Genomic DNA, 230,686 nt, shown 5'->3' on the forward strand with positions numbered 1-230,686 from the left:
CTATTTGAGTAATTATGGTTCAAGGCGGCACGCCGCTGGCCAAACTATTCTATGAAATCAAAAAGTGTCCATGCCTGTAAAGCGGAGTTTGGTTGTGTCTTCCTCTTCCTTTTTACTTTATTCTCAGCATTTGTGTCTGAATAGGCAGTTGGGCTCTGACAATTGCATTTCCAGTTCTTTGGATTAAGAAGAAATTGATTACGTTGAGTTGTACAAAAGCCGTCTATCCTAAGATAGACGGCTTTTGTTGTTTTCATCTGGCTAGTAATGCTTCCAGTTTTTAGTGCACAAGGTACTCCGACTGTTTTGACTGATACCGAGTCCCAAGCTTTCCCATTCCACGCTCCCGCGGGGGGACGGGGNGCTCAGGCGCTAACGCCCCTTTCCATTCTCTCTGCGCTTTAACGCGTGATGCCATGCTTCCTCTTTCTGAGATTATTCACGGAATGATCATGGTGGTGCTGCATTTTTCCCAGTGTTATCGTTCGTACTAAAAACAATGCCGTGAATAATCTCAGAAACGAAAAGTAAGGAGGAGTGGTGGAAGTAAGTTTGCGGTCAGTGATGGTAGCTTCATCCTTGCTCTCAAGGAAGGGGATAGAGGTCGGGTGATGGTTGTGTTTCTCTCTTGTGTTATCGCTAGAGGATGAGAGAACTCTTGCATAAGCCCATCCTTGATACACGGCTGCCGTGACCAGCAGGCAGTTTTATATTTCGTATTGAAAGATAGTTTTTTGACAGCTACCGCTCTCAAACTTCCTTATTTCTAGTTAGAAACGAAAAGGAGAAATTCGCGATCTTATAGCCCGTAAGCTAATTTTTGAGCTTAAATTCTCCTAAAGTTAGAAGCAAGTTCTTCTCTATGGAATTTAAAAAATCGATTGAAAATAGTAATGGTTATAGAAAGAGATTGACTCAATTTGACCGCCCTCGTAAGCAAATGCGCAGTATGTACTTACTACTGTGTTGGAGATAGGCCACTGCGTTGCTGTTTGAACATACGTTGCGAATGTTCTTGAGGTGTGATTGCTGATTTCGCTGTAGTAGCGAATCAGCTTTTTCCTCGTGCTTTGGTCTAACGTTGAATTAATCCCCATTAGCTCACTGGAGGAGTGATCATGTCGTTCTTTAAACGATTTGGAGAATTTGGTTTAATCTTGCAATTGTTGCTAGGTATTGCAGCTGGTGTTGTTGTTGGTCTTACTGCAGGCACTGGTGTGATGGAAGTGGTTGTAAGTTTGAAATATGTGCTTGGGCAGTTTATTTTTTACTCTGTTCCGCTTGTTATTATCGCATTTATTGCACCAGCGATTGTTCGTCTTGGTAAAAACGCTAGTTCTATGTTGTTCACAGGCGTAGGCTTTGCGTATCTGTCTGCTGCTGGTGCTGCGACAATGGCTGCTGCCGCTGGCTACATTATTATTCCGCATCTTTCTATTGCAACTAAAGTTGATGCACTTCACGAACTGCCGGAAGTTCTTTTTCAGCTGAATATTCCGCCAGTGATGTCAGTAATGACTGCTCTCATTACTGCTCTTGTTTTTGGCCTGGCGACTGTCTGGACTAAAGCTGAATCTTTCGAGCGTATCTTCAGTGATTTTGAAAGAATCATGATGCAGGTTGTTAGCCGCATTATCATTCCGATTCTTCCTTTCTTTATTGCTACTACCTTCGCAGGTCTTGCATACGAAGGTACACTCACCAAACAGCTGCCTGTATTCTTGAAAGTTGTTGTGATCGTAATTCTTGGTCATTTCATTTGGCTGACTGTGCTTTACACAATTGCTGCGGTTATTTCTAAACGCAACCCGATAGAAGTAATCCGCCATTACCCTTCAGCGTACTTAACTGCTGTTGGTACTATGTCCAGTGCAGCGACTCTGCCTGTTTCCTTGGAATGTGCAGCAAAGTCAAAAGTACTTTCCAAAAGTGTTGTAGAATTTATGGTTCCACTCGGCGCAACTGTTCATTTGTGTGGTTCTGTTTTGACAGAAACTTTCTTTGCTATGACAATTTCGATGATGCTTTACGGAACCTTGCCTTCTGTAGCTACAATGGCATTGTTTATCGCGTTGTTCGGTATTTTCGCGATTGGTGCACCGGGTGTTCCTGGCGGCACTGTTATGGCATCTCTTGGTATTGTTGTGGGTGTTCTGCATTTCGATCCTGCAGGTGTGGCTTTATTGCTAGCAATCTTTGCGTTGCAGGATAGTTTTGGTACTGCATGTAACGTAACCGGTGACGGCGCACTTGCGCTGATGCTGGAAGGTATCTTTAATAAAGATAAAAAATTGAATTAGCTACTTTTGACGTAAAAAAGGTGGAGTAAGTAACTCCACCTTTTTTTTTGCTTTGAATTAATTATCGTTCTCGCGTTCTTTTATTTTCTCTATTGCTTGTTGTGCGATCTGGGCGACAGTGGTGCAATGGATTGCGCGGTCACAATAAAGATCTATCGGGCAAGCATCATTAAGAAGACTTTCAAGTGCTGGGATATTTGCTTCTGTGCCTATGAAGCCAAGAGCCCACGCTGAAAGCCCCCGGCCTTCATTGTCCTCGTCCTGTAAGCCCCACGATAAAGCTCTAACAGACGGTAGCATGAGTTCTGGATATTTCTTCGCCATTCTTCCAAGTCCCCAGTAAACCCCTCTACGGAGCGGTGGATGATCTAGATAATTGTCATCGTCTGATGTTTCCCGAACATATGAATGCAACATTCTATTGTATTCATTTGCCAGAATCTTACTGTTGATCATCGACTCTGCCATCGCTTCGGGAATACCCCAACCTACATTTCCTGACTCTTCGTTCATATGCCAGAGTAGACGTCGCATTGTAATGCGCGCCTGCTCAATATCTTCTGTTGCAAGTTTTCCCATCACCAAACCAAACGTTGTAATTGCTCGCCATTTCATTTCTCCACCAAAAAGGAAGAATGACATGAGCGGGCCCACAGTTTGTGTGGCAGGTATGGAAATTATGTGCTGCAGGGAGTCTTCCCATGCTGGTTGTTCAAGCATCGAACGTAGTTCTGTTTTTAAAGCACGAAATCTTGGCATATGCGCCTCCGAATCATTTGTTAACTTAACAGTAGGTGTTACTGATAAGAAATCAAGCTTTTTATGTACCTTATAGTTTATTTACTCTGTTTACTTCTAATTAAGATATAGGATTTGCAGCGGAAAAACAGGATAAGTGCACCAGTGCATGCTCGACTCTCTAAAATGTTAGTGGTATACGGCTTATTGAGAAAAAGGGAGTGGCTTAACATGTTTCTTCCTTTTTGACCCCGCCCGGTTTTTATCTATGTAGGTTGAAACCATTCCCCCACGGGCGGGGGTTTTTCATCAAATATACGTTGCGGGCGCGTCCTGCAGTGCCTAGAGGTGGAATATGGATAAGGCAAAAAAAGAAGCAATACAGGTTACTAAAGAAATTGTGGTAAAGTTTATTGAGACTGGCCGCGTTTCACCTTCTAATATCAGCGAAGTGTTTCCTGCGGTATTTGAAGTTGTTTCTTCTACTGTTTGTGAAGACGAATCGGAAACCGAAGAGTAGGCTTTGTAGTACATGCAATGTTCACCAAATGAACATGCCAATGAAGTTTCTGGCATGTTTAGCCGTATTGCCCGCTGGTACGACTTCTTAAATCATCTGCTTAGTGGCGGAATGGATTATTACTGGCGACAGCAGCTTGTGAAAGCAACAGTACCGGGAAAAACCGGTCTTATGCTTGACCTTGCCGCTGGTACTATGGACGTATCTTTAGAAATAGTCCGCCAGCATCCGCAGACAAAAGTTGCTGCATTGGATTATTGTCGTCCGATGCTGACCACTGGTCGCAAGAAGCTTACTAAGGGACGTAGCAGACGTATCTTCCCTGTACATGCCGATGGCAGAACCCTGCCTTTACCGGATAACAGTGTAGATTGCGCAACAATTTCTTTCGGAATTCGCAACATCATTCCACGCGAACAAGCATTTAAGGAACTTAATCGAGTACTTGTGCCTGGTGGGAGATTGTGTATTCTTGAATTTGGTACTGGGAAGAACCCTGTTTGGAAGGGCTTTTACAATATGTACCTGAAAAAAATTCTTCCTATGATCGGTAAAGTTTTTTCTGGTGATGTCAGTGCATACCAGTATCTTGCTGATACCATCATGGCGTTTCCGACTGCTGCTGAACTGAGCACGGAAATGGTGGAAGCCGGTTTTGACCGTGTGTACTACAAGCCGATGACGTCGGGCATTGTGTACTTGCACGTTGCACAAAAGAAAGCCGAGTAGAAACCCGAAGAGGTGAGAGAACCTGTCGCAATTTGTTTGCAACAGGAAATGCCCCGTTATTAAATGACGGGGAAGCGTAGCGTTGAAATACGGTGCGTTTAATGGCGCATAAGCCAAACGAGCAGAACACCGGCGGACATGGCGGTTAAGCCCATGTAACGCAATGCGTTAGGGCCGCGTTCTGCAATTTCGCGCAAGTATTTAGGGAGTTTGTCCGCAAAAAGGACGTATGGAAGACCTTCGAGAACGAATGCAAGCCCCAGCGCTGTAAGTAGTAAATTCCAATCTATCTGCATGGAGCCTGTTTTTTCATACACAGGCCATTAAGTCCAGCAGGTAACGAGGAGAAGACATGGTATCTTTTGAACGAATTGTGTCTGGAGATGTCCCTATTGCCGTTATCGGCCTCGGGTATGTCGGTTTACCTCTTGCTATTTCTTTGGCGAAACATTTTTCTGTTATCGGTTACGATCAGCATGCGCAGCGAATAGATGAACTGCGTCGTGGTAAAGATCGAACCGGTGAGATCTCCCAAGAAGCTCTCAGTAATAGTACTGCGTATTTTACTGCTGATCCGCAGCTTTTAGAAAAAGCTGGTGTGCACATAATAGCGGTACCGACGCCTATCGATGCACATCACACACCGGACTTAATTCCGTTACTTATGGCTACTCGAACCGTTGCTTCCTTCATGCAGCGCGATTCAGTTGTAGTCTACGAGTCAACGGTATGGCCGGGAGCCACTGAAGAAAAGTGTGTTCCTGTGCTCGAAAATGTATCCGGAATGCGGTTTGGCAGGGACTTTACTGTCGGTTATTCGCCGGAGCGCATTAATCCCGGAGATAAAGTGCATACCATTGAAAATGTCGTCAAAATTATTGCTGGTTCTGACGACATGACAACAGCTTTGTTGGCAGGGCTGTATGGCAGGATTATTCCTGCAGGGGTGCATGCTACCAGTTCTATAATGGTTGCCGAAGCTGCAAAAGTTATTGAAAACACACAACGTGATTTGAACATAGCTTTAATGAACGAACTGGCGATTATCTTTAACTCCTTGGGGATTGATACAGGCGAAGTGCTTGAAGCAGCTGGAACAAAATGGAATTTTCTGCCATTTACGCCAGGGCTTGTTGGCGGGCACTGCATAGGGGTAGACCCGTATTATCTGACTTTTAAGGCAGAATCGTTAGGATATCATCCGCAGGTTATTCTTGCCGGTAGACGTATTAACGATTCGATGGGCAAATTTGTTGCTGAGTCCTGCGTTAAGGAACTTATCCGTCGAGGTGTTTCAGTTCGTGATGCAAAAGTCGGGATTTTAGGGTTTACGTACAAAGAGAATGTGCCGGATATCCGCAACACCCGCGTAATTGATATTATCAGAGAATTAAAAGAGTACGGCATTGAAGCGCTCGTGCATGATCCTATTGCTGACAATGAACAGGCTATTCGTGAATATGAAATTTCGCTGAACTACCTGAAAGATTTTCAGCAGTTGGATGCTATAATTTTAGCAGTACCGCACGAAGAGTATTCTTTTATCCAGCCAAAACAGTTGCTCAAGTGGTTCCGAGATACCGGAAATACTTTAGTGTTAGATGTGAAAGGCTTTTTCGAGCCTGCTGTGATGGAGGCAGCAGGATTAGAACTTTGGAGAATGTGACGATGGCTGGACCTTTGCGCGTAGATTGTAGAAAAGATTGTTGAACTGGGTATTTCGAAGCGAGTTCGCTTCTGAAAAAAATGGAAAAAGGAACACAGCTTATAGTTGCCGCCGCAGAAGAAGATCGCAGACGTCTTGAACGTATTGCGAGATTGCGCGATGCCAGCATCGTTGCTGAGCTTTCGTTGGGCGGAACGCTTGTTAACTTTACCTTGGAAAAAATTAAATGACACTGGTTATCGCAACAGCAACTCAGACTGAAATGAAAGCTGTTCTGCTAGGGTTTAACAGGCGAGGACGGATTGGATGCAAGCTCCCCGGTATGGGGGGCTGTTGTGAAACGCCTGTTAATAATCACCATTGTCTACTTGCTATCACGGGAGTCGGGCCTGTTAATGCTGCACTAAGCATTGGCAGAATTCTCGGTGAGTGTAAGGGTATTTCTGGTGTCCTAAACCTCGGGGTTGCAGGAAGTTTTGATTTAGAGCAAGCTCCGCTGGGCAGTATAGTAGCTGCCGATTTGGAAGTTTGGCCGGAATACGGACTGCGTACAGCAGACGGTGTTGATCCGGAAGGCATTAAATTTCCTGTATGGGAATATAGTGGAGTAGATGGCCGGTATTCGGTGTGGGATAGAATAGAGCTTGATTCAGAAAAAGGTTTCCGGATGCTCAATTTATCGTCACCTAAGGATTTACTCACAGGCACAAGCATGACAGTATCCGGCGTTACCGGAACAGAAGAACGCGCCCATATGCTTATGGAGCGGTACAAACCGCTTACAGAAAATATGGAAGGGTTCTCCCTTGCACTCGCTTGTCTTCAGGCCGGAATTCCTTTTCTTGAACTTCGCACCGTTTCTAATCTGGTTGGGTCTCGCAAGCCGGAGCACTGGAAGCTGGACGATGCGCTTCAAGCTCTTGGTAGACACGCCAGGGAGCTTTTTGTTTAGAAGGTATTGAAAAACAGAGTGCCTAAGTACTGGCACTTTTTTTACAATGACTTCTAAGATGTTGGATTCACGTTTTTTCGATGGAAGCTTTTCTATGCAAGAACTCTTAGAGTACCTTACGTTAAAACAACCGCGAATTAATGCGACGTTGGCGGCAGAAACTGCTCAGCTTAACGCATTAGTTCAGCCTGTTGTTTCCCATGTGCTTACTGCCGGTGGAAAAAGGCTGCGCCCTTTGCTTACTCTGCTTACTGCTGCAACTCTCGGGTATACTGATGATGACATCTACCCGCTTGCTTGTTCTGTAGAGCTGCTTCATTCTGCCACATTAATGCACGACGATATTATCGACGATGCTGAACTTCGCCGTGGAAAACCTGCTGCGCATACGCAATTTGGTAATACCAAAACCGTGCTTGCAGGCGACGTACTTCTTGCACAGGCAAACCTTGTTGTTGCGCGCTATAATGACTCGCGCCTCACACAGTGCATTGCAGAAGCAATCGTAGAAACTGCGACTGGTGAGATTGAAGAGATTGAATATCTTCATTCTACTAACCATTCGCAGCAAACCTACATCGATATTATCAAAGGGAAAACCGCATTCTTGCTACAAGCATCATGTATTATGGGTGCTATCAAAGCAGGCGGTTCTGATGAGCAGATAGCTGCGGCATCTGATTTTGGTATGAACCTCGGCATTGCGTTTCAGATTGTTGATGACGCTCTGGACTTTGCTGTTTCTACTAAATCAATCGGTAAACCGGTGGCGGGCGACCTTCGTGAAGGTAAGCTTACCCCACCGTTACTTATGTACCTTAATACCCTTGAAGGTACAGAACGAGGCGATTTTGTAACCAAGTTTGAAGCTGGAATATTCTCTGAAGAAGAAATTTGCTTTGTTGCAAAACAAATTCGCGAGCTCGGCTTAGATGATGCCACACGCGAACTTGCAGATTCTTATTTGGACAAGGCACAGCAGGCACTTGAAATTTTGCCAGCGTGTCCGGAACGAAAGATACTGCTGCAAACTTTGGATTACGTTAAATCACGTAGTGCATAATTATTAAGGCCGTAGGGGAGACTCTGCGGCTTTTTAATTTTATGATAAAATAGTTTTTTATTTTGCCTTCNGCGAGTAGGCGGGCGCTGCCCCCTACACCCCCGTAAGGGGACGCGTCCCCTTGACCCCCTGTTAGGGCTGACTTTTGTAACGGGTACACGTAGACTGTTGGGTTTATGAGAAACGATATTTATTTAGTTCTAGCTAACGGTATGAAAGGTAGTGAGACATAAGCCGCGAGGTGGTGTTAAAAAACACGTAGATCTCGCAGATAAAATTTTTTGGAGATTTTTAAGAACCTTTTTTGAAAAAAAAGGTTCTTAAAGTCCCGCTGACAAGCGCCGCCGGAGGCACTTCCACGATTGGCTGCGCGCAGCTATCAAATATCTGTCAAAGGTACGTAGAAACTGTCTTGGGTTGTACCGAGTTGTCTCAACCGGACAGTATTGGGCTTTGTGTTTAAATGAGGTATATACCCCGCCATCACAGCCGGAATAAAACTGTGTTGGTGTGTTTATTCTTTCCAAATACAGCGGGAAGACTATTGAGTCTGCCCGTTAATTTCAGCAAGCATCAGGAGAAAATACATGCTGCGGCGCATTGAAGCTGGTCTTAGAGAAGGTGTTGTTGATACTCAGGGTATCAAAACTGCTAACAAGATCAGGGAAGCTCTCGGATTTGACGCAAAAGACGTTCGTCAGGTCAAGGTGTTTACTGTAGATGGTCTGACAGAAGAACAGCTTAATACAGTTGTGAGTGAGGCTGCTCTGCATGATCCCGTACTTCAGGACGCGGCGCTTTCTCCGGTAGCCAGTCAGGCAGACTGGGTACTCGAAGTTGGGTTCCGTCCGGGTGTAACAGATAACGAAGGCCGCACAGCGCGGGAAACAATTGCCATTGTTCTGGAACTTGCAGATCGCGAAGCGGTTTCTGTATATGTTGCAGACCAGTTCCATATTTATGGTGACTTTACGGAAGAGCAGATCGCATCTATCGGCCGTGATGTTTTGGCAAACGAACTGATTCAGCGTTTTGAATACAAATGCAAAGCGGACTGGCAGAAAGAGCCAGGTTTTGCTGCTGTAGCTGCTCGGGTTTCCGGTCAGGCTAATGATGAAGTAATGGCTCTGCCATTTTCAACCATGACAGACGATGAGTTGATGGCGTTTTCTCGCGCAAATACTCTGGCTCTTTCTTTGGAAGAATTGCATACCATCCGCGATTACTACACCAGCTCTGAAATAGTGGCTGAGCGTATTAAAGCAGGATTAAGTGCAGAACCAAGCGATGCAGAAGTAGAAGTACTCGCACAGACATGGTCTGAGCACTGCAAACACAAAATTTTCGCTTCTAAAATTGAGTACACCGATACAGAAACCGGTGCTCAGGAGACTATTGATAGTCTCTACAAAACATACGTAATGGGTTCCACCAAGACTATTCGCAAAAACAAAGGCGAAGACGACTTCTGCCGCTCTGTTTTTAAGGATAACGCAGGTGTTATCGACTTCAACGAAACTCATGATGTGTGTATTAAGGTAGAAACCCATAACTCACCTTCCGCGCTTGACCCATATGGTGGAGCACTTACCGGTATTGTGGGCGTAAACCGTGACCCTATGGGAACCGGCATCGGCGCAGATCTCGTTTGTAACACAAACGTATTCTGTTTCGCTTCTCCGTTCCACGAAGGCGAACTGCCTCCGCGTCTTCTCCATCCTCGTCGTGTGCTTGAAGGCGTGCGCGAAGGTGTTGAACATGGCGGTAACAAGTCCGGTGTTCCTACTGTAAACGGCTCAATTGTTTTTGAAGAACGTTACCTTGGTAAACCGCTTGTTCATTGCGGCACTGTTGGTATGATTCCTAAAATTGTTGCCGGTAAACCGGGTTACGAAAAAGCTGCTAAAGTCGGCGATACCATTGTTATGGTCGGTGGCCGCATCGGTAAAGACGGTATTCACGGCGCAACCTTCTCTTCTGAAGAGCTGCACGAAGGATCACCAGCTACAGCGGTACAGATTGGTGACCCTATTACTCAGCGTAAAGCATACGATTTTATTATGCGCGCTCGTAACATGGGTTTATACAACGGTATCACCGATAACGGTGCAGGCGGCCTGTCTTCCTCTGTTGGTGAAATGGCAGAAGATACCAACGGTTGTCGCTTGGATCTTTCCAAAGCACCGTTGAAGTACGATGGTCTGCGCCCGTGGGAGATTCTTCTCTCCGAAGCGCAGGAACGTATGACACTTGCTGTCCCTGCTGAAAATCTCGACGAGTTCATGGCGCTTGCTAAGCGTATGGATGTTGAAGCTTCTGCAATGGGTGAATTCACCGATAGCGGCTACTTCCACGTAACATACGGTGATAAGCCGGTTGCATTCCTTGAAATGGAATTCCTGCATGACGGTGTTCCACAGATGCAGCTTAAAGCTGTATGGGAACGTCCTGAACATAAAGATGAAGACGTGAACGTAGCGGACGCAGAGCAGGGCAACTTGCTTAAATCCATGCTGGCACGCTTGAATATTTGTTCTAAAGAATACGTTGTTCGTCAGTACGACCACGAGGTTAAAGGCGGCAGCGTTATTAAGCCTATGGTTGGCGTTAAGTGTGATGGTCCTTCCGATGCCGGTGTTGTGCGTCCTATCCTCGACTCCGAAAGCGGCCTTGTTCTTTCACACGGTATTAACCCTACCTTAAGCGATTACGACAGCTACTGGATGATGGCTAACGTTGTTGACGAAGCAGTGCGTAACGCAGTTGCAGTCGGCGGCGACGTAGACTTTATGTCCGGTATCGATAACTTCTGCTGGTGCGATCCTGTACAGTCTGAAAAGACTCCGGATGGCCACTACAAGCTTGCACAGCTTGTTCGTGCTAACAAAGCACTTGCAGACTTCTGTATCGCATACGGCGTACCTTGCATCTCCGGTAAAGACTCCATGAAGAACGATTACACTGGCGGCGGTGTAAAGATTTCCATTCCGCCGACTGTACTCTTCTCTGTCATGGGCGTTATTAAAGACGTGAATAAAACAACCACGTCTGATTTTAAAAATGACGGTGACAAAATCTACGTTCTCGGCGCAACCGCACGCGAATTAGCCGGTTCTGAAATTGCTGAAGAGCTTGGCATCAGTGCTGCTGCATGTCCGAAAGTAGATGCTGAATCCGCACTGGCACGTTACCGTGCTGTACATACAGCAATCGGTGAAGGCGTTATTAACGCGTGTCACGATTGTTCTGACGGTGGTCTTGGAGTGTCTCTCGCTGAGATGGCGCTTGCAGGCCGCACTGGCGCACTCATCAATCTTGATGCTGTGCCGGTAACTGAAGAAATGAATACAACAGAAGTTCTTTACTCTGAGTCAGCTTCTCGTCTGGTAGTATCAGTACCGGAAGACAAAGTAGAAGCTTTTGAAAACATCTTTGCTGGACAGGCCTATGGTTGTCTGGGTGAAGTTACAGGTGATGAACAGTTTATTATCGCTTCCGGCGCAACTGTTTTGGTAGCTGATAATTGCGAATCACTTGCTACGTCCTTTAAGGGCACACTTAAGTTTTAAGGTTATGAGGCTCATGTGAGCCTTATAGTTGCAGCTTAGGTTCTGTCGCTACAAGATTATTCGGGACTTGTAGCATACAGATGGTTTTGGTGAAAAGAGCGGGCGAACATGTGTTCACCCGCTCTTTTTCGTTTTGTAAGACATTATGAAAGAAAAATTTCCGCTAATTCTTTATATGTTGTGTAGATATAACTGAAGAGTAGGGTTGCACTGCAATATTTTACAATGCAGAAGTGACACTATTCTGCATACTCATGTTCTTACTCTTATTTATCAGAGAACCATGAGGAGAATCCTACATGACTACATATAATACTGCCTTTACCAGCGATAATATTGCCGGTGTATCCCCACAAGTTTTAGAAGCGATGGCACGCTGCAATGTGGGACAGGCAGATCCGTACGGACGGGACGAGTGCTCAAATAAAGCAGAGAAAATGTTGTCCGACGTTTTCGAAAGAGACTTACGCGTCTTTTTTGTAACAACCGGTACCGCGGCAAACTGCTTATCGTTGAGCGCATTAACCCCGCCGTGGGGCGCAGTATTGTGTCACAATGAAGGACATATCAACCACGACGAGTGCGGAGCACCGGAATTTTTTAACTCCGGAGCCCGAGTACTCACTCTTGATGGTGTAGATTCAAAGATTGATCCTGAGGCGCTGAAATGGGGCGTAAAGCATAGACTTGGCGACATGCACTCCTCACAGCCTACAACCGTAAGTCTTACGCAGGCAACGGAGTCAGGAACAATCTACACGCTTGATGACATATGCAGATTGGGTGCAATTACCAAAAACTCCGGATTGCGTATGCACATGGATGGTGCGCGTTTTGCCAACGCACTGGTAGCACTTAATTGTTCTCCTGCTGAAATGACATGGAAATGCGGCGTTGATATTCTGTCATTCGGTGCAACCAAAAATGGCACAATGTCAGCAGAAGCGATTGTTGTTTTTGACAAAACAATCGCGCAGGAAATGTCGTTCCGTAGAAAAAGATCCGGTCATCTTGGTTCAAAAATGCGTTTTATGGCAGCACAGATGCTGGGATACCTTGAAGATGATCTCTGGTTGAAGAATGCTCGACAAGCAAACGCCATGGCAGCAATGCTGAAAAATGGACTAGAAAAATTACCTCAAATTTCTTTGATTGGTTCACCTCAGGCAAATATTATTTTCTGTAAAATGCCTAAGTCCTGTATTGATAGATTGTTGGCGCAGGGATTCCGCTTCTACCATGATAGATGGGAACCAAATGTAGTGCGTTTTGTTACTTCGTTTGCTACAACAGAACAGGATATTCAGCATTTCTTATCCTCAGTATTTCAAGCTGTTGGATATGATAAAGCCGTATAGCGAGCGTTTCCCTACCGGAAAAATTCTTTTTTGACAGTGGCACTTTGTTGTGAGTAGGTAAGCAAACATGATGCAGAATACTGTTCAATATTTTCGCGCTCCCGATGTGCCCGGACTCGTATTAAGCGATGGGCATTTTTCCACGTTCAGCTTTGATCGTCATTTTCACTTAGACTATCATATTGGGCTGGTTGTGGATGGAGTGCAGCAGCAGAGTGCTTTTGGTAAAACGTCCCTCATTGGGCCGGGGCTTTTGTCTATACTTTCGCCTGACGAAATGCACGATGGTTCCGGATATGAAAACAGTGAGTACACGTTAAAGACCTTCCGAATTCCGCCTAATATCTTTACCGAAGAAATGGCGGATGCCATGGATTCTGCACACCGCATAGAGTTTGGCAGTACCGTTCTTGACGATAAATCGTTATGGCATCGAGCCCATTCTCTGCACACGATCCTGCAACGAGGTGATGCCACCTCCTTATTCGTGGAAGAGCAGTGGCTCGATTTAGTGAAGCGTCTATTGCTCCATGTTACCGTGCATTCAGCAGACGAACCGGAAGGTGTACTAGCTAAGCCTCACTGGAAAGAAGTTCGCGACTACTGTCACGACAATCTGTCCGAAAAAATTACCCTAGAGCAGCTTGCATCTTTATGTAATTTGAACCGCTATCAATTCTTGCGTCGGTTTAAATCTACCGTAGGCGTGACGCCTTACAATTGGTTAAAGCAGTTACGGCTCGAATCTGCCTGCGCTTTGTTGCGAAAAGGGGAGCGCGTTTCATGCGTTGCCGCGAACGTTGGTTTCTACGATCAGAGCCATTTTGTTCATGCCTTCCGCAAAGCCTATGGGGTACCGCCGTCTAAGTATTAAACGGGTGTTTGCCTTTGGCAGGTTTGTTATCTTTTGAAATTTTGCCTCCGGCGGCTTAAGAACCTCTTGCAAGAGGTTCTTAAGAATCTCCAGAAACTTTTATTATGCGATGAACTTTCGTAAATAATTTTCTCACGCGGCTTAATCCCACTGACTTAAATAATAAAAAAGGGCTGTCCTACATAAGTAGGATAGCCCTTTTCATTTTAGGAAAGGTAATGGAGCATAAGCCGCGAGGTTAAGGAAGCAACGTGCTCAGCTCGCAAGTAAAAGTTTTAGGAGAGTCCAGAGAAGCCCTTTTTCAAAGCGGTAGCTGTTTCTCGAAGAATAAGAGATTACAGATAGCGACAGTGTAACAGGGTTCTCTGGCCGCCGGAGGCAAAAAATCCACAGAAAAAATGTCGCAGAACTACTTACTACGCCCCAGACGGTGCAGCTTCAAGCTGCATGTCGGTGAGTAGACTGTCGAGTTGCGCGGTGAGCGCGGAGATTTCTGCGAGTTCACCTGATGCGCGCGCCATACCGTCCGCTGTTTCTTCTGCAACGCCTGTTACGGCATTCACAGCGTATTCGATTTGCTCTGATACGGTTGCTTGTTCTTCAGATGCAGTGGCGATGGACGTGATCTGCTGCGCCGTATCGTATGTCATGGACACAATTTTCGCCATAGACTGACCGGCAGCATTGGCGGCTTCTGTAGACGCGGTGATCTCGCTTGCAGTGCTTTCAACAGCTTCAATGTTGGTGTGTGCCTGTGCTTGAATCTGTGTAACGGCCTGACCTACGTCGCGAGTGGCGAGCATGGTTTTTTCTGCCAGCTTGCGTACTTCATCAGCCACAACGGCAAAACCTTTACCAGCTTCACCGGCGCGTGCTGCTTCGATAGCAGCGTTTAACGCCAGCAGGTTTGTCTGGTCTGCAATGTCGTTAATAACTTCCATGACGCGGGAAATTGAATCTGTCTGATTTCCGAGCAGTAGCATGGATTCTTTTAATTCAAGAATGCTGTTCTGAATGATCTCGATTGAGCCAACAGCCTGACGAACACCCACGGCACCTTCTTCAGCACGCTCTTTGGAGTCGTTTGCTAATTCGGCTGCGTTGGATGCGTTGTGCGCAACGTCTACAACGGTAGAGTTCATTTGCGTGATCGCTGTGGCGGTTTCGATCATACGTTCACGCTGCACATCTACTCCACCGTTTACGGTATCTACTTGTGAGGTAAGATTTCCGATGGAGTCGTATACGCGTGTTGAAATATCTTTTGCTTTTTCTGCAACGGTGCGGATGGTTTTGATAATAGCAGCAATGCGGTGTTCCTTTTCCTGCGCTACTGCAAGAGCTTCTTCCGTACGCTGAGCATTGCGTCTGGCTTCTGCGCTGGCATCATCTGCCTGCTTCATAAGCGTATTTAGCGTGGCGACCATCGCTACCGTGTCGTTTTTGAGATTCTCAAACTCATGCAGGTATGTTGCGTTGATCTTTGCATGTAAATCTCCCCCCGAGACTTTATTTGCAAAGGTTCGCATATCATCCAGCGGTGTGAAGAGATGTCTGCGTAAATTTATGATGACAAAGCAAAGCAGAGCCGCACCTAAGAGCATAGCTATTGTCTGAAGTGTAAGCAGGGTACTTACGCGCTGATCAGCTTCTTTTTGCAGCATACCGACGGCTTTGTTCATGGCTGCCAGTACTTTTATGCTTTTGGATGAGATAGAACGCAGGGCGTTGTCGTTGCCGTTTCGGGCAGAGTTTACGAGCTCTCTATATTCAGTCCAAAGAGTTTGTACTGTGAGGAGCTGTTCGCGAACAACGCCTGTAGCACCGGGAAGATACGCCTTGGCTCCGGATGGATTGAGCGTGGTTGGAGCGTTGCCGGAGTTGATGAGCGCACGCAGAGTGTTATCAAAAACTTTTTCTGTGTTTTTCAATTGCTTGATGGCTGCTGCTTTATCCTTAGTAAAGGAAAGTACGAGCGTTTCTTTAGCAATTTTTTGACTCAACATTCGCTGTCTTCCAGAAAGATTGATAACGAGGCCATCACTCTTTTGCTGGTTTGTCACGTAGTATGTGCTTGAAAACATGGCGACAATAACCATGAAAATGGAGATGAATGACAAAAGCATGCGTGCTTTAAGATTCATGAGGAAATCCCCCCTAATAGGATACAACATGGAATGGATGATTACGGCTGTGTGGTCGATAACGTCTACACTCAAGTCGTATCGGTCTGAACAGCGATAACATTACAGAATAGTGCACGGGTGGTGGGGCTTTGAAGAAGATAACTAAAAAGCTCCTGTAGTTCTTACAGGAGCTTAATAATAACTATTGTTCTTTACAAGCTATTTCCAACGATTCATGAACGGAACAGCAGTACCCTTTTCTTCAATATCTTTGATTAAGGCACTACCGAAAACAACAGCATCAATTGCATCACCGAATGGCTCAAGCTGCTGCGGCTCTTTGATACCAAAGCCGAGGGCAAGAGGAATATCAAATACTTCGCGCGCATCGCTGAGTGTTTTCTTCAATTCTGGTGGAAATGCGACGGCTGCACCTGTGGTTCCCATGTAGGAAACAACATATACGTAGCCTTCCGCTTCCTGTGCATACATTTGCATACGCGCTTTAGGAGTGTTTAGACCGATAAGAGAAATAAGCGCAATTCCCTCTTCTTTGAGGATTGCTTTGAATTCAGAATCTTCATCAAATGGGAGATCCGGAACAATTAAGCCTGATACCCCTGCTTTTGCTGCATCTGCTGCAAATTCTTTAAAGCCGTATTTAAAGAATGGGTTGATGTATCCCATAAGCACAAGTTCTGCCTGATACTGGCCTTTGCGCTCGATGAGTTCATTCATAATCCAACGCAAGGTAACGCCTTGTTCCAATGCTTTGATGGATGCTGCTTCAACTACAGGGCCATCAGCCGCAGGGTCGGAGAACGGAATACCTATTTCGATAATATCTGCACCGTTGGAATCAAGTTCTTTCAAGTGCGTGAAGAAATCTTTTTTTGTTGGAAATCCGGCTGTGAGAAACGGAATGATTGCCTTACGGCCTGCCTTAGTCGCAGTATTTATGCGTTGTGTAAGTGATGTCATGACTGCCCCCTTAATCAAACAGCTCGGTGCATTGTTCTACAATATCCATGTCTTTGTCGCCACGTCCTGAGAGGTTAACAATAACATTGCAGCCTTTCGGGAACTTTTCTTTGTTCTCAAGCACGTATGCTACGGCATGTGAACTTTCCAACGCAGGAATAATACCTTCAGCACGGGTAAGCGTCTTGAATGCATTGAGCGCTTCATGATCGCAAACCTTAGCGTAGACTGCACGTCCGCAGTCATGCAGGTGCGCGTGTTCTGGTCCTACACCCGGATAGTCGAGTCCACCGGCAATGGAATGAGAAGGGAGAATCTGGCCGTCATCGTCTTGCAAAAGCTTGGTTCGTTGACCGTGCAGGATTCCATCGGTTCCAAGACAAAGCGGAGCTGAGTTTGTGCAGCCTTCTTCGCCGGTTCCCGCAGCTTCAACACCAATAAGCTGAACGTCTGTATCATCCACGAAGCCTGAGAATATGCCGATAGCGTTCGAGCCGCCGCCAACACAGGCAATAACAGAATGCGGCAGTTTGCCGGTGCGTTCAAGAATCTGTTTGCGGGCTTCTTTGCCTACAACTGACTGGAATTCGCGTACCAGTGTCGGGAACGGATGTGGTCCCGCAGCTGTGCCGAAGCAGTAATGGTAGGTTTCCTGTTCTTTGATCCAGAAACGAAGCGCCTCGTTAATGGCGTCTTTCAATGTTTTTGAACCTGCTTCAACAGGGACAACTTTAGCGCCGAGCAGCTGCATGCGGCGTACGTTATGGAATTGTCTTTCCACATCAACAGCGCCCATAAAGACAATGCAGTCCATACCAAGAGCGCGGGCTGCGGTTGCAGTTGCAACGCCATTCATGCCTGCGCCGGTTTCGGTAAGCAGAGCTTTTTTGCCCATATGCTTTGCGAGCAATGCCTGACCAAGCACGTTGTTGATTTTGTGTGAGCCTGTATGGTTTAAGTCTTCACGCTTAAGATACAGGTTGAAGCCCAGATCTTTTGAAATGGTAGGACAATGCGTTAGGGGGCTTTCACGTCCTACATAGTTTTTGAGATAATCTGAAAATTCTTTCTGAAACGCTTCGGAAGGCACAATGTGCTCCAACGCGTGTTCCAGTTCTTTAAGGGGCGGAATGAGAAGTTCCGCTACAAATTGACCACCGAACTTGCCGAAGTATCCTCTAGTCATGATATTCTCTCTTTATGCAGCCTTACGCCAAAGGCTGCTAAAATTTATGGTAAAATGGGGGCGATGAGCGCCTCCATAACGATTCGCAGTTTTTCCGGATCTTTTTTGCCCGGTTCAGATTCTACACCTGAATTTAGATCGATGCCACAGGGGGCGCACCCTGTAATCACTTCTCTTACGTTGTCGGGGCCAATACCGCCTGCGACAAACCATGATTTGTAACCACGTAATCCGTTAAGGAAACTCCAGTCTTGTGTTTTGCCGTGTCCGCCACCGGATGTACCGGCGTCCATAAGGAAAAAGCGGGAGCAACCCATAAACTGTTTCATATCTGCCTCAAGATCTTCCCGCGTTTCGTAGCGGGCAGGCCAAAACACTTTCATCACTTTTTGCTTGCCGACTCTGGCTGCAAACTCTGTGTCTTGGTCATTATGAAGCTGAGCAAGGTGCAGTTTAGCGCGCTGCATTATCAGGCGCACTTCGTCTGCTGTCTGGTGCGTAAAGACACCAACACGCATGACGTTTTCTGTCTCAATGGCTTTGACTTTTTCCACTGTCATAGCTCTGGGGCTCTTTTCATCGAAAATAAATCCGATCAAATCTGCACCCAGTTCAATGCATAAATCAGCATCTTGCTGTGTGGTAATGCCACATACTTTCACAAAGGATTCTTTGTGCGCCATTAATGCTCTCCTTGAGGTTATTCTAATAGCCGGTTAAGCGCCTTCTGAGGGTCTCCACCCTGCATGAGCGCTGTGCCGACCAGCATCGCATCGTATCCCGCCGTTTCAACTTGGCGTCGTTGTTCGGGCGACGAAATACCGCTGGCCGCGATCCATACTTCGGTAGTTCTGCGGTGAGGAATCATTCTCTCGCATATTGCAAGGTCAGTTTCCAATGTAGCTAGGTTTCTATTGTTTACCTGAATTATTGTAGCATTAGCAAGCCTTGCAAGAACAAGATCTGCGTGATTAAAAACCTCTACAACACTTTCAATTCCAAATGACTCGCCAAGTTCAATCAATTCAGTAAGTTCTGATGGTGAATTGAACATGCGTGCAATGAGTAACTGAGCAGATGCAGGAGTGGAAGCTGTCTCAACAACCTGCAAAGGATGTACAATAAAATCTTTGCGCAGCATTGGTAAACCAACAAACTGCATTCGCTTTAAGAACTCAAGCTTACCCTTAAAGTATTTTTCTTCAGTTAGCACGGAAAGTGCTGTTGCTCCTGCTTTTGCATATTGCTCTGCTACATCTTCAGGAGAAAGATGTGGTGCAATATCGCCACGCGAAGGTGACGCACGTTTGTATTCTGCAATGCACGCCATTTTGTTTGCACACAATGTTGCAGCAAACGGAATACGTTCACCTTTGTAGGCTGTTGGCAGCGTATCGTTCTTTTCCTGTTGAACAAGTCGCGCAATTTCAGCATGTTTCGCTGCAAGAAACTTATTAAGCATGGAGGACTTTCCTTCCGACTCCTGCTGCAACGGCTTCGCGTGCGCGTTCCATACAGGTATTAAGTGGTTCATTAGTAATAAGGTGCAATGCCATGCCCGTATTCAATGCCAGCATATCAAGCATCGCTTTAGGGCCTTTTCCTTCCAGTAAGTCACGTAGAACAGTCAAGCCTTCTTCTTTGCCCTGAACAGCCAGATCTTCTTCTGCACACGGTTCAAAGCCAAATTCAGCAGGATTAAGTTCCGCCTGACGAGTGGTGCCGTTTTCAACAAAAATAACTTTCGCAACACCGCTTGTGGTCAATTCATCGTATCCACCTGCGCCATGTACAACCGCAGCACGTTCAACTCCCGCCTGTGATAGTACTTCCGCCATAATTCCCATAAACTCAGGCTTAGCAACGCCAAGCAGCATATGTGTAGGACGGGCAGGGTTAAGCAATGGGCCCAAAAGATTAAAGAGCGTGCGGTAGCCAAGTTCCTGACGAACCGGCATTACATGCTTGAACGCAGGATGATAATCTGGTGCGAACAAAAATGCGAAGCTACGCTTTTCAAGTTCAGCCGGAATTTCTTCCGGCAGCAATCGGAGTGGCAAGCCAAGGCCTTCAACAGCATCAGCGCTGCCACATGAAGAAGACACAGCGCGGTTGCCGTGTTTAGTAACTGTGAAGCCCATTCCCGCAAGGGTTAGGGCAGTTGCAGTAGAGCAGTTGAATGAATTTTTACCGTCGCCGCCTGTACCAACCAAGTCGATTGTTGCGCCTTCAATAGGCTCAACCGGCTTAGCGCGTTCTAAACAGACACGCACAGCAGCGTGGATTTCTTCTGCCGTTTCGCCTTTCTGACGCAGCCCCATCAACAAAGAACCAGCTTGACCGGATGTCATTTCTCCGTCCATCAGCTTGGTAAAGACGCAGTGTGCGACCTCTTCGGTTAAATGCTGGCCTTCCGCAAGGCGTTCTAAAATATCTGCCGTATTCATCTCATTGTTCCTTATCGTCATTGTGTTGTGCCTCCAGTGTGTCTGTGACGCTTTTTTTTGTCTTTGGTGACCTTGTTTTTGTCTCCGACGGCGCTTGCCAGCGGGGTGCCTGGCGAGTCTGCGACGTTTGCCTCCGGCGGCTTAAGAACCTCGCTCTGCTGTCTTTATCCGTAAAACTCGAAGACTCGTTAACGGCTAAAACTTGCAAGAGGGTTCTTAAGAATCTCCAGAAATCTTTATTAGGCGAGGTGCATACGTTATCTTTGCTCTCTCGCGGCTTAAAGGGTGCTGACTTGGAGTGTCAGGGAAGAGCGTTCGCTGGGCGACCTTCCTTGTTGTATGAGGAATTCTTGTGTTGGAAAGAATTCCTCAGCGTTACAGACCGGTTAGTACGAGGAGATTATGAGTTTTTAGCTGTAATTTTTTCGGGAAAATTTTCCAGCATAGCCTCGCCTTGTGGTGTCAGAATCGATTCGGGATGAAACTGAACACCAACCCAAGGGCGGTCGGCATATTTAATGCTCATAATCTCCTCTTCTCCGTCCGGTGTATGTGTGGAGGACGTTGGAACAAGTAAGTTGTCTTCGTTTTTTGTAATAATTAGAGAGTGGTAGCGTGCCACTTGCATAGGGGATTCAAGCCCTTCAAAAAGTCCTTCCCCGTTATGTTCAATGCTTGAATGTTTGCCGTGCATAATGCGTGGAGCAATATCCACTGTGGCACCTGCAAAATGAGCAAGTACCTGATGCCCTAAACAAACACCCAGAACAGGAACTTCCTTTGGAAGCAGAGCCAAAAACTCTAAGCATAAGCCTGCATTCTCCGGTTTACCCGGACCTGGAGAGATGCACACCATCTCGAGCTTTCCGCTTGCTGCAAGTTCTAATAATTCTGGATCATCATTCCGAACTACATGCGGATATCGTCCAGTCTTTTGAAATGCCTGCACCAAATTAAAGGTAAAGGAATCGTAGTTATCGATAAGAAGAAACATGCTATCTCCATTGCCAGTCCGTTCTGTATCCACATGTTGAGCAAGCCGTAATGCTGTATGTGGGTGAAAGGTCCTCGCAAATAAAAGTTGTATTAACGTCCTATGCCCAAAGGGCAAATAAACTCGCGGTCAAGGGGGCGTCCCCCTTGCGGGAGGTGCAGGAGGGTGGAACCCTGCCTGCCCGTCGGAGACAACCTCCGCCGGAGGCAATTAGCGTCCAGCAAAAACATCCGCTTGCCCCGTGGCTTTGAGGGTCACTTTGAGTACACGGGCTTTGTTGTGGCATTCTTCCCATTCTTTTTCAGGAACGGAGTCATGCACGATACCCGCGCCGCACTGCCATTGGACAGTGTTGTCTTTGACCCACATGGTTCGGATAAGAATACCGGTATCGAGGTTCACGGATTCTTTATCCAGTCCGAGCCAGCCGATGGTGCCAGCGTAGGCGCCTCTGGCGACTGCTTCTGTTTCTTCAATAATTTCGATAGCGCGAATTTTCGGCGCGCCGCTTACGGTTCCAGCAGGGAAGGTTGCACCGAGTACATCTAGTGCGTCGTATCCCTTTTTAAGTTGAGCTTTCACGTATGAGGTCATGTGCATTACGTGGCTGAACCGTTCAACCTGCATAAATTTTTCTACGGACACGGTGCCTGCTTCGGCGATGCGTCCCACGTCGTTTCTTCCAAGATCTACGAGCATGACATGCTCTGCGCGTTCTTTTGGATCAGCGAGCAGATCTTCTGCCAGTGCTGCATCTTCTGCGTCAGTTGCGCCGCGTGGACGAGTACCGGCGATTGGGCAAACTTCCACTGTGTTATCCTGACAACGCACCATGGTTTCCGGTGAAGCCCCGATGAGCGTGATGTGTGAAAGGCGCATGAAGAACATGTACGGTGACGGGTTAATCTGTCGCAATCTGCGATAAAGAATAAACGGATCACCTTCGAATGAAGCCTGAAAACGGGTAGAAACTACTACTTGAATGGCTTCGCCTTGTCTGAGTTGTTCCTGCACTTTTTGAACGTTTCGCAGGTAGGAAGCTTTGTCCGGTATGGTTGTTACTTCGCCAATGTTCGGTGCTTCCGGTGTGCGTTCAACTGCTGTTCTGTCCATCTTAACGGGCAGGTTATCCGCTAGATTGAGCATGCAGAGCTTGTTGTATAGGTGATCGAAGAGAACAATTGTGCCGGGTAGCATGAGGCATGCATCGCTATTTTCCGGCGGTAGGACTTCTTCTAATTTTTTCTCGAACATGCCGATTGTTGTGTATCCAAAGTAGCCAAAGAGACCGCGGGCGATGGCTGGGAGCTCTTTCATGTCGCCTTGCGGTTCAATGTGGATTGCTTCCATTACCTTGCGGGCACCTTCGATAAAATCCATTCCTTCGAATTCTTTAAGCTTGTTGAGCCTGCTATCGCGGGAAGCAACTTCGAGTTTGCCGTTTTTGCAGCCAAGGCGAAGAAGCAGGTTAAAGCCGATAACGCTGTATCTGCCACGTCTTCCATCTACCTCTGCACTTTCGAGAAGGAATCCCTGACTTTTTCCGACGAGTCCTAAGAAAAGGCTTATGGGGGTCTGAATGTCTGCTGCCAACCATTGGCCTGTCTGCTGTAACGTGATTTTCATGGCATTCGTTCTCTCGTTTAGTGTGTTGATAGGGTCATAAAAAAAGCCGCACCTCTTATAAGAAGTGCGGCTTGGTACTTGCGTAAGTACGAAGGGTACAATACGGGGCTATTGATGCACTTCTCCTGAGGAATCCTTAAATCGCCACCAAAGTAGAGCGCGTTCAACAATAACGTTGATGTCGCCACCAGCAGCAATATTCAGGATGGAACGATAGGAGCGCACAGCGTCCTGAGAGCTTGGGTTTGCTTCAAATAAACCTTCAAAGAGTTCTGCATCTTCTGTGATCATTTTTTCGGCAGCTTTCATTCGGCGTTCAAAAGACGGCGTAAGGTACGGCATCACATTGTCCTTACCGGCCAAAAGGGCGAGGTAAGAAACTGATGTGACAAAATTTAAACCTTGGATGAGTGCGGTTGCTTGGTCGTGTTCTTCTGCTGTGGAGCAGAACGGTTCGCAACCTATGCGGGTGAAGAGTTCTTCCACCATGCGTGCAGAGTTTGCATCACAGCCTTCAGACGGCGTGATTGTTACGCGCACGTCATCAGCCTTCGGCTCGGGGCCGAAAAGAGGATGTGTCCCCACTACGGGACCGGAGTACGCTTTCTGCATTTGCATCATGGGTTGAACCTTTACGGAAGTAATGTCCGCCAAAATTTGCGGCGGCTTCATGTGCTTGGTAGCACATTTTACAACTTTGTAAAATACCGCTGCGGGGACACAAATCAGTACGATTTGTGCATCTGCAATTCCTGCCTGCAACACTTCATCGGTCAAAGGCTGATCTATTTCGGCTACTTCGATACCAGCCTTGGAAAAACGGGAGCACAACATGGCGCCCATTTTTCCTGTAGCGCCTACAACGGCAATTTTTTTGAGTCTAAAGTCTATCTCCTGCATGGTGATACTTTCTCCCACTCTTCCCAGAAGGTAGGGAAGGATTTAGCAACGCATGCTTTGTTATCAAACTCAATGTCACCGAGTGTAAACTGAAGCAGCGCAAGGCTCATAGCCATTCGGTGGTCGTTGTAGGTCGAAAATACAGTGCCCGCAGGCGCTGCAATATTTTTTCTATTAGGACGGATGGTGATTCCGTCTTCTGTGACTTCTGTTTCGATACCGGCTTTGCCTAATTCGGCTGCCGGTCCCGCGAGTCTGTCACATTCTTTAATTCGCAAATGCGCTACGTTGCGGATGGTGGTTTCACCTTCTGCATATGCGGCAAGTGCGGCAACGGTAGGCACGAGATCTGGACAGTTGCCCATATCTACATCAACGCCTTTCAGTTTGGATGGATGTACGGTCACTCCGTTATCTTTCCATTCAAGCTTAGCACCCATTTGTTGCAGTATTGTGAACATTGCTTTGTCACCTTGCAAAGAATCTTTACGAAGGTTGGCAATGTGCACAGGTTCTGTTCCAAGGGTACCGGCTGCGAGGAAGTATGATGCGTTAGACCAGTCACCCTCTACCGTGTAGTCGCCGTTGCGGTACATACCCGGCTTAACAATGAAGCGTGTTTTGTTCGGGACGGCGGTTTCAAATGAGCGCCAGTCTTTTTCAACCCACTCGGAGCCTTCCAGTGTTTCTACGCGGAAGGTGATGCCGAACAGCTCCATAGCGTCCAAAGTAAGTCCTACGTAAGGCCAGCTCACTGCTTTATTGCCGACAAGATTAATTGTCAGACCACGGGTAGAAGGTGCTGCCAATAGCAAGCCAGAAAGGTACTGACTGGATTCTTCCAATGATATGGAAACTTCGCTTCCTTTCAGTCCATCTGTGTCTAAAACAACCGGCGGACAACCCTCTACGCCTTCGTACGTAACTTCTACTTTAAGGCTTGAGAGTGCATTTGCAAGTTCTTTTATGGGTCTTTCATGCATCCGCGGAGCACCGTGAATGCGGAATTTTCCCAAACCTGCTGCAAGTACACCAGTTAGGAGACGACAAGTTGTTCCGGATTCATGCACGTCACAAGAGACAGGTTCAGCCATGCCGCCTGCCGGAGTGCCGCAGCAACCGGTGACGGTATAAACGCCAGCTTCCCGCCGATAGATTTTTGCGCCGCAGTCGTTAAAAATACCGATGGTGCGTGCTAAATCGTCGCTTTCAAGTACGCCGGATACTGTAGAGTCACCTGCTGCCATAGCGGCGCCGATGATCATACGATGGGATACTGATTTAGAAGCTGGGGCGGTGATGGCGATCATGGGTCTGTCTCCAATTGACTAATAATTATTTTTTTTGTTCATCCGTTGCTGTGGCAATGTCACTGGCTTTAGTAAAGTCCGTGTATTGTCCGGCAGGGTAACTGCCCAGAATACGCAGGGACTGACATTCAGCATGTAACTCTGCAATAAGCTGCTCGTATTCTTCCGTAGAAAGGTCACTTTCGATGTCGACAAAGAAGACGTAACGCCATTTTTCGCCGCGCATCGGACGCGATTCGAGCTTTTTCATATTCAGCCCTTCGCGTGCCATGATGTTGAGCACGTTTGCAAGGGCACCGGGTTTATCCGGTACGGTAAAGAGCAAGGATGTTTTATCCTGTCCTTCTCCATCGCTCGGTTTGGAGCCGATGATGACGAAGCGAGTCCAGTTGTCCTGTGTATCTTCAATGTGTTCAGCCAAAATGTTCAGCTTGAGCAAGTCAGCAAGGCTGCCGTGCCCGATGGCTGCTGCGCCTTCTTCTTCCTGAACTCTTCGTGCAGCCGCTGCGGTGCTCTCTGTCGGGATGATGCGCGCATTAGGTAATGTTGAGCGCAGCCAGTGTGAGCATTGTCCCAGCGGTTGTGGGTGCGAGTACACGGTGTGAATATCTGCAAGCAGTTTTTCACGGGTAAGCAAGCTATGGCTGATGCGGCAGAAAAGTTCTGCCTCAATATAAAGGTTATGCTCCATAAAAAGATCAAGGCTTTGTCCCACTGAGCCGTACAATGAATTTTCAAGCGGGATAACTCCCAACTCACATTCATTGTTAGCTACAGCGCGGAATACAGCATTAAGGTCTTTTTGTGGTGTATAATCTACAGAACGACCCAGAAATTCAATTCCGGCAAAATAGGAAAAGGTACCTTCCGGCCCGAGGTAAGCAACTCGCTGAGGACGCTGCAAAGCACGGGAGGAGGAGAAAATTTCGCGGTAGATAAAGCGTAGATGCTCAATAGGAATGGGCCCGTCGTTGTTAGAACGAAGATTGTCGAGCACTTCCTTTTCGCGGAACGGCTTAAATACTACATCTTGTTTGCCGCGTTTCAGCTTACCTACTTCGAGGGAAAGAGAAGCACGGCGATTGAGTAAATCAAGGAGTTCAATGTCTGTAGCGTCGATTTCGCTGCGAACCTCTTTGAGGCGCGGCAGATTGTCTACGCTGGTATCAGTATCGGCACCTGCATTGTCAGGTGTGTCTGCTTTTTTTTGTTCAGACATACTAGCCTTCCTTGATCTCTTCTTCGATACGCATTCCGAAATGACGGCCTGCAATGTCGGTACGAACGAGAATTTCGTCACCTTTCTTCAAATTAACAACACTGATCGGGGTACCTTTTGTGTCGACTACGCGGATAGTTTCTGCATTTTGCAGGAACACTGCGCCTTCAACACCATTTACTTCGGCTTTAATCAGCAGCATAGGACGAACTTCTGTTTTGCAACGTCCTACGATTGCGATGGAAGTGGAACCGTCGTGGTTAACGATGAGCACTTCGTCGCCGGAAGAAAGTTCTTCAAGGTATGTTGTTTTATCGTGCGGCAACTGTGTATATGCGTGCACAGCTCCTGCATTAATACGAAACGGACGGGCAGCCACGTATTCGTTGTTTTCGGTTTCAGCATGGACGAGGAAGGTAAAGGCAGAAGAATTCCCGACGAGCATACCCTGACCTCTTTTGAGGACGGAGAGTGTATCAACACAAACTCGGTGGCCTAAGCCTGATGAGAGAACTTCTGTGACAGTTGCCGGAACGAGATCCAGCGTTCCCATGGAGAGTTTGCACTGCGCTACAATCTGCTTCAATTGAGTAACTCCATTTGCAGTGACAACCACGCCTTCTACGCCTCTTTCAAGGATGCCGAAAGCAAGATGCGCTTCTTCTGTTGTGTTGGCTTCAACCAGCACGTTGTCAGACTGCGCTAATAAATTTTCAATCGGGATAATTTCCCATCCGTGACCGATAATGACTTGCTCGCCTTTTTTCAGACGGTCTGCTGCCTCTTCTTCGACACTTTTTTCAGTAAGCGTAATGACAGGCATAGACTCTGCTGCGAGCACGGTGCAGCGGGATAGACTGGCTACTCCGGCCATATGTTTTTCCGGTACGATAATGCCGTCGACGCCTGATTCCAGAGCGAGGGTGACGTGATCTTTATTGAACGGTACGCTTGCGAAGAGAACTTTTTTCATTTTACTAAGTCCGGATAAATTCGGGTTAATCGTTTCCTACGAGTTCCATTGCCTGCTCAACATCCCAGTCTTCATGCACTACGCCGCGAAGCGCTTTAACGAGCATTGCACTGTTTTTGTGCTGGAAGACGTTACGACCAACTGAAAGACCGGCACCGCCAGCGCGAACAGAGTCGTGAACCATGGTGATGAATTCGCGAGTGGAGTTCATTTTTTCGCCACCGGCAATAACAACCGGAACACAACATGCCTCTACAACCTGTGAGAAAGAATCGATATCGCCAGGGTAGGAAACTTTTACGAGATCTGCGCCTAATTCTACAGCAACACGGGCACAGTGGGCTACGTTTTTAACGTCGAATGGATTATGAATATGCTGGCCTCGTGCGTACATCATTGCGAGAAGCGGGATGCCCCAATCGTTAGCAATGGCGGATACTCTGCCGAGGTCTGACAGCATTTGACTTTCTGTTTCGTCACCGAGGTTAACGTGAACAGATACACCGTCTGCGCCGTGCTTGATAGCATCTTCAACGGTTGCAGTGAGTGTTTTAGCGTTTGGTGAGGGAGCAAGTGAAGTTGAACTTGAGAGGTGGACGATAAGTCCAACATCACGTCCGCCTGCGCGGTGACCACAACGAACAAGACCTTTGTGCATCAGTACGGCATCTGCGCCACCTTCTGCAATGTTGCTGACTGCTTTTCGCATGTCTACAAGTCCGTCGATCGGGCCAACAGAAACACCGTGGTCCATAGGAACAATAATTGTTCGACCGGTGACTCTGTTAATAATGCGCTCCATGCGGATCTTCTTGCCAATTTCCATCGTATTCTCCTTAGCGTGTACTTTGAAAGCAATCACCCTGTAAGTACGAATGCATTGTTGTTAGCATTATGCAGCAAAAAACTATCTTTGTTTTGCTTGCCCGATCTTTTATCAATCTTTGGGCGTTTGGCATAGTTGCTAAATGTGCATTTTCTTAACAAGTTGCTTCAGTTGTTCCGGATTAGTCCGCTACAGCTTGCGCATAAAAAAAAGAGCCGCAGGCTGTATGCCCGCGGCTCTAAGTTTTCTAGTTGGTGTCGAATCGTTCGTTTACACGAAGGCACCAGAAAACCGGCCACGGGCTTTGCCATAGCTAAAGAAGAACCAAAAATAAAAATTGGTTTCAATATGAGCTGGGTTGGCAAAGATTGCGTTCATGGCGTTTCTGATTCCTTTACAAGTTTGTTAAATTCGATGCTGAAGGATAGATACGAGAGGCGTTTTATGTCAATACGAAATTTAAAAATTGTGGTATATAAGTCAAAAGTCGTATGTAATTGTCTAGAATTACATGATATAAAATCGCCTAAGTAATAAGCGATGCGTTTTTTTGGATTTTTAGATGAATCTGTGTGGGTTGCCTCCGGCGGGCAGGGGTGCGACCCCTTGCATCCCCGCAAGGGAGCACTGCCCCCTTGACCCCGATTAGACCATGTATTTTTGATCTGAGCACAATGTTTTTCCCAAAGATTATTGTTTATAAGACCATAAACCGCGTGTGGTGTTTGTAACATCACTCCGCTAATAAAAATTTTATGAACAAAGGGAGTGAGATGTTTTTTTTCAAGTAGCTGAAGACAGAACTAGAAATAAAAAGGCTGTCTGATAATCAGAACAGCCTCTAATCGTAGGGATGCTAAGCCGCGAGGTGGGTTATATAAAGAACGACCTCGCGAATAAAAGTCTTTGGAAAGGGGGCTGGGGAAGAACCTTTCTACAGAGCCTTAGCCGTTCTCGAAGAATGAGAGATTACGGATGCGGACAGTGCAACAAGGTTTTCCCCAGCCGTCGGAGACATATTTCTTCGCTTCCCCTGTTACCAAATGTTTTTATGAACACGAGAAGCGTCAAATCTGTCTTGAGGCTTGAGGTTCTGGTCAGGATGCCCAAGCACGATGACAGCAAGAGGTACTGCGTTTTCCGGTGCTTTAACGAGTACACGCGCTGCATCTACACGATCTTCTTCAGGCCATAATCCGCACCATACTGCGCCGAGTCCTTCGCTGTGTGCTGCAAGAAGTAGGTTCTGGATAGCTGCGGAACAATCGAGCATCCAGTTACCCGGATATTTTTCAACGTTACGGTCACCGAGTACCATGATGGACAACGGAGCTTTTGCAGCCATGCCGATGTACGGGCTGAGTTTGGCAGTTTTTTCAAGCTGTGCTTTGTCGTCTATTACAATGAACTGCCAAGGCTGCTCGTTACCGGCGCTAGGAGCTGCCATGGCGGCTTTGAGCATGGTGTCAATTTTTTCTTCGCTGACTGGCTTTGCTGTGAATTTGCGAATAGAGCGACGGTTGGCAATGGCTTCAAGTACGTTCATGTTCTCTCCTGAAGATTCTGTTGTGTTAGTTTTGAGGGAGGATTGTAGCACAGGCTTGCTACAGCTTGTCCTGATATGCACCTGCGGAATAGGTAAGCTCGTAACTGTGGCTGTAAATTTCTACCAAGTTGCCGAACGGATCTTCGCAGTACACCATGCGGTACGGTTTTTCACCCGGGTAGTATTCGCGTACAGGCATGCGTTGTTTTCCGCCATGTTCTACAATTTTTGCGGCAAGCCCTTCAACATCAGGGTCTTGAACGCAGTAATGGAAAATGCCTGATTTCCAGTACTCAAAATTATTTTCGCGGCGTTCTGCATTGGGAAATTCAAAAATTTCCACACCAATTTTGTCGCCTGTGGAAAGATGGGCAATTTTAAAGCTGCCCCAGCCTTTACCGAAAACATCGTTACACATGATCCCGATGGCGGATTCATCCTGTTTAATTTCGGTTGGCGGCATAATAAGGTACCAACCCATAACTTTTGTATAAAATTCAACTGCCTTTTCAAGGTCTGTTACGCTAAGCCCTATATGCGAAAAATTTCTTGGATATGTCATGAGTGGTCTCCTCGTGTTTTCATTTTGCTTCACGCATGAAATATAACCTGTTATTTTTTCGATACAAGAAGGCACTTTTTTCTCTTATGCATACCTTTTGGTAAGTTTTATTGGTACTAGCGTATTTCAAGGAATATTTTTTTTATGATTAAATGGAACGGGAAGGAATATCGATGCCCTGTTGAAGTGGGCATGGATGCTATCAGCGGTAAATGGAAAAGTCTTATTCTCTGGCATCTGCACGAAGGGGATAAGCGATATAAGGAACTGGAGCGTATTGTTCCGGGTGTGAGTCAAAAGATGCTGACGCAGCAACTGAAAGAAATGGAGCGCGATGGATTACTTATTCGCACCGTTTATCCCGAGGTTCCACCGCGCGTTGAATATGCACTTACCCCGTTAGGGCACAGCGCTTTTCCCATTTTAAAGATGATGCATGACTGGGCAATTGATGAGTTGGGCTGCGAGCATGCATGCACTCGTAGTTCTGATTAAAAGATATATTGCACTATGCTGCGCTGTGAGTTTTGCTTTGTCTTATAAGAACGTCGGGCAGGGCACGCACAAAGTCCGTTTGGTCAGTAGGTAGGGCTCCGTAGCATGTAACGTTTGATCTGGGAGTAATCATGAAGCAAGGCATCCGGATAGAATCTGATTCAATGGGCAATATTGAAGTGCCTGACGATTGTTACTGGGGCGCACAGACGCAGCGTTCGTTGCATCATTTTTCTATCGGCGCAGAGCGGATTCCGCTTGAAGTCATTATCGCGCTTGCTCATATCAAGAAAGCAGCAGCACATGCCAACGTAGAAATTGGTGTGCTTTCGGAAGATGTGGGGCAGCTCATTATTGACGTTGCGGATGAAATTTGCAACGGCGGGCATGATGGTCAATTTCCGCTTCATGTGTGGCAAACGGGTAGTGGTACGCAGACAAATATGAATGTGAACGAGGTGATCGCCAACCGTGCAAATGAAATAGCTGGCAGCCCTTTAGGAAGTAAAACTCCTGTGCATCCTAATGACCATGTGAACCGCTCGCAGTCTTCAAACGATGTTTTTCCAAGTGCTATGAATGTGGCAGCAGCCATTGCCATAGAATATTATCTTATTCCCTCCATTGAAGCACTAATCAAAGTTTTTGCAGAAAAAGCTGCTTTGTGGGCTGATGTTCCTAAGCTGGGGCGCACCCACAGGCAGGATGCTGTTCCTATGACCGTAGGGCAGGAGCTTTCTGCCTACGTGTATCAGCTTGAAGCTGATCTTGAGCGGTTGGGGCAGGCGCTGCCGCAGTTGCATACGCTTCCTCTTGGTGGCACAGCAGTCGGAACAGGTTTGAATACTCCGAAAGGCTTTGCAGAGCGTGCCATTGGGCACCTTGCAGAATACATAGGTATTCCGTTTACGCCTATGGAAAATGCTTTTGCAGGGTTATCATCAAGTGATGACATAGTTTCCGCATCTGGTGCTGTACGTACTCTTGCATGTACTCTTTTGAAAATCGCAAACGACATTGCTTTGCTTTCTTCCGGCCCGCGTGCTGGGATCGGCGAATACATTCTTCCTGCTAATGAACCGGGCTCTTCAATTATGCCGGGGAAGGTGAATCCTACACAGTGCGAAGCGTTGTCTATGGTGTGCGTGCAGGTGATGGGGCTTGATTCCTCATTGGCTTTTGCAGGCTCACAGGGGGTTATGCAGTTGAATGTGTACCGCCCGTTGATGATTTATAATCTTCTCTCTTCAATCCGTTTGATTACAGACTCTACCCGTATGTTCACACAATATGCAGTGGCAGGGCTTGAGTTGAATTTCAAAAAGATTGAGGACTACTTGTCTTCGTCTCTCATGCTTGTAACGGCGCTTACGCCGGTTATCGGATATGACAAAGCCGCTGAGGCAGCAAAGAAAGCATACGAGCAAGATAGAACGCTTAAAGACGTTGTTCTTGAAGATGGATTGCTGGACGAACAGTCATTTGATGACGCTATGAACTATATGCGCATGGCGAAACCGCACGAAGAGTAATCTCTTGAACTGAAGAATGTATTGAGCGCTGCTCTACCTTGAAGATAATCGAGGTGGGGGAGCGCTTTTTTGTATGGAGTGTGGATGTGTTTTGTGTGTGAGCTGCGTGATGCCCACGGAGGCATGTTCTTGGCGTGAACATTGAAAATTGGACGAAAAAAAAGACCCACTATAAAGCGAGTCATAATTTTTCAAGTGGTGCCGCGACACAGAATTGAACTGCGGACACGGGGATTTTCAATCCCCTGCTCTACCAACTGAGCTATCGCGGCACGACGAGGAAATATCTACAGGAAGCTGACATATGATGCAAGTAAAAAATAACTGCAGCCATCTTCTTGAAGATGGTGCCGCGACACAGAATTGAACTGCGGACACGGGGATTTTCAATCCCCTGCTCTACCAACTGAGCTATCGCGGCACAGGTGGAAGGTTTAGAGAAAGACCGGCGTGTTGGCAAGCATTTTTTTAAAAAAAGTACATTTTTTTTATAAAAAACCAAAAAGCACGCACGGAACGCTCATCTGCTGTCGTGCAGATGTTTAGAGTTTGCAGTGTAACTGCAAACTACATTGCGTTAACTTCCTTAATAAACTCTTCGCCAAATCTAGTATTAAGCAAACGTTCGAGCGCTGCGATCATTTCCGGATCATAGAAATTCTCCATCTCTTTCAAGATTTCAAATGAATTTTCAACGGACAATGCAGGGCGATACGCACGAGGTCTGATAAGTGCGCAGAACGTGTTTGTAAGACCGAGTAATTTTGCCGGAGGAATAATATCCTTACCGTGCAAATGGTCCGGATAGCCGGAGCCGTCCATCTTTTCGTTCATCTGCGTTACGGTTTCTACAACGGGCAGCCCGAATTCAATATTGCTGAGAACTTCTTTTGCATGCAACGCATGTTTATCCATCTCAACTTTTTCATCCGGTGTCAGAGCACCCGGTTTCAGCAAAATCTCGCGCGGTACAAAGAGCTTACCAATCTGGGAAAGGTTTGCTGCTGCTTCAATGGTAGAGATTTCTGCGTCGGACATATTTAAGTTACGGGCAAGTTCTATAGAAACTGATTCGAGCATACGGGTGTGACCGCCAAGGTACGGGTCAATATGCTCAATGGTGCTTGCCAGTGCAGTAATCGTTTGCTGTTCAGCTAATTTTCGTTGCTCTTCAGCTTCAACAGCGGCGGTAATGTCACGGAAAACGGAAACAATGCCGTTAAGCGTGCCTTCCCCGTCGAAGAACGGTGCTTTGGATATCTGCATCACGTAACGCTGTGACTGAAGGTAAATCTTCTCTGTAATGTTGATGGACTCTTCAGACATATTCACAAGCTGGTCGGAGGACGCAAGGCGGTTTGCCGTTGCGTAACCGAAGACTGCGGTGTCATCCAGTCCATGCATTTCCTCAACAGTACGACCAACGGCATTTGCAAATGCCGGGTTCACGTACTGGTATATTCCATCATTATTTTTGAGCGCGATATAATCCGGAATAGTATCGTTAATAGAATCAAGGAACATTTTCTGTTCTTTGATCGTCATAGCGAGTTCGCGGAAGTTATCTGCAACTTTTTTGTTGTCCTGTGAAATGAGCAGCCACCAGAACAGGAAGATAACCAGTGTAAAGGCACCGATAGCGAGCAAAGCAATGACAAGAGTTGTCTGGATAGTTGAGGTAAGCTCTGCGCGGGCAATATCGTAGTCAATTTCTTCAATGACCCACCAGTTGATATTCGGAATTTTGATTCCGAATGAATATCCATTTGCCGTATTGCTCAGGTTTTCACGCAGGGCGAAAGGAAGAATGTCTTCTTCAATCGTGCCGAATGATGAATTTATCTCTAAAATGCCTTCCGGTTGCCAAGGGAGAATGTCCTGCAGGGCACCATTTATCTTTTGTACAAGATGCGTTGTGTTGCCTTGCTCGGCTAGTGGAGAAGCGGAAATAATTTCTGTAATTTTTCCTGAAGCAATCTTCGAAAGCATAAGAACAGAAATAGGCTTTGTGTATTCTCCTTCAAATTCCGGCGGGAAAATAGGCAGGAACATGTCGAAAACAAGCCCGTTGCTGCTATTGCGTACAGTGGAAAAATGGACTTTAGGGTTTTGCAGAACAGTATGCACCATATCGAGTTGTTCCTGACTAAGGGCAGAAACGTTTGCGTTGGTGGCAATGTAGGTTTGACCGAACCGGTTGATGATTCGACTGTCGGAAAAGCCTGCATAGCTGGAAAACTCTTCGAGCAGATTGCGCATCATAGGTAACTGTTGCGCAAGGGTAGAGTCATCTGCTTGTGACGCTTCTTCTGCGTACAAGCTGCCGATATTATCACCCAGTAAGTTCACTTCTGAAGCAAACAGACGGAACAGGTCGGCATTAATGAGCCTGTCACCTTGTTCAGCCATTGCTTGCAGCCAGTTGTTGATGCTTTCCGAACGCCCTGTTGCCAGCAGCTTCTGCTGCTTTTCAAGGCGAACCTTGAGTACTGCTTCTTCACTTTTAATGTGAATGAAGCAGAGTAGCGCAGAAATGACAACAATAGCGGAAAGCACAGCGATGCCGAACCATTTTAGACGAGAGCGCTTATCCTGCGTAACGGGAAGCTCATAGTCATTCGTTTTAGTAGGCATTTTCAGCTCCGGGATCATTTTTTTCGGCTTGGAAGCCGGTTGATTTTTTTTCACAGGGATATGTGCCCAACGATTAGTTTCGTTTACAGAAAACTGCGGTACATAGTGAGAGAATTTTGAATGCGAGAGTACCAGTTTTGTCTGGTTGTCCAGCACCCATGCATCACCTTTATAGAAGACAACCAACACTGCATGACCAAGACGTCGGATGTTGTCCATAAGTGCGACAATTCGCATGGAACTTGCGGGTACTCCCAATTCTCGTAATGCATAGTACTTGGCAATTGCGTAATCTTCGCAGTCTCCTGATTTCTTAACGAATTCAGGTGGTGATGCCCAGTACTCGCGTTTTCCCCAGTTTTCTCTATCAAGGCGATACGGCCACTTGTTAAAGTAGGCATTCACCTTGCGTAGTTGCTGCATACGTGATGCGGAAACAATTGTGCTTTTAAATTGTTTCCAGCGTTTTCGCTGGTTTTTTCCGGACGTAGGTAGCGAATTTGAAAGATATTGCTGCTTATGTGCAGACATTTTATTTACAATACGTTGCCACCGAGCCAACGTTTTATTTTTGCCCTTTAATTCCATAGTGCGAAACAGGCGAATGTTTCCTCTATTATCTTTTAAGGGGCCTGTACTTCTAGAAACTTTTTTCCGTGGCCTCGGTGTTGATTTCTTTACCGGGGGCGGCTTGAACAGCATTCGGAATGCTGATTTTTTCTTTCCTTTAGAAAGAGACGCCCCTTTTGTACTGACAGAAGGTCTGGATCTATTCGTCTTGGATTGTGCAGAAGCTTGCAGGCACTGTGTTGCAAGGAAACAGCAACATACAATACTGACAAGGGTTACACAAAATATTGTCGAATTTTTCCAGTGGTGCAATTACCGTTCTCTCAGAGCGTTTTGTTTTGCCTTTAAAATTGGTTTCAGCAGATAGTCGAGAACAGATTTTTTACCTGTCAAAATATCAACTGAAGTTGTCATACCGGGAATAATTGGCAAGTTCTCTCCCCGATACATAATAGTATTGGTTTTTGTGCGTAGTTTTACAAGATAAAAACTTTCGCCACGCTTGTCTTCAATTGTATCAGCGCTAATTTGTTCTACGTAACCCTCGAGTCCACCATAAATAGAAAAGTCATATGCTGTAATTTTGATCATTGCTTTTTGCCCCGGATGCAAGAATGCAATGTCAGCAGGACGCACACGTGCTTCAACAAGCAATGTATCATCAAGTGGTACAATTTCCAGAATAGTATCACCCGGTCTAATAACCCCGCCAAGCGTGTTAGCTGCAATCTGTTTAACTGTGCCGCGCACAGGTGCACGCAAGTCGGTACGTGTTACACGGTCGTGACCGGCAGCCATTGCTTCGCGTAAAGAACGCATTTCAACACGGCGTTGGTTGATTTCACGATGTGCTTCGTTTTTAAATTCTGCATAGCGCTGTTTTGTCCGTTCTCCGGCTTCTTCTGCGGCTCTGCGGATACGTGGAATCGCAAGTGACAGTGCTTCAATGTCACCTTGCAGCTGAATTAGGTGCTCTTCAAGCTGAAGGTAATCGATTTTTGGGTAAACTTTCTTCTTCATAAGCGGGCGGGCAATGTCGCGACGTTGTTTTGCAATATTATGGCTGGAAATAAGCTGCTTTCGCTTACTGATCATTTCCTGAATCTCTTGGTCTCGCTGAAACTGCTGTGAAGCGAGTACGCTGAGTTCACTTTCCAGTTTCATCTTACGTGAGTTGTAGATGGATATCTGATCTTCCACCATCTGTGGCGCTTCTTTTGTCAGATCTTCAGGATAGGCAAGCGGAGTGTCGTTTGCTTCTGCTGTAAGGCGTATGATCGCTATTTTATGTTCAAGAGACTTTGACTCTGCGTCACGAACAACACTTTCTGCCTGTTCATTGTCGATGCGGACAAGAATCTGTCCTTTTTCAACAATCTGACCTTCGGTTACAAGCAGTTCGCTTAAGATTCCGCCTTCGAGGTTCTGCAATTCCTGAATCTTTCTGGACGGAACAACAGCGCCCATGCCGCGGGTTACTTCATCAAGTACTGCGTAATTTGCCCATACTCCGAACGCGATAAAAACGAGAACGATAAATATAGAGAGGAGATATGCTTTGGGGTGACCGCGATGACGCAGGGCGGCATCAACTTCACTCATGAATTCAATATCTTCATTTCTAAAACGAGTTTTTTTCATGGTGATAGACTCCTACGCCGCTCTTGTCGGTGCTTTTTTGATCTGATCTTTTTTCAACGCTTCAAGAACTGTCGCTTTAGGGCCATCTGCTACTACCTTCCCGTTATCCATTACTATAAGTCTATCAACAACATCCAGCATGCTAAGGCGGTGCGTGATGAGAATAAGTGTCTTACCCGGCACGATATGCGCTAGTTTGCGCTTAAATGTGAGCTCAGAGCCGTTATCCATGTTGGAACTTGGTTCGTCTAAGATAATGATATCCGGATCGGTCAAGAGCGCCCGAGCCAGTGCAATGGATTGGCGCTGACCACCGGAGAGCGACATGCCGCGTTCACCGACCTGTAGGCCGAAACCGGCAGGGCTAGACTGAACAAACTCTGTAACGCCGGCAATGGATGCTGCGCGGAGAATCGCGTTTTCATCTGCCTGCGGGTTACCTATGGCGATGTTGTCGCGCACCGAGCCGTAAAATAGATAGTTATCCTGTGATACATAGCCGGTACGGGATCGGAGGTCGGCTATATCCATTTGGCGGATATCAACGCCACCGAGTTTTACTGCGCCTTCTGTAGGACGGTACAGACCAACGCAGAGTTTGCCGAATGTACTCTTACCGGAACCCATTCTGCCGATAATGCCTACTCGTTCACCTTTACGGATTTTTAAGTGAGTATCTTCAAGCGCAAAACGTTCTGCATTTGGATATTTAAAAGCAAGTGAATCAAAAGTGAGTGACGCGTCCAGCTTCTCATAGCTGATACCAGTGTATTCATCCTGAGATTCCGTAGGAAGCTGCATAATCATATCGAGAGATTTTAGTGCCATGCGTGACTGCTGCAAGCGTGAGAGCATTCCAGCAATCTGGCTAAGCGGTGCCATTGCACGACCGGCGAGGATGTTACAGGCGATAAGACCACCCATAGTTAATTCACCTTCGCTGATACGGTATACACCGAATACAATAATAAAGACTGAAACGGTTTGAGCCGCAAACATTGTGAAGGTCATAGAAAAGTTTGCAAGGCGTTTTGCGCGGTTGCTGGAAGCAGCACTCATGCCGACTACTTTTTCCCACATCTGCTGCATGTGGCCTTCAGCCATGCTTGTTTTTACTGTTTCAATGCCGTTAATGATTTCGATAAGCAGGGCGTGTTTTTGCGCACCCTCTTTGTAGCCGGATTCAATGGCACGCTGGAACGGAAACTGTAAAATGATGCCGACGAGAATTACGACGGGGATAGCAAAAGCGGGAATAAGCGCCATTGGCCCGCCGATGAAATGAATAAGCGTGAGGAATATGAACAAAAACGGTAAATCAACGATAGCGAGCAAGGTTGTCGAGCTGAAGAATTCACGGAGTGATTCAAATTCTCGCAGGTTGTTCGCCATTGTTCCTGTGGAGTCCGGCTTGTCATCCAGACGCAACGCCATAATGTGTTGCATAAGCCGAGAAGCGAGGATGATATCAGAGTTTTTCCCTGCAACGTCGCAGAAGTAACTCCGGAGGTTGCGGAGTATAAAATCAAACAGAAGTGCGATACCGATACCAATAGCCAGTACCCAAAGCGTATCAATCGCGTTGTTAGGTACTACCCTGTCGTACACGTTCATAAAGAACAGCGGTGAGGCAATGGCAAGCAGGTTGATGATGATGCTTGCAAGTCCGACATGCTTATAAATTGGTAAGAAATAAAGAATGGTATCCCAGAACCAGCGCTTTGTTTTTAACAGTTTTAATTGGCTGGCTCGGCTGTCGAGACGTCCTTTAATCTGCCCGAAGATTACATAGCCTGCGTATTCTTCCTCGAGCTTGTCATTCAGAACAGAAATCGGCGTGCTATTCATTTCTGGAAAAATAACTTTTGCGTGTGTTTCTGTCAGGGATGTGAGCACTCCCGCGCCCTTGTTCTTAAGAAGAATAATGCAAGGAAGGGTGAGTGTAGAAATTTCTGCGAGAGAATTACGACGCACAGCCTTGGCATTCATACCGGCTTGTGTAGCAGCACGCAGGCAGGCCGAGGTGTGCGATTGTGTTCCGTGTTCTGGAAGACCGGCCTTGAGTTGTTCAAGGGTGAGTGGTTTTCCGAGTAATGAAAAGAGGTGTACGAGAGAGCGCAATAGGGGTGATTCAAAATCAACATCTGACGGCAGTGGGGCATCAACTATTGTTTTAGGCCCTGCGGGAGGCTGCTGGTTTGGTTGTGCAGGGTTGCTGGCGTCGTTTGAGGCGGGCTGTTGAGCTTGTTTGGGTGCAGGCTGTTGAGCTTCTTCTTTCGAAGATTTCCCTGTGTCGTCCGGTTCGGATTTAGCAGTAGCTTCCGGCACAGGCTGTTTATGATTAGAATCAGGCATGAGCGCTCCCTATATTCATACTTCCATTGTTGATAACAAGGAAATACTAATAACGTGTAGTAATGTATCTAATATTTTCCCACAAAATTTTGAAAAAGTATACACGAGACAATGCTATTAACTCTATGTGAGCCGCGTGTTTTCACGTGTAACTATCATTCGGTATGACATGTAAAGAGGTGTAAGATAATAATATGTTGGCACAAAAAATCTAGTTAGGAGATAGCTGTTGTTTATTCAATGAGTTACATGAAATGTCAGCACGAATGCCGACCCTATCGTAGCACAGAAGACATCTTAGAGGTTGTTTTTCTCATAAATTTTCACATGAGATATTGTATATAATACTAAGTTGTTAAAACTATATTGTTTTAAACATATCAGACGAGGGAAGCTGTTTTCGTGGATTTCAAATGTTTTGATAGGATTGTGGATAGTGTAAAAACTGTTTTTTCTTGAGAAGTTATGTTGATCCGCGTATACGAAAATAGTTGTGGGCAGGGCTTTGGGGGGAACATACCAAGTCATGTCTACTATTAGGGGGCTTGCTTTATTTTTGAGTAAGTGAGTGAACATATCAGGAGTGCTTTAATGAAAAGAATGTACGCGTTGTTAGTAATGACTGCGGTACTGTTGGGATGTGTGAGTGTTGCTTCAGCAGAAATTTCGTTGAAAGAGACAGTGCTTGCAACATTGAAAACATATCCGCGTATTGCCGCGCTTGAAAGTGAAAGTAAGGCTGCAAAGCAGGATAACAGATCTGCATGGGGTGGGTACCTTCCAGACGTAGATGCAACCGGTTCATACGGACCGACACAGCATAATAGTCCTACCACTCGTTTTCAGGGTAGAGAAGACGAATGGCGCGGAGCACTTGAAGGCCGTGTCAGCATTACTCAGCTTCTTTATGATGGTCGGTTTACCCAGAGTCGCGTTGAGCGTACTGAGGCCTCATACAAATCTTCACAGAGCCAGATCATAGATGCTGGTGAACGATTTGGTCTTGATGCTGTTATTGCACATCTTACCGTAATTCGGAATAAGGCTCTTGTTGAGCTTGCAGAAGATAACGCACAGCAGTACCGGGATATTCTTGTTTCTATGCAAGAACTCGTTGATGCTGGCGGCGGCAGTGTTGCTGACCTTACCCTGACTCAGGGTCGTTTGGCTCGTGCTCTTGCAACACTTGCTACACAGCATAGTGAGTATGAAATTGCTGTTGCACAGTACACACGTTTGACCGGTATGGATCCGGAAGAGCTTGAAGATGTAGAAGTTTCTGATGCTGCACCAGTTGATATTGAAACAGCATTCATGCGCATGCAGTCCGAAAACCCGAGTCTCGATACTCGTAAACACGAGCTTGATGTCGCGCAGGGACTCATCGACGAACGCGAATCGTACTACTATCCTAAATTTACTGGTGAAGGTTCATACAACTACACTGAAGAAATGCAGGGTGTAACAGACTACACCACTGATTTCCGTTTCGCTGTAGTAGGTTCATGGAATCTGTACAACGGTGGTAGCGATCTTGCTGCAACCCGTGCAGCAGTCGCTCGTAAAGTGACAGCTCATGAAGACTTCCGTGATACCATTGATGAGCTTTACAGACAGGTTGCTGCAACTTGGAGTGAACAGCAGGCTGCATACGAACAGGTTGAACAGTACAATAGTGCTGTTGGCTTCAACGTAGAAACACGTGACGTTTACGCTCAGCAGTTTACTGTTGGCCAGCGCACCTTGCTTGACGTTCTCGATGCAGAAAATGAATTATTTGTTACCCGCGGACGTCTGGTGTCAGCAAAAGTGAACGTGCTTATTGCTTCCTACCGTCTGCTCGCCCTTGGTGGCGGACTTGTACCTTCCTTTGGTTTACAGGCATCTGATTACGTTTCAGTGGCTGAATAGTACAAGAGTGAATTGAATTTGAAAGTGGGGGGAGAGAAATCTCTCCCCTCTTTTTTTATGTGAAATTTATGAGGAAGGACGATGATGAGCACTCATGATCTTTCAGTAGAAGTTTATGCAGGGGCACCTGCATTGGATTTCGATAAGCAATTTGCAGGAGCGAAAAAACGTATTTTCCTGCATGCAGCAATTTACAATCGCTTTGCAGAGAATGCTGCTGTCAGTAATGCGCTTGAGTCTGCTCTTGCTTGTCCTGATGTTACTTTGCAGGCTGTTCTGTTGCCCGTGTGGCGTGATATCGTCTGGATGGATGCTGCATGTCAGCTAGTGCGTCCCGAGGGCTCTCGTGATGACATGCTGAAAAAGGCAGAAGTGTCCCGGGAGTTTTTCTTGCGGCTGGCGAAAAAGTATCCACAGCAGGTCACAATATATGAAGGCAAAAGCTTCCCCGCGTTTCCGCTTGTGATTGTGGACGAGACTATTTTTTGCGGCCATTACGCACATTCGCAAGTGTTGGCACCGGAAGGGCTATGGATGCAACTGGCTGTGCCTACAGGTTTATTGCGACATTTAGCTGATTCAAAAGTTCATTCTTTTGAGTACGATGCACACTGTGAACATCAACTAGGTACACAACAGCTTAGTAAGAAGAAAGAAATGTCACCGCATGAGCGGGCAGTCTTTAGATATATTCAGGAGTGGAAAGAGGCAAAGGGTGCGGTGATTACGTCGTAGAAGTTGTCTTTTGTTCTGCAAGAGCGCGTGGGAGCGTTATGCGGAACAGTATTCCGTGTGCGCGGTTTTCAGCACTAATGGTACCATCATGCTGCTCGGCAACTTTTGAAACAAGGGCAAGTCCTAGTCCTGTACCGGGAACACTTTCGCCTTCAGCGCGGGAAAACGGTTCAAAAATAGAAATCAGCTCAGCCGACGAAAGCGTACGGTAGAACGAGTTGAAAATTTCGACACTGACAGTTCGTGAACTTGAGAACGTTGCGGCTCTGATTGTTCCTTTATCTTTTGAAAACTTAAGCGCATTTGACATCAAATTGCTGATAGCAAGATTGACCATCGGATAGTTGCAGGTGATGACGCAATCATGTGAAAAGTTTGTCTGCACTACGAGTTCTTTTCGTTCAATAATCGGTGCACTTTTGCGCAATAATCGTTGAACAGTATCGGTGAGGTCGCAGGCGCCAATTTCGCCGATCTGCGTGTTAAGTTCCATTTTAGATAGCTTAAGAATTTCTTCAATCAATCCATCAAGTTCAGCGACTTCACCCCGAATAGAGTTTAAATGTTTGATGACATTTTTATAGTCGTGTTGTTCACAGCTAAGATATGCCAGTTCTTCAGACATTTGAATTCTTGTAAGCGGGCTGCGCAGTTCATGCGAAATGTTGGCTGTGAGTTCGTGCCGAAAGCGTGTCATCTGCTCAAGGTTGTCTGCCATAATATTGAACGTGCGGGAAAGGCGACCCACTTCATCGTCATCAACAGGCACAACTCGTTCGGAAAGATCACCGGTTGCAAAGTTAATTACTTTTTCTTCTAAATCCTTAAGCGGGCGTAATGTCCGTGTTATTAACGGAAGCACAATCAGCCCGATCAAAAGACCGGTTCCGGCGGTAGGCACAAGGAAATCTATAAGAATTTTGTGCGAAGGCCACGTTGTCTGCTGTACTATGGCAATCTTACCTTTGCCGTTCCATAGTGAAATCGGAAAAATAAGCACTTGCAGTTCGTCTGTTTCCAGAGAACGGAAGAAAGCAAGCTGGATGTCATCCTTGAGCGTTTTGGTCGAAAAAATAGTGTGGTCAGGGATAGCCGTATTTGGGCTGGTGATTATGCCACCACTAGGTGTGATAACCCACAGATACTCGGCTTGAAGTGTGTGCTGCAAGCCGGGTAGTACCTGTGAAATTTCACGCAAAGTTGCTGCTCCTTCAGGGTGCGGAACAACGTTCAGACCTGCAAATTCAGTATTGAGCAGCGTCGAGATCATCGGAATAGAGCGGACAATAGACCGTTCTGCGTCCCGATGCATTGTTATGGAGAACAGGATAACGTAAATTGCTAAGCTGAGCGCAAGAATTAAAAGAAATGTTGCGATCAGCTTAGCAGAAATAGACTTGAGTACCATTAGTCGCTCAGGAACATGTACCCTTTGCCCCACACTGTGCGGATGCGGTGAGCATGCTCGTTGTATGGCTTTAAAATGTTGCGTAGTTTAGATATGTGTACATCAATACTACGGTCATAGGCATTAAATTCACGTCCCCAGACCTTAGTCATAAGATCGTCACGGGAGAATTCGTGATTCGGGCTGCGCATGAGCTCTGCCATGAGCTTTGTTTCTGTTGGAGACAATGTAATGTGCTCATTGTCGATAACGAGAATTTGTCTACTTGCTTCTAGCGCAAGGCCAGCACATTCGATCTGATGTGAAGATATTTTGGCTGTGCTGTTGTCGAAACGGCGTAAAATAGCTTTAATGCGGGCTAGAAGTTCGCGTGGGTTAAATGGTTTTGAAAGATAGTCGTCTGCACCTAATTCCAGACCTACAATACGGTCTGCGTCGTCCCCGCGTGCGGTAAGCATAATGATCGGGATAGTAGATTCCGTGCGGATATCGCGAAGGACTTCCAGACCGTCTTTGCCCGGAAGCATGACGTCAAGAATGATAAGGGACGGAGCAATGTTGCGGATGCTTGAAAGAGCATCGTGCCCATTGAGAATGGATACGATGTTAAAACCTGAATTTTCTAAATATTCAGTTAAGAGATCTTGCAACTTCGCATCGTCATCGATGATAAGGATTGTTTGTTCCATGGATAGTGCACTTGGTTATGTTGTTTCGTGTCTGTAAAACACACGTTTTTTTGGAAAATACCAATGTTGTAGTAGGGGGCCGATTACTAAAGTTAATATTGTAAAACGTACTTTAGCAAATGTCGGAGGACAACATTGGTTAGCAAGTGTAAATATTACGTTGTTAAATGATTCCCGATAACAGAAAAAGAGTGCTTCACGCGCTCTGGTGTGATGATTGAAAGTAGTTAGTTATCAGGTAAATTGCTTTTGGGTTATATAAGAAAAAAGTATAGAAATAAATACGCAAGCTGCAATTGTATAAAATACATTGTAACGTAAGAATATAATTATATCTTATGACCCGATAAAAAGTAATATTATGTAATTGTCTTACCTTTAAGCCATAACTCTATTTGTTTCAATGGGATACATTTATTGTTTTAAATTCAAGGTAAGATTGAGTGTCTCTATAGCATGTTACGGAGGATGAATGAGTATTGCATCAAAGCGCATTGGGTGGATTGGGACAGGCGTAATGGGTAAATCTATGTGCAAACATTTGATAACATCTGGTTGCACTGCCTTCGTATACAATCGTAGCGCAGAAAAAGCGAAAGAACTTACTGACCTCGGTGCTACTCTTTGCAGTTCACCAGCTGAAGTTGCAGCCAACAGTGATATTGTTTTTACAATTGTCGGATTTCCTCAAGATGTCGAAGAAGTCATTCTTGGAGAAAACGGCGTTATTGCAAATGCTAAAGAAGGTACAATTGTTGTAGATATGACAACATCTACACCGTCGCTAGCAAAGCGCATTGCAGAAGTTGCTGCAGCTAAAAACATGGCAGCACTTGATGCTCCGGTATCCGGTGGAGATTTAGGTGCACGCGAAGCCACTTTGGCAATAATGGTCGGTGGTGATTCCGAAACATACGCTACAATGCTTCCATTTTTTGAAGCAATGGGCAAGAACATTCAACGGATGGGCGAAGCCGGAGCAGGACAACACTGCAAAATGGCTAACCAAATTTTGATTGCAGGAACAATGATCGGTACCGTTGAATCCCTTCTCTATGCAACAAAAACAGGAATGGACCTGGACCAAGTTATCGATGTGATCGGTAGCGGCGCAGCTGGTTCGTGGTCAATTAACAACCTCGGCAGACGCATCGCTAAAAAAGATTTTGATCCCGGTTTCTTCATCAAGCACTTTGTAAAAGACATGGGCATCGCGCTTGAAGAAGCTGCAAACATGAATTTATCCCTCCCGGGACTTGCAATGGCAAACCAGTTTTACGTAGCTGCAAAAGCTCAGGGGCTTGAAAATCTCGGTACTCAGGGGTTGTACAAAGTATTTGAAGCAATGAATCAGGCTTAGTCTTATGACAAGGCTCTAGGTCTTGCCCTTGAGGATGCCTTCGGCGAACCTACGGTGTTTGCCGCTTTGCTATCGCTTTCCGTAATCTCTCGTACCTCGAGAACGGCTACCGTTCCGGCGGTTTAAGAACCCTGTTGCACTGTCGCTATCTGTAATCTCTCATTCTTCGAGAACAGCTACCGCTTTGAAAAAGGGCTTCTTAAAAATCTCCTAAAACTTTTATCTGCGAGGCTAGCCCGTTGTTTTCATAACCTCGCGGCTTACGCATCACTACCTTTCTAAAATAAAAAAGGCTGTCCTTCATATGAAGGACAGCCTTTTTTATATCTCTAGTCAGTGAAGTGAAGCCGCGTGAAAAATATTTCTACGGAATTTCATCGCATAATAAAAAGTTTTGAAGGGGGTCTGGGGGAAACTTTGTAAAAAGTTTCAGCCCAGCCGCCGGAGGCAACCTTCTGAAGGCAATAGTCTCCTGACAAAGCGTCGCAGACTTGCCAACGACTTGCTGACGACGTTGTAGCTACCGCAGATTAATTGGCAGCTTCTTCCTTGAGTTCATAAATAATCTCCTGAAGATTTCGTGCTTCGTCGTGCAGTGCAGAAACACTTTGTTCGGCGTTGCCAGCCATAGCGCGTGACTCGTTCGCAATGGCATTAATTTCTTCAATAGATCGTGTAATTTCTTCAGATGCAGCTGATTGTTCTTCAGCAGCGGTTGCGATTGACTGAACCTGCGCTGCGGCAGCATCGGCCATATCAACAATCGATTCGAGCATTTCACCAGAAACTTGTGAACGCTGTGCCGTGGATTGCATTGCTTCCGCAGATTCTTCCATGCCTTTGATGTTCTTTTGTGCAAGCTGTTGGATCGTGCTGATGCTGCTGCCAACTTCGCTTGTTGCACCCATGGTTTTTTCTGCGAGCTTACGTACTTCATCCGCAACAACAGCAAAACCTCGGCCTGCATCGCCTGCTCGGGCTGCTTCGATTGCTGCGTTAAGTGCGAGCAGGTTTGTCTGGTCAGCGATGTCGTTAATGATGGTCATCACCTGACCGATTGCATCAGACTCTTTGCCCAGCTGGTTCATGTTGTTCTGTAGAATACTCGTAATTTTTTGCAGATCGGTAATAGCAGTAATGGTGTCATTAACAACGGTCTGACCTTCTGCTGCCTGACGTCTGGAGCGTTCTGTACGTTCTGCTGCATCGCTTGCATTGCGGGCAACTTCAAGTACGGTCGCGTTCATTTCTTCCATTGCTGTAGCAGTTTCGCTGATTCGTGTGAGCTGAACATCTGCCCCTTTTTCCAGCTGACGGCTTGTGGCTGCAAGGTCTGTTGAGCTGGCGTTAATACTGCCTACCAAACCAGTAAGACGCTCTGCCGCGGTGTTAATACCTTCGCTTGTGGCAACTGATGCTTGCTGCATTGCTTCTTCAGCTCGTGCTGCTGCCTCGCGAGCGATTGCTGCCTGTCGGTTTGCTTCTTTTTCTTTAACTGCCATGTCATTAACGTTTTCACGTAATGTTTCTGCCATGATAGTAAGGGATGCTTGCAAATCAGCGATTTCGTCGTTCCCTTCAGTCTCAATTGTGACATTAAGATTTCCGTGTGCAATTTCCTGAGCAACCTTGTTCGCCTGTAAGACTGGAGTAACGATAGAACGAACAAGGAAAAGACAGAATGGAGCGAATCCGAGTAAAAGAATAATGCCAATGATAGTCATCTGGAAAAGCATGTTCTTTTTCATGGCGCTATCAAATTGATTTTGAAGCATTTGCTTATGCTTTTCGACGTTATCGATGTAAACGCCTGTTCCAATCCAATATGGCGTTCCTTCAATCATTTCTGCATAAGCAAGTTTCGGTTGGTCGCCTTTCCCCGGTTTGTTGAAAACGTATTGTACAAATTTGCCACCGGCAGCGGCAGCATTTTTTAATTCCCGAACGAAGTATACGCCGTTTTTATCTTTTACCTGACCTAAGTCTTTACCAATAAGAGACTTTTTGGTCGGGAGTGCAACGTTGGTTGTGCCCTCGTAAATGAAAAAATATCCTGAACTATCTTTCTTAAAACGAGGTTTTTCCACTGCGTTTTGCATAATGCGATACTGTGTTTCTTTATCACTGATTCCGGATAGTTGGGAGCTAATGGCTAGTGCTAAAGAATGTGTTGCGACTTTGAGTGTTTCCTTTTCTCCATTAAGCATAACTTTTTGCAAATGGAGAACTGCGTCGTCATTTGATTGCATTGTTGAACGAGCATTGAACAGAAGTATTCCTAAAATGAATAACAAAAAAACTGTAAGCAGTAGAAATACTCTTGCCCTAATTGTAATCTTCCTAAACATGTAGCCCCCTTGAGTAATAAGTCCATATCGTGCGGTGGATATAATCTTATCGGCAGGGTGGAACTAATGTTAATGACTGCTTTGAAAAAACATGTAAACAAAACAGCAAGTTGTTATTGTTGGCTTGAGTGGTGAACTGTTTGTTATCGTTATTATAGGTAATTATTGAGACTGCTTAACAACCTGAGTTAGTGAAGTGTTAGAGTTTGCTGCGCACGCAGAAAGAGTAACTAAAAGCGAGTTAGTGAGTGTTTACACTGAAGGTGCAGTTAGTTTGAATATTTGACGTGAATACTACAGTGAAAGTGTAATTACATAAAAAAAGAAGGGCGCATAAGCGCCCTTCTTTATAGGTGACTAAGGAAAGTGTTGCAGATTACTTAAGGTTTTCTGCAAGAAGCTCAGCAATGTGAGTTACTTTCATGCCGTTTTCACGAACATTGGAACCACCGCGCAGGTGCAGGAGACAACCCGGGCAGTCAGCAACAAGACGTTTTGCTTTAGTTGCTTCAATGTTGGTGAGTTTTTTATCCAGAAGAGTAGAGGAAAGTTCTGGGAATTTAACGGTAAATGTACCGCCAAAGCCACAACAAACATCTTCTTCTGCGGAAGGAGCGTATTCGCCAGCCATGTCGATGAGGTTACGAGGCTGCTCAATAACTTTGAGTTCACGACAAAGGTGACAAGATGAATGGTATGCAACTTTTTCGTCAGATTTGTTGAAGTCGTCAGTGGTAACACCGAGAACATCATGAACGTAAGATGAGAAGTCGATGATCTTAGCAGAGAAACGTTTTACTTTTTCTTTGTAATCACGGTCGCCTTCAAGCAGTTCAACGTAGCTTTCTTTCAAGTGGGAAGCACAGGAAGCACAAAGAGTTACGATGTAATCGCAGTTAGTGCCTTCAAATGCATCAACGTTCTGTTTAGCAACGTCGATGGTAACCTGTTTTTCACCCATCATCTGCACTGGAAGACCACAACAGCTCTGCTCCATTGGGTAGTCGATAGCAACGTTATGGCGAGCCATAACTTTTACTGCTGCTTCCATCTGCTCTGGGTATACAAAATCCTGAACACAGCCGGAGAAAAGAGCAACGCGGTGTTTAGGGTTGTGTACCATTGGCTTGATTTCGCTAAAGCGATCGCGGAACGGCTTATCTGCAATAGTTGGGAAAGAACGGAAGCCCTGATCTTTCATAAACATGAGTGGTAAGTGACGCAGGTATGGACCTTTTTTCATAGGTGTCTGAGCCCATTTACCGAAGCGAAGCAGGGAGTGGAACAGTTTGCGGTTTTTGAGAACTTTACCAAGAAGGGTAGTCTCAATAGGCATTCCGCTGTCCTGGTTGATGCGTGCGCGGAGTTCTTTAATAAGACCCGGCAGATCGATACCACCTGCACAAATGCTCTTACAAGCACCACAGTTGATACAGTTGTGTACGAGGTTCTTCGCTTTTTCTTCACCGTGGAAGAAGTAAGTAAGAATGAGGCCGATTGCGCCAATGTAGATGTGACCCATTTTGTGACCGCCAACAAGACGGTAAACAGGACAAACGTTCGCACAAGCACCACAGCGTACGCAGCGGAAAATCTGAGAGAACATTTCATCTTCAGCAATTTTAGAACGACCGTTATCAAGGAATACGATGTGCATTTCTTTTTTCTGGTCTTCTGCGATTGCGCATTCGTTCGCACCACCGATCCAAGTTACGTAAGAGGTCAGAGTCTGACCAGTTGCGTTACGTGGAAGAACTTTCAGCGCGGTAAGAGCGTCAGTAAGTTTAGGAACGAGTTTGTCGATACCAGCGATTGCAACGTGGATACGTGGTGCAGTCGTGGTCAGACGTGCGTTACCTTCGTTGGTTGCGATACCGATGTGGCCATTTTCTGCAACACAGAAGTTAGCACCGGAGATACCCATGTCTGCATCAGCAAAATCACGACGTAATTCCTGACGTGCAACTTTGGTCAGTTTTTCAGGGTCCGGCTCAAGCTCACGACCGGTTCTTGCAGAGAACAGATCCTGTACCTGGTAACGGGAAAGGTGAATCGCAGGCATAACCATGTGGGATGGACCCTCATGACGCATCTGGATGATCCATTCGCCGAGATCAGTTTCAACAACTTCATACTTCTCGTCTTCGAGGTAGTGGTTAAGAAGTGTTTCTTCAGAGGTCATGGACTTTGACTTGATGATTTTCTTAACGTTGTTGTCTTTTGCAATTTTAGCGATCAGAGCGTTAGCTTCTTCAGCATCTTTTGCAAGGTGAACGTGCACACCGCGTTTTTCAGCTTCTTCGGTGAACTGCTTCAAAAGAGCTGCGTTGTTTTTTACAGCGTAGTCTTTGCAATCAGCAATTTGTTTAATGAGAACTGGCTCATTGATATCTGCAAAAGCCTTTGCACGGTTGATACGGTAACCGACAGCAAATGCGTCCATGGATTTACGCAGAAATTCGTTATCAAGAGCTTCCTGCATGTCTTCGCGGTATTCTTTAAGATTATTAGCATTATGCATGATTAGTCCTCCAGGAGAAGAATGTGGAGTTCGAGTGGGCCGTGTGCACCGATAGCAAGTGTGCGCTCGATGTCAGCTGTACGGCTTGGGCCAGTGATGAATGCGGTGTAAGCAACGCCGTCCATCAGATCGAGCAGAAGTTTTTCTGCTGCGATGGAGTCCTCGTACAAGCTGGAAACAGAAAGCACAGCGATGTGTGTTTCGGAAACCATAGTAGCGAGGCGCAGTTCTTCTCCGTTGGACTGCTGAACAATGGAACCTGTGTCGCACAGGCCGCCGTCAGCAATGGTAAATCCTGCGTCGATGCCAGCCATATAGCCGCGCATGCCGGATTTGATGAGTTTTACGCTGGTGCCTTCACAAGCTTTTGCGAGAGCTGCGTACTGGTCATCGGAAAGTTCTGGTGCAGCCAAGATCTTTTCATCAGAAAATTCTGGCTGTACTGCGTCTGGGCTGGAAGGGATAAGAAGTTCGCATGGACTTTTTGCAGCAACATACTTTGCAGCGTATGCAAATGCTTCATCCATGGATTTGATGCTGGTAACTTTCGCTGATACCAGTTCTGCTTTTTCAGTAAAAAGCTTTTTCAGGTCGCTCATGTGACACTCCTGAGACTATGGCGTTCCATAGGAACACCGCTGGACATACCCTTCACCGCTGCATCCTGAAAAAATCAGGCGGGTTTGGTGTATGCAGAACAGCAACCGTAATGGTTGTGAATCTCCTCATCGGATGAATGTCGTACAGAATTCGGTCTTCCGGACAAATTCAGCAAAGCGGCAACAAGTATGCTTTGCTCGTACGGTACACTCAACTTTTCTACTGTGTTCTAGAATGACAGCAGAAAAGAAATGCATATGCAGTAATGCAATCCGTACTTGATTTGTGGCAACTGATTCGGGCTGGCTGGGCGTAATGCTATTCTGACTTCTCAGACAGTTTTCGACAAAGCCTATTGTAGTTAAACGCGTTATCAACAAGTTCAGCGCCGCGTTTAATTTTAACCAGTTCACGAAGTTTTTGGCTGTTCAAAATGAGCTCCATACGTCTTGCGACAGTATATGTATCATCTGCAACCTGAATAACAGGCACGCCAAGTTGTTCGGAACGAGCACGTACAATCTCGTTAGGAGTAATGTTGCCTGTCACGATAAGACAAGGGCAGCCACCTTCCATAGCGATAAGCTGTAAGTCTGTTCTGTCACCACCAACAATGGTGGCAAGATTGGATGACTGGCGGAAATATGTCATGAAATTTTCCACCTGCATTGTACCAATCAAGAAGCTTTGAATTATCCGCTGGGATTGTGAATTACCTGAAATAATTTTCCCTTTGAGGCGCCATGCGAGTTCTGATGCTTTAATAGCGTTAAGCATAGGGTCGCGTGGAACCGTTCCGAATACATCAACGTCGTTCTTTTCTAAGAAAGGAATAAGGATGTCTTCAGTATCGCGTGAAAAATCTTCCGGTACGTCGTTAAACAGTACTCCGAGCATATCGTCGCCGAGTGTATTTTTGATATTGAGAATAGCATCATAATTGAGCCTGTCCCGGCGATATCTATCAACGAGTAATGTTTTTAATCCTAGCGTCTTCGACAGTGTAATCCCATCCACACCCCTATGGGTTCCGGTATATTGGATGGATCCACAACCGCCGACGAGCATAACGTCTTTGTCTTTGGAAATGGTGTTGTAGGCACTTTGGATGGCAGCCAAAGCGTCTGTTTCATCTGAGAGAGTAGTGGCTCTCAGGTTGTTTGGAATAATTACCGGCGTAAGTATATCCGGAGAAATCTCGAGACCGAGAAGTTCCTGGATGACGATGGCGTCCTCATCTCCGAAAACATCATCTACTCGTTTGGGAAGTGACCCCACAGGCTTCATATAACCCACACGCATACCGCGTCGTTGCATCTCCAGCCCTAAAGCCATCAACACAATATTTTTACCCGCAAATGCGTCTGTAGAACCTATGTAAATTCCGATCATGTATTCCCTCCGAAGATGCTTCGGGATATACCTCTTTCGGCAAAATGGCAAATGCCGGAGCAGAAACCGGCACGTTTCTGCTCCGGATTTTTATCGCAAATAAACTGAAATACTAGGCGAGTACTTTTACAGTAGCCTGAGCGATTTCGAGTTCTTCGTTTGTTGGGATAATAAGAACTTCAGTCTTACCACCAGCGTTCAAAGAGCGCTCAGTGCCACGACGTGTAGCGTTTTCTTCGAGATCAATTTTGATACCGAAGAGATCCATGTCAGCACAAACCATTTCACGAACGATGTCGTCGTTTTCGCCGATACCAGCGGTAAATACGATAGCGTCAACATTGCCGAGTGCAGCAATGAAAGAACCAACGTATTTTTTGATACGGTAAACGAACATGTCGAGAGCAGTTTTAGCTTTTTCGTTGCCTGCTTCTACTGCAGCGTGGATGTCACGCATATCGCTCATGCCGCAGATACCGTAGAGACCGGATTCTTTGTTCATGAGTGTATCCATTTCTGCACCAGTGAGACCTTTACGGTCCATGATGAAAGGAACGAGTGCAGGGTCGATATCGCCACAACGGGTACCCATCATGAGACCTTCGAGAGGTGTAATGCCCATGGTGGTGTCAACGCATTTGCCTGCTTTAACAGCAGACATGGAGCAGCCGTTACCGAGGTGACAAATAACGAGGTTAAGGTCTTCAGGTGCTTTACCGAGGAATTTAGCTGCCTGTTTAGCAACGAAACGGTGGGAAGTACCGTGGAAACCGTAACGACGGATCTTGAGATCTTCGTAAAGGCTGTACGGAAGCGGGTAGAGGAATGCTTTCTCAGGCATGGTCTGGTGGAATTCGGTATCGAAAACACCAACGTTAGGAGTGCCTGGGAAAAGATGTTCACAAACTTCAATACCAGCAAGGTTTGCAGGGTTGTGCAAAGGACCGAGTGGAATGTATTTGCGAATGATATCTTTTACTTCGTCAGTTACTTTAACGGATTCTTTGATCTCTTCGCCACCGAGGAGTACACGGTGACCGATTGCGTTGATCTCAGATTTGTCTTTGATTACGCCGTCGTTTTCGTCTGTAAGAAGTTCAACAACACGTTTCATAGCAGTTTCATGATCTGCAAACGGTTCGTCGATAACAACTTTGCGTTCGTTGTCTGTATCTGGAGCGAGCTTGTTAACAAGCTTACTCATATCCTGACCGATACGTTCTACGAGACCGGAACAAAGTGCGGTTTCGTTTTCCATATTGATCAGCTGAAATTTAAGAGAAGAAGAGCCGGAGTTAATTACGAGTACGTTCATCTATTTTATCCTTTAAAATGGCTTGGCTAGATAAGCCCTTTTTCTGCCTGTGCCTGAATTGCTGTAATGGCAACAGTGTTTACAATATCTGCTACGGTGCAACCGCGAGATAAGTCGTTAACAGGCTTATTGAGTCCCTGCAAGACTGGACCGATTGCTACGGCATTTGCAGCTCGCTGTACAGCCTTGTAAGTGTTGTTGCCAGTGTTGAGGTCAGGGAAGATAAATACAGTGGCCTGACCGGCAACTTCTGAATCAGGAAGTTTTGTAGCAGCAACGTCTGCATCGATCGCAGCATCATACTGGATTGGGCCTTCCAACATGAGATGAGGAGCGCGTTCTTTTGCAATTCTTGTTGCTTCAATAACTTTTTCTACGTCTGCACCTTTACCGGAAGAACCAGTAGAGTAGGAAAGCATTGCAATGCGTGGGTCTACATTGAAGATGCGTGCAGTGTCAGCTGAACCGATTGCAATTTCAGCAAGCTGGTCAGATGTAGGGTTCGGGTTCACGGCGCAGTCACCGAATACGAGAACACGATCTTTCAGGCACATGAGGAATACGGAAGAAACAATAGAAGCTTCCGGTTTGGTTTTAATAAACTCAAACGCAGGGCGGATTGTGTGGGCAGTGGTGTTAACCGCACCGGATACCATGCCGTCTGCATCGCCTTTTTTAACCATCATGGTGCCGTAGTAAGTGGTATCACACATGGTGTCACGAGCGTGCTCCATGCTGATGCCTTTCTTTTTACGTGCTTCGAAGTAGGTTGCTACGTAGTCGTCAAATTCAGGGGCAAGTTCCGGCTGAATAATGGTAACATCAGAAAGCTGAAGACCTAAATCAGAAATTTTCTGCTTAACAACCTCAAGGTTGCCGAGAAGAATAATGTCTGCAACACCGCGACGGTTGAGCATTTCTGCCGCACGCAAAATGCGCTCTTCCTGACCTTCAGGGAGAACAATACGCATTTTGTTGGATTTAGCCTTCTGGATAAGGTTAAATTCAAACATCTTCGGAGTAATTTTTTCAGATTTACGAGAGATAACGCGACGGGAAATTTCCGCTGTGTCTACGTTGTCTTCGAAAATACCGAGAGCAGTTGCAACGCGGCGGCTGTCCTGCGGGTCGATACGTCCGTAAAGCTGGTTAAGAGCCTGAATAGCAAGGTAGGTGTGCTGTTTTACGCTGATTACAGGAATCGGAGCAGCAGACCAGCCTTCTACGAGGCGACGAACATTCTTTGCCATTTCAAGACCACCGGTCAGTACGATACCGGAGATATCCGGGTACGCGGAAGACATACGGGATGCGAGAGTAGCAATGATGATGTCAGAACGGTCACCAGGGGTGATAACGAGGCTGGCTTCTTTTACGTAATCGAGGAAGTTGCCAATTTGCATTGCGGCAATGCACAGGTCGTCAACGCGAGTATCGAGGCGATCTTGACCGTAAACGACTTCACCGTCGAGCCACTCAGCCACGTCTTTCATGGTTGGTTTGCTCAGGGTAGGGTCTTCAGGGATGATGTAGACAGCAAGTGCTTTATCTGCATCGTCTTTAGTGCTGATCTGGGAAATGATGTCAGCGCAATGCTCGGAAGTTACTTCTGCACGGTTGATAACAGCAGCAACAATGTCGAGTCCTTTGTCTTCAAGGGAATCGAGTGTGAGCTTGGTAGAGCTGATGATTTCTTCACAGTCCTGCTTCTGGCCGTTGATAACAACAAGAACAGGAGAGCCTAAGTTAGCGGCAATGTCTGCGTTGAGATCGAATTCGAATGCTGCATCTTTACCAAGGAAGTCAGTTCCTTCGCAAAGAACAAAATCGTATTTGTTGGCAAGCTGGGTGTACTTGTTCAGGATATTCTCAAGCAGAATGGAACGCTGACCGTTGTTGATCAGTTCACGAGCCTGATTGAGGGTGTACGCGTAGGTATCCTCATATGGGATATCCATGCCGAAGTATTCAAGAATGAGGTTAATATCGTGGTCTTTTTTGCCATTTTCATCATCGTTGATGATTGGGCGGAAGAACGCAACTTTTCTGATGTCTTTGGTGAGCAATTGCGTCATGCCGAGGACAACAGCAGATTTACCTGTTCTTGCTTCGGTAGCTGTAATGTAAAGGTTATGGGACACGAGGACTCCTTGCATATCCACTGATACTAGCCAATTTTATCGAACCTGCATCCCCAGAACCGTTTTCTGAAGGATACTTTCTGCAGACCGATGACAAACCCGTACACTGCGCTATTGCGGTATAAAATTCAAGCCCTTACGCAGAGTGACTTGCGTGAAAGACCGAACGATACCAGATAGGCAATGTACGGATTTGTTTCAGTCTGTAAGTTCAGGACTTCGTCACCGAACCATAAATCGCTAAGCGACTACAGGGTTTCAGCGTAGAGTTCGATGCTATGCTTCACTTCCACGTCGTCGCGGTTTTGTGAAAGCATATCGTTCATCTGCATCATACAAGCTGGACAGCCTGTTGATACAATCTGAGCACCGGTATCAACAATGTTGTTACGCTTACGTCCACCGATCTTTTTAGAAAGATCGTAATGGTATAATGTGAAGGTACCGCCACATCCACAGCAACGGTCAGCTTCGTCCATTTCTACCAATTCGTAGTTGTTATTCATGCGGATAAGGTCGCGTGGCTGTTCAGCTACGCCGAGGCCCTTCTTAAGGTGACAAGAGTCATGGAAGGTTACCTTTTTTCCGCCTTTAGGAGTTTCGCCTTCCGGCTTAACACCAAGAACGTCAACGAGGAATTCGTTGATATCCATTGCCTTAGCGGCAATCTTTTCAATTTTTTTCTGTACGTCGGCCGGGTACTCTGTACCGTACTTAGGCCAGTATTTCATGATGGTGGAAATACAGGAACCGCAAGGGGCGATAATATAATCGTACTCGCCCTCTGCAAAGATTTCCGCATTGTATTTTACCATCTTGTCATAGGCTGCTTTATCGCCTGCTGAAAGAGCAGGGATACCACAACATGCCTGTGTTGCAGGCATCCAAACGCCAACGCCGTGGTGCTTGAATACTTTAAGGCATGCTTCGCCCATGTTGGTGTACATTTTATCTGCTACACAGCCTGGGAAGAAAAGAACTCGGAGACCGGATTTTCCGGCAGGAGTATCAATAGTTCCGTATTTAGCGTGCAGAGATTTAGTAGCAACCGGATTAAAATGACGGTTGCCGATAAATGGCTCGAGCAAAGGTGCTTTACGGGTAGCCTGAGTTTCAGATGCTTTTGAAGTCATAAGGTTCTGGAATTTAGAACCGAAATCAAGAAGCATGTTGAATAACTTAGGGTTACCAACCATACCGCGCAGTACCATTTTCTTCACTGGGGAAAGGCCCATGTACTCGTTAACGATGCTACGAGCCTTAATGAAGATATCACTGATTTGTACGCCGGATGGGCAGTTAGCGCCGCAAGAACCACAAAGCAGACAACGGTTCAGAGCTTCCTGAACGCCTTCTGCGTCGTTAATAAGTTCTGCTGCAAGACGCTCGAGCAGGGCAATTTTACCACGGGTTACGTCAGACTCCCTCATAGTTTCGGAGAAAACTGGACATACAGCCTGACACATGCCGCACTTCATGCAAGCAACCATCTGGTCGTCCAGCTCCTGAAGGAGCTTCGCTAATTTAGTAAGATCTGCTGACATATTACTAACCCGCGATGATTTTGCCAGGGTTAAGGATGTTGTTAGGATCGATCGCACGCTTCATATTGAGAGAGTAGTCAATAGTTGCGCGGGAAGTTTCCTTTTCCATCCACTTAGATTTCGCCATGCCGATACCGTGCTCGCCGGAAAGAGTACCTTTGAGAGAAAGAGCTACATCAAAGATGTTATCAACAGCTTCTTCTACACGGTGGAATTCTTTTTCGTCGCGACGGTCACAAAGAATAGTAGGGTGCAGGTTACCATCGCCAGCGTGGCCGAAAGTACCGATTGCAAGGTCGTATTTCTTTGCGATGTCGTTGATTGCTGCAACCATTGCAGGAATCTGGGAGCGAGGCACTGTAGCATCTTCAAGAACAGTGGTCGGCTTTGCGCGAGCAAGAGCTGGCAGCGCGTTACGACGAGCTTCCCACAGTTTAAATTTCTCTTCAGCGTCTTTTGCAACGTGAACAGCGGTTGCGCCAGATTTAGTGAGACATTTTTCAACGAGAGCGGCTTCGTCTGCTACCTGACCCGGGTGGCCATCTACTTCAATAAGAAGAATAGCAGCTGCTTCTACAGGAAGACCAGCTTTGGTGTATGCTTCAACGTGCTTAAGAGCTGCCTGATCCATGAACTCAAGAGTACAAGGAACAACGTGTGCAGCGATGATGGAAGCAACAGCTTCAGAAGCTTTGTTAACATCGTCAAATACAGCCATCATAGCTTTAGAAGCTGCTGGTGGCGGAGTAAGTTTGAGGATGATTTCGTTGAATACACCAAGGGTGCCTTCAGAAGCAGCCATAAGACCAGCAAGGTTGTAGCCGGTTACGCACTTAACAGTACGGGAACCAGTTTTAACGAGCTGACCGTTAACATCAAAAAAGTCCATGCCCATAACGTAGTCTTTAGTTACGCCGTATTTGAGACCACGAAGGCCGCCAGCGTTTTCTGCTACGTTACCACCGATAGTGGAAACAGCCTGTGAACCCGGATCTGGAGGGTAGAACAGGCCGCGTTTTGCAACTGCCTGTGCGAACTGAGCTGTAACAACACCAGGCTGAACTACAGCGTAAAGATCTTCTTCGTTAATTTCGAGGATCTTGTTCATGCCGTTGGTGAGAACAACAATGCCGTTACGTTTGTCAGGGATGGTACCACCGGAAAGGTTGGTGCCAGCACCGCGAACGGTAATAGGACAGTTGTTTTCGTTACAAAGAGCGATAACTTTGCCCAGTTCTTCAGAATTGGTCGGGCGAACAACCAATGCAGGGGTTACAGGATCGAGCACAGCGGAGTCATATGAGTATGCCTGGCGCTCTGGCTCTGAAGTAAATACGTTTTCACTGCCTACTACGGCTTCAAATTCTTTAGTCAATGACGCACTAATCACGGAGTTCTCCTCAATAATCATGTTGTCTAAATCGGTAACAGTCTGTTCACAATAAACCGGCAACAAACAGACTGACCGTACCTTTTAAAAAACGGGGCACACTTCCGCAGTAGCCCCGTTCTTCAATACACTAGCAAGAAAAGCTGGAGACAGCCGCAGGGACTGTCTCCGGCAATGTATACTCTAGAAGAGGTTCGGGAACATTACGATGCAAGCTGATACCATGATACCAACTACGATACCGTACAGGAGGAAAGGACCAGCGGTACGACGAAGGATGGCGCCTTCACGACCGGAGAGGCCTACAACTGCACAAGCTGCAACGATGTTATGGATACAAACCATGTTACCCATGCCACCACCAACTGCCTGAGCAGCAACGATAAGCTGACGAGGTAAGTCAAGCTGAGTTGCCATTCCCCACTGGAATTCAGCGAAGAGAAGGTCAGATACAGTGTTGGAACCGGTAATAAATGCACCTAAGCCACCAACGAAGGATGCAAACATAGGCCATGCACCACCGAAGATGTTAGCTGCAACTTCTGCCAATGCCAGAGGCATGGAAGGAAGACCTGCAGGGTTGTTAGCGGAAAGACGGAAGATAGATACCAATGCTACTGCGAATACGAGAGCGATGGTAGGGTTCTTCATCTTAGCGATAGCTTCAGTCCAAGCTTTTTTGGTGTTCTCGCCACTCATGCCGTGGAGGCCGATGGTGATGAGAGCAACAAGTACGAATGGAATGGTACCTGGCAGGTAGAGGTATTTAATAGCGTTTTTAATTTCAGGGTGACCAAGGAAGCCAGCGTCGAAGCCGATAGATACGCCTGCGAGCATGCTTTTAAGGCCGAGTTCTGGAATACGGGTGATAACGAGGATCGCACCGATAAGAATGTAAGGAAGCCATGCACGGAACTGAGACATGTGAGCAGTAAAGTCGGTTGAACCGCCGCCTTTCATATCGCCAGTCCATTCTGGATCCCATTTAGTGTGATCACCAAAATCAAAGTGATCTTTAGGCATGCAGAAACCGTTTTTAGCACCAAGGATGATGATACCGAGACCTACGAGACCACCGATAAGGGATGGGAACTCAGGTCCAACGAGCCATGCGAATGTGAGGTAAGGCACGAGGAATGCGGTAGATGCAAAAAGACAGAATTTCCATGCGCCAAAGCCTTCTTTCCAGCTGCGGTTCGGCCCGAAGTAACGGGTGATGAAACCAAGCATGAAGATAGGAAGGATGTAAATCATAGGTGTGTTGAAAACAGTTGCCCACTGGCCGATTACAGCATTGAACTGATCAGCAGATGCAAAGTTGAGACCTGGGATGCCAGCGGCAACAGCCTGGTCTACGAGTGGACGAACGTATTTCAGACCGAGAATAACCGGAGTACCAACAGCACCGAAAGTTACTGGGAAAGAGTTAAATACGAGGCAGAGAACTGCTGCTGCAAGCGGCGGGAAGCCGAGAGAGAGGAGCAGTGGTGCAGCCAGAGCAGCTGGTGTACCAAAGCCTGCCGCGCCTTCGATGAAGGCTGCGAACATGAAACCGATGATGATTGCCTGAACGCGGCGGTCACCGGAAATCTGCTGCATACCGTACTGAATAGTTTCCATACCACCGCTGTACTGCAGTGTGTAGAGAATAAGGATCGCACCAAAAACAATGATCAGTACGGAAATTGCTGTGATAAGGCCGTGGAAAGACATTGCAGCTACGTAGCTAGCGTCAAGTCCCCAACCTGCCATAGCACCAAGAACAGCACATGCCCAAGCAACAGGCATAGCCTTAGTTGCAGGCCAGCGAAGACCTACCATCAGAATAAGGGCTGCCAGAATAGGCAGAATAGCAAACATTGCTAACATAATAAAAACGCTCCTCATTTAGGTTATTAGCAACCGTATCCGTTTATCCACCATTAAAACGGATACGATTGAGTAAAAAGGTTCCCGGGTCGGGCTTCCGCTCCCTTGCCGGGAACCTTTAACAGCTTAGTTAGCTACGATGCTATTTAGCGTCGCGGCCGTCGTCACAAGCGTCGCCTGTGCCTTCTTTACCTGATGTTTCTGCGTCCTGTGGCATTTCACAATGGTCAGCAGAAGCTGCTTCAACGGTGTCGTTAGCTGCTTCAACAGGAGCTACTGCGATACCAGGAAGGTCGCTCAGGGTCTGGAAGTACTTGTGACGTTTGAGGTAATCTTCCTCGATCTGAGCGCGGAGGCGCTTAGATTCTTCAGGTGCGATCTTTTCAAGCAGAGCGTAGCGGTTTTCACCGGAAAGGAACGCCTGCATGTCACCGTTAGGTGTTTTAGATTCGTACATGAATGGGTTTTTACCTTCGTCAGCGAGAACTGGGTTGTAGCGGTAAAGCGGCCAGTAACCAGTTTCAACTGCGATTTTTTCTTCTTCGATGGATTTGCCCATACCTTTACGGATACCCTGGTTAATACAAGGTGCGTAACAGATAACGATGGACGGACCGTCGAATGCTTCAGCTTCTTTAAATGCTTTCAGAACCTGGTTCATGTTTGCGCCCATAGAAACGGATGCAACGTAAACGTAGCCGTAAGACATTGCGATAAGGCCGAGGTCTTTTTTACCTACTTTCTTACCGGAAGCTGCCATTTTCGCGATGGAGCCGAGTGGGGTAGCTTTTGAAGACTGACCACCAGTGTTGGAGTACACTTCGGTATCCATTACGAGAATGTTGATGTCTTCGCCGGAAGCGAGAACATGGTCAACACCGCCGAAGCCGATGTCATATGCCCAGCCGTCACCACCGAATACCCATACGGATTTTTTGGTGAGAAGGTCAGCCATGTGGTAGATCTCATGTGCAGCAGCACTGTGATCAATACCAGCCTCGATAAGTGCGAGGATTTCTTCGCCAGCTTCAGCAGATGCTTCGCCCTGATCTTTAACTTCGATCCAAGCTTCAAGAGCACCTTTGAACTGTGCGTTTTCAACAGTATCGATAGCTTTTTTAACAACGTCTTCAAGTTTGTTGCGACGCTGTGTGTAAGCCATGCCCATACCGTAACCAAATTCAGCAGCATCCTCGAAGAGGGAGTTACCCCAAGCAGGACCGTGACCGTTTTTGTTTACAGTGTACGGGGTGGTAGGTGCAGATGCACCCCAAATGGAAGAACAACCAGTTGCGTTTGCAATGATCATACGTTCGCCAAACATCTGTGTGAGAAGCTTAACGTATGGTGTTTCACCACAACCAGCACATGCGCCGGAGAATTCCATCAGAGGCTGCTGGAACTGAGAGCCTTTGAGTGAATCACGGGACATGATGGAGTCTTTAATTTCAATCGCTTCTTCTGCGAAAGTAAGGTTAGCAATCTGATCGTCGAGCTGAGTCTCGATCGGTTTCATAACGAGTGCTTTTTCTTTAGCAGGACAAACGTTCGCACAAGAACCACAGCCGAGGCAGTCTTCTGAGTAAACCTGGATGCGGTACTGGAGACCTTTTACTTCTTTGCCTTTAGCATCGAGAGTAGTGAAGGTAGCAGGAGCATCTGCGAGTTCTGCTTCAGTAGCGAGTACTGGGCGAATTGCAGCGTGAGGACAAACGTAAGCACAGCGGTTACACTGAATGCAGTTTTCCTGTACCCATTCTGGTACGAGGATAGCTACGCCACGTTTTTCAAATGCTGCAGTACCAACTGGGAAGAGTCCGTCTGGTTCGAAAGCGGAAACAGGAAGTTTGTCACCGTTCTGAGCAAGGATAGGACGTACAACGTTGGTAATGAATTCTGGAGCGTCGCCTTCTGTTGCACAAGCATCAGATGCGGTAGCCCAGTCAGCAGGGATTTTGATTTCAACAAGAGCGTCAGCAGCTTTATCAACAGCCTGAACGTTCATGTTAACGATGTGCTCACCTTTATTGCCGTATGCTTTCTGAATAGAATCTTTCAGGTAAGCAACTGCCTGATCAAAAGGAATAACATCAGCAAGCTTAAAGAATGCAGTCTGCATAACCATGTTAATGCGACCGCCAAGACCTACTTCAGTCGCAATCTTAACTGCGTCAATGTTGTAGAACTTGATATTCTTTTCTGCGAGTGAGCGCTTCATGGAAGCAGGAAGATGTTCGTTCAACTCTGCTGGAGACCAGTTAGAGTTCAGTACGAAGATACCGCCGTCCTTGATACCATCAAGGAGGTCATACTGGTTAACGTATGCAGACTTGTGACAAGCAACGTAGTCAGCAGCGTTAACGAGGTATGTGGACTGAATCTTTTCGTTACCGAAACGAAGGTGAGACACAGTGAAGCCGCCGGACTTTTTGGAGTCGTAAGCGAAGTAACCCTGTGCGTACATGTCGGTGTTGTCACCAATGATTTTGATAGCCTGCTTGTTAGCACCAACAGTACCATCAGCACCAAGGCCGAAGAACTTACACTGAACAGTGCCAGCAGGCACGGTGTCGAGTACTTTACCAACAGTAAGAGAAGAACGGGTAACGTCGTCGTTAATACCAACAGTGAAGTGGTTTTTAGGACCGGTTACTTTCATGTTCTCGTAAACTGCGAGTACGTCAGCAGGAGTGAATTCTTTAGAACCGAGACCGTAGCGGCCGGAAAGAATCACTGGCATTTCGCCGTGTTCTTTAAATGCTGCACAGATGTCAAGGTAAAGAGGATCGCCGATAGAACCAGGTTCTTTAGTACGATCAAGTACGGTGAAGATTTCTGCAGAAGCAGGAATAACTTCGAGCATGTGCTTGATGGAGAACGGACGGTAAAGACGAACTTTAAGAAGACCTACTTTTTCACCTTTTTCGGTAAGGTAGTTAACTACTTCTTCAATAGCTTCGTTACCGGAGCCCATACACACGATTACGCGTTCTGCGTTTTCGTGACCAACGAACTCAAAAGGTTTGTAGGAACGGCCGGTGATGCTTTCAACTTTAGCCATTGCATCGATAACTGCTTCAGGAATAGCATCGTAGAATGTGTTGCAAGCTTCACGTGCCTGGAAGTAAATATCTGGGTTCTGAGCGGTACCACGAAGATGTGGGTGCTCAGGATTCATTGCGTTCTGACGGAAAGCTTCAATTTTCTCGAAGTTAACTACTTTTTTGATGTCTTCGTAGTCGATAACTTCAATTTTCTGGAGCTCATGAGAAGTACGGAAACCGTCGAAGAAGTGACAGAAAGGAACGCTGGTTTCGATTGCTGCAAGGTGAGCAACGAGAGCCATGTCCATAGCTTCCTGAACGGAGTTGGAACATAAGAAAGCAAAGCCAGTCTGACGACAAGCCATTACGTCCTGATGGTCACCGAAGATGGAGAGTGCATGTGAAGCGAGAGCACGTGCAGATACATGGAAAACGCCAGGGAGAAGCTCACCAGCAATTTTGTACATGTTAGGAATCATGAGCAGAAGGCCCTGAGACGCTGTAAATGTAGAAGTCAGCGCGCCCGCTGCGAGACAGCCGTGTACCGCACCAGCCGCACCAGCTTCGGACTGAAGCTGACGGACAGAAACTGTCTGGTCAAAAATGTTTGTTTTGCCGGCAGCAGCCCAGTCGTCTGCAGCTTCTGCCATGTTGGATGATGGAGTGATCGGGTAGATCGCAGCCGTGTCACTCAGTGCGTACGCGATATGCGCGGCAGCAGTGTTACCATCCATTGTTTTCATAATCTTGGCCATTAGAGTAACTCCTTTATGTAGCCTGAAAGCATGTGGGTCATGCTGACCTGCCTTTTCCTTATCGTGCAGTTACTATTGTATTGCTAGGAATGCGGGTTTATCCCCGCCCCACATTCCGCGATAGGAAAAAACAGGGTGATCGGATTAACCAATACAAAAGATATGCCACTTGTGTGATTTTTGATAAACCCAGTATAATCAGGCACATGCCGGAGTAGACCGTTTATTGGAATTTCAAGAATCACGTTTGTGTCTGAAAAAAAAGACTCACCAAGACTAACGCACGCAATATTATACGATTTCTCGCAGGTTCAAAATACTTTTGCTCGCAAATCAAGGTGGTTATCATGTCTTAAATATCAGACACCTATAACATCGTCGCTCCTTTTACAACAAAATGAGTACACAAACAATGGTTGTTTACGGAAAGTTCACAGTTATTTTTGTCTGTTTTATCAATCTTGTTTTACAAGGAGATATTATACTTTTTAAGCAACGCATAGAGGTGGGAGCGGGATAATCCCGAAGTTTCCAGCATTCCGTGAATGTTAGAACCATGCTGTGCGATAAGCTGTAAAAGGTACTTCTTTTCCATATCCGATTTAAATTGTCGCAGCGTCGGTAACATTTCAAATGAGAATGAAACTGGAGCTGCATTTTTTTGGTCTGATTTTTCAGACACAGACGCTTTAGTAGCATTAGTTGTCTGATTTTCCATTCCACGCACAAGGCTTGCCTGTGCAATTTTAATTCGGATGTCAGCCGGAAGATGTCTGGCGTATAAGACAGATTCCGATCCGGCGGCGACTAACGCCTGTTCAAGGGCGTTAAACAATTCGCGTACGTTCCCCGGCCAGTCATATTTGGCAAGTATCGGGAAAAAGTCCGCAGAAAAATTCTTAACCGGCATTCCATATTGTTTACAGAGCTGTTTAATTCTGAATTGTGACAACAGCTCGAGATCATCGTTGCGTAAGCGAAGAGCAGGGAGTTCAATATGGACGGTTTTTAAACGGAAGAGTAAATCCTGACGGAAGTCTCCGTCTTCAACCATGGTTTCCAAGTTGCGGTTTGTTGCCGAAACGAGACGGAAGTTACTTTTTTCTTCCGCAGTGCCACCCACAGGGCGGAATACTCGCTCTTGCAGGAAACGGAGAAACGATTTTTGGATGGTGAGGGGCATCTCGCCCACTTCATCGAGAAAGAGAGTGCCGTTGTCGGCAAGTTTGACGAGTCCGTCTTTATCTGTATCTGCACCGGTAAAGGCGCCCTTTTTGTGTCCGAAAAGGGTTGATTCAAGGAGGCTCTCGGTGAGCGCAGCACAGTCCACCACCACAAACTCTCCCTGAGAACGAGTGCTGTTTGTGTGGATGGTGCGGGCTGTAAGCTCTTTACCTGTACCGGTTTCACCAGTGATGAGCACGTTCGCGTCGGTCGAAGCTGCTTGAGCCATAAGGCTGAAACAACTTCGGATGATGGAACTTGTGCCGACCATGTGGGCTACTTCCAACGGCTTGGCGTCGCAGCTTTTATCCAGCTTTTCCTGACGGTATTTGAGAACGCGTTTAAGCGTTTGCGTGATTTCTTTAATGGAAGCAGGTTTTACAAGGTAATCCCAGACACCGCGCTGAATCGCAATTTCTGCACCGGCAGGATCACCATCGCCTGTAAGAATAATGACTTCCGGCGGGTTGTCGAAGTGTGCGATATCGGAAAGGCAGTCCAGTCCGTTGCCATCCGGTAGCCGGACGTCAAGAAAGAGCACGTCAAATTCATGCTCGCGGAGCAGTTTGAACCCTTGCGAAATAGTTTGTGCAGTGGCGCAGTCGTAGTGAAGGCGCGAGAGAAGACTTTCAAATGTTTCACAAATGTTAACATCATCATCAATAATAAGAATGTTGGGCATGCTCAAATTTTTCCGAAACGTTGAGGTGATCAACGCCCCCCCGGGGGCGGCTTAGCGAGAATTTACTGCAACGGATGAAGTACAGAAGTAATAGCTTTGGCAATTATCGAACTGTTGTACGGTTTGCTGACAAGAGTTTTAACCGACGGAATTTCTTCGGCACCCTTGGCTGCAATGTTTCGGCCGGAAACCATGATCACAGGAAGTTCCGGAGCAGTGTGGCTGATATGTTTTGCCAGTTCGAGACCGTTTAACGCAGGCATGTCAAAATCAGTAATGACGAGATCCCACGAATCTGGTTGTTCACGAATCATACTTGCAGCTACCGCAGCATCGCCTATCGGGTCAACCTCGTAGCCTAAGTTTCTGAGAACTCTAGGAATTGTCTCGAGCTGGTCTGGGTCGTCTTCCACAAAAAGAATGCGTCCTTCCCCTTGAAGAATCTTTTCTGTGAGTTGGTTCCCTGCTTCAAGAACAGGCCGGTCGATGTGTGGCAGGTAGATGATAAATGCTGTTCGAACAAAAGGAATACTGCTTACTTCGACACCGCCACCATGTCCTTTAATTATGCCAAGCACAACAGAAAGTCCTAAACCGGTACCTTCTGTTTTTCCTTTTGTTGTGAAAAATGGATCGAAAATTTTGTCCTGAATTTCGGAGCTGATGCCGGGACCATTGTCTTCAATGACCAGCTTAAAATATTCACCTTCTGGAATATTAAACTGACTTGCCTTTTCTTTGGTCAAAAATTCTTTGTCGACATCCAGCCGTAACGTGCCGCCATGTTCACGCAACGCCTGAAAAGAGTTGGTGCACATGTTCATAATGACCTGATTCATCTGTGTCGGATCACCGAATGTATGCGCGTGGGTAACATTATATGTTGTTTCAATATTAATGTTACGCGGCAGAGAGGCGGACACAAGTCCCACGGACTCGTTCATAACCTCTAAAATATCTGTGGTACGGAAACCCGCAACGGAGGGCTTACTGAAAGTAAGAATTTTTTTGACCAAGCTGCTGCCGTGTTGCGCAGCACGTAACGCACGGGCAAGGTCGTTGCTTGTGAGTGTTTCTTCATCAATATCAATCAGCGCTAACTCAACAGAGTTAATGATGGATGTAAGGATATTGTTAAAGTCATGCGCAATTCCGCCAGCCAGTGTACCAATTGCTTCCATTTTCTGTGATTGCAGTAACTGGCGCTCTAGGTTGATGCGCTGCGTAATATCTTCCGCAGTGGTCAACATTCCGACAATTTCGCCCTTGTCTCCGTGGAGCGGCAGGCGGTTAATTTCCAACCATACGAGGTCACCGTCTTTATCAGTGATACGTTCTTTGGATTTTAACTGAGGAATATTGTGGGCAAGAACCATGTTTTCAGACTGCTGCATGATAGCGGCATCTTGCTTGTCGAATAAAAATTCAAAATCAGTTTTGCCAATGAGCTCGCGAGCGTGTTCAATCCCGAAGAATTTGTCAAAGGATCGGTTGCTGCCCATGTAACGGAAGCTGTTACTTTTCCACGAAACAAGCTGTGGAATGTTGTCCATAACAGACTGCAACATACGTTCGGAATTACGTAATGCTTTTTCTGCACGCTTACGCGTGGTGATATTTTCAGAGAACCCTTCAAGAAGTTCAATGTTGTTCAATCGGTCACGCACAACTCGTACAGACATGTTTGCGGCAAACGTTGTGTTATCTGGACGCAGGAGCGTGCGTTCGAATGTCAAAATTTCGTTAGCGCGTGCTTTATGGAAATCAACGCCCTGCAACAGGTCATCCAACGCACTGGTTTCATGTGCCATAAAGTCTTGCGAAGTGGTGTAGCCATTCATTCTGGCAAAGGCTGGGTTTACATCAACAAATGCACCTGTTGGGCGCACACGGAAAATGCCCAGTGGTGAGTTTTCAAAGATAGAGCGATATTTTTCTTCTGCAAAGCGTAAGCTGTCCTCAGCTTTTTTGCGATCGGTAAAGTCAAAGATTACTCCCACCATACCCGCAATTTCACCACGAGCATTAACGTTGGTCGCTTTGTGCAACAGAATATTATGCACACTGCCTTCGCGGGACGAAATAGTCTGTTCGTAGATGGATTCGCCTTGCTCATGCAGCAGCTGATGGTCAACAGGGTGTTGTAATTGAGACAACCCGAATTCCTGCAACTCCCATTCGTTACAATTCAAAATATCGTCACGCTGGATACCAAAGAATTTTTCAAAGGCGACGTTACACTGCTGGTAGCGTCCATACTTATCTTTAGAGTAGATAGGAATAGGGATGGTATCCATAAGTAGGCGTAAGAATGACAGCTGATCTTTGATCTTTTGTTCTACAGATTTTTTCTCGAGAATATTCATCACCAACAATACAAGAGTGATGGTGAGCAGAATAAGGCTGACAATAATTGTCCAGAAAACCTGCTTATTCAATTCATAGAATCGGCTCGGAGCATTGATCATGACTGCCGGTTCGGGCAATTCGCGCTCGCTCAAGTGAAGGCGTTTGAGTTCATTGTAGTCAAAAGCCCATGGGGAAGCGCTTTTTGAGATGACGTTAATCTCACTCGCCGGAGTACCGTCAAGAATTTGCAAACCGAGCTCGGCAGCCATTTCACCATCGGTGAAGCCGGAAATAAGCTTGCCGCCGAGAATGCCGGAACCGAGCAGGAATCTCCAGTTTGAATAGAGCGGTGCCGTAGTGTTATCGTGCACCTTTTGCAGCAGTTCCTGTGCAGAGTAAAACTGGCCGTCGATTTCTCGGTACATCGGAATAAAGTAGAAGAATGTGTCAGGCGGAGCTGTTTGACTCGACGGATAATTTCTCTGTGCGGCATATCAGTCCAGAATTGAACCTTCAACCCTTTGTCAATATTCGGGATGCCTTCGATAACCTGCTTGCGGATTGCTTTGCCCGTGACGGATTCGTCACCGATAACAATCATTTGTTTCAGGTTAGGGTGCATTTCTAAGGCAAGACGGATGTTTGAAGCGACATCGAATGTTTCCATGACGCCGGTAATTTCTTTGCCTTTAATTAGTGATGGGTTGAAATCGTTAACCCCGACAAAAACAATAGGAACACCCGGAAAGATATCTTCCCCGTGCTGAGTGATGAAGTTGAATGCGTCGTTGTCGGAAACTGTGATGAGGTCAAATGTAGTGTCAGCAAACTTTCGTCTGAACAAATCCATGACATGTTTGACTGCTTGATTGTACGGAAATTTTTTGGAATCCAGATACTCCACCTGCAACATAATAGAATACGGGCTGTCTTGAATCCGCTCTTTAAAGCCTTCGAGCAGATTGTCCGACCATGCGTATCCGTTGTGGTAGGAGTTAAGATAGAGGATGTTCTTGCGTTCTTTAGGCGTAGGGGTTGGATTGGCAAAAGCGTTCGGAACCGTCAAAATGACAGTCAGAAGCGCTAAAAATATGAAGTGTAAAAGGCGTGCACCCATAATCGATAACCAATCCTTCAATTTGCTTAACAAAAGCTGTGTTTGCAGCCGTTGCAGCTAATAATTCGAGGTCGCTTTTGTGTGTTTACAATGCGTACCTCTTGCCCCATGTACCGTTTATTCGCTCAATTGTCATCTGTCGCAATGTGGCGAGTTTTTGACAAATTCAAAAATAAGCATTCAAATACAGCATGTTACAAAACTGGCAAGCTCCTTGCTATATGTCTTCGCAAAGACAATTACGTGGCGTTCCGAATAGATAGGGTGCCCGTTCAGGAGGATGCAATGTTATTTTTGCTTGGTGGAAATGATAAAAAGCCAACACAGGCTGAACAGGCTCGTACCGAGAATATGGAACGTGTAAAGGAACTATTTCTCGCTGGCCGTTTCCCAGTAGTAACTACCGAGGTGCTGGAAGGCCGCGCTATCGGTAAAGTTCTCGGGTTAGTAGCTTGTCGTGGATATGATTCAGATGATGCATTTTTTGGCATGACTGCGCGTGCCGTAAATAAAGGCGCACAGGCCATTATCGGATATCAGGAGAACATTGCGTTTCATCCGGATGGCAGTAAATATTTCTCTTGTTACGGTACTGCTGTGCAGTTTGACCGTTCAAAGCGAGTATAGGGCATACGTATAGCCGACTGGTTGCTACTTGTTTGGCTGCGTTGCTTTACCCTTGCGGTTTGTTATGTCACTCCCCCCCCCCGACAGACCTTTACCTAGGTTAGACATGACAAACTGTAAGGTAATACGGATTCCTGCATAGGCAATGATAGCTGTTGCCTGTGGGGAAATAAAAAAAGCCCGAATCACAATGTGATTCGGGCTTTTTGTTTTTTAGAATTCTATTCGGAATCGTCCTCAAGGCTACGGGTGTAGCGGCAGGCTTTTTCCGGACAGGCGATATGCTTACCGCGTGCTTTGGTGGTTTTGATTGTAAGCAGTTTAGAATCACACTGTGGACATTCTTCTTCCACAGGGAAGTTCCACAGCGCGTAGTCACACTTAGGGTATCTGCTACAAGAGTAGAAGATTTTACCAGAGCGGGAAGACTTTTCTACAATCTCACCTTCTTCACAACGCGGGCATTTTACGCCCGTTGAGAAAGGCTTTGCGTGTTTGCATTCAGGGTAACCGGTACATGCGATAAAGCGGCCACCGGTACGGGTGCGTTTAAGAACAAGGTCCTTTCCGCAATCCGGACATTCACCCATTTTCTGCAATTCTTCTTTCGGGCGTTCCACAAGCACAACATTACCGTTGTCATCGCGGGTAAAGTTGGATGTGTTTTTACAATCCGGATATCCGGAGCACGCCAGGAAGGTGCCTGCCTTACCAAACTTGATCATCATCGGCTTGCCGCATTCTGAACATACAAGGTCAGTTTCAAGACCCTGTTTTACAGACTCCATCTCCTCAGCAGCTTTTTCAAGCGTCGGATTGAAGTCGTTCATGAAGTCAGTCATGAGCTGTGTCCAGTCCAATGTGCCTTCAGCAACGTTATCGAGCAATGTTTCCATCTGCGCGGTAAAACTTACATCCATAAGAGTGGAGAAGTGTTTTACAAGCTGCTGGCACACTGTGCGACCAAGGTCAGTCGGCACAAAGTTCTTTTCTTCCAGCTGTGCATAGCCGCGATCAATCAGTGTTGAAATAATGGCTGCATAGGTGGATGGACGGCCGATGCCGAGTTCTTCCATTTCACGTACAAGAGACGCTTCGGAGAATCGTGCTGGTGGCTGAGTAAATTTTTGTTCTTTGTCGAGCTTGATGAGGCGGATTTCCTGACCTTCTTCAAGTTTCGGCAAATCTTCATCTTCTTTGGCTTTTTGCGGAGAAACAGCAAGGAAGCCGGGGAAGAGCATACGCTCGCCTTTTACACGCCATGTGCTGGCAAGTTTGTCTGCATCTTTAATAGTAGTTGCGTTTGGTGTGGCTGCAATAGTGACGGTAGTGTCATGGAATTGAGCCGCAGCCATCTGGGATGCCATAAAGCGTGACCAGACGAGTGTGTACAACGCATACTGTTCTCTAGGAAGCAGATTGCGAACGGAATCAGGTGTGATGGATGCGTCAACAGGACGGATCGCTTCGTGAGCATCCTGAGCACTTGATTTTGTTTTGAAGAAGCGTGGCTTTGGCGGAATGTATTCTTTTCCGTAGAGGGAAAGAATAAGCTCTTTAGCTGCATCGCGCGCGTCGTCAGCAATACGTACGGAGTCAGTACGCATATAAGTGATAAGCGCTGTTGTGCCCTCGTCACCGAGTTCAACACCTTCATACAGGCGCTGAGCAATGGACATGGTACGCTTTGCAGAATAGCCATGGCGCTGACTTGCTGCCTGCTGGAGAGTTGATGTGATGTAAGGTGGCAGCGGCTGGCGGCTACGTTTTTTCTCTTCAACTTTTTCTACAACCAGTGCTGAGGCAAGAACTGCTTCCTGAAGTGCATTCGCAGCTTCTTCGTTAGGAACAACTGCTTTTTTACCTGCAATCTGGTGCAAAAGAGCTTTAACTGGTGGCGGATTTTCGCCTTCCATTTCAGCTTTGAATACCCAGTACTCTTCTGGATCAAATGCATAGCGTTCCGCTTCGCGCTCAACAATGAGACGCAGCGCAACGGACTGTACACGACCGGCAGAAATACCGCGCTTAACTTTATTCCAGAGTAGCGGTGAGAGTTTGTAGCCCACAAGACGGTCAAGAATTCGTCGAGCCTGCTGAGCATCGAAGAGGTTCTCGTTCAGATCTTTCGGGTGTTCAAGCGCTTCACGAACCGCACGGGCGGTAATTTCGTTAAACTGGATACGCTTTGCATTTGGATTTTCTTTTTTAATAATCTCAGCAATGTGCCAAGCAATGGCTTCGCCCTCGCGATCGGGATCGGGAGCAAGATATACGTGGTCAGCTTTGGCTGCCGCTTCTTTCAGCGTGGAAACAACTTTCTGTTTACCCTGAATGATCTGATACTTTGGCTTGTAGTTTTTTTCTTCGTCAACGCCGAGATCTTTTTTAGGCAAATCTCGCACGTGACCTACGCTGGCGTGAACCATGTAGTTACGGCCAAGGAACTTTTTAATTGTTTTCACCTTTGCGGGTGATTCTACGATTATCAGGTCTTTTCCCATTGAATGTCCTGTTTCCGATGTTGGTTAAGAAGTAACTGGCAACACACAGATATCAATAGGTGTACCAGATGCTAAGCGTTTTTCTGTTAAGGGAAGATACGGCAAATGTCGCTAGCGTCAAGTGTCGATTTTCTAAAATATGATTACGACAGTATATCTTCCTGAAGAACAATGCAAAATTACAAGGTAGTTTGTCTTTGCCTCTATATTACAAAATGATTGCAGTATGGGAATGATACAGATGCATCTACTCTTGTAACTGATTTTACGTCTGTAATACCTGTTGATTGTGTTCAATTTACTGACATTTTCTAAAAGTGTAACAGTGAGTGGTTACTCTTACCCCTGCGCCAGGCCACGGATTATAACGAATCTAACAAGTTGGCATTCTAATTGCTCAATACATCCCGTACGTTGTCAAGCTCGGGGGAGCTTTAGGAGGAATACTATGTCTGTTACCCAAATCTCTATGAGGCAGGTGCAGGGAGTTCTGCAGCATTCGAAAAGACGCACTGGTGCGATTTCACATAATGATGCTGTACAAAACAACGGTATGAGCCGTTTTGAAGCCTTGCTTAGAGAACCGCAGCAGATTGTAGATGCCATGGCATCTTCCCAATCTAATCAGCTATCTGCGTTGCCCAATCAATATCCATACTATGGATTAACTGGAGCGGAACAGCCTACACGTTCAGGAATGAACCTGAGTAATGTTTCTGCTCTTGCTACACTTATTAATGTTTCATCTATTGAACCTACGGTTTTGAGTAATGCACTCAAAACACTGACAGAAGCTGCTGAGAAAAATCAGCTTGAGACCGCTTCTGCAGCCGGTATCCCAGGAAACCTGCAGGGTATGATGAGCCGTCAAATTGTAAGCGGTGACATGAATGCAGTTGTTCAAGCTTCTGACAGTGCTATGGGTGATAGTACTGACGAGAGCGGAGCAAAAAGTGTAGAACCTATTGTAAGTAATGAAGTTCGTGGTTCATTAGCTACGATGTTTGAATCCGGTGCAGCCGGAAACATTGCAGCCATTGGCTATGATGCAACAGGTGGAACTTCGTACGGCAAGTACCAGTTCTCGTCTGCTCGTGGCACAATGGACGATTTTTTGACATATTTAGATTCGCATGCTTCCGATATTTCATTACATCTCAGAGCAGCTGGTGGTGTAAATACAGGTTCCAAGCAGGGTGAAATGCCAATGGCTTGGCAGGAAGTTGCGAACATTGATCCAGTACGATTCGAAAAAATGCAGGATGCTTTTACGCATTCTCGCTACTATTCCCCAGTAGCTCGAGTTGTTCAGGATAAAATGAACGTTGGCCAAATGAGTACCGCAATGGAAGAAGTTTTACTTTCTACTTCCTTACAGCATGGTCCTCGCGGGGCTATTCAAATTTTTGCAAAAGCATTCGGCGCAACAGGCGGCTTCTCTGAAGAGATGCAGGAAGCGTTTATTAAAAACGTATACGCACAGCGCAGCAATGAATTTGCAACTTCAACTCCGGAAGTTCGCACAGGCGTGCAGAACAGACTGGATGCAGAGCTTAATGTAGCATTATCTATGCTCGCTTAATGTTGGAAAGTTGACACGAAACGTGTCCGCCGAAAACATGACATGAGTTGAGAGCGTAGAGATTACTCCGGTTTTTTAGCAAGAGTACTCTACAGGCTGTCTTAGCTTCAAAAGAATGACTTTGTTGAGTGTAGAAAAAAGGACATCAATATGATGTCCTTTTTTTTGTATTTTTTAAGTAGATTAAGAGTCTTAGCAAATAATTTTTTTTATGTACTTGACCGGTAAGAGCTTCTGCTTTAATTACATATGAACACGTGTTCATGCGTAGTTTTATTTTTAGAGGTAACTATGGACATTGCAATACAATATCTTTCCGAAGTATGGGAAATTCTGCTCGAAGCCGCCCCATACGTACTTTTCGGTTTTTTTGTCGCTGGGCTTCTTAAAGGGTTTTTACCGGACGATTTTGTCGCGCGCCATCTAGGCAGTAACAAAAAGGGTGCCGTTGTTAAGGCATCACTCTTCGGTGTACCGCTTCCTTTATGTTCTTGCGGTGTAATTCCTGCGGCTGCAGGGCTTCGCCAGCAGGGTGCAAGTAAAGGGGCAACCACATCATTTATGATCTCCACACCAGAGACTGGCGTTGATTCCATCGCCATCACATACGCGCTGCTTGACCCGATTATGACAATTGTGCGTCCGGTTGCTGCGTTTATTTCTGCGCTTACCGCAGGTACTCTGGTAGATATGTTTCCTGCAAAGGCAGTACCGGGTAAAACTGAATTTACTCCGCTTAACTTTGCAGCAACAACATTAAAAAAAGAAGAGGAATGTACCTCTGGCAACTGCTCTTCCAAGTCAGCAATTGCAACAGCTAAAGATAAATTTCTTTTCGGTATGCAGTTCGCGTTTGGTGAACTTATTGCCGACATCGGTAAATGGCTGTTGATTGGTATCCTTATAGCCGCAGTTGTTTCTACGTTCCTGCCAGTCACATTCTTTCAGGAATACGTAGGTGATGGACTTCTCAGCATGATCCTGATGGTTGTCATCGGTGTGCCAATGTATGTCTGCGCAACCGCATCAACCCCAATTGCAGCAGCGCTCGCACTTAAAGGGCTTTCCCCCGGCGGTGCGCTTGTGTTCCTGTTAGCAGGGCCAGCAACCAACGCAGCAACGATTACTGTTGTAGCTCAGACTCTCGGTAAGCGCGTAGCGTTCATCTACGTAGGCTCCATTGCGGTAACATCCGTAATTCTCGGGCTTGCCGTGAACTGGCTGTACGCGAAACTCGGTCTTTCTGTGTTCTCTTGGATTAATGACGTAGAAGCTCATCAGCATGGTATTGTGGGTTACGCCTCTGCGATTATTCTACTCGTTCTTGTAGGTAAACAATTTATCGGTCGTCGTGGTCACCAACACGGCGAATCCTGTGGCTGCCATTAAGCTGCAATAAGATTGGACTCCTTAAAAAAAGCCACGCTCTTGAGCGTGGCTTTTTTTGTTTTCTTTTTTGTGCCTGCGGCGCTGAGTTTGTTTTGCCTCCGGCGGGCGGGGCGTTGCCCCTGCACCCCACGAGAGGGACGCCCTCTCGACTGCGAGGTTGTACTCCCAGTTTGGTGAAAGCTGTTCGAGCTAAAAGAAATGTTTTTTTAATAGATCTGTACCAAGAACGATCCGATGATAACCTACATAGTTTACTACCCACTAGACATAAACAGGTAGTCGAACCCCGCGGTCAAGGGGGCGTCCCCCTTGCGGGTGCTTGCGCCAGTAACCGTTCACGAGGAACGAGTGATTACGGATGCCAGTCCCTTGTGGAGGCAGAGCCTGCCCGCCGGAGGCAACACAAATCTTAAAAAAGCAAAAAATTATTAAACAATAGCAGCATCAAGTGCAGCGTCGACGTGAGCTTGAACGGTATCGATCAGCGGGATGTTGCAGTCGGAGGCTTTAATAAGCAGTCCGATTTCGGTGCAGCCGAGAATAATCGCTTCGGCACCGTTTGCTTCGAGATCTTTGATGATGTTGATGTACTTCTCACGAGTGCTGTCGAGGAATTTTCCTACGGCAAATTCATTGAAAATGCTGTCGTGGATAATGGCGCGGACATCGCTTGCAGGAGTAATAATTTCGAGGTCGTGCTTTTCAGAAAGCGGCTTACTGATGAAATCTTGTTCCATGGTGAATGCGGTGCCGAGTAATCCGAGCTTGCTGACGTTGAGTTCTTTCGCTTTGTTTGCGATTGCGTCTGAAATATGGAGTACTGGAATTTCTAGCGCACCTTGCACGGTGTCGGCAACGCGATGCATTGTATTTGCGCCGATGAGAAGCATATCTGCGCCGCCAGCTTCGGTGTTCAGGGCGGCTTGAGCTAGCTTAGTGCCCACGGATGTCCAGTCATCTTTGCTGATGAGCTCGTGTAGTTCTGAAAAATCGACGCTGTCCATAAGGATTTTGCAGGAATGGCGTCCGCCGAGGCGTTTGCGGGTGCCTTCGTTTAAGAGGCGGTAGTATTCGATTGTTGATCCCCAAGTCATTCCGCCTAATAATCCGATCTTTTTCATGAGAATATCCTTTGAACTTAATTGAAAACATGTTTTTGAAGTAAGCTGTGTTTTTGCATATGCTGATCGCAATGTAAAATATGTTTTAAAAAACATTATGTTACTTGATTGCATTAGTAGGAAATGGGGTGTCTTTTTTGTTATTAGGTGCTGTCTGCATGATCAGTATGATGAGAAGAAGTAAGTACTTTTGTCGTATTCTGTGCTTGCTCTTAGCGGCGTTGGACTTGACATAATGCGATGAGGCTATCAATCTCACTATATCTATATGTTTGGAGTGCAAAATATGAAAAAGGTAGTTGTATCATTTCTCGGCAAAGATGGTCCGGGAGTCGTACATGCGGTATCCAGCCTGCTTACAGGTCTGGAGTGCAACATTAATGAAGTAAGTCAAACTATTCTGCATAGTGAATTTGCTGCGATCGTCATTGCTGAAATGCCTGACGGTTGTACCATTGACCTCTTGCAGGATGAACTGGTGAAAGGACTTGCTGAACGACAGGTTGACCTCAGTGTTACAGCACGCCTTTATGACGGTACAAGCTGGTCTGCTGAAGATCCTCAGTCATTTGTGGTAAGTGTAGACGGCCCTGACCAACAAGGGCTTGTTGCTGCAATCTCAGGTATTCTGGGTGAGCATAATGTGAATATTGCCAACCTGAAAGCTATTGTTCCTGCCGATCAACCGGACGGGAATGCTCTTATTGTTTTTGAAGTAATTGTCCCCGGCGCTGTGGAGCTTTCTGCTCTGCGCGGCGCGCTGAATGCGAAGGCGGAAGAACTTTCGCTACGGGTAAGTGTTCAGCACAGGGATATTTTCGAAGCAGTGCACAGGGTTCAGCCTGTGTAGCTTTAGAAGGTGACATATCTGGGAAATTGTCACCATCTATATACAATGAGATTTTAGCCTGACATTTATAAGGAAAAAAAATGCTTTCAGATCGCGAAGTGCTCAGTACTCTAGCAATGCTCCGAAACGAGCATTTGGACGTTCGTACCGTAACGCTTGGTGTCAGCCTTTTTGATTGTGCAAGTCACGACTTTGACGTGTTTGCTGATCGGGTTCGCACTAAGATTAGACTTTATTCAGAAAAACTTGTGTCTACCTGTAATGAGGTGGGCGATAAGTACGGTATTCCTATCGTAAACAAACGCATCAGCGTAAGCCCTATGAGCGTTGTGTGTGCTTCTTACACGCCGGAACAGATGGTGAAAGCGTGTCAGATTCTTGATGAAGCTGCACAGGAAGCTGGTGTAGATTTTCTTGGCGGCTTCGGTGCGCTGGTAGAGAAAGGCATGACCAAAGGTGATCGTGCTCTTATTGATTCTTTACCGGAAGCATTGGCGGTGACGCAGCGCGTATGTTCCTCAATCAACGTAGCGTCTTCCAGAAGCGGCATTAACATGGATGCTGTTGCTCTTATGGGGCAGCGTATCAAAGATATCGCAGCACGTACCGCAGACAAAGACGGCCTTGGCTGTGCTAAGCTTGTTGTATTTGCAAACATTCCTCAGGATGTACCGTTTATGGCTGGTGCCTACCTTGGTGTAGGTGAGCCTGAAGCGGTAATTAACGTGGGTGTTTCCGGCCCGGGCGTTGTTAAAAAAGCAATCGACCGTGCTATGCAGGATGGCAGCGCGAAGAGCCTTGGTGATATTGCTGAAGTTATTAAACGCACCGCATTTAAAGTAACCCGCGTTGGTGAAATTATCGGTACTGAAGTAGCGCAGCGCCTTGGACTTCCTTTCGGCGTAGCTGACCTTTCGTTGGCTCCGACTCCGGAAGTTGGTGACTCTGTTGGTGAAATCTTCGAAGCCATTGGTCTTTCATCCATTGGTGCTCCGGGTTCTACCGCTGTACTGGCAATGCTGAACGATGCTGTTAAAAAAGGCGGCGCGTTTGCATCTTCCCACGTTGGTGGTCTTTCCGGTGCGTTTATTCCTGTGTCAGAAGATTCCAGCATTGCAGCAGCAGCTGCATCCGGTGCGCTGACTTTGGAAAAACTTGAAGCCATGACAAGCGTATGTTCTGTAGGGCTTGATATGGTTCCTGTGCCGGGTGATATCTCCCCAGCAACACTTTCCGGTATTATTGCCGACGAAATGGCAATTGGTATGATCAACAACAAAACTACTGCTGTGCGTATCATCCCTGTTCCTAATAAAGGTGTTGGCGATAATGTATCTTTCGGCGGTCTGCTTGGTGAAGCCAAAATTATGGCTGTGCCGGGTGGTAACGCAGAGAAGTTTATTAAACTTGGCGGCCGTATTCCTGCGCCGATCCACAGTTTGAAGAACTAGACTGTTCTTTCCATACAAATAAAAAGAGCCGTTCTGCATATGCAGAACGGCTCTTCTTGTATTTGTCTTATTGCGTAAACAGACTAGCTACCGCAGCAGCAGTCAGTGAGTGCGCTAAGAGCGTATTCCTGACGTTCGCGATATTCTTCCTGTTTACCTTTGTTCCAGCGCTTAACTGGGCGGTAGTAACCTACAACGCGGGTGTAAACTTCTGCTTCGTTGCCACAAGTTGGGCAATTGAAGTGTTCACCGTTGATGTAGCCGTGTTCCTTACAAATGGAGAAGGTCGGAGTTACGGAGATGTAAGGAATTTTAGTATTGGTCATCGCTTTGATGAGGTAATTCTTTACGCTTTCCGGTTCCGGCACAGCTTCGCCGAGGAAGGAGTGGAATACGGTACCACCATTGTAGAGGGTCTGCAGTTCGTTCTGGTGCTCAAGAGCGTAGAAAACGTCACCGGTAAGACCTACTGGAAGCAGGGTGGAGTTAGTGTAGTAAGGTACTTCGTTACCAGCGCAGATGATGTCTGCGTAGAGGTCTTTGTCTGTTTTAGCAAGACGGTAGCAAGTACCTTCGCCCGGAGTTGCCTCAAGGTTGTAAAGGTGGCCGGTTTCTTCCTGGAAGCGAACTGTAAGGGAACGCAAGTGGTTGAGGACGCGACGCATGAGGCGCAGACCGCTTTCAGTTTCGATACCTTTACCGAGCAAGTTGAGGCATGCTTCGTGACCACCGATAAGACCGATGGTGGAGAAGTGGCCTTTGTAGCCGTTTTTGAGGTAGCGACGAGAGAACGGGAACATGCCTGACTCGAGATGGTGTTCGCAAAGTTTGCGTTTGAACTCGAGAGAGTCTTTTGCCATTTCTGCGTATTCTTCAACGAGGTCGAGGAAATCTTCTTCGTTGTGCGCAAGGTAAGCAAGTTTAGGCAGGTTCAGGGTAACAACACCGATAGAACCGGTGAGGTCGCCAGCGCCGAAGAGGCCGCCTGTCTTTTTGCGGATTTCACGAAGATCCATCTGCAAACGGCAGCACATAGAACGAACATCTTCCGGATTGAGGTCGGAGTTGATGAAGTTCTGGAAGTACGGAACACCGTACTTGGCAGTAAGTTCCATAAGAAGCTGAGCAGGAACGGAATCCCAGTCAAAGTCTTTAGTAACGTTGTATGTAGGAATAGGGAAAGAGAAGATACGGCCGTCTGCGTCACCTTCGAGCATAACCTCGAGGAACGCACGGTTGATCATATCCATTTCTTCCTGATAATCGCCGTAGGTTGTGTCCTGGAACGCGCCACCGATGATGATAGGTTCCTTAGCAATATGCGCAGGAATAACCATGTCGAAGGTAAAGTTGGTGAACGGGCTCTGGCCACCCCAACGGGATGTTGTGTTCAGGTTGTAAACGAGTTTCTGGATCTGCTGACGAACAGTCGGGTAATCGAGTTTGTCGTTACGGATGAACGGTGCAAGGTAGGTATCAACGTTGTTGAATGCCTGTGCGCCGGACCATTCGTTCTGCAGGGTGCCAAGGAAGTTTACAATCTGGCCACATGCGGAGTCGAAGTGTTTTGCTGGTGCAGAGCAGCAGCGGCCTTCAAGGTTAAACCCTTCGAGAAGCAGGTCGCGCAGGCTCCAACCGGAGCAGTAGCCAGCAAGACCAAAGGAAAGATCGTGAATGTGGAAGTAGCCGTGAGTATGGGACTGACGGATTTCTTCCGGATATTTGTCAAGCACGTAACGAGCCTGAACAGAGCCTGCCATATGCAGGATAAGACCCTGAAATGAGTGACCCATGTTGGAGTTTTCGTTTACGCGCCAGTCGCTACGATCGAGGTAGCTTTCGATCATGCTGGATACGTCGAAGTATGCCTGATCCTGAGTACGCATTTCGCGGCGTTTTTCACGGTAAATGATGTAACGCTCTGCAACAGCATACAAGCGAGCTTCCATGAGTACTTGCTGCACTGTGTCTTGCACTTGTTCTTGCTCTGGAACTTCCACATTCGAAAGTTTTTCTTCAACTTTGCGTGCAAGTCGTTTGGAGAGAAGTGGATCTTTGATGCCACTGCCTTTGAGGGCTTTGAGGATAGCTTGGGCAATTCGTTCGAGGGACCAAGTTTCGATGCAACCGTCTCGCTTGAGGATCTGTTTCGGCATTAGAGCTCCGGACGTCATGAAGTGCAGGCAAAATTAGAGCATACGAATAGAACGCATGCGCCAGGACAGCATTTCGACATCTTCAGCCTGAGATGTGTATATAAAGGCAGAACCTCAACATACGCAGGCACAGGTTATGGATTATTTTGATAGAATACCGGTAGTACGCTTTGATACCGGTAGAACTTCAGGAAGGTGGCTGGCTTTCTGACTTGTACTGCCGTGGGTGGCAACTTCGATGAAGACAAGTGAGATTACAGCGGCAGGACCGCACCGGATTAAGACCGGATTTCCTTTGCGCCTTTCGGCCCCTGAAGGAGTATTCTTTGGGTGCCACAGAGCTAACAAAAAGCCCCTTTGGCATCAAGTGTGGAGTTGTGCATATTCGCCCAATCCACAAGTAATTCACAATGTAATACTCTTAAATAAAAGCAATATTTTTTTTACGCACAAATTCAATATCCACTTTTTTTCACTTGAGAGTTGACACGAGATTGTTTACTCCAAAAGGTGATCTACGGGGTGACTAAAATTGCTCTGTAGACCCTGCAAACTGTGACTTGAGTTACGGAAAACAGACTGAAAATTGGTTACACTCAGGTGATGTGTTATTCTAATTAGTTGCGCTTTTGCTTTTAAAAAGTGAGCAAACTGTGTAAAAAGTAGTGTTGTCACTTTTGAGCGTTTGGCAAACGGATGATCTAAGAGTCATGTTGTTACCGTGCGTCATGTGTGAGAAGGATACAGCATTACATAATCACGATAGAAAAAACAGGGAGAGAAAATGAGAGCATTGATTATGGCGTTAAGCTTATGCTTATTGCACAGGTTGCTGTTGCAGCTCCTAAAATGTCCGAACCATCGGTAAAGAGTAATTATAAAAACAAAATTCAGTGCGGGTATCTTGCACTTGAGATGCGTAAAAATGAAGTTGCCAATGAATATTTCACCGCGGGTGAAGCAATGTTCAAAGACCAGAACCCTGACGCGACCGATATGGATATAGCGAAAGTTTTTTCATACGAGCGTGGGTTTATGCATGGCTACCTTGCCGGTCAGATGGGATCAGTTTCCTCAATGAATGAAGTGAATAATGTATTTGCTCATGCGTATGAGAATATGTGTGTGAAATCTGCGGATAAGCCACAGCTGAAAGAAAAAACGAAGAAATAAGTCTTATTACAAATAAAAAAAGCCTCGTACGTGTTGTACGGGGCTTTTTTTATTTCTGGAAGATATAGTGATAGAAAATAGTAAGCATTTGGAACAAGCAGTTTTGTTTCTTTTGTGGTGATGCGTGTTCAATGCCAAACATCAATGGTTAAACCGTTCTGATTACAAGAAATGCACGGGGAAGTGATATTGGTATAGGAATGCGAACACAAATATCTAGTGGAAGCTAAGCGTGTTCTGCTGCCAGCATTTGTTTGAATTGGAGCACTGCACTTTGGTCTAGTCCGATGCTTTTAAATACTGCCGCAGTGAAGCTGACTGGCGCAGTTCCTGGGGCAGTGACGATTCGATTTTTAGAAACAGCCGAATTACTTTTGCTAAAGTGTTCAGCACCTGCGTATCCTTTTGCATTCTCAACAAGAAAATCGAGATTATGTGATGTGTGGAGCGTGTCATTAAGAAGCTCTGCCCGAGCAAGGGCTAAAGTTCCGCCGCATATACCTGCGACGACACCACCGGCAGAGTGTTGAGTCTGAAGCAGTTTGCTAATATTCGGTGCGCCTTCTGATGCCCAGATAGTGCCGCCAACAACAACCACAGCGTCAGGTGACCATTTGATTATCTCATCAAGCGGTTGCGAGACAACGGCAACAAGACCACCTTGTGAACGAACTTCCCCAGTTTCAGGCGCAAAAAACTGAACATCAAGTCCGTAGAATGGACCACCCGTTCCGGCAATCAGAGCGTATTCCCAATCTGCAAATCCTTGTGTGAGGATAATAGCCACTTTTCCCATTATCAGATTCCTTTTCGTATCAGGTATTGTCCGGCTCATCAGTCGTTGAAATTTTGCGTTACTGCTAAACAGCGACTTAATAATCGGGGTCAAGGGGGCAGTGCTCCCTTGCGGGGATGCAAGGGGCGGCCGCCCGCTTGCCCGCCGGAGGCACCAAAACATTATTCAATTGTCTTCCAACCCTTGCCACGATGATGCTCGGGAACATTTCGCATTCCCTGAATAACTTGGCACGGCGAAAGACGTTGGTTCTTTAATAGCCTGTTATCCAGTACAACAACGAGTCCTGAATCCGTCTCACGTCTAATGAGCCTTCCTGCTCCCTGTCTGAACTTGATGGCTGTTTCGTAGCGATAGCGCTCCCAGAATACACCATCAGGCAGGAAGCGCTTTCGAGCATCCATGAGCGGGGAATTGGGCGCCGGGAACGGCAGTCGGGTTATGACAACCTGTGTGAGCGTCTTCCCGGGGAAATCTACTCCGTGCCAGAAAGTTTCGACCCCGAATAAAACGCTTTCGCGTGTTGTACGGAATTCTTCAATAAGCGCTGTGGCTGGCTCGCCCTTTCGTTGGAAGAGAAGCGGATAACTACCGTCGTAGGTAGCTTCCAGATTCTTGCGCAGGGCTTCTAAATCTTCATAACTGGCGCACAGAACGAGAGTCGCTCCATCGTTGTATTCTATGAGCTTGGGCAGCACGTTGAGTGTGTATTCCAGCCATAGCTTTTTGTGTTCGTAGAGAGCGCTTGGGGCATCTGAAGGAACAACAAGAGAGTAGTCCGGCGTGAAAGGCGGTGCTACTCGGGCAACAAAGCATGGCTTCGGCGGTGCTTCTTCATCTGAAAATTTTAGAATATCCGCTTTTCCCAACCCGAGCGTACGCCGGTACGGAGTAAAGCTGGACTGATGAGTGAGAGTAGCGGATGTCAGAATAACGGTGTCACGCTGTTTGATAATGGTTTCACGGATAAAAGCACCCATGTAGACTTGCCCGCCACAGAGTATCCAGTTGCGTGGAAAAACGTGGATAGAATTCCACGTGCCGTCCTCATGTAGTCCTTTTCGAATGAGCATGAGGTTAACGCTGATTTCTTGCAGCAGAGTACGCATTGTGCGGCAACGGGATATGGTCTTGTATCCTAATGGAAGGTCACCCGCCTTCTTGCCTGTAAAGAACGCTGAAAATTCGCTGATGCGCTCCAGATGCTTATTGAGAATCGCAAGGTCTTTTGCTGCATCCCCTTCTGTAAATGCCTTGTGAGCAGGCGTGACGGGCACGGCTCCAAAAGCTGCACCCTGATTCATTTGTTTGAACTGGTCACGCAGCGCACCTATTTTTGTGACGGTGTACGCAATTTCGCTAACCACAGCCTCGGCCTGATTTTCTACTGCTTCCGTTGTGGAAGGCGCAAGAATGAGCTTGCGGCATTGTTCGCGCAGGTAGCGGCAGTAGAAGAAAATATCTGATGTTGAAACTTCAGGACTTAGGGTTGTGCGAACGGCATCCTCAAAGTGGTTTGCTTCGTCGATAACGCAATGCTTGAATAAATCGCTCAGAAGCGGATCGCTTTCCATCAGCACTAATTTGTTGTGGTTGGTGATGACGAGGCGAGATTGTGCTGCTTCTGCGGTGACAATATTACCGGGGCATCGCTTGTGGGTGCTGAAACAACCGCTTCCCGCTGAAACCTCCTGCGCAATATTGCTCAGGGTTCGTCCCTCGTCAAAATATGCACGCAAGCGCGGCGTAACGTCATCTAAATCTGCGATGCGATAATGGTAGCAGATGTTGGCAAAATAGAGCCACGAGAGCAGTTCTATGCCATCCAGCAGGGGAGATAGGATGTCATTTAACTTCTGCGCACAGACGTAGTTTGATTTTCCTTTGATGAGCGAAACGGGGATATCGTTGTACTGTCCAAAAAGTTCACGACATGAGTCCAGCTCGTTGCCAAACAACTGCTTCTGTAAGCTTTTAGTGTAGGTTGCGATTGCGACACGCTGCGAAGGATTCCGCTTTAAAAATTCCATAACAGGCAGGAGATACCCGAGAGTCTTGCCTGTACCGGTTCCCGCTTCAATGCAGGCAACAGCGTTGGAGTTTATGGCGTGCGCTATGTGTGACGCGTAGTCAACTTGTGGCTGCCGAACAGTATATCCCTTGCGTTTATGGGCAAGCTGTTCATAGAGCTGCTGAATATCGTCTTCAGGGAGTTCCTGATACGCTTCACGTTCAACGGTAATTTTTTCTTTTTTTGGCGCTGTGTCTAAAAATTGTTCCCAGTCTGCTGTTTCCGGTTTTGATACCGGAGTAATGAGCGCATTGCCGAAATAGCTGCTGTAGTGTTCAAGAACATGGCAGCAGAAGGTGCCGAAAAGCGTGTTGCTTGTGCCCAGATAATAGCGAAGGGCGCTTGCAGCAGGAAAAGAGGTGTCGTTTAACACAGTGCCGAAGAGGTGCTGTAAAAGGTCGACACAGATACCGGCACCTTCCAAGGCGGTGAAGCTAATTTTTTGACGCTCTTGCTTATGGAGATATTCCCATAACGATTTAGCTGTGGCGGCTCCTGTCCACGGCATGAAATAATCTGCCAGTAGTGCGGCATCGATGATGCGTTCGTTATTGCAGAGCGGCTCCAGCGAGATGATATGCCCGTTCGGAACGTAGCCCACCACATGCTCAATACCTTCCAGAAAATCTTGAAGATGACCGGAGACAGTGATTTCGTCCGGAGCATTTTTGAGTTTTGCTTCACTTAGCTGTGAGTGAGTATATTCCCGCGCTCGAAGTTTTTCGGAGCGAATATTGGAGGCGAACTCTGTTATCGTGGCATCTTTTGAAATGCGCAATGCCGCAACGGAGTAGATTCGCTTCTCGCCGTTGCTAAGGCTGCGTTCATGCCCGAAGACAATGGCAATATCTTCGATGGGAGTAGTAAAAGGACGAAACATATCTTTGGCATACCAGAACCAAACAAGCCTGTCAGTTGTGAATTATTACAAGTGGTTTTACGCCGCTATCGGGTCGTATTATAAATAAAAATCAATATGCCAGATGATTGCAGACAATAGCTCAGCACTTCTGCGGGATGCAGGTGCAGGGTCTACTCAGCAGAAAAAATAAAAAGGCAGCCGTGAGACTGCCTTTAAAATATGGTCATTTTATTTTCGCACAAGGAGCGGCTTAGCCAGACTCTTGAAGTGCGTTCCGTGTTCATCAGGCGGATTACGCCATAGGTGACCACTGCGAAGCAGCAGGTCGTCTGACGCTTTTGGTCCCCACGATCCGGCTTTGTACGGATGTAATGGAGCTTTTTCCGGATGATCACGCCAGAAGTTGAGAACCGGATCAACAACTTTCCACGCTGCTTCAACGCCTTCGCGGGAAAGGAATAGCGTGCGGTCACCTAACATGCAGTCAAGCAGCAGGCGTTCATAAGCATCCTGCGGGGCGGTGTCGAACACTTCATCATACTTGAAGGAAAGGGACAGACTCGCCATACAGGATTTTGGCCCTGGCTGTTTGGTATGAATGGTTAGATCAACACCTTCGTCAGGTTGAATCTTCATAACCAGAATATTAGCTGGCATTTCATGTTGTGATTCAAACCCGAACACAGAATGCGGAACACGTTTGAAGGTTACGGCAACTTCAGACTCGCGCATGTTTAGTCGCTTACCGGAGCGCATGTAAATGGGAACACCCTGCCAGCGCCAGTTGTCGATGTAGAGCTTCATACCTACAAAGGTTTCCGTGGTGGAATCCGGCGCAATATTGAGCTCGTCGTGATAGCCCGGTACGTCTTTTCCATCCATTGTTCCCGCTGCGTATTGAGCGCGAACAATGTTTTCTTTCAGTGTGCGTTCCGACCACGGGCGTATTGCTTTTAACAACTTAACTCGTTCTCCCTGAACATACTCAGCTTCAAACCGAGTTGGTGGCTCCATGGTGACGAGTGAGAGCATCTGCAACATGTGGTTTTGGAACATGTCACGTAGACACCCGGCTTCTTCGTAATAGCCGCCTCTGTGTTCAACGCCGACAGATTCAGCCACGGTTATTTGAATATTATCGATGTACCGCTGGTTCCAGAGTGGTTCGAACATAATATTCGCAAAACGGAGCATTAAAATGGACTGCACCGTTTCTTTGCCGAGGTAATGGTCAATGCGGAAAATCTGCGACGGTTTGAGCATGGAGGTAAGATGCTTATCCAGCTCCAATGCCGACTGTAAATCGTGGCCGAACGGTTTTTCGAAAACAACACGCGCCCACGGGTCCTCGTTCTCCCCTTCCACAGTAAGACCGGATTGCGACAAGCGGCTTACAACGGTTGGGTGCAGTTGTGGTGGAAGCGCAAGGTAGAAGAGTTTGTTTTCTTTTTTTGAAAAGTCATCTTCGCATCCCGAAGCTTTTTTCTGCAACCGCTTGTATGCTTCAATATCGCTGTAATCGCCGGACGTGTATCTGCACTGTGAAAGGAACGAGTCGAGGATTTCTCCCTTTGTGTCCTCGTGTGCATCAACAAGTGCTTCGCGCACTCGCTCCCGAAAATCCTCATCAGTCATCTCTGTACGCGCAAAACCTAATATGTAGAATTTTGAAGGCATGAGTTTGCGCAAGTACAGATTGAACAGCGAAGGGAGGAGCTTTCTGTACACAAGGTCACCGGAGGCACCGAAGATGATTATCCCGCAGCCTTCCGGCTTCTGCTCTTCGCACGGAGTGTGCGTTGGGGTCATCCTAGCTTTGATATTAGGCATGGGCGTTCCTACTCTTTTTTCACGGCATGACCGCCGAATTCGTTACGCAATGCTGCAAGTACTTTGTTAGAGTAAACATCTTCCTGACGTGATTCAAAACGCTTGAAGAGTGACTGGGCAAGCACAGGAGCGGATACGCCGTATTCAACGCTATTGAGCACTGTCCAGCGTCCTTCACCGGAATCGTCAACGAATCCTCTGATGGATGAAAGATCAGGATCACGTTCGTAGGCGAGCACCAGTAATTCAAGAAGCCAGCAACGGACAACGCTGCCTTGTCCCCAAAGATCTGCAATGCCACCAAGGTCAAGCTTGTCGAAAGGACCATTGCGCATAAGGTCAAAGCCTTCGCCGATGGCTTCCATCATGGCATATTCGATGCCGTTGTGAACCATCTTAACAAAGTGACCGGAGCCTACAGGGCCAACATGCTTCCAGCCTCGTGGTGGTGCCAGAGTGTCGAATATCGGCTTGGCGCGCTGGACGAAGCGGTCTTTGCCGCCGACCATTGTGCAGTATCCGATTTTTAAACCCCATACTCCGCCCGAAACACCGGCATCAATGTAGCCGCAGCCTTTTTCAACAAATGCTTTTGAATTTTCCTGATCATCTTTCCAATAGGAGTTGCCGCCTTCAATGACCAGATCATCCGGATCAAGTGCTTCCAAAATTTCTTTTAAGGCCATCTTGGTGACATTGCCGGAAGGCAGCATGCACCAGACTGTGCGGGGGCCTGTAAGTTTTTGCACTGCTTCTTTAATTGTCTGTGCACCGGTAGCACCTTCGCCGACCATCACGGCAACTTTATCAGGTGAACGGTTCCAGACTACAACATCATGCCCATCTTCCATGAGACGACGAGCCATGTTCATTCCCATTCGACCAAGACCGATCATTGCTATTTGCATACGATTACCTCTGAAAAGTAATTTGGTTTCTGGTAAAAAATGAATTCAACTTACAAAGTACGTGAGCTGCGTTGTTAGTGCAATCCGCAGTCATTATATTTGCAGGTGCGTCTGACTATTGAGATGAAGTTATTTTATTCTCCTAATCCGCAATTTCTCATTCTTTGATCACGCGAAAGTTCGCTCGTTCGCGGCTGCCAGTTTATTTATCTACGTACTCGCCTCGCGTAAAAACGGGTCAAGGGGGATTCCCCCTTGCGGATGCAAGGCAGCGCCTTTGCCCGCCGGAGGCATGCTCACCCACCGGAGGTACATTCGTTTGTCAGCAAAATGAGTTCCTGCTATGCTTCCCAAATGCGAATCGTAGTTCTATCAGATATTCACGCAAATTATGAAGCCCTTACTAGTGTGCTACATGATATTGCCCAGTCTTTTCCAGATGTTTCCGAGATAATTTCTCTTGGTGATATCGTGGGCTATGGCCCGGACCCTGAGTTGTGTGTTAAAACCGTTCAGGAACACGGTATTATTTCTATTGCTGGAAACCATGAACTTGGTGTCGGGCGTAGTAAGTATCGTTCCTGCTTCAACAAGCAATCTGTTGAAGTGGTAGATAAAACAGCACAATTGCTCTCTGAAGAATCGCTGGACTACCTGCGGTCGCTTCCCCTTGTGCTTTCGTTGCACGGCACTCTGTTTGTTCACGGGCTGCCGCCTCGGTCGGCATTCCAATATATTTGGGAGTTGGACGACGAACGGGTTCTGCTAAAATTTTCTCGGTTTCCCGAACAAATTGCTTTTCTTGGTCACACGCATGAGCTTGGGCTTGTCAGCGCTGCAAACGGCAGTGTGGTGCGTGGCGACTTGAAAGAAGGCACTCATACCCTCGATTTTACCAGCCGGTATATGGTGAATGCAGGCGCGGTGGGGCAACCGCGTGATGGCGATCCGCGGGCAAAGTATCTTGTGTGGGATACAGAATCTCATGAACTTATAGTACGCTGTGTTGCGTATGATCCCACAGAGACCGTTGCCAAGATGAAGGCAATCGGAATGCCGGAACGATACGCCAGACGACTGCTGCCGTAGTCCACAGGGAAAATACATGAAGATTGGACGCTATACAGTATGCGGCCTGCTTGGCAGGGGCGGTATGGGAGCTGTTTTTAAAGCTCGCCAGCCGGTAACTGGACGTATTGTTGCTCTCAAAGTTCTCAAGCCTTCCGAGATGATGGAAATGTTTGTTGATCGGGATGAACTTATTGCGCGGTTTGAATCCGAAGCGCGCATTATGGGAAAACTTGATCATCCTAATATCGCTGCCATATGGGATTATGATATTGCTGACGGCACGCCGTTTTTCATCATGGAGTATTTTTGCCGTAACCTTGGCATGGTAATCGGTGAAAGCTACCGTGTGGAAGCACCAACCCGAAAACTTCCGCTTACAACCGCAGTCTCATATGCGACGCAAACTCTTGATGCTCTGTATAGAATGCATCAGGCTGGCGTTGTGCATAGGGACGTGAAGCCGTTCAACCTTATGATTACAGGGTTGGATGAAATTAAGTTGATTGATTTCGGACTGTCGCGCCTTCGTGGAGAAATGAGGCCGACCACAGCCGCAAAGGGTGAACGTATAGGCTCCCCATACTACGCAGCACCGGAGCAGGAAGCAGCACCGGACAGTGCGGACGGCAGGTCGGATATTTTTTCTGTAGGTGTCATGTTATACCGAATGCTTACTGGGGTGTTGCCTACAGACGAAGCAGTGTATACAAACAATGTTGTTCCGCGTGCCAGCCAATATTCTCTTGATCTTGATGCTGAGTGGGATGCCTTTTTTGATACGGCAATGGCCTTTGACCCTGAAGACCGTTTTGCGACAGCGAAGGACATGCGCATTGCGCTTGAAACTTTGGTGGCAGCATGGCGTGATCGGGTCGACAATGAATGTCGTTTTATTGATGAATTTGCTGAAACCCCGCCGTGCCCGACGGATGCGCCTGTTCTGCGTACAGCGCCTGTAAAGGTGCGTCTTGCAGAGGCTCAGAAAACTTTTGGGTTGGATTCATTATGGCGTCCCGCTTGTGTTGGTATGGCAGACCTCACTGATAATGAGGACGGAACCGTGACGGATTCTGTTACAGGAAAAATGTGGCAGCAGTCCGGTAGCGAGTTTGCATGTACATGGGACGAAGCCCATGCGTATATTGCATCGTTGAATGAAAAAAAATTTGCAAGCTATCAGGATTGGCGGTTGCCGACAGTGGACGAACTATCGTCACTAGTGCAGGAACCACCGGAACTTGGAGCTTTTTGTGTGCCGCAACTTATGGACAGTGCACAGGATACACTCTGGACGTGCGATTCAAAGTCATATATGGCGGCATGGTTTGTGAGTGCATCTTTGGGTTTTGTAGGCTGGCAGGATATGACATGTCAGTTTGCTGTCAGAGCGGTGCGCGGATAGACAAACTATCCATACAGATAAAAAAGGAGACCTAACATGGGTCAGGAAATACAAAAAGAATGTACCCGTTGCGGTACATGTTGTGCCAAGGGCGGCCCTGCTCTGCACAAATCAGATCTTGAGCTGTACGCGAAAGGGATTTTTCAGCGTAAAGACCTTATGACTTTCCGTCGTGGTGAGCTGGTACGTAACAACGTAACTGGCCAGCTTGAGCCGCTTCAGCAGGAACTCGTAAAAATTACCCGCCGTAACGAAAGCACATGGACTTGCTGCTTTTTTAACGTAGTAGACCGTCTTTGTTTTATCTATAACGACCGTCCTGAAGAGTGTAAAACTCTGGACTGTTGGAACCCTGATGCACTTCAGGAAATGTACGAAGAAAATCGCATCACCCGTTTAGATGTTCTCGGTGATAACAACGGCTATGCTGAACTCGTAAGAATGCATGAAGAAAAATGTGGTTACGAGTACCTTGGAACCATTTTCGAACGTATGAAAGAAGATCCTTCTGCTAGAGAAGAATTTTTGGAATCAGTTCGTTTCGATATGGCATTCCGTAAGGTAGTTCAGGAAAAAGCCGGGGTTCCTTCAGCAGAAATGGAATTTCTGTTTGGTCGTACCCTTGGTGAAACCGTGCATATGTTCGGTCTGCGTATCGTAGATACCGAGCATGGCCCTGAGCTTGAAAATATTATCGAGAAAAAAGTAAGCTAGCTCCCCGCTAGGAGGACTGTATGTACATCGTTACTGGTGGCGCCGGAATGATCGGCAGCGCTATGATCTGGAAGCTCAACGAAATGGGTATTACAGATATTATTGTAGTGGACAATCTCGCTTCTACTGAGAAATGGAAGAACCTTGTTAACCGTACCTACGAAGAATACGTCCACCGCGATACTTTTCTCGAAATGGTGATGCATGACCAACTTCCTTGGGAAGTTGATGCTGTTATCCACATGGGTGCGTGTTCTTCTACTACTGAAAAAGACGCAGATTTCCTTATGGAAAACAACCTTCAGTACACAAAAGCAATGTGCGAACTGGCGCTTATGAACGATGCTCGTTTCATTAATGCTAGCTCTGCTGCAACATATGGCGACGGTCAGTTCGGTTTTGAGGATTCCCTCGAAACTATGAGCAAGCTGAAGCCGCTGAACATGTACGGGTATTCCAAACAGCTTTTTGATCTCTGGGCAGACCGTACCGGACGTCTCGATAAGATTGCGTCCCTTAAATTCTTCAACGTGTACGGCCCGAACGAATACCATAAAGGCAACATGATGAGTGTTGTGTGTAAGGCATTCTCCCAGATTGGTGATACTAAAGAGATGAAGCTCTTTAAGTCTTACCATCCAGATTTCCCGCACGGTGGTCAGAAACGTGACTTTGTGTACGTAAAAGACTGCGTTGATGCTATGTGGTGGCTTCTTGAGAACCCACAGGCTAACGGTATCTTTAACTTTGGTACCGGCAACGCGCGCACATGGAATGATCTTGCGAATTCCGTATTTGCTGCAATGGATATTGAATCCAACATCAGCTACATCGAAATGCCGGAAGTTCTGCGTGGTAAATACCAGTACTTCACAGAAGCACCGATGAAACGTCTTCAAGACGCCGGTTGCCCTGTGAAATTCCGCTCTCTTGAAGAAGGTGCGAAAGATTACGTACAGAACTACCTCGCACAGGAAGATCCATACCTGTAGCACCGAGCGTGCATAACTTCGTGTCTACGAAGTAGTTGCAGATTGTTAGTCTGCACCAATAGCAAATGAAAAAGGGTGGAGCCATAAGCTCCACCCTTTTTTTGTTTTGATTTTTACGCGGTCGCTATTCTATGGTTTTACCGCCACAGCGAACAAGGCACATGGTTACTGGCTCGCGTAGAATAATTCCCTGTTGGATCATGTCGCAGAGTTGGTCTGAAAAAGCATCAAGCTTCTCTTTGTCATCCACAATGCGGATAATTACAGGAATATCTGAGCTTCTGCCCAGCGGGTTTTCTTTGTGGATTTTTTTGGCTGCACCATACCCCATAATCCCTTTGTTAACAGTAGCACCGGCGATACCGAATTTCTGGGCTTCTTCTACAATTGCGCGGTATAATGGTTCGCCATTGTGTTTTCTATCTTCATCAATGATGCATGTAATGCGTTCAACTTTTGAACATTCCTTCATTTCGGCCTCCGTCGGAGCTGTCTAAGCGTTGCGGTGTATTGGAAAATTGTGTGCGTATTCCTTTTTTGAAAAAATTCAATGAATACCATGACACAATACAATTTCCGAGGAGTTGTATCTGCTATTTTAAACAGAGTGACAGACAGTTAGCAGCGAAAAAAACGAGATGTTTGAAGAAAAAATAAGAATTTATTTCTATAACTGTCTTAAAAATAAAGAATAAAAGTTTTTAGAGAGTTGTGGTTAGTCCAATGATTTTTTTCAGACAGAGAAAGTAGGCAATAAAAAACGGTCAGCATTATAAAAATGCTGACCGTTTTGTTAGTTCTTGTATTGCGGGGAAGTTGAAATGCTATCCCTTGCGCTTAAACATTTTTTCCAAATCATCAATGGTGAATTGAAGCACAGCAGGGCGTCCATGTGGGCAGTAGGTTCTGTCCGGAGTTGTTAGCCACTGGGCAATAAGACCGGCAGCTTCATCAGATGTGAGCTTTTGACCGGCTTTGATGGCGCTTTTGCAGGACATCATTGCCCATAAATCTTCCATCGAACTTATTTGACCGGAAAGAATCTCTCGCAGGAACCCCTTTGCTTCCGCTGTCTCAAGGGCAGTTGGAATCCCTTTGACGCGCACTTCGGTTTCACCGGAAGTTGCTAGCGAAAATCCTATTTTTTCCAGATCTCCCCACATTTCCTGCAACCTGTGTGCTTCAGAAGGATGGAGCGTAAGGTTCATAGGGAGTGCGAGCAACTGCGAATGTCCTTGTGAGGCATCACGTTTGATACGTTCAAACAGAATTCGCTCATGCACAGCGTGTTGATCCAGCAATATCAATTTTTGATTTCGCTGACGGATAATCAGATATGTGTCTGCCAGCTGTCCGAGGTAGGTCAAATCGCCGACGGATACGTTTTGGCTTTCTGGTTCTGCCTCGGCATGTCCTTGCGGTTCGTAATACTCTGCTGCTGACGTTTCCGCCATGGCAGCGGCATGTGTTTCTTCTGAATACGCCTCAGTTGGTGGCGTAATGGATAGATCAGCTTGTTCAGCCGGCACTGTGCCTTGTTCTTCCAGCTCCAGCACTGGAGTATATGGAACTGGCTCTTGATCTGTTGACGGAGAGAAATTTAGCGATACGTCGTTGTTTTCATCCATGCCAGAAGACTGCACCATGTCAGAAGACTGCATTGTGGCAGTGCTAGCTGTACGTACAACCTCCGTCTCGTATCCTGTCGGTTCTGTATTGGGATTACGATTGATAACGCCATGGTCATCTGCCGCACCCCAGAACCCCGCAGGCTTTGGCGGTGGAGAATCCAGATTCATAGAGGCTTGTGTTGCCGCAGGTGCATGAGCACTAGGCGACGCTGTGAAAGGATCGGTTCCGGCTTCAACCTGCTCAAGTACGGTAAGGTCATCAAGAGCACGTTCAATACCTTTACGCACGACGAGGTAGACGCTGTTTTCATCCTGAAAACGTACTTCGTTTTTCGCAGGGTGTACGTTGGCGTCCACAAGCTCCGGCTGCATTTCAAGAAACAAAGCAATTTGCGGATATTCTTTACTCAGCAAGCGTCCTCTGTAGCCATCACGCACTGCGCGCATGAGAAGTCTGTCGTTAACAGATCTTCCGTTTACCCAGAAGAGCATACGGTCTGCACGAGGCTGCGCTTTTTGTGGATGTCCTGCCAATCCTCGGATTGTATAGCCCTCGCGGGTATGATTCAGAGGAAGCAGTGAATCTGTAATGGCTGGTGGCCAAAGAGTCGCCAGACGGTCACGGAGTGTTTGGTTTGTAGGAAAACGCCAAACCTCACGGCCGTTGTTTGTAAACGTAAAACCGACATCAGGGCGTGCAAGCGCGAGACGCGAGAGCATTTCCTGACAACGTTTGGTTTCAGTATTTTTTGTTTTAAGAAATTTGAGTCGTGCCGGAATATTGGCAAACAGGTCACGAATTTCAACCACTGTTCCCTGATGCAGTGCTGCAGGGCCTTGGCTGGCTATGTTGCCGTGTTCTACCTTGATGAAAAACGCGTCTGCCGGAGTATTCGCAACTTTCGGTGCTGGCGCAGAGGTAATGGTAAAGGTAGAAACTGAGGCAATGGAAGGCAGTGCTTCGCCACGGAAACCGTAGCTGCCGATGCTCATCAATTCTTCCAGACTGGCTACTTTACTTGTGGCATGACGGGTTACAGCCATTTCAAGTTCGTCTTGAGGAATGCCATGCCCGTTATCGCGCACTTGAATAAGTGTTTGTCCACCTTCTTCAATTGTGATGTCTACATGTGTCGCGCCAGCATCAATGCTGTTCTCCACAAGTTCTTTCACAACGGAAGCTGGGCGTTCAACAACCTCACCCGCAGCAATCTGGTTGCGCAGGTCAGATGGGAGTACCTTAATATGGCGTCTGGGATCAGTTTTCTGTGTCATACAAATTCCATGCTACGGGGCGGTTACGTTTTAGAACTGACAGTTCTATAATTCGTGTACTTAATTAGTTCTGCTTTGGCAATTTGCAACATCTAAATTGATTTTGGATGACAATATTTAGCTGATTCGGAGTGAAAATTGATATTCGTCGATTTGGTTTGAAGAAGTTATAACAAGAGTAAAGGTAAAAGCAGTTTACAAGACTCCGTAGGCTCTGTAACTATTTAAGGGTAGAAAGTGAAACTGTACGGTATACACAGTTTTGCTGCATTTTGCTGTAAGACAGAGGCGTGGTTGCAGCAAAGTGCAAAAATAAAGGGGCTCATTTATGAGTCCCTTTATTATGCAGATTGATGTCAAACCCGCGCAGTGCAGCGCACCCCTAGGGCACTTGTTCCCGTATGGCTCGATGACTTGCCAACGGTTGACTGGCGTTACTTCAAAAAAAACAAAATCTTACATACGTCTATGTATGCTTCGATTTTGTTTTTTTCTTGCGCCTTGCACTGAACATTTTTGTCTCAATCTGTAAGGAAAAGCGTAGCCAATAATCACTTTAGTTACCAAGATCTGCATCCATAAACTTCACTAGTTCGAACAGTTTTTTCTGTTGTGTCGAGATGATATGGAACAGTGAGTTTTGTGGAACTAAAATATACGGAACGTCATCTTGTCTTCTGAACAGAAAGTGGGAAAGGATCATGCGGTTAATTGCCTGATGCCCCACAATTAGGACGCGTTCTGCGTTACCGGAAAGGAACAGTGCTTTTTTCAAGCCCCTGTCTACACGGTCTTTCAAGGTTCTGTATCCTTCTCCTTCCGGATAAACATAGCCGTATTTATCGTAGGAACGGTCACGGGCAATCTCAGGATATTGCTCTTTAATTTCAGAATACATTAAGTTTTCGCATACTCCGGCGTCGATTTCATCAAACTCGGGGAGTGGAATAACTGTGCAGTTCGGCATGTGGTTTACAACATACTGTGCGGTTTGCTGCGAACGTCGCTTCATGCTGGTGAAGACGTAGTTGATTTCGTCTCCCTTAAAATATTCACCAAGGCAACTTGCTTGCTTATGACCAAGCTCTGTTAACGAGGAGTTGCCCCCGATTCTGTCCATGACGTTGTATTCTGTCTGACCATGTCGCGCGAGATAGAGATTACGCACCCAGTCCGAAACAAGAATATCACGGATATTTGCATAGAACGGTATGCCGCTCGGCACATTTTCATTCAAAATAAGGTTATGTAGAGAATCTACCATTACCCACATTTTTTCATCCAGCAGAGGTGAATAGATGTGCTCGTAATATTTGATGCGCTCTTTAAAGCTCATACAGGCTTGTTCTTCTGTCAGCTTGGAAAATTCAGAAAGTTTTGTTTTGCGCAGAATAGAAGCATCGACCAGCTCTTCATCGTTATTGATGCACTCGATCCAGAGAATCGGATAGATTGCCATGCGTTCAATGGCAAGGCGACGATGACGGCTGACGTTGGTAGCATCGAGAATAGCGACGTTGCCGCCGCTCTGCAAAAACTCCGTGGCACGGTTCATATTGGTAAAAGCAATTTCTTCACGTGCTGCTTTACCTGCCTGATTTGTAGGGCAGTAAAATTCTGGTTCAGAAGATTTGACACCAAGTCGTTCACGGCGGATGTCGCCGTTATTAAAAATTTCCGTGCGAATACCTTCTTTTGAGAGACCATCAAGAATTTTTGCGGCAACAGTTGTTTTACCGCGAGCAGGTAGACCTACCATACCAATATAAAGCTTGTGCATTCTTCCTCCGGCATGTGCGTTACTGGCGTAGTGCCAGTGCTGTGTATCGTTGGTAGTTTGTCTCTTCCTTGCGGTTATGTCCAGCGTCCAAACAGCCCCGTAAGTTGCGACAACTTATTGAACATTGGATGTTGCTGTTGTTCTTTGGTCATGCGCCATTCCCAGTTTCCATTCCCCGTTGATGGCGTATTCATCCTGCCCGCATTATCCAGTCCAAGGATATCCTGCACAGGGAATATGACCGTATTTGCGACGCTTTGCATGGCAAGACGCATAAAGGTGAGGTGCACATTATCGAGATCGGTACACTGCCCAACAAATTCATGCAGATTGTTCCGCCCTTGATCACCGGCTTCTGTCACGTACCATCCCTTTACCGTGGAGTTGTCATGAGTACCTGTGTATAGAACACAATGCGGTTCATGATGAAACGGTGTGTCTGGATTTCGTGTAAGGTCGCCGCCGAAGCCGAATTGCAGAATCTTCATTCCCGGTAGATTAAACTGCTGTTTCAATTCTCGCACGTCCGCCGTGATAACGCCTAAATCTTCGGCAATAATGGGGAGCATCCCGAGACGCAGGGTGAATGTTCTAAATAGCTCCATCCCCGGAGCATCTACCCATTTGCCATTTATTGCTGTGGGCTCATCCACAGGTATTTCCCAGTAACCAGCAAAGCCTCTGAAATGGTCGAGCCGAATCTTATCCATAAGCTCAATATTATGACGCAGGCGTCGTACCCACCACTCAAAATTTTCATGGCGCATGGCGTCCCAGTTAAAAACAGGGTTGCCCCAACGCTGACCTGTTGCACTGAAATAGTCCGGCGGAACACCACCTACGTGGGTTGGAGTCCCGTTGTCATCCAGTTTGAACAGGTGTGGGTTTGTCCAGACGTCTGCGCTGTGATGCGTGACATAAATAGGAAGATCACCGATAAGGTTCAGCCCGTTTTTGTTGCAATACGCGCGTAATCTTCGCCATTGGGAAAAGAAAATATACTGCACATATTCTTCGTATGCGATGGCATCCTTATGTTCTGCATCCCACTGCAACAGGGCTCCCTGCTCTCTGTACTTCAACGGATCAGGCCATTCGGTCCATATTTTACCGGGATGTTCGTCCATGATGGTTACAAAACGTGCGTAATCACGCAGCCATTCTCTATGGTTTTCTTTGAACACCGAAAAATGCGGACATGTACTGAGTGATTTTTTTTTGCGGGCGTAGGCAATGCGCAACAGGTGAGCCTTATAAATTCCGGCTGCTCCGTAATGTACAAAGGCATCGTGACCTTGCGGAGAATCACGAACTTCTTCCCATGTGATGATGCCGTCTTCGACCATCATCTCAGGACTGATGAGGAGTGGGTTGCCAGCAAAAGCAGACCAACTTGCATAGGGCGAGTTTCCCATAATTTCTGTAGTGGGAGTGGTTGGCAGGAATTGCCAATACAGTTGCCCGCGCGAGCGGAGAAAATCAGCAAAGTCATATGCTGCGGGGCCAAGATCGCCGATACCGAATCGCGATGGAAGAGAAGTAATATGTAAGAGTACTCCGCTGGAGCGAATATTCATAAGAGCCTCCAAGTGACTAAGTCCCTGTTGCGTAGATGCGTAGATAAAGGCAAAAGCACGCAGCAAAGTGCGAGTTCAGCTTTTATCTGACTCTTTTCTATATCATGGAGAGGAAGGCGGAGACTAGGGAGAAGACTTAATTATACAGGAGCTGAATAGAGTTCTGTTCCCGCACGGTGTTAACCGGTGCAAGATCAAGAATAGAGGAGATGAGTTCTTTAAGAAGGCTTTTCTTTTTTCTTAGGGCCTTCTGTAATAGGCAGAGGTGCTTCGAGATTACAGAGTTTAGCCAGCTCTAAGTAAGCTGTTTCTCTGTCGCCAAGCATGTCCACAAGGCCTGCTTTCAGGGCTTGTTTACCTGTCATTGCGCGACCGTCTGCATATGGCAGAATCTGTTCACGCTTCATGTGGCGGCCTTCAACGATAACATCGATGAACTGATTATACATGTCCATGATGATAGCTTGCAGGTATTCTCGTTCTTCCTGAGTCATGGTCTGGAAGGGACTGCCGGCAGCTTTAAGTTTGCCACTTGTGAGGGAAAGATAGGAGACGCCGATTTTTTGCATCAGCCCTTTGAAATTGGGGAGTTCCATCTTTACGCCGATGGAGCCGGTGAGTGTTGCGGGGTTGGCAACAATTTTGTGTCCGGCTGCTGCGATGTAGTACCCGCCGGAAGCGGCTACTGTGCCCATTGAGATAATAACAGGCTTAACTTTAGCAAGGCGTTTGATAGCAAAGTACATTTCTTGTGACGCGGCTACGCCACCACCCGGTGAGTTGATGCGTACGACAACACCTTTAATGGAATCGTCTTTACGCAGTTTGTATGCCCAGTCGGATACTTTGCGGGAGTCGGCAATAAAGCCTTCCACGTTGATTACGCCGAATTTATCTTGCGTAAAATAAGGCATATCATTGCCTTTTGATACGCGTAAAGCCGCAGTAGCGCCTGCGAACAGGGCTACTGCGGCAATAATTAGCATTATGCCAAACAGAAGTGGATGCTTCTGCGAGAAATTAGGCTTCTTCGCCTGCATCCTCAAGCTGCTTGAAGATATCGCCGAGGGTCTGCTGACCCGCATCGGAACCGCCGGAGCGGAATTCACGAGGCTTTTTGCTGCGTTCTTCAGGTTCCTGGAGCTGTTTGATTGAAAGTCCGAGACGACGTTCTTCAGCGCTAACGTGGATAACTTTAGCTTTGATAGTTACGCCTTCTTTGAACATTTCAGAAGGGGATTTCACTTTTTTCTGAGAGATTTCAGAAACGTGAACGAGACCTTCAATGCCTTCTTCTACTTCTACGAAGAGACCAAAGTCGGTGATGTTGGTAACAAGACCTTCAACGATGGTGCCGTTAGGGTAGTTAGAAGGAACTTTAGACCAAGGATCTTCGGAAAGCTGTTTAACACCGAGGGTGAATTTTTCACTGTCCTGATCAACTGTAAGAACTTTCGCCTGTACAGTGTCGCCAACCTGGAAGAGTTCATTAGGGTGACGGATCTTTTTGGTCCAAGAGATATCGGAAACGTGAATCAGGCCATCAATGCCGTCTTCAATGCCGATGAACATACCGAATTCGGTGATGTTCTTGATAACACCTTCAAGGATAGTACCTTCAGGGTATTTCTCAGCAACAATTTCCCATGGGTTTGGCTTAACTTGCTTCATGCCAAGAGAAATGCGTTTTTTATCTTCGTCTACGCCGAGGATAACTACTTCAACTTCGTCACCTACGCGTACCATCTGGGATGGGTGGCGGAGTTTACGAGTCCAAGACATTTCAGAAATGTGTACGAGACCTTCAACGCCTGGCTCGAGTTCCACGAATGCACCGTAATCAACGAGGTTTGTAACCTTGCCGCTGAGACGCTGTCCTTCAGGGAATTTCGCGGTGATATCCTGCCAAGGATCTTCTACGAGCTGTTTAAGGCCGAGAGATACTTTCTGGTTATCTTTATCGAAGCTGAGAATTTTCAGTTCGAGTTCCTGACCGAGCTGAACGAGCTCTTTAGGATGGCGAATGCGCTTCCAAGACATATCAGTGATATGCAGGAGGCCGTCGAGGCCGCCGAGGTCAACGAATACACCATATTCGGTGATGTTTTTCGCTTTACCAACAACAATCTGGCCTTCGTTAAGAGTAACGAGAAGGTCCTGACGTTTGGAGTCGCGTTCTTCTTCAAGAAGTACACGGCGAGAAACGATAACGTTGCTACGACGACGGTTGATTTTCAGCACACGGAATTCAAACTCTTCGTTCACGAGCGCGTCCATGTCTGGCACAGGGCGCAGATCGACATGGGAGCCAGGAAGGAAGGCATCAATGCCACCGAGGTCGACTGTGTAGCCACCTTTGATACGACGTACAATGCGGCCAGTAACGACGGAGTTCTTTTCCTGAACTTCTTCGAGCTGGTCGAACATCTGCATGCGTTTTGCTTTTTCAAACGAAAGGGTAATGGTGCCTTCCATCTCGTTCTTGCGAACAACGAAAACATCCACTTTGTCCCCAACGCCTACGCTAACCGCGCCGTCTGCATCTGCAAACTCGGAAGCAGGGATCTGACCTTCTGACTTAAAGTTAACATCAACGAGAACATAATCACTGTCCACGCGAACGATTTCGCCCTTAACGATTGAACCTTCATCCAGCTCACCAAAATCGGAGCTGAGGTAATCTTCAAGTGCAGCCTCAAAGCTCATTTCAGCTTCGAGTGAGTTATTTTCCATGGTTTCCATTAAAAATCCTCCAACCAACAAAAAAATTTTTCCCACTTGGAAAGTGAGATGGGAAGTGTTAGCAAATTAACGTTGTAAACTCAACAAAAAAATGCTGTGAATATCAGGATTTTACCGCTTTGGTTTGAAGTCCTAATTGTTTTCCGTATGTTTTTCGCATGGTAGCCTCACTTTTCTGAGAACGCGTGCAAAAAAAAATAAAACGGCTAATTACGCGAGTGCTACTAAATCGTAGTCGCGTGTATCCACAATTTCTGCGTCTACCATTGCTCCCGGTTCTACACCGGGGCCGCTTACGTATGTAATGCCATCCACTTCTGGAGCTTGGAACCAAGTACGACCTACATGCAGTCCCGGCCACTCGTCATGTTCACTATCAACGAGCACTTTCATGCGCTGGCCTTCGTACTGTTCCAAAATATCTTCACTAATGTCGCCCTGAATTTCCATGAGTGAATCACGGCGCCATTCTTTTTCTATATCATCAATCTGGTTGTCCATGGCAGCAGCAGGTGTACCGTCTTCTGCCTGATATGCAAAAACACCCAGATGATGGAAGCGTGTTTCAATGATGAAGTCACGCAGGTATTCCCACTGTTCTTCTGTTTCTCCAGGGTAGCCAACAATAATACTGGTACGAATTGCGGCTTCCGGAAAAATATCACGGATGCGGTCGATCACTTCGCGCGGGTTGCGTGCAAACGGGCGACCCATGCGGGACAGAACATCTGAGTGTGCGTGCTGGATAGGTACATCAAAGTACGGAACAAACGGCTCGCCAGCATCACGCAGATATTTCAAAAATTCTACTGATAAGCCCGCAGGGTACAGGTACATGAGACGTAAACGCTCAAGACCGTCCAGCGGCAGGATCTTATCTAACAGTTCACGCAATCCGTGTTTTAAGCCCAGTTCCCGGCCGTACGCTGTTACGTCCTGCGCTACGAAGATGAGCTCTTTAACACCCTGAGCAAGGGCATGCTTTGCATCACGCACAACGGTCTCTGCTGGTGTGGTACGTAAATCACCACGAATGGAAGGGATGGTACAGAACGCACAGTTGTGGTTACAACCATCACTAATCTTCAAGTACGCGTATGAAGGGCCTGTGGAGATAAGACGAAGCGGGTCTTTAATGAGAGGGAGCTTCATAGCTTTCGCAATCATTTCCGGCCATTCTTCCATCTGGGTGTTGGTCAACCACAGGTTAACTTCAGGAATCTCGGATGAAAGATCGTTTTCGCCAAAACGTCCTACAAGGCAGCCTACAACTGCGATAAGCGGACGTTTGCCTGTCGCTATGTCTTCAACATCGGCAACGGCTTGTAAAATTGTCTGCACGGACTCTTCAATTGCAGGCTGAATAAAGCCGCAAGTGTTAATGAGTACCAGATCAGCATTTTCCGGTGCTTCAACCGGCGTAATCTCTTCGCTTACAGCGCCTAAAAGCCATTCGGTATCTACCCTGTTTTTAGGGCACCCAAGGCTTATTGAATAAATATTAATCATGGGGTGGTTTCCAGTATATATACTATTTTGACTAATGAATTGTGTGTTTGCTGCACTGTCACAGGAGAGATCGTACGTGGAAAATAAGCAAGCCGTTGAGGCCGATAAAGAGATATTCACTACGCTTAACATAGCGACCATCGGGTATCGTAGCACATTTCGAGAGCTGTTGATGCATCTTTTTTCTACAGAAATGCCTGACGGCGTAGTGAGAATTAAAGTGCGAGCAATCGCGTGTGCACCTCAAGATGAGTTGCCGGGATTGATGTGTCTTGACGGCGTCGATTTCTATGACAGTGTAGAGGAGCTATGCGAGAATATAGATGATGTCAACATAGTCTTCGACCTTTCAGAAGAAGGTAAATATCTAGAGTATGTTAAGCAGCATACGCCAGCCGGAGTTTCCGTGGTCGGCGGAGAAGCTTTGATTGCTTTTAGAAAATCTCCTGTTGATCCCGCAGTGTTAGATGCGCAGGCATGTAACCTCGATAGAGCTCTTGGGCTGTTCAGCACCTTTGTTGATCAGGCAGCAGAGGAATTTTGGCTTCTGGATACTGACGGCACTGTTCTGGATGCTAATGCTGCTGTTTTGGAAAGTCCGCGAGACCTTGAGTTTGAGGGTGCGGAAGGGACGCTCATTAACAATATATTATTGTATGCCCAGCAGCCGGATAATGCTGTTCTTAAGGCAGTGAAGACAGCAAAGCGCGCAGATCAGGTTGTCACAAAAATCACCGGTAACGGAGAACTCCAATATTTCGGGATCTCGGCGTATCCGGCTGTAAAACGCGACGGTACGGTGCGATCGATAATTTTAACGCGCAAAGATATTACAGAAAACTACTTTATGGTGCGTAAGCTCCAGCAGACGGAAAAACTTGCAGCCATTGGTGAAATGTCCGCCTTTGTTGCGCATGAAATACGGAACCCGCTGTTTGCCATTGGCGGCTTTGCTCGCGCATTGCTTAAGCAGAAAAATTTGAATGAAAAAGATACAAAGAAAGTTAAAATTATCTACAACGAGTCAAAACGGCTGGAGAAAATTTTAAAAATCATTCTTAATTTTGCTCGTCCTGCCCCTGGAGAAAGCGGCGAAATTGATGTAAATGAAGTGATTACAGAAGCCCTTGGCTTGCTCCGAATGCGATTTGAGTCCCAAGGGGGAATCGTTACAACCAACCTGAATGTAGGCGTAGCAAAAGTTCGCGGAAATCCTGACCAGCTGAAGCAGTGCGTTATTAACGGCATAAAAAATGGTTTTGAAGCCATGCCTAATGGCGGAACAATGCGTGTTGAAACAACGCTTAGTGCTGATAATTGGGTAATCGTCCGCATAATGGATTCCGGTGAAGGTATTCCAAATGATGTGCGCGAACATTTGTTTAATCCATTTTTTACCACCAAAAGTGGTGGTTCGGGCCTTGGTCTTGCCATGACGAAAAAAATTATCGAGGGCATGGGCGGTAAGGTGAAGCTGCGTAGTAAAATTCATAAGGGAACAATTCTTTCATTTTATCTTCCACCTATTTCCGCTACGTCTCCAGATTTTGGCAAAAAGGATTCCGCTACTGATGATGATGGTGATGAAGTGGCTAATTCTGCAAATGTAGGATTTTTAAGTGGGCCTATGAAGTTTTTCCGATAATATATTCTTTCAGAATGGATTGCGTAGTGTTGCAAGTGCGATAGGTACTATTTTCTACTTGATGGTTGGCTTGATATGTTACTAGGATGTGATTTAAAATTTTGATTGAGGGGATTCTGTAAGAGTCCCCATCTTCATATAAATACAAATGTAGACGCAATCATCTTTGATGAGCGTCTATATTTTAGTCACAGCTAGCATGCGCTACATATAAGGATAGAGTGATGGAAAAAATTATTGTGCTCGCAACCCGCAACGCAGGCAAAATAGCAGAGCTTGAAAAAACTTTGAGTGAGTACGGATTGTCAGTACGAGGTCTTAATGACTATCCTGAAATCGGTGAGATTGTAGAAGACGGTGACACCTTTGAAGAGAATTCTCTCATTAAAGCCCGCACAGTAGCAAAGCTGACAGGCAGGGTTGCAGTGGCAGATGACTCCGGTCTTGAAGTTGATGCATTGAATAAAGCTCCGGGTGTGTATTCAGCACGTTACAGCGATGATACTCCTAACTTGAAAGCTGATACTCGTGACAAACGTAATAACGAAAAATTACTTATGGAGCTTGCCGGTGAGCCGTTTGAGAATCGCACTGCCCGTTTTCGTTGTGTGATGTCTGCATGTTCCCCCTCCGGCAATTGCATTACAGCATCCGGCGCATGGGAAGGCTTTATCGGCACTGAAGAAAAAGGTGATAATGGCTTTGGGTATGATCCATTGTTCATTGACAGAAAAGACGGTTCCGTTTCTGCATTACTTACACGCGAAGAAAAGAATAAACGCTCCCATCGTGGCAATGCTCTCGCAGCTCTTCTTACCCAATGGGATGAGTTCTGGAAGCAGCACGGTCGATAGAATATTTTTGATGCTAAAAATAGCAAACAAAAAAGCGCCCGTAGTTCAACGGGCGCTTTTTTTTTTACGTATTAATTACGCGTTAAAGGCTGCAAAGATAATGAATACGCCACATGCAGAAGCAAAGGCGATTGTTAGTTTGCCGCCTGCAACTTCGTATGGGGCTTCAGTATTTGTTTGCTTGCGTTCGTTACGCAATTTCCAACTCATAGCACATGGCAGACAGAGACAGAGTACTGCAAAGCCGATACCTGCATGAGCGAGAGCGGCAATAAAGCTGCCCGGAGAAAGGTTTGCAGCAACGATTGGTGGTAAGAATACAGCGATAGTTGCGAGAACTCGGTGTAACTGTGATTCGCCAAGATTCAAGGTTTCTGAAGCGAGGTCGTATAATGATAAGGAAACACCGAAGAAAGAAGTTACCAGCGCAAAAGATGCGAACACAGAGAGAACTGCTTTAATGAAAACAGAGTCCTGTGCAATAGCAACGATCAGGGAATCTACGTTACCGTTCATTGCTGCGATTTGGGACATAGGCACACTGCCGAGAGCAAGGAAGAGCCACAGGGTGTAGCAAACAAGAGGAACTATCGTACCGCCGATGATTGCCCAGTAAAGGATGTTTTTGTTGCCTTCAACAATCTTGCAGGTACTCGGAATACAGAAGTGGTAGCCGTATGCAGCAAATAGGATTGGCAAGCTGCCCAGCAAGTAGTCGTAGTTAGGGGCGACAGCGAGTAGATTGTCGACATCAACTGTAGAGCTGAGTGAGAAGAATGCAAAGGACATGGCACAGACCATGACTATGAAGAACAAGTTGTTGAATCGTAAAATCGTTTTGGTTCCACAGAATACAATAAAAGCCATGATAACAGCAAAAATGGTTGAGCACATTGAGGTGCCTGCACCGTAATCTGCAAAATGGTAGGTGTCTGAAAGGATACTGCCCATACCTGTAATGTATGCAACAAGCAGTGCATAAAGAAGGAAACCAAGGCTTAATACGGCAACGACTTGCCCCGGCCATCCTAATACTTTTTTAACCATTTTATTGAAGTTCAATCCCGGGCCGACCTGCATGTCTACCTCTACAAGCAGTAAGCCGGAATAGAGCGCAAGTGCCCACATGAAGACAAGTAAAACACAGCTCATGGTGAATCCGAGATTTCCGACAGCCATTGGTAAGCCAAGCATACCAGCACCAATAGTTGAACCTGCGACGATACACCCAGCACTAAAAGCTTTACTATTCATAAACAAAACCTCCCAGTTTGCTTTTGTTCTTCCGGTAAGTAACCGGTTACTCTGTTATGAGTCAGAACATTCATATAAGGTTTGTGCTTCATAGAAATACGTTGGTTGTTGAACAGTAACCAGAGGATGACTTGTTACGTAGACAGCTGCTCTCTCAAGGATCCATCTTTCTGTTTTTTTGATTGCTTGCGGCAAGTGAAATGAAAGTAAACGAGCGGGGGTGCGTTCGTGGTTCATTTTCGCTTGTAACGGCGTATGAAAAACGGAAAAAAATATCTTACGTGAGAAGTAAACAGAATACGGTAACAGACTGTATTTATATGCAATGAAACACGTACTAACGATTACAATTTGTCTATCGATCTAATATAGGATTTTGGAAAAAACTGATCAGAATTTCAAAAATTTTAGATTTATTAATAAATAGCGCAATTTCTGAGGAGAATTATAACTAAATGAAACTGTGTGTGGTGTAGCATAAAAACATAAATTAAGGGCATACTTTTTCTTGCCATTAACAAGACACAACTATTGACAATTACGTTTTCAAAAAAAGCCACGGTATAAAGTTATATGCATGTAACAGGGAAAATAGAGTCACAAATATGTGTAACCGTGTGTCATGCTTTTGAAAATAACAGTAGCACGGTCAAAAGAGTCGAAGATGCTCAGCGGATAAAAGAAGGCAGGTCGTCAATTTTTCGTGTTTAAGGAAGGCATTATGAGAATTTTTGGTAGCAGGCATAAAAAAAGGTGAATCTGAATCAGATTCACCTTTTGTGTGTGTAGAACTGCGTGTGTTATGGCAACAATGGAGCTAATTTGAGCCCTTCGTTGATGGCAATACCACACATAAGGTTTGCGTTGGCCAGCGCCTGACCGGAGGCACCACGACAGAGGTTGTCGATAGCACTTACGATGATAAGACGGTTGGTACGCTTATCTACTGCAAGACCAATATCACAGAACATGGTTCCACGAACGTGCTTGGTTTCCGGAAGTTTGCCCATTGGCAAAACTCGTACCCACGGGTGGGTGCGGTAGGCTTCTTCGTAAATTGCGTGCACGTCGTCCAATGTCATCTCTTCGGTCAGAGTGGTGTAGATAGTGGACAAAATGCCGCGGTTTATTGGCAGCAGATGAGTATTGAAGGAGACGGTAATATCGTCTTCTGCAATAACAGAAAGTTCCTGTTCGATTTCCGGCGTATGGCGGTGAGTGGTGAGTCCATAAGCTTTGAAGTTGTCTGAAACTTCGCAAAAGAGGGAGCCTACGCTAGCTTTGCGGCCTGCACCAGTGGTGCCGGATTTTGAATCAACAACGATGCCGCTTTTGAGGATAAATCCTTCTTTAAGCGCAGGATACAGTCCGAGAATTGCAGATGTCGGGTAGCAACCCGGGTTTGCAACAAGCTGTGCCTGAATAATTGCGTCGGAGTATAATTCCGGAAGACCGTATGCTGCCTGATCCAGCAGTCCACTCTGGGTGTGCTCGCAGGCATACCAGTGTTCGTATTCATCTTTGCTTCGCAGGCGGAAGTCTGCGGAGAGGTCTACAACTTTAAGACCTTTTTCCAGCAGAACAGCAGCGATTTCCATTGCTGTACGATGTGGTACTGCGAGGAAAACGAGATCACACGCCTCTGCAAGATCATCCGCGTCCGGTTCAGTAATCAACAGTTCACCATTTTCCATGCCTTGCATGAACGGGTAAATGTCGCGTAATTTTTTTCCGGCTTCAGCACGTGAAGTAACACGCACCAATTCGAAGTGATCATGAGTCTGCAAAAGGCGCATCAGTTCCATTCCGGTGTATCCGGTAACCCCTACTAAGCCTACTTTAGTCTGTGCCATTTGCGTTATACCCTGTTTTGGTTGTTACTTGGTCTTCAATACGTATTTCATACGTAGATCGTAGAGCAGTGTATCGAGCAACTGCTGTTCATCATTTTCGAGGCAGGACTTTGTTTTATCCTGCAACATGGACAGAATATCAATGGAATGCTTTGCTGCGAGCAGGTTTTCCATTATCTGACCGCTTTCAGGATCTGGTACTTCACCAAGTTGTACCAGAGCAGAAGAGCCGATTGAAAGAATAAACGTGGAAAAATTCACTTCCGGCATTTCGGAGTGTTGGGAATTCTGGTCAGCCATGGTGCGCTCCTTTACTATTTATCAGAGACGTTCAATGCACTGTGGTATGCGTGCAGACCTTTTTCAAGATATCCGGACTCAATTGTGCCGCCGCAAGCTTTGCAACCTTCTGCAAAAGCATGGAGACCAGCTGCAAGGTCTGCCCAGTCAACCCAGCCCATGTGGCCTATGCGTACAAGACGTCCTTTCATGTGAGCTTGGCCACCTGCTAAGATAACTCCAAAGTTCTCATTTGCATATGCTAGCACGGCAGTGGCATCTACGTTTTCCGGCACAAGCACACTTGTAAGACCCCAAGTGAAGTGGTCTTTAGCAAACAGTTCAAGTCCCATTGCTGTAAGGGCTGTGCGTGCCATCATGGTCAAAGCCCATTGCTTTTTGAAAATAACATCAAATCCTGTTTCTTCAAACATTGCAAGGCTTTCGTTGAGGCCAACTATGAGGCTTACTGGCGTTGTGAATAAGGTTTGATCTTGTAAAATTTTCTGTTTTTCAGCACGCAGATTGAAATAGAAACAGGAAGGAGTAACAGATTCTGCTTTCTTCCATGCTTTATCGCTGCATGCAATAAGTCCCAGTCCCGGAGGGAGCATAAGTCCTTTTTGTGAACCGGTAAGTAGGCAATCAATGTTCCAGTCATCCATGAAGCATGGAGAAATGGAAACAGCAGAAATTCCGTCCACAACGAGCAGTATATCGCGATCTTTTAGTACGTTCGCTATTTCCTGAACAGGATGCAGTACGCCGGTGGAAGTTTCAGAAAGTTGGATGAGCACACCCTTACAGTCCGGATGGAGATCCAGCATCTTTGCAACGGCTTCAGCAGTAGCGGCTTGTCCCCAATCGAAGACAAGTTTTTCCACAGCAACGTTACTGGCTTCACAAATTTCTGCCCAACGTTCGCCGAATTTTCCAGCTTCGATAACCAATACTTTTTCACCGGGAGAAAAAAGGTTGGTTACTGCCGCAGTCATAACGCCTGTGCCGGAACACGCCAGCGAAAGCACTGGTTGAGTGGTGCCGAAAAGTTTCTGTAACCGCTGTTGAACCTGTGCCATGATGGCTTTGAACTCAGGCTTGCGGTGATGGATCATGTCTTGCGCTAAAGCGAGACGGACACGTTCTGGAACCGGGGTTGGCCCCGGTGCTAACAATCTATTTTTGTTAAGCACGATCTTCTCCGCAAATGGTAATAAATGCTGAATTTGTTAAGAGTTCAAATGGATACGGCTCTTTTTTGACTATGCGTTTATTGTGCGAATGCCAATTAAGATGCCATGCCCTGCTTTCAAACTTACTATCATCCTGCCGACTTTACCTTGGCAACGCAAAAAATAAAAGCAGTGATATGATGCTATTTTTGAATTACTTACCAGTCCTCTAGAGAGAAATTCTTCTTAAAAAAAGAACTGTTGCGTTGATAATGCAAAGTTATGAAGGGCAGTAACTTGATATATAACTCACCGCAATCGAATGTCCATATGCTTTTTAGTATGGTGTATTAGCAAAAAGTATCGCATCGTAAGTTTTTTCTGAAATATAACTGATGGAACGAGTATGAAACAAAAGAGAATGTATATATTGGTGTTGGCTTTTGCTGTGCTTATGTTTGCGCTTGTTGGCTGTGAACCTGCACCTGAAAAGCCTGCTGACTCAACAGCGCAGAGATTACCTGCCAAGCCTACAGTCGTAGATACTGACAAAGCTCCAACGTCACCTGCGGTGTCTGAAATTTCAGTCACACCGGAAGCAGAGCAGAACGGTTTAAAGCCAGAAGTCGCTGATTTAACGTTTGCAAAAGAAACTAAGCCGCAATTTTCACAAAAAGATGTTCAAGCCTTGGTCGAGAAGCAAGTATATTTTCCGGAAAAAGTATCAATGCCAACAGACCGTACTCCTTACAAGTACGGGCAACGTGATCTTAATGATGATGGGGTAGCGGAGTTGTTTGTGTTGATTCAAGATCAGTATTTTTGTGGATCAGGTGGCTGCACCGCATATCTGTTCTCTGCTGATGGTAAGAAACTTTCGCGGTTTACTGTTTCCGAACCACCTGTGTTTGTATCCGAAAAACAAACAAAAGGATGGAAGGACCTCATCATAACAAGCAGGGGTGTGCAGCATGTTATGCAGCATGATGGAAAAAAATATCCGCTTAATCCATCTGTTCAACCCAAAATATCGCGGGATGAGTTTGTTGAAAAAGCACGTACGGCTGCAAAACAGCAGGAAATATATGTTCAGGACGGACATAATTTGCGTTTAAAAAGCACAGAGGAATTACCTCTTCTTTCGCCATATGAAGACATTATGTTTGTTTTTGATCACTATGGTGATCCGACAGTTGCCTATAGTATTGATGTTCGAATAGAAAATGGAAAAGCCGTGGTTTTGCCTGACACAACATTTGAGTAAGGGCTATTCAAGAAAGTACTCTTATCTCAAAACGCTAAGACCATCATTTTACCTGTCAAAAAAAGAAAACTGGCGGAACATACGTTCCGCCAGTTTTTTATTGATCAAATACTGAGTGACGAAGCTTAGCTTTTGAACACTCGTACTGTGTAGCTTTTGAGGTAGTGAGTTTCCGGCATTGCTGGATGTACAGGATGATCTGGACCCTGATGACCCTGAATGAGAGTCTGAATGCGGGTTTTAGACTTGGAAGCTGCGTGCAGAAGTACGCGGTTCAAGTCCTGCGCACTAAGATGCTGGGAGCAGGAGCAGCTGGTTACGATGCCGCCGTCTACAACGAGATCCATAGCGAGTTTGTTAACACGCTGGTATGCGGAAAGACCTTCTTTGAATGCCTTCTTGCGCTTAATGAACGCAGGAGGATCTACGCAGATTGTATCGAACTGTGCGCCGGAATCTTTGAGTTCCTGCAAAGTGTCTAATGCGTCGCCGTATACGGTATCTACTTTATCAGGAGAACCGTTGAGGCTGCGTTGTGTACTGCGGCATCAAGAGCAATTTTGGAAGCGTCGAGGAAGGTAACTTCTTTTGCGCCAGCTTTAACAGCGTTACAGCCGAAGCTGCCAGCGTAACAGAATGCATCCAGAACGCGTTTGCCTTTACAGAAAGAAGCGAAGTCACGGCGGTTGGTACGCTGATCGTAGAACCATCCGGTTTTCTGGCCTTCAATCATAGGCACTTCAAATTTTACACCGTTTTCTTCAATAGCGATTTTAGCAGGAACGGTGCCTACTGCCTGCTCAACATAACGGTCGAGACCTTCGAGCGGGCGGTTTGCAGAGTCGTTACGGTAAAGAATCGCTTTAGGGCGCAGAATATTGCAGAGAACAGATGTAATCTGGTCTTTCATTTTTTCCATACCAGCAGTGGTAAGCTGCACTACAAGCAGGTCGTCGTAGCGGTCGATTACCAGACCCGGGAGGAAGTCGCCTTCAGCGAAAACCATACGGTAGAATGGTCTGTCGAACATGGACTCACGCAGGGTAAGTGCCTGAGAGATGCGCTTATCGAGAAGTGCTTCAGTGAGTCCTTCGTGAGGACGTGTGCTGATCATTCGAGCGCAAATGAGTGAGTTCGGGTTCACGTATGCTGAGCCGATTGGACGCCCTTGAGCGTTGACAATAACGGCGCTTTCACCCGGTTCGAATTCTTTGATAGGGCTTTTTTGGGTATCTACTTCGTTGCTGAATATCCAGAGGTGGCCGAGGCGGATACGACGGTCTTCACCTTTCTTGAGAATTAATTGTTTCATCTGTTCTATTCGGTTTCCTGTAAACCGTACTGTTAGGTTTGGGTTCGCTTGCGCGCCCCAGTATTGTGTGAATGCCAGAAGCTATAAACTTCTGGCAGGCTTTGTACGGAGATAGCCTCTGGCAGGTCTTCGACGAGCCTCCGGCGGCCAGAGAACCCTTTTGAAAAAAAGGGCTTCTCTGGACTCTCCTAAAACTTTTATTATGAAGCAACTTGTCAGTTACTAAGTTGTTTTTAGGTACATAATGCTGCAATTTTGTTAGAAATAGTTGCAGTTTTTTCGAAATTAATGTGCTTCGTTCCAGCGATCGCCTATTCCGGCGTCCACTTTTAATGGCACTTCCATCAGGGTTTTACCATCAGGCGCGACATTCGACATGATTTCCTGAAGACGACGAGCCGCAGCTTCAGCATTCTGTGTTGGTACTTCAAGTACCAATTCATCGTGAATCTGAAGGATAAGCTGAGCATCAAGTTGCTTGAGCTGCTGGTCTTCCGCTGTTTTGATCATGGCGATCTTAATGATATCAGCGGCGCTGCCCTGAATAACAGTATTGATGGCCTGTCTGCGTGCCTGTGACTGCATCATGTTGTTGCCGGACGTAATCTCCGGCAGATACCGGCGTCGGCTTGCAAGTGTTGCCACGTATCCATGCAGCTTAGTGTCTTCTTCTACCTTGTCGTAAAATTCTTTCAAATGCTGTAATTTTTCAAAGTAGCGGGAGATGAACTCTTTTGCTTCTGTAAGAGTAATTTTGAGTTCGCCAGCTAATTTTTGTGGACCCATGCCATAGATGAGTCCGAAGTTGATCGTCTTCGCATCGCGTCGCTGATCTGCAGTGACGTCTTCTGCTGCTGCATCGAAGAGGAGCGCGGCAGTACTGCTGTGAATATCTTTGTCATGCTTAAATGCATCCAGCAGGGTTGGGTCTTGCGAGCAATGTGCAAGTACTCGTAGTTCAACCTGTGAGTAATCAGCAGATACGAGTTTTTTACCTTCTGCTGCGAGGAAACAACTGCGCATACGGGTACCAAATTCACCGCGTGCTGGAATGTTTTGCAAGTTCGGGTTGCTTGAAGACAAGCGACCGGTTGCTGTTGCAAGCTGGTTGAATGTAGTGTGGATGCGGTCATTTTCGTCTGCAAGCTTTGGCAGTGGCTCGAGATAGGTGGAACGTAGTTTTTCGAGTTTTCTGTATTCCAGAATCAGATCAATAATTTTGTGTTCGCCAGCCAATTTTTCAAGAACAGCCTGTGATGTGGAAGCCTGACCACCGCTTGTTTTTGTTTTGGAAGCAAGACCTAAATCTTCGAACAAAATTTTGCCGAGCTGTTGTGCAGAACGGATATTGAACGGCTTGCCAGCGATGTCGTAGATGGAACGGGTCAGATTGTCGAGGTCTGCCTGCACTTCTACAAGGAACTCTGCAAAGGCTGCGCGATCAATGCGAATGCCTGCTTCTTCCATGTCTGCAAGGACGCCCACAAGTGGAAGCTCAATGTCGAGCATGAGTTGGCGCAGGTGTCCACCGTCAAGACTGCGTTCGAGGTCTTCTGCAATTGCAAGAGCAAGAAGGCCGCCGTTTTTGCGTGAAATTTCAAGTTCATCAGCTTTGCGTGAAAGCTTTTTCCATGAATAGTCGCGATCTTCTGGATTCAGCAGGTATGCCATGAGTCCAAGATCGAGCAATTTGTTTGGATCAATAGAAGACCAACCGGCATGTTGACGGAAAAGTGCTTTTGCGTCCGGTGTGATGATCTGTTTTGCGGCGTCGCAAAATTCTGCAAGTTCGTCCATTTTACCAGCGTAGAGAAACTCTGTCTGGTCAATGGCAACAAGCACTGAATTGCTTTCTGTTTGGTCAGCGAGCAATACTGCCACACGTTTGTCTTTGCATGAAGTCAGCCCTGTTACATCATTAACAGACATTGCAGGGCGTGCATCAGGTTCATCGGGAAGAGTGCTTTCGCCGCCGCCAAAGAGACCGAGCTGATCGGTTGCGACTTTCTTCTTTTTAGGTGCAGGAGCTGGTTCATTTGCATGTGAAAGTGCATTTACTTCACGAACCAATGCACGGAGCTCGTAGCCATTGACGAAATCGAGGACAGTGTCACGAGCGATTGGCTTTAGTTTGAAATCTGCAAGTTTTTCATGGTCACATGTGCTCGTGTTGAGCGTTGTAAGTTTTCGGTATGTGAACATGTTTTCAAGATGATCAGCAAATTTCTTTTGCAGATTCGGCTTGAGTTCATCAAAACCGTCGCGGATTTCTTCCAGAGTTTTGAACTGAGTGAAAATTTTGTCGGCAGTTTTTGGGCCGATACCAGGTACGCCTGGAATGTTATCTGAAGAGTCACCTATGATTGCTTGATAATCCGCCCACTGAGCCGGAGTCAGGTTAGTCTCTTCTTCAAAGTCTTCAAGGCTGGTGAGTTTTTCCTGCTTGGTGCCTGGATCCCAGAGGTATACGTTGGTGTCGAGACACTGTTTTAAGTCTTTATCAGCACCAACAATAATAACAGGGTTATCTTTTTTGAGCCTGTTTGCCAGCGCAGCAATGCAGTCATCCGCCTCGCAACCATCAGAGACGATAAGGTGGATGCCGAGGTGTTGTACCATCTCTTTGATTGGTTCAAACTGTAAAATTAAATCTTCAGGAGTTGCAGAGCGGTTAGCTTTGTATTCACCATAAAGTTCATGGCGGAAGTTTTTACCACGTCCGTCAAGAATGAAGGTGATGTATTCCGGAGACTCATCCCGCAGCATTTTCATTAAAATACGTGAAACAATAAATAGGGCGTTCGTAGGGAAACCATCCGCACGTTTAAGGTGCTGCATGGCGTAAAATGCCCGAAAAATGAATGCGGAGCCGTCAATAAGGTAGACAGGCTTAGACGTAAGGCCAAGGCGTTCTTGTAAAGACATATATATAGATGGGGTGGTTTGGGTTGCTACAATAGCGGCATAGGTGCGTTGCCAGAAGTGTAATAAAAGGAGAATCGCTGCCGCTTCATCTGCAAAGTGCATTGTGCAAAAGTGGATGATACCTACTATGCCTTCTACCTGCAAACACTAATACTTTGATTTGTAGCGAAGTGTGCAAAAAAATTTAGTAGCTACTGCTCAGAATAATTAGGTGTTTTTATTTGCGATGCATAATAAGCGCTATATCTTTAGTGCCGTAAATAAAAAAAAATAAGAAACTATTTGACAGTCGGCATGGTTTTCCATAAATACGTTTTCGCACGTGAGGGAACTCACGAAGCACATATGAAGCGTCCCCATCGTCTAGCCTGGCCCAGGACACCTGCCTTTCACGCAGGCGACAGGGGTTCAAATCCCCTTGGGGACGCCAAGCAAATTCAAGCACTTACATGCACATGTAAGTGCTTTTTTTGTTATATTACCCTGCGAGGTGTAAGCCAAAGGTGTAAGTTTTTGAATTTTTATTTTTAGACTGCACTTGCATCACTCTTCTCTTTGTTATGCTGGCCATTGTTCTCGGCTTTTGATGTGATTGAACTGAGAATATTGACCGCTTCATTTGGTCTGTATTGTTTGCGTAAGTACTTATCTGTTTGATGAGTAGATTTATGTCGAAGCAGTTCTTTTACATCCATAAGACAAGCACCATTTGTATGGGCAAGTGTTCCTGCTAGTGCTCGAATTCCGTGGACACCAAAAGGTGTTACATTTGCTTTCACACAAAGCCTTTTAAGCCAGCGCATGTGAAGACCTGCTTCAAGCTGTATCTCAGAAAAAACATAAGAACGTTTGCTGCCTACTTGAAGTTTATATTCTTTTAGTTTGGCGGCTAGTTCAGTTGCCAGTGGGATTAGGTCACAGCTTTCGATGCGGTCTTTCCTTTTTCGGGTTCGCAAACCGATTTGCTCACCCATAAACTTCACATCAGCCCATGTAAGGCGACGCATTTCAACGCGCCTAGCGGCGGTCATGAGTAAAGTAAACAATACTAGATAGTGTTGTGGCTCATCGCTTTTTGCCGCCAGTTTCAAGACTTTGAGCATATCTTCAAGCGGCGGCATGTAATGAGGTTCTTCTTCTGTGGTAGCTCCCTTTGGTAGCCTGCAGAAAGGATTGGCCTCTGGCATCTCTATATAATCGATACCCCAGTACCAACCTGCCTTAAGATTTTTGATTTGCCTATCCAGGTTCTTGCCGGAGTACTGTTTCTTAAGGGCATTGAATACGTCGAGAATGTCCTTTTTGCGCACATTGGACACCGGCGTTGTGGGGGGAAGAATGCCTGTTTCAAAGAAACGGCGAAAGGCACGCTGTTTTTCCTTTGCTAGCTTGCAGTTCTCGTCTGTGAATGTATTAAATGCATGTTCCATATACAATTCAGCCCATTCACCAACCAATAAGTTTCTAAAGCTTTTTTGCGGTGTTTCTGCTTCCTGATCGGCAAGTTCTAACCTATTGCGCTCTTCGTTCTGCCACTGCTGTGTATCGCGCTTGCGGTCAAAGTTTTTCGTCTTTCTGTGCACCTTACCATTACGGTCTGTATAATACACTTGTCCTTTCCATTTTCCGTTTTTCATTTGGAACGCCATAATTTGATTCCTTATATGAAAAACTGCTTATTCCTACCTAAGATGTTAAAACAAATCGAAGTTTGAATGCAACTTTTTTCTATGAAGAGTCTTTTTAACTGCAGCTGGTTCTTCAGAACTATTATCTGAAGACTGTTTTTTCTGTACGTTGATATATTCATCAACCTGATCTTTTGGAAACCGTAGTGCTCTTTCCGCAATGTAAAATGCACCAAGTTTTTCTTTCATATCCTGTCGCCTAACAAGGCTTTCGGAACAGTTTAATATTGCAGCTACTTCTTTTGTCGTTAAGTTTTTAGGTTTATTCATAAGCAGAATCTCATCCGGTACCGTTTTTTTTAGACAAGAAGCGGCTTGAACTTGTTTTTTAAGATCTCCTTCGAGAAATAGTTTCAGGTACTAACCTTTGCACACTGCGTTTTGATACCTAACCGATAAGTATGGATTACATTTTCTTTCGGAATGCAAGGGGGTTGTGACAAAAAAGATTGATTTCTTGGTAACAGTCTGAAAAATATTGAAATAAAATTTTAAAAGCATCTGACTCAGTGTGTTAGAAATGATAAATTCCGGTATGTAAGCTTGAGAATGGGGTGCAATTTTATCCATGAATGGTGCCGAGGTATGTTGCGGTGACTTCGCCACGGTTGTGCCCTAATTCGTGGGCAAGAATGTTGATTGCTTGGTCATGTGTGGTGCGCCAGTCTTCACCGTGTGCTTGATATGCCGCTTGCCGGTAATCCGCAGGAGATGGGTAAAGGCAGGGGGCGGCCAGTTTCGTTAGTTCCTTGTAGCGACTTTGTGCATACGCGTGCCGAAGGCCATGTAGTGAAGCCCCGCAAACTTTAAGACATAACCCCATTCGGCTTATGACTTTGTAGACGTATTTTTCCCATGAAGCTTCCGATATCGAATCAGGCCAGCTATTGCCATTTTTCCCGATGAACGGGGTCAACGCTTTAACTGCACCGATCTGTTCTTTGGATGGCTCGTGCAGGATACGGTCTCGGCCCCCTTTTGTGCCTGCAGATATATAGATGCGGCCATCAGGAAGAAGTGCGGTCCTTGGATTTATTTTTCGCGCTTCTTCAGGGCGCAAGCCCAATGCGCGCATTACGTTGATTTGGTGTCCAATTCTTTGGAACTTTTCTGCCCCAGAAAGCAATTGATCTGCGACAGCACGGCAGACGACTTCAGGCACTGCTTTTGTTTGTTGTGGAATGTAGTTACGATTTCCAACCCCAAATTCACTGTTCTTTTTATGTATTCTATCGTTTCCATAGACCCGGCAAACTTGGCGCACACTTGATAGGTAAGATTTGATGGTTGAAACTGCTAATCCTTGTTGTTGCCAGTCTTCCACTACAACGGCCACGTGTCGATTCGAGATGTTTTTCCAATGCTGTACTCGGTATCCTAATTGATGGAGCCGCTTAGAGAATCGCATCGACTGCCCACGATTGTTATATTTCGTTTTCCCTGATCCGGTTAGATGTGCTGTTTTGGCTCCATATAATAATCTGTTTTTACTCATTTAAAATTCCTTTTTATTTTTTCATACTGCATAAAAGGAACGAATGTTAGGCCGGTAATCTATTTTTTTAGTAAAAATGCAAAAAGACCATGCAATAGCATTGCATGGTCTTTTTTTATTGTTCTGACATTGGATTCAAAAATTGATAATAAGCTGCCCGTAGCTATCCTGTTGGATCAAAAATATTACGTTAATAAAATAGGATGTAAAAAAGTTCCCTATATATGTCACCACATCATATTAACTACTATTGCGTGCTGTGTGGCAGCAACTCTACACAGCTATTAATGTTCAATCCGATAGCCACAGCGGTGTATGCACCGTGTATATTAGTGGCCAAAAAACGCAATTTTATATGAACGTCCGTATTCCATTTACGAACGGGCAAGTGGGAATGAGTTCGGCTGGTGAACAGCCGTAAGTCGAGTGGTATATTCACCACCATAAATGAAAATGTAGTATTCATCAGCGTTCAGCTGGTAGATCGTTATCTGTCTGTTTCATTTTGAAACAGACAGATAAAAAATGTGCCTCTCGAAGAAGGTGCCTCCTGAATTTAGAAAAGATTTTTTGCAGGCAACAACTGTTACTCTACATGGATACCTGAAATCAGCCGCAAAAAAGCACGTGTAAACAGGAACCGTTATTGCTGCTTCTATACAACATCGATAACGCAATTGTAAGGTCTGCAGAAAATATCTGCATTTCAGTGCAGGCATTAGAAATTTAGTCCCAGCAGAAATGAACGCGTAAAAAGCGAACATTTCTGTTGGGATTTCCTTTATGAGAATAGGTGAATGAATTTTATGTTGACTGAAGACTGCAATGTCGAGCTACAACAGTAAAAATTTGTAGTGATAATATGACATAACCACCTTAAGGAAAAGAAATTGACAGAATCTCATCTGTTACTTGGATTTTTTACTGTGAGAAAAATATGAATTATGCTGTTGTAGAACTGTTGCAGTATGTTCCTGATTACATGAAATTAGTTCAGGAGAATGAAATAGAAATTGTTTATCAGTTAGTAGGACATGGAATGGTTTCACCACATAGGTTCTTATCTGATGACTTTATATCGCCGTTAGCACTTGCATGTGAAAAAGGTCATCTGCAAATGGCAAAGCTTCTTTGGATGTTTGGGGCATCCATAAGACCAGAAATCAAAACACAAATTCCGCCTTTACAGGCAGCAATACGTGGTAGGCAGGTGGAAGTTATCCGTTGGCTGTTGGAGCAGGGAACAGATGCACCTTGTCGGTGTAGTGGATACTACAGGCGTTGACGTCGCGCTTGGAAGTATACAAGTGATCGGGTATAGTTAAAGTTTTTCTTGATAGAAAAGTATTTCTAATTGTTAGAAGGTACCCTCGGTTAGTTGGAAAAAAGTACCTAGGTGACGAGACGGATTGTTGTTATGCAAAATATACAAGATCTTTTTTTGTCGTTTAAATTAGATAGCCGAGCTACTAAAATTTTGAAAAAACTTTGCTAAGGCTGTCTAAAATATGGGGCTTAGTCTTCAGCAATAATTTTTAGCTTAAGTTCTTTTTTGTTTCTTGTAATTAGCGGGAGAGATATTTTTCTTGTTTCCCCTTCCCTGATGCGGAAAACAACGCGTAATTTATCTTTATGCATTCCAAAAATGATAGATTGAATAATGCCGGATTCGAAGCGTGTGTAGTTAATAACCTCCGGCCCATACTTCCAATTCCCCATAATATCTATAGCGGTCGTAGGCGGTGAGGTTACTTTGAATTGTCGAATTTCTTTTGGGGAACCTGTAATTGTTAAATCAGCCTCAAAGCTTGATTCTGTGAATGAGTAGTTCGTTCGCAGTACGATGCCCTTAGATAATTTAAGTGGCTTAGAAGACGTCTCAGGGGGAACTAAAAGTGGAGTAGGTTGTACTGGTTGTTGTATCTCGTTGATGACTAGTTTTTCTGCCTTTATTACATCCTGTCGTATGTCTTCTGAGAGTGTTGCCTCTGTCGTTGCAAAGTTACGATTAAGGTACTGTAAAAAATCATCAAAATTTCCCCAAACAGTGGCAACAAATAAACAGCCAATGGCTGTAAACCATATAAAAAAGCAAAACCAGTAAGCTCTACGTAGACTTGGCCTTAACATTCCCAAACTCCTGCCATACTATTTTCCCCAATCTTCTGAAGCTGCCAATGGGATATCCACTGGCTTTTCTTCAAAAAGCTTAACAATTGGTTCGGCACCATTAAATTCATACGGTACATTAATGTATTTAACGTTAGAGAGTGTCAAAAACTCTTTGGCTTCAGGAAAGTCCGTGGAGTCAAAGGTATACGTGCCTTGTCGGAACTCTTTAAGGAAGTTTTGGAATCCATGGAGCCCAGAATAAGTCTTTTTAAGCGTTTTTTTGGCAAAAAGAATTTGCAAGTCAGTAGTACCGCATTCGGCAGGTTTCCATGTGAACTTTTGTTCTGTTGGGTAGTTGTAGTTTTTTAATGTTTGCTGCTTATCTCCACACAGAAGAGTTAGAATCGCACCGTAGGGTTCAACCTTAGCATCGTCGTTTACATCAAGAGGCAGCGGTTTTATTTTGACAAAGTACTTGTCCTGCTGCATTTGGGCTTCCACATTTTCATGTTGGAGAAAATCTAGGAAATCCATATCAAACGGGAACATCCATCCATGCCAGCTTTTCGCTTCCCACATGCTTCCCGCACGTTCAAGAAATGGAGCTGCCGTTTTTTGGGTAAACTTTCTGACAAGACCCTTGTTGCCAAAGAGTGCTTGCTGCTTTTTTTCTTCCGGCATGTATTCAACTTTGTTGTATACTTGCTGTTCCCAAAGACGTTGTAGATGAGCACTTGCGTCAAATGTGAAAAATCGTACGTTAAAATCAAACGGGCCATTAATAATTTCCCATAATATTTCATTTCCGCCTTTGTTGAATAGGCGATGACGCATTTTGCTTATGGCGCTTGAAGCTTTATGGAAAGGCGAATTAACTGGATCGCTGCCAAAGTAGCTGGACGTTGCTTTGAATATTTCAGGACGAGTTTGTGCAAGGGGAATCATGTCACCGATAGCAGCTACATAGTCTCCAAAATCTTTTTCAGCAGCCTGCACATCCAATCCGGAAGTTGTTAGGTGGGTTACGAGCTTAGATAGTTTCTTTTCAGTCCCTCCTAGCAATGATGTAACTGCTTTTTTGTTACCAGATTGTTTGTGTTGCCACAAAGCTATGACTGCTTCCATTCTATAAACTTCGCCGACCCATTTAGGAATACCTTTTTGATCTACAAAGGGGCGAAGCTCTTTAGCTAGACGCTGTATCAGGCTTATATAAGGCCCTTTCCCCACAGACATGAGCGCCATGGTTTCTAGGTAGTCTTGCCTGTTGCGAAGTCCATCTTCGCCGCGGTGGAAAGCATACATAAATTCACGCCAAGCATTTGCGTATTCTAATGTATACCATTCTTCAAAGTTTTTACGTCTGCTTCGGAATGTTGAACTGTTAGCAACGGAGCTCTCGATGTTATCGAGGAATGCGGTAATGGCTTTTTTGCCTTCTTGGGTAAAGGCAGCAGGAACCATCACTTCTTCCCGCAGAGAGCCTGGAGCAATATCCCAGAAGGAACTAAGATGAACTGGAGGCAGGTAAGGTTGTTCGTTTGCCCATTCTGCTAACCAGTGCATGTTTACATCTTTCAAATTCATTAAACGGGCAAGCCACGTATGGCTAAGTTCTAGTTGTTCTTCCACAAGGCGAGGGGATTCTGCCCATGTTAAGTACACTGAAAGAAGTTTAGAAACGACGATAGCAGCATCTGGCTCTATGCCTTGTTGTTGGAAAATTGAGGCCAATTCATTTTGTGTGTTTACAGTAAGAATTGAAGTATGTTTGGCCCCCGTCATGCGCTTGTTATAAAGAGAAATCTGTTTTGTGATCAGGTTGATTTGTGCTGCAACTTCAGATTCGGGGGTGTCGGCTGTAAGCGAGAAAATTTGTTTTTCTTGTATTTTACGGAGTGGTGAAAGTACGTACAGTTCAAAATCTCTACAGAAATTAGCCTTGTAGCTTGCTTCGGCTTCTTTACTTTGTGTTAATCCAAGACGTGGAAGCCACCAGTCGTTGTTGATGCTACTTACATCTGTAATATTCAGATATATTTTCCCCAATTCCTTGGAGTCTTCCGCAATATTATTTGTAAATTGGGGTTTGGAAATTAATTCCTGCTCAAAAGTCTCAAGCGCGCGCATGTTGTTCAAATAAACGAGGCTTAAATTCACGCATAGAGCAAACGTGATGAGAAACCAAGATATAAGTCCCAAATGTTGCGTGATGGTACGCCAGCGCAAAAATTCAATAATAGGGGTAAAAAGAGAACGGTCATTTGGTAATATTTTACCGAAAAAGTCGTACAGGAAAATACCATTGTCTGTATTAGGGAGAACAGTAGTAACTTGAGGGACAGAGGTGGCACTGCGTAATATGCGTGAAACAGCTTGGCCTGCCTGTCGTCCACTTGAAAAGAATATGCCGCGAAGAAGAGGTGTTTCCTGATATGGATTGTCGAAGAAGGTAGCCTCTGCAAACACTTTTAATGAATTGCGAAGTGTCTCCAACTCGTCAGGGAAAGCCAAAAATGCAGGATCATAATCCTGCTGTGTTTCAAGCAGTTGTAAGCGAAGCATTTTTAGACGACTACCCACCTTATCAAAGGTGGTGTCCACCATGGTGGTCGAATTATCGCGCCCTGTTGTGTTCATGCATCCCATGGCTTGCCGTAGATCTTTCTCGGGGAGTAAGTCTACCAACTCATTGAATCCAAATACCAAATCAAGTTTTGTTACCAGAATATACACGGGGAAGCGCACTCCGAGAGTACGCATCAATTCGTTCACACGTCCTCTTAGGCTACGTCCATAATTGGCAAGGTCATCTTCACTATCATTGAGAAGTTTTTCGGCAGGAAGAGTTAGAACAAGTCCATTAAGTGGTTCTTGTTTCCGATATTTTGAAAGTAAGACGAGAAATTCATGCCATTCTTCGTTGTCCGAGCTTTCATCTAGTGGGATGGCATAACGACCTGCGGTATCTAAGAATATTGCTTCTTCAAAGAACCACCAATCGCAGTTGCGGGTAGCTGAAACGCCTTTTACCGGACCTACATCGGTGAGAATGTTTTTAAGGCGTGCGTGGAGTACTGCAGTTGATTTGCCTGAATCGCTTTCGCCAAGCACCATGTACCATGGTAATACATACAGGGGATTACCGAATTTGCGCAGGCGGGAATTTTTGAGTGTTTCAATGGCTTCAATCCATCTATCCTGCAATTCTTTCATTCTCTGACGTTTATGCAGCGGCGCTTCTTTTATTTGGGCGTCATCCTGCTCAATAATACGCTGAACGAATTGGCGTTCTCTGGTGCGTAGGAAGTATCTATGAATAAAGAAAGCGGCCATTACTAAGCCGACAATTCCACCTACAATTGCCGCAGCAGCCCACCATGGCCAACCTTGGTGCTGTGTTATCCACATGGCACCTGCTGTAAGGCCACTAAGTAAGGCAATAACAAAAAGAAGTTTGAGTACAGTGTATATAAATTTGGCCATGTGTACCTACAGTTACTGGGCTGCGGGAAATCTATGGAAGTTCCAGCATGTTGTTGAGGATGCCCCAGTATGTGAAAAAAATTATTGCTGTAATCAAACCAGGTAGAGCAATTAATGACCAGAAAGAGAGATCAAAGACTCTACTGTGCTTTGTTGTTTCAATTTTGCTGCCATTGCTATAAGCGGATGCAAAAAGTTGTTGTTCATGATTGTTCTCAGCTAAGCCTTCTTCTTTTCGCATGATTGAAAGGCATTGAGCTTTAAGCTTAGACAAGCTGTCGTCAGCCCCCTCCATAAAGAATTTTCCGGAAAATCCTAGTTCGAGGCATAGAGTGAAAACGGCTAGAACAGCTGGTAAGTCACGTCCACTTTTCTTGGGCGTCGGAGGTGTGTCGTACAACTCCAGTAGCTCAGGAAAGGGTGAAGTGTTTTTATCAGTTTCTTGGTGTTGTTCTTCGAGCAGTTTACTCAACCGTACAAAAAACTCTTCTCCTGCTGTTGAACAGCCGAAGTACGTTCGTTGCAGTGGCTGGTGCAGCCATTGTTCTCGCCAGCTTAATTGAGAGCACAGTATGGTTTCGTCAACCCATGCATAGACGGCAAAGCGTGCATCATCATAGTCCTCATTGCAGGCAGTAGTTGTTCCACGCTCTGCTTCAATGATGGTTGTGAGACGTCGAATGTCCTGACTGAATGGTTCAAATTGCAACAGATCTCCACCCTTGCCATTAACGACATGGGAGACGAGAGCAATGATCTCAAGGAAACTATCCACAAGAGCCATAGGTTACCCCTTTAGTACTCCAAGCTGAATAGATAGGTCTTCTGGTGCTTGATCCCAATATAATGAAATACTTGCACCACTTTCTACGCTTTGCCAGAGCGGATGTTCTGGGTCGAGTTTGAAGTATGAGGTCGCTTTGGCTTTTGGCAGCCCCCTTGGCGGGCCATCATGCGAAATTACAGGAATACCCTGCACCGCCCTTGCCAAAATGGTGGTCATTCCACGAGTGGAGCTGACTTTTACTACAGACTGAAACGCGTCATTGACTTCTTGAGCTGGCATCGCAGTGGTAACAATTAGCCAGTAACTATGACTTTCGTTAAATGCCCGAGGAGAGATTTCAGCAGTGTAGTAGCGTTCAGCTTTTGTGAAGCGAATAAGAAATTCAGGGCCTACGGCAATACCGGAAAGCAGTCTGGCGAGCACGTCATGTGCAGCTTTAAAACACGGATACGGGGTTGTGTGTTCAAATTCAGGAAGAAGGCTGACGCCGTCTATTGTTTCGCCTAAAGCGGAAAGTTCTGCGGAAAAGCAGGAGAGCTCTCCTATGAAGGTACGAAGACGCATGTATACTTCCCACGGATGCATCGCGCAGGAATTAGAAAGCATTTGAATTTCCGGAGCAAAGCGGCTGACAGTGCGTAGCGCAAGAAAGAACACCATGTATGCACCGTCGCCACCATCGGTGATGTTGCTTGTAGCTTTAAATTGTTCCAATTTGTTGCAAGCTGCAAGCACACGGTCACGTATGTCTTTCACAATTCTCATTAAACTAGGAGATGCATCGTGTGTAAGGCATGGTGCTGCGTATTCAGGGTTAAGAAGAATTTCGCTGCCATCACGTACAAGCTGAGCAATGGGAAGAAGCGTGTAGTCAGAAGCTTCTGCAAGCTCATTTTCCCAGAAAATTTTGCAATCAAGATGAAGACGTTTTATTTCGCCCGGCTGGCCGTTACTATGCATATCATGCATATTTTCCGGTGAGAGCGAACTTATGTACCGAGTGCGGACGCCGTTATCGTTTTGAACATCATCCACCTCTGTTACGTTGGCGCTTGAACCATTCCAGCGGCGTATGCCGAGGTAAACTTGAAAAGGCTTGTCGCGTTCAGTCCAAACGTCCTTGAAGGAACGTGCTCGAGTAACGGTGTTACCCGGAAGTTCCGCTAGGGTTCCATCTTGAAAAATGCATACAGCCTTGGTTAGTTCAAAAACATTTTCGTACAAGGCGTCTTCGCGTATTTCTTGTGAGACTACGCCCCAGTGGTGCTGGTGGGTAACTGCAAAATGACGATGAAGTGTGTATTCATTGTGTCGATCAGAAAGTTGAAAATGTTGCGGCTGTAAAAAAAGTCCTTGGTACCAGTATACGGGTTTTTCAGAACGCACTTATTTTCCCCCCACCGTTTGCATAGAGTTTGGGCTGAGTAAAATACCGGTCTTAAATTTTGCCGGTGAATATTTGCTTTTTTTCCACCACAACATGCCAGATTTATTTACGCTAATGGGGAATTCATAAATTCGGGTAACCAAGCCGGGAACGATGTCGTAATATCCTGCAACCACGCCAAGATATTTTGTTCCTTCGTCGCGATCCAGCACAATTTTTTGGTTGCCATCGGGTTGGATGAAGATGCGTTTAGTTGAAGTAACGTCTGAGCCAAAATTTTTGCAGGTAAGTAATTTTTCAATACCAACTACGGAATTAGAATACTCTGTAAAACCTTTACGAGCTGAGAGTTGGTACAGGCATATCATCAGTGTGTGCGGCTGACCGTTGTATTCATTTAATTTACCCTTAGTGAAAACATCGAGGGTGATAGCATCTTTTTGAAATCCCCAATGTATTGCTGCCGGCGTGTCGGCAGGGGAGGGGAGGACAGAGGAAAGCGTAGGTGGTTCAACCACCAAAGGCTGTGGAGATTTGACAACCACAGCATCTTCTGGACGGACTCCACCGCATCCGGTTAGCCCGAGAAGGGCAACAATAAGCATCGAGCCGATGCAAGTTGATGCAAGTTTCTTATTGTTCCACATTTGTGCTCACTCCTCCGATCATTATATTTTGGAAACCTAACATTGTTATGTGAAAAAATACAGCAGGATATGCTTGTATGTTATTTTTAGTATAGAGTTCAGTTCGAGAGTTGCTGATTAGAAAAAGGTAACAGTAGATGCTTATAAATAGGGTTTTGTACGGTACTTTTTAGATGTGTTTTTAGATGAGTGGAGAAACTTGGTAGGAATAGAATTAACTAACTGCGTAGATTCTATTCCTCGTATTTTATAAGAGGGGCACTATGAGTTTGAACAAGGTGAGTTGTGGATAACTTGGTTACCTATAAAAAGTAACACCGCCCCAGATGCAGGGCGGTGTGTGAAATATACGTTGGACGGATTGATGCTAAGAAAGAGTAATTGAAAAGAGGTCAGCTTCTTCCCCTTCCGGCAGTTGACCGAAAAGAATTGATGAAGGGGTTCCTGTAAACCGTAAATAGTAGGATTCCTGTGCGCTGATCTGATTTTTTACAGCCCACCCTGTGTATTTTTTCCCGCTGTGCTGCAATGTAATGCCCTTCATTGGAAAGTTTACAACACTTTTTGCAGGAACAATTTCAGCAGGGCCTACTCCATGGTCAGTAATTTCTCCTGAATCCACCGCGAAGATCATACCGTTCCACTGTTGCGTTGTCGGTCCAACTTCAATCCATTGACCAAGCTTAGGCATGGGGTGCATGGCTAGTCGATAATCCGCAACGACCGGTGTTGCTGGTATGTTTACAATCGCAACGGCTTTTACGGCGATATTATCAGTTGGTTTAAGCAGCGTTACTCCTTGCAAAGGAGTTGGAAGCGTTGCTGCATCTAGTAGACCATCTGTGCATTGGAGTATTATTGGAAATTCATGGCCTTTTGCGGCCTGTATAGTTAGTGCCAACGATGACAGCCCGTACCTGATTGCACTATCTGAAAAACTGGATTCAGTCCCTTGTATGAGCCATGCATCAAATGGGTTCTTTTCAAGCTCATGTAAGGGGGCTGACCATTCCATTTCCTCGTTATTGGCTGACCAGAAATGTCCGCCTACGTTGAGGCCGTATTTATGGAGTGTTTCAAAAAGGGTACGACCTTTTGCCTCATCCTTCTCCAGTAATGAAACCCAAACTGTTTTGTTCATGATTATTCCTTCTCAAACTGCATGGTGAAAGCGCCGTCAGCGTCGACATCAAGTGATACAGACGCAGGCATGCCGTCGGCTGCCATGTGTGAGAGTATCTCTTCAGCCATACGCGGAAGCACACTGCCGTTGAGGATCTGTTCAATATTGCGCGCACCGGTTTCCACTTCAGTGCATCGGCTAACTATTTGATCTATAGTGGCATCACTGTAGCTGAGTTCTATTTTATTTGAGGTGCGAAGTGTCTTTGCGAGTTTGTTTAGTTTGAGCGTAACAATCTGTTTCATACTTTCGGGATTAAGCGAACGGTATGGGAGTACTGTCATGCGGGCAAGCAGGGCTGGTTTAAAGTGATCGGAAAGAATAGGGCGCACAGCTTGCATTAGCGTGTCAGCTGGAATAGGAGCGCCGTTCTGCGTCATCTCCTGTAACACGTCTGAAGCAAGGTTTGATGTAAGCATGATGATGGTGTTGCGGAAGTTGATTTCTTTTCCCTCGCCATCAGTGAGTATGCCTTTGTCAAACACTTGGTAGAATGTGTTCATTACATCAAGGTGTGCTTTTTCAACTTCATCCAGAAGGACAACGGAGTAAGGGCGCTGGCGAACTGCTTCTGTAAGCATTCCACCTTCACCGTAGCCTACATATCCGGGAGGTGATCCAATGAGTCTGCTAACAGTATGCTTCTCTTGAAATTCACTCATGTTGATAGTCACAACATTACGTTCATCGCCAAATAAAAGGTCAGCAACTGTGAGAGCCGTTTCCGTTTTACCAACCCCCGAGGGGCCAGCCAACAAAAATACTCCGAGAGGTTGATCGGGATTTTTGATTCCAGCTTTGGCAGCTTTTATGACCTGAGCAATCCCGTGAAGTGCATCATTTTGCCCCATAATGCGGTCTTTGAGCTTGGTTTCGAGATCCTTCATTAATGCTGCTTGATCTCGTGCTACTTTACCTACGGGAATGCCGGTCCAATCTGCTACAACCTTTGCAACGACATCAGGATTAACCTCCAGCTGAACTAGAGGCTCATCGGAGCGTGCTTCTTCGAGTTTTTTTATGGCGGCGTTTAATTCATTTTGGAGAACTTCAAGATCGGTATTTGCTTCCTTAGCTTCCTTAATACGGGTGCGCACGTTGAGAACTGCATGTGCAGCCTCTTTTTCTTTTTTCCAACGTGCAAGCAAGGCTTCGGCTTCGTCTGTTTTGTGGGTGATGCTGTCATTGATTTCTGTTAATCGTTTGTCATCAATAGTCACCCCATTGTCGCAGTCTCTTGTTAAAGCATGCTTTTCACGTTCAAGAGCTTGAATTGATCGTTCTAAATCTTCCAGTGTTGCAGGCTTTGCAGAAAGGTTAACTTTTACGCGTGCGCAACTGGTATCAAGCAAATCGATGGCTTTGTCTGGTAAAAAACGTCCTGTAATGTAGCGGTCTGAAAATTGAGCTGCTAACTGTATTGCATCATCTTGAATGATTACATCGTGAGATTTTTCATAGTTGTCACGCAGCCCACGGAGAATAAGGGCAGAGGTTTCAACGGATGGTTCTTCTAATGTGACGGGCTGAAAACGCCGAGCTAGCGCTGGGTCTTTTTCAAAATATTTTTTGTATTCATTCCAAGTGGTCGCGGCGCAGGTGCGCAACTCTCCGCGAGCAAGTGCAGGCTTTAAAAGGTTTGCCGCATCGGAGCCACCAGCTTGACCGCCAGCTCCTACCAATGTGTGAGCCTCATCGATGAATAAAATGATGTGTTTTGTGCTCGCTTTTATTTCGTCCACCACACCTTTAAGGCGGCTCTCAAATTCTCCCTTCATTCCTGCGCCAGCTTCAAGTAATCCCATGTCGAGGCTAAGCAGTGTGACATCTTGTAGCACTTCGGGAACATCGCCTTCGGCAATGCGCAGTGCTAGCCCTTCAACTACAGCAGTTTTGCCCACACCAGGCTCACCCACAAGAATCGGGTTGTTTTTCCTACGGCGAGCCAGAATATCTACCATCTGGCGCATTTCAGCGTCGCGTCCAAAAACAGGGTCGATGCCCCCTTCTCGTGCTTTTGCCGTAAAGTCCTGACAGAAGCGTTCAAGACAGCTTTCTTCGCCGGAGCGAGGGGATGTCTGAGCTGTATTTGAGGTTGTCGTCATTGAGGTTTCGGAGGACTCAGCAACTATTTGGTAAAATTCTTCGCGAAGTGAACGTACGTTTATTGTTTCCAATTGGCTTGTGTACAAGCCGGAGGCAAAGAAACTTGGTTTAGAAAGAAATGCTAATAGGATATGGCCGGAGCGAATGCGTGATTCCCCGAAGTCCACAGAAGCGATGAGCCATGCTGTTTCGAGTAAATCTATAAGCAAAGGAGAGAATACTGGTCTGCCCCCGTTGCCTGTTTTTAATTCTTCGAGAATGTCGTTTAGAGCAAGCAGGACTGGGCTCGGGTCTATTTCAAATTTGCGTAAAATAAACGGCAGATCGCTGTTGGTATCTTCAAGGCACTTAGTAAACACATGTTCCAGCGTTACTTCGTAATGAGTGCGGGAAACACAGTAGCCAGCTGCTCCATGAAGAGTTTGAGTGCAAAAGGTATTTAGTTTTCCCAACAGGGCTTTCATATCGACTTGAATCATGCTGTACCGTGCCTTGCTAAAAGATAAATATGTTCGATTCGTATGTTCTATTCGTTATAAGCCATGGTGACATGGGCTGTGCTTGGCATACTGTCTTCTGAATATATCCATGTGTCGCAGCCGAGTTGGCACCATTGGCCAAGTCCGAAGCGGGCTGGTTGCACTTCTTCTGCCTTAACTGTGAGTTCCACATCAAGTTCCAGTGGAGTCATAAGGTAAAGCCGAACAAGTCGTTCAACTTCTTGTTTCGGGAAGGCTTGTGGAAGGAGCTTATGAAAAGTGTCTGCCGTCATTGGACCAAAGAGAATGCGTGCTTTACCGGAACGATCAGGGATATGGGAGCCTAGAATAGCATTTTCTCCCAGTACATCGCCTTGCATGTGTAAACGACAACGTTGGTCTTCAGGGATAGGCACCATACGTAGAACACATTCATCTACATCGACTTTATCTACTTCGAACATATCTGAAAGAAGGGCGCACAGACCAAAGGACGAGCGAGGATATTGGGTGAAAAGACCAATGTAGCGCAGCAGTTTCCAGCTATCTCGTATACCTTCCCGAAGTTGTGGATCTGCGAGTCCCAGCAGGCAGTAAAGTCGTTCTATTGTTTCAGCATCATTTTTTTCAATGGTCTGAAACATGAGGCGGTATTTTCCCCATGCTTTGTAGTACTGAACAAAAAAAGTATGGTTAAATATGTCCAGATAGTCCCGTACTGCGTTGTGTCCTTCTGATACGTCATCAAGCAGCTCTTCTGTATAGAATGTAGGGAGTGGTGAAGATGTGCCGTACAGCCCAAGAAATGTAGCTTCAAGATTATAGCGAACTTGATCATTGTCATCGCGTACTTCTTCAAGCTCAGTAATGTCTGTTGCAGGAAAGCCCAGTGTAAGTTCTGGACGTATGCGGACTTTGTTCCAGAAGAATTTTTCGTTTACACGAGATTCTTCTTCGCCGGTCATAAGGCGTAAGAGACGGATCGCCTGTACAAAGGAGAATCTTGAAGGAGACTCGAGAAGTTCCTTGGCTAAACCAGAGGGCGGTTGCCCAGTCTTGCTGGCCATGTGTATTTCTCCTTATAGAGGCTATCTATAACGGTCAGACGGGTAAAACAGTTCACAGCAGCGTATCCCGCAATAAAACGGTCCAATACGCAGCCGAACAGGTACATGTCACCATTGTCAGCAAAGCCTTCTCTATCGAGTACAATTTCAATCATCTGCCCGCGCACAAGGTGCCCTTTGACGAGTCTGTCTCCGGAAGTAACGGTTACCGATTGGATGGACTCAACACGTTTAGTGTTGGCGACAACCTTGTTTTGATCTTTTGTGTCGGTAAAAATATAAATTTTGATAAGCGAGCGCAGCTTGTCCGCATCGGCTATGGAAAGGAAATTTGTGTATAAATGTGACAGCAAGCGCCAGAGTACGTTCTTTTCGAGAGGAGGCTGTACTGGTGCGGTTGGCTGAGAAATATTTTCGAATGTACTTAGTTCAGGTGAGGTATCTGTGCCCATGCAGATATCACCAGCTTGTAGTGCTGAGGCAAGGCTTGCATTTGTGCAATGAATATCGAGAGAAATAACTTCTTTTTTAGGTAGTCCTTCGTTTATTGGGTAGGCAACAGAAAGGCTTTGAACCGTTTCGTCTCCAATCGCAGAGCGGGTGCTGTTTACGGTATATACCGGTGTAGCATCCGTTTGTGGATTGAACATTTCAAAACGTTGGTATTCTCTGGTTTGGGCTGTGCCTTGTTCGACCCCGCGCACCCGATCTACTGAGTACACTTGGTAATGTGTCGGGTTCCCACCAAAAGGAGTGATTTTATACTCGGGTCTTTTATGATCGAGCATGATGGGGGTTGCTGAATGCTTAAAAATATTGATGGCAGGGGTAGCAAATAAACGAAAATCTTTGAGAGTACACTGTGGTGGTTCAAAATTTTTAGTATCGATGGTCAATGCAATTTCAAAATTTCGTCCCTGCTTGTTTTTCCAACTACCAAGATCGCATAGGTCGAAAAAAAGGAATTTCCGTGACTGAATAAAGTATTCTTGCAGGTATCTGTACCCTGGAAAGGAGCGTGTGGGATAAGGAAGCAACGCTTCATCTTGATCGAAGCCTACAGTTCCCAGAGAAGAAGGACGAAGATATTTAGGTTCTTCACCATCGGCTTGCAGGCTTATTTGGGTAACCTTGTGGAAGAGCATGTAGTAGCGTGAAAGCGCTTCTTCGTAAGAACCTGCCAAGTGAAAACGGAGATGGTCGGGGTTCCAGTTTTCAAGCATGGCTCCTGTAAGTTCTAACTTTATGCGTAGAGTAGCTGTTCCTTCTCGCTGATGTTCTAGCTGTACATCGCTAATGCGAAGAGGATGAAGCTCTACATCGTAGCAGGTTGTAAATATGCAGTTTGTGCCTTCTATTTCTCTGGATGCGAGTTCGGTGCCTCTTGCGACTTTGCTTGTCTCCAAAAGTGATTTCTTTGGGGTAAATTGAATTACTGTCGTGGAGGGAATAGGACGAAGATAGTGCGGAAAAATAAGCTGTGTGAGGCTATGAACTATTTGCGGAAAATCATCATCTAATTTTTCGTTTACCAGACCGGAAAGAAAGGCTGTGCCTTCCAGCATTCGTTCTACATCAGGATCGGTAGATTGGGCAGCTAGCATGGGCGCCAGTGCTGGATGCGCTTTAGAGAATTCTGCGGCAAGGTCTCTTAAATGAGATAGTTCTCTTTGGAAATATTTGTTTATCATACTTGTATGCTATTCCATTACGCGGATTCTTCCGTCTGGTTCGAGAATGGTTTCAAAAACGACTTCAGTTTTGTCGTCATTGAGTTTGATTTTTCCGGATATTTTAAATTCTAAGGCAACTTGCGGGGTGTCTTTCTGTATGTATTCAACAGAAAGATCTTCAAGACGTGGCTCATATTTTAACGCCACATTTCGGATGGAGCGCTCTAACCATGCAGCAGATTCGCTGACAGAGCTATTGGTCATATTGGTGAAATCTGGCAAGCCATAGTCGTCAGCCAGCAAGCTGCTACCTTGGCGTGTGTTTAATACTTTTCCCAGATGATCGAGCACTGATTGCAACACCATATGCAATGCGGGTTGCCCGCGTTCATCAGGATGTGCTTCGATATAGCGAATTCGTTCCAGTAATCGTTGAACGCCCATGTCTTCTCGCCTTTATAAAAGGGCAGAGTGTGTTAGCACTCTGCCCATCGTCTGCTAAGCGCCTTTCCAAGAGTCGGTAAACTCAATGTTACCGTCTGCGTAGGTCCATGTGATTTTTGAATAGGTAAAACTTACCTCTTCCATATCGTGATAGGGCTTGTTTTCGGTAAGAAAAGTGAGTGGGGTGTTCTCCCGCATATCAACAATGATGGCTTCTTCCATTTTTATCGTATAGTACTTTTGCTCTTCGCCACTTGGGCTAATGTGGTAAAAGTCTATTTCAGCAGTTAACTGTTCACCCTTACAGCATGCCTGAAATAATTTAGGCGATGCTTTGTCTTTATGCTTGGTAACTGTGAAGGGTTTATGAATACGCTGCCCTGTAGGGAGACCCGTGTGGGTATCCTTAGGGATTTCTACGGAATGATCCATGCCATAGAGTAAAATACGGTCTTTTTTATCGCCTGCCTGTGTGCAGTCGCCTTTTATTTCACCTTGAGATTTGCCGGTAACCTTCATGTACGCAGTTAATGCCATGAGATGTTCTCCTTAAGAGCTCGAGCTAGATGGTTATTCTTTGTCCAGCTTGCCAACAAGTGACAAGGTGAAAGAAGCGCCCATGTATTTGAAATGAGGACGTGCCTTAAGGGTAACGCGGTACCAGCCTGGATCGCCTTCAACATCGCTTACTTCAATGTGAGCCATACGTAGTGGACGTCTATTGCGTACAGAAGGAGCAGGATTATCCATTTCAGTTACGTACTGGCTAATCCATGTGTTCAGTTCTCGTTCAAGATCGCCGCGTTCTTTCCATGAACCAATATTTTCTCGTTGGATCACTTTTATGTAGTGCGCCAATCTGTCCATAACGAACATGTAGGGAAGCTGAGTAGAAAGTTTGTAGTTTAACTCGGCTTCTTTGCCTTCTTGTGTGTTGGCAAAGACTTTTGGTTTCTGGCAGGAGTTTGCAGAGAAGAAGGCTGCGTTATCGCTTCCTTTACGCATGGTCAGTGCGATAAAACCTTGCTCGGCAAGTTCGTATTCGCGACGCTCAGAAATAAGTACCTGAGTAGGGATTTTTGCCTGAATAGCACCCATTGCCTCGTATTGGTACAGAGGCAGATTTTCAACAGAACCACCACCCTGAGGGCCAATAACGTTGGCGCACCAGCGGTACTGGGCAAAACTGTCTGTAAGACGTGATGCAAACGCAAAAGCAGTGTTGCCCCAGCAGAAGTCATCATCACTATCGGAAACAGCTTCATGATAACTGAATGTTTTTGCTGGTTCTGTATCCGGACCGTATGGCAGACGCAGCAAAAATTTAGGGAGGGTGAGTCCTACATAGCGGGAATCTTCCGATTCTCGGAATGACTGCCATTTGCTGTACTGCGGCATTTCAAAAATGGAATTAAGATCTTTAAGATTAGGAAGCTCTTTCCATTTTTCTACACCAAAGAACTGAGGGCCTGCGGCAGCAATAAAAGGAGCATGTGCCATGGCGGCAACGCTTCCTGCGTATTGCAGCAACTTCACATCCTGAGGGCCAGGGCCGAAGTCGTAGTTTGCTACCATTGCGCCAATAGGTTGGCCACCAAATTGACCATATTCTGCAGTGTATACGTGTTTATACAAACCAGATTTTGGAACTTCCGGTGCGTCTTCAAAATCGTCCAGCAAATCTGCTTTGCTTACATTGACCATTTCGATGCGAACGTTTTCGCGAAAATCAGTGTGATCAACAAGAAATGCCATGGAACGCCATGACGATTCCAATTCACGAAATTTATTATGATGCAAGATAGCGTCAACTTGCTCGGACAGCTTGCTGTCGAGCTGGCCAATCATGTCATCTACCAATGCTCCAGAAACTTTGGCACCTGCACGTTCTGGCTTGATTAGCTCTTCTAGCAGAGCTTGAACACCAGACTTTGTAATAGAGAATGCGCCATCCGTAGGAGATAGCTTGGTTGCTTCTACGATGTCATCGAGAAGGTCGCTCTCAACCTGAACTTGAGCTGTTGAAGCTGCTTGTTCTTGAAGTATTTCATTAGCCATTTGTGAACCTCCTAAGAATCAATGCCCAGTTCTTTGAGCAGGCGTTCGCGAGCTCCATCGTCGGCAATCAGCTCTTGTAATTTTTTTCTAAATTCAGGGACATTCGCCAACGGGCCTTTCAGAGCCTTAAGGGTGTCGCGTAAATTCATAAGCTTTTGCAGTTCAGGAACGTTTGCAGTGATAGCGTCAGGTGAAAAATCTTTGAGCTTTTCAAACTTGAGATTTACAGCCATTTCATCATCACCATCAATGAGCTTGTTAGGAACATTAATATCCAACGAAATGTTTTGCGCTTTTAACACATCATTAAAGTTATCTTTATCAATATTGATAGGCGCGCGATCTTCTACCATGCGGTCATCTTCACGCTGGGTAAAATCGCCGAGTACCAAAAGTTTTAAAGGAAGTTCGACTTCTTCTTTGGCATCGCCCATGGAAGGTTTGTAAACAATATTCACACGTTCTTTTGGAGCCACTGATCCGTCTTTGGCCATGACTGGCACCTCCTTGGTGTTTCGGTAAAAATGTACAAACTATGTTATCCACCCACGACTTCAAGTGTGCGGGAAGGATCAAGTCTGGTCATGCGCATGATTATATCGGTACGCTTAGATTCTGTTGAGAGAGTGTCGCCTTCTTGATAGGCAGCCAGCGCCATATAGGCAGCTTCTAATCCAATGAGAGCTAAGTTGGGGTCCCATCGTTCTAACGTAAAGTTGTCTATTGTACTGATTATTGCGTCTACATTTGCTTGTGCTAAGTCACTACGCCCCATGCCGGTAAGTAAGCGAGCCATAGCTGCAGAAAATAGATATTGTTCTTGTGGAGTCACTGCGCCGTTTAATGTGTCTTTAAGCTGGGTAATGGCTTCATTGCGCTTATTGTCGCGAATAAGGTCTGCCCCCTGCGACAAAGCCTTTGTAAAGCGTGACTCGATGCTGACTTCCTCACCGTTACTAGTTGCCGTATCAGAGCTTTTCCGTAGACCAGCCAGCCATTCTTTTGTGGATGCATCGGCAAAGGGAGTTCCATCAGCAAAAGAGAGCGTGGTGATTTGTGGCAGCCTTTCAACATAGGCTGCTGTGACATTGCGCACAGTGTCCCCTGCTTCTTTGTATTCTGTCCCCATGGAATCAAGAGATTGTGCGGACAGACGACTTAAATCCAACCAAAAAAGAGATTCTCCAATGCGTGATTCACTCGCTTTGAGGCAGGCTGCATAGTCACCTTTGGTAAACATGGCCGAAAGCGATTGCATGATTTGTGAATCCGGCGGCGGAATCATAGTACGTCCGTTCTCTGCTGGAGGAGTACGGGTTATTGAAGTCCATGCCGCGAGTCGACGTAGTTGGTAGCTTTTGAAATTTTCAGGAGCAGTTTGCAGCAGAATATCTGCTACGGTACTGAGCTGTTCAAGACCAAAATTTAACAGCTGTTGTACATTCTCAGCGGAATCTGGACTCAGCTGAGGCACAGGTGGAGGCGAAGGAACGCTAACCGTCTGCACCGGAATAGGTTGAGGGGCAACAGGAACAACGGCGGGCTGTGGCTGCTCCGGCTGTATGGTCTCTGTTTGTACTGTCGCATCTTCGGGGGGTGACGGAGTTTCTTGTGGAACCTCTTTAGCGGGTAGTCTGTTTACGTATTCCCGCAGTGATGAGAGGATTGGGGCATCATCAGATTTTTCTGAAAGTGTCTTATCTAAATTAGTAATGGCGGCCTGAAGTTTGTTTAGTATTTCTTGGTCGATGGGCTCGCCATTGTATTGTTCTAAAGAGTTACGGATGCGCTCAAACCACCATGAAATAGCATTAAGGCGACCACGCATTCGTTTTTTGGGTGGGAAAAGAGTTTCCCAGAAGCCATCAATAATATCGTGAAGAATGACTGTACTTGCGGCGATGCCCGGGATGCCGTGTGTTACAGATAAACCAGCACCCAAGTAAGCGGCAACCAAGAGGTTTTTACTCTTTTTTTCAAGAATGAGTGCACTTTTGGCAATAACCACATCCCAATTCGTCACGGAGTCCGCTGTCACTGTTGATAGCTTATCGATTTCTGCTTGGAGTATTTCAAAGTCAGGATCGTAGCGAACGTCCTCCCCACTAGGGGAAGAATCGCTGATAGGAAATTTTCCGAGCTTATTTAAATCCAAAATTTTCTCCTGACGACAACTGTAATTTTTAAATACTGTAATATTTAGAGTGTCTACCAATTTTAGAGCGTAGTAGCAATCTCGTAAATAAACTAAGCGCTATGATAAAATCATGACAGATGTCTGCGATGGAGAAACGACAATGCCCGGAGCGTTGTTCATGTTTTGCATTGTCCAACTGGTCAGTTTGACGGCTGGTTTTCCCCCAATTTTTGTAGTTTCACTTCCAACAATAAAGTTTGCTGGTCCTTTAATTGTGTGGCTTATTGCACCGCCTAGTGAGCCCGGTTCGTCACCAGAGGTCATAAGTACCTGTGTGCCTATATTAAATGTGGGCATGAAGCCAGTAAGTACTAAGAATGCTGTGGTTAGCGGGTTGGCCATTTCACTAGTCCCTATGTTCGGGTAGGGAATTGGAGTGGGGACAGGTCCTGCTGGAGTAGGGACGGGTGTTATACAGACGTCTGGAGTGGCAAGCATTGTTCCGCCCGCCATAGTTAGTGCGTACATAGTTTTTCCTATCCTAAATGAAGTTGTTCAGCGTCAATTTTCACACTGTCCTTTGATGTAACAATGGTGTTTTCTGTCTGCATTGTTAGGAGGCCATCCACAAGGGTGCGGCTCATTCCTGCCTGTGTGTCGTCAGCTTTTTTAATAATACGCTGTGACCACGTGCTTCTAAGTGAAAAACGTTCTGAGAAGAGCTCAATATTTTTTGTAATATTCTTCAAGTGCTTTAGGGTCACTTGCATGAAGTTTCCGGTATAACGGGCTTCTGCGATGTTTACATCTGCTTTGGCAGAGACGACAGAAAGTTCAGGGCTGCTCATCTGTAGCTTGCCAGAAGCGTGTATTGTCGTTTGTGCTGGAAGCACAACTTCACCCACTTGCTGTTCACGTTCCAGTATGTTGAGAATGTAAGCTTCGCCAAAGGTATCCACACTGGCTAATACCAAATCACCAACAGCGGGAGAAAGTAGGCAGCCTACTGCACGTTTGGCGTGAAATCGATATTGCCCGTCATCCAGCAGAAATGTTCCCTCGTCTTCACTTACTACTTTTGTGTGTTGAATACGTGCATCTGCTGTATATAGTTGCTTTGCGGTTGCGTGCATACGTGCTCCTTATTATTTACCAAAATCTTCGGCTTCGGCCAGATCTGGGTCGGTATTTAGGGCTGCTTTACGGTTGGCGCTTCCCCATATCACATGGTTTTCGTGAACGCGATGCAGGTTGGCTTGTGTAAGATTTGCTTTGTCAAAGTTGGCGGCATCCAATTTTGCGTGGGAAAGGTTGGCGTGCTGTAAATTTGTGTTGCAAAAATCTGCGGCGCAACAATTTGCGTGCATAAAACGACTCATGGTCAGTGAGGAGTTGGTCAAACTACATTGGCGTAAATCTGCGAGCGAAAAATCTGCCATATCGAATGACCCTCGCGAGAGATTTGCCCCCATTAACTGTGCTTTTGTAAAGAGAGTCGCGATGCCGCGTGCGCCTTCAAAATTAGCGTTGGAAAGGTTGGCATCCATAAAGTTGGATTGACTTATATCAACCTGAGCAAAGTTGGCGCCACTGAAATCAGACTCTCCAGCTTGTACCATTACAAAGCATCCGCCTGTGAAGTCTTGATTTGCTAACTTGCATTCTCTCAGCACGACTTTGGTGGCATTAATTTCTCGCAGATCCGCGTGTGCAAGTGTGGTATTCAGAAATACGCTTTGTTGAAGCTTGGCGCGAGTTAACTGAGCATTATTCAACGTGCAATTGTTAAACGTAGTTTGGGTGATATGTGATTCCTTAAGGCTCGCGCCAGTAAACTTTGTAGAGTCAAAGACGGATTTTTCAACATTAGCTTCAGCAAATATGGCATTTGAAAAATCACACTCAACCACGGTTGCTCCGGTGCAATGGGATTGCGAAAAATTTGCTCCCACAAAAGAGAGGCGCATCCAAAGAACATCAGAAAAATCTACGTGGTGAAGTATGGCATCTTGTAAGTCACTACCATCAAAACCAGTGCGTGCGAGGGTACATCCAGATAGATTTACACCGCGCATGACACAGTCGGTAAAGCGCACGCCTGTTAAATCCAGTCCGGAGAAGTCCATGCCGGAAAGATCTATGCCTTCGACACATTTGTTTTCTTCTATAGCGGCTAAGACTGCATTCCGGTCCATGTGAGTACATCCTGTCTTTTTTCGAGTAATGTGCGCTTGCAGTTTGTGTCAGTAAACTTGGTTTTATCGAGAACTGCCTTGTACAGGTCAGCGCCAAAAAGGCTTGCGCCGGTCAAGTCAGCTGAGGATAATTTCGTTTTGCGAAGGTTTGCGCCAAAAAGATTTGCTCCTCGCAATAGCGCGTTGGAAAGGTCGGACTTGCTAAAAATGCTGTGCTTTGCCTCGATTTGGCGCATGTCTGCGCTTTGCATCGTGGATTGTTCAAAGCCTGCTTCATTCATTATGCATCCGGCAAAAGTTGCGCCTGCGAAGTCACAAAATTCCCAGTAGCTATTGGTAAGAAGTGCGCCGCTAAAGTCAGCATGTCGAAAACTACTTTGTTGTCCGCCCCGCGTGTTTGTCATGTCTGCTTTGGTGAAAATTGCCCCCGTAGCATCAAGGTCTTGCATTGAGGACTTCAGCATGCTGGCGCTGCTAAAGGTGGTTCCTAGTGCACTGCCAGCTTTAATAAAGACATTATCAAGAACAGCACCCGTGAAATCTGCATTGTCCAAGTTTGCCGAGAGAATCACAGCCGCATTGAATGTAGCTTTTTGACAGGAACAACCTTTCAACAGCGTTTCATCCATCACTGCATCGTCAAAGTTGACATTGTTGAGGGTTGCCTCTGACATATTGGCTTGCGTAAGGATAGCTTTAGTAAATGAACTTTTTTCTGCTTTAGCTTTGATGAACACAGCTGAGTGGAGCAGGGCTTTGTCAAAAATAGACTGCGTAAGAGAGGACTGAGAGAAATCTGCACCAGCCATGCGGGCACCTGCAAAATTTGCGTGATCAAGAATCGCGTTATAGAAAATAGCCTCTTCTAGTTGTGCATTGGAGAAGTCTGCCCCTGAGAGGTCTAATCCGCTGAAATCTGCTCCGTTAAGTTGCAATCCTTTGAGTGACACGCCAGCGTTATGGTGTTCTAGCGCTTCTGCGGCAATGGCTTGTTGTTGCGTGAGTTCTGCATGCTTTGTAGCCGAAGCAGACGCGGGCTGCTTCGAGTTGTCATTTTGAGGAGCTTTGACAGTAAGAATATCCGGTAAACCTGAATTTGAGGCACTGTCTTCATTTTCACCGTATAGAATTCCCCGTGAAATACCGAGTTTGCTTAGTTCCTCGTGAGCCTTCTCCATACCGGCTTGCATCTTGGCATCCGCAGCGTTTAAATCTGCGTTGATGTTTTTTTTTTGAGGCATTGGAAGCTTTGGTAGCAATTGAAGAGGGTTTTGCTTGGTGTGCGTTGTTTCCTTTTGGGCTTGCTGCGGAGTCGTTTTCTTTTGCCTTCTGCAACAGCAACGGCAGGAAAAAATCGCGGATGTCTTTTTCTTCACGGGCAGCCTGCTGTAGGCCTTCTTCCCACGGTACAACTAGAAATTCAGCATGGGGGCACAGTTTCTGCCAACGAATGAGTTCGTCAGTTGCGGGCTGCTGCGAAGGAAGTATACAGACAAACAAACGGGGACAGCTCTCTAGAAGCTTTGTTAACGGCGTAGCATGTTCAGGCTTTGGTAGGCATATCACTCCAGCCGTAAAGCCTAGTGCGTGGTGTAGAATTATCGTGTCAATTTCTGTTGCTGTGACAAAAATTGGTTCCCCTTTGTTCACTGCAAATTGCATAGGGGCTGGTTGTGACCCTTCAAGGGGATGAGCGCTAGAAAAGTTTTCTGGTTTATGAATACTGACTGCGACAAGCTGATGATCAACAAAACGGGGACAGATTACACCTGAGGGAATAACCACGCTTGGTTCATTTTCTTTTGTGATGCCCCATTCTTTACAAGAAATAGTGAGTTCTGCTGAGTGATAGCCAAGCCATGTGCTTTGTGCGGCTGAAGGACAGATCCCCTGTTGTTGTAAAACGGACTGAATATGGTTGTTTTTAGTAAGATTTTTTTGTGATGCCACAACAAATCGGTACGCTTGGCGTTGCCAGCGTAATTCTTCTGGAGGGAGTGTGAAATCTTCAAGCCCTTTACCGTGCTCTGCTAATACCTCTTCAATTCCCTCATCTTTTAGGGTTTGCATGGCCTCGTTTTTTGCTGCACTGGCTTGTTCTTGTGCCGCCTGTGCTTCTTTGCACCCATTTGCAATATGAGTGGAAGCTTCCAAGAGCTTCTTACGAGCTTCATGCAAAGGTTTTGTGGAAATAGGTGCAAGATGTCCCCAACGACTCTGCACCGCGGCAAGTTGAGCAATACCCCCGTCAATCTGGGCAAGGCCTTGAACTACAGAAGTTTTTCCTACTTCTGCCATGGCTTTCGGAGATGGAAGTTCTCCTCCGCCTGCGGACTGTTTAAGCATGGTGTCCACTTTGGCATCCATAGCCTCAAGTTGCTTGTTTCCTTTGGCAAAGGCTTCGCTATGCGTGTCTTTTGCGTTTTCATCAACCGGAACAGCGCGGGATATTCGAACCGCTATTTCTTCACGCAGGGAGATTGGTTCTGCCGGAATATCGTGTTGTTGCTCTGTTCGGATGAACACAGCGGCAATATCTGAAGCTTCATCGTCGTGTACCCGTGAAACGGCTCGATGGATAAGAATAGCTTTCTCTTTATGTGGGAAGAGCCAAAGGGTATCCAATTTTGTTTCAGTTTCACGAAGCGGAGCTTCTAATGGGTCGCCATGTCCTAATAATAAGACACGTTGTCTGTATTGAGGAATTCTGGATGTCATGCGTGGCTTGGTTGGGTGCATGTTTTTTATATAAATATCTTCACCACCGGAAAAAAAATCATCAATCCATTGGTCGGCAGGGGCTGCATTGTAATAGCGCCAGTCCAGATCAGGAGCGGGAGCAGGCCAATGGGCGTTGAGCCAAGTTGCATCATAGGTTCCAGCACGTTCTGCGCGGGGTTTCCAACCTGCGTCTACAGGGCCAAACCCTGCCGGAGTGGGGCGGTCAGAAGGGGAACCGATTAGTTGATCCGGATATTCGACAAGGGGAAGAGCTCCATTGTCTATTCCGGTCCCCAGCGGGTTGTAGGCGTATTCACTACCGCCAAATGCGTTTCGCCAGTTAATATTGGCGTTGGTAAATGGTTGTGGCTTAGTCAGCTGTGTTATTCCGGCCAAAGATTGCCAGTTGCGTGAACCGAATACGTAGAGTTCTTTGTGCAGTGAGCCTACAGAAAAGGACACAGGCTGGGCATGCCTTGGGAATCCATTTGGAGTGTAGCAGTTCCCTTGCAACAGAACTTCACCCACAGGTTTGGGCATGCCAAGGTCAAGCACAGCATGCTTTTCTAACTCGCTGCCAGCAAGTTTCCAGAGTTGTTGCTCCGGTTCTGGAATGTCCGGTGTGTTCAGGTCAATAAGTGATAATACGCTTATCACAAGAAAGTCCTTTCCGTTTTGCGAAAAGGTTTTGAGAAGTAGCGATGCATTGTCGTTTTTAATGATTTTCATGTAATGAATCGCCTACAAAATTTTTATGTTTTCACTGAGAGCAATCGTTACCAAATCTCCCAGAGAAATATTGGCATTACACGAGTCTTCAAGCGACGCTGCTATTTCAACACGAGCTGACATTTTTTTCGTTGCCGGTCTGGGTTTTCTCTTTCAAGTTTTGCGCTGCTGTAATTACTATTTTTGCGTCTCGGGTAGCGGTTGTAATTTCTGGAAAACGTTGGTTGCAAAGCTCTATGAGCATTTTCACACGGCGAGACTTTGTTTCAATCGTTTCAGTACTGTTGTTAATAAGTTCAATGCTTGCTTTCAGCGTTGTCTCATTAGCTTTGTAATGTTCAATTTCATTAACCAATAATGAAATTTTGTGTTTCAGCATTTCTATTTTGTCTTCGGTTTCTTCCGTATGAAGCGCAGCAAGTTGAATGCGGGTTTTAGCTGCGCTTTGTAGTTTTTTGCGTTTATCAAGTTCAGCTAGATGTAGTTCTATGCGGCCTTTTTTGACCTTTGTGGAGCTTTTCCATAAGCGGAAAATAATATTGTCCAGCAATATCATTTGCCGATAGCTTTTCGCGATATGCTCTGTGCGATTGCAGGCAACAAAGGAAAAGTAGCAATGGCTTGCTTTGGTTTTTAAGTGACCTTTCGTTTTTGTAGCAAATCCATTTCTGGGCGGGATAATGGGTAGCCAGTCTTCGGCAGTACCTTCCTGTTCAACCTTTTGTGGTTTTTCGCCAAGTCGGAACCATGTTTTATCTGTCGGGGTTGCAACGGAGATGTTCCGTGCACCTTCCAAGTCGTCCATGACAATACTGTTTTCACCAGCCGTTTTCCAAATACTTTGCGTCTGGTTTACGCTTGTTACTGGTGAATTATTTTCAGGATTGGGAACGCTCCCTATAATTATCGGGCGATCGGGGTCTCCTCCGGCAAAAGACACAAGAACTTCTGCGTCATTATGCAAAGGGCAATGCATGCCGCACTGCTTTCCTGCATATGGCTGTGCTTTGCGTACCCAGAACCAGTCTCCCGGACTTTTGCTTGGAGCAGGAGCAAATGGGTATTCCAGCCTGTAACGACCTTGTGCGTCTAACTCGGCGTACTGTCCTGCGGATTCACTTTTGATGTTTGCTTGAACGACACCGCCAATTGAAGGCGTTGGAGTGGTTCGTTGAGGACGGTACGGGCTAGTGCTAGGGATGGCGGTGAACTCATTCGTATAGTAAATTTGTTCAGATTTCTGCTCGTTCACATTTTGTTTACGGAAAGCAGGGTGAATGCCATGCTGAGTAGTGGAGACAATAAGGTATGTTTGATTAAGGTCGGAATCGAAATGGTCTTCTAGTTCATGCCATTTCCCCGGCATTATATAGGGAATACTACTTTTCCCCGTATAGACCTCTGTTTCCGCTGTGAGCATCTCACCTGTAATTTGCGCGAATTTATTCGCCTCGCGTTCTGTGTGCAGGTTTTCTCCAAACAGATAGGTGGTAAGCTCGTTTTGTTCTTGAGCCTGATAGTTTCCTTCCAGAATACGGCTTGGTTTAGCATATTCATAGTTGCGTGTTGTCACGCGTGAAGGAATGTGAGTCAGCTGTTTGTTAAATGCATGTACGATGTGGCTGCTGTGTTTGTTTTCCATTCCAGAAATTGGAGAATAGTAAAGCGTAGGACGGTTAGTACAAAGTGTATGCAGTCTGTAGGAGTCTGTGATTGTCATGCGTTCGCATTCTTCATCTTGAGTGAAAAAATAGTACAGTCCGTAATTTTCCATTAATCGGGAAATAAACGCTAAGTCATTTTCTTCGTACTGACACACATAATCTTCAGCTTCGTATAGCTCTGCAAGCCGTAGGGTAATGGCTTTGTCGCTTAAGCCATTTGTTTGCAACACCTCATAAATGATGTCGAAAATATCTTTGTTTATATATTGCTTGCTGGTTTGAGCTAGGGATAACAGTTCAATACGAGGTGTCAGAGTCGCTCGATAGTAGGTGTGTTTGTCGTGTGTATAAAGGCGAGTGAATTCTATGGGAACGCCATGATAGACGACGGGAGATTCTGCAACATGAATATGAAGTGCAGCCCAGTGTGAAAGCATTGCTTCCATATTGAGCGACTTTTCTTTGCTAAGTAATAAAATATCGAACGAATATGGCTTAGAGAGGGCAGAGTATCCACTGAACTCAGCTACAAGAAATGTTTCGTCCGGCATCGCTTCGGATGTAAATGTGAAGGGGGTAGTTGTCATAGTACTCTCTTACACACCCAGCAGGACAATTTTACCATCAAGGCTGACAGATTTGTTGCCTAGAGAGCGCTGTTTGCTGAGAGATACAGATACAAGGGAATCAACTGTGTAATTCTCAATTTCTGTTTCTTTGTTTTCCGCTGCTGTAATAGATACCGCCGATTTTTCATTACGCGTTTCTATGGTGCGTTCCAAGTTGTTTGCGATTTTGATTCGCATCAAAGCTTCTTTTATGTGTTTAGTATCCGCGTTTTCTGTAGCTTCATTAAATAAGGCAATGGCGAATTTTGCTTCTTGTTTCAGTGATCCGGAAGACTCTTCAGAAGTCTCTTCAGTCGAACTGCTTTCGTCATCTTCTTGAGTAGGTGCATCTGTTTCAGATGTTTCTTCAGTCGAATTACTTTTGTTATCTTCTTGCGTAGACGCATCTGTTTCGGATGTTTTTTCAGCAAGCGGGGCACCCGAAACTTTATCGGCTGTCTCTGATGCTTTGTCACCGAGTAAGCTTTTTGCTTCCCCTGCGGCTTCTTCTTCAGTGGTAAGCAGCGATTTTAGTGCCAATTTAATTTCTAAGTCTGCATGTTCTGTAAGATTGGAAATTTTTTTCTTCTGAATATCAGCGAGTGTGATTTTGTTTTTAAGTAGTTCTATCTGTTCCTCAGGCATATGTATTTTGGCGGGAACAAGTTGAACTCTATACGGCGCATGAAGAAGCTGCTGCTCACTTATGTGCAAGCGCACGTCGGCTCCGAGGACCAGTTTGAGACCATTCTTACCGACTTTTTTAGTATGCTTGCCAAGAGTCACGTTTAGGCTGTTGAGTTTCACAAGATGTGATGCATTCTTGCCAACATGAGCGTTCCAATCTTTGTCTGTGCCTACCCATTGTTGTGTCGATTTTCTAAAAACGGAAGAGGTGACTCGTAATAATTCGCGTCCCGGCGTTTTCTTTAAAGACTCTACTATTTCTTTAGGGTCAGACGTAGGGGAACCGCTGGCTTTTTGGGAAAGCCACTCTTTTGCATCCGATAGAACATTTCCAACGTTTTTCTTTGCTTCTTTGGCAGATTCTTTAACGTTTGTTTCCAGATTCGGGAACTGACGATATTTGCCAACCCGTAACCATGTGTTTGCAGCTTCTGTTCGCAGTATTATGCGCTCATGCTTTTCTTTGTCGTCAAAGTACATACGGTTTTCGTTGGCCGTGCGAAGAGTATTGACCATTTGATTGGCGTCAATAACTGCTCCCGGTTGATCCTTGGCACTGATGGCTCCAAGGATAACGGGTCGGTCAATGTCACCGTTGATAAAGCTCACCATTACTTGTGTGCCGGAGTGAAGAGGATGATGGATGCCATAGTGTGAGCCTGTATATGGCTGCGCCATCGAAATTTTACTTGAGGTTTTGCCTTCTCCACGGCTCGAACGGTCAAAGGCATATCGGATGATATAACTGCCATCATCTTCCAGTGTCGCGTACTTGGTGGCTTTCGTTGTATTAATACGTGCCGAGACTATGCCTGCCATATGAGGACGTGGAGTGCGTATTGCTGGGCGAAATTGTGTTGATTGTTCGATGGCGGTGAACGTGTTCGAATATTCTAGGGAAGCACTGTCCGATATTGAGGGGAGTCCTAGACCTTCTGTAAGAAAACGTGTTTGTTTTCCCGAATGAGTGGTGCGTGTGATGAGATATTCCTGATTGAACTCTTCAACTTCATGCCCCTCAAGTGTATACGTCCAGCCAGCACTAATATAAGGAACCGTGCTTTTTCCTTCATATTGTTTCCCCTGACACATGTGGCGTTCCGCGCGGGTGGCCGCCAAGAGTTTTCCTTCACTGGACGTTTGGTAGTTGTTCCCGAAGACCTGTTGTGTACCGTGTCCCAGCTGAGAGACTTTTTGAGAAACGTGTAAATTTCGTGAGGGGTGAATGGTTTGTTTATCGTTTAACGTAACAGACGCTACGGTTCTTCGAACATGACAGTCAAAGCGGGTAACCATTTCTTCTCTAAGTTGGCTGTCCAGCCCTGTAACTCGAGCATAAGTAAATGAAGGCGATATTGGATGGGGTGCATGTGCTGTAAACGAATCTGTTATGGTGAGGGTGTCTTGATCTTCCTGTGTGAAGAAATAGTACGCGCCGTAATGTTCCATCCAACGACTGGCAAAGGCGTATGAGCTTTCATTGTACTGACAGACCATTTCATGCTGAGGATAATTTGCTGTGAGTTTTTCTACGTATTGCAGACCATTTTTAGCATATGGTTGAAAAACTTGATCCAGCAGACCGTGAAAGTTTTGGTTCAGCAGAATTTGAGAATTGTAATCTAACGAGAGTAAAGTTGCTCGTGGAGTGAGTTCCACGCGGCATATTTGCATTTCCTTGACCATATCCATGATGGTCATTTCATGGATAATGCCATGATAGCTCGATGATCCTTTTTCTCCATGTATCGAGAGGCTGGCAGTTGCGCCAGCTAACGTGTCCAGTATGTCCGGTGGTAGTGTGCTTATTAGCAGGCAGTCAAAACGGTAAAGCTCAGAGAGACCTTCGCTTCCGTTGAATTCTACAACATGAAAAGCGTCTTGCGGCTGACCAGATACCGTAAACGAAAAGAGTGGGGTTACCGTATTCAGCATATTATTTACCCCACATTTATGAAACCGCCCGTAATGGTGCATTCTTCAGCAATATCAATTGAAATGCCTTTATGTTTATGAATATTGCCGCTTCGCTTACAGCTTTTACTGGCGCAAAGTTTTACAAGCCCTTCCTCATTAACGGCAGTTGTCTGCTTGGCATCGGTGAGGTCTTTTGCAACTTCTAAATCGAGTATAGGTGCTTGTCCTGTAGCAGAAAAACCTTCTAGCTTTTCTGGGTTCTTCCATTCTTCAAGCTCAAGTTCGGCTTTGCTTGCCTTTTGTCTAACTGTTTCAATTTCGTCGATTGGAGAAGCGTTGCAGGAATCACTGTCCGAACTGGTTTTAGATGTGGGAGCCTCCACTTCCAGTTTTTCTGTTGTGATTTTTTCCCAGTATTGATTAAAAATCTGAATGAACATGTCGATATTTTGCTCGACGTCTTTCCCTTTGTGGGTGTGTTCATTAACAAGACGGATAAGGGTCTTAGTTTCTTGTGATTTTTTATCAATCATTCGAATGGCGCTATTCACCAGTTTAATTTTGTTATCTGCTGCTTTAATATTCTTTTTGCAACTTTTCTCGACAACCATCCCCATTAGTTCAATGTGATTTGGGGCTATGTTCACTCGCTCTTTGGGAATGTTTAATCCGATACGTGGTCCAATAGTTAGAGAAATATCTCGGCCTGTTGTGACTTCGTCATGAGAACCTATCTGAATTTCCTGTTTACCCAATAGAATAGTGGAATGTTCATTACCCATAATTGCCGATGACTTATTGTTTCCAACGAATTCGCCTACGCCGGAAGCAGATGCTATGTGGATACCATCCGAATTATCGTCGCTTTTGCCGATGCGGAGTTTGGCTTTGTGGTCGGGACTCGTGAAATGTATTTTTTGATTTTGTTCTAGATCGTCTATGGATAACTCGTTGGAGCCTGCTGAGCGCAATATTGACCGGCTGTTGTTTTTTGTATCCACGGGAGTTGGTGTTTCTATGTTAGGCACTGCACCAATAATCACAGGGCGATCAGGATCTCCATTTTCAAAGGAAATGAGAACCTCAGTGCCTTTGTGTAGCGGGAAATGAAAGCCATATTGGTCTGCTGAGTAAGGTTGTACGAATCTGATGCGGTGTGAGGCTTTACCATCTTTTTTCCCTGAGAGGTCAAATGGAAAAATCACTTTGTATCGACCTAGGCTGTCAAGCTCAGCGTTTTCTTCGTTCGCTGCGCTGTCTATCTTTGCAGAAATATAGCCAGCAATTTTAGGCCACGGAGTGGTATTGGAAGGACGGAATTGTGTATCTGCTGTAATGCCAGTGAATTCATTTCGATAAAATGTTTTGATGGAGGAATTATTTGAATTATCAAAACCTGCAACATCAAATTCTTTGTTGCTTCCTTTATGGGAAACACTTGTGATTGTGTAGGTCGTGTTGCGAGTGTCCCAATTATGATCTGAAAGGGTCAGCGAACTGCCGGCAGCCAATGTTGGGCAAGTGCTTTTTCCGATGAATGTTTGCTGATTACAGAGAGTTTCTTGTTGGCGTATTGTGCTTCGATGTGTTGCCTCGGCGATACTACGAAGATGTTCACCAAAGTAACTATTTACGGTTTGTTGGCCGTTCGAAATTTTGCTCTCAGCAACAAGGTCTAAGTCAGGTTTTTCATAGTTGAAGTCATAAATTTTTGTGCATTCAGCAGTAATTTTTTTTTTGTGAATACAGGCTATAGACAACATTTTCATATTGTTCTTTTGTTAGCGCAGAAGGTTGGCGGTAAGGCAGCTGTCTATTGGGAGTAGACTGATAGACTGCATGGCTGTCTGTGATGACGAGCTTTTCTTCATCTTGCTCCTGTATAAAAAAGTAAGAAATGCCCAGCCTTCTGAGCCAGCGGTCAAGGAAGTCGTAAAAGCTTTCACAATACTGGCAGACAAAATCGTATGCAGGATAATCTTCTTGTAATGAAAGTGTAAACGATGTGCTAGGAAGTCCGGCTTGTATTAAGACAGACTGAATGATTTTTGGGAGTGATTTGTTAAGGAAAATTTGACTATATTGCGAAAGCGTTGACCGCCATAAGCGTGGCATGAGGATAACGCGATAGTAAGTGACATCATTCTTTCGGCTAATCATTGCCGCTTCAGCGATGACTCCGTGTATAGACCGTGAATTGTGTGTGTCGTCTATTAATATCGTCGCTTCTGTATTGAGAAGTGCTTTTAGGGCAAAAGTAGACCTGCTAGCGAGTGTAATCTCGTAGCTGTATAGTTCAGAAAGATGTTCTGTGCCCGAAAAAGAAACAACTGAGAATACCGTTGTACCCGTTGTGTTTGCTTTGGTTGTAAATGACAGTCTGGTATTCACTGTAAGATTCCTTAAGCAGGGGACAGATTAGTAAATGATTTTTATTCCTCTACAATAAGATTATAAAGACTAGGCTATTAGTATTTTTTTTGCAATGTGAGACGTGATTGGCACTGAGCCACGTTGGCTTGCCATTGCTATCTTTCTTCTTCTGACATGTTCATTCATTGATAGGCTTCAGTGGATAATTTTGACTATACTGGGGAGGGATTCCAAAAAAAATTGGCAACAGGAAATGTTTTTATAGGTGTAAGTCGGGTGTAAGTTTCCTTGCTCTTCATGTCGTTAATGCTGTATATGTTTCTTTAGGGCCCTTGCAAATAAAGGAATAAGCAGTTTCCGCTAGATATGACACCTGCCTTTCACGCAGGCGACAGGGGTTCAAATCCCCTTGGGGACGCCAAGCAATTTAAGCTCTTACATGAAAGTGTAAGAGCTTTTTTGTGTTTAAATTTCGAGTGGGAGGCTTCGGCTGTAACAGGCAGGATTTTGCTACTTCCTATTGCTGTACCTTGTTAAGGAAGAACAGCTTCATAGCTTAGGACCTATTCCAGAAGGAATTCTTCCTTGGTGAATATATTGTTTTACTTTTCGGTAGAGTGTGGTTCGTGAAATGTTGAGGATTTTAGCTGTTTCAGCCATGTTGAATTCAGTTTTGTCCAGTGTTTTCAGTATGCCGGAACGTTCAATGCCTTCTAGTGTGTCTGGGTGCCACGGCGTATTATCTGATGTGGCAAGCGGTAAATCCAGATGATGAAGTTCAATAGTTTTTCCTTCGCAGGTGTGCAGAGCGCGTTGCATGCAGTTTTCTAATTCTCTGACATTTCCAGGCCATGAGTATTTGATGAGAGCCTCTTGAGCTTGCGGAGAAAGCTGAGATGAGCTGCCTTTTGCGCGACTTAGGAAAAATGAAGCAAGTCCCATAATGTCTTCTTTGCCGCGATCTCGTAGAGGTGGAATGGTGATCGGTAGTACGTTGAGTCTGTAAAAGAGATCTTCTCTAAAGATTCCTTGCGCAACGGCCTTGGCCATCTCTACATGTGTGCTGGCAATAATGCGAGTGTCGACGCGGATTGGCTGTCGTGCACCGATTCGGTATACCTCTCCGGTTTGTAGAACACGGAGTAGCTTAACCTGCATGTGGTGGGGCATGTCGCCAATTTCATCTAAAAGAATGGTGCCACCGTTAGCTAACTCAAATTTACCCGGCCTTCCTCCTTTCGATGCTCCTGTAAATGTACCTTCCACATACCCGAAAAGCTCACTTTCAAGCAGCTCAGCCGGAATAGCTCCACAGTTGATTGGAACAAACGGGTTGTTTGTCCTATCGCCTTCATTGTGAATTGCCTGAGCAAATAGTTCCTTACCGGTGCCTGTTTCTCCTTGAAGCAGAACCGTCGCGCTTGACTGTGCAGCACGTGCAGCAAGGTCGACGGCTTTAGTAAAGCTTTCAGACTGTCCTTTTAGGCTGGAAAATGTGTAGTGAGCTTTAGTTCCCGCGATGGTGTCTGCCAGCCTGTTAATTTCTTCCATTTCTTCTAGTGTGATCATTGTTCCTAAATGTTCACCGTCCTGAGAAATCACAAGCTGTGCTGTATAGATAAAGTGCACAGAATGTTTACCGTGCTTGAGTATGCATTCTCTATTTACCCATGCTGAGGGCTCGTTCTTGAGATCTTCAATGGAAAGGTTGAGACCTTTGAGAACTGTTACTGCTTGTCCTACGAGTCTGTCTTGCTTCAAGACCTGAAGTCCGCGCTTGTTAACCCGCCAGATGTAATTCTCACTGTCCAGAATGATCATGCCGGAATGTGAAGTTTCAATGACCTGATCAAGAAAGCCCACATGTAATGCTAGTTCACGGTTGCGCCTAACAATACGCAATTCTCGTTCCACACCACGGGCAATCGTGGTGGTCATATAGAGAGTATGAGGATGCACAAGCTGTGCGCGGCCACTGAGCATAATGACACCAATGAGTTCTTTGTCCTTGCCGAACACAGGAGCCGCAGAGCTGGTGTAACCATGTGCCTGCCTACAGTAATGATCTTCATCCGTAAGTTGGATAGGGATTTGATGTTTATGGCACAGACTGATTGCAGATGTTCCCACATCCCTTTCCGTCCACCTGAAGCCAGGCACACAGTTACGGTTGGCACTTTCCTGTCTGGATTCATCGCTGCCTGTAATATGTAAAATGTACCCTTCAGCATCAATAGCAAACAATGTGAAATCTCTTGCAGCTAACAGGTCGAATATTTCGTCAAATTGAGGGCGAAGGAGATTTAACCAATCGTCGTTGGCTAACCTGCGGGCTTTAAGTTCGGTAGGGGAAAGCATTGGCTGCGCAATGTCTCTTTTTTCCGGATTAATCCCGTACATCCGGGACCTGTTGTGCGACTCCGCTACAATCTGTTGTTTTGTCGTCTCATCAATCGTTTTGCCGCGTTCAAGCATTTTCGCTCCTGACCTATCTGCATTTAGGGAAGCAATTGAGGTGTGTGTTCATTTTTAGAACATGTTCATTTTTAGAACATAGTTGTAATTGTAAACAGTCTCAGCTGACTACTGAGCATAAGTATACATAAAGTGTTCTAAAAATGAACACATAAATCAAGCTATAAATTGGTTGCGTGATCAGCTAGTTCAATAGAAATCAATATCTTAGTGTAAATAAAACAATTTTGCCTCTCAAACGTTTCGAAAAAAACCGTACTTTCAGATGGTTGTAATGCGATTACAATTTGTAGTGAGAATTGTAGGTCAGATTTTAGAAAGTTTAGGCACATCCCTTGCTTTAACGAAGGCGTGCAAGGACATCATGTACAGTTTTCCACTTGTTATTCCATTACTGGGAGGACTTAATGGAGCGTTTTTTTCGATATACGCTGACTTTTTTATTAAGCTCAGTTGCTTTCATGCAATTTATTCAGGTTATTTGGCGCTATATTCTTCAAGCTCCACTTATGGGGTTGGATGAGATCTTAGTGTATCCCACTCTTTGGTTGTATTTTGCCGGAAGTATGAATGCTTCCCGCGAGGATACACAGATTAAAGCAAATGTATTGGATGTATTTCTTAAAACAGAACGTTCGCGTCTTGTGGTTCGTATCATCGCAGATGTATGCAGCTTGGTTATCGCGTTGTGGTTAACCCGATGGGCCTGGTTTTACTGTAAGTATGCATTCCGTGTGTGGAAAGAAAGTCCAACATTATATGTACCGACCTTTTATGCAGAGTGTTCTTTGTTCATCGGCTTGGTTGTTATGAGCATGTACGCTGCGTATCACCTGATCCGCAATCTCCGTTGTCTGACATCACATCTTTCTGAATGCACCACAGATCCGACGGTAATCAAGGGGGAAATTTAGACATGATTGAAATATCACTCATGGCGTTGGCGGTGCTGGTTGCCTTACTCAGCTTTGGTGTCCCTTTGCCGTACTGTTTCGGTGGTGCGCTTATGTTTATGCACACCTTTGGTGGCGCTACCATGAAAGGTACGATGCTGTGGGGCTTTGGACAGCTTGCAAACCCAGTATTACTTTGTATTCCGTTGTTTGTATTTGCCGGAGCCATCATGAGCGAGAGTGGCATTGCAAAGAGCTTGTTGGATTTTGTGAATATTTTTGTAGGACGCGTCCGCGGTGGTCTTGGTGTTGTTGCTTCAGTTAGTTGTGCAATTATCGGCGCCATTTCCGGTAGTGGTATGACAGGCGTCGCGGCAACTGGACCTCTGCTCATTCCGGAAATGGCAGAGAAGGGGTATCCTCGCGGATACGCAACAGCTCTGGTAGCAAACTCATCGCTGCTTGGTTTGCTTATCCCACCAAGCGTGACGATGATCATTTACGGCTGGGTCACGGATACTTCAATTCTTGCCTGCTTCCTTGCAACCGTGGGGCCCGGGCTTCTTATTATGACTTTGTTTGCAGTCGTGAACATGGTGCAGTGTCGAAAATTCCCGCTCGTGCTCGAAGAATCAAAACCGATGAAAGAGCTTATTCGTGAAGCTGGTTCCCGTACGTTCGTTGCCCTGCCTGCCCTTGTGATGCCGGTCATTATTCTTGGTGGCATTTACGGCGGTATTATGACCCCTACAGAAGCTGCAGCAGTGGGCGTGATGTACGCAATACCTGTCGGGGTTCTTGTTTATAGAGGGCTTACCTGGAGCAAATTCCTCAGAGCAGCAAAGGATGCTGCAACAGCAATTGGTGCGATTATGGTTATGATCGTATTCAGCCTGATGCTTAGCCAGATTTTCGTTATGGAAGATATTCCGCAAGCTTTGGTTGAAGGCATTTTTACCATTACTCAGAATAAAGTATTGCTGCTCATCCTTGTTAACTTCCTGCTGTTTTTTATCGGTATGATCGTTAACGATATTACTTCCATCATTCTCACCGCTCCACTGCTGCTCCCTCTTATGGAAGCTATCGGTATCAGCCCTGTCCATTTTGCTGCCATTATCGGCGTAAATACTGCCATGGGCGGTGTTACTCCACCATATGCGAGCATCCTGTATCTTGGTGTGCGCATAGGTAATGTTGAATTTACTGACGTAATTAAGCCTGCAATGACGCTGATACTTTTCGGCTATCTTCCAGTGGTCTTTTTGACGTCGTTCTGGCCTGAATTATCCCTCACTTTGCCCCGTTTGATGGGCTACTAAACAGAATAGGAGTGTGTACAGATGAAGAAATCGTTATTCTCTATTGCTCTGGCTATCATGGCGGTTGTTATGCTTTCCGCTGGAAGTGTCGAGGCTCGTACTTGGAAAATCTCCCATATTCGTCCTCAGGGAACTACTATCGACAATGACCTTCACCGGTATGCCGATGCAGTAAAAGAAGCCACTGACGGCAAAATTAAGATCAAAGTTTATGCAGCAAGTGCACTTGGCGACTACACAATCGTACAGGAACGCGTAGGGCTTGGAGCCGTAGATATGGCATGTCAGCCAGTATCTACAGGCGTGGACAAGCGTTTACAGATTATTTCTTTTCCGTATTTGATGAAAGATTGGAAACAAGCAGAGAAAAACTTCGTGACTGGTTCACCATTTCAGAAGACGATTTCTGATCTTTTTTCACAGCAAGATATTCGGGTAATGGCTGTATATCCAGTGTACTTTGGTGGGGTAGCTCTTAAGAAAAAACCAAAAAATCCTGAAGATCCAAATAGCTCTAAAGGACTTAAGCTTCGTGTCCCACCGGCAAAAACTTTCCAGATGTTAGCTGATAACATTGGTTTTATTGGAACTCCGGTACCATTCTCCGAAGCGTTTACCGCAATGCAGACCGGTGTTGTTGACGGAGTTATTGGCTCAGGTGCGGAAGGCTATTATGCATCATTCCGTGATGTGACCAAATACTACATGCCAGTGAATACACATTTTGAAGTTTGGTACCTGATCATGAACCAGGAGCTGTTTACCGACCTTAGCAGCGAGCAGCAGCAACAGCTTGAAAAAGTTTCCTTCGAATTTGAGCAGCGTCGTTGGAAAAATGCTCAGAATGATCAGATGGAAAATGAGAAAAAGCTTGCTGAGTATGGCGCTGAAATCATCCCGGTATCCGATCAAGCGCTTAGCGCAATGGCAGCAAAAATCCGTAACGTGGTTTGGCCGGAAATTCAGGACGACATTGGCGCAGAATGGAGTCAGAAAGTTCTGGATAGCCTTATTCAGTAGAGATCCTTTTTGTTGATAAGGTGGGCTCTGCTTCATGACAACTGGAGCAGAGCCTCATTTACACACAGCGCGCAATCCCGCTGTTATTTTGAGAATCGATACTATGTGCGCAAAGTGTACAGCTACCCTTCCGTACATCTAATCTGATAGTTTAATTTAAGAGTTTCTGGAGTTCTGATGTTTAAACTAGATGAACCTGCTGCAGAGCAGGTGTTCATAACTGTGGACGGAAAAGGCACAAGTGTTCCTGTAGGATCTACTGTCGCTTCCGTACTGTTGGAACAGGGAAAAGAACCGTTTCGAACTTCTCCTGTAACTGGAGAGGTTCGATCTCCACATTGTCTGATGGGTGTCTGTTGTGAATGCCTGTGTGAAATTGATGGAGTAAAGAATCGTCAGGCTTGCTTGGAAGAAGTCCATGAAGGCATGCAGGTTAACCGGCAGATCGTGGAGGGCAATGAATAGTATGAACTATCAATATGATGTTGCCGTTGTGGGGGCAGGCCCCGCAGGAATAGCAAGTGCTTGTTCTATGTCAGAACTTGGATTGAGAGTGTTGGTGCTTGATGAACAGGCTCGTCCGGGTGGGCAAATTTATAGAAATATCGAGAAGGCTCCAGAATCTCGCTGTAAATTGCTCGGTAGTGATTACACCAAAGGAGCATGTCTTGTTAACCAGCTTCGTTCTGCTGATCTGGATTATCGTTCAGAGGCGGCAGTGTGGCAGGTAGAGCCGGATGGTACTGTTTTTTTCTCTCACAAGGGAGAGTCACATTGCGTTAAGGTTGAACGAATAGTTGTTGCGACAGGAGCCATGGAGCGTCCTGTACCGTTTTCAGGATGGACTCTTCCCGGTGTGATGGGGGCAGGTGCTGCAAATAACTTATACAAAGATTCCGGCTTAAAGCCTTCCGGTAAAGTCGTGATTGCCGGTAGTGGGCCTTTGCTGCTTCTGGAAGCATGTCAGCTTGCCAGCAGTGGTGTAGAAATTTCTGCCATCCTTGAAACGGCCTCCGCATACCCTTCTCTCGAGGCTCTCGCACAGCTCCCTTCCGCTTTACGCCGTGCAGATTATCTCGTGAAGGGGGTCAAGATGTTGTGGGACATCAAACGCACTGGTGTCCCTCACTTGAAGAATGTGAAAGAGGTTCGAGCTCATGGTGACGATAAACTCTCCAAAGTGACAGCCATGCAAAATGGCAAAGCTGTGAGTTTTGATGCGGACTCGCTACTTGTCCATTTTGGCGTGATTCCGAATACAGCAATGTTTAGCCAGCTTGGTTGTCGTCATGAATGGGACAATGTGCAGCGCTATTGGTATCCTGTCACAGATACTTGGGGGCGTACCAGCCTTGAACGTGTTTTTGCAGCAGGAGATGGAACATTTGTTCACGGAGCTGGTGCTGCAGAGTTAAAAGGCCGTCTGACAGCGTTGGAAGTGGCTCATTCTGTAGGCAAGTTGTCTCTTAGCCAGCGAGATGAGCAAGCAGAGCGGATTCAAAAGAAACTTGCACGTGAGTTATCTCCTCGCCCGTTTATTGATGCCATGTTTGCGCCGGATATTGATGCGTGTGCATTCGATGATGAGACTCTAGTGTGTCGTTGTGAACACGTGACAGTTGTTCAGATTAAAGATGCGGTACGTCAAGGGTGCACTAACCCTAATGACATAAAAGCATTGGTTCGCAGTGGCATGGGGCCGTGTCAGGGACGTATGTGTGGCAATGCAATTGTAGAGCTTTTAAGCATTCTGACATCGGGGAAACCTTCTGATGCAGAGAGGTTGCGTATCAGGCCTCCTTTGAAAAATGTTTCAATGCAGGAAATGGCATCCATGCGTTTTGAAGGGGGTGAATAATGTCACGCGCTGATGTTCTTATTATTGGTGGTGGGCTTATGGGGCTGGCAACAGCTATGGAGCTTGGTCGCGCTGGAAAGAAAGTTATTCTTCTCGAAAAAGATACTGTTGGCCGTCATGCCTCTGGAGTGAATGCTGGGGGTGTCCGTCGTCTTAATCGTCATGTTGCCGAAATTCCAATGACGCTGGAGTCACAGGAAATGTGGGCAACTATGGAAAAGTATATTGGATGTGATTGCACCTTCACTACTACAGGTCAGATTCTTGCTGCCAATTGTGATGAAGAAATCGAGTTGCTGAAGAAGCGTGCAAAAACGACGAGCGATCTTGGATACAACCATGAGGAGTTAATTGACGAAAAAGAGCTTCGCAAACTTGTTCCCGCCATTGCCGATGATTTTATTGGTGGTCTTATTTCTAGAAAAGACGGTCATGCATTGCCGTATAAGGCTTGTCGGGCGTATCAGCAGAGTGCTTTGAAAGCAGGTGTCATTATTGAAGAGCACACTAAAGTGCTTAATGTTTCTCAAAATGGTTCGGGTTTTACCGTTACGACAGCTAATGGAAAAATTTATGAAGGCGAGTTGCTTTTAAACTGCGCAGGAGCGTGGGGAGCAAAGGTGGCAGCCCTTTTGGGAGAGATAATTCCAATGGAGCCAGTTGCGCTTTCTATGATGGTTACCGCCAGGATGCCGAAATTTATTACACCTGTTGTTTCCGGTTTTTTCCGATCCCTGTCATTTAAGCAGATGACAAATGGCACTGTGGTTGTAGGCGGTGCGCGTCGTGCTTTCATCACTGACGATGAACAGACAAGAATTAATACAGAGCAGATGCATGGCTCTGCGCAGACGGTTGTAGATTTCTTCCCGATTATGAAAGATGCGAGCATTGTTCGCTGGTGGGCAGGATTCGAAGGAATGATTTCTGATAAACTGCCTATTATTGGTGAAGCTGCAAACACTCCTGGCTTTTTCCACACTTGCGGCTTCTCTACTCATGGATTTCAACTTGCTCCGATTGTAGGCAAGCTGATGGCAGAAACACTTCAGGGGAAAACACCACGTTTATCTCTTGAAGCATTTAGATCGGATCGCGAAACTTTGTTCCATAAAGATAATGACGCACCGAAGAAAAAGGGTGCATGGCAATAAGCAAGGAAAGGGTATGACTATTACACGTATGGAAATCGGTACTCGCATGAGTAGAATTGTTATTAACAATGGAACAATTTATTTGTGTGGTCAGGTACCCGACAATACTGATGAGGGTATCCAAGCTCAGACTGCCAACATGCTTGCAAAAGTCGAAGAGCTTTTGCAGCAGGCAGGTAGTGATATTGAGCATATTCTTTCCGCAACGCTATATGTTCGCGACATGAAAGATTTTGCTGCAATGAACGAAATTTGGGATGCATGGGTTCCTGAAGGCCATGCTCCTGCACGTGCATGTGTTGAGGCCCGTCTGGCTCGTCCGGAACTGCTTTGCGAAGTTTCTATTGTAGCAGCTCAAAAATAACAGATTTCAACAATAGAATCACAACTAGACGGTCTAGTAATAATTTGTAAGTAGAAAAGCCCATTCACATCGTTGGATGGGTTTTTCTGTTGTGTCATGTGAAGGTGTTAATGAATAAAACTGGTTGTACTAAGGGGGTGTACGTAGGTGTCGTTGAAACGATCTAAGTAATATGTTGGAATAATATTTCAATAGAGTCTGTTGAAAATTGTGCAGAAACGCGGGTATGAAAATGACAACTTTTTAAAACACACCGTTTTTTTATAGTTTATCAGTATATATTATGGGAAGAGCTCAATTTTTTAGTTGTCTTTAATAGTGACTTATTTTTATACATACAGGGATAATGCGTAGAGGCTCTTAGATAAGGTAGTTAAGCCGTTGTGCGCGGAAAAATGTTACTCCCCAATTTGGAAAATAATTTGCTAAATTTGTTTAAGAAAAATGATAGTCACTTTTCTGTAGTTCTACGGGGATCTGCTTATGCGCTTTTTGCAAAGATACTGATTATCGCATTTGGTTTTCTAAATAATATTCTTGTAGCAAGGTATTATGGTGCAGAACTCATTGGTATTTTGAGTATTGTCCAAACCCTACTTACGTTATTGTCCCTTTTAGCCTTGATTGGGTTTAATCAGTCTGTTTTAGCAATCATCCCAAAGGAAAGCATTGAAAGCAGGTACTTCCCATTTCCTTTCATCGTTAAGGTTGCAGCCTTTGTTATATCAACTTCTTTTGTGCTGTCTTGTCTTACTTATTTAGGGCTAAATGTCTGGGAGGTGCTTGAACAAAAAATTCAATTAGAGACAGCAATACAAGTTGGATCATTTTTTATTGTAATCTATGCACTTCGTGCTTTATTTTTAAGTTTTTTTAGAGCGATTGGAGCCATTAAACTTTTTACAATACTTCAACTTGTAACTCCAATTTCCAATTTCTGTATTTTACTCATCATCATTATTTATTCTTTTAGTGGGTTGTGGGTTGTTTTATGCGCGTTTGATTTCTGCTGTTATTGCTTTAGTTGTAGCCCTGCTGTTCTTTTTGTATTTATTTCGTCGGGTACGTCGTGAAGAAGAAAGCAGAGGAACTTCTATAGATTTTTGTTCTCTTTTGAAGAAGTCACTTCCTTTATGTGGTGTCAGCTTGCTTGTCTTTTCAACAAGTAAAATTAGTATTCTTATTTACAGTCTTTTTGCTACAGAAGAAAATGTTGGTTATTATAGTGTTGCTGTTAATACAGCCATTTTGATTAACGTAGCATTAGGGTGTGTGAATAGTATGGTTGCACCAAAATTTGCGGAATTGCATGCCCGCATGGATTATAGCTCTCTATTTTCTGTAGGAATTAAGACCACGCGATTAATTTGTATTGCAACAATACCTCTGACGATAGTGTTGCTTCTTTTTGGGAAAATTCTTTTAGAAATTCTTTATGGTATGGACTTTAGCGTTGCATATTTTCCAATGGTTATTTTGGCGATTGGGAATTGTTTAAATGCCATAGCCGGCCCAAATGATATTTTTTTACAAATGACTGGTGATCAAGGCCGGCTAAATAAAATGATGTGGATTGGCTTTGCTGCTTCTCTAGTTTTCTATGTACCGTTTATTTATTGGTGGGGAAGTATTGGGGCTGCTTTAGCCGTGCTTGTAGGACAGTGTGTCTGGAATTATTTAGCCCATTTATTTATTCTAAAGAAATATAAAAATAGTTTGATGCTGTTTTATTCATCGAAGTAACAATATTCATAACAGTGTTTATAACAAGCTGTGAGATATGAAAAATTATCTGTGAAAACTTAGTATAATAAATCAAGTTATTAGTTGGTTAAGGCGTTTGGATGAATTTTTCTTAACCGGCTTTATTCTACCCTGATTTACTAACTTAGTGTCCAATTTATTGATTCAGATGAGTAAGAGTTCGTTAGTTGAGCGAGTCTTGCGGGCTCGTATGAGCACGTTAGAACTTGGTAGCAGTGAGTCCGCTCCTAATTAGAACGTGTTGGTTTGAAACAAGAATGTTTCAACGTCATTTAATTATCCGTTTACATAGTCTTAATTGAGGGTTGGTTGTAATATAATGATGGTCTATCTTCTTTTTTTATTGTTTCAGTGCGTTCTTTTTTGTTCTGTTTTGGAGGCTTGTAAAAGGGAACAGGTGCTTTTTTTTTTTCAGGCATTCTATTTTTTTCTTTTAGCTTACTTTTTAGTGTTGCCATTCTTTTTTAATTTTTTGCAGATTGTCAGGGTTTAATTAGCTTAACTTCAATAACAAGCAGAGCTTTTCATGGGACATCATCTCTAGCACGAGGGACAGGCATACGACCCGTTTCAGTGCTATTGTTGTTTCAAGTGTGTTTTTTAGTTGGCGGGTATTTTGCTTATTCGCTTACGTCTTCCCAGAAGAAACTGGTACAGCAGGTTCCTTTAGATCGATATTTTTATTTTCGCTACCATGCTGGGGGCAACCGCATTATGTTACATGCTTGCACGAGCATATTTTGTATCGGATTTCCCTTTAATATCTTTTTTAACAACAAAAGAAGTCGTCCCGTTACGTGATTTGGCATTTAGTTATGGAAGTAAAACAATCGAAATTCCATACTTTTTTAGACCTTCAATCACCTCCCTTTTTTATCGAGCTATGTTACCGTTGAGTGGCATGATGTTTTTTATTCTTGGTAAGAAGAATTATAGACCTAAGCTAACATATTCTCTCAGCGTTATTCTCTTTTTATTTAGTTTCATTTTTTTAGCTGGAACGATGAAACGGACGCCAGTTTTGTTTTTTGCAACATGGTGTTTTATTACGCTGTTGCTTAGTAATTCATCAAAGATAAAAAGGAAATTTTTTGTTTATTCTGGATTGACTGTGTTGTTTTTATGTCTTTCAACCACTGCGTATAACACGTCAATTGATGTACTATTCGAAAAACTTTTCCGAAGGATTTTTATAGTAGAGGGGTTAAAGGAATTTTTATGTATTGAGCATTATGGGACGACTTTTGATTACTTAGGTCTTGATATTCCCATGCGTTATATACATAAAATTTTTGGTGAGGATGTCCTAACATTCAGTCAGGTGTGGAAAAAACAGTTGGGTGGTTCCCGTGGCTGGTCTTCTATCGGTATTATGGCAGAATTTTTTGCAAGTTTTGGATTTTCTGTGGCATCGATTGCATATGTACTTTGGGGTGCTCTTTTAATGAAGTTGGATGTAGTTAGCTCCGAGTATAGAACCAACGTTTTTTTACTTACCTTTTTTATCTTGCCTGATTACAATTATCGCGTTTTCGTCAACAAAGGGAATCTTGTCACAAATGTTTACCGGGGGAGGGGGCGTCTTAATTGTGCTAATTCTTTGTTTATCCACAATAAGTAAGCCGTGTGCGAAATCCATGACTTATAATGTCTAAGTGGAACAATGAGTTTGAAGATATCCTTCTTTCTTAAAGACTATTAGAAAAATAGATTGTGAATAGATTGAACTTTTTTCTCACGTTAAAGTTTTTGGAGTCTTTATTAAAGACTTAGTAGGGATCTAGTGTTGTATTCATTTTATTGCTTGCTTCTTGGAATCGTTCTTCTTCCGCTGAAAAAAGTCCTCTTCTTACCAGTTGTTGAATATAAAATTTTATTGGCAGATCTTTTTTTCCTTCTTTCAGGTTGTATTGTTGTTTTCGAAACGGAAGTAAGGGAGCGGATTATACAACTGCGATATTTTCTTGTTGTAGTTTTTTTCTTTCTTTTTTGGGCGACGTTGAGCTCGCTGATATCTATTGAACCTTTCTCTACGGCTGTGTTTACTCAACTGGAAATTCTAGCTTTATGTTATGATGTCGGATTGCTGTTGTTAGTTTTTGTTGTTGCTAATTCACCACAGAAACTTTTTTACGCCCTGCTAGGATGGGTATTCGCAATTCTTCTAAGTAATCTTTTGGCCATTTATTCTTTGGTAACTGTGCCCAGTTGGGGGTTTTCATATGGGATCCTTATAGGGAGCTTTGTCGGAGCAAATCAGCCTCAAATTATCTTATTGCCGTTGTTGCCATTATTGATATTTGTCGGGGTGTTAAAAGATGTACATCTTTCAATTCGGTTAACTTCAATCTTTTTATCCTGCAGTAGCGTGTTGTTTGTGCTTATTTCTGGGAGCCGATCCGGATTTTTTATGCTTGCATTAGAATGGATTTGCTGTCTTTTCGTGTATTGGGGAGTGATTAAGCGACGTTTTTCTTATTCTTCAATTACTTTTTGGGGGCAGCAAGCAACCTACGCTTTGTTGCTACTTGTTGTATTGCTATTTGGTACAGAGTTGTCACAAACCTATGAACCTTTTGCGGGATTGAAGCGTGTTAATAGAACGTTTGATAGAGTTTTTTTTCTTAAATATAATAAGCCGGTAAAGAGACTGACTGCAACGCATTATGATCGCATTAGTAGTGGGCGAATTAGTATTATTAAAGCTGGTTATTCATCGTTTAAGAAAAACATTTTTATGGGTTATGGCCTCCAAGGAACACGCCTGTTAAAAGGTGCTCATAATCATGAAATGCATTGTAGTTATTTAGTTTTGCTTTTCGAAACAGGTGTTATAGGCCTATTCCTTGGACTCTTGATGATGTATTTGGCGTTGAGGCGTGTTCAGATTGTATTAAAGAGTGGAGCTAATTCAGTTGAGACCCTTGTGTTGTATTCTTTACTTATTGGGTTAGCTAGCTTAGCTCTTTACAATGTCTTTACAAACGGCTTGCGGCAACGCGAGATGTGGATACTTTTTGGAGTGTTGCTATCATTATCATACGTTGGGGAAAGTGTTAGTGAACGAAATGATAGTGATACGAACTTGAATGATTACATTATTGTAAGAGGTTAGCTTTCAAGTTGTGTGTCTTTTTTATGTTCTATTTGTTCCTTGTTTTTCAGGATGTTTTCTTCATTTTTGGGTGAATTTTCTTGGGTAGAATTTATTTATATGAACGATGTTGGAATAGAGCGGTATACCGAAGTTACAGGTAGTTCTTGTGCAGGGAAGAGTACATGTTTTGAAAACGTACAGAATTACATAACAGGTGGCGAGATCTCTGGATGCTTTTTGCCCTCAGCCGTTATTCGTGGTGTGTTTTTTGTGCTTGGCTTCTTCTACTTGATCATACGCCCTGCGAAGTTATTCTGGATTATCCGCCAGTGTAGAGACATTCATATGTCTTTTTTACATAAAGTTAGTGCGGTGAGGAATGCCATTGAAAAGTTTGGTTGTTATTTGCTGTTTCGCAACCGGGCTGTTGTTGTAGACGAAGGTATTTCTCATATACCCTTTGTTTTTCAATTTAGTGCAGACCAAATTTCAGAGTTTCTCATAGTTTTCGGAAGTGAATTACAGAAAATCAGTATCCTGCTTGTGCCAGCACCACCTGAAAAAGATTTGGTTGCGAGGCTAATTACTCGGGGGCATAAAAAAGTTACTTGCAGTGAGTCGGCAAAGAGCTTTGCACGTCTAAATATTATAGTTTCAGAAGAATATTTAAGGGCCCTGAAAAAGCAAGGGAAGTTGGATGTTAGAGTTATATAGAGCGTGTTTTGAGCGTCTTGAAGCTGCGGTTGTCTGTTATGCCTCATGGAAGAATAACCATGAACTCGTCGGTGCGTTACAGGGAAACAGTGATATAGACTTACTTGTGTCAAAACAAGATCGGCGAAAATTCGAGCAGATTCTTTTAGATAATGATTTTGTTGAAGCGGGTAACCCGTGGCTTATTTACCCTGAAATAAAACACTATTACGGGTTAGATCATTTTTCAGGAAAAATTTGTCACTTACATGTGTACTATGATCTTGTGACAGGGACGAGTCATGGAAAAGAATATTGCTTTAACTTTTGTGACGAAGCATTAGCATCCCGTTTCGTTAATTCTTATGGAATTTATGAAGTTGGAATTGAAGAACAGGCATTAATCTATGTATTACGCCATGTAGTGAAAAAAAGCTCTTTTTTAGGGGCCCTTTTGTATCAAAAGGAACGTTCAGACTACAACGCAGAACGACAGTATCTTATGAAAAACTACAACAAAGAAAACTCTGTTTTTCGTTTAGGATGTAGTTCAAACCAGCTGTTTTCATTATCTACCAAGTTTTTTACAGATTTCTTTTTTTGTTGGAGAAGAAAAAGGGCATTGAAATGGTGCCTGCGAAGCTCATCGCTTTCTTTGCTTGTTGATGGAGGAAAGCGATTTGGATATCGAGTCGTGAATAAATTATTTCTTAAGCAGAAAAAGAAAGCACATGGGATAGCTGTTGCGGTCACAGGCATTGATGGTGCTGGAAAATCGACTCTTTTGAAAAATCTTCATAATTTTTTTGCAACAACCTTTAGGACAAAGCAATATCATTTTGGACGCCCTACATTTACTTTGCTCACATTCCCTATACGGGTTGCTTTACGGTTACGAAATTTAAAAAGAAATAATGGTGGGTGCTCTCTTTCTGCTCAAAGTACCCCAGATAAGATCTCGATTGTATACGCATTACGATACCTTGTCTTAGCATATGAACGTGCCGCGCTTATGCGTAAAGTTCAGCAAGATGTGATGAACGGAAATATTGTTCTTATTGATCGATGCCACTCTTTTGAAGTTGGAAGGATGGACTCACCTCGCGTTGCTCAAAAAGCATGTAACTCTTCTTTGGTTAATTTTATAGGAGCTTGTGAGACGGCGCTTTACAAGAACATGCCTAAAGTTGATTTGGCAATAGCACTTAGTGGTAGCTTAGAAACATTTATACTACGCAATCAATTACGCGAGAAAATAGGTAAAGAAAGCGACGAAGAGATTGAAGCTCGATATCATCAGAATTGTAGCTTTGTTCCGGCAGCTCAAAATGTTTCTGAAGTTAGTGCCGAAATGCCATCTGAGGATGTATGTGAGGCAGCCAAAAAGATTATTTGGAAATTTCTATAATGAAGAAAGTTATGATTGTTGGAGGGGAGGATTTAAGTCTTCGTCTTCCTTACATGCAGCAGCTAGTAGAGAGTAATTTTTCTATTACTGCTGTTGGTAGCCAGGATGAAAAAGCATTTGTTGCATCAGGTATCCCATATATTAAGTATGCATTAAATAGATGGGTTAATCCGTTGGATGATCTGAAAACGATATTTCAGTTACGAAAAATTATTATTCAAGTTCAGCCTGATATCGTCCACGGTTTTGATACGAAACCCGCGTTATATAGTCTTTGTGCATCCATGTTTTTGCCAGTTAAGGCTGGACGAACAATAAATGGAACAGGGCAAATTTTTTCAGAAGCATCGTTTAAAAATAAAATTTTGCGGTATGTTTTTTGGTTGTTACAAACTATTTTTTCTTGGAAATCTGCATTTACTATCTTCCAAAATAGTTATGATAAAGCAATGTTTGAGGCTGTGCCGACGATAAATAATTCTCAAAATTTTTTGATACAGGGTTCTGGTATTGATTGTAATTCTCTTCCAGTAAAGAAGGATTATAAATCCAATATTAAACAAATAATTCTTGTTTCTAGAATGTTAAAAAATAAAGGCATTTATGAGTTTCTTCAGGCCGCAAGATCAATTAAGAAAAAGTATAAGAATTGTCGCTTTTTGCTTATTGGCCCCTTAAGTACGGAAGGGGAATATGCTGTACCAATTAAAGATATAGAATCATATAGTGCTGATGTTGAGTATTTAGGACAACGTTCTGATGTGAAAAACATTATGTTTCTAAGTGATTTGATGGTGCTTCCGACCTCTTATAGGGAGGGGGTTCCACGTGTATTGCTGGAGGCTGGCGGGATTGGGTTACCATTATTGACGACAGACATGCCTGGTTGTTCAGACTTAGTTACTAATGGTGAAAATGGTTGGTTAGTCGCTCCTCAACGTGTTGATGAGTTGACTGAGAGTCTTGAATCGTTTCTAACCACAAGTTCTGAAGAATTAAAGCGTATGGGACAAGTTAATGTGGCCCTAGTCCGTGACAAATATTCGATGGAAGTAGTGTTGGCTAAAAGTATCGCAGTCTATTCATCTTTATTTTAACTTATTGTTTTTTGTAATTTGTCTATACAAAGGACAAGAGGTCTTATGACTTTTATTCCATATTCTCGGCCTGTTATTGATGAACAAGAAATACAGGAAGTCGTTGATACATTGCGTTCAGGTTGGCTTACTACTGGGCCTAAAGTTGCTAAGTTTGAAAAAGATTTTGCAAAGGTTATTGGCTGTGAGCATGCTCTTGCTGTAAATTCTGCCACAGCTGGTTTGCATCTAGCTCTGGAGGCTTTAGGTATCGGTGGTGGTGATAAAGTTATTACCACGGTTCATACCTTTACAGCCAGTGCAGAGGTTATACGGTATCTTGGTGGCGAGCCTGTTTTTGCAGACATTAATCCTGATACTTTTTGTATTGATCCAGATCATGTCGAGCGACTCCTGAAGAGCCATGGTAATATTAAGTGTATTATACCTGTTCATTATGGTGGGCAAGCTGCTGATATGACAGCAATTATGGCACTTGCTAAAAAATACAACGTACGTGTTTTAGAAGATGCGGCTCACGCGTTACCATGTACCCATAAGGGGCAACTTATTGGTACTATTGGTGATGTAACGGTATTTAGTTTTTACGCGAATAAAACTATTACCACCGGTGAAGGTGGTATGGTTGCGACGAATGATGCCGCGTTTGCTAGTCGTATTAAGGTAATGCGACTTCATGGTATTAATCGCGACGCATTTGATCGTTTTACTAGTAAAACACCTAGTTGGTATTATGAGGTTGTCGCTCCAGGGTATAAATACAACATGATGGATATTTGCGGCGCTCTGGGGATTCATCAACTTCAAAAAGCATACGTTTTTCAGAAGAAAAGAGCTTATATAGCAGATTGTTATGCAGAAGCTTTTGCAGCTCTGCCTGTAGAAGTTCCAACTGTCATAAATTCAGAAGATTACCATGCATGGCATATTTATTCTCTTCGTTTGAAGTTAGAAGAGATTACGATTTCGCGAGATCGTTTTATTGAAGAATTGGCTAAGGAAGGGGTTGGTACTTCTGTTCATTACATTCCATTGCACAGAATGCCTTATTGGCGTGACACATATCAATTGAAAGATGACTTTTTTCCACACTCGACGGCTGTATTTGAACGTATTGTGAGCCTGCCAAACTTTGCTTCCATGACAGATGAAGACATCAATTTTGTTATTCGTGCGGTGCGAAATGTATTGGATGCGTATAAAAAATGATGAAACGATTATTTGATATTTTGTTTTCGCTCGGAGGGCTTGTTGCATTGTCTCCAATCCTTTTCATAGTTTCAGCCATAATCAAGATGACTAGCCCTGGTCCTGTATTTTTTTGTCAGACTAGAGTTGGCATTAAGGGAATCCCGTTTAGTATTTATAAGTTCCGAACAATGATTCCCAAAGCGGAACAGCATGGATTAAAAATTACTGTGGGGTGTGATCCACGTATTACACGTGTCGGTGCTTTTTTGCGTAAAACAAAGCTGGATGAGTTTCCACAACTCGTAAATGTTTTTATGGGAGATATGAGCATTGTTGGGCCACGCCCTGAAGTTCAAGAATTTATTAATGAATATCCAAAAGATGTGAGCGACAAAATTCTTTCTGTACGCCCTGGTATCACAGATCTCGCATCTATTGAATTATCTGATGAAGCTAGTTTGTTGGAAGGGAAAGCGGATCCGCGGCAAACTTATATTGATGAAATAATGCCTATAAAAGCAAAGTATTACTTGAGTTATGTGGCTCACAATTCATTCTGCAATGATCTTTTTATTATTTGGGCAACAATAAAGAAGGTTATTAGACAGGCATTGGTATAATCATGTCGGTTACCGTCTGCCTCTCTTGTGTTTGTTGCTTGAGATAGTTGCATGGCTTATTAAGCAAGAATGTTGCAATCGCCTAGCATAAAAATACGACCATGTATTGATTATGAACTCGCGATGGTTCGGTTGGCTCCATTTTAAGGACGAAAGTATATGTTACCCCAAGTTACTATTAAGCTTTTAGCGTTAACTCGATTTCAAAAAAAAGTTTTAATGCTGTTGATTGACTTAATGTTGATCCCAATTGCCCTATGGGGCGCGATGGGGCTGCGTTTTGGTGAACTTTGGCCGTCTTCTATTGAAGACTTGCCTCTTGCAATTGGGTTGGTAACAATTGGGAGCTTAGTAATTTTCATTTGGTTGGGACTATATCGAGCCGTAGTTCACTTTATGGGAATCAATGCAATTCGAACAATTCTACTTGGCGTATCTTGTTCAAGTTTTTTTCTATTGTTAGTAGTATTTATTTTTCGAATTGAGGCATTGCCTCGCTCTGTACCTTTTATTTATGCGCTATTGTTGTTTGTCTTGGTTGGTGGAAGCCGATGGGCTGTGCGTAGCCTTTATCAACACTTGCGTTTTAAACAAAATGCTAAAGAGCCAGTGATCATTTATGGTGCTGGAGAGGCTGGAGTTCAGTTAGCGAAAAGCTTAATAGCTGGTGAAGATTTTTTTCCGTGTGCATTTTTGGATGATAATAAGGTTCTTCAAGGGTGTATCGTTCATGGGATAAAAGTCTATGGACTTGATAAGCTGTCACAGGCGATAGCCTTAACAGGAGCCTCCCGAGTATTGCTTGCAGCACCGAGTTCGACTCAAGCTCAGCGTCGTATAATGCTAGACAAGCTTGATGGATATCCTTTGCGTGTACAATCAATTCCACCGTTAGAAGCAATAGTTTCTGGAAAGGCCTTATTAGAGCAGCTTGAGGATATTGACGTTGAAGATTTACTAGGCCGTGATTCTGTTGCTCCAAGAGAACAACTTTTTTCAGCGTGTATTAAAAACAAAAATGTATTGGTCACTGGAGCTGGTGGGTCTATCGGTTCGGAATTATGCCGCCAGATTCTTTGTGCAGAGCCCACGACATTAGTGTTATATGAATTGACTGAACTGGCTTTATATACAATTGATCAAGAACTTCGGGGTGCTTTAAAAGAACTAAATTGTTCCGACGTAATGATAATACCATTATTAGGCTCAGTTTGCGATCGTGGGCGCCTTGATGAGTTATTTGCACTTTATGATATTCAGACGGTATATCATGCCGCAGCGTATAAACATGTTCCACTAGTAGAGGGCAATATTTTTCAGGGAATCAAAAATAATGTTTTTGGCACTAAGACGCTTGCAGAGGCTGCTCAATGTGCCGGAGTTAGAAATTTTGTTTTGATATCTACTGATAAAGCGGTTCGCCCGACAAACGTAATGGGGGCAACAAAACGTGCCGCAGAGCTTGTGCTGCAAGCAATGGCTGAAAAAGACTCTTGTACTGTGTTCAGTATGGTTCGATTTGGGAACGTGCTTGGGTCTTCTGGTTCTGTTGTGCCACTTTTCCGTAAGCAGATTGCTAGTGGTGGGCCAATTACCGTCACTCATGAAGATATCACTCGATATTTTATGACTATTCCTGAAGCTGCCCAGCTGGTAATTCAAGCCGGTGCATTAGGAACAGGTGGTGATGTTTTCGTTTTGGATATGGGGGACTCTGTTAAGATCATTGATATGGCGCGCAGAATGATTTTACTTTCTGGTAAAACAGTTAAAGACACAGATCATCCTAACGGTGATGTAGCAATTTCTGTTGTTGGTCTTAGACCTGGTGAAAAGTTGTACGAGGAGTTGCTTGTTGGGGATAATGTTCAGTCAACTGAACATCCTAAAATTAAACAAGCCCATGAAAGCTATATCTCTTTAGAAACATTAGTGGAAAAACTTTTGTTGTTTAAATCTCTTGAAGTTAAGAATGATTGTGCTGCTGCGCGTGCATTACTTCAGGCTATCGTAGTAGGCTTTAATCCGAGTTCCCCTATCGTTGATTACCTTAATCGGCCTGTTAATCAAGTAGCATCATAAGGTTGCATTCCTGCTATAGCCTTGCAGGCAACATGTTAAGGCAAAAAAATTGGCGAATGAGATGTTCTGGCAGGTGTAATTCATGTGTAATTTTACTTATTTTCATGTTACCAACACGAGTGGTGTCTTCTCTTTGATGTAAAAGAACTTCAGGCTCTTACACGAAAGTGTAAGAGCTTTTTTATGAATCACTTTTAATTTCGTAAATGTCTTTGATTATAGATTGGTAAATTAAGGGAGAACCCTTGCGAATACTACTGTAGTTATCTGTAACTATAGCGAGGATAGTAGCTGACCCTCAACTTGTTGGTTTAGGGTGGACTCCCAATTAAGTCAGCAAGATTGAGATAATTATTAGCTCAGATGTGACGATAAATATTTGTTAGTTATAGTATTATTAGAAAATATTACGTAGTATGCCCTAGCAGTACTATAGGGTGGCTTCATTGAGATGGTTGCTTACTGTTAGTAAGTGTTGCCTACAGTGTTTAAATTGTTTGTATTTATTATGATTGTGAGGGCTTATGCTTGTTCCAATTATCATGGCCGGAGGATCCGGTACTCGATTATGGCCATTATCCCGTTCATTATATCCTAAACAATTTCTTCCGCTAACGAGTGATTCTTCCATGTTGCAGGAAACGGTACACCGTCTCTCTGGATTGAAGACATCATTTCCGGTGGTTATTTGTAACGAAGAACATCGTTTTATCGTCGCAGAACAACTTCGTAATGATTCTACACTTGGCAAAATCATCTTAGAGCCGGAAGGGCGCAATACAGCACCAGCGATTGCGATAGCTGCCCACCTTGTTTCTCAAGGTGAAGATCCTACGTTACTTGTGCTTGCTGCTGATCACGTAATTGCAGATTCAGAATCATTTATCACCGCTGTTAAGAATGCGCTTCCTCTTGCAGAATCAGGAAAGCTTGTAACATTTGGTATTGTGCCTACATCTGCTCACACAGGGTACGGATACATAAAACGTGGTGAAGAGATAGGAACTGGATTTTCTGTCGAACAATTTGTGGAAAAACCTAATGTTACTGTCGCAGAAGAGTATCTTGCTTCGAATGAATACTACTGGAACAGCGGTATGTTTCTATTTAAGGCAAGTCGATATCTGGATGAATTGAGAAAGCATAGAGCGGATATAGCAGACGCCTGTGAAGCTGCGACTGAAAATGTTGTTAGAGATCTTGATTTTATCCGACTAGATGAAGAGGCATTTCGTGCTTGTCCTGAAGAGTCTATTGATTATGCCGTAATGGAGCAAACTGAGGATGCAGTGGTTATTCCTTTAGATGCTGGATGGAACGACATCGGCTCGTGGTCTGCAATGTGGGATGTTGCGGACAAGGATAACGATGGAAATGCTTCTGCAGGAGATGTTCTGCATCATAATTCTAAGAATTGTTTTGTTCACAGTGATGGCCGATTCGTAGCGACTGTTGGACTTGAAGACGTAGTTGTTGTTGATACGAAAGATGCATTGCTTGTTGCTGCGAAAGATTCAGTTCAGGATGTTAAGGCAGTTGTTTCAGAGCTAAAAAAAGCAGGCCGCAGTGAATTTAAAACGCATAGAGAAGTATTCCGCCCTTGGGGAAAATATGATTCTGTGGACTTTGGTTCCCGCTACCAAGTGAAGCGCATCACTGTGAATCCAAAAGCCAAGTTAAGTGTCCAAATGCACCATCATAGAGCAGAGCATTGGGTTGTAGTTTCTGGTACAGCTAAAGTTACTAACGGTGATGAGACTTTTCTTGTTTCAGAAAATGAATCAACTTACATACCTGTTGGTGTGATACATGCTCTGGAGAATCCTGGAAAGGTGCCATTAGAACTTATTGAAGTTCAATCAGGTGGCTATCTGGGAGAAGATGATATTGTGCGTTTTGAAGACAACTATGGGCGGTGCAATGAAGCATCTTAGTTGTTTTAAAGCGTATGATGTTCGTGGAAAACTTGGCTCTGAACTCACAGATGAAATTGCATATCGCATTGGTCGTTCTTTCGGCCAGTTTGTATATGAAAATGAAACAACTCGAGCTGTTGTCGGTTGTGACCCTCGTCTGTCTTCGGAGTCATTAAAGCAAGCTGCTACAAATGGTTTGCGCGATGCTGGTGTTTCTGTTTTGGACATTGGCCTGACAGGAACAGAAGAAATTTATTTTGCAACAAAGCATCTTGGGGTAGCTGGCGGTCTTGAAATTACGGCTTCGCATAACCCCATTGATTATAACGGAATGAAGTTTGTTTTGGCTGACAGCAAACCCATAACTCGTTCAAATGGTCTGGACGAAGTGCAGCGAGTTGCTGAAGAGCAGGATTTTTCACCTGTTTCTCCAGAACTGCGTGGTGAGTTCCACACGATATCCATCCTCAGTGATTACGTGGATCATTTGCTGAGTTATGTTGTTTTGGATGAACTGAAGCCTCTTAAGCTTGTTGTTAACGCAGGTAATGGAGCCGCTGGGCATGTTATTGATGCTATTGAAGAAATATTTTCTCAGCGCAATATTCCCGTGGAATTCATTAAAGTCCATCATGAACCGGATGGCACATTTCCCAATGGTATTCCTAATCCGCTCATATCTGAACGCCGTAAGGATACTGCCGATGCAGTAATTGCCCACACTGCTGATCTTGGCATTGCGTGGGACGGAGATTTTGACCGTTGTTTCTTCTTTGATCACACTGGTCAGTTTATTGAAGGGTATTACATTGTAGGGATGCTTGCAGAGGCTTTTTTGCAAAAAGAGTCTGGGGCAAAAATTATCCACGATCCCCGTTTAACATGGAATACCGTTGAAGTTGTTCAGGCCGCCGGAGGTATCCCTGTACAGTCTAAGACTGGGCATGCGTTTATTAAAGAACGTATGCGTGAAGAGGATGCTGTGTACGGTGGTGAAATGAGTGCTCATCATTATTTTCGGGACTTTGCTTACTGTGACAGCGGAATGATTCCTTGGTTGCTCGTAATTGGGCTTTTGAGCCAGAAAGGAACTACTCTTAAGCAGGAAGTTGAAGACAGAATTCGAGCATATCCTTCGTCTGGCGAAATCAATTTGAAATTGGAAAATCCTGCAGAGGCAATTGAGTGTGTACGGCTTACGTATAACCAGATTGCGAGAGATTTTGATGCAACTGATGGCGTCAGTATGGAATTTGATGCATGGCGCTTTAATTTGCGTTCTTCTAATACAGAGCCTGTAGTTCGCTTGAATGTCGAATCAAAAGGTAATGAGCTGTTGATGCAGCAAAAAACGGAAGAATTGTTGAGCTTACTTCAATCAGTATAATACCGTGTTTGGTATGCTGCTGAAGATGTGTGTTAGGTGTAAATTTTTATGGTTTCTATGTAGTTAACTTGGTTTGTACTTTGTGGAAGCTCTGTAGATAAAGGCACAAACTTTTTTGTATCTAGTTACACAGTCCTTCCCGCAGACGATAGGTGCAAATCCCCTTAAAAAACGCCAAGCAAAAAAAGCTCTTACATGAAAGTGTAAGANCTTTTTTTGCTTGGCGTCTTTTTTTTGATCGCTTTGGAATTGTTTATCTATTTAGTGTCGAGATATTAAATGCTTATTATTAAGTGCGTTGCTGTGAATGATGCTTTTATATGCTGACGAAGTGAAAAGGGTGTACTGATGTGAAAGCAGTTTGACAATGTGTTGTCAAATTGGCAGTATGTTGTCATGAGCGAAGTACAACACAAATCTCGAACTTCTTCTGCAGAGGCATTTACTCAGTTAATTCTGGAAGTTTTTCAACTGAATGGAAGGTTGCTTGCTGCAGGTGATCAATTAACAAAAGGGTTAGGGCTATCAAGTGCGCTTTGGCAGGTGCTTGGTGCCATTGATGATGAGGCGTTACCTGTGTCTCAAATTGCGAGAAATATGGGGTTAACCAGACAGGGTGTGCTGAGAACAGCCAACGCATTGGAGAAAAAAGGATTTGTCGAATATCAGGATAACCCTAATCATCAACGCGCAAAACTTGTTGTTTTGACAGACAACGGGCGTGAGTCGCTTGATAAAGTATCTGCGTTACAAATTGAATGGGCTAACAAAATTGCTGATGGAATAGGTGAGGATGACCTTAACGCTGCGATACGAACAATCCATGGATTGTATGAAAGGTTATAGCGGCAGATAGATTCAGGAGAATGCTATGAGTGAACATACGCTGGAAACGTTTCTTTCTACTTTGGGGCTTGATGAAGAACCAATGGGGATTTTTTTTACAGACGAAGAACCGTCTGAAGGTTTTTCCCCGAAACCTAATGAATTACCCACCCGTGAAAAAGAGATAGAAAACAAGATAAATTGGCCAGAGCTCTTCGGATCTTTCTCTTGTGTCATCGGAAATATTTGGCGTGCGAGAAAAAAGCAAAGCGTTGCGTATTTTTCCAGTGAACAGTTTGGATGTGCAGGTGGTGCATTTTGGCTCGGATTTTTGAACCCGCAGACAGAAACTATTATCAACTATGTTTCAACGGGCAGTCCAAATTTGGGTGACTGTGAGCGGTACTGTGATTCGCCTGACGCACTCAGAAAAATTTTTGAATATGTTGATCCACAACCCGTGATAAAAAAGTATTGTGTAATTAAGCCCGTCAGCCAGTTTGCAGAAAACGAGACTCCTGAATTGGTAACTTTTTTTGCACGTCCGGAAAGCTTAAGTGGTTTGCATCAATTGGCAGTATTCGTGACCAATGATCCAGAAGTTGTTGCATCCCCTTGGGGGGCAGCATGCGGAAGCCTTGTTGCTTGGCCACGGCACTATGCATCAAAGGGGCAGAAGAGGGCTGTGCTTGGTGGCTGGGACCCTTCTGCTAGAAAATTTTTTAAAACAGATGAGCTGTCGTTTACCGTTCCTTTTTCGATGTTCAGTGATATGGTGAGTCGTTACAATGAATCTTTCCTAACTACAAAAACCTGGCAAACCGTTCAAAAAAAAATAGAGCGTAGTAATAAGGTGTGGAGTAGTAAGTAACTATTTGAATAATGGAGGATGGATATGCTTAGTTTCAAAGAACTGAATGACAATATTAGCCTGCGCGATCAAATTAGTTCAAGTGAGGAAGGCCCAGTTGTTCTGATCAATGTGTTTACGGTGGATCCTGAAGATGAAGAAGCACTCGTTGCAGCATGGGCTCACGATGCTACTTATATGAAAAAACAGGCTGGATACATTTCCACTCAGCTGCATAAAGGCATTGCCGGAAGTCCAACTTATGTAAACTATGCCATTTGGGAAAACGTCGAATCTTTCCGAAATGCCTTCAGTAATCCCGAATTTCAATCCAGACTCGAAGGGTATCCAAAGAGTGCTGTGACATCTCCCCATCTGTTCAAAAAACTTGCCGTCGCAGGGCACTGCGTAGCGTAATGCACTGTAGAAAAAACTTTTACACCGAAATGTAAGAGTTTTTTTATTATCGCAGGTCTTCTAGCTAGTACGTGTATTTTGTGATGAGGGCTACTCGCCATGAATCTCTTATGTTTGAGATTCCCCAAGTGTCTTCATCAAGGTCTAAATGGATGTAGGCAATGGAGGGGCTGATGCTTAGCTGGTCGTAGAGCTTGATGGTTGCTTCATAATCTACTTCAAGTGCAAAATCTTTATCGGTTAAGTATTTTGCAATGTTTGATGAGGGGGTATCTAAATGTCCATTCTTTACGATGCTTGCATCGTTTGTTCCCCACATTCCGAGTACCCGTAGTTGCTGTGTCATCCAGCTGATATATGTAATATCATCTAATACAATTCCGGCGCCAATTTTGCCTGTTGCATCAGCAATACGTACGCCGGTCTCATTAGCATGGGTGTCATCAAATCCGTATGTGCTGATAAGCCACGAAGCCGTGACAAAAGGCATACGGCCTGAACCGTTCTTATAGGCGTTGCTGCCGTCACCGGAGCCCCACCAGCCTGTGAGGGCCGGTGTTATATTGTCCAAGGTATAAGAAAGTTTTGCAGCTGTGAACCAACCACTACGCGCGGCAGCCTTATTGGCATCAAGTCTCCCGTAAATTCCGTCAAAAAGTAACTTGAAATCAGTGTCCAAATTTGCAGTTAAAGCCAACCCTGCCCAAAAAACCTTCGCATTTTCTGTTCGTTCAACATTTACGAAACTATTATCGAGACCAAGTGAAGGGCCAATGACATACGTGAAATTGGGACGGCCAAACTTTACGTTTTCGCCAAGGGCTGTATACGCAAAGTATGTGTTGAAATTCATATTTTCCGGGGCAAAGTAGAGAGAAAGAAGGAACATATCCATTTTGTTGTGTGACGAAACTGACAGATCGTCAGTAGTGTCTACATCAAAGGGACGAAGCCAGCTCAAAGCAGCGCTGAATTTTTCGGAATGAGCGTAGGATGCAACAATGCCGGCAACATCATCATCCAAAATAACGGACCCTGCAACAGCACCTGGATAGGTTAGTCCTATCAGTCCAGCATTTATAGATAATGGAAAGTAAGGGACGTCAATGTGTAAAAATAGACGCTTGGTCAATACTCCCACGCCGTCTGTACTAATATCTCCTCCGGCATATCGACCGGAGTTGTTGTCTGGATATTGTCCCCATCTGTGGTTGATTTCAAAGTAGGCGACGCCTGAAAGCATTTCGGTAGCAAGAATTTCTATCTGGGATCTAAATCGTTGTTGTACTGTGAAGCCGTTTGTTTCGTCATCTTCTTGAAAATTTTTATGTTCTAGAAGTTGCGTAACATTCCATAATGATCCCCTAGCGTTGATTTCTACGGCAGCAACTGGCGTTATGACTAAGGTGCTCAGTAGTAATAGAGTAAAAAGACAAAGTAAGTTTTTCATACGCCTCCTGTGCCAAAAAATCGTTTGCACAGAAGATAGCTCGCTGAGTTTTTAGGATGAATTATTTTCCGTATAGCGTGTTGTATCTGTGTGTTGCGACGTGTTTGAATGAACACGTGAATAGGCGATTGCCCAAAGATGTGTGTGAATGATTCGTGTGGTGCTTTGAACAAAAAAAGTACGTGACGGGGAAAATTCGTGAGCAGGCTTTTGCTTTTGGAAGGAAGTACTGTGCAGTATTTAGAGGAGAAGTTTTGTGAGTAAGTGTTTACTCGTTCGGAAGGAGGGCAGGATAGTGTTCGGTGGCGATTGTGCTTTTAGGGGTTATGAAGCTTTTGTGCCTTCACGGCTTGTTGTGTCGATAATATTTAAGCAATGCTGGCGGATTAGCTCGTGCCTTTTTTCTTGGGTGATTCGTTTGTTTTTGTACATATGGCTGTCAGCGTTAGAAGCCAGTGTGCAAAGTTCATCAGGGAACATCGCTGTGGATACGCCGAAGGAAACAAATGGCGAGCCATCAATACTGTTTTGCTCTTCAACTTTGCTCTTTAAACGAAACAATGCTTCATTGGCGTTGTTATATCCTGTGTTCGGAAGCAGTATGACAAATTCATCTCCGCCGATGCGGTATATACTGTCACGGTCACGAGTGTACGTGGCGAGCATTGAAGAGATTTTCCGCAAGTATTCATCACCAAATGTATGTCCAAGTAGATCGTTAACGATTTTAAGCCCGTCTGCATCAACATATATAAGACTTACAGGGTAATCTTCAGGCGTTATGGTTTTGAGTTTTTGTTCGAAAGAATAACGACTGTAGACTGCGGTCAGTGTGTCTTTTTTTAACGTTTTAATGAGTTTTTCTTTCGCGTTTTGCAATTCGTTAATGTCTATATGAACCCCAGTAACTCGGCGTGCTTTGCCTTCAGCAGTCCTGCTGGTTACGACTCCTTTTCCAAGAATCCATATCCAGAATTCCTTTTTATGAAGAAAGCGGTAAACGCATTCGAAGCTGTCACCATGCTCGGGGCTATTAATAATTTTTAATTGCATGGAAACGGTGTTTTCGTAGTCATCAGGATGAACCCGTGATGCCCATGAGTCTGCTGTGGGTGGGAACTCATCTTCAGTATAGCCCCCCATAGCAATGTACTTATGGCTATAGTAAACATGGTTTGTTTCTGCGTTCCAGTCCCAGATCCCGTCCTCTGCTGCTTGCAAAGCAAACTTCATGCGTTGTTGTTCATGATCGATAGCAGTGACGCGCTCGCTGTTGATATGGAATCCGCTGACCATGGTTGCCTTTTGTTCGGCATTACGATGAAGAATGTATCCATGGACTACCACAGATGAATACTTACCGTTTTTTCGGCGAATACGAAGTGGGTGTTCGTATCTGTTTCCACACTTTGCGGACTGAATGTAATTTTCTAAAAGATATTTAATAACTTCAGTGTCTTCATCGTGAATAATGTTCATCCAATCTGATATTGATGTGGGGAGTTCGCTCTCAGTGTACCCTAAGCAGGTAAGGTATGATTCGCTGAAGTACAAAGAGTCTGCTAACGGCTCCCAATACCACATTCCTGTTTCATTTTCCTGAACTGTATCTTGAGAAACTTCAAAAGGCGTGATGATAGCTTTTGTCGAAAGAGAGTTTTGCATAATAAACCTTGTAAAAGAAGAAACTGGTATTCTCAACCTATTGCTATTTAAGTTAATTCTTGCACAAACTATTAAGCGAAATTTTGAGTATGACGAAACTGTCGCTCTGGTTGCGTAGATTTCTTTGCGAAAAATGTTGCACCAGAACAAGACAACAAGATCTTTTTCTTCTTCTAAAAGCTCCCGTACAAAGTGTAGGAGTTTTTACTTTCTAAGAATGAAGCATGGAGAGGCGCTTGATTCTGTCTTTTGGCTGAGATCTTTTTGACAGTACGTATAGGTAATGACGTTATAAATATGTGCAGGTTATGGTTTGATGTATGCATAACCTTTGCGCTGGAGGTCAATTATTTCCAGTAGTCCGGCTGGAATAATTTTTCCTGATGGTAATAGCCACTCCGGTTTAAGTTGGAAATGGTTCATAGCATTTTGACAAACTTTTATTTCTAAACCAAGATCTGCAAGTTCAGTTAATTTTTGAGCATGGGGATCATCTTTTCCTAATAATTTGATACCGGGGCCATTTACCACAAGACAAGCAGTGAATTTTTTCCCTGAAAGCTCTTCAAAATAATTTTTTATGTTGCTGATTGTAACATCCAATTCTTCATTGCCTTTATCAAAATGGAAAATCACATCATAATGCATTGGAATTTCTCTTTTGTGTGCGTTATTCCTTTTTCTAGTATGGTAAAAAAGATAACTTGCTTCAGAGTTAGAATGAAGAATTTGATTTATAAGAGTGTCATGAAACTGCATACGGGTGAAGCCCCTGCGAATGAAGTAGACTCCAAGAGTTAACATGAGCACACTACCAGCACCGAGAATGGTAAACACAATTCCTTCTAAGTTGCTGGTTACTCGGGATGCCATAAGAAGAATAAAAGAGATGATTGTCATGGAAAAGGCGCAAAGAGCAATGCCGGAACGTAATGTGGTATGTGCAGTGCGCTTTTCTGCCAGAAGCAGCATTAGCTTTTGAAAATCTGTTTGTGATATTTTTTTGTCACTCATTGGATATGGTCCCCCTTGGTAATTAGAGGCGTATTGCTGTAGTCAGTTTTTCATTTTTTTGATGTTTTGTTCAAGTTGACTGGAAGTAGAAAAGGTCGGATGCGTTGTATAAGAAAGACATTCGAGCGTAGTAATGAAATTCTCATTCAACTTACGAATAAATATAGTAATATTCCTGCGTACGAAAAATGATATCTATCTTTGCCAACGCACATGAGTGGTGGGTGTTATGAACGTATGATATAGCTTTTCTGTGTAGATGATGTAAATTTTACGGTAGGGATTTTTGATGAGCGTTCTTGTTTTTTAAGCAAAAAAAAGACTCCTGCATTACGTGCAGGAGTCTTTTTAATAACATTGTATACGGAATTAACCGCAAGTTTTACAGGTAGTTTGCAGCAATAATCACAAGGCCGAAAAGGAAACTTGCAAAAACAGCAGGCTTCCGCCAACTGCTCTGAATGCCTGATTCTTACCGGCAGAGCGCATTTTCAATACCATGATGCATGGGAGGAAAATGGCAATGATAGCAAGTGCTGAGCCTGCATGGGAAAGAGCGGCAATGAAGCTGCCCGGGGCTAGCACGGATGCGGCAAGTGGTGGAAGGAATACCAGTGCGCTTGTTCCGGCGCGGCTGGTTCTGTCATTACCTCGTTTGAATGTTTCAGCAACAAGATCAAACAGACCAAGGGATACACCAAAGAAGGATGTAACAAGAGCGAGTACAGCGAAGAAAGATACTACTCGACCAATCCATGTGGAACCGCCGCTGATGAGGGCAACAAGTGCATCCACATTTGCCATGCCTGCGAGTTGCTCCGGTGAAGCACTGCCAAGCGAGAGCATTAACCAGGCAACATAGCAGAGGCCGGGAATCGTACTGCCGATTATCAGAATTTTAACCAAAGATTTTTTGCTTTCACCTACAAAGCTTACCACGCTCGGGATAGATGCATGAAAGCCGAAAGAGGTAAAGAGTACAGGAAGAGCAAAGAGCAAACCTTTTGATGTCGGGGTACCAAGTGTAAGGTTTTGCAGGTTGAGCTGCCCGCCAAGGCAAGCGAAGCTGACAACCATTGCTCCGAGCATAATAGAGAATAAGGTTTTGTTTGCAGATACAAGGGCGTTGGTGCCGATGTAGAAAATTATGGCACTGATAACAGCAAAGGCTGCGGAGCCAATGCGGGCATCTACGCTGATTACGCTGGAGATAAGGCTGCCCATGCCAGTCATGTAAGCAACCAGAAGACAGTAGGCGAGAAAAAATACACTGCCTGTGGCAACGATCTGTCCGGGGCGACCTAGAACTTCGCGTGTCATGAAGTTGAAGTTGACGCCGGGGCCAAATTCAAGGTTGATTTCAATTAGCATTAAGCCGGAATATACAGCCAGAGCCCACATTATGAGTAGAATCAGACAGCCCGTAAAGAAACCGAGACTTCCGATCACCATAGGAAGGCCAAGCATACCTGCACCAATAGCGGTACCGGCAACAATACTAATCGCACCAATGTTCTTAGAACTCATACAACTCTCCAATTTTCAATGCTGAAATAATGTTCAGCACTGAGCAGTGAGCCACCACACGCCTGCGGGGTCCCTGTTTGAACACAAGGGCATTTTGTTCATTTGCGTGTACTCAAGGCTAGTTGTCTCGTCTATTAAACAGGTCAGCGTATGTGCTGTTTTCATGGGCGAAAAAATGGAGAACTTTTATGAAAGCATAAAAGAAAATGACACCTACATACAATGCACCATGAAGTTACGTTTCGCGTGGCTGAATAATCTGACAAGGAACAGCATGAGAAATTTTGTTGTTAACCCATTCGAGATAAATGGCTAAGAAGCGCAGCCAGCATATTCCCGACTTACCCAAGGAGAATATATCTGCCGCTGCTGTTACAGCGTCGGCTCTGTAACTCATCTTCCAATGCAGCTTCCATTTTACTCATTCCTGAACGTGGAATGCCCTGCAATATACCACCGTGTTTCCATAGACTGCTGTGGCAACATGAGGGACTCTCATAGTACCACAGCAGAAATAATGGAATTAGTTCATTAACTTTTTCAAAACTGTTTCAAGGGCAGTTGCAGCTTTTTTAGTTTTGGATGTAGATACTTTCTGCACTTCATCCATAGCATTGTAGATTGTCTGGGAGACGTCTTCGAAGATTTCTCCTGCATTAAGGTTAACTTTGTTGCTCATCAGGTAGTTAAAGGCGCGTGCCATACCGCAGTTTGCAATGAAGTCAGGAATAACGCTGAAGTTATTGTCTGCATATTCTGCAGTTGCACCGTAGAAAATGTCTTCATCATGGAACGGTACGTTTGCACCACATGCAATAACTTGCAGACCATGTTCTTTCATAGTTTCAAGCTGTTCTTTGGTGACAAGGCGGGAAGCAGCACAAGGCAGGAAGATTTCTGCGCCAACGCTCCATACTTTAGCCTGAGTTTCTTCTGCAGAAAGAGCATTCTCAGCAACAAGAGTGTTGCCGGTGCGGTTCAGAAGAAGCTCGCGTATCTGTTCGACGTTTAAGCCGTCTGTTTCAACCAGGCCAGCTTCGCGATCGATGATGCCTACGATGAGTGCACCGCGGGATGCGAGGTAGTATGCTGCAGTTGCGCCTACGTTGCCCCAGCCCTGCACGATTACGCGCTTGCCTTTGAGTGGAATGTTATTGAGCTCGTGGAAATGACGAACAGACTCTGCAACGCCCCAGCCTGTGATCAGATCGGCAACAAGATAGCCGCGTGATGGTTCAGGTGAGTATGTTGCGGATGTTACAGGAAGACATACACCGCCACGGAGCTGACTGATCTGCTGGATCTTTTTCTCTTCAGTCGGCATAAAGTGGCCGTTAACAATGCCTTCTTGCGGGTGCCATAAACCGTATGCTTCTGTGTGCGGGATTACGTCTTTAATTTCACACACGTTCAAGTCACCACCGGTGCCGTAGTAGCTTTTAAGCAGTGGCATAACAGCTTTGTACCAACGATCGAGCACTTCATCTTTGCGCGGATCATTCGGGTCAAAGTTGATACCGGATTTTGCACCGCCGATATGCGGGCCGGATACGGCAAATTTGATTTCCATAGTTTTTGCGAGTGAAACTACTTCATGCTTGTTCAAGCCTTTTCTCATGCGGGTACCGCCGCCAGCAGCGCCCCCACGCAAGGAGTTAATAACAACCCATCCCTGCGCATCTGTTTCAGAGTCACTCCATTCAAAAACGATTTCCGGTGTGTTTTCTTCAAAAGCAGTTAACAGTTCTTTCATGTCTATTCTCCACAAGCTAACTAGATGTTATGTGAGTTTCTTGAACCAATGGGATATCGAGCAACAAACTGCGGTTGCAGATGCCGCTTTGAAAAAACAGAAGCCTTCTGCCGGAGCATCAGGCCCCCACAATTATGTGTTTAAGAAGACAATCGAATAGTGTCTGCGTGCAGACGCGCTTCGATGTATAAGGACAGTGCCGCAACTGCACGGTCGCATACTGGGAACACAGGTACGCCGCTTTTATTGAAAGCGTCGCGCATAGGGTCATACAAGCGCCCCCCGTCGATTACACCGACTACCGGCTTTTCACTTTCCTGCGCCATTTTGGTGAGGAGAGGGATAATACCGTTTTCTGCATCCATGGAGAAAGCAGGGATCGGGGTGTCCGCGAGGGTATGCATACTAGGGGAAAGTGGGTCCAGCCCAATTACAACGGCATCTACGCCACTGTCTTTGGACAGGATGTCTGCGATAACGGTATGGGTTTCGTCATCAGCGGATGGGTTGATGTCCAGCGGATTGTTGATGGTAACAAGGCTGGCCAGTTTTTTTGATTCGAGCACTTTGGCGATCTGGTTGTGTGATGCTTCTTCAAATGCTGCAAGTTGCATTTGATAGTCATCAGACTGAATAGAGTCGGCCATGCCTACAGCTTCAAATCCGGCACCACTCACAGCAGCGAGGCGGTTGCCCTGAATTTTTTTGCTGGCCATGTTTTCAGCCAGCAGGAATAAATCCTGAAACTCTGTAAAGGTTCGGGCTACAATTGCACCGGCCTGTCGAACGCAAGATTCGCAAACCATGTAGTCGCCAGCTAAGGAAGCCGTGTGTCCGCTGGTGGCGCTCTTGCCCTCAGGGGTTCGGCCTGCTTTGTAGAAGACTACTTCCTTTCCTGCCAGAACTGCATCACGCACTGCCGTGCAGAATTCCAATCCATCCAGATCGTTAAATCCTTCAGCATAGATAGCAATGACATCCACGTTGTCGGCATCTTTGAAGTACTTCACCATGTCGCCAAGGGTGAGGTCTGTCTGGTTGCCCATGGAAACCATGTAGGAAGGATTCAGTTCAGGGCACTGGCTGCTACGGTGGAGCATAAATGCGCCACTTTGGCTGACAAGCGCAGAGCGGTGATGCTGAACAGTGCGGTCTTTAGGAAGCTTTTCTTCCGGAATAAACCATGTGTCGTAATTACCGGGATGGGAAACAACACCCATGCAGTTTGCGCCGATAAATACAGGGCCGCCGTCTTTGGTGCCGTGCACCGCATCAATGGCAGCCATCAGGTTTTCAGCACGTTCCTTACTTTCTTCAGTTTCGCCCATGCCGCCCGGAATGAGCATGACGCTGTTAGCGGCATCAAGACGAATAACCTCATCTACAAGGTCAGGAACTTGTGCTGCAGCTACAGCAACGACAAACATGTCGAGTTTTTCAGGCAGTGCTTCCAGATTTGGAAAGCATTTTACGCCTTCAATTTCGTCTACGCCGTCACGCAGGATGTACACATCTTCTTTCGCAAATCCTTCTGCCAGAATGTTGTCGAGGATGATGCGGCCAAAGTTTTTGCGCTTGATAGATGCGCCAATGAGTCCGATTTTTTTCGGATGCAATAAATTGTGGATTTTAGCGATAGGGCGGCTGTTTTCACGAGCCTTCGGCAGGGAGAAACGGCACATGCCGTCAAGTGGAACCATCAGGTAGTCTGTGAAAGCGTATGGGTTGATTTCCATTTCTTCGATAACAAACTCTGCCTCGGGGTTGGAGGAAGAATATTTGCGACCCATTTCGATGAAGGAAGAGAAGCATTCCATGAGCTGTTCATCCGTAACCACTCTACGCTGCCCGCGAGTAAGGCCAGCAAGCTTTTGGTAAGAGATGGTTTTGCGGAATTGGGCAAAGAAGCTTTCACCGTCAATCAGTTCACAGGACGCTGCTACGATTGCCTGTCCTTTTCTAAAACGCTTTGCGTACAGTTCTGTGTCTGTTCCGCCGAGTCCTGCGCTGAGAATCATACCGAATTCACGAGTATTGCGCAGACCCACAATGAGTTCGTTGCCGAATGCGCCGGAATCCGGCGGCATAAACTGCACCATGAGCACGCCTTTCAGGTCGCGGCGAATGGCGGTGAGGAGCGCGTCTCCTGTGAGCCCTTTGTATTCCTCTGCCGCATGGGACGGATCAAGGTTGATCATGGTCGCATAGTTTTCCGGTACTTCGTAGAGCATACGGCGAACCGCGGAACGGATGCGATCAGGATTTTTTTCGACGACGCGTACTCCGCCGACTTCAGTCTTATGAATGATAGTCGGAGAGACAATTTTTATGACAACTTTTTCACCCGGCATAGAGTTCAGTGCTTCGTCAGAAACCTTTGCTCCTTGAGGGATGAGGATAGATTTAGGCGGTGTTTCTGCACCTGATCGTGAGAGCAGGTTGTATACTTCGTATTCAAAAAGATAATCACGCTTTTCGTCCTGTGCGGCTTTGAACAGGTCGCTTATGGCGTCAAAATCTATGGAGACGTCTGTTTGTACTTCCATGGTGTGTTTTCCTTCCCGTCTATTTTCTCAAGTGGTCACGCAGTGATGTATAAAAAAGTACCCAGTAAGAAGCCGATGTCCGGCTTCTTACTGGGAATGATATTTAGAACAATGCGCGTCCTGCGCTGAAGGCAGCATGGTTAGCTGTCCAGATGGCAGGTTTAGGGCTTACATTTTTCAGTGCCTGCAACCATAGTTCAGCAGGGAACTCGTTGAACGGAGCGAGCGTGCTGAGCGCGCCGATCATTACAACGTTTGCGATTCGTCCGCTTGGGTCACCAAGGGCGAATGCCTGTTCCAGAACATCAATTTCAACAACATTGTAGTTGGCAAGGGTGTCCATAATTTGCTTATGAGCAGGGTAGGCTTCTTCTGCTACACCGTATGGAAGCACGTGTGTTTTTGCTAACAGCACTGTTCCGCCCGGTCTGAGCATATCCACAAAACCCTGACGCAGTATTTCGCTTTGTTCCATGCTGACAAGACAGTCGGCAGTACCCGGTAAGAGAACTGGTGAACAGACGTTACCGCAGCTGAAGGTAGAAATAACAGGGCCGCCCATTTGAGCCATGCCGTGAGTTTCACCTTTAACAATGTTGGTATCTCCGTAGCCTGCAAGGAATGCCAGCTGTGTGAGAACGCGACCGAAGAAGAGGTTGCCCTGACCACCGACACCGCGGATTGCTAACGCGACTCTTTCCGGCAGAGTAAATGAACCGGCATCCGGTGCGGTGATTGTTTCAGGAGCTTCTGGAAGTGTTACGCGATCAGCGGCACTTTTTTCGGAAGGTTCTGCAATGGTAATCGCATTAACAGGACACATCTGCGCACATGCAGCGGACTGGCTTACACAACCGGTACACATGTTGTTAAATGATGGAAGCCCGTCTTTGTCTGCCTGAATACCCGGACAGATCTGACAGAGTCCACAGCGTTTACAGATGTCTGCATCCACAGTCATCTGGGTGCCGTAAGAAGATTTAGGCATTTTGCGGATACAGACACCGGTAATTACCAGTGTGGTGAATACATCGTTTTCTGCATCAGCGAGTGCGCCTGTAAGCGCTTTTTTGATTCCTTTACGATCGTAGCCGCTTACTTCCACAACTTTAGCGCCGTGTGCAGCAAGGGATGACTGGAGATCAAATGTATTAGTCTGGCCTGCAAGGTTTACAGGAGATGTCGGGCCAGGCTGACCGCCTGTCATGGCTGTCCAGTTGTTATCCAGAACAACTTTTACACCAGGGATATGGCGGAAAATAGTGTTTCTGGTGCTGTCCATGCCGCTGTGACATTCTGTGCCGTCACCAAGCATGCTAAGACATTTGGATGCTTTTTCCGGATTAGCCAGAACATAACCAGCACGGTTTGATTCGCCTGTGCCCATAGCCACGTTGGTGTCCACAGCATCCATGAAGTATAGAAGGGTGTTACAGCCGATGTCACCAAAACATGTTTCCAGTTTGCCTTTCTTTTTCATCTGACGAACGGTTTCGCCAAAGAGTCGGTAAGGGCAGCCTGCACAGATCATTGGTGGACGGCTCAGGGGGGCGACCTCATTTGAAGCGGGTGATTCAAGGGAGTATCCAAGGCGGCCCGCAACCTGAGCTGGTGTCCATTCTGTCAACGTTTCGATTGCGTCTTTGCCCTGAATGGCTAGACCGTTGCGTTCAATTTCTTCCTGAACAAAACGGTAGCCGTCTTCGATGACATACACGTCGCCGTCGATTGAATCGTAAAATTTGCGAATGAGATTCATAGGGAGCGGGAAGGTGAAACCGAGGGAGAGGATGTCTATGTCTTCACCGAGAGACTCTTTAACTTCCTTCACCATCATTTCGTTGATTCCGTAGGTGATAACACCAACTTTACCAGCGCCTTTTTCCCATTTGTTGAGCGGGGAATTTTCTACCATTTCTGTAAGCGCAGGCATGCGCTCAGTAACAACGGTGTTGTAGTTTCCGCGTGCGACAACAGGGAGTGTGTTGAACTTTTTAAGAGGAACGGTGAGTTCAACACGGTCGCGTGTTTTGACGTCTGAAAGATGTACTAAGCCTTCACTGTGACAGAGAGTGCCGTTGGCGAGGATTACAATAGGGGTTTTGAACTGGCGACTGATGTCGGCTGCAATTTCAGAAGCTTCGTGCAGCTCCTGATGGTTGCGCGGTTCAAAAATAGGGACAAAACAGCTTTTGATAAATGGGCGGGGATCAACGAGGTGCTGTGTGGAGCTTGGTGTGAAATCTGACGCGAGGTAGTAAACGAGCGCGCCGCGGTCTTCGTTGAAAAATGCAGAGCTGCTGAATGGGTCACCTGCCTGAAAGAGGCCGGGAATTTTCATGGTGACAACACAGTCCTGCCCCGCGAGAGAGTGTCCGTAACCTACGGAAACAGCGGTGGCTTCACTAATGGACCAGCCTACAGAGATCATATCCTGTACGTTGCTGAGTCCTTTATCGATAACTTCGGTACTTGGAGTTCCCGGATATCCATCAACTGCATGGATGCCGGTGCGGACACAGCCGACTGCAAAGGCCATGTTACCCTGCAGAACGGCAGCTTCGCCTGACTCTTGCGTACAAAGTTTCTTAACTGGGTTCATCGTTAATTCTCCTTGAAATGGGCGTGTCTCTCGAAAAGTTGTTACAACTATCTGTGACGTTGTTTTCCTTGGAGTTATTAAAAGTCTGACTTTATGTCAATGGGGTTTATAAAAAAAAGATGTGTCTCTATATCATTACTTTATAAGGTGTTTTGGATAAAATTGTTAATTTCGACACTGCCATATATTTTGTTTTGTTTGCTTTTCTGCGTAGAAATGGCAACATTTCGGACTAAAATTGTCGTAAAAGACTGACAATTTAAATCGACAGAAAGTGGGTTTTACGGTATTTGTCATAGATAATGAAAATTTTGACAGGAGTGATTGATGCCTCAACATACTATGAAGACAGATACTATGCGCTCGAGCAGCCGTTGTGAGGACGTAGTTGCAACGCTGAAGCGAGAAATCCTGCTACAACAGTATGTTCCGGGTGATGTGCTCCCAAGAGAAGAGATGCTGGCGCAACAGTTCGGCGTAAGCCGTGCCATGATTCGCGAGGCACTGGGTATTCTTAAGACACAAGGATACTTGGAGTCTAAACGTGGAAAGAATGGTGGGACGTTTGTTAAAAACATCTTAGAGTCCAGCGCCATGGGTGCATTGTTCAGTGATCTGGTTCTGATGGGTAAAATGAAGGTAGATGATCTGCTTTCTGCGCGTCTTCTTATTGAGCCTGAAGCCACACGATTGGCGACTTTGCGGGCATCATCCATGGATTTGCAGCAATTGACTGACTTGAATGAGTTCGTGTCGAATGAAAAAGACAGAATGAAGCGCGTTGAGCATAATATTGAATTTCATATTTTGCTCGGACAGCTAAGCGGTAACCCGTTTTATGATATTTCTATCCGCAGTTTTATGACGTTTACTCGAATGTTCACTGGGATGATGGATGAGTCCTTGCCGTATGTGCATGATGACTCGGCGCATATGGATATTTTGAACGCGATTGCAGCACGTAACCCTCAGCTTGCATTTGAGAAAATGTATGTGCACGTTTCCGGTATGAAGTCTGCGATGGGCTCTCAGGAAAAGCTTATACGTGATGCCAGATTAAGCTAGTCTGGCTGAAGATGCAGTGCTGACTGAATATTTGGGATGGGTGGAGAATAGGAGAGTGATAAAGTCTGACTTTATCTTTTGAAGGAACTTATTACCATACCCATCTGAAAATAAATAACATCTAAAAGTTACTTACGTGCATTTTGAACCTGAAAGGTATTACTTTGCGATGGTAAGAGATATTTCTCCGCGTATAATCACGTTTTAAGCGTGATATGTTACAACATGAAACGCCCCTGCGACCATTCGCAAGGGCGTTTTTTTATATTCAGAGAGTCCATAATGTGAATATTTCTATGCAGAATCCTCTTCTGTATTTTCAGGTAAGGTTCCATCCATCTGTAACGTTACTGAGAAGAACTCATCAGAATCTTCAAAGGTGATATCCCAGCCCATTTTTTCAACAAGTTGTTCAATGAGCATGATGCCAAGGCCGTAACTTTCAGCATCAGTAACATCTCCTTCAGATGACCTGCTGTTGAATACCGCAAAGGTGTCTGATGTGTTGTGGATGCTGATTTCACCCTCAAATGTATGCTGGAATGCGTTACGGAGAATATTCCCGAGGATAATACGCAGTACATGTTTTGAGGCTATGATGGTTGTATTTGAAAGTAATTTTGACACAGTCACTGGCTTATCTCTGAGCAGGTAATTGTTCTCGGCAATAAGATCTTCGATTAATTCCTCAAGATTAATCTCAGCAGTAAGAGGCGGTTCACTTTCTTTTCTACTTGCCCACAGTAAGGTCGTGGTTAAGTGGTGCATGTTATGTACTGAGTTGGTCATGCGGGTAAAGGACGCAGCAAATCGTGGATCTGTGTTTAGCCCTTTGTATTCAAGTAATTCAAGATTGTTTTGCAATATTGCAATCGGAGTACGGAGTTCGTGGCTTGCGTTTTCTAAGAAACGCTGCTCGCGTTCCACTCCGGAGGCAATACGTTTTGTGTTGCTGTAGATCAGGTCAGCAAGTTGATTTAATTCTTTGTATTTGAATGACTTCTTCTGCTGTTCTAACGTTTTAGCCTCTAAGCTGTTTGCCCATTCTCGTAATTCATCAATGGAGCGGGATATGCGATGTAGAAATGCGAGCATGATTACGACGATAATGGCAAGTACCGTAAGTCCCGTTTTTCCGATAAACGAGAGCATGTTATCAAGGTCCTGCACTATTCGATCTGTGGCATCATCAAAATGCACGGTAAAAATAAAGTACACCCATCTATTGTCCGGTCGCTGCCACGGATAAATGAATTGCATAATATCTTCGTCAAAGGGATCAAAAACATCCATTGTTTTAGAGTAGAAGTCACTTTCGGGTATCGCATTTTGAATTGCTTGTGGAAGGTTGTGGTACCCCAAGTATGTCTTAAAATTTGTGTATTCCGGTAACGGAGTGTCTGGATTTAGATCATACTTTTTTGAGTATGCTTGTACTTCCATATCTAAGCGAACTTCGACAGCCAGATCTAACCCCCTCTCTCCAAAATCAATCAGTAATGTTGTGTAGCCCAGAATGAAAATGAGCCCGAAAAAACACACTGTGTAAATAATGGTCCGCCGAAGGCTAGGAGTTTTTCTCATCGTCATTTCTCAGTACAAACCCATGTCGGGGAAGTGTTGTAATTAGTGGTGTTTTGAATGGTTTATCAACTTTTTGCCGCAGCTTATGCATGTGTACTTTCAACGTATTACTTTCCGGTGTGTCATCACCCCACACGGCTCGCATGAGTTGCTCACGTGTTACAACCTGAGGGCTGTGACGGGTCAATTCCAAAAGTAATTTCCATTCTGTCGGCGTAAGCACAAGTGCCTTGCCGTCTCTTCGGGCAATCAGAGCTTCGGTATCCAGTTCCAGATTCGCAACCGTGTACTTTCGAGACTGACTGCTCCGGCGTTTTGCCAGAGCGCGGACACGAATAAGCAGCTCTTTCAGAGCAAAAGGCTTAATCAGATAATCATCTGTGCCCACACTGAATCCTGCAATCTTGTCATCGAGCGTGTCACGCGCTGTCAACATAAGCACCGGTGTATCCACACCGTCTTTGCGAAGGGTGTCGCACAGAGATAATCCATCCATTTTTGGCATCATGACATCAAGTAGAAGTACGTCGTACTGATTCTGCTGCGTGAGCTCCAAGCCATGAAGCCCGTTTGCAGCATGGTCGCAGGTAATATTTTCCAGCTCAAGATACTCCACAAGTGAGGCAGCAAGATCGTAATCATCTTCAACAAGTAATACATGCAGATTCATCATAAACTCCTCTAGATCATATGGCATGTGGAGCATAGCTGTCGCTGTGCTTTCCAGTGTCGGCCTTTATTGTAACGTTGCTATTCATGTGCGGCTCTTTTGGGCTGGTACGATAATGCTGTCCAGAGCTTAGTAAGTGCAACGTGTGTATTGTGTGAAAAACGGATTAATGCAGGAATCAAAAGAAGCGTAATGGCTGTCGCGAAGAGTATACCATACGCCATGGAGATTGCTGCCGGAATAAGATATTGAGCTTGTTCCGAGGTCTCAAGCAGTAATGGAACAAGCCCGATAAATGTTGTGATGGATGTTAATAAAATAGAACGCATGCGCTTACAGGATGCTTTGATGAGTGCCTCATCAAGCGATAGACCATTTGCTCTTTGCGTCGAGTATTCTGTTACCAGTAACAGGCTGTCGTTAACAACAACACCGCATAATGCCAACACGCCGAAGAGTGAGAGCATGCTTATAGGATAGCCGAGTATCATGTGGCCGCCAATAGCACCGATAAACCCGAAAGGAATTGCTGCCATAATAATTAACGGTTTTGTGTACGACTTCAGCGGGATGGCAATGAGGGTGTAGATCATGATGAGTGTAATCATAAATGCACCCCATAATGACCCTGTCGCTTCTGCCTCTTCCTGTGCTTCGCCGGAAAGACGGATCGTAATTTCCGGATACTGTTTTCGGAGTTTCGGGAACAGGCTGGTTTCTAAGTTTTCAACAACTTTACTCGGAGAGGTAATGCTTTTGTTGGTTGATGCAAAAATATTCGCAACTCGTCCGCCGTTTGATCTGTTGATTTCAACGGGAGCGTATCCGGGAATAATATCTGCTACCACTTCAAGTGGAACCAGCGAACCATTGGCTGTTCGTATACGCGCTCTACGCAAGTCTTCAAAATGTTTCCGCTCAGCAGCCGGATAGCGAACCTGAACTTTTACATTATCCTGTCCTTGTTGGAAACGCTGTACCTCATACCCTTGAAATCCTCCCCGCAGTTGGGATACCAAGTCGTTAAGTGTTACTCCCAAGCTTCTGGCGTCTGGTTTTATGAGCAATCGGAATTGAGGCTGTCCAGTCTTCAGGTTGTCACGGATGTTGTAGACGCCTGCATATTCTCCAAGCTTGTCTGTAATTTTTTTTGAAGCAGCAGCAAGAGATTCCGGCGATGCTCCGATAATTTCAATGTAAATATTCTTCATAGTAGAAGTGCTTGCGTCAAAGTTTACGGTGTCTGTCCCTTCCATTTCGCCTACAGCTTTTTGCCAGCGAGCGACTAACGTTTCTGTCGGTACGCTGTTTTTCTGTTGCTGATTAAGCTGTGCGGTGACTGCAAACCCTGTTGAGCTTGTGACATCCGTTTGTACATTGCGTATAGGCGGTTTTTTTAGGCCGTATTCTTTTTGCAGCGCAACAGATGTTGTATAGAGGGCAGACTCAACTTTGTCTGCGTTTCGCAACGTAATTCGCTTACCTGCTTCTTGATCCATGTCGACAGTTACTGTGATGATGTTGCCGGTGATGTTAGGGAAAAATACGGTTCGTATACGTCCGCTTATCATGATCGCAAAAAGGCAGATGAGTATGCAGAAAAAACTTAACAGTGTAAGACCGGGAGCTTTTAAAACACGACGTAATGCAGGAGTGTAAAAGCGTTCCTTAAAGGTCTCAAGCGAGCGGGTCACCCATTGTTGTACGCGAGCAAGAGGGCGTGAAAATCGTGAGTTTTTCCCGCTGCTGGTTAATCGTGTTCTGGCTAAATGAGACGGCAAAATAAATTTCGACTCAATGAGTGAAAATATGAGGCAAAAGATGACTACGAGGGCAAATTGCCCGAAGATTTGTCCAAATTCACCTTTAATAAATGCAAGCGGAAGAAACGCTGCCACTGTGGTGAGAACCCCGAAGGTTGCGGGAGTCGCCACTTCTGAGGCACCGGCAATGGTTGCAGCAACAGGATCGTCCATTGTACCGCGTACGGTATATATATTTTCGCCGATGACAATGGCATCATCAACCAGAATCCCGAGTGCAACAATGAACCCGAACGACGTCAGTTCATTGATTGAAAAGTTGAATGCATTTCCCCCCATGAGCAGTAATGCTCCCGCGATGGATACAGGGATGCCGCATGAAACCCACAGTGCGAGTCGCAGGTTAAGAAAGAGAGTCAAAACAATAATGATGAGCAACATGCCCATAAGTCCGTTGGAAACAAGCAGAGAAACTCTGCTGTTAATGTATTTACTTTGATCGTGCCATGTAGCGATGGAAATATTCTGCGGGAGCAAGCCGGACTTTTTGACGGAGTCCACAACCTGCATTGCCTCTGCCGAGGCAGCCGTGATGTCGTTCCCACCAACGTCTACAAGCTCTAAGCCTATGGACGGTGCACCTTGAAATCTATTGAGGATAGTTTCCTCTTCATAACCAGAGCGAACAGTTGCTACATCCCCAAGCGTAATTAAGGCACCGTTAGCAGTGGTGCGTAAGGGGATGGAGCGGAATTGATCTTCCCCGTATGCCTGATTGTCAGCACGCAGGGTAATGGTTGTGAGATCTGTTTTAAGCTCACCGCCTGAGTCGATAACAGATTCATTTTGAATGCGTTGCGAGACGTCCTGCAATGTCAGCCCGCTTGCTTGCAACATCCCTTCATTAACTTCAATGGAAATTTCTTTGGTGCGTCTGCCTACGTAGTTTACCTTGCCGATGTTTGGTTTCAGCAGCAGTTTCCGGCGTATGGAATCTGCCAGTGTTTGCAGGGTCTTCTGACGGGCGTCACCAAAAAGATGGATGTAAAGAATGTGTTCGTTCCATTCTTCCTGCGAGATGACAGGGCGTTCTGCTCTGGCTGGAAGTGTGTCGATGGCGTCAACCTTACTTTTAATGTCACGCATGAGGGTAGTAAGGGAGTAATCAGCCTTTTTTTCAACCATCACGCTGGAGTTGTCACGTGTGGACGTACTGGTGATCTCTTTAATCCCGTTAATGCCGTTGAGGGCTTCCTCAATTTTTATTGTGACTCCTTTTTCCACGGATTCAGCGGAGCTGCTGTTGTAGGCTACAGAGATAGTAACGAGCTTTGGCGGAAAGGGCGGGAATGCCTGCTTGGGACGATTGAAACCGACAACACAGCCGCCGATAAGAATGAGGATAACAAGCAGGTTTGCTGCCACAGGATTGTGGACAAACCACGCAATAATTCCTGAATGTGGTTTCTTATTCATATGCAACCTCAGCAGTAACCGGAGCGACCGAGGTTCCTGGGAGATAGGTGCCAAGTGGCTTTAGCACAACATTCATAGATACATTGCTCTGTTGCGCAAACGGGAGACGGGCATAGATCGTCCCCTGCTTACGGAATTTGATGTCTGCTTTAATCTTTTGCAGAGTGTTAGCGGTGTCGACGAACCAGAGATTGCCGTTCTGGGTCAGCGAGCTTTCAGGAATGGCGAAGACGTTATCAAGCGAAATTCCGGAAATTTCCGCTTTGATAAAAGTACCCGGAAACAGAGGCGTTTTGCTTGTTAACGGGCTGGAAATGCGGACGATGGCGATACGTTGGCGTGTGGCTTTGGAGATTTGCAAGTCCACGGCAACGAGTCGTCCTTTCCACTGTTGGTCGGGAGTTGTGACGGATGTCAGCTCTACGGGAATTTCATTCCAAACTGCGCTATGCGATATCCCTTGCAAAGGCAGTAGGTTGAATTGAGCTTCTGTTAGTGGAATCTGGACATCAAGTTGACCTGTTCCGTACAGGGTTCCAATAACAGTACCTTCGGAAACAAAGGAGCCTATGGCAACTTTTCGACTGATGACGGCTGCATCGTATGGTGCAACAATGCGTGTGTTTTTGAGATCATTTCGTGATTTAGCAAGGGATGCTTTTGCCGCGTAGACCCGAGCCTGTGCGGCGTCGAGTTGCGGCTTGTGCAGAACCAGAGAGGAAGCAGGCGTTTTGCTGTTTCCCATCCGTTTCCAGTCTTTTTTTGCCTGCAATGCGCGGCGTTCTTCTTGTAGAAATGCAAGGTTCGCATCGGCTAGCTCTTTTTGTTGCAAGGACACGGCAGAACGATATGCAACGTCTTCAACTGTTGCGAGAAGCTCTCCTTTGGCAACAAGCATACCTTTATCAAACACGTCACTGCGTTGAACCAAACGACCGGACACCGCGGAAACAATGTCCGTTTTCCTGTATGGTGCCACCTGTCCGTATGCGATGACGGATGCTGTATGTGCAGATGAGTTTATTTGCACAACCGAAACAGGATGCGGAATACTTTTTTCTTCCGCCAATGTTGGTTCTACCGGGGTTGAAACAAGCCAGAAGCATAATGCGACGGTAATCGTTAAGATTATCGAACCTAAAATGAGATGGAAATGTTTATTTTTCATGGCTTGTATCCTTAGTACTGCTTTTCGCCGCCTGTATAAGCGGGGCATTATGTTCGCTGCTTAATCCCACAGCTACGGCAAGGGTAATACGATTTGTTGTGCGGGAGGTTCGGATAGCCAGAAGCTCCGCCTCCGTGTTTAATTCGTTGTTTTTTGCCGTCAGCAAATTGAGTATGTCTGTTAACCCTTCCCGATATTGCTGCTCATAATTGATTCGGCTTTCCCGTGCGTATTGAAGTGAAGATTTAAGAAACTGTTCCTGTTTTTCGAGGCTGGTTTCGTTTTCCAGTGCATTTTCCACTTCCGAGGCAGCGTTGAGCACCACCTGTCGATACTCTTCCCACACAGCTTTGCTTTCTTCAGAACTAGCAGCAGCCGTATCTTTGAGTTTCCCACCCATAAAAAGAGGCTGACTAAGGGAGCCGACAAGATTCCAGACGGACGGGCCAGTACCGATGGAGCTGAACCCGTTGGATGAGTAACCTACGTCGGCGGAAAGCGTAAAAGTTGGCAGCATGGCTTTGTTTGTTGCAGAAACATTTGTGTCCGCCTGCTGTATTCGAAACCATGCAGCTTTAATGTCTGGCCTGTTTGTGAGCACGGACGACGGAAGAGCAACAATCGGTGCAGCCATAACTGGCAAAGCAGTTTCCCCGCTGACAAGTCCGGAAGGATACCGACCGAGAAGTATTTCCATGGTTCTTTTTGATTTAGTCACATCGAGCATATTCGCTACGAGCACCTGCCGTGCGGCTTCTGTGTTGGCCTTTGCGGTTGCAAGGTCTTCCGGCTTGCCGATGCCCATGCTGTATCTGTCGAGCACGATGTCTTCAGCATTTTTGAGTGCTTCAATGCGGCGGTGTTGAATTTCTACTGCAAGATTTCGCGATGAAAGGTCTATCCATGCCTGCATGACACGAGCGACGAGTGCATTGCGTGCGGCAATGTAGTCTTCTGTTTTTGCGGCAACACTGAGCTTGTCTGCTTTGTACAGATCTGCCAGTCGTCCCCATAAATCTATTTCCCAGCGCACATTCATTGATGAAGAGTATGAATCTGCTTCGTTGCCGGATGCATTGCTTCGTGTTCCAGAGCCTCCCAGTGATACAGAAGGCATATAAGCAGAGGACGTCACACTTAGCAGCAGTCCGGAGGCTTGCAGTCTGTACGCTGTGGCAAGAATATTGGGGTTAGCGTTGAGTGCTTCCTGCACCAGTGTTTTGAGTTCCTGATTGTTGGTGAGTTCTTCCAGATGCGCAGCCGTTCCAACCTCAGTAAGGGGTTCTTTCCATGCGGATGGAAACTGTTTTGCGAGCGCGTCTTGTCTGGCAGGAATGTTGATTCGTGAAGCGCAACCTGTAAGCGTGAGAAAAGACAGGCTAAGGATGAAAATTGTGAGCTTATGGAGAAGTGAATTGTTCATATCGAAAAATGCTTTTTATAAGAAAAAAATACAATAGTACTGAATATTACAAGGCTAACGCGCTGTGCGATGACTTGTGTGTATGGCAGGAAGGAAAGTAGCAATGAGTTCGTTAACAGGCGGTTAATGAGTAATTTTTTTTGACAGTAAGGAGTTATATCTTGTGATCAAAGGATAATACAAAAAGTAGTTTAGGCAGTAGGCAGTAGGCAGTAGGCAGTAGGCAGTAGGCAGTAGGCAGTAGGCAGTAGGCAGTAGGCAGTAGGCAGTAGGTTTGAAATGTTTGCAAACTTTGTATCATATGGAATGTGGTGCGGGTTGACTACAGAGAGTGTGCTGGTTTCTGCCGTATTGTGCTGTCGAGATGTTGAGACGAACTTTTATGTGTTTTAGAGTGGCAGTCTCTTTTTTTTTGGTAATAATCTTTTTCATAACCATACCATAACGTATTCATTGATAGATTCCCTCAGTAAAAATTTGCATATCTATTGATAGTGAACTGAGGAGGCACGTATGGATATTCAGGGTGTAAAAAGAAGAATGGTGTTCTGTTATCTTATGATGACAATGCTGTTGTTACTTTCAGTAGGAATAACTTTCGCTGCAGATACTACACTGCAGTATGATCTTGATGAAAATTGTGAAGAAATAGAAGAAGGGATTCCAGTTGAGGTCATAGCATTCGGGGGATTCATATCTGAAGCCGATTTCAATAACTCTGGTGCATCATTTTCTCAGCAAAACTATGAGATTGGTGTGACAGGCGGTTTTTTCAGAATGCAATATCAGAATTCCCAATTTAATTGGCATGATACTGAAAAACTTAAGTTCGGTAGGGATAAGTCCAAAGATCCATGGAAGAGTTTAAATACCCTTTCTTTTGGCATGAGCATTCCTATTGAGCTTTCCGATGCATGGTTCGTGATGGTCGATCTTGATGCCTACACAGGCTACGAGGACAGGATTACATCAGACTCATTCGGGTATTCCGGCATGGTTATGGTTGGATATACGGTGAATGAGTATTTTAAAATATATGCGGGTGCTGGTGTTAATAAAGACCCTTTACGATGGGGTTTTGCTCCGGTGGCAGGGATTCAGTATGAAAATGACGATTGGCTTATTGCGATTGGCTTTCCGTCAACTGTTGTGCAGTACAGAGTAGCTCCGGAATGGATCGTTAGAACAGAGTATTCCTCGACTGGTGGGATTTACAAATTATCCAAAAATAGTGCAGCTGAACGTAATGGTTTTGCGAGTATTCAAGGGAGTGTTGTCGGCATTTATGCAGATTGGATTCCTATGGATGGACTGATGATTTCATTAGGGCCGGAGTATCATTTTGATCGCAGTATTCGTCTGTACGATAAAGATGGTCATAGAGTAGGCAGTAAAAGCAAGCCTGATAACGCATTCGGCGCTGCGCTTAATATCTCGTATGGTTTTTAGACGACAGCTCTAGTTACTTTAGCTATTTCTTGCTGTTGTATATCTATCCGCCCCCCTCAAACTGCGGAGAGCATAGTCCCCAAATTGCTTTAGCTGGCACAGGTAAAGAAAATACAAAGTAACTCGGTTTAGTAACTTACTATTGGTTTTTGTTCGAACTGCCTATGTACCGGTATTCTTCGGCATTTGCTCAATGACAAAGGGGCTCAGATTTCTGAGCCCCTTTTCAGTGGGTAGGGGTTTTCGATATGCCGTTCGAATACCTTGCCATACGATATGCATAGCGCATTATGTTAGATTGCTGACAAACCTGCACATTGCTGCGCACCCCTAGGGCACTTGTTCCCGTGGGACTCGAAGACTCGCTAACGGTTGACTGGCGTTACTTCAAAAAAGTCAGATGCTCACATAGATCTAACTATGCTTCGCCCCTGACTTTTTCTTGCGCCTTGCACTGCACAGGTTTGTCTCAATCTGTTTAAAAATAATTTTGTCAGAAACTTCTATGTATAATTATTTTCCAAATGGGCACTTAGGGAAGGAGCAGTTTGCGCAGTTAAGGCACATGCCGCCTTCGCCCATGGAAGCAAGTTCTTCTCTTGTAATTTGCACTCCGGCTAAAAGACGCGGAAGAATAAGGTCGAGGCTGGTGTGCTTAAAGAATAACGCACATGCCGGAACCCCGAGTAACGGGATTGAGCCTATTTTACCAACGAGAGTCATTGCACCGGGAAGAATTGGTGCGCCGTAGAGCAGGTTATGCGCTCCGGCATCAAGCAGTCCCTGTCGTGTTACATCGTCAGGGTCTACAGAAAGTCCTGCTGTTGTAATTATGATATTACAGCCAGCCTGAACAAATTCATGTGCGGCGTCGCTGATTGCGGTGCGATTATCCGGAACAATCTTCGAGCGGTGAACATCACCGCCGAGACCGAGCATTTTTTTATGAATGATGCTGTGAAATTTATCTTCGATAATGCCGTTGAATACTTCATCACCGGTGATTAAAAGACCGGCTCGAGCTGTCATAAGCGGACGTACTTCAAAAAGCGGGGTTTCCTGCAAGGAGTGCAATGCTTGTTCAAACTGGAGGCGTTGCAGATATAGAGGAATAGCACGGGTTCCGCCGATCTCTGTACCTTTGCGGACAATGGTGTTTCCGTTACGTGATGCAGCCATTACACCCGAACACATGTTGAACCGTTTCATGGCGTCTGCGTTTACTCTCAGCAGGCCGTCAAGTTCTGCCACAAGTGTTACTTTGCCTTCGTGCGGTTCGCCTTGTGTGCTCACTCCTGTCCCACACATGGCGGTGGCAAATGCATTAGCACAGTCGTCTTCATGCACCCATTCTTTGCCCACGTCTGCATCTGCTACATAGACATTGTTTTTTCCCATTTGCTGTAATCTGCATAAATCACCTGCACCAAACGTATCGCCGCGTTTAAATGCTGCGCCTTTGCTGGTGCCGGGCAGAATGCTTGTCATGTCATGTACAACGTCTTTGCCTAGTGCTGTGTCAGCAGGTACGGTTTTCAGCGCTTCCGGTACTGGGAATACAATATCAGAAGGGACAGCAAGGGTTGTGTGACCTGCATACGGGGATTCACCCTGACAGGCTCGGCACAGTGCACCGTGAGAAGAAGGATATGGCTCACCGCAGGCAGAACATGGAAGAATGCTGCCTTTGCTGCGTTTAATCAGCTTAGGCTTTGGAACGGAAATTGGTATTGTGGAAAGAATATCTGCACCGTAGCACCCAATTTCTTTTCGCAGTCTGTCTGAATCTTGCTCCTGCTTAGGCTTTTCTTTCATCAGCCATACTAGAATCTCTGAATCTTCTGGAATCTTTGTAATGTCCAGCCATACACGCACACCTTCACCGGTGTGTTTGTCGTACAAGCTCATGGCATACCGACCAAGATTCAGGACATTCATCCACCCGTTACCGATGGTGCAGGGGGTGAGCATTTGAATTGCATCCGGCAGGCACCATGTAGTTTCTGAAATGGCCTCGTACAGCGTGCCTTCAGGCATGTGTTTTCGGGCTTCTTCCACCATATATCCACCAATGAGCAAACCTGGTGCAGGATAGTTGTGAAAGAGCGTTGCCATGTCTATAAATTGATCAAAGGTATGACTACCTATGTTTTTAAAAGCAGGTTGATGGTCGTGAGCTTGAGACATTATATTGCTCCAATAATCAATGTGTTGGGAATAATTACAGGACGTAGTTAACAGAGGCTGTTTCGGGCAGCATTTGCGGGCTCGGTGATGAAAGCCCAAGTCGTTCGCTATGGGAATAAATGTTCATTCTACCGTTACGAACAAAGCCGAGAAGCGTTCTGTTGGTTTGTTCAGCCAGATGGATTGCAGAGCTGGTTACGGCGGAAAATCCAGCAATAACCTGCGCGTTTACTGCGGCAGATTTGCGCAGCATTTCGTGACTTACCCGTGAGGATAGAAGGATAAGTCGGATATCGCCGATACAGCCGGACTGCATGGTTTGCCCGATGGATTTGTCCAGAGCATTATGCCGTCCCACATCCTCGCTATATGCGATGAGAGAAAGATTCTTGTCGTACAGGGCGCAGAAGTGTGTTGCCCCTGTGCTGCTGAACAGAGCCTGACATGCTTCGGATTCTTTTTGCAGTGAGTGAACCTGTGAAGGAGACAGAGAGAAGTCATTTCCTACGTCAGGGAAGCGAGTGGAAGCACCATGTGCGCCACTGCCGTAACAAGAGCTGCTGACGCGAACGCCTTTGTGTTGCAGAATCTGGTACACACGTTCTTTGCCGCCCTTTATGGAAAGGGCGACTTCAGCCTCTTCTGGTGAACTTTTGTGATGTAGCAGTCGCACTTGCTCCGTGGTTGAAATGAGCTGTTCTGTAATACAAAAGCCCAGTGCAAGCGCCACTTCATTCCCCGGTGTACATTCAAGCGTGGCAATAGGGATTGCATTCAGCGTGATGACAAGGGGAAATTCTACCAGAATTTGATCATCTGAAGGATGCGACTTTTGCTCACGATACCGCAGAATAGTGCGGGTCAACATTTGTTGGACTGCTGAGCTTGAATCTGTTGTGACAGCTGATGATTGTTTCTGCATAGGATGTCCTACTCAACTTAAAAAGTGTTCCAAAGGCTGTGAACGAGCGGTTTAAGTTTCTTCTGTGCTGCCTTCATATCAAGATGAATCAAAGTTATTGGCGCAACAGCAAGGTCTGGAGTGGCGGTTGAATTTCGTAGGTCGATATTGTTGAGGTATGAATTACATTTATTACAGTACTCAACACGTTCGCCTGTTTGTTCTTCAATATGGAAATAGTGGATGGCGCCAGCTTCATCGTTATTGCAGGCAGGACAAGTGCCGCGACGGAAATGCCACTGGTGGGAACAGCAGGAACAATGCATCATTTTTTTACCGCCACCACCGGCGAGATATTCAGACTGATCGACATCCGGACGTTGCAGCACGCTCATGTCTGGAAAAGATCCACAGACAGGGCAGTATGCTTCGCGCCAGAAAATTTTTGATAATGCTTCGTTATGTACAATGGCATACGCACCAAGAACACAGCTTACGATTTGCTGAGTGATGAAAAGCAATGCGGCAGGTTCCATGTCCGCAGCCTTCGCACTTTTAGAAAAGGCAGACTCATTGGAATTCAGTGCGGCACGGAGCAGTGAGGTGATAGAAACTTCTTCTTCTGCAATAGCTTTTTTGTACTGTGCTACTGCTGGTTCCAGAGTTCCGATTGTCTCAAGGTTTCCGAACAGAGATTCTTCGATTTCTGAATAATAAGCGCCAGCCCATTCGATATCGCTATCTGAAAGGACAGGGACACCCTGCTGAAGGCGTTCTTCGCTAATGATCGGTGCAGGACAGTTTTTGTCCTTTGCAAGCTCGTCTGCAAGGGATTCGATAAGTTCAGCTCGCGCAGAATATAGTGTGGTAAATTGCTCAATAATCGGCGTAAGCGCAGGGTGTTTTTCGCACGCTGCATGCAATGTTTGCGATACGGAAAGTGATTTCTTGTGGGAAGTGGCGGCAACAGTTTGCATGTTTTCTCCTGTCCAGATAGGGAGTGGCGAATTTCGCCACTCCCCTGAGGTCAACAGCTAGGATTTAGAAGCGGGTGTCAAAGAGGGACGCAATGATGCAAAGAGCTGTCTGCGCGATTTTGGCGCAGGAGCTTCGGCAACCACATGGGTGTGGTAGCGTTCCGGTGCATCTGCAAGCAGGTAAATGACGCTTACGTCATCCGGATCTGCGAGCATTGCGTTAGGATGATCCTTTTTGACCTGAGCAAGGCGTTTTTCTGCAAGGGCGAGCATTTCGTCCCTGTCGCCAAAGTTCATTGTGCCAGTCGGGCATACTTGTACGCACGCCGGAAGCTGGCCAGCCTGAACTCTGTCGATACACATAATGCATTTGCCCGGGCGTTTTGTCGCCGCATCCCAGCGAGGGATATCGTACGGGCAGGATTCTCTGACGTATTGTAAATCTTCGTCGGAGAACTGCTTCATTTTATCTGTAAAGATAACTGCGCCTGTGGCTTCATCTTTAATAACGGCACCTTCTTCAACTGTATCAGCAGCGCCCTGACATGGAGGCTCTTCACAGTGGCGGCATTGGTCGGGGAAGAAGTTCCAAGTAATGGTATCTCCGTCCATATGCTCGCTGAAGCGCACCAGTTTGTAGTTATTTGCATTCAAATCAGGTGGGTTCTGGTGTGTACCTACCTGTTTGGTTTTATTAGCCGGAAGCTCATACCATTCTTTACAAGCAAGCTGGCAGCCCCGACAAGCCGTGCACCGTGTGGTGTCTATAAGAAAGGCTTTTGACATGTTCTTGCTCCTTTAATTCCACTGCATACGCAGCAGATGTGATGATCTATCTATCAATCTCTGTAAGCTTGTCAGCTTTACGGACATTGACGCAACTAGCCTTGTATTCAGGAATAGTTGTATTCGGATCACCTACAGAAGGAGTAAGTCTGTTCGTTGAATCGCCTGTTCCGGGAGTTGTCCAACCGAAGCAGAAAGGCATACCCACAAGGTGAACAATATTGCCCTGTACTTTCAGAGGACGGATACGAACGGTCACCATCGCGATGGCTTCAACTTTACCGCGAATACTTTCCACAATAACACCGTCGCCGTTTGCAATGCCTTTTTCTTTAGCCAATTCTGGGCTCATCTCAACATACAGCTGAGGTTCGGCTTCAAGCAGGTTCGGTACATTTCGTGTTTCACCGCCGCCACACCAATGTTCGGTAAGGCTGTATGTGGTGAGAACAATCGGGAAGTTCGGATCAGCAGGTTTAGCAAGCTTGTCCATTGAACTTTCAATATGTTTGTAAACAGGACTGCTGAGCTGTTTTGAGAACGGATGAGACTTGATTGGAGTCTCAACTGGCTCGTAATGCTCAGGGATTGGACCGTCTTTTCTGCCAGGGCCGAAAATCTGACCGTGTCCGTGTTTGCTCATAATGAACGGATGTTTGCCTTCACCGCTGGACATAGGCTTCCAGCCGCCATCCGGCACGTCACCAATCCATTTTTTGCCATCCCATTTGATAACAGCTTTTTTAGGATTGAGCGGCATACCGTCTGCATTAACAGAAGCTCTGTTGTACAGAATACGGCGGTTAACAGGCCAGCACCATGCCCAGTTAGGGTACAGGCCAATGTTTGCCTGCATGTCGGTCTGTTTAGGGTTACGGCGTTTTGCTTTGTTGCCGTCTTCTTCGGTGTAACTGCCTGCATAGAGCCAGTTAAGGGACATGGTGGAACCATCGTCACCCAGAGCCGTAAAGGACGGAACCTGCTGGCCTTTTTTGTATTTCTTGCCTTTAACAACAGTGTCTTTAGTGAACTGACCGTTGATAATACGGGTCCAGTACTCGGCATTGTATGTTTCAGGCCAGTTCTGCAATGTGATTGCTTCCGGCAGCTTGCCGCCTTCTTTTTTGTACAGACCGCGTACCTTGTTCATCATAGGTACGAAGGCAGCACCAAAGGAGCGTGCTTCTGCTTCTGGCTCAATGGCTTTGTCATGCCAGCCGATCCAACGACCGGAGTTGGTAACTGTGCCTTCTTTTTCTACACGGTGTGCAGAAGGAAGCAGGAACACCTCGGTTTTGATCGTTTTAGGGTCTACACCGGGACGTTGCCAGTTATCTGTGGTTTCGGAATGATGAAGTTCCTGTGTTACCAGCCAGTCCAAGTTATCAAGTGCTTTACGCACTTTGTTGGAGTTAGGCACACTGTTCATTGGGTTCAAGCCAATGATGAAACCGCCGGTGATTTTATTTTTGAACATGCGGTCGAACAGGTACATGTAAGAATGGTCTGCGCCTTTTTCAATTTTAGGGAGCAGTCCGTAACAGTATCCGTTGTCGGCAGTCGCATTGTCACCGTACCAACCTTTCAACAAACTAGTGAAGTACTTAGGCTTATGCTGCCACCAGTTTGCACTCTGTGTATCGGTGGAAACTGGGGTGTTGGCTTTATTGTACTCAGCATATGTCTGCCAGTCGGCTTTTGGCATAGCCATGTAGCCCGGAATAATATGATAGAGAAGTGTATGGTCAGTTGAACCCTGTACGTTAGGCTCACCACGCAGTGCGTTGATACCGCCGCCAGCAATACCTATGTTACCAAGAAGTAACTGAAGGATTGCAGCACTGCGGATGTTCTGTACGCCAACTGTATGCTGGGTCCAGCCCAGTGCATACATGATGGTACCGGCACGTTCAGGTGTGCCTGTGGAACCGAAGTTCTCATACACTTTGGTCAGATTTTCTTTAGATACGCCCGAAACGGAAGACACGTTATCAAGTGAGTAACGTGAGAAGTGTTTTTTCAGCAGATTGAAAACACAGCGTGGGTGTTTGAGAGACGCATCTTTTTTAGGAACACCATCAGAATCGAGATCAAATTTCCAAGAACTTTGATCGTACATACGATTTTTAGGATCATAACCACTAAAGAGACCGTCATTAAATTCAAAACCTTCACTCACGATGTACGGAGCGTTGGTGTAGTCTACTACGTAGTCTTTAAAGTACTTTTCGTTTTGGAGCACATAGTTAATCATACCACCCATGAAGGCGATGTCTGTACCGGAACGAAGAGGTACGTGGAAATCAGAACGGGCAGAAGTACGGGAGAACTTAGGGTCAACATGCATTACTGTTGCGCCTGCGTCTTTAGCCCGTAATACCCATTTGAAGGAAATAGGGTGATGTTCAGCGGCATTACTGCCGATGATCAGGATTGAATCGGCATTCTTGATGTCGATCCAGTGGTTTGTCATAGCACCGCGCCCAAACGACTCTCCCAGAGCCGCTACAGTTGCGCTGTGTCAAATACGTGCCTGGTGGTCCATGTGGACGACACCGAGGCTGCGCATAGATTGATGGATAAGGGCACATTCCTCGTTGCTTGCATGCGAAGTACCAAGCAGGAACATTGATTCCAGACGGTTAACGGTCTGGCCTTTATCGTTCTTTAAGATGATTTCTTTGTCTCGGGTATCTTTGACCTTACGGGCAATTTTAGTGAGTACCCAATCCCAGTCTTTTTCTTCCCACTTGTCGCTGTATGGAGCACGATACATAGGTTTTTTAACCCTGTGCTCATTGCGTGACATGGAAAGAAGAGCAGCGCCTTTAGCACAAAGTGCACCTTCGTTGATTGGGAAGTCCGGATCACCTTCTGTACTGATGAGCTTACCGTCGCGTACATGCGCAATGATGTGACAGCTTACAGAACAGAAAGGACAGATTGTGATGACTTCCTTAGCGCCCTTTGTTTTGAGGGAAGTCGCGTAAGCATGCGCTTCCGTCAAATCAAAGCCCAATTGGCCCAATGAGAGGCAGGCTACCCCTGCACTGGTGAGCTTAAGGAATCCTCGCCGCGTATAACTCATGCGTTGGCCTCCTGTTGTGAGTAAAAGAAATGCACTGCATCCATACAATGCTTAGAGCAAACTCTCACACGCTGTACGTTTTTTTTGCAAGATAAATCTATAAAATCAGTATGTTAACATTAGCACGGCTACGGACGCACCTTTCCCGTTCATGTGTCCACAAAGTATTTAGACACATGCAAAAGTAGGAAAAGAAGACAGGTTACTTTTTTGAGATTGCTGGGGACGGCAGGTCTTTTATTGACCAGTATTTGTCAGGAGCATATCCGAAGTGTTCTGAAGCAGAGGAGAGTGCGTATTGTTCCACATTAGTCAGCCAATCTTTATAGGACGAAATAAGATGTTTTGCGGCTGTACTGAGCTGGGCAGAGGAACCTTTTCCAGCTTGTTGTTCCAGCAGCTTAACACCGAGAATTTCTTCAGATGCTTTAATTTTGCCCCAGGCTGCTCTGTAAGACATACCTAAAGCTTTCGCGGCAGCACTGAGCGAGCCTGTGTGCCCTATGTATTCAAGCAGTTGCAGTCTACCTTGTCCCATCAGAACTCCGGCGGAGGTCTCGAGCCATAGGTGAATTCGCATTGTAGGAGCGCCTGTTGTCATATTCTCTATCCATGTTGAGCGTTGTAATTTTTGTTATGCCTAACTAGATATAACAAATTGCAAAAGTAGTAAGATTTAAAATAATTACGCACTGTTTGACACTAAGTTCCATAACTCCTTTAAATAAGGGGAGTTCATCAGTTTTTCAGCAATAGTGACGCTGGGTGTGTTAAATAAAACATAGGAATAAGAACCTTGCAGGTTTGAAAAGAGAAACCTATGTCTAAAAAGACATAGGTTAAGATTAGAAGTGATCTTAGGCTTTCTGTATGGATTAAAATTGGAAGTTTAGACTTTGTTATCGGCAGTGTTGAAAGGAACGTAGGAAAATGCTGCAAACTGCTATATCTGCAATGATCTGAACAAAATTTTTGAGGGTTTGTAGTACTAAAATAAAAAAAGATGGAGGGATGTATGAGACGTAAAGAAGGAGATGTTACCTGTCCTGCGAGTATCGACAAGGTATTACAGACGGTTTCTGTATGTCGGCTGGGAATGTGCTCGAATGATACTCCTTATGTTGTTCCGTTAAATTTCACTCATCAAGGCACAACGGTTTTTCTTCACGGGAGCAAGGTGGGCAGAAAGATTGATGTGTTGAATGAAAATCCGAATGTGTTTTTTGAAGCAACTCGCGAAGGGACACTGGTTTCTACTCCAACTGAAAAAAATATCTGCAAGAGTGATTTTTCATATCAGTGTTTGATGGCGCGGGGAGTTGTTGAGTTTGTTGATGATGTGGGCGAGAAAATGCAGATTCTTGATGCCATTTGTTGGAAGTACTATGGAAGAGCAGGGACAATGCCTGAAGCTGCTGTTCGCGGAACCTGTGTGCTGAAGATTGAACTTAAGGATATCAGCGTGAAGCAATCTGGAGTTTGGGCAGAATAGACCAAGAAAGATCAGAATAAACCAGATAGAATAGACGAGGTATGAGCAGAGGGATAAAACGTTTTTCCAGAATTACGGGTAAGTATAGTAATTGAAAAAGTAATTCTTTTAATGCAGTGTGGCGACCGATATTTATTCTATGAATGAGGATTATATAATGATTTTAGATGTTCTGGAACATGCTGCAAGATATGAATCGTTATCCCCGTATTTTGCTGATGCTTTTGCTTTTCTACGTCGAGGTGACTTGCGAGAGTTGGCTGATGGGCAATATGAAATTGTGGGACGAAGTCTTTTTGCCACAGTGGTTCATCAAAAGGGAAAAGCTGTTGAAGATGCAAAGCTTGAAGCGCATGACGAATATATTGATATTCAGTTTGTGATTCAGGGTAATGAGCAGGTGGCTGGAAATCTCGGGGAGAGATTACTGTGCCTGCTGAAAAGCCGGAAGAGTACCCTGATGTGTATTTTTACGATGATGTTCCGGCTAGCTGGAATACCGTTTTGTCGGGATCATTTGCTATCTTTTTTCCTGAAGACGCACACATGCCTCTTATTTCGAATGATGAGATTCATAAGGTTATTCTCAAAGTAGCAGTTAGCTAATATAGATAGAGTGTGCGATGGTTCTCCGATCAAAAATCAGTGAGGCGTCGCACATTTTTTGCTTGTTCTTTATGCTAGAATACGATTCAGGGTACGGCTTATTCCAGAATTGTAGAGTCAGTTTCAGGCACAGGTTGCTGAGGGATTTCCGGTGTAATATATGTGTTGATCTCATCGATAGCTGCTTGTTGTCCCTGCCGTGCTGCTTCTTCTATCCAGTATACAAATTGCTCTAGATTCTTTTCAACACCTTCACCGAATTTGTAGCACATAGCCATACGGTATTGTGCATCCTTATCGCTCTGCATTGCAGATTCAAGATACAGGTAGGCCGCTTCGGTCAATTTTTTCTCACCATCGCTTCCGATTCTGTAACGTTCAGCAAGGTTATATTGTGCAATTGCATGCCCTTGCTTTGCTGCATGGTAGTACCAGAACGTTGCTTTTTCTTCATCCTGCACAACGCCGGTTCCGGTCGTGTAATAGTAGCCCATATTATTCTGTGCCACAGCATCGCCGTGTTCTGCCGCTTTTGCATACCATGAAATGGCTTTGTTCAAATCGGTACCAACGCCTTCACCACGTGCATAACTTGCAGCGACGTGAATATAAGCATCAGCAAAATCTTGATCAGCAGCCCGTTTGAACCAGTAGAACGCGGTGATAGGATCGTACTCCACCTCTATACCTTTAGTATAGAAGCTTGCGAGCGTGAACTGTGCTATGGCGTTGCCGCCTTCAGCAGCGTCAGCATAGAGTTCTAGTGCTTTGGTTAGATTTTGATCAACACCTTCACCATATTCATAGCAATGAGCAACTTCCGCAATGGCATCTGGGTTACCAGTCGCTTGAGCTCGTTCGTACCACTGCAAGGACGTCTTACAATCTGCCGTAACGCCGTACCCGTGACGATAAATATAGCCGAGCTCTATTTGAGCCTGACAGTAGCCTTGTTCGGCTGCGGCAATAAACAGGCGGAGTCCTTTTTCCTGATTGCTTTCTGTTCCCAGCCCCCAAAAATAGCATGTGCCAAGGTAATAGAGTGCCTTGGGAGTTCTGTCGCGTGCCAACGACTCAAAAAGAGAAATGGCGAGCTCATACTCTTCAGTGTCATAGGCTAGGAGAGCTTGCTCAAGGGAATAATTTTGGGATGCTTTGGTAAATAGCTTTTTTACGGAAGAAAACACAGGCGCTCCAGTCAGTCATGAATAGTGTACGAATCAGTAAGGTGTATATTTGCATTACATTGCAATGCGCGCGGGTACAAGTTTGAAACACGGTTATGAACAAATTGTACGCGTTGCCTTGTTCCATACTATTTAAAAAATAAAAAGTAGCGAATCAAAGGTGGATATGTTTTTGGGCAAATGGAATTTTGTTAGAAGATATTGCGGAAAAAGTGTTTCGTACTACGACATCCAGAGGATTAAAAAAATACTTATCTACACAAATATATGTATGAAAGTAGACTTAAACATGTAGGTATAAAGAGACTCAATTCTAAGTTTTTATTGATGCGAAAACATCAAACCATGTATAAACCAAGTGCAGGAAAAAGATTTTTGTCTAGACCATATGTTCTGCTTGTAGGCGAAACGTATGAGAATAATTTTATTAGTTATGCCTAGAGAAAATGAATAAGAATTTCCATTCTGCATGAACTGAGAGTTTAGCCATTCTCATTCATATATGGAGCTCACCGCAGAGGCATGTAATTTCTTCGTTAGCCACGAAAAATTGTATGAAGCCACCTCAGCAACAAGAGCTTCACCCTCGGCTGCATATTTTTTTACCTATGGGTACAAAAAATTGAACGGCCACTGACTTTGGAATTTAGTGAACTTAAGAAGGAAAATTTATTATGAAACGTATTATCGTTCTCGCACTTGCTGCTTGCATGGTGCTTGGTGCTGCTTTAGGCGCATCTGCTGCTGAATTTAAGGCTTCCGGTTACCTTTACGCTGGTTACGACTACCTTAACGTAGACGAACAGGGCAAAGTTAACGATTTCTCCCAGCGCTTCCGTTCCCAGATCGACATCATCGCATCTGAAGCTCTTTCCGGTACTGTATTCTTCGAAATCGACCAGGACTGGGGTTACACCAAAGCTGGTAACGTTGGCGGCGGTTCCGGTGGTCGTATTGGCGCTGACGGCGTTAACATCGAAACTAAACGTGCTTACATGACTTTCATGGTTCCTTCCACTACCGTTCAGGTACGTGCTGGTATCCAGGGTCTCGCACTTCCAGGTGCTGTTGCTGGTTCCCCAATCATCAACGACGACGTTGCAGCTATCGTAGCTAGCACTTCTTACGACAACGTTGGCGTAACAGCTTTCTTTGCTCGTCCATACGCTGGTTCTAAAGACAAGTTCCAGAATGCTGGTACTATTGGCGACCTCTTCGGTGCTATCGTTTCCGCTGATTTCGACGTAGTAACTGTTTCTCCTTACTTCATGTTCTCCAACAACGGCGAGAACTCTGCACTTGGTTACGACAATCTTGCTGGTACTGCTGGTAAAGAAGCTCAGTGGATCGGTGTTGCTGTAGAAGCTGCTCCAATCGAAAACCTTACCCTTACATTCGACGGTATCTACGGTAAAGTTGATACCCTCGACGCAGGTTACTTCGTAGCAGCTAAAGCTGCTTACGCAATGGATTTCGCAGTTCCTGCAATCCTCGCATGGTACGGTTCTGGCCTCGACGACGATGGTGACAACTTGTTCCCAGTAATCAACGGTGGTCTTAACTTCGTTCCTACTACTCTCGTAGGTTTCGGTGCTGCTGCAACTTCTGAAGATGCTCTCTTCGGTAGCGCAGCTGGCAAATGGGGCGTATCCCTTCAGGCTTCTGAAATGTCCTTCATCGAAAAAGTATCTCACACTTTCCGTGCTACTTACATCCAGGGCACTAACGACGACGACTTCGCATCTGTTGCAAGCCTCAGCGACTGGACCACCGATGACAAAGCATACGAATTTGACTTCGTAACTACTTACGCAATGTACGACAATCTTGATCTCATCGTTGACCTTGCTTACGTAGTAACTGATCTCGACGACGCTGCTCCTAGCACCGACGACGTTTTCAAAGCTGCTATCGGCGCAAAATACAACTTCTAATTTAGAAGTAGTTTTCATAAAGTCAGTGAGCTAACAGCCACTATAAGAGGTACCCTGGCGGGTACCTCTTTTTTTGCGTAAAAAAAGCCCCGTTACACGATGTGTAACGGGGCTTTTTCATTTGTACGGTAACAGTTCAATCTATGCGAGGGAAGATAGTCCCTTGCGTAGGGCATACAGTGTTGCTTGCACTCTATTGGAAAGATGTAATTTGGTGAGAATATTATTCATGTGCGTACTTACTGTCGCTTCACTTACTGTGAGGTCCTCGGCAATTGTCTTATTGCCTTTACCCTTCGCAACGAGCTGGAGAATTTCTACTTCTCTTGGGGTGAGCGGATGTGGCTCAGCATGTTTATGCTCGCCCGGTGAAGCGATAATTGAAAGAGCTTCGAGGGCAATTGATGGTGTAAATGCAGGTTCTCCACTTTGAACTTTGCGTATATTCTGCGCAAGGTCCGATAATGAAATATCTTTGAGTAAGTATCCCATTGCACCTGATTTGATAGCAGAAAATACGGCGTCTCCAGAAGTATTATGCGTAAGAATGACAATTTTACTGGAAATGTTGCGTTTTTTCATTTCTAAACTTGTCTGGATACCATCCATGACAGGCATTCCAATATTCATGAGAATGACATCAGGTAAAACGAGTTTTACTTGAGAAAGCGCATCTTCGCCATTTGAAGCTTCTCCAACGATGGTAATATCATCATTTGTAGAGAGGCCTTCGCGTAAACCCATCCGAAATATTTCGTGATTATCAACGATAAGAATACGAATCGGTTTGTTCGGGCTGTTTTTCATTGTTCTAATCCAGCTAATTTAAAGAAGAGATAAAGTGTGTGTCATCCATTAAAACATAGGGCAGTGTATTCTGGTCGATTTGTGAATACAGTATGGAGGAACAGGTGTTAAGTGTGCCTTCAACCCATGTTACAAGGTTAGCAGTGGTCAATCTGCGTGCTAACGGAGCTTGGTCGGCCTATAAGGCAAGCCCGTGTAAATATATGTTGAGTAGCTCATGAGCGTCATCTTCAGCAGAGTTACCAACCGTAGAAACAATTCGTCGTGTCATTGCTCCATCGATCGAATCAATAAAAAAGATAGCTGTTCTATTGGCATCCATTGGGCGTAATAATTTTTTAGAAATTCCATCTTCAAATGTACGTGCAAAAATATTAATCATTTCCCAGTACGTTGAAGTTTTATCGTTAATGTCTTTCTCAATGAGAGTAATAAAAGTAAGTTGTAATTCGTAATATACAGCTTTATTTTGTTCGATATGAGTAAAAGACAGATGAATATATTTTTCAAGCTTATCCAATGGATTAATGTCGCTGGCGAAAACTTTTCGAATATTGCGACTCAACGGTTCAAAGCAATGCCCTGCAACAGAAAGTAAGAGTTCATTTTTATTTTTGAAATAAAGATACAGCGTGCCTTTTGCTATTCCAGTCTGATTAGCAACTTTATGCATAGTAAAATTTTCCAGACCGTGGGTCTGAATTATCGAAACTCCGCTTTCTAGAATTGAATGGCGGGTTTTTTGTTCTGCTTTTTGCTTACGTGTTATCTTTATTGTCACAGTCGGAGTGTCTTTCTGGTTACAGTGAAAAATGAATAGTTATTCATAAAATGACCAATAGTCATTGCATGAGTATTACTCCTACAGGATGAGTAAAAATAAAGTCAAGCTCACTGTTTAGGTAACCAGTGCGAATTGTGTACGGAAATCGAGACGGAGTGTAACTCAGGTTAGTGGTTTGTCAGTAGAAAATAATACGTATTTTATATTTTGTTTTGTCGAAACATTTGCATGTAAAAAAGCCTTGCCGACTTTTGTCGGCAAGGCTTTACGTTGCATGCAACTATCTATTGTGAATAGACATATCTGCCTAGATAAAACGAATGGTGAGTCGAGGTAGTATGTCTGAAGCACAAATAGACATGCATTAGCAACGGTGCCGACGGCGGACAAATAACATTTCGTTGAGTCTGGCTACATAACCAGAACGTAACGCCAGCCGGCAATAACAATCATTCCAGTCACGATAGTTCCGAAGAAACTTTTTGTACGGATGGCAACAATGAATACAGGTAGTGAGGACCATAGGTACATGTTGTCAAACGAAAGGGAAAAATTACCTTCATGAATAAACAAAGACGGGGCGAGTAGGGCACTTAAAATTGCTGCCGGAACATAACTGAGCCATTGGGTAACAATGGCTGGAAATTGCTTATTAGAAAGAAGAGCAATCGGTAGTAACCTAGGGATATAAGTAACGACCATCATGCCGACTATTGTCATCAAAATTACTTCTTGCGAATATTGCATAAAACAACTCCTGCTGTTGCGCCGATGATAGCGGCAAGGATAACGCAAAGCTGTTCTGCGCCTGCCAGATATAATCCAATGGCTGCTCCGGCTGAAATGAACGCCACGATTGCATGCATGTTCGATTTTATTTGCCAAACAAGTAGCACGACGAACATGGCAGGCAGCGCGTAATCAAAGCCTAGTGGTCTAATGTCAGCAACAAGATGTGAACCACATACACCTAAGAGGGTGCCTGTGACCCAACAGAAATGCGCAATGCAGTTAACTGTGACAGCCTGCGTTTCACCAAAGTTGTTCCGGTCAATATTCGCCATGTGTATGGCAAAGCTTTCATCAATGAGTTGAAAACCAAATAGTAGCTTTCGCGACATTGGAATTTTTGAAAGATGCGGAGCTATAGCTGCGGACATAAGGAAATGCCGTAGGTTAACAATAAAAGTCGTAATGATAATTGTAATTGGCGACATTGATGCCGCAAACAGGCTGACAGCAATAAACTGTGAGGAGCCTGCGAAAACAAGAAACGACATGAGTACTGTCATGTGTCCGGGGAGTCCGTTTTTTGTAGCAAGGACGCCAAATGTAAACCCTACAGGGATAAAGCCCACGATAATCGGGATGGCCTGCTTGAACCCATCCATTATGCCTGAGCGTAAGGTGCTCTTTTCATAATTTTCGGATGTAGCTGTGTTTTCAATTACTTCGCTTTGCATATCTAATTCCTTCTAATGCGTTTCAATCTGCTTGAATTGAAACATGAAATCTGGCAACATAACAGATGCAGTTTTTACAAAAAAACGATAAGTACAGATTAGAAAAAGCAGACAGGTATGGCTATGCAGATGATTTCAAAAGATTTTAAATATCAGAATTTAGAGCATTATTTGATTGATATGATTGAAACAGGGCGATTCGATGTGGGTGAAAAGCTTCCATCATTGCGCGATGTCAGTCAGAAAATGAATGTGTCGCTTGCGACAGTAACTCATGCATATATGGAATTGGAAAAGAAAGGGATCATTGAAGCGAGACCCCGTTCCGGCTATTACGTACGACAGAAAGTTGCCCATTTACCTATTCCGGATTCTCCAGAGCATAATGTGCAGCGAGGGAACCTGAGCAGAACACAACTTATTCAAACTGTACTCGGTATTGTCGGTGAGAAAGGGATGCTTCCGTTCGGCTGCATCTGTGCAGATAGTTCATTGCTTCCCCATAAGGCGCTGGCTCGAATAATGAATTCAGTTCTGCGGTCAAGTGGTCAGGATATTGTGGGTTATGAGTCAATTCAGGGAAATCCTTTGCTTCGCAAACAGGTCAGCTGGCGAATGCAGGAGCACGGCTGTCGGGTTACTAGCAATGATGTTCTGGTGACTTTCGGGGCAATGGAAGCACTGTACTTAGCGTTACGTTCCACTACGCGTCCCGGTGACAATGTTGTTATCCAGTCTCCAACATATTTTTGTTTTCTTCAGCTGCTGGAAAATCTTGGTTTGAGAGCTATTGAAGTGGCGTCTTGCCCAACGAACGGAGTTTCTCCGCGTGATCTGGATAGAGCATTTTCACGGTTTGATATCGCAGCTTGTATTCTTGCACCAAATTTCAATAATCCTGACGGCTCGCTTATTCCTGATGTTGTAAAGAAAGAGATAGTTACCCTTTGTGAGTCATACCATATACCGTTGATTGAAGATGACGTATCCGGTGATTTGTATTGCGATACAGACGGACGCCCGCGTCCTCTTAAATCTTTTGATAAGACAGGGAATGTCATTCACTGCTCCTCTTTTTCTAAGACAATCGCACCGGGATTCCGTGTCGGGTATATGATTCCGGGTAAGAAGCTGGATAAAGCTCTTGAGATTAAGGCAACAACAAATGTTTCCTGCTCTACACCTACTCAATTAGCAGTGGGAAAATACCTTGAAGAAGGGCTTTACGACAGACACTTGCGCAAATTGCGCACATGTATCTGCAATCAGCGTAGCACGATGCAGCAGTATCTTCCGGAATATTTTCCTGAAGGGACGCGAGCAACGCAGCCTAAGGGTGGCGGTGTGCTGTGGGTGGAATTACCGAAACAGGTAGACGGAACAAAGCTCTTTTTTGATGTAAAAAAGTACAATATCAGTATCTCACCGGGCGCTATCTTTTCTACGAGCGATAGTTTTACTAACTTTATTCGCCTATCTTGTGTGGGATTCTGGAATGAGGATATGCGTGCAGGGTTGGAGACCATCGGGCGACTTGCAAAAGAGCAGATTGAACAAAACGGCTAAGCCATATTTTGATTTTTCAATAAAAAGCCCCTGCCTGCAATATGCGGACAGGGGCTTTGGTCTTATTTAACTAACCTTTTTGCAGCGTGTGCATCATGCCTTTTAGTGAATCAGAAACGCCGGAAAGGGTGTCTACAGATTGCTTTGCCTGTTGCATTTTATCAGCGGTGACAGTGGAGATATGGCTGATCTCATCGATTGCCTGAGTAATCTCTTCACTGGCAGCTGACTGCTGTTCTGCAGCCGTTGCGATGGCTCTAACCTGATCGGTTGCCGGAGTAACTTTTGAGACAATTCGTCCGAAAGCATCGCCGGATTCCGTTACAAGTTTGGTGGCTTCTTCAACAGCTTTGGCAGTGTTGGTCATTGCATCAATATTCTGATGTGTTCCGGACTGGATGGTCTGAATTGCATTGCCGACTCGTCTGGTTGCTTCCATCGTGTTTTCAGCAAGTTTTCGAACCTCATCCGCAACAACTGCGAATCCTCGTCCAGCATCACCGGCACGTGCGGCCTCGATGGCTGCGTTTAATGCCAGTAAGTTTGTCTGGTCAGCAATGTCACTGATCACATTCAGAATGTCGCTGATAGATTCAACCTGTCCGCCAAGCTCGCCCATCTCTTTTTTGAGATGCTCGCTGAGGGAGTATACATTCTGAATTGTGGAAACTGAGTGCCCAACAACTTTCAGGCCGGACTGTGCTTCATGGTAAACAGATTCAACACTGGTTGCAGCTTCAGATGCGTTTCGAGCTACTTCCAGAATAGTACTGTTCATCTCTTCCATAGCTGTTGCAGTTTCACTGTTTCGTGTGTCCTGCTGCTCAACCCCTTCAGAGGTAGTCCGAACTTGTGTATCGAGTTCAGAAGAAACATCAGTCAAATTATGAACTAACACTTCAAGCTGACCCGCAGCGGCAAGTTGACCGTTGCGATGTGCTTTAATTGCTTCTTCTTGCGCTTGTTCAGCTCTTGCCGTGGCGCGCTCAGCTTCTTCAGAACGGAGCTGAACTTCTTTCATATTCTTATCGATTTCTTCCATATTTTTCTGAAGAGTTCCTGCCATGCTGTTTACAGCATTCTGCATTTCAGCAATTTCATCCTGTCCTTTTGGATTACAGCGGACAGTAAGATCGCCTTCAGCAATTTTGGAAATAACAGAAGAGGTTTCGATAATTGGTCGTGAGATAAGCGTAACGAGGTAGAAAATGCCTGCGAGAGCAACCAGAAGACCGGCAATACCGGTTATAAGAAGAGTTCTGGTAATCTGGTTTGCGTGTGCAAGAACAATATCCATTGGCACTGACAATGAAACAACCCAGTTTTTCTGGGAGTTGCCGAAGGTTACAGGTACTAATACACGTAACTCTTTGTCTGTTTCACTTACAGTAATGTCACCGCGCATTGCTTTTTGCAGCAAGGACGCGCCGCCTTGAACAGATGACGCAAAAGATTGTCCGAACAGTTCCGCCTTGCGTGTGGCAGCCTGAATATTGCCGTCAAAAGCAATCAAGCTCATGGTGCAATTGCCGTCAAATGCTTTGATGTCGTTAACAATGTTTTTTAAAAATCCAGCGGATAAATCTACACCAACAACGCCGATGGCTTTGCCATTTACGAGAACAGGTACAGAAAGACTGGATACACTGTATTTTGAACCAGCGGTGCTGGTATACTCTGTTACAATTGTTGCTGCTTCTTCGCGAGTATTACGACTGTAGGTGTACCAAGTGCCGTTAAGATCGGTACACGGTGCTAAATCCATCGCTCCGTCTGACTTACTCCAGTACGGAATAAATCTGCCGTCCGCAGCGCTAAATCTCCCATCATCCTCATAGCGACTGTCTTCCCCGTCAAAAGCCATTGGCTCAGTGGCCATCCATACACCGTACAGTCGGTGCTGTTTCAGTGCAATTTGCTTCATGATGCGGGCAACATGTTCACGATCTGGTTTGTTTTGGTAAGATTTAACACCTTCAACTGTGTTCGCTAAAGTACGAGCAACAGCAAAGCCTTCGTCAAATTCCTGTTTGACGAGCAGTGCCTGTTTTTCCGCAGCATCCTGTGTCATGACACGCGCAGTTTCAATAGCTGCTGTACGCGTGAAGTTAATGGTTACCGCAAGTAACCCTCCTATGAATACAATCGAACATCCCGAAATGATTAATAGAAGTTTCATTTTAAGAGATTTGAACTGCATAGTTCCCTCCAGTGTGGTGAGGCTAGTAAGTATTCATTACAAGATTAAGGCGAGTGTAGTGAATTAATATGACAGGAGCAAAATAGAAACGTGCATAATGATTCTAAAAGGTTATCTCTCTCATATTATGGGGTTTTCCTAATAATTCTTCTCGGTGCACAACGGTTTAGCTTTAATCAAAAGTGCGAAATTTTACATCTTTTACATGACAGGAGGCGAATTATAAAAGCGGTCTTTAGTAATGAAAAAAGAGCGGTTAGACTATGGAGAAGGAGTGCCTTTTTTCTTTTTATGATGCAGTTAATTGTAAAATAGATAGTACATCTTTAATAATAGAAGAAGAAAAGATGTTTTTATTTGCAGAAAATATTTTGGAAAAAAGTGTTGAAATTATGACTCGTGTTTAAAGAGGTTTGTTGTGTTAAATAGCATGTTCCATAAAAAAAAACGGCTCTGTTTATACAGAGCCGTTTTTGTGTGTACTGGTCACACTGAAGATAGTGTGTGGCGTATTTTGAGTTATGGCATTGTGGCTAAATGGCAACAGGCTCTACGACCCGGTGCAATTTCGGTATCTACCGGAGCTGCCTTTCGGCATATGTCCATGACATGCGGACAACGCGGATGGAAATGGCAACCGGACGGCGGATCCAATGGTGAAGGAATTTCACCTTCCAGCGGGCTGAAATCAACGCCGCGGCGGTCAAGACGCGGTACTTCTTCCAGCAATGCCTGAGTGTATGGGTGGAATGGACTGCTGAAAATGTCATCCACAGATGCAACTTCAACAACGCGCCCGAGATACATAACCGCAATTCTGTCGGAGATGTGCTCAACCACACCCAGATCATGACTGATGAACAGACATGTCAGGTTCAGCTCATTACGTAGATCCATAAAGAGGTTAAGAATCTGTGCCTGAATGGACACGTCCAATGCTGCTACAGACTCATCGCAAACAAGGCATTCCGGCTGCACAGCCATAGCGCGGGCAATGCCGATACGCTGGCGCTGGCCACCGGAAAACTGGTGCGGGTAACGATGCGTGTATGATGGATCAAGTCCGCAGCGAAGCATCACTTTTTCAAGGTAGCCATCAAGTTCGGAAGAGGTGGTCAGCTTATGATACAGCGGAGCCTCACCAATAATATTGCGGACACGCTTACGCGGGTTAAGTGATGCAAACGGGTCCTGAAAGATCATCTGCACGTTAATATTGTACTCTTTAAGGTCTTGACCCTTCAGAGTATCAACATCCTGCCCTTTGTAATAAATTTTACCTTCACTGCGCGGAAGAATGCCGCACAGCATACGCCCCAGAGTGGATTTACCACAGCCGGATTCTCCTACAAGACCGAGCACTTCGCCCGGCATAACAGAGAGATTTACTGAATCAACTGCCTGTACCCGTTCCTCACGCAAGTTGGAACCAAGGGAACGGGCAATACGTCCGGCTAAGTCGAGCTTTTTAACAAAAACGCGGCTTAGTCCTTCACATCGAAGATAAGGTGTATTGTTATCGTTCATATACGTTTCCGTTGCATGGATTACAGGTTTGGGTGGAAACAGCAGACACGACGGCCGTCGCTTATTTCTGTCACAGGCGGTTCACATAAGCATATATCTGTCGCTTTAGGACATCGCATGCGGAAGGAACAGCCATCCGGCAAATTGATAAGAGAAGGCGTCATACCCGGAATCTGGTAGAGCGGTTCACCGCGATGGTTACGGCTCGGCACAGATCCGACAAGACCTTCGGTGTATGGATGCAGTGGTTTATCGAGAACAGCTTCAACAGTGCCTTCTTCGATAATTTTGCCTGCGTACATAACAGCGACACGGTTTGCCAGACCGGCAATTACAGTAAGGTCGTGCGTAATCCACATGAGAGACATGCCTGTTTTGCGGCAAAGCTGCTGCATCTCAGACAAAATCTGACTCTGAATTGTTACGTCCAGCGCGGTTGTCGGTTCGTCCGCAATAATGAGATCAGGACGGTTTACCAAACCTGTTGCAATGGCAACACGCTGGCGCATACCGCCGGAGAACTGATGTGGGTAGGCTTTAATCCGTTCTTCAGGAGATGGAATACTCACCATTGCCAGCGCTTCAATTGCACGTTTGCGTGCTTCTGCTTTGCTGACTTTTTTATGTGCCCGTACTGCTTCGATCATCTGGGTATCGATGCGCAGAACCGGGTTCAGCGTCATCATCGGGTCCTGAAAGATCATAGCAACTTCGTTTCCGCGGAAATTGCGCCATTCTTCAACCGACTGCGTTAACAGTTCACGACCTTTGAATTTGATCGACCCGCCAACAACGCGCCCGGGTTCATCCACAAGTCCCATAATGGAAAAGCCTGTTACGGATTTACCACTGCCGGATTCGCCGACAATACCCACAACTTCACCCTTATCGATATGGAGGGAAATGCCGTTAACGGCTTTTGCCACACCGGCGCGCGTGAAGAAGTGTGTTTTAAGGTGCTTGATTTCAAGAAGTGGAGTGCTCATCGTTTCAACCTCGGGTTCAGAACGTCACGTAATCTGTCACCAACAAGGTTGATGCTTACAATAAGGATAAGCAGGGCAACGCCCGGGTAGAAGCTGATCCAGTAGTATCCACTCTGTAGGTATTTAAAACCGTTGGAGATAAGCAGACCAAGAGATGGCTCGGTAATAGGCATACCAAGACCAAGGAAGGAAAGGGTTGCTTCAAGTGCAATGGCACTCGCTACTTTTACGGTCGAGATTACAATAAGTTCCGGGGTACAGTTCGGTAATACATGCGAAAACATGATCCTGCGTTGCGGTAAAGCAAGGCATTTTGCTGCTTCAACATATTCTTTGCTGCGCTCAACAAGTACGTTGGAGCGAATGGCACGGGCATAATACGCCCACTGAACCAGAATCAGAGCAAGGATGATTTTATCAACCCCCTTACCGAGAATCGCCAGCAGGATAAGTGCCACAAGAATTGCCGGAAAGCTGAGCTGTAAGTCAACAATACGCATGATGACGGAATCTGTTTTACCACCCACATAAGCAGCCCACAGTCCGATAACTGCACCGATAACCAGAGCGACAAGGGTAGATACAACACCTACGCCAAGAGAAATGCGCAATCCGTAAAGGATAGAGCTGTACATGTCTCGACCCTGACTGTCTGTACCAAGCCAGAAAGACATGGAGTCATCGAATGAAGTGGAACCCGGTGCGAGCTTGCCGTCCATAATATCAATAGACATTAAATCGTACGGGTTTTGTGGTGCAATGTATGGCGCAAACAGCGCAACACCGATCATAACAATAAGAATGACCAGTCCGAGAGCTGCCACACGGTTTTCAAAAAACTCTTTTACTGCCTCTAGGAACAGGGATTCATTTTGAACCGCCGGAGCCACAGCAATAGCTTCTGTAATATTTTCTGCCATATCAGATCCTTGCGGTTATCGTTCCTGACCGAGGCGAACACGCGGGTCAAGGATGGAGTACATTATGTCCACAATCAGGTTAATGATGATGAACATAGTTACAGTGATGAGCAGGTAGGCAACGATAATCGGGCGATCAAGTACGCCGATGGAGTCGATAACCAGCTTACCCATTCCCGGCCATGCAAAGATAGTTTCAGTAACTACTGCAAACGCAATAAGGCTACCGAACTCCATACCGAGAACTGTAATAACAGGAATCATGATATTCTTCATAACATGCAGCCCGATAACGCGAGTTTCTGATAACCCTTTTGCGCGGGCAAACTTTACGTAGTCCATCTGCATGTTTTCCTGCACACCAGCGCGTGTAAGGCGGATGGCAAGAGAAGTTTTAAAAAGGGCAAGGTTGGTGGCTGGCAAAATAAGATGCGCAAGGCCGCCAAGCGTCAGGAAGCTTACCGGTATGCCCAGCAGCATTACCGTTTCGCCTCGTCCCCCTGATGGTAACCAGTTTAGCTGTACCGAAAATATAATAATAAGCATAAGCCCGACCCAGAATGTTGGCAGGCTGAAACCAAGAATGGAAAAGCGCATAATATTGCGTCCAATCCAGTGGTTTGCTTTCATACCGGCAACCATACCGAGTGGAATACCAAAAATTACAGCGATAAACATAGCGGTAAACGCAAGTTCCAGTGTAGCCGGAAGACGATCAAGAATAACCTTGAGAGCCGGTTCGTTGTACACAAAGGAGTTGCCAAAATCACCGTGGAGTGCGCCTTTAAGGAAGATGGCGTACTGATCCCACAGCGGTTTATCCAGTCCCAGTTCATGGACAGCGCGTGCATATTCAGCCGGAGTTGCATCTGGTGCAATCAGGATATCGATAGGGTTACCGATGTAGAATACGCCTACAAAAACCAATAGGGACATAACGAGCAGAACGACAGCGCTCTGCGAAATACGACGTATGAGGAAAGCGAGCATAAATTGATGACGCTCCAAAAAAGCCAAAAGGGGTAAAAACAGGCTGAAGGGACGTGATGGTCACGTCCCTTCAGAATTATAACAATAAGAGTAGCTTATGATCGACACAACAGTGTCGTGATGTAAAGCTAAACCAAGATGCTATTTAACAACACTGATATGACGTGGAAGGGTGTAACCGTCAGTACGTCCTTTGTAGTCGAGGTCTTTTGTCATACCCCAAACGTTCACTTGATAGTGAACAGGAACAATACCTACTTCGCCAAGACTAATTTCAACACCTTCAATGAGAAGTTCGTTATGTTTTTTAGGATCAACAGTAACGAGTGCTTCTTCGAGCAACTGGTCAACCTTAGGGTTGGAGTAACGACCGCGGTTAGCAGAACCGAAGCCTTTATCTTTGTCGTAAGTGTGAAGCAGTGCGCTGAGGCAGTTGGAATGTTCACCGGTGTCAGTGGCCCAACCAAGAAGCATGAGGCTGAATTCAAGTTTGGAAGCTTTACCGAAGTATACACTCTTAGGCATTGTGATTACTTCAGTTCTAATACCAACCTTGGTCAGCATCTGAGCAATTGCCTGTGCGATATCGCCATCGTTTACGTAACGGTCGTTAGGGCCGTGGATGGTGATTTTAAAACCGTCAGGGTAGCCAGCTTCTGCGAGCAGAGCTTTAGCGCCTTTAGGGTCATATGCTTCAGGCTTAAGTTTTTTACTTGTGCCTTCGTAACCTTCAGGAACCATCTGCGCGGCAGGAACAGCAAGGCCTTCCATGATGCGTGCAGCGATAGCTTTACGGTTAATTGCCTTAGAAATAGCTTTACGTACGCGTACGTCTTTCAAAGGGTTTTTGATTTTGTTACCGTCGTTGTCAGTCACCATCGGTGAGTAATCGCGGTCAGAATCAAGGTGCAAGTAGATAAGGCGAGTAGATGGAGATTTAGCAAGAGTAAGTCTTGCGTCTTTAGAAAGGTGAGCTACGTCTGCCGGTGGAACGAAGTTGATGAGATCAACGTCGCCGGATTTGAGCGCTGCTACACGTGTACCATCATTAGTAATAGGCTTAGCAATAATGGTTTCCCAAGGCTGTTTTTCGCCCCAGTAGTTATCGTTACGTTTGTAGATAATGGAGTCACCACGTTTCCATTCAACCAACATGTAAGGGCCGGTACCGATAGTTGCTTTACCTGAGTTAAAGTCAGCTGTGGTAGCGCCTTCACCGTATTTCTTAGAAACAACGTTGAAAGTGGCAAGGTTACGTGGAAGAAGAGGGGAAGGACCTTCTGTGTGGAATCGGATAGTAAGTGGGTCCACAATTTCAATTTCTTTAATGGCATTAACCATGGCTGTGAAAGAAGACGGGCTGTTAGGAACAGTAGGGATACGTTCGATAGTAAATTTAACGTCTTCTGCAGTAAACGGAGAACCGTCGTGGAAAGTAACGCCTTCACGGAGTTTAACTTCCCATACATTATCGCTTACTGGAGACCAGGAAACAGCGAGACCCGGCATCAGTTTCTGACGTTCATCCTGACGGATAAGTTTGTCGAAAACATAAATTGCCTGTTCGTTGTTTGCATTCACGTTATGGAAATGCGGGTCAAGAGAGGTTGGTTCACCTTTCAGACCGATAGTCAACGTCTGTGCAAATGCACCGGAGGCGCATACGAGCAGCAGCATGCAGACGGTGACGATAGCCATAAATTTATTACGCATAAATATCTCCTTGCTTGTTAGTCTCACTCAAAACCGCGCGACTATACGAGAAATAAGCTTGAGAATCAAGAGAGTCTGAAGAAATCCGCATGAGTCGCCGCTTTTTTGCGGTGATTATATCTAAACCTGCCTAACAGTGCATACAATAAAAAGTAATTTCTGTCTTGCTGAAACTGACAAAAAAGTAAGGAATTAGACGTGATTAAGAATGTACGAAAGTTCATCAATGAGCATGAACAAAACATGGTCTCACTGCTTAAAAAATTAGTTGAAATAAATAGCTACACTGGAAACAAAGAAGGCGTGAATGCAGTTGCCTCGGTCATCCAGGCAGAATGCGAAGCAATAGGGCTGCATGTTCGCCGTGAATCCAGCGAGCAGGCAGGAGACAATCTCGTAATTGAAACGCAGCTTCATAAGGAAGGAAAAAAAGGTATTCTCATGTGCGGTCACATGGATACCGTTTTCCCTCCAGAGCTCGGATTCAACACTTTTACGCACGATGAAACAAATTTCTATGGTCCTGGTGTGGCAGACATGAAATGCGGTCTTGTTGAAGGTATCTATGTTTTAAAAGCGCTCGATGCGCTTGGGCTGCTTCAAGACATGTCCATAGTCTTCATCTGCAACTCTGACGAAGAAACCGGCTCAATTAATTCTTCTGAACTCATTTTGAAAGAAGCCAGAAACAGCTTTGTAGGATTCGTGCTCGAATCTACCAGAGCAGGCGGTGAGCTTGTTATCGGTAGGAAAGGGCGCATGACTTTCGAGCTGGAAGTTACAGGTGAAGCTGCACATGCAGGAAACGTCGGAGCAGCTAAAGTCAGTGCAATCCTCGAGCTCGCGCGGCAGATTCAAGCACTTGAAGAACTCAATGATCTTCCTCAAGGACTAAGCGTCAACGTCGGAAAAATTGAAGGCGGAGTTGGTGCCAACACCGTATCCGAAAAAGCTCGTGCCATTGTCGAGTTTCGTTACACCAAGAAGGATAGCGGCGACAAAGTATGGGAAGCTGTTCAACAGCTTGCAGCAAAGCCGTTCACCAAAGGTACGTCCTGCACCGTCAGAACCATCACTGCGCGTCCTTCAATGGATACCAACGATGCAATCCTCGGCCTGTACGACATGATCAAAGAAATTGGCACCGAGCATGGGTACGACATTCAATGTGCCCAGTGCGGTGGCGGTTCCGATGCAAACTATATTTCTCAGACCGGAATTCCCGTTATCGACGGAATTGGCCCCATAGGTGGCAAGCTACATTCTGTGGATGAATACCTAGTGTCTAGCACTGTACCGGAGCGAGCAGTCCTTGCAACGCTCGTTATTGCCAAAGCTTGGGATTTATACTGCTGCAAATAAGTTGCGTTTAGGTGGTTGCCTTCGGCGAGTCTGCAACGCTGCCTTTGGTGAGTCTACGACGTTTTTAATTTTGTCTCCGACGGCTGGGGGAAACCTTGTTGAAACAAGGTTCTCCCCCAGACCCCTTTCCAAAAACTTTTATTTGCGAGGTCAGCACGTTTTTTACGTAACTCTCGGCTTTATTCCACTACCTTTCGTTAACTGAGAAAAGGCTGTCCTTCGTATGAAGGACAGCCTTTGTTATTTATTCAGACGGTGAAACCAACTCTCGGAAATATTACCCTCTTGTTTGCCTCACCCGCTAACATACCTTTAATACGATAAAAGCGAGGTAGCTTCTTCGTGGCTTCTAACGAGATAAGTTACGAACTGAAATCACGTAAAATCGGGGTCAAGGGGCGAGCCCCTTGCGGGCGCAGGGCAGAGCCCTTGCCCCTCGGAGAGTCGTCGAAGACCCACTGTAAGAAACAGAAAAATGTCAGAAATACAAAAAGGTGGAGTATCAAGTACTCCACCTTTTCTTTTGGCCGTGTATTCCGGCTGAACGTTGCGACAGAACATGTAGGTAAGTGTAAAAACACTTACGCCAGAAACAGGATTACTCGTTGCGATTTGCTTACTTAGCGATTGGCTCGGAGTGGAAAGTTTTGGATACGATAATCCATTCACCGTTGTTCTTGATAAGAGAAAGGTAGTCGGTGAAGAGGCGGTCAACGATTACGAGGTTAACTTTAACCATAGCGTAGTTAGCGTTGATGAAATCGATAGCGAGGATGTTGTCTTCGCGTGCCACTCCCGCGTCTTTAGAAGACTGACGGCTTGCAATACGTCCTTTAAGAACGTCGCGGCCTGCGATTGTTACTTCGCCGTTATCGATAAATGAAATGTGAGCGCCGGGATGGAAAACTTTTTCCATGGTATCTGCGTCACCTTCGTAAAGCATTACAAAGTAAGTTTCTAAAAATTCAATAATTTCTTTAATTTCAGCTTGCATGTCTTTTTCCTTGCAGAGGGAAACAGCGGGTATCGTTATGGGCGATATCTGCTGTTATCGAAAAACACAGACCCTAGATGCGCTAGCTGTGTTTTTCGGTAAAAGTATACTGTTTGTTCTGTCGCAAAATTCAGCCAGAATCGACCAAGGGAACACGGTTCCCTATTATGAAATCATATCTCTGCATAGATTGATTCTATGGGAGTGGATGTTAGGATAGCTGAAAAATGTTGTCCACCGAAAAGACCATGTTGTAGAAAAGAAATGCTCAGGTAGAGAATGGTGTACGATGGTTTCAATAATGCAACACTGTTCACTAGTGCAGTTT

172 protein-coding genes, 3 tRNA genes, 1 pseudogene and 1 riboswitch are annotated in these 230,686 nt (G+C 45.3%); of the genes and pseudogenes, 60 read left to right on the forward strand and 116 right to left on the reverse strand.

Going from position 1 to position 230,686, the window contains the following annotated elements; all coding sequences use genetic code 11:
- The first annotated feature begins 1,118 nt into the window (after positions 1-1,118).
- Positions 1,119-2,300, forward strand: a complete 1,182-nt coding sequence (locus MKHDV_RS01600) for a cation:dicarboxylate symporter family transporter (protein WP_160711595.1) — start codon at positions 1,119-1,121, stop codon at positions 2,298-2,300.
- A gap of 57 nt (positions 2,301-2,357) precedes the next feature.
- Here the strand turns inward: MKHDV_RS01600 and MKHDV_RS01605 are convergent, their stop codons facing one another.
- The gene (locus MKHDV_RS01605; RefSeq protein ID WP_160711597.1) at positions 2,358-3,059 is read right to left on the reverse strand and encodes a DVU0298 family protein; all 702 of its coding nucleotides are present in this window, start codon (positions 3,057-3,059) and stop codon (positions 2,358-2,360) included.
- Positions 3,060-3,393: 334 nt separating this feature from the next.
- On the opposite strand from MKHDV_RS01605, the gene MKHDV_RS18585 reads away from it, so the two are divergent.
- Both MKHDV_RS18585 and ubiE read left to right on the forward strand, forming a co-directional pair.
- Complete coding sequence (locus MKHDV_RS18585) at positions 3,394-3,558, forward strand: hypothetical protein (protein WP_162859819.1); 165 nt, start codon at positions 3,394-3,396, stop codon at positions 3,556-3,558.
- Positions 3,559-3,570: 12 nt separating this feature from the next.
- Complete coding sequence (gene ubiE / locus MKHDV_RS01610) at positions 3,571-4,287, forward strand: bifunctional demethylmenaquinone methyltransferase/2-methoxy-6-polyprenyl-1,4-benzoquinol methylase UbiE (protein ID WP_160711599.1); 717 nt, start codon at positions 3,571-3,573, stop codon at positions 4,285-4,287.
- 98 nt (positions 4,288-4,385) lie between these two features.
- Here the strand turns inward: ubiE and MKHDV_RS01615 are convergent, their stop codons facing one another.
- Entirely contained in the window at positions 4,386-4,583 is a 198-nt protein-coding gene (locus MKHDV_RS01615; protein ID WP_020000240.1) for a DUF2065 domain-containing protein, read from the reverse strand.
- Positions 4,584-4,639: 56 nt separating this feature from the next.
- Between MKHDV_RS01615 and MKHDV_RS01620 the strand changes: the two genes are divergently transcribed.
- From MKHDV_RS01620 to MKHDV_RS01650, 7 genes are all read left to right on the forward strand, one after another.
- The gene (locus MKHDV_RS01620; protein WP_160711609.1) at positions 4,640-5,953 is read left to right on the forward strand and encodes a nucleotide sugar dehydrogenase; all 1,314 of its coding nucleotides are present in this window, start codon (positions 4,640-4,642) and stop codon (positions 5,951-5,953) included.
- A gap of 80 nt (positions 5,954-6,033) precedes the next feature.
- Entirely contained in the window at positions 6,034-6,183 is a 150-nt protein-coding gene (locus tag MKHDV_RS01625; protein ID WP_160711611.1) for a hypothetical protein, read from the forward strand.
- The gene (mqnB, locus tag MKHDV_RS01630) at positions 6,180-6,905 is read left to right on the forward strand and encodes a futalosine hydrolase (RefSeq protein WP_160711613.1); all 726 of its coding nucleotides are present in this window, start codon (positions 6,180-6,182) and stop codon (positions 6,903-6,905) included. The genes MKHDV_RS01625 and mqnB overlap by 4 nt, the downstream gene beginning before the upstream one ends.
- A 94-nt stretch (positions 6,906-6,999) precedes the next feature.
- Positions 7,000-7,968, forward strand: coding sequence for a polyprenyl synthetase family protein (locus MKHDV_RS01635; RefSeq protein ID WP_160711615.1), 969 nt, complete (start codon positions 7,000-7,002; stop codon positions 7,966-7,968).
- A 587-nt stretch (positions 7,969-8,555) separates the two neighbouring features.
- A complete protein-coding gene (locus MKHDV_RS01640; RefSeq protein WP_160711617.1) occupies positions 8,556-11,537 on the forward strand; it encodes an AIR synthase-related protein in 2,982 nt (993 codons plus the stop codon).
- Positions 11,538-11,836: 299 nt separating this feature from the next.
- Complete coding sequence (locus MKHDV_RS01645; RefSeq protein WP_160711619.1) at positions 11,837-12,895, forward strand: low specificity L-threonine aldolase; 1,059 nt, start codon at positions 11,837-11,839, stop codon at positions 12,893-12,895.
- Between the two features lie 67 nt (positions 12,896-12,962).
- The gene (locus MKHDV_RS01650) at positions 12,963-13,769 is read left to right on the forward strand and encodes an AraC family transcriptional regulator (RefSeq protein ID WP_160711621.1); all 807 of its coding nucleotides are present in this window, start codon (positions 12,963-12,965) and stop codon (positions 13,767-13,769) included.
- Between the two features lie 416 nt (positions 13,770-14,185).
- On the opposite strand, the gene MKHDV_RS01655 is transcribed toward MKHDV_RS01650, so the two are convergent.
- The 15 genes from MKHDV_RS01655 to MKHDV_RS01725 form a co-directional block, all read right to left on the reverse strand.
- Positions 14,186-15,913, reverse strand: a complete 1,728-nt coding sequence (locus tag MKHDV_RS01655) for a methyl-accepting chemotaxis protein (protein WP_160711623.1) — start codon at positions 15,911-15,913, stop codon at positions 14,186-14,188.
- 201 nt (positions 15,914-16,114) lie between these two features.
- Positions 16,115-16,876, reverse strand: a complete 762-nt coding sequence (gene trpA / locus MKHDV_RS01660) for a tryptophan synthase subunit alpha (protein WP_160711625.1) — start codon at positions 16,874-16,876, stop codon at positions 16,115-16,117.
- A 10-nt stretch (positions 16,877-16,886) separates the two neighbouring features.
- Positions 16,887-18,062, reverse strand: a complete 1,176-nt coding sequence (gene trpB / locus MKHDV_RS01665) for a tryptophan synthase subunit beta (protein WP_160711627.1) — start codon at positions 18,060-18,062, stop codon at positions 16,887-16,889.
- Between the two features lie 44 nt (positions 18,063-18,106).
- Entirely contained in the window at positions 18,107-18,745 is a 639-nt protein-coding gene (locus MKHDV_RS01670) for a phosphoribosylanthranilate isomerase (protein WP_160711629.1), read from the reverse strand.
- Between the two features lie 17 nt (positions 18,746-18,762).
- Positions 18,763-19,524 carry an indole-3-glycerol-phosphate synthase gene (locus MKHDV_RS01675; RefSeq protein ID WP_160711631.1) on the reverse strand — a complete coding sequence of 254 codons (762 nt, stop codon included), beginning with the start codon at positions 19,522-19,524 and terminating at the stop codon, positions 18,763-18,765.
- On the reverse strand, positions 19,517-20,530 hold the full coding sequence (gene trpD, locus MKHDV_RS01680) for an anthranilate phosphoribosyltransferase (RefSeq protein WP_254060389.1): 1,014 nt from the start codon (positions 20,528-20,530) through the stop codon (positions 19,517-19,519). Before trpD ends, MKHDV_RS01675 begins: the two co-directional genes overlap by 8 nt.
- A gap of 379 nt (positions 20,531-20,909) precedes the next feature.
- On the reverse strand, positions 20,910-21,503 hold the full coding sequence (locus MKHDV_RS01685; protein WP_160711635.1) for an aminodeoxychorismate/anthranilate synthase component II: 594 nt from the start codon (positions 21,501-21,503) through the stop codon (positions 20,910-20,912).
- Positions 21,504-21,713: 210 nt separating this feature from the next.
- Positions 21,714-23,129 (reverse strand): anthranilate synthase component I family protein, encoded by a 1,416-nt coding sequence (locus MKHDV_RS01690; RefSeq protein WP_162859820.1) that lies wholly within the window; start codon positions 23,127-23,129, stop codon positions 21,714-21,716.
- Positions 23,130-23,237: 108 nt separating this feature from the next.
- Entirely contained in the window at positions 23,238-24,029 is a 792-nt protein-coding gene (locus tag MKHDV_RS01695; protein ID WP_160711637.1) for a prephenate dehydrogenase/arogenate dehydrogenase family protein, read from the reverse strand.
- The gene (aroA, locus tag MKHDV_RS01700; protein WP_160711639.1) at positions 24,017-25,339 is read right to left on the reverse strand and encodes a 3-phosphoshikimate 1-carboxyvinyltransferase; all 1,323 of its coding nucleotides are present in this window, start codon (positions 25,337-25,339) and stop codon (positions 24,017-24,019) included. Before aroA ends, MKHDV_RS01695 begins: the two co-directional genes overlap by 13 nt.
- A 25-nt stretch (positions 25,340-25,364) precedes the next feature.
- Positions 25,365-26,558, reverse strand: coding sequence for a prephenate dehydratase (gene pheA / locus MKHDV_RS01705; protein WP_160711641.1), 1,194 nt, complete (start codon positions 26,556-26,558; stop codon positions 25,365-25,367).
- A gap of 1 nt (position 26,559) precedes the next feature.
- Positions 26,560-27,531 carry a 3-dehydroquinate synthase II family protein gene (locus MKHDV_RS01710; protein WP_160711643.1) on the reverse strand — a complete coding sequence of 324 codons (972 nt, stop codon included), beginning with the start codon at positions 27,529-27,531 and terminating at the stop codon, positions 26,560-26,562.
- A 25-nt stretch (positions 27,532-27,556) separates the two neighbouring features.
- A complete protein-coding gene (locus MKHDV_RS01715; protein WP_160711645.1) occupies positions 27,557-28,357 on the reverse strand; it encodes a 2-amino-3,7-dideoxy-D-threo-hept-6-ulosonate synthase in 801 nt (266 codons plus the stop codon).
- A gap of 1,036 nt (positions 28,358-29,393) precedes the next feature.
- On the reverse strand, positions 29,394-29,903 hold the full coding sequence (locus MKHDV_RS01720) for a nitroreductase family protein (RefSeq protein ID WP_160711647.1): 510 nt from the start codon (positions 29,901-29,903) through the stop codon (positions 29,394-29,396).
- 58 nt (positions 29,904-29,961) lie between these two features.
- Complete coding sequence (locus MKHDV_RS01725) at positions 29,962-30,465, reverse strand: lactoylglutathione lyase family protein (RefSeq protein WP_160711649.1); 504 nt, start codon at positions 30,463-30,465, stop codon at positions 29,962-29,964.
- Between the two features lie 144 nt (positions 30,466-30,609).
- Between MKHDV_RS01725 and MKHDV_RS01730 the strand changes: the two genes are divergently transcribed.
- Positions 30,610-30,960: a helix-turn-helix domain-containing protein gene (locus MKHDV_RS01730; RefSeq protein ID WP_160711651.1), complete on the forward strand. Its 351-nt coding sequence runs from the start codon at positions 30,610-30,612 to the stop codon at positions 30,958-30,960.
- A gap of 131 nt (positions 30,961-31,091) precedes the next feature.
- Positions 31,092-32,492 carry an aspartate ammonia-lyase gene (locus tag MKHDV_RS01735; protein ID WP_160711653.1) on the forward strand — a complete coding sequence of 467 codons (1,401 nt, stop codon included), beginning with the start codon at positions 31,092-31,094 and terminating at the stop codon, positions 32,490-32,492.
- Positions 32,493-32,688: 196 nt separating this feature from the next.
- On the opposite strand, the gene MKHDV_RS01740 is transcribed toward MKHDV_RS01735, so the two are convergent.
- The 5 genes from MKHDV_RS01740 to MKHDV_RS01760 all read right to left on the reverse strand — a co-directional run bounded on the left by MKHDV_RS01740 (position 32,689) and on the right by MKHDV_RS01760 (position 39,692).
- Positions 32,689-32,764 (reverse strand) — tRNA-Phe (locus MKHDV_RS01740).
- A 73-nt stretch (positions 32,765-32,837) separates the two neighbouring features.
- Positions 32,838-32,913 (reverse strand) — tRNA-Phe (locus MKHDV_RS01745).
- Between the two features lie 146 nt (positions 32,914-33,059).
- A complete protein-coding gene (locus MKHDV_RS01750; RefSeq protein WP_254060390.1) occupies positions 33,060-35,657 on the reverse strand; it encodes an HD domain-containing phosphohydrolase in 2,598 nt (865 codons plus the stop codon).
- Positions 35,658-36,008: 351 nt separating this feature from the next.
- Positions 36,009-37,337, reverse strand: a complete 1,329-nt coding sequence (locus MKHDV_RS01755) for an HlyD family type I secretion periplasmic adaptor subunit (protein ID WP_160711657.1) — start codon at positions 37,335-37,337, stop codon at positions 36,009-36,011.
- A 12-nt stretch (positions 37,338-37,349) separates the two neighbouring features.
- Positions 37,350-39,692, reverse strand: coding sequence for a type I secretion system permease/ATPase (locus MKHDV_RS01760; protein ID WP_160711659.1), 2,343 nt, complete (start codon positions 39,690-39,692; stop codon positions 37,350-37,352).
- Positions 39,693-40,283: 591 nt separating this feature from the next.
- Between MKHDV_RS01760 and MKHDV_RS01765 the strand changes: the two genes are divergently transcribed.
- Positions 40,284-41,603, forward strand: coding sequence for a TolC family protein (locus MKHDV_RS01765; RefSeq protein ID WP_160711661.1), 1,320 nt, complete (start codon positions 40,284-40,286; stop codon positions 41,601-41,603).
- 81 nt (positions 41,604-41,684) lie between these two features.
- Entirely contained in the window at positions 41,685-42,338 is a 654-nt protein-coding gene (locus tag MKHDV_RS01770; RefSeq protein ID WP_216846834.1) for a hypothetical protein, read from the forward strand.
- Here MKHDV_RS01770 and MKHDV_RS01775 read toward each other — a convergent pair.
- Both MKHDV_RS01775 and MKHDV_RS01780 read right to left on the reverse strand, forming a co-directional pair.
- A complete protein-coding gene (locus MKHDV_RS01775) occupies positions 42,328-43,746 on the reverse strand; it encodes a HAMP domain-containing sensor histidine kinase (RefSeq protein WP_160711665.1) in 1,419 nt (472 codons plus the stop codon). The two genes, MKHDV_RS01770 and MKHDV_RS01775, sit on opposite strands and share 11 nt — an antisense overlap.
- Positions 43,746-44,435 carry a response regulator gene (locus tag MKHDV_RS01780; RefSeq protein ID WP_160711667.1) on the reverse strand — a complete coding sequence of 230 codons (690 nt, stop codon included), beginning with the start codon at positions 44,433-44,435 and terminating at the stop codon, positions 43,746-43,748. The genes MKHDV_RS01775 and MKHDV_RS01780 overlap by 1 nt, the downstream gene beginning before the upstream one ends.
- Before the next feature lie 472 nt (positions 44,436-44,907).
- Between MKHDV_RS01780 and MKHDV_RS01785 the strand changes: the two genes are divergently transcribed.
- Entirely contained in the window at positions 44,908-45,795 is an 888-nt protein-coding gene (locus MKHDV_RS01785) for an NAD(P)-dependent oxidoreductase (RefSeq protein WP_160711669.1), read from the forward strand.
- A 530-nt stretch (positions 45,796-46,325) separates the two neighbouring features.
- Here MKHDV_RS01785 and MKHDV_RS01790 read toward each other — a convergent pair.
- The 13 genes from MKHDV_RS01790 to MKHDV_RS18820 form a co-directional block, all read right to left on the reverse strand.
- Positions 46,326-48,143: a methyl-accepting chemotaxis protein gene (locus tag MKHDV_RS01790; RefSeq protein ID WP_160711671.1), complete on the reverse strand. Its 1,818-nt coding sequence runs from the start codon at positions 48,141-48,143 to the stop codon at positions 46,326-46,328.
- Between the two features lie 376 nt (positions 48,144-48,519).
- A complete protein-coding gene (ldhH, locus tag MKHDV_RS01795) occupies positions 48,520-50,664 on the reverse strand; it encodes an L-lactate dehydrogenase (quinone) large subunit LdhH (protein ID WP_160711673.1) in 2,145 nt (714 codons plus the stop codon).
- Positions 50,665-50,666: 2 nt separating this feature from the next.
- On the reverse strand, positions 50,667-51,263 hold the full coding sequence (locus MKHDV_RS01800; protein WP_160711675.1) for a lactate utilization protein: 597 nt from the start codon (positions 51,261-51,263) through the stop codon (positions 50,667-50,669).
- 319 nt (positions 51,264-51,582) lie between these two features.
- Positions 51,583-52,656: a DRTGG domain-containing protein gene (locus tag MKHDV_RS01805; protein WP_160711677.1), complete on the reverse strand. Its 1,074-nt coding sequence runs from the start codon at positions 52,654-52,656 to the stop codon at positions 51,583-51,585.
- Positions 52,657-52,768: 112 nt separating this feature from the next.
- Positions 52,769-53,971: an acetate kinase gene (locus MKHDV_RS01810; RefSeq protein ID WP_160711679.1), complete on the reverse strand. Its 1,203-nt coding sequence runs from the start codon at positions 53,969-53,971 to the stop codon at positions 52,769-52,771.
- Between the two features lie 26 nt (positions 53,972-53,997).
- Positions 53,998-56,112, reverse strand: coding sequence for a phosphate acetyltransferase (pta, locus tag MKHDV_RS01815; RefSeq protein ID WP_160711681.1), 2,115 nt, complete (start codon positions 56,110-56,112; stop codon positions 53,998-54,000).
- A gap of 248 nt (positions 56,113-56,360) precedes the next feature.
- The gene (locus tag MKHDV_RS01820) at positions 56,361-57,656 is read right to left on the reverse strand and encodes a (Fe-S)-binding protein (protein WP_160711683.1); all 1,296 of its coding nucleotides are present in this window, start codon (positions 57,654-57,656) and stop codon (positions 56,361-56,363) included.
- Between the two features lie 4 nt (positions 57,657-57,660).
- Positions 57,661-59,046: an FAD-binding oxidoreductase gene (locus tag MKHDV_RS01825; RefSeq protein ID WP_160711685.1), complete on the reverse strand. Its 1,386-nt coding sequence runs from the start codon at positions 59,044-59,046 to the stop codon at positions 57,661-57,663.
- A gap of 183 nt (positions 59,047-59,229) precedes the next feature.
- On the reverse strand, positions 59,230-60,915 hold the full coding sequence (locus MKHDV_RS01830; protein ID WP_160711687.1) for an L-lactate permease: 1,686 nt from the start codon (positions 60,913-60,915) through the stop codon (positions 59,230-59,232).
- Between the two features lie 142 nt (positions 60,916-61,057).
- Positions 61,058-64,714, reverse strand: a complete 3,657-nt coding sequence (gene nifJ, locus MKHDV_RS01835; protein WP_160711689.1) for a pyruvate:ferredoxin (flavodoxin) oxidoreductase — start codon at positions 64,712-64,714, stop codon at positions 61,058-61,060.
- Between the two features lie 466 nt (positions 64,715-65,180).
- The gene (locus MKHDV_RS01840; protein WP_160711691.1) at positions 65,181-66,620 is read right to left on the reverse strand and encodes a sigma-54 dependent transcriptional regulator; all 1,440 of its coding nucleotides are present in this window, start codon (positions 66,618-66,620) and stop codon (positions 65,181-65,183) included.
- A gap of 62 nt (positions 66,621-66,682) precedes the next feature.
- On the reverse strand, positions 66,683-69,088 hold the full coding sequence (locus MKHDV_RS01845; RefSeq protein WP_371416004.1) for a PAS domain S-box protein: 2,406 nt from the start codon (positions 69,086-69,088) through the stop codon (positions 66,683-66,685).
- Between the two features lie 29 nt (positions 69,089-69,117).
- Positions 69,118-70,086, reverse strand: coding sequence for an ABC transporter substrate-binding protein (locus MKHDV_RS18820; RefSeq protein WP_254060391.1), 969 nt, complete (start codon positions 70,084-70,086; stop codon positions 69,118-69,120).
- A gap of 285 nt (positions 70,087-70,371) precedes the next feature.
- On the opposite strand from MKHDV_RS18820, the gene MKHDV_RS01850 reads away from it, so the two are divergent.
- Complete coding sequence (locus tag MKHDV_RS01850; protein WP_160711695.1) at positions 70,372-70,713, forward strand: hypothetical protein; 342 nt, start codon at positions 70,372-70,374, stop codon at positions 70,711-70,713.
- A 221-nt stretch (positions 70,714-70,934) separates the two neighbouring features.
- Here MKHDV_RS01850 and topA read toward each other — a convergent pair whose 3' ends face one another.
- On the reverse strand, positions 70,935-73,217 hold the full coding sequence (gene topA / locus MKHDV_RS01855; protein ID WP_160711697.1) for a type I DNA topoisomerase: 2,283 nt from the start codon (positions 73,215-73,217) through the stop codon (positions 70,935-70,937).
- A gap of 448 nt (positions 73,218-73,665) precedes the next feature.
- Between topA and MKHDV_RS01860 the strand changes: the two genes are divergently transcribed.
- Together MKHDV_RS01860 and MKHDV_RS01865 are read left to right on the forward strand one after the other, a co-directional pair.
- Entirely contained in the window at positions 73,666-74,799 is a 1,134-nt protein-coding gene (locus MKHDV_RS01860) for a chitosanase (RefSeq protein ID WP_160711699.1), read from the forward strand.
- A 291-nt stretch (positions 74,800-75,090) separates the two neighbouring features.
- The gene (locus MKHDV_RS01865) at positions 75,091-76,188 is read left to right on the forward strand and encodes an SO_0444 family Cu/Zn efflux transporter (RefSeq protein ID WP_160711701.1); all 1,098 of its coding nucleotides are present in this window, start codon (positions 75,091-75,093) and stop codon (positions 76,186-76,188) included.
- A gap of 428 nt (positions 76,189-76,616) precedes the next feature.
- Here MKHDV_RS01865 and MKHDV_RS01870 read toward each other — a convergent pair whose 3' ends face one another.
- Positions 76,617-77,309: an aspartate/glutamate racemase family protein gene (locus MKHDV_RS01870; protein WP_160711703.1), complete on the reverse strand. Its 693-nt coding sequence runs from the start codon at positions 77,307-77,309 to the stop codon at positions 76,617-76,619.
- A 286-nt stretch (positions 77,310-77,595) separates the two neighbouring features.
- Between MKHDV_RS01870 and MKHDV_RS01875 the strand changes: the two genes are divergently transcribed.
- Both MKHDV_RS01875 and MKHDV_RS01880 read left to right on the forward strand, forming a co-directional pair.
- A complete protein-coding gene (locus MKHDV_RS01875; RefSeq protein ID WP_160711705.1) occupies positions 77,596-78,159 on the forward strand; it encodes a glycine cleavage system protein R in 564 nt (187 codons plus the stop codon).
- A gap of 80 nt (positions 78,160-78,239) precedes the next feature.
- Positions 78,240-79,610, forward strand: coding sequence for a PFL family protein (locus MKHDV_RS01880; protein ID WP_160711707.1), 1,371 nt, complete (start codon positions 78,240-78,242; stop codon positions 79,608-79,610).
- An 83-nt stretch (positions 79,611-79,693) separates the two neighbouring features.
- Here the strand turns inward: MKHDV_RS01880 and MKHDV_RS01885 are convergent, their stop codons facing one another.
- A complete protein-coding gene (locus MKHDV_RS01885; RefSeq protein ID WP_160711709.1) occupies positions 79,694-81,766 on the reverse strand; it encodes a ribonucleoside triphosphate reductase in 2,073 nt (690 codons plus the stop codon).
- 172 nt (positions 81,767-81,938) lie between these two features.
- A riboswitch (cobalamin riboswitch) is annotated at positions 81,939-82,096 on the reverse strand.
- Between the two features lie 483 nt (positions 82,097-82,579).
- Here MKHDV_RS01885 and MKHDV_RS01890 point away from each other — a divergent pair.
- Positions 82,580-82,939, forward strand: a complete 360-nt coding sequence (locus MKHDV_RS01890; protein ID WP_160711711.1) for a hypothetical protein — start codon at positions 82,580-82,582, stop codon at positions 82,937-82,939.
- Between the two features lie 226 nt (positions 82,940-83,165).
- Here the strand turns inward: MKHDV_RS01890 and MKHDV_RS01895 are convergent, their stop codons facing one another.
- From MKHDV_RS01895 to gnd, 4 genes are all read right to left on the reverse strand, one after another.
- Positions 83,166-83,735: a DJ-1/PfpI family protein gene (locus MKHDV_RS01895; RefSeq protein ID WP_160711713.1), complete on the reverse strand. Its 570-nt coding sequence runs from the start codon at positions 83,733-83,735 to the stop codon at positions 83,166-83,168.
- Positions 83,736-83,896: 161 nt separating this feature from the next.
- Positions 83,897-86,686 carry an ATP-dependent DNA helicase gene (locus MKHDV_RS01900; protein WP_160711715.1) on the reverse strand — a complete coding sequence of 930 codons (2,790 nt, stop codon included), beginning with the start codon at positions 86,684-86,686 and terminating at the stop codon, positions 83,897-83,899.
- Positions 86,687-86,896: 210 nt separating this feature from the next.
- A complete protein-coding gene (gene zwf / locus MKHDV_RS01905; RefSeq protein WP_160711717.1) occupies positions 86,897-88,498 on the reverse strand; it encodes a glucose-6-phosphate dehydrogenase in 1,602 nt (533 codons plus the stop codon).
- Positions 88,499-88,506: 8 nt separating this feature from the next.
- Positions 88,507-89,406 (reverse strand): phosphogluconate dehydrogenase (NAD(+)-dependent, decarboxylating), encoded by a 900-nt coding sequence (gnd, locus tag MKHDV_RS01910; RefSeq protein ID WP_160711719.1) that lies wholly within the window; start codon positions 89,404-89,406, stop codon positions 88,507-88,509.
- A 354-nt stretch (positions 89,407-89,760) separates the two neighbouring features.
- Here gnd and MKHDV_RS01915 point away from each other — a divergent pair, with 354 nt between their 5' ends.
- From MKHDV_RS01915 to rfaD, 4 genes are read left to right on the forward strand one after another with little or no spacing between them, the layout of a single operon-like run.
- The gene (locus MKHDV_RS01915; protein ID WP_160711721.1) at positions 89,761-90,495 is read left to right on the forward strand and encodes a metallophosphoesterase; all 735 of its coding nucleotides are present in this window, start codon (positions 89,761-89,763) and stop codon (positions 90,493-90,495) included.
- Positions 90,496-90,511: 16 nt separating this feature from the next.
- The gene (locus MKHDV_RS01920; RefSeq protein WP_160711723.1) at positions 90,512-91,879 is read left to right on the forward strand and encodes a DUF1566 domain-containing protein; all 1,368 of its coding nucleotides are present in this window, start codon (positions 90,512-90,514) and stop codon (positions 91,877-91,879) included.
- Between the two features lie 36 nt (positions 91,880-91,915).
- A complete protein-coding gene (locus MKHDV_RS01925) occupies positions 91,916-92,593 on the forward strand; it encodes a YkgJ family cysteine cluster protein (protein ID WP_160711725.1) in 678 nt (225 codons plus the stop codon).
- A gap of 20 nt (positions 92,594-92,613) precedes the next feature.
- A complete protein-coding gene (gene rfaD / locus MKHDV_RS01930) occupies positions 92,614-93,585 on the forward strand; it encodes an ADP-glyceromanno-heptose 6-epimerase (RefSeq protein WP_160711727.1) in 972 nt (323 codons plus the stop codon).
- 124 nt (positions 93,586-93,709) lie between these two features.
- On the opposite strand, the gene MKHDV_RS01935 is transcribed toward rfaD, so the two are convergent.
- The 7 genes from MKHDV_RS01935 to rimO all read right to left on the reverse strand — a co-directional run bounded on the left by MKHDV_RS01935 (position 93,710) and on the right by rimO (position 104,099).
- Complete coding sequence (locus MKHDV_RS01935; RefSeq protein WP_160711729.1) at positions 93,710-94,057, reverse strand: DUF190 domain-containing protein; 348 nt, start codon at positions 94,055-94,057, stop codon at positions 93,710-93,712.
- 352 nt (positions 94,058-94,409) lie between these two features.
- Positions 94,410-96,491, reverse strand: coding sequence for a DNA mismatch repair endonuclease MutL (gene mutL / locus MKHDV_RS01940; protein WP_160711731.1), 2,082 nt, complete (start codon positions 96,489-96,491; stop codon positions 94,410-94,412).
- A gap of 556 nt (positions 96,492-97,047) precedes the next feature.
- Positions 97,048-98,271, reverse strand: a complete 1,224-nt coding sequence (locus MKHDV_RS01945; protein ID WP_160711733.1) for a histidine phosphatase family protein — start codon at positions 98,269-98,271, stop codon at positions 97,048-97,050.
- Between the two features lie 74 nt (positions 98,272-98,345).
- A complete protein-coding gene (malQ, locus tag MKHDV_RS01950; RefSeq protein ID WP_160711735.1) occupies positions 98,346-99,848 on the reverse strand; it encodes a 4-alpha-glucanotransferase in 1,503 nt (500 codons plus the stop codon).
- Between the two features lie 218 nt (positions 99,849-100,066).
- A complete protein-coding gene (gene sppA / locus MKHDV_RS01955) occupies positions 100,067-100,888 on the reverse strand; it encodes a signal peptide peptidase SppA (RefSeq protein ID WP_371415996.1) in 822 nt (273 codons plus the stop codon).
- Positions 100,869-102,590 (reverse strand): 30S ribosomal protein S1, encoded by a 1,722-nt coding sequence (locus MKHDV_RS01960; protein ID WP_160711737.1) that lies wholly within the window; start codon positions 102,588-102,590, stop codon positions 100,869-100,871. Before MKHDV_RS01960 ends, sppA begins: the two co-directional genes overlap by 20 nt.
- Before the next feature lie 210 nt (positions 102,591-102,800).
- Entirely contained in the window at positions 102,801-104,099 is a 1,299-nt protein-coding gene (gene rimO, locus MKHDV_RS01965) for a 30S ribosomal protein S12 methylthiotransferase RimO (protein ID WP_160711739.1), read from the reverse strand.
- A 76-nt stretch (positions 104,100-104,175) separates the two neighbouring features.
- On the opposite strand from rimO, the gene MKHDV_RS01970 reads away from it, so the two are divergent.
- Both MKHDV_RS01970 and rdgB read left to right on the forward strand, forming a co-directional pair.
- Positions 104,176-105,744, forward strand: coding sequence for a nitrogen regulation protein NR(II) (locus MKHDV_RS01970; protein WP_160711741.1), 1,569 nt, complete (start codon positions 104,176-104,178; stop codon positions 105,742-105,744).
- A gap of 224 nt (positions 105,745-105,968) precedes the next feature.
- A complete protein-coding gene (rdgB, locus tag MKHDV_RS01975; protein ID WP_160711743.1) occupies positions 105,969-106,598 on the forward strand; it encodes an RdgB/HAM1 family non-canonical purine NTP pyrophosphatase in 630 nt (209 codons plus the stop codon).
- 75 nt (positions 106,599-106,673) lie between these two features.
- Here the strand turns inward: rdgB and MKHDV_RS01980 are convergent, their stop codons facing one another.
- The 4 genes from MKHDV_RS01980 to MKHDV_RS01995 form a co-directional block, all read right to left on the reverse strand.
- Complete coding sequence (locus MKHDV_RS01980) at positions 106,674-107,852, reverse strand: amino acid permease (protein WP_160711745.1); 1,179 nt, start codon at positions 107,850-107,852, stop codon at positions 106,674-106,676.
- An 800-nt stretch (positions 107,853-108,652) separates the two neighbouring features.
- Positions 108,653-109,705 (reverse strand): N-acetyl-gamma-glutamyl-phosphate reductase, encoded by a 1,053-nt coding sequence (gene argC / locus MKHDV_RS01985; protein WP_160711747.1) that lies wholly within the window; start codon positions 109,703-109,705, stop codon positions 108,653-108,655.
- 24 nt (positions 109,706-109,729) lie between these two features.
- Complete coding sequence (locus tag MKHDV_RS01990; protein WP_160711749.1) at positions 109,730-110,005, reverse strand: DUF1844 domain-containing protein; 276 nt, start codon at positions 110,003-110,005, stop codon at positions 109,730-109,732.
- Between the two features lie 14 nt (positions 110,006-110,019).
- Entirely contained in the window at positions 110,020-111,177 is a 1,158-nt protein-coding gene (locus tag MKHDV_RS01995; RefSeq protein WP_160711751.1) for an alanine--glyoxylate aminotransferase family protein, read from the reverse strand.
- 385 nt (positions 111,178-111,562) lie between these two features.
- On the opposite strand from MKHDV_RS01995, the gene MKHDV_RS02000 reads away from it, so the two are divergent.
- Positions 111,563-112,420: a hypothetical protein gene (locus MKHDV_RS02000; protein ID WP_160711753.1), complete on the forward strand. Its 858-nt coding sequence runs from the start codon at positions 111,563-111,565 to the stop codon at positions 112,418-112,420.
- 125 nt (positions 112,421-112,545) lie between these two features.
- Here the strand turns inward: MKHDV_RS02000 and MKHDV_RS19135 are convergent, their stop codons facing one another.
- The 3 genes from MKHDV_RS19135 to polA form a co-directional block, all read right to left on the reverse strand.
- On the reverse strand, positions 112,546-112,893 hold the full coding sequence (locus MKHDV_RS19135; RefSeq protein WP_371415997.1) for a hypothetical protein: 348 nt from the start codon (positions 112,891-112,893) through the stop codon (positions 112,546-112,548).
- Positions 112,894-112,922: 29 nt separating this feature from the next.
- On the reverse strand, positions 112,923-113,732 hold the full coding sequence (locus MKHDV_RS02005; protein WP_371415998.1) for a class I SAM-dependent rRNA methyltransferase: 810 nt from the start codon (positions 113,730-113,732) through the stop codon (positions 112,923-112,925).
- A gap of 285 nt (positions 113,733-114,017) precedes the next feature.
- Entirely contained in the window at positions 114,018-116,657 is a 2,640-nt protein-coding gene (gene polA, locus MKHDV_RS02010) for a DNA polymerase I (protein WP_160712007.1), read from the reverse strand.
- Between the two features lie 352 nt (positions 116,658-117,009).
- Between polA and MKHDV_RS02015 the strand changes: the two genes are divergently transcribed.
- Positions 117,010-117,087: transfer RNA gene (locus MKHDV_RS02015), tRNA-Glu, on the forward strand.
- 97 nt (positions 117,088-117,184) lie between these two features.
- Here the strand turns inward: MKHDV_RS02015 and MKHDV_RS02020 are convergent.
- The 3 genes from MKHDV_RS02020 to MKHDV_RS02030 form a co-directional block, all read right to left on the reverse strand.
- Positions 117,185-118,306, reverse strand: a complete 1,122-nt coding sequence (locus MKHDV_RS02020) for a site-specific integrase (protein WP_160711755.1) — start codon at positions 118,304-118,306, stop codon at positions 117,185-117,187.
- Positions 118,307-118,351: 45 nt separating this feature from the next.
- Entirely contained in the window at positions 118,352-118,615 is a 264-nt protein-coding gene (locus MKHDV_RS02025; RefSeq protein WP_160711757.1) for an AlpA family transcriptional regulator, read from the reverse strand.
- Positions 118,616-118,907: 292 nt separating this feature from the next.
- Positions 118,908-119,840, reverse strand: a complete 933-nt coding sequence (locus MKHDV_RS02030) for a phage integrase N-terminal domain-containing protein (RefSeq protein WP_160711759.1) — start codon at positions 119,838-119,840, stop codon at positions 118,908-118,910.
- Positions 119,841-120,777: 937 nt separating this feature from the next.
- On the opposite strand from MKHDV_RS02030, the gene MKHDV_RS02040 reads away from it, so the two are divergent.
- Entirely contained in the window at positions 120,778-121,125 is a 348-nt protein-coding gene (locus MKHDV_RS02040) for an ankyrin repeat domain-containing protein (protein WP_160711763.1), read from the forward strand.
- A gap of 230 nt (positions 121,126-121,355) precedes the next feature.
- On the opposite strand, the gene MKHDV_RS02045 is transcribed toward MKHDV_RS02040, so the two are convergent.
- The 24 genes from MKHDV_RS02045 to MKHDV_RS02160 form a co-directional block, all read right to left on the reverse strand.
- Positions 121,356-121,970 (reverse strand): AMIN domain-containing protein, encoded by a 615-nt coding sequence (locus tag MKHDV_RS02045; protein ID WP_160711765.1) that lies wholly within the window; start codon positions 121,968-121,970, stop codon positions 121,356-121,358.
- 18 nt (positions 121,971-121,988) lie between these two features.
- Positions 121,989-125,438 (reverse strand): type VI secretion protein IcmF/TssM N-terminal domain-containing protein, encoded by a 3,450-nt coding sequence (locus tag MKHDV_RS02050; protein ID WP_160711767.1) that lies wholly within the window; start codon positions 125,436-125,438, stop codon positions 121,989-121,991.
- A gap of 31 nt (positions 125,439-125,469) precedes the next feature.
- On the reverse strand, positions 125,470-126,222 hold the full coding sequence (locus tag MKHDV_RS02055; protein WP_160711769.1) for a DotU family type IV/VI secretion system protein: 753 nt from the start codon (positions 126,220-126,222) through the stop codon (positions 125,470-125,472).
- Between the two features lie 3 nt (positions 126,223-126,225).
- Complete coding sequence (gene tssK / locus MKHDV_RS02060; RefSeq protein WP_160711771.1) at positions 126,226-127,611, reverse strand: type VI secretion system baseplate subunit TssK; 1,386 nt, start codon at positions 127,609-127,611, stop codon at positions 126,226-126,228.
- Positions 127,612-128,259, reverse strand: coding sequence for a type VI secretion system lipoprotein TssJ (tssJ, locus tag MKHDV_RS02065; RefSeq protein WP_160711773.1), 648 nt, complete (start codon positions 128,257-128,259; stop codon positions 127,612-127,614). It abuts the gene before it with no gap.
- A 367-nt stretch (positions 128,260-128,626) separates the two neighbouring features.
- Positions 128,627-129,400 (reverse strand): hypothetical protein, encoded by a 774-nt coding sequence (locus tag MKHDV_RS02070; protein WP_160711775.1) that lies wholly within the window; start codon positions 129,398-129,400, stop codon positions 128,627-128,629.
- 2 nt (positions 129,401-129,402) lie between these two features.
- Complete coding sequence (gene tssH, locus MKHDV_RS02075) at positions 129,403-132,027, reverse strand: type VI secretion system ATPase TssH (RefSeq protein ID WP_160711777.1); 2,625 nt, start codon at positions 132,025-132,027, stop codon at positions 129,403-129,405.
- A 47-nt stretch (positions 132,028-132,074) separates the two neighbouring features.
- On the reverse strand, positions 132,075-133,094 hold the full coding sequence (tssG, locus tag MKHDV_RS02080) for a type VI secretion system baseplate subunit TssG (RefSeq protein ID WP_160711779.1): 1,020 nt from the start codon (positions 133,092-133,094) through the stop codon (positions 132,075-132,077).
- Entirely contained in the window at positions 133,058-134,785 is a 1,728-nt protein-coding gene (gene tssF, locus MKHDV_RS02085) for a type VI secretion system baseplate subunit TssF (protein WP_160711781.1), read from the reverse strand. The genes tssG and tssF overlap by 37 nt, the downstream gene beginning before the upstream one ends.
- A 9-nt stretch (positions 134,786-134,794) precedes the next feature.
- Positions 134,795-135,211: a type VI secretion system baseplate subunit TssE gene (tssE, locus tag MKHDV_RS02090; protein ID WP_160711783.1), complete on the reverse strand. Its 417-nt coding sequence runs from the start codon at positions 135,209-135,211 to the stop codon at positions 134,795-134,797.
- Positions 135,212-135,265: 54 nt separating this feature from the next.
- Entirely contained in the window at positions 135,266-135,748 is a 483-nt protein-coding gene (locus tag MKHDV_RS02095; RefSeq protein WP_160711785.1) for an Hcp family type VI secretion system effector, read from the reverse strand.
- A gap of 33 nt (positions 135,749-135,781) precedes the next feature.
- On the reverse strand, positions 135,782-137,269 hold the full coding sequence (gene tssC, locus MKHDV_RS02100; protein ID WP_160711787.1) for a type VI secretion system contractile sheath large subunit: 1,488 nt from the start codon (positions 137,267-137,269) through the stop codon (positions 135,782-135,784).
- An 11-nt stretch (positions 137,270-137,280) separates the two neighbouring features.
- The gene (gene tssB / locus MKHDV_RS02105) at positions 137,281-137,763 is read right to left on the reverse strand and encodes a type VI secretion system contractile sheath small subunit (RefSeq protein WP_160711789.1); all 483 of its coding nucleotides are present in this window, start codon (positions 137,761-137,763) and stop codon (positions 137,281-137,283) included.
- Positions 137,764-137,807: 44 nt separating this feature from the next.
- Positions 137,808-139,424, reverse strand: a complete 1,617-nt coding sequence (gene tssA, locus MKHDV_RS02110) for a type VI secretion system protein TssA (protein ID WP_160711791.1) — start codon at positions 139,422-139,424, stop codon at positions 137,808-137,810.
- A gap of 99 nt (positions 139,425-139,523) precedes the next feature.
- Positions 139,524-139,934, reverse strand: coding sequence for a DUF4150 domain-containing protein (locus MKHDV_RS02115; RefSeq protein WP_160711793.1), 411 nt, complete (start codon positions 139,932-139,934; stop codon positions 139,524-139,526).
- Between the two features lie 8 nt (positions 139,935-139,942).
- Complete coding sequence (locus tag MKHDV_RS02120) at positions 139,943-140,539, reverse strand: DUF3540 domain-containing protein (RefSeq protein WP_160711795.1); 597 nt, start codon at positions 140,537-140,539, stop codon at positions 139,943-139,945.
- A 12-nt stretch (positions 140,540-140,551) separates the two neighbouring features.
- Positions 140,552-141,601: a pentapeptide repeat-containing protein gene (locus MKHDV_RS02125; protein ID WP_160711797.1), complete on the reverse strand. Its 1,050-nt coding sequence runs from the start codon at positions 141,599-141,601 to the stop codon at positions 140,552-140,554.
- Positions 141,580-142,791 carry a pentapeptide repeat-containing protein gene (locus MKHDV_RS02130; RefSeq protein ID WP_216846835.1) on the reverse strand — a complete coding sequence of 404 codons (1,212 nt, stop codon included), beginning with the start codon at positions 142,789-142,791 and terminating at the stop codon, positions 141,580-141,582. Before MKHDV_RS02130 ends, MKHDV_RS02125 begins: the two co-directional genes overlap by 22 nt.
- On the reverse strand, positions 142,718-145,051 hold the full coding sequence (locus tag MKHDV_RS18655; RefSeq protein WP_160711801.1) for a DUF2169 domain-containing protein: 2,334 nt from the start codon (positions 145,049-145,051) through the stop codon (positions 142,718-142,720). Before MKHDV_RS18655 ends, MKHDV_RS02130 begins: the two co-directional genes overlap by 74 nt.
- 106 nt (positions 145,052-145,157) lie before the next feature.
- Positions 145,158-147,302: a type VI secretion system Vgr family protein gene (locus MKHDV_RS02140; RefSeq protein WP_160711803.1), complete on the reverse strand. Its 2,145-nt coding sequence runs from the start codon at positions 147,300-147,302 to the stop codon at positions 145,158-145,160.
- A gap of 9 nt (positions 147,303-147,311) precedes the next feature.
- Entirely contained in the window at positions 147,312-149,945 is a 2,634-nt protein-coding gene (locus MKHDV_RS02145; RefSeq protein WP_160711805.1) for a type VI secretion system Vgr family protein, read from the reverse strand.
- Between the two features lie 5 nt (positions 149,946-149,950).
- Positions 149,951-151,696 (reverse strand): type VI secretion system Vgr family protein, encoded by a 1,746-nt coding sequence (locus MKHDV_RS02150; protein ID WP_160711807.1) that lies wholly within the window; start codon positions 151,694-151,696, stop codon positions 149,951-149,953.
- Positions 151,647-152,318 (reverse strand): contractile injection system protein, VgrG/Pvc8 family, encoded by a 672-nt coding sequence (locus tag MKHDV_RS02155; protein ID WP_160711809.1) that lies wholly within the window; start codon positions 152,316-152,318, stop codon positions 151,647-151,649. Before MKHDV_RS02155 ends, MKHDV_RS02150 begins: the two co-directional genes overlap by 50 nt.
- Before the next feature lie 531 nt (positions 152,319-152,849).
- Positions 152,850-154,775, reverse strand: coding sequence for a sigma-54-dependent Fis family transcriptional regulator (locus tag MKHDV_RS02160; protein WP_160711811.1), 1,926 nt, complete (start codon positions 154,773-154,775; stop codon positions 152,850-152,852).
- A gap of 407 nt (positions 154,776-155,182) precedes the next feature.
- On the opposite strand from MKHDV_RS02160, the gene MKHDV_RS02165 reads away from it, so the two are divergent.
- From MKHDV_RS02165 to MKHDV_RS02275, 22 genes are all read left to right on the forward strand, one after another.
- A complete protein-coding gene (locus tag MKHDV_RS02165) occupies positions 155,183-155,689 on the forward strand; it encodes a TRAP transporter small permease (RefSeq protein ID WP_160711813.1) in 507 nt (168 codons plus the stop codon).
- A 2-nt stretch (positions 155,690-155,691) separates the two neighbouring features.
- Positions 155,692-156,990 carry a TRAP transporter large permease gene (locus tag MKHDV_RS02170; protein ID WP_160711815.1) on the forward strand — a complete coding sequence of 433 codons (1,299 nt, stop codon included), beginning with the start codon at positions 155,692-155,694 and terminating at the stop codon, positions 156,988-156,990.
- A gap of 21 nt (positions 156,991-157,011) precedes the next feature.
- Positions 157,012-158,010, forward strand: coding sequence for a TRAP transporter substrate-binding protein DctP (gene dctP, locus MKHDV_RS02175; RefSeq protein ID WP_160711817.1), 999 nt, complete (start codon positions 157,012-157,014; stop codon positions 158,008-158,010).
- Positions 158,011-158,187: 177 nt separating this feature from the next.
- Entirely contained in the window at positions 158,188-158,475 is a 288-nt protein-coding gene (locus MKHDV_RS02180) for a (2Fe-2S)-binding protein (protein ID WP_160711819.1), read from the forward strand.
- The gene (locus MKHDV_RS02185) at positions 158,468-159,868 is read left to right on the forward strand and encodes an FAD-dependent oxidoreductase (RefSeq protein ID WP_160711821.1); all 1,401 of its coding nucleotides are present in this window, start codon (positions 158,468-158,470) and stop codon (positions 159,866-159,868) included. Before MKHDV_RS02180 ends, MKHDV_RS02185 begins: the two co-directional genes overlap by 8 nt.
- A complete protein-coding gene (locus tag MKHDV_RS02190) occupies positions 159,868-161,022 on the forward strand; it encodes an FAD-binding oxidoreductase (RefSeq protein ID WP_160711823.1) in 1,155 nt (384 codons plus the stop codon). The genes MKHDV_RS02185 and MKHDV_RS02190 overlap by 1 nt, the downstream gene beginning before the upstream one ends.
- Positions 161,023-161,035: 13 nt before the next feature.
- A complete protein-coding gene (locus MKHDV_RS02195; protein WP_160711825.1) occupies positions 161,036-161,386 on the forward strand; it encodes a RidA family protein in 351 nt (116 codons plus the stop codon).
- Positions 161,387-161,769: 383 nt separating this feature from the next.
- On the forward strand, positions 161,770-162,459 hold the full coding sequence (locus tag MKHDV_RS02200; protein ID WP_160711827.1) for a lipopolysaccharide biosynthesis protein: 690 nt from the start codon (positions 161,770-161,772) through the stop codon (positions 162,457-162,459).
- Positions 162,371-163,129 carry a lipopolysaccharide biosynthesis protein gene (locus tag MKHDV_RS02205; protein ID WP_160711829.1) on the forward strand — a complete coding sequence of 253 codons (759 nt, stop codon included), beginning with the start codon at positions 162,371-162,373 and terminating at the stop codon, positions 163,127-163,129. Before MKHDV_RS02200 ends, MKHDV_RS02205 begins: the two co-directional genes overlap by 89 nt.
- Positions 163,130-163,871: 742 nt before the next feature.
- Positions 163,872-164,771: a hypothetical protein gene (locus MKHDV_RS02215; RefSeq protein WP_160711833.1), complete on the forward strand. Its 900-nt coding sequence runs from the start codon at positions 163,872-163,874 to the stop codon at positions 164,769-164,771.
- A 162-nt stretch (positions 164,772-164,933) separates the two neighbouring features.
- Complete coding sequence (locus MKHDV_RS02220; RefSeq protein ID WP_160711835.1) at positions 164,934-166,265, forward strand: O-antigen ligase family protein; 1,332 nt, start codon at positions 164,934-164,936, stop codon at positions 166,263-166,265.
- Positions 166,266-166,331: 66 nt separating this feature from the next.
- Positions 166,332-166,961, forward strand: a complete 630-nt coding sequence (locus MKHDV_RS02225) for a hypothetical protein (protein WP_160711837.1) — start codon at positions 166,332-166,334, stop codon at positions 166,959-166,961.
- Entirely contained in the window at positions 166,945-168,348 is a 1,404-nt protein-coding gene (locus tag MKHDV_RS02230) for a hypothetical protein (protein WP_160711839.1), read from the forward strand. Before MKHDV_RS02225 ends, MKHDV_RS02230 begins: the two co-directional genes overlap by 17 nt.
- Positions 168,348-169,445 carry a glycosyltransferase family 4 protein gene (locus MKHDV_RS02235; protein WP_160711841.1) on the forward strand — a complete coding sequence of 366 codons (1,098 nt, stop codon included), beginning with the start codon at positions 168,348-168,350 and terminating at the stop codon, positions 169,443-169,445. The genes MKHDV_RS02230 and MKHDV_RS02235 overlap by 1 nt, the downstream gene beginning before the upstream one ends.
- Before the next feature lie 45 nt (positions 169,446-169,490).
- Complete coding sequence (locus MKHDV_RS02240) at positions 169,491-170,654, forward strand: DegT/DnrJ/EryC1/StrS aminotransferase family protein (RefSeq protein WP_160711843.1); 1,164 nt, start codon at positions 169,491-169,493, stop codon at positions 170,652-170,654.
- Positions 170,651-171,256, forward strand: coding sequence for a sugar transferase (locus MKHDV_RS02245; protein WP_160711845.1), 606 nt, complete (start codon positions 170,651-170,653; stop codon positions 171,254-171,256). Before MKHDV_RS02240 ends, MKHDV_RS02245 begins: the two co-directional genes overlap by 4 nt.
- Positions 171,257-171,415: 159 nt before the next feature.
- Positions 171,416-173,338 (forward strand): nucleoside-diphosphate sugar epimerase/dehydratase, encoded by a 1,923-nt coding sequence (locus MKHDV_RS02250; RefSeq protein WP_160711847.1) that lies wholly within the window; start codon positions 171,416-171,418, stop codon positions 173,336-173,338.
- A 524-nt stretch (positions 173,339-173,862) separates the two neighbouring features.
- On the forward strand, positions 173,863-175,272 hold the full coding sequence (locus MKHDV_RS02255) for a mannose-1-phosphate guanylyltransferase/mannose-6-phosphate isomerase (RefSeq protein WP_160711849.1): 1,410 nt from the start codon (positions 173,863-173,865) through the stop codon (positions 175,270-175,272).
- Positions 175,259-176,641: a phosphomannomutase CpsG gene (locus MKHDV_RS02260; protein WP_160712009.1), complete on the forward strand. Its 1,383-nt coding sequence runs from the start codon at positions 175,259-175,261 to the stop codon at positions 176,639-176,641. The genes MKHDV_RS02255 and MKHDV_RS02260 overlap by 14 nt, the downstream gene beginning before the upstream one ends.
- 396 nt (positions 176,642-177,037) lie before the next feature.
- Positions 177,038-177,487: a MarR family winged helix-turn-helix transcriptional regulator gene (locus MKHDV_RS02265; protein ID WP_160711851.1), complete on the forward strand. Its 450-nt coding sequence runs from the start codon at positions 177,038-177,040 to the stop codon at positions 177,485-177,487.
- Positions 177,488-177,512: 25 nt separating this feature from the next.
- Complete coding sequence (locus tag MKHDV_RS02270) at positions 177,513-178,337, forward strand: DUF169 domain-containing protein (RefSeq protein WP_160711853.1); 825 nt, start codon at positions 177,513-177,515, stop codon at positions 178,335-178,337.
- Positions 178,338-178,361: 24 nt separating this feature from the next.
- Positions 178,362-178,733, forward strand: a complete 372-nt coding sequence (locus MKHDV_RS02275; RefSeq protein WP_160711855.1) for an antibiotic biosynthesis monooxygenase — start codon at positions 178,362-178,364, stop codon at positions 178,731-178,733.
- Between the two features lie 64 nt (positions 178,734-178,797).
- Here the strand turns inward: MKHDV_RS02275 and MKHDV_RS02280 are convergent, their stop codons facing one another.
- The 8 genes from MKHDV_RS02280 to MKHDV_RS02315 form a co-directional block, all read right to left on the reverse strand.
- Positions 178,798-180,183 carry an outer membrane homotrimeric porin gene (locus MKHDV_RS02280; RefSeq protein WP_160711857.1) on the reverse strand — a complete coding sequence of 462 codons (1,386 nt, stop codon included), beginning with the start codon at positions 180,181-180,183 and terminating at the stop codon, positions 178,798-178,800.
- Positions 180,184-180,507: 324 nt separating this feature from the next.
- Positions 180,508-181,848, reverse strand: coding sequence for a sensor domain-containing diguanylate cyclase (locus MKHDV_RS02285; RefSeq protein ID WP_160711859.1), 1,341 nt, complete (start codon positions 181,846-181,848; stop codon positions 180,508-180,510).
- Positions 181,849-182,154: 306 nt separating this feature from the next.
- Entirely contained in the window at positions 182,155-182,862 is a 708-nt protein-coding gene (locus MKHDV_RS18825; protein ID WP_254060392.1) for a DsrE family protein, read from the reverse strand.
- A 405-nt stretch (positions 182,863-183,267) separates the two neighbouring features.
- Positions 183,268-184,389 carry an amino acid permease gene (locus MKHDV_RS02295; protein ID WP_254060393.1) on the reverse strand — a complete coding sequence of 374 codons (1,122 nt, stop codon included), beginning with the start codon at positions 184,387-184,389 and terminating at the stop codon, positions 183,268-183,270.
- Positions 184,390-184,624: 235 nt separating this feature from the next.
- The gene (locus MKHDV_RS02300; RefSeq protein ID WP_160711861.1) at positions 184,625-184,786 is read right to left on the reverse strand and encodes a hypothetical protein; all 162 of its coding nucleotides are present in this window, start codon (positions 184,784-184,786) and stop codon (positions 184,625-184,627) included.
- 126 nt (positions 184,787-184,912) lie between these two features.
- Entirely contained in the window at positions 184,913-186,142 is a 1,230-nt protein-coding gene (locus tag MKHDV_RS02305; protein ID WP_160711863.1) for a Glu/Leu/Phe/Val dehydrogenase dimerization domain-containing protein, read from the reverse strand.
- Between the two features lie 140 nt (positions 186,143-186,282).
- On the reverse strand, positions 186,283-188,688 hold the full coding sequence (locus MKHDV_RS02310; RefSeq protein WP_160711865.1) for an acetate--CoA ligase family protein: 2,406 nt from the start codon (positions 188,686-188,688) through the stop codon (positions 186,283-186,285).
- Positions 188,689-188,791: 103 nt separating this feature from the next.
- A complete protein-coding gene (locus tag MKHDV_RS02315) occupies positions 188,792-191,290 on the reverse strand; it encodes a 2-oxoacid:acceptor oxidoreductase family protein (protein ID WP_160711867.1) in 2,499 nt (832 codons plus the stop codon).
- A 327-nt stretch (positions 191,291-191,617) separates the two neighbouring features.
- On the opposite strand from MKHDV_RS02315, the gene MKHDV_RS02320 reads away from it, so the two are divergent.
- On the forward strand, positions 191,618-192,355 hold the full coding sequence (locus MKHDV_RS02320) for a FadR/GntR family transcriptional regulator (protein ID WP_160711869.1): 738 nt from the start codon (positions 191,618-191,620) through the stop codon (positions 192,353-192,355).
- Positions 192,356-192,649: 294 nt separating this feature from the next.
- On the opposite strand, the gene MKHDV_RS02325 is transcribed toward MKHDV_RS02320, so the two are convergent.
- From MKHDV_RS02325 to MKHDV_RS02345, 5 genes are all read right to left on the reverse strand, one after another.
- Positions 192,650-193,798, reverse strand: a complete 1,149-nt coding sequence (locus MKHDV_RS02325; RefSeq protein WP_216846836.1) for a HAMP domain-containing sensor histidine kinase — start codon at positions 193,796-193,798, stop codon at positions 192,650-192,652.
- A gap of 124 nt (positions 193,799-193,922) precedes the next feature.
- Entirely contained in the window at positions 193,923-194,609 is a 687-nt protein-coding gene (locus tag MKHDV_RS02330) for a response regulator transcription factor (RefSeq protein WP_160711873.1), read from the reverse strand.
- An 80-nt stretch (positions 194,610-194,689) separates the two neighbouring features.
- Positions 194,690-197,848 carry an efflux RND transporter permease subunit gene (locus MKHDV_RS02335; RefSeq protein ID WP_160711875.1) on the reverse strand — a complete coding sequence of 1,053 codons (3,159 nt, stop codon included), beginning with the start codon at positions 197,846-197,848 and terminating at the stop codon, positions 194,690-194,692.
- Positions 197,841-199,016 carry an efflux RND transporter periplasmic adaptor subunit gene (locus tag MKHDV_RS02340; protein ID WP_160711877.1) on the reverse strand — a complete coding sequence of 392 codons (1,176 nt, stop codon included), beginning with the start codon at positions 199,014-199,016 and terminating at the stop codon, positions 197,841-197,843. The genes MKHDV_RS02335 and MKHDV_RS02340 overlap by 8 nt, the downstream gene beginning before the upstream one ends.
- Positions 199,006-200,439 (reverse strand): TolC family protein, encoded by a 1,434-nt coding sequence (locus tag MKHDV_RS02345; RefSeq protein WP_160711879.1) that lies wholly within the window; start codon positions 200,437-200,439, stop codon positions 199,006-199,008. The genes MKHDV_RS02340 and MKHDV_RS02345 overlap by 11 nt, the downstream gene beginning before the upstream one ends.
- A 513-nt stretch (positions 200,440-200,952) precedes the next feature.
- Here MKHDV_RS02345 and MKHDV_RS02350 point away from each other — a divergent pair.
- Entirely contained in the window at positions 200,953-201,888 is a 936-nt protein-coding gene (locus tag MKHDV_RS02350) for an outer membrane protein (RefSeq protein ID WP_160711881.1), read from the forward strand.
- 513 nt (positions 201,889-202,401) lie between these two features.
- Here the strand turns inward: MKHDV_RS02350 and MKHDV_RS02355 are convergent.
- From MKHDV_RS02355 to MKHDV_RS02380, 6 genes are all read right to left on the reverse strand, one after another.
- On the reverse strand, positions 202,402-204,075 hold the full coding sequence (locus MKHDV_RS02355; protein ID WP_160711883.1) for an FmdE family protein: 1,674 nt from the start codon (positions 204,073-204,075) through the stop codon (positions 202,402-202,404).
- Positions 204,076-204,109: 34 nt separating this feature from the next.
- Positions 204,110-204,997 carry a formate dehydrogenase accessory sulfurtransferase FdhD gene (gene fdhD, locus MKHDV_RS02360; protein ID WP_160711885.1) on the reverse strand — a complete coding sequence of 296 codons (888 nt, stop codon included), beginning with the start codon at positions 204,995-204,997 and terminating at the stop codon, positions 204,110-204,112.
- A 17-nt stretch (positions 204,998-205,014) separates the two neighbouring features.
- Positions 205,015-205,953: a formate dehydrogenase accessory protein FdhE gene (locus MKHDV_RS02365; RefSeq protein WP_160711887.1), complete on the reverse strand. Its 939-nt coding sequence runs from the start codon at positions 205,951-205,953 to the stop codon at positions 205,015-205,017.
- 57 nt (positions 205,954-206,010) lie between these two features.
- Entirely contained in the window at positions 206,011-206,739 is a 729-nt protein-coding gene (locus MKHDV_RS02370) for a 4Fe-4S dicluster domain-containing protein (RefSeq protein ID WP_160711889.1), read from the reverse strand.
- Between the two features lie 46 nt (positions 206,740-206,785).
- Positions 206,786-209,827: a formate dehydrogenase-N subunit alpha gene (fdnG, locus tag MKHDV_RS02375; protein ID WP_160711891.1), complete on the reverse strand. Its 3,042-nt coding sequence runs from the start codon at positions 209,825-209,827 to the stop codon at positions 206,786-206,788.
- A gap of 202 nt (positions 209,828-210,029) precedes the next feature.
- Positions 210,030-210,428 (reverse strand): winged helix-turn-helix domain-containing protein, encoded by a 399-nt coding sequence (locus MKHDV_RS02380; protein ID WP_160711893.1) that lies wholly within the window; start codon positions 210,426-210,428, stop codon positions 210,030-210,032.
- A gap of 414 nt (positions 210,429-210,842) precedes the next feature.
- On the opposite strand from MKHDV_RS02380, the gene MKHDV_RS02385 reads away from it, so the two are divergent.
- From MKHDV_RS02385 to MKHDV_RS19145, 3 genes and pseudogenes are all read left to right on the forward strand, one after another.
- The gene (locus MKHDV_RS02385; RefSeq protein ID WP_160711895.1) at positions 210,843-211,319 is read left to right on the forward strand and encodes a pyridoxamine 5'-phosphate oxidase family protein; all 477 of its coding nucleotides are present in this window, start codon (positions 210,843-210,845) and stop codon (positions 211,317-211,319) included.
- Between the two features lie 157 nt (positions 211,320-211,476).
- A pseudogene (locus MKHDV_RS19140) lies at positions 211,477-211,665 on the forward strand (YhcH/YjgK/YiaL family protein); the annotation flags it as partial.
- 116 nt (positions 211,666-211,781) lie between these two features.
- A complete protein-coding gene (locus MKHDV_RS19145) occupies positions 211,782-211,925 on the forward strand; it encodes a YhcH/YjgK/YiaL family protein (protein ID WP_371416000.1) in 144 nt (47 codons plus the stop codon).
- Between the two features lie 98 nt (positions 211,926-212,023).
- On the opposite strand, the gene MKHDV_RS02395 is transcribed toward MKHDV_RS19145, so the two are convergent.
- Positions 212,024-213,112, reverse strand: coding sequence for an SEL1-like repeat protein (locus MKHDV_RS02395; protein WP_160711899.1), 1,089 nt, complete (start codon positions 213,110-213,112; stop codon positions 212,024-212,026).
- A 674-nt stretch (positions 213,113-213,786) separates the two neighbouring features.
- Between MKHDV_RS02395 and MKHDV_RS02400 the strand changes: the two genes are divergently transcribed.
- Complete coding sequence (locus tag MKHDV_RS02400) at positions 213,787-215,046, forward strand: outer membrane homotrimeric porin (protein WP_160711901.1); 1,260 nt, start codon at positions 213,787-213,789, stop codon at positions 215,044-215,046.
- 141 nt (positions 215,047-215,187) lie between these two features.
- On the opposite strand, the gene MKHDV_RS02405 is transcribed toward MKHDV_RS02400, so the two are convergent.
- The 4 genes from MKHDV_RS02405 to MKHDV_RS02420 form a co-directional block, all read right to left on the reverse strand.
- Positions 215,188-215,853 carry a response regulator transcription factor gene (locus tag MKHDV_RS02405; protein ID WP_160711903.1) on the reverse strand — a complete coding sequence of 222 codons (666 nt, stop codon included), beginning with the start codon at positions 215,851-215,853 and terminating at the stop codon, positions 215,188-215,190.
- Positions 215,854-216,031: 178 nt separating this feature from the next.
- Complete coding sequence (locus tag MKHDV_RS02410) at positions 216,032-216,634, reverse strand: TetR/AcrR family transcriptional regulator (protein ID WP_160711905.1); 603 nt, start codon at positions 216,632-216,634, stop codon at positions 216,032-216,034.
- A 414-nt stretch (positions 216,635-217,048) separates the two neighbouring features.
- Entirely contained in the window at positions 217,049-217,384 is a 336-nt protein-coding gene (locus MKHDV_RS02415; RefSeq protein WP_160711907.1) for an AzlD domain-containing protein, read from the reverse strand.
- A complete protein-coding gene (locus tag MKHDV_RS02420) occupies positions 217,363-218,100 on the reverse strand; it encodes an AzlC family ABC transporter permease (protein ID WP_160711909.1) in 738 nt (245 codons plus the stop codon). The genes MKHDV_RS02415 and MKHDV_RS02420 overlap by 22 nt, the downstream gene beginning before the upstream one ends.
- 117 nt (positions 218,101-218,217) lie before the next feature.
- Here MKHDV_RS02420 and MKHDV_RS02425 point away from each other — a divergent pair, with 117 nt between their 5' ends.
- The gene (locus tag MKHDV_RS02425; RefSeq protein ID WP_254060394.1) at positions 218,218-219,666 is read left to right on the forward strand and encodes a PLP-dependent aminotransferase family protein; all 1,449 of its coding nucleotides are present in this window, start codon (positions 218,218-218,220) and stop codon (positions 219,664-219,666) included.
- Between the two features lie 70 nt (positions 219,667-219,736).
- On the opposite strand, the gene MKHDV_RS02430 is transcribed toward MKHDV_RS02425, so the two are convergent.
- From MKHDV_RS02430 to MKHDV_RS02455, 6 genes are all read right to left on the reverse strand, one after another.
- Positions 219,737-221,866: a methyl-accepting chemotaxis protein gene (locus MKHDV_RS02430; protein WP_160711913.1), complete on the reverse strand. Its 2,130-nt coding sequence runs from the start codon at positions 221,864-221,866 to the stop codon at positions 219,737-219,739.
- 519 nt (positions 221,867-222,385) lie between these two features.
- Positions 222,386-223,393: an ABC transporter ATP-binding protein gene (locus tag MKHDV_RS02435; RefSeq protein ID WP_160711915.1), complete on the reverse strand. Its 1,008-nt coding sequence runs from the start codon at positions 223,391-223,393 to the stop codon at positions 222,386-222,388.
- Positions 223,394-223,413: 20 nt separating this feature from the next.
- Complete coding sequence (locus tag MKHDV_RS02440) at positions 223,414-224,379, reverse strand: ABC transporter ATP-binding protein (RefSeq protein ID WP_160711917.1); 966 nt, start codon at positions 224,377-224,379, stop codon at positions 223,414-223,416.
- Complete coding sequence (locus tag MKHDV_RS02445; protein ID WP_160711919.1) at positions 224,376-225,299, reverse strand: ABC transporter permease; 924 nt, start codon at positions 225,297-225,299, stop codon at positions 224,376-224,378. Before MKHDV_RS02445 ends, MKHDV_RS02440 begins: the two co-directional genes overlap by 4 nt.
- Positions 225,300-225,314: 15 nt before the next feature.
- The gene (locus MKHDV_RS02450) at positions 225,315-226,289 is read right to left on the reverse strand and encodes an ABC transporter permease (protein WP_160711921.1); all 975 of its coding nucleotides are present in this window, start codon (positions 226,287-226,289) and stop codon (positions 225,315-225,317) included.
- Between the two features lie 141 nt (positions 226,290-226,430).
- Positions 226,431-228,002 carry an ABC transporter substrate-binding protein gene (locus tag MKHDV_RS02455; protein ID WP_160711923.1) on the reverse strand — a complete coding sequence of 524 codons (1,572 nt, stop codon included), beginning with the start codon at positions 228,000-228,002 and terminating at the stop codon, positions 226,431-226,433.
- 198 nt (positions 228,003-228,200) lie between these two features.
- Between MKHDV_RS02455 and MKHDV_RS02460 the strand changes: the two genes are divergently transcribed.
- Entirely contained in the window at positions 228,201-229,364 is a 1,164-nt protein-coding gene (locus MKHDV_RS02460) for a M20 family metallopeptidase (protein ID WP_160711925.1), read from the forward strand.
- A 616-nt stretch (positions 229,365-229,980) separates the two neighbouring features.
- On the opposite strand, the gene MKHDV_RS02465 is transcribed toward MKHDV_RS02460, so the two are convergent.
- On the reverse strand, positions 229,981-230,358 hold the full coding sequence (locus MKHDV_RS02465) for a nuclear transport factor 2 family protein (RefSeq protein ID WP_160711927.1): 378 nt from the start codon (positions 230,356-230,358) through the stop codon (positions 229,981-229,983).
- Between the last annotated feature and the right edge of the window lie 328 nt (positions 230,359-230,686).

This window comes from Halodesulfovibrio sp. MK-HDV (genome assembly GCF_009914765.1).
In the GTDB taxonomy this organism is placed as follows: domain Bacteria; phylum Desulfobacterota; class Desulfovibrionia; order Desulfovibrionales; family Desulfovibrionaceae; genus Halodesulfovibrio.

Excerpts from the sequence above, each read along its gene's own strand:
- MKHDV_RS01600 (WP_160711595.1), top strand. The coding sequence starts at position 1,119 with ATGTCGTTCTTTAAACGATTTGGAGAATTTGGTTTAATCTTGCAATTG.
- MKHDV_RS01605 (WP_160711597.1), bottom strand. The coding sequence starts at position 3,059 with ATGCCAAGATTTCGTGCTTTAAAAACAGAACTACGTTCGATGCTTGAA.
- MKHDV_RS18585 (WP_162859819.1), top strand. The coding sequence starts at position 3,394 with ATGGATAAGGCAAAAAAAGAAGCAATACAGGTTACTAAAGAAATTGTG.
- ubiE (WP_160711599.1), top strand. The coding sequence starts at position 3,571 with ATGCAATGTTCACCAAATGAACATGCCAATGAAGTTTCTGGCATGTTT.
- MKHDV_RS01615 (WP_020000240.1), bottom strand. The coding sequence starts at position 4,583 with ATGCAGATAGATTGGAATTTACTACTTACAGCGCTGGGGCTTGCATTC.
- MKHDV_RS01620 (WP_160711609.1), top strand. The coding sequence starts at position 4,640 with ATGGTATCTTTTGAACGAATTGTGTCTGGAGATGTCCCTATTGCCGTT.
- MKHDV_RS01625 (WP_160711611.1), top strand. The coding sequence starts at position 6,034 with ATGGAAAAAGGAACACAGCTTATAGTTGCCGCCGCAGAAGAAGATCGC.
- mqnB (WP_160711613.1), top strand. The coding sequence starts at position 6,180 with ATGACACTGGTTATCGCAACAGCAACTCAGACTGAAATGAAAGCTGTT.
- MKHDV_RS01635 (WP_160711615.1), top strand. The coding sequence starts at position 7,000 with ATGCAAGAACTCTTAGAGTACCTTACGTTAAAACAACCGCGAATTAAT.
- MKHDV_RS01640 (WP_160711617.1), top strand. The coding sequence starts at position 8,556 with ATGCTGCGGCGCATTGAAGCTGGTCTTAGAGAAGGTGTTGTTGATACT.
- MKHDV_RS01645 (WP_160711619.1), top strand. The coding sequence starts at position 11,837 with ATGACTACATATAATACTGCCTTTACCAGCGATAATATTGCCGGTGTA.
- MKHDV_RS01650 (WP_160711621.1), top strand. The coding sequence starts at position 12,963 with ATGATGCAGAATACTGTTCAATATTTTCGCGCTCCCGATGTGCCCGGA.
- MKHDV_RS01655 (WP_160711623.1), bottom strand. The coding sequence starts at position 15,913 with ATGAATCTTAAAGCACGCATGCTTTTGTCATTCATCTCCATTTTCATG.
- trpA (WP_160711625.1), bottom strand. The coding sequence starts at position 16,876 with ATGACATCACTTACACAACGCATAAATACTGCGACTAAGGCAGGCCGT.
- trpB (WP_160711627.1), bottom strand. The coding sequence starts at position 18,062 with ATGACTAGAGGATACTTCGGCAAGTTCGGTGGTCAATTTGTAGCGGAA.
- MKHDV_RS01670 (WP_160711629.1), bottom strand. The coding sequence starts at position 18,745 with ATGGCGCACAAAGAATCCTTTGTGAAAGTATGTGGCATTACCACACAG.
- MKHDV_RS01675 (WP_160711631.1), bottom strand. The coding sequence starts at position 19,524 with ATGCTTAATAAGTTTCTTGCAGCGAAACATGCTGAAATTGCGCGACTT.
- trpD (WP_254060389.1), bottom strand. The coding sequence starts at position 20,530 with ATGACGATAAGGAACAATGAGATGAATACGGCAGATATTTTAGAACGC.
- MKHDV_RS01685 (WP_160711635.1), bottom strand. The coding sequence starts at position 21,503 with ATGTTTCTTCTTATCGATAACTACGATTCCTTTACCTTTAATTTGGTG.
- MKHDV_RS01690 (WP_162859820.1), bottom strand. The coding sequence starts at position 23,129 with ATGAAAATCACGTTACAGCAGACAGGCCAATGGTTGGCAGCAGACATT.
- MKHDV_RS01695 (WP_160711637.1), bottom strand. The coding sequence starts at position 24,029 with ATGCAGGAGATAGACTTTAGACTCAAAAAAATTGCCGTTGTAGGCGCT.
- aroA (WP_160711639.1), bottom strand. The coding sequence starts at position 25,339 with ATGATCGCCATCACCGCCCCAGCTTCTAAATCAGTATCCCATCGTATG.
- pheA (WP_160711641.1), bottom strand. The coding sequence starts at position 26,558 with ATGTCTGAACAAAAAAAAGCAGACACACCTGACAATGCAGGTGCCGAT.
- MKHDV_RS01710 (WP_160711643.1), bottom strand. The coding sequence starts at position 27,531 with ATGAAAAAAGTTCTCTTCGCAAGCGTACCGTTCAATAAAGATCACGTC.
- MKHDV_RS01715 (WP_160711645.1), bottom strand. The coding sequence starts at position 28,357 with ATGGAAATTGGCAAGAAGATCCGCATGGAGCGCATTATTAACAGAGTC.
- MKHDV_RS01720 (WP_160711647.1), bottom strand. The coding sequence starts at position 29,903 with ATGAACGTACTTGAAGCCATTGCCAACCGTCGCTCTATTCGCAAATTC.
- MKHDV_RS01725 (WP_160711649.1), bottom strand. The coding sequence starts at position 30,465 with ATGACATATCCAAGAAATTTTTCGCATATAGGGCTTAGCGTAACAGAC.
- MKHDV_RS01730 (WP_160711651.1), top strand. The coding sequence starts at position 30,610 with ATGATTAAATGGAACGGGAAGGAATATCGATGCCCTGTTGAAGTGGGC.
- MKHDV_RS01735 (WP_160711653.1), top strand. The coding sequence starts at position 31,092 with ATGAAGCAAGGCATCCGGATAGAATCTGATTCAATGGGCAATATTGAA.
- MKHDV_RS01750 (WP_254060390.1), bottom strand. The coding sequence starts at position 35,657 with ATGTCTGCACATAAGCAGCAATATCTTTCAAATTCGCTACCTACGTCC.
- MKHDV_RS01755 (WP_160711657.1), bottom strand. The coding sequence starts at position 37,337 with ATGAAAAAAACTCGTTTTAGAAATGAAGATATTGAATTCATGAGTGAA.
- MKHDV_RS01760 (WP_160711659.1), bottom strand. The coding sequence starts at position 39,692 with ATGCCTGATTCTAATCATAAACAGCCTGTGCCGGAAGCTACTGCTAAA.
- MKHDV_RS01765 (WP_160711661.1), top strand. The coding sequence starts at position 40,284 with ATGAAAAGAATGTACGCGTTGTTAGTAATGACTGCGGTACTGTTGGGA.
- MKHDV_RS01770 (WP_216846834.1), top strand. The coding sequence starts at position 41,685 with ATGATGAGCACTCATGATCTTTCAGTAGAAGTTTATGCAGGGGCACCT.
- MKHDV_RS01775 (WP_160711665.1), bottom strand. The coding sequence starts at position 43,746 with ATGGTACTCAAGTCTATTTCTGCTAAGCTGATCGCAACATTTCTTTTA.
- MKHDV_RS01780 (WP_160711667.1), bottom strand. The coding sequence starts at position 44,435 with ATGGAACAAACAATCCTTATCATCGATGACGATGCGAAGTTGCAAGAT.
- MKHDV_RS01785 (WP_160711669.1), top strand. The coding sequence starts at position 44,908 with ATGAGTATTGCATCAAAGCGCATTGGGTGGATTGGGACAGGCGTAATG.
- MKHDV_RS01790 (WP_160711671.1), bottom strand. The coding sequence starts at position 48,143 with ATGTTTAGGAAGATTACAATTAGGGCAAGAGTATTTCTACTGCTTACA.
- ldhH (WP_160711673.1), bottom strand. The coding sequence starts at position 50,664 with ATGCATAATGCTAATAATCTTAAAGAATACCGCGAAGACATGCAGGAA.
- MKHDV_RS01800 (WP_160711675.1), bottom strand. The coding sequence starts at position 51,263 with ATGAGCGACCTGAAAAAGCTTTTTACTGAAAAAGCAGAACTGGTATCA.
- MKHDV_RS01805 (WP_160711677.1), bottom strand. The coding sequence starts at position 52,656 with ATGATCGGAATTTACATAGGTTCTACAGACGCATTTGCGGGTAAAAAT.
- MKHDV_RS01810 (WP_160711679.1), bottom strand. The coding sequence starts at position 53,971 with ATGAACGTACTCGTAATTAACTCCGGCTCTTCTTCTCTTAAATTTCAG.
- MKHDV_RS01820 (WP_160711683.1), bottom strand. The coding sequence starts at position 57,656 with ATGTCAGCAGATCTTACTAAATTAGCGAAGCTCCTTCAGGAGCTGGAC.
- MKHDV_RS01830 (WP_160711687.1), bottom strand. The coding sequence starts at position 60,915 with ATGTTAGCAATGTTTGCTATTCTGCCTATTCTGGCAGCCCTTATTCTG.
- nifJ (WP_160711689.1), bottom strand. The coding sequence starts at position 64,714 with ATGGCCAAGATTATGAAAACAATGGATGGTAACACTGCTGCCGCGCAT.
- MKHDV_RS01840 (WP_160711691.1), bottom strand. The coding sequence starts at position 66,620 with ATGCCCAACATTCTTATTATTGATGATGATGTTAACATTTGTGAAACA.
- MKHDV_RS01845 (WP_371416004.1), bottom strand. The coding sequence starts at position 69,088 with ATGATCAATGCTCCGAGCCGATTCTATGAATTGAATAAGCAGGTTTTC.
- MKHDV_RS18820 (WP_254060391.1), bottom strand. The coding sequence starts at position 70,086 with ATGGGTGCACGCCTTTTACACTTCATATTTTTAGCGCTTCTGACTGTC.
- MKHDV_RS01850 (WP_160711695.1), top strand. The coding sequence starts at position 70,372 with ATGTTATTTTTGCTTGGTGGAAATGATAAAAAGCCAACACAGGCTGAA.
- topA (WP_160711697.1), bottom strand. The coding sequence starts at position 73,217 with ATGGGAAAAGACCTGATAATCGTAGAATCACCCGCAAAGGTGAAAACA.
- MKHDV_RS01860 (WP_160711699.1), top strand. The coding sequence starts at position 73,666 with ATGTCTGTTACCCAAATCTCTATGAGGCAGGTGCAGGGAGTTCTGCAG.
- MKHDV_RS01865 (WP_160711701.1), top strand. The coding sequence starts at position 75,091 with ATGGACATTGCAATACAATATCTTTCCGAAGTATGGGAAATTCTGCTC.
- MKHDV_RS01870 (WP_160711703.1), bottom strand. The coding sequence starts at position 77,309 with ATGAAAAAGATCGGATTATTAGGCGGAATGACTTGGGGATCAACAATC.
- MKHDV_RS01875 (WP_160711705.1), top strand. The coding sequence starts at position 77,596 with ATGAAAAAGGTAGTTGTATCATTTCTCGGCAAAGATGGTCCGGGAGTC.
- MKHDV_RS01880 (WP_160711707.1), top strand. The coding sequence starts at position 78,240 with ATGCTTTCAGATCGCGAAGTGCTCAGTACTCTAGCAATGCTCCGAAAC.
- MKHDV_RS01885 (WP_160711709.1), bottom strand. The coding sequence starts at position 81,766 with ATGCCGAAACAGATCCTCAAGCGAGACGGTTGCATCGAAACTTGGTCC.
- MKHDV_RS01890 (WP_160711711.1), top strand. The coding sequence starts at position 82,580 with ATGCTTATTGCACAGGTTGCTGTTGCAGCTCCTAAAATGTCCGAACCA.
- MKHDV_RS01895 (WP_160711713.1), bottom strand. The coding sequence starts at position 83,735 with ATGGGAAAAGTGGCTATTATCCTCACACAAGGATTTGCAGATTGGGAA.
- MKHDV_RS01900 (WP_160711715.1), bottom strand. The coding sequence starts at position 86,686 with ATGTTTCGTCCTTTTACTACTCCCATCGAAGATATTGCCATTGTCTTC.
- zwf (WP_160711717.1), bottom strand. The coding sequence starts at position 88,498 with ATGCCTAATATCAAAGCTAGGATGACCCCAACGCACACTCCGTGCGAA.
- gnd (WP_160711719.1), bottom strand. The coding sequence starts at position 89,406 with ATGCAAATAGCAATGATCGGTCTTGGTCGAATGGGAATGAACATGGCT.
- MKHDV_RS01915 (WP_160711721.1), top strand. The coding sequence starts at position 89,761 with ATGCGAATCGTAGTTCTATCAGATATTCACGCAAATTATGAAGCCCTT.
- MKHDV_RS01920 (WP_160711723.1), top strand. The coding sequence starts at position 90,512 with ATGAAGATTGGACGCTATACAGTATGCGGCCTGCTTGGCAGGGGCGGT.
- MKHDV_RS01925 (WP_160711725.1), top strand. The coding sequence starts at position 91,916 with ATGGGTCAGGAAATACAAAAAGAATGTACCCGTTGCGGTACATGTTGT.
- rfaD (WP_160711727.1), top strand. The coding sequence starts at position 92,614 with ATGTACATCGTTACTGGTGGCGCCGGAATGATCGGCAGCGCTATGATC.
- MKHDV_RS01935 (WP_160711729.1), bottom strand. The coding sequence starts at position 94,057 with ATGAAGGAATGTTCAAAAGTTGAACGCATTACATGCATCATTGATGAA.
- mutL (WP_160711731.1), bottom strand. The coding sequence starts at position 96,491 with ATGACACAGAAAACTGATCCCAGACGCCATATTAAGGTACTCCCATCT.
- MKHDV_RS01945 (WP_160711733.1), bottom strand. The coding sequence starts at position 98,271 with ATGCACAAGCTTTATATTGGTATGGTAGGTCTACCTGCTCGCGGTAAA.
- malQ (WP_160711735.1), bottom strand. The coding sequence starts at position 99,848 with ATGAATATTCGCTCCAGCGGAGTACTCTTACATATTACTTCTCTTCCA.
- sppA (WP_371415996.1), bottom strand. The coding sequence starts at position 100,888 with ATGCAGGCGAAGAAGCCTAATTTCTCGCAGAAGCATCCACTTCTGTTT.
- MKHDV_RS01960 (WP_160711737.1), bottom strand. The coding sequence starts at position 102,590 with ATGGAAACCATGGAAAATAACTCACTCGAAGCTGAAATGAGCTTTGAG.
- rimO (WP_160711739.1), bottom strand. The coding sequence starts at position 104,099 with ATGATTAATATTTATTCAATAAGCCTTGGGTGCCCTAAAAACAGGGTA.
- rdgB (WP_160711743.1), top strand. The coding sequence starts at position 105,969 with ATGGAAAAAATTATTGTGCTCGCAACCCGCAACGCAGGCAAAATAGCA.
- MKHDV_RS01980 (WP_160711745.1), bottom strand. The coding sequence starts at position 107,852 with ATGAATAGTAAAGCTTTTAGTGCTGGGTGTATCGTCGCAGGTTCAACT.
- argC (WP_160711747.1), bottom strand. The coding sequence starts at position 109,705 with ATGGCACAGACTAAAGTAGGCTTAGTAGGGGTTACCGGATACACCGGA.
- MKHDV_RS01990 (WP_160711749.1), bottom strand. The coding sequence starts at position 110,005 with ATGGCTGACCAGAATTCCCAACACTCCGAAATGCCGGAAGTGAATTTT.
- MKHDV_RS02000 (WP_160711753.1), top strand. The coding sequence starts at position 111,563 with ATGAAACAAAAGAGAATGTATATATTGGTGTTGGCTTTTGCTGTGCTT.
- MKHDV_RS02005 (WP_371415998.1), bottom strand. The coding sequence starts at position 113,732 with ATGAAACAATTAATTCTCAAGAAAGGTGAAGACCGTCGTATCCGCCTC.
- polA (WP_160712007.1), bottom strand. The coding sequence starts at position 116,657 with ATGTCTTTACAAGAACGCCTTGGCCTTACGTCTAAGCCTGTCTACCTT.
- MKHDV_RS02020 (WP_160711755.1), bottom strand. The coding sequence starts at position 118,306 with ATGGCGTTCCAAATGAAAAACGGAAAATGGAAAGGACAAGTGTATTAT.
- MKHDV_RS02025 (WP_160711757.1), bottom strand. The coding sequence starts at position 118,615 with ATGAATAAACCTAAAAACTTAACGACAAAAGAAGTAGCTGCAATATTA.
- MKHDV_RS02030 (WP_160711759.1), bottom strand. The coding sequence starts at position 119,840 with ATGAGTAAAAACAGATTATTATATGGAGCCAAAACAGCACATCTAACC.
- MKHDV_RS02040 (WP_160711763.1), top strand. The coding sequence starts at position 120,778 with ATGAATTATGCTGTTGTAGAACTGTTGCAGTATGTTCCTGATTACATG.
- MKHDV_RS02045 (WP_160711765.1), bottom strand. The coding sequence starts at position 121,970 with ATGTTAAGGCCAAGTCTACGTAGAGCTTACTGGTTTTGCTTTTTTATA.
- MKHDV_RS02050 (WP_160711767.1), bottom strand. The coding sequence starts at position 125,438 with ATGGCCAAATTTATATACACTGTACTCAAACTTCTTTTTGTTATTGCC.
- MKHDV_RS02055 (WP_160711769.1), bottom strand. The coding sequence starts at position 126,222 with ATGGCTCTTGTGGATAGTTTCCTTGAGATCATTGCTCTCGTCTCCCAT.
- tssJ (WP_160711773.1), bottom strand. The coding sequence starts at position 128,259 with ATGTGGAACAATAAGAAACTTGCATCAACTTGCATCGGCTCGATGCTT.
- MKHDV_RS02070 (WP_160711775.1), bottom strand. The coding sequence starts at position 129,400 with ATGAACAAAACAGTTTGGGTTTCATTACTGGAGAAGGATGAGGCAAAA.
- tssH (WP_160711777.1), bottom strand. The coding sequence starts at position 132,027 with ATGATTCAAGTCGATATGAAAGCCCTGTTGGGAAAACTAAATACCTTT.
- tssG (WP_160711779.1), bottom strand. The coding sequence starts at position 133,094 with ATGGCCAGCAAGACTGGGCAACCGCCCTCTGGTTTAGCCAAGGAACTT.
- tssF (WP_160711781.1), bottom strand. The coding sequence starts at position 134,785 with ATGATAAACAAATATTTCCAAAGAGAACTATCTCATTTAAGAGACCTT.
- tssE (WP_160711783.1), bottom strand. The coding sequence starts at position 135,211 with ATGGGCGTTCAACGATTACTGGAACGAATTCGCTATATCGAAGCACAT.
- MKHDV_RS02095 (WP_160711785.1), bottom strand. The coding sequence starts at position 135,748 with ATGGCATTAACTGCGTACATGAAGGTTACCGGCAAATCTCAAGGTGAA.
- tssC (WP_160711787.1), bottom strand. The coding sequence starts at position 137,269 with ATGGCTAATGAAATACTTCAAGAACAAGCAGCTTCAACAGCTCAAGTT.
- tssB (WP_160711789.1), bottom strand. The coding sequence starts at position 137,763 with ATGGCCAAAGACGGATCAGTGGCTCCAAAAGAACGTGTGAATATTGTT.
- MKHDV_RS02115 (WP_160711793.1), bottom strand. The coding sequence starts at position 139,934 with ATGTACGCACTAACTATGGCGGGCGGAACAATGCTTGCCACTCCAGAC.
- MKHDV_RS02120 (WP_160711795.1), bottom strand. The coding sequence starts at position 140,539 with ATGCACGCAACCGCAAAGCAACTATATACAGCAGATGCACGTATTCAA.
- MKHDV_RS02125 (WP_160711797.1), bottom strand. The coding sequence starts at position 141,601 with ATGGACCGGAATGCAGTCTTAGCCGCTATAGAAGAAAACAAATGTGTC.
- MKHDV_RS02130 (WP_216846835.1), bottom strand. The coding sequence starts at position 142,791 with ATGCAAGCCGGTATGGAGAAGGCTCACGAGGAACTAAGCAAACTCGGT.
- MKHDV_RS18655 (WP_160711801.1), bottom strand. The coding sequence starts at position 145,051 with ATGAAAATCATTAAAAACGACAATGCATCGCTACTTCTCAAAACCTTT.
- MKHDV_RS02140 (WP_160711803.1), bottom strand. The coding sequence starts at position 147,302 with ATGACAACTACCCCCTTCACATTTACATCCGAAGCGATGCCGGACGAA.
- MKHDV_RS02145 (WP_160711805.1), bottom strand. The coding sequence starts at position 149,945 with ATGCTGAATACGGTAACCCCACTCTTTTCGTTTACGGTATCTGGTCAG.
- MKHDV_RS02150 (WP_160711807.1), bottom strand. The coding sequence starts at position 151,696 with ATGAAAATGTTGTCTATAGCCTGTATTCACAAAAAAAAAATTACTGCT.
- MKHDV_RS02160 (WP_160711811.1), bottom strand. The coding sequence starts at position 154,775 with ATGCTTGAACGCGGCAAAACGATTGATGAGACGACAAAACAACAGATT.
- MKHDV_RS02165 (WP_160711813.1), top strand. The coding sequence starts at position 155,183 with ATGGAGCGTTTTTTTCGATATACGCTGACTTTTTTATTAAGCTCAGTT.
- MKHDV_RS02170 (WP_160711815.1), top strand. The coding sequence starts at position 155,692 with ATGATTGAAATATCACTCATGGCGTTGGCGGTGCTGGTTGCCTTACTC.
- dctP (WP_160711817.1), top strand. The coding sequence starts at position 157,012 with ATGAAGAAATCGTTATTCTCTATTGCTCTGGCTATCATGGCGGTTGTT.
- MKHDV_RS02180 (WP_160711819.1), top strand. The coding sequence starts at position 158,188 with ATGTTTAAACTAGATGAACCTGCTGCAGAGCAGGTGTTCATAACTGTG.
- MKHDV_RS02185 (WP_160711821.1), top strand. The coding sequence starts at position 158,468 with ATGAATAGTATGAACTATCAATATGATGTTGCCGTTGTGGGGGCAGGC.
- MKHDV_RS02190 (WP_160711823.1), top strand. The coding sequence starts at position 159,868 with ATGTCACGCGCTGATGTTCTTATTATTGGTGGTGGGCTTATGGGGCTG.
- MKHDV_RS02195 (WP_160711825.1), top strand. The coding sequence starts at position 161,036 with ATGACTATTACACGTATGGAAATCGGTACTCGCATGAGTAGAATTGTT.
- MKHDV_RS02215 (WP_160711833.1), top strand. The coding sequence starts at position 163,872 with ATGCTTGCACGAGCATATTTTGTATCGGATTTCCCTTTAATATCTTTT.
- MKHDV_RS02230 (WP_160711839.1), top strand. The coding sequence starts at position 166,945 with ATGTTAGAGTTATATAGAGCGTGTTTTGAGCGTCTTGAAGCTGCGGTT.
- MKHDV_RS02235 (WP_160711841.1), top strand. The coding sequence starts at position 168,348 with ATGAAGAAAGTTATGATTGTTGGAGGGGAGGATTTAAGTCTTCGTCTT.
- MKHDV_RS02240 (WP_160711843.1), top strand. The coding sequence starts at position 169,491 with ATGACTTTTATTCCATATTCTCGGCCTGTTATTGATGAACAAGAAATA.
- MKHDV_RS02245 (WP_160711845.1), top strand. The coding sequence starts at position 170,651 with ATGATGAAACGATTATTTGATATTTTGTTTTCGCTCGGAGGGCTTGTT.
- MKHDV_RS02250 (WP_160711847.1), top strand. The coding sequence starts at position 171,416 with ATGTTACCCCAAGTTACTATTAAGCTTTTAGCGTTAACTCGATTTCAA.
- MKHDV_RS02255 (WP_160711849.1), top strand. The coding sequence starts at position 173,863 with ATGCTTGTTCCAATTATCATGGCCGGAGGATCCGGTACTCGATTATGG.
- MKHDV_RS02260 (WP_160712009.1), top strand. The coding sequence starts at position 175,259 with ATGAAGCATCTTAGTTGTTTTAAAGCGTATGATGTTCGTGGAAAACTT.
- MKHDV_RS02265 (WP_160711851.1), top strand. The coding sequence starts at position 177,038 with ATGAGCGAAGTACAACACAAATCTCGAACTTCTTCTGCAGAGGCATTT.
- MKHDV_RS02270 (WP_160711853.1), top strand. The coding sequence starts at position 177,513 with ATGAGTGAACATACGCTGGAAACGTTTCTTTCTACTTTGGGGCTTGAT.
- MKHDV_RS02275 (WP_160711855.1), top strand. The coding sequence starts at position 178,362 with ATGCTTAGTTTCAAAGAACTGAATGACAATATTAGCCTGCGCGATCAA.
- MKHDV_RS02280 (WP_160711857.1), bottom strand. The coding sequence starts at position 180,183 with ATGAAAAACTTACTTTGTCTTTTTACTCTATTACTACTGAGCACCTTA.
- MKHDV_RS02285 (WP_160711859.1), bottom strand. The coding sequence starts at position 181,848 with ATGCAAAACTCTCTTTCGACAAAAGCTATCATCACGCCTTTTGAAGTT.
- MKHDV_RS18825 (WP_254060392.1), bottom strand. The coding sequence starts at position 182,862 with ATGAGTGACAAAAAAATATCACAAACAGATTTTCAAAAGCTAATGCTG.
- MKHDV_RS02295 (WP_254060393.1), bottom strand. The coding sequence starts at position 184,389 with ATGAGTTCTAAGAACATTGGTGCGATTAGTATTGTTGCCGGTACCGCT.
- MKHDV_RS02300 (WP_160711861.1), bottom strand. The coding sequence starts at position 184,786 with ATGAGTTACAGAGCCGACGCTGTAACAGCAGCGGCAGATATATTCTCC.
- MKHDV_RS02305 (WP_160711863.1), bottom strand. The coding sequence starts at position 186,142 with ATGAAAGAACTGTTAACTGCTTTTGAAGAAAACACACCGGAAATCGTT.
- MKHDV_RS02310 (WP_160711865.1), bottom strand. The coding sequence starts at position 188,688 with ATGGAAGTACAAACAGACGTCTCCATAGATTTTGACGCCATAAGCGAC.
- MKHDV_RS02315 (WP_160711867.1), bottom strand. The coding sequence starts at position 191,290 with ATGAACCCAGTTAAGAAACTTTGTACGCAAGAGTCAGGCGAAGCTGCC.
- MKHDV_RS02320 (WP_160711869.1), top strand. The coding sequence starts at position 191,618 with ATGCCTCAACATACTATGAAGACAGATACTATGCGCTCGAGCAGCCGT.
- MKHDV_RS02325 (WP_216846836.1), bottom strand. The coding sequence starts at position 193,798 with ATGGAAGTACAAGCATACTCAAAAAAGTATGATCTAAATCCAGACACT.
- MKHDV_RS02330 (WP_160711873.1), bottom strand. The coding sequence starts at position 194,609 with ATGAATCTGCATGTATTACTTGTTGAAGATGATTACGATCTTGCTGCC.
- MKHDV_RS02335 (WP_160711875.1), bottom strand. The coding sequence starts at position 197,848 with ATGAATAAGAAACCACATTCAGGAATTATTGCGTGGTTTGTCCACAAT.
- MKHDV_RS02340 (WP_160711877.1), bottom strand. The coding sequence starts at position 199,016 with ATGAAAAATAAACATTTCCATCTCATTTTAGGTTCGATAATCTTAACG.
- MKHDV_RS02345 (WP_160711879.1), bottom strand. The coding sequence starts at position 200,439 with ATGAACAATTCACTTCTCCATAAGCTCACAATTTTCATCCTTAGCCTG.
- MKHDV_RS02350 (WP_160711881.1), top strand. The coding sequence starts at position 200,953 with ATGGATATTCAGGGTGTAAAAAGAAGAATGGTGTTCTGTTATCTTATG.
- MKHDV_RS02355 (WP_160711883.1), bottom strand. The coding sequence starts at position 204,075 with ATGTCTCAAGCTCACGACCATCAACCTGCTTTTAAAAACATAGGTAGT.
- fdhD (WP_160711885.1), bottom strand. The coding sequence starts at position 204,997 with ATGCAGAAACAATCATCAGCTGTCACAACAGATTCAAGCTCAGCAGTC.
- MKHDV_RS02365 (WP_160711887.1), bottom strand. The coding sequence starts at position 205,953 with ATGCAAACTGTTGCCGCCACTTCCCACAAGAAATCACTTTCCGTATCG.
- MKHDV_RS02370 (WP_160711889.1), bottom strand. The coding sequence starts at position 206,739 with ATGTCAAAAGCCTTTCTTATAGACACCACACGGTGCACGGCTTGTCGG.
- MKHDV_RS02380 (WP_160711893.1), bottom strand. The coding sequence starts at position 210,428 with ATGACAACAGGCGCTCCTACAATGCGAATTCACCTATGGCTCGAGACC.
- MKHDV_RS02385 (WP_160711895.1), top strand. The coding sequence starts at position 210,843 with ATGAGACGTAAAGAAGGAGATGTTACCTGTCCTGCGAGTATCGACAAG.
- MKHDV_RS02400 (WP_160711901.1), top strand. The coding sequence starts at position 213,787 with ATGAAACGTATTATCGTTCTCGCACTTGCTGCTTGCATGGTGCTTGGT.
- MKHDV_RS02405 (WP_160711903.1), bottom strand. The coding sequence starts at position 215,853 with ATGAAAAACAGCCCGAACAAACCGATTCGTATTCTTATCGTTGATAAT.
- MKHDV_RS02415 (WP_160711907.1), bottom strand. The coding sequence starts at position 217,384 with ATGCAATATTCGCAAGAAGTAATTTTGATGACAATAGTCGGCATGATG.
- MKHDV_RS02420 (WP_160711909.1), bottom strand. The coding sequence starts at position 218,100 with ATGCAAAGCGAAGTAATTGAAAACACAGCTACATCCGAAAATTATGAA.
- MKHDV_RS02425 (WP_254060394.1), top strand. The coding sequence starts at position 218,218 with ATGGCTATGCAGATGATTTCAAAAGATTTTAAATATCAGAATTTAGAG.
- MKHDV_RS02430 (WP_160711913.1), bottom strand. The coding sequence starts at position 221,866 with ATGCAGTTCAAATCTCTTAAAATGAAACTTCTATTAATCATTTCGGGA.
- MKHDV_RS02435 (WP_160711915.1), bottom strand. The coding sequence starts at position 223,393 with ATGAACGATAACAATACACCTTATCTTCGATGTGAAGGACTAAGCCGC.
- MKHDV_RS02440 (WP_160711917.1), bottom strand. The coding sequence starts at position 224,379 with ATGAGCACTCCACTTCTTGAAATCAAGCACCTTAAAACACACTTCTTC.
- MKHDV_RS02445 (WP_160711919.1), bottom strand. The coding sequence starts at position 225,299 with ATGGCAGAAAATATTACAGAAGCTATTGCTGTGGCTCCGGCGGTTCAA.
- MKHDV_RS02450 (WP_160711921.1), bottom strand. The coding sequence starts at position 226,289 with ATGCTCGCTTTCCTCATACGTCGTATTTCGCAGAGCGCTGTCGTTCTG.
- MKHDV_RS02455 (WP_160711923.1), bottom strand. The coding sequence starts at position 228,002 with ATGCGTAATAAATTTATGGCTATCGTCACCGTCTGCATGCTGCTGCTC.
- MKHDV_RS02465 (WP_160711927.1), bottom strand. The coding sequence starts at position 230,358 with ATGCAAGCTGAAATTAAAGAAATTATTGAATTTTTAGAAACTTACTTT.